At 54.2% G+C, this 230,686-nt stretch carries 207 protein-coding genes, 1 rRNA gene, 1 other RNA gene, 1 pseudogene and 1 riboswitch (1 of these 211 cut by a window edge); of the genes and pseudogenes, 111 read left to right on the forward strand and 99 right to left on the reverse strand.

The genetic code is table 11. From position 1 onward, the window contains the following. Positions 1-136: 136 nt before the first annotated feature. Positions 137-252, forward strand: a 5S ribosomal RNA gene (gene rrf, locus AC2FCQ_RS11150). Between the two features lie 233 nt (positions 253-485). Further along, positions 486-1,796: an MFS family transporter gene (locus AC2FCQ_RS11155; protein ID WP_209640409.1), complete on the forward strand. Its 1,311-nt coding sequence runs from the start codon at positions 486-488 to the stop codon at positions 1,794-1,796. A 1-nt stretch (position 1,797) separates the two neighbouring features. On the opposite strand, the gene AC2FCQ_RS11160 is transcribed toward AC2FCQ_RS11155, so the two are convergent. The 5 genes from AC2FCQ_RS11160 to trxC all read right to left on the reverse strand — a co-directional run bounded on the left by AC2FCQ_RS11160 (position 1,798) and on the right by trxC (position 7,750). Continuing rightward, positions 1,798-2,130 (reverse strand): YfiM family lipoprotein, encoded by a 333-nt coding sequence (locus AC2FCQ_RS11160; RefSeq protein WP_490308327.1) that lies wholly within the window; start codon positions 2,128-2,130, stop codon positions 1,798-1,800. A gap of 79 nt (positions 2,131-2,209) precedes the next feature. Beyond that, a complete protein-coding gene (gene pssA, locus AC2FCQ_RS11165) occupies positions 2,210-3,565 on the reverse strand; it encodes a CDP-diacylglycerol--serine O-phosphatidyltransferase (protein ID WP_265557048.1) in 1,356 nt (451 codons plus the stop codon). A 153-nt stretch (positions 3,566-3,718) separates the two neighbouring features. Beyond that, entirely contained in the window at positions 3,719-6,367 is a 2,649-nt protein-coding gene (locus AC2FCQ_RS11170) for a bifunctional acetate--CoA ligase family protein/GNAT family N-acetyltransferase (RefSeq protein ID WP_490308326.1), read from the reverse strand. A gap of 140 nt (positions 6,368-6,507) precedes the next feature. Then, complete coding sequence (locus AC2FCQ_RS11175) at positions 6,508-7,212, reverse strand: tRNA-uridine aminocarboxypropyltransferase (protein WP_490308325.1); 705 nt, start codon at positions 7,210-7,212, stop codon at positions 6,508-6,510. Positions 7,213-7,330: 118 nt separating this feature from the next. Next, positions 7,331-7,750 carry a thioredoxin TrxC gene (gene trxC / locus AC2FCQ_RS11180; RefSeq protein WP_209640396.1) on the reverse strand — a complete coding sequence of 140 codons (420 nt, stop codon included), beginning with the start codon at positions 7,748-7,750 and terminating at the stop codon, positions 7,331-7,333. 208 nt (positions 7,751-7,958) lie between these two features. Between trxC and AC2FCQ_RS11185 the strand changes: the two genes are divergently transcribed. Next, complete coding sequence (locus AC2FCQ_RS11185) at positions 7,959-9,059, forward strand: tRNA/rRNA methyltransferase (protein WP_061808384.1); 1,101 nt, start codon at positions 7,959-7,961, stop codon at positions 9,057-9,059. Positions 9,060-9,239: 180 nt separating this feature from the next. Here the strand turns inward: AC2FCQ_RS11185 and emrB are convergent, their stop codons facing one another. The 7 genes from emrB to AC2FCQ_RS11220 form a co-directional block, all read right to left on the reverse strand. Further along, entirely contained in the window at positions 9,240-10,775 is a 1,536-nt protein-coding gene (gene emrB, locus AC2FCQ_RS11190; RefSeq protein ID WP_209640393.1) for a multidrug efflux MFS transporter permease subunit EmrB, read from the reverse strand. A 17-nt stretch (positions 10,776-10,792) separates the two neighbouring features. Further along, the gene (gene emrA / locus AC2FCQ_RS11195; protein ID WP_209640392.1) at positions 10,793-11,965 is read right to left on the reverse strand and encodes a multidrug efflux MFS transporter periplasmic adaptor subunit EmrA; all 1,173 of its coding nucleotides are present in this window, start codon (positions 11,963-11,965) and stop codon (positions 10,793-10,795) included. Positions 11,966-12,112: 147 nt separating this feature from the next. Then, entirely contained in the window at positions 12,113-13,564 is a 1,452-nt protein-coding gene (locus AC2FCQ_RS11200) for an efflux transporter outer membrane subunit (protein ID WP_209640390.1), read from the reverse strand. Between the two features lie 21 nt (positions 13,565-13,585). Then, positions 13,586-14,107 (reverse strand): transcriptional repressor MprA, encoded by a 522-nt coding sequence (mprA, locus tag AC2FCQ_RS11205; protein ID WP_037422292.1) that lies wholly within the window; start codon positions 14,105-14,107, stop codon positions 13,586-13,588. A gap of 159 nt (positions 14,108-14,266) precedes the next feature. Further along, complete coding sequence (ygaH, locus tag AC2FCQ_RS11210; RefSeq protein WP_490308324.1) at positions 14,267-14,620, reverse strand: L-valine transporter subunit YgaH; 354 nt, start codon at positions 14,618-14,620, stop codon at positions 14,267-14,269. Then, the gene (locus AC2FCQ_RS11215; RefSeq protein WP_404760666.1) at positions 14,610-15,356 is read right to left on the reverse strand and encodes an AzlC family ABC transporter permease; all 747 of its coding nucleotides are present in this window, start codon (positions 15,354-15,356) and stop codon (positions 14,610-14,612) included. Before AC2FCQ_RS11215 ends, ygaH begins: the two co-directional genes overlap by 11 nt. Before the next feature lie 120 nt (positions 15,357-15,476). Beyond that, positions 15,477-16,676, reverse strand: coding sequence for an MFS transporter (locus tag AC2FCQ_RS11220; RefSeq protein ID WP_209640382.1), 1,200 nt, complete (start codon positions 16,674-16,676; stop codon positions 15,477-15,479). Between the two features lie 102 nt (positions 16,677-16,778). Between AC2FCQ_RS11220 and AC2FCQ_RS11225 the strand changes: the two genes are divergently transcribed. Continuing rightward, positions 16,779-17,657 carry a LysR family transcriptional regulator gene (locus AC2FCQ_RS11225; RefSeq protein ID WP_209640379.1) on the forward strand — a complete coding sequence of 293 codons (879 nt, stop codon included), beginning with the start codon at positions 16,779-16,781 and terminating at the stop codon, positions 17,655-17,657. A 37-nt stretch (positions 17,658-17,694) separates the two neighbouring features. Here AC2FCQ_RS11225 and proX (AC2FCQ_RS11230) read toward each other — a convergent pair whose 3' ends face one another. The 6 genes from proX (AC2FCQ_RS11230) to AC2FCQ_RS11255 all read right to left on the reverse strand — a co-directional run bounded on the left by proX (AC2FCQ_RS11230) (position 17,695) and on the right by AC2FCQ_RS11255 (position 24,821). Next, positions 17,695-18,696: a glycine betaine/L-proline ABC transporter substrate-binding protein ProX gene (gene proX, locus AC2FCQ_RS11230; RefSeq protein WP_209640377.1), complete on the reverse strand. Its 1,002-nt coding sequence runs from the start codon at positions 18,694-18,696 to the stop codon at positions 17,695-17,697. A gap of 50 nt (positions 18,697-18,746) precedes the next feature. After that, positions 18,747-19,742: a glycine betaine/L-proline ABC transporter substrate-binding protein ProX gene (gene proX, locus AC2FCQ_RS11235; RefSeq protein WP_490308323.1), complete on the reverse strand. Its 996-nt coding sequence runs from the start codon at positions 19,740-19,742 to the stop codon at positions 18,747-18,749. A 61-nt stretch (positions 19,743-19,803) separates the two neighbouring features. Next, a complete protein-coding gene (gene proW / locus AC2FCQ_RS11240; RefSeq protein WP_209640371.1) occupies positions 19,804-20,922 on the reverse strand; it encodes a glycine betaine/L-proline ABC transporter permease ProW in 1,119 nt (372 codons plus the stop codon). Then, positions 20,915-22,117 carry a glycine betaine/L-proline ABC transporter ATP-binding protein ProV gene (proV, locus tag AC2FCQ_RS11245; RefSeq protein WP_490308322.1) on the reverse strand — a complete coding sequence of 401 codons (1,203 nt, stop codon included), beginning with the start codon at positions 22,115-22,117 and terminating at the stop codon, positions 20,915-20,917. Before proV ends, proW begins: the two co-directional genes overlap by 8 nt. A gap of 407 nt (positions 22,118-22,524) precedes the next feature. Beyond that, on the reverse strand, positions 22,525-23,211 hold the full coding sequence (locus tag AC2FCQ_RS11250) for a response regulator (protein ID WP_209640365.1): 687 nt from the start codon (positions 23,209-23,211) through the stop codon (positions 22,525-22,527). An 11-nt stretch (positions 23,212-23,222) separates the two neighbouring features. Continuing rightward, on the reverse strand, positions 23,223-24,821 hold the full coding sequence (locus AC2FCQ_RS11255) for an ATP-binding protein (RefSeq protein WP_490308321.1): 1,599 nt from the start codon (positions 24,819-24,821) through the stop codon (positions 23,223-23,225). A 326-nt stretch (positions 24,822-25,147) separates the two neighbouring features. On the opposite strand from AC2FCQ_RS11255, the gene AC2FCQ_RS11260 reads away from it, so the two are divergent. Together AC2FCQ_RS11260 and AC2FCQ_RS11265 are read left to right on the forward strand one after the other, a co-directional pair. Continuing rightward, complete coding sequence (locus AC2FCQ_RS11260) at positions 25,148-26,503, forward strand: 2-hydroxycarboxylate transporter family protein (protein ID WP_209640358.1); 1,356 nt, start codon at positions 25,148-25,150, stop codon at positions 26,501-26,503. 137 nt (positions 26,504-26,640) lie between these two features. Continuing rightward, positions 26,641-27,585 carry an MBL fold metallo-hydrolase gene (locus AC2FCQ_RS11265; RefSeq protein WP_490308319.1) on the forward strand — a complete coding sequence of 315 codons (945 nt, stop codon included), beginning with the start codon at positions 26,641-26,643 and terminating at the stop codon, positions 27,583-27,585. 28 nt (positions 27,586-27,613) lie between these two features. Here the strand turns inward: AC2FCQ_RS11265 and AC2FCQ_RS11270 are convergent, their stop codons facing one another. Then, positions 27,614-28,507 (reverse strand): LysR family transcriptional regulator, encoded by an 894-nt coding sequence (locus tag AC2FCQ_RS11270; RefSeq protein ID WP_490308318.1) that lies wholly within the window; start codon positions 28,505-28,507, stop codon positions 27,614-27,616. A 123-nt stretch (positions 28,508-28,630) separates the two neighbouring features. On the opposite strand from AC2FCQ_RS11270, the gene AC2FCQ_RS11275 reads away from it, so the two are divergent. Next, positions 28,631-29,371, forward strand: a complete 741-nt coding sequence (locus tag AC2FCQ_RS11275) for an SDR family oxidoreductase (RefSeq protein WP_209640349.1) — start codon at positions 28,631-28,633, stop codon at positions 29,369-29,371. Between the two features lie 74 nt (positions 29,372-29,445). Then, entirely contained in the window at positions 29,446-29,658 is a 213-nt protein-coding gene (locus AC2FCQ_RS11280) for a DUF1289 domain-containing protein (protein WP_209640346.1), read from the forward strand. A gap of 76 nt (positions 29,659-29,734) precedes the next feature. Here the strand turns inward: AC2FCQ_RS11280 and nrdF are convergent, their stop codons facing one another. The 5 genes from nrdF to AC2FCQ_RS11305 form a co-directional block, all read right to left on the reverse strand. Beyond that, positions 29,735-30,706 carry a class 1b ribonucleoside-diphosphate reductase subunit beta gene (gene nrdF, locus AC2FCQ_RS11285; RefSeq protein WP_209640343.1) on the reverse strand — a complete coding sequence of 324 codons (972 nt, stop codon included), beginning with the start codon at positions 30,704-30,706 and terminating at the stop codon, positions 29,735-29,737. A gap of 8 nt (positions 30,707-30,714) precedes the next feature. After that, positions 30,715-32,859 (reverse strand): class 1b ribonucleoside-diphosphate reductase subunit alpha, encoded by a 2,145-nt coding sequence (nrdE, locus tag AC2FCQ_RS11290; RefSeq protein WP_490308317.1) that lies wholly within the window; start codon positions 32,857-32,859, stop codon positions 30,715-30,717. Continuing rightward, the gene (gene nrdI, locus AC2FCQ_RS11295) at positions 32,841-33,245 is read right to left on the reverse strand and encodes a class Ib ribonucleoside-diphosphate reductase assembly flavoprotein NrdI (RefSeq protein ID WP_209640336.1); all 405 of its coding nucleotides are present in this window, start codon (positions 33,243-33,245) and stop codon (positions 32,841-32,843) included. The genes nrdE and nrdI overlap by 19 nt, the downstream gene beginning before the upstream one ends. A gap of 8 nt (positions 33,246-33,253) precedes the next feature. Further along, positions 33,254-33,490 carry a glutaredoxin-like protein NrdH gene (gene nrdH, locus AC2FCQ_RS11300; RefSeq protein WP_037422220.1) on the reverse strand — a complete coding sequence of 79 codons (237 nt, stop codon included), beginning with the start codon at positions 33,488-33,490 and terminating at the stop codon, positions 33,254-33,256. A 282-nt stretch (positions 33,491-33,772) separates the two neighbouring features. Next, positions 33,773-34,204 carry a carboxymuconolactone decarboxylase family protein gene (locus tag AC2FCQ_RS11305; protein WP_404760672.1) on the reverse strand — a complete coding sequence of 144 codons (432 nt, stop codon included), beginning with the start codon at positions 34,202-34,204 and terminating at the stop codon, positions 33,773-33,775. A 96-nt stretch (positions 34,205-34,300) separates the two neighbouring features. Between AC2FCQ_RS11305 and pdxR the strand changes: the two genes are divergently transcribed. Further along, positions 34,301-35,734: a MocR-like pyridoxine biosynthesis transcription factor PdxR gene (pdxR, locus tag AC2FCQ_RS11310; protein WP_490308316.1), complete on the forward strand. Its 1,434-nt coding sequence runs from the start codon at positions 34,301-34,303 to the stop codon at positions 35,732-35,734. A gap of 63 nt (positions 35,735-35,797) precedes the next feature. On the opposite strand, the gene AC2FCQ_RS11315 is transcribed toward pdxR, so the two are convergent. Together AC2FCQ_RS11315 and AC2FCQ_RS11320 are read right to left on the reverse strand one after the other, a co-directional pair. Beyond that, a complete protein-coding gene (locus AC2FCQ_RS11315) occupies positions 35,798-36,106 on the reverse strand; it encodes an ElaB/YgaM/YqjD family protein (protein ID WP_209640324.1) in 309 nt (102 codons plus the stop codon). A 123-nt stretch (positions 36,107-36,229) separates the two neighbouring features. Next, positions 36,230-37,210: a nickel/cobalt transporter gene (locus AC2FCQ_RS11320; protein ID WP_209640418.1), complete on the reverse strand. Its 981-nt coding sequence runs from the start codon at positions 37,208-37,210 to the stop codon at positions 36,230-36,232. 189 nt (positions 37,211-37,399) lie between these two features. On the opposite strand from AC2FCQ_RS11320, the gene asr reads away from it, so the two are divergent. Further along, the gene (gene asr / locus AC2FCQ_RS11325; RefSeq protein ID WP_209640321.1) at positions 37,400-37,876 is read left to right on the forward strand and encodes an acid resistance repetitive basic protein Asr; all 477 of its coding nucleotides are present in this window, start codon (positions 37,400-37,402) and stop codon (positions 37,874-37,876) included. Between the two features lie 203 nt (positions 37,877-38,079). Here asr and AC2FCQ_RS11330 read toward each other — a convergent pair whose 3' ends face one another. Together AC2FCQ_RS11330 and AC2FCQ_RS11335 are read right to left on the reverse strand one after the other, a co-directional pair. Then, positions 38,080-38,460: a DUF4440 domain-containing protein gene (locus tag AC2FCQ_RS11330; RefSeq protein ID WP_265557060.1), complete on the reverse strand. Its 381-nt coding sequence runs from the start codon at positions 38,458-38,460 to the stop codon at positions 38,080-38,082. Further along, a complete protein-coding gene (locus AC2FCQ_RS11335) occupies positions 38,457-39,839 on the reverse strand; it encodes an MFS transporter (RefSeq protein WP_490308315.1) in 1,383 nt (460 codons plus the stop codon). Before AC2FCQ_RS11335 ends, AC2FCQ_RS11330 begins: the two co-directional genes overlap by 4 nt. A gap of 106 nt (positions 39,840-39,945) precedes the next feature. Here AC2FCQ_RS11335 and AC2FCQ_RS11340 point away from each other — a divergent pair, with 106 nt between their 5' ends. Further along, entirely contained in the window at positions 39,946-40,842 is an 897-nt protein-coding gene (locus tag AC2FCQ_RS11340) for a LysR family transcriptional regulator (RefSeq protein WP_265557062.1), read from the forward strand. Here the strand turns inward: AC2FCQ_RS11340 and AC2FCQ_RS11345 are convergent. Further along, positions 40,802-41,842, reverse strand: a complete 1,041-nt coding sequence (locus tag AC2FCQ_RS11345; protein WP_490308314.1) for an alpha/beta hydrolase family protein — start codon at positions 41,840-41,842, stop codon at positions 40,802-40,804. The genes AC2FCQ_RS11340 and AC2FCQ_RS11345 overlap by 41 nt on opposite strands. Positions 41,843-41,971: 129 nt before the next feature. On the opposite strand from AC2FCQ_RS11345, the gene AC2FCQ_RS11350 reads away from it, so the two are divergent. From AC2FCQ_RS11350 to AC2FCQ_RS11360, 3 genes are all read left to right on the forward strand, one after another. Next, positions 41,972-42,985 (forward strand): helix-turn-helix domain-containing protein, encoded by a 1,014-nt coding sequence (locus AC2FCQ_RS11350; protein WP_404760676.1) that lies wholly within the window; start codon positions 41,972-41,974, stop codon positions 42,983-42,985. 94 nt (positions 42,986-43,079) lie between these two features. Continuing rightward, on the forward strand, positions 43,080-44,270 hold the full coding sequence (locus AC2FCQ_RS11355; RefSeq protein WP_265557065.1) for an MFS transporter: 1,191 nt from the start codon (positions 43,080-43,082) through the stop codon (positions 44,268-44,270). Between the two features lie 102 nt (positions 44,271-44,372). Then, a complete protein-coding gene (locus AC2FCQ_RS11360) occupies positions 44,373-44,711 on the forward strand; it encodes a DUF2002 family protein (protein WP_037422190.1) in 339 nt (112 codons plus the stop codon). 27 nt (positions 44,712-44,738) lie between these two features. Here AC2FCQ_RS11360 and AC2FCQ_RS11365 read toward each other — a convergent pair whose 3' ends face one another. Together AC2FCQ_RS11365 and AC2FCQ_RS11370 are read right to left on the reverse strand one after the other, a co-directional pair. Further along, positions 44,739-45,185 (reverse strand): DUF1198 family protein, encoded by a 447-nt coding sequence (locus AC2FCQ_RS11365; protein ID WP_209640302.1) that lies wholly within the window; start codon positions 45,183-45,185, stop codon positions 44,739-44,741. A gap of 66 nt (positions 45,186-45,251) precedes the next feature. Continuing rightward, positions 45,252-45,590, reverse strand: coding sequence for an MbeD/MobD family mobilization/exclusion family protein (locus tag AC2FCQ_RS11370; protein WP_209640299.1), 339 nt, complete (start codon positions 45,588-45,590; stop codon positions 45,252-45,254). Between the two features lie 173 nt (positions 45,591-45,763). On the opposite strand from AC2FCQ_RS11370, the gene smrA reads away from it, so the two are divergent. Beyond that, positions 45,764-46,336: a DNA endonuclease SmrA gene (gene smrA / locus AC2FCQ_RS11375; protein WP_490308313.1), complete on the forward strand. Its 573-nt coding sequence runs from the start codon at positions 45,764-45,766 to the stop codon at positions 46,334-46,336. 61 nt (positions 46,337-46,397) lie between these two features. Here the strand turns inward: smrA and AC2FCQ_RS11380 are convergent, their stop codons facing one another. Continuing rightward, positions 46,398-46,811, reverse strand: coding sequence for a DoxX family protein (locus AC2FCQ_RS11380; protein WP_209640293.1), 414 nt, complete (start codon positions 46,809-46,811; stop codon positions 46,398-46,400). Positions 46,812-47,042: 231 nt separating this feature from the next. Between AC2FCQ_RS11380 and AC2FCQ_RS11385 the strand changes: the two genes are divergently transcribed. Together AC2FCQ_RS11385 and AC2FCQ_RS11390 are read left to right on the forward strand one after the other, a co-directional pair. Beyond that, positions 47,043-47,321, forward strand: a complete 279-nt coding sequence (locus AC2FCQ_RS11385; RefSeq protein ID WP_490308312.1) for a GNAT family N-acetyltransferase — start codon at positions 47,043-47,045, stop codon at positions 47,319-47,321. Between the two features lie 105 nt (positions 47,322-47,426). Further along, positions 47,427-47,933 carry a DUF1543 domain-containing protein gene (locus AC2FCQ_RS11390; RefSeq protein WP_209640287.1) on the forward strand — a complete coding sequence of 169 codons (507 nt, stop codon included), beginning with the start codon at positions 47,427-47,429 and terminating at the stop codon, positions 47,931-47,933. Between the two features lie 78 nt (positions 47,934-48,011). Here AC2FCQ_RS11390 and AC2FCQ_RS11395 read toward each other — a convergent pair whose 3' ends face one another. Then, positions 48,012-48,746, reverse strand: a complete 735-nt coding sequence (locus AC2FCQ_RS11395) for a class I SAM-dependent methyltransferase (protein ID WP_490308311.1) — start codon at positions 48,744-48,746, stop codon at positions 48,012-48,014. Between the two features lie 139 nt (positions 48,747-48,885). Here AC2FCQ_RS11395 and AC2FCQ_RS11400 point away from each other — a divergent pair, with 139 nt between their 5' ends. Further along, the gene (locus AC2FCQ_RS11400; RefSeq protein WP_209640282.1) at positions 48,886-49,338 is read left to right on the forward strand and encodes a GNAT family N-acetyltransferase; all 453 of its coding nucleotides are present in this window, start codon (positions 48,886-48,888) and stop codon (positions 49,336-49,338) included. A 69-nt stretch (positions 49,339-49,407) separates the two neighbouring features. Here AC2FCQ_RS11400 and AC2FCQ_RS11405 read toward each other — a convergent pair whose 3' ends face one another. Next, on the reverse strand, positions 49,408-50,355 hold the full coding sequence (locus AC2FCQ_RS11405) for a LysR family transcriptional regulator (protein ID WP_490308309.1): 948 nt from the start codon (positions 50,353-50,355) through the stop codon (positions 49,408-49,410). Between the two features lie 125 nt (positions 50,356-50,480). Between AC2FCQ_RS11405 and AC2FCQ_RS11410 the strand changes: the two genes are divergently transcribed. Genes AC2FCQ_RS11410 through AC2FCQ_RS11420 form a run of 3 tightly spaced genes read left to right on the forward strand, consistent with a single transcriptional unit; the run spans position 50,481 to position 52,668 of the window. After that, on the forward strand, positions 50,481-51,134 hold the full coding sequence (locus tag AC2FCQ_RS11410; RefSeq protein WP_490308308.1) for a DUF3313 domain-containing protein: 654 nt from the start codon (positions 50,481-50,483) through the stop codon (positions 51,132-51,134). Between the two features lie 40 nt (positions 51,135-51,174). Beyond that, entirely contained in the window at positions 51,175-51,522 is a 348-nt protein-coding gene (locus AC2FCQ_RS11415; RefSeq protein WP_490308307.1) for a DUF3302 domain-containing protein, read from the forward strand. Between the two features lie 9 nt (positions 51,523-51,531). Next, positions 51,532-52,668, forward strand: coding sequence for an HlyD family secretion protein (locus AC2FCQ_RS11420; protein WP_490308306.1), 1,137 nt, complete (start codon positions 51,532-51,534; stop codon positions 52,666-52,668). A gap of 94 nt (positions 52,669-52,762) precedes the next feature. Here the strand turns inward: AC2FCQ_RS11420 and zinT are convergent, their stop codons facing one another. After that, entirely contained in the window at positions 52,763-53,413 is a 651-nt protein-coding gene (gene zinT, locus AC2FCQ_RS11425) for a metal-binding protein ZinT (protein WP_490316610.1), read from the reverse strand. A 326-nt stretch (positions 53,414-53,739) separates the two neighbouring features. Here zinT and AC2FCQ_RS11430 point away from each other — a divergent pair, with 326 nt between their 5' ends. Continuing rightward, positions 53,740-54,633, forward strand: coding sequence for a LysR family transcriptional regulator (locus AC2FCQ_RS11430; RefSeq protein WP_490308305.1), 894 nt, complete (start codon positions 53,740-53,742; stop codon positions 54,631-54,633). Between the two features lie 114 nt (positions 54,634-54,747). On the opposite strand, the gene AC2FCQ_RS11435 is transcribed toward AC2FCQ_RS11430, so the two are convergent. Next, the gene (locus AC2FCQ_RS11435) at positions 54,748-55,599 is read right to left on the reverse strand and encodes an aldo/keto reductase (protein WP_490308304.1); all 852 of its coding nucleotides are present in this window, start codon (positions 55,597-55,599) and stop codon (positions 54,748-54,750) included. A gap of 187 nt (positions 55,600-55,786) precedes the next feature. Then, positions 55,787-56,686 carry a LysR family transcriptional regulator gene (locus AC2FCQ_RS11440; RefSeq protein ID WP_265557073.1) on the reverse strand — a complete coding sequence of 300 codons (900 nt, stop codon included), beginning with the start codon at positions 56,684-56,686 and terminating at the stop codon, positions 55,787-55,789. A 136-nt stretch (positions 56,687-56,822) separates the two neighbouring features. Between AC2FCQ_RS11440 and AC2FCQ_RS11445 the strand changes: the two genes are divergently transcribed. Beyond that, entirely contained in the window at positions 56,823-57,743 is a 921-nt protein-coding gene (locus AC2FCQ_RS11445) for an alpha/beta hydrolase (protein WP_404760687.1), read from the forward strand. Next, entirely contained in the window at positions 57,743-58,675 is a 933-nt protein-coding gene (locus tag AC2FCQ_RS11450) for an alpha/beta hydrolase (protein WP_209640262.1), read from the forward strand. The genes AC2FCQ_RS11445 and AC2FCQ_RS11450 overlap by 1 nt, the downstream gene beginning before the upstream one ends. Positions 58,676-58,961: 286 nt before the next feature. On the opposite strand, the gene AC2FCQ_RS11455 is transcribed toward AC2FCQ_RS11450, so the two are convergent. The 4 genes from AC2FCQ_RS11455 to AC2FCQ_RS11470 all read right to left on the reverse strand — a co-directional run bounded on the left by AC2FCQ_RS11455 (position 58,962) and on the right by AC2FCQ_RS11470 (position 62,424). After that, positions 58,962-59,594, reverse strand: a complete 633-nt coding sequence (locus tag AC2FCQ_RS11455) for a LysE family translocator (protein WP_490308303.1) — start codon at positions 59,592-59,594, stop codon at positions 58,962-58,964. A gap of 68 nt (positions 59,595-59,662) precedes the next feature. Further along, a complete protein-coding gene (locus AC2FCQ_RS11460; protein WP_404760690.1) occupies positions 59,663-60,457 on the reverse strand; it encodes an AraC family transcriptional regulator in 795 nt (264 codons plus the stop codon). A gap of 188 nt (positions 60,458-60,645) precedes the next feature. After that, the gene (locus tag AC2FCQ_RS11465) at positions 60,646-61,443 is read right to left on the reverse strand and encodes an MBL fold metallo-hydrolase (protein ID WP_245210105.1); all 798 of its coding nucleotides are present in this window, start codon (positions 61,441-61,443) and stop codon (positions 60,646-60,648) included. A gap of 237 nt (positions 61,444-61,680) precedes the next feature. Continuing rightward, positions 61,681-62,424, reverse strand: a complete 744-nt coding sequence (locus AC2FCQ_RS11470) for an SDR family oxidoreductase (RefSeq protein ID WP_490308302.1) — start codon at positions 62,422-62,424, stop codon at positions 61,681-61,683. A gap of 110 nt (positions 62,425-62,534) precedes the next feature. On the opposite strand from AC2FCQ_RS11470, the gene AC2FCQ_RS11475 reads away from it, so the two are divergent. The 6 genes from AC2FCQ_RS11475 to AC2FCQ_RS11500 all read left to right on the forward strand — a co-directional run bounded on the left by AC2FCQ_RS11475 (position 62,535) and on the right by AC2FCQ_RS11500 (position 70,335). Continuing rightward, the gene (locus tag AC2FCQ_RS11475; protein WP_490308301.1) at positions 62,535-63,425 is read left to right on the forward strand and encodes a LysR family transcriptional regulator; all 891 of its coding nucleotides are present in this window, start codon (positions 62,535-62,537) and stop codon (positions 63,423-63,425) included. Between the two features lie 199 nt (positions 63,426-63,624). Further along, on the forward strand, positions 63,625-63,972 hold the full coding sequence (locus AC2FCQ_RS11480; protein WP_490308332.1) for a DUF6404 family protein: 348 nt from the start codon (positions 63,625-63,627) through the stop codon (positions 63,970-63,972). A gap of 225 nt (positions 63,973-64,197) precedes the next feature. Continuing rightward, positions 64,198-64,722 carry an RNA-dependent RNA polymerase family protein gene (locus AC2FCQ_RS11485; RefSeq protein WP_490308300.1) on the forward strand — a complete coding sequence of 175 codons (525 nt, stop codon included), beginning with the start codon at positions 64,198-64,200 and terminating at the stop codon, positions 64,720-64,722. A gap of 39 nt (positions 64,723-64,761) precedes the next feature. Beyond that, a complete protein-coding gene (locus AC2FCQ_RS11490; protein WP_490308298.1) occupies positions 64,762-68,613 on the forward strand; it encodes a hypothetical protein in 3,852 nt (1,283 codons plus the stop codon). 43 nt (positions 68,614-68,656) lie between these two features. Beyond that, complete coding sequence (locus tag AC2FCQ_RS11495) at positions 68,657-68,947, forward strand: hypothetical protein (protein WP_490308297.1); 291 nt, start codon at positions 68,657-68,659, stop codon at positions 68,945-68,947. A 276-nt stretch (positions 68,948-69,223) separates the two neighbouring features. Then, a protein-coding gene (locus AC2FCQ_RS11500; RefSeq protein ID WP_490308296.1) for an IS3 family transposase occupies positions 69,224-70,335 on the forward strand; the annotation gives its coding sequence in 2 pieces (ribosomal slippage) (positions 69,224-69,485 and positions 69,485-70,335; 1,113 coding nt in all). Positions 70,336-70,352: 17 nt separating this feature from the next. Here AC2FCQ_RS11500 and AC2FCQ_RS11505 read toward each other — a convergent pair. From AC2FCQ_RS11505 to smpB, 3 genes and pseudogenes are all read right to left on the reverse strand, one after another. Next, positions 70,353-70,574, reverse strand: a pseudogene (locus AC2FCQ_RS11505) (integrase arm-type DNA-binding domain-containing protein); the annotation flags it as partial. Positions 70,575-70,768: 194 nt separating this feature from the next. Then, positions 70,769-71,132, reverse strand: a transfer-messenger RNA (tmRNA) gene (gene ssrA / locus AC2FCQ_RS11510). Between the two features lie 49 nt (positions 71,133-71,181). Continuing rightward, positions 71,182-71,664 (reverse strand): SsrA-binding protein SmpB, encoded by a 483-nt coding sequence (gene smpB, locus AC2FCQ_RS11515; protein WP_020828274.1) that lies wholly within the window; start codon positions 71,662-71,664, stop codon positions 71,182-71,184. Between the two features lie 161 nt (positions 71,665-71,825). Here smpB and AC2FCQ_RS11520 point away from each other — a divergent pair, with 161 nt between their 5' ends. Continuing rightward, positions 71,826-72,272 carry a type II toxin-antitoxin system RatA family toxin gene (locus AC2FCQ_RS11520; RefSeq protein WP_037422140.1) on the forward strand — a complete coding sequence of 149 codons (447 nt, stop codon included), beginning with the start codon at positions 71,826-71,828 and terminating at the stop codon, positions 72,270-72,272. Continuing rightward, positions 72,253-72,537: an RnfH family protein gene (locus AC2FCQ_RS11525; RefSeq protein WP_404760697.1), complete on the forward strand. Its 285-nt coding sequence runs from the start codon at positions 72,253-72,255 to the stop codon at positions 72,535-72,537. The genes AC2FCQ_RS11520 and AC2FCQ_RS11525 overlap by 20 nt, the downstream gene beginning before the upstream one ends. A gap of 113 nt (positions 72,538-72,650) precedes the next feature. Here the strand turns inward: AC2FCQ_RS11525 and bamE are convergent, their stop codons facing one another. The 3 genes from bamE to nadK form a co-directional block, all read right to left on the reverse strand. Continuing rightward, complete coding sequence (gene bamE / locus AC2FCQ_RS11530; RefSeq protein ID WP_037422134.1) at positions 72,651-72,989, reverse strand: outer membrane protein assembly factor BamE; 339 nt, start codon at positions 72,987-72,989, stop codon at positions 72,651-72,653. A 730-nt stretch (positions 72,990-73,719) separates the two neighbouring features. Further along, positions 73,720-75,381: a DNA repair protein RecN gene (gene recN, locus AC2FCQ_RS11535; protein ID WP_265556722.1), complete on the reverse strand. Its 1,662-nt coding sequence runs from the start codon at positions 75,379-75,381 to the stop codon at positions 73,720-73,722. A gap of 86 nt (positions 75,382-75,467) precedes the next feature. After that, positions 75,468-76,346, reverse strand: coding sequence for an NAD(+) kinase (nadK, locus tag AC2FCQ_RS11540; RefSeq protein WP_209638573.1), 879 nt, complete (start codon positions 76,344-76,346; stop codon positions 75,468-75,470). Positions 76,347-76,470: 124 nt separating this feature from the next. Between nadK and grpE the strand changes: the two genes are divergently transcribed. Next, positions 76,471-77,043, forward strand: a complete 573-nt coding sequence (grpE, locus tag AC2FCQ_RS11545; RefSeq protein WP_037422128.1) for a nucleotide exchange factor GrpE — start codon at positions 76,471-76,473, stop codon at positions 77,041-77,043. 52 nt (positions 77,044-77,095) lie between these two features. Here grpE and ung read toward each other — a convergent pair whose 3' ends face one another. Then, positions 77,096-77,779, reverse strand: a complete 684-nt coding sequence (gene ung, locus AC2FCQ_RS11550) for a uracil-DNA glycosylase (RefSeq protein WP_209638570.1) — start codon at positions 77,777-77,779, stop codon at positions 77,096-77,098. Between the two features lie 344 nt (positions 77,780-78,123). Here ung and grcA point away from each other — a divergent pair, with 344 nt between their 5' ends. The 3 genes from grcA (at position 78,124) to AC2FCQ_RS11565 (ending at position 80,416) form a co-directional block, all read left to right on the forward strand. After that, positions 78,124-78,507: an autonomous glycyl radical cofactor GrcA gene (grcA, locus tag AC2FCQ_RS11555; protein WP_020828267.1), complete on the forward strand. Its 384-nt coding sequence runs from the start codon at positions 78,124-78,126 to the stop codon at positions 78,505-78,507. Positions 78,508-78,702: 195 nt separating this feature from the next. After that, positions 78,703-79,665 (forward strand): Tle-like phospholipase domain-containing protein, encoded by a 963-nt coding sequence (locus AC2FCQ_RS11560; protein ID WP_490308295.1) that lies wholly within the window; start codon positions 78,703-78,705, stop codon positions 79,663-79,665. Beyond that, positions 79,658-80,416, forward strand: coding sequence for an ankyrin repeat domain-containing protein (locus tag AC2FCQ_RS11565; RefSeq protein ID WP_490308294.1), 759 nt, complete (start codon positions 79,658-79,660; stop codon positions 80,414-80,416). Before AC2FCQ_RS11560 ends, AC2FCQ_RS11565 begins: the two co-directional genes overlap by 8 nt. A 60-nt stretch (positions 80,417-80,476) precedes the next feature. On the opposite strand, the gene srmB is transcribed toward AC2FCQ_RS11565, so the two are convergent. Next, positions 80,477-81,802, reverse strand: a complete 1,326-nt coding sequence (gene srmB, locus AC2FCQ_RS11570) for an ATP-dependent RNA helicase SrmB (protein ID WP_037422118.1) — start codon at positions 81,800-81,802, stop codon at positions 80,477-80,479. Positions 81,803-81,901: 99 nt separating this feature from the next. Between srmB and trmN the strand changes: the two genes are divergently transcribed. Continuing rightward, a complete protein-coding gene (gene trmN / locus AC2FCQ_RS11575) occupies positions 81,902-82,684 on the forward strand; it encodes a tRNA(1)(Val) (adenine(37)-N(6))-methyltransferase TrmN (RefSeq protein ID WP_490308293.1) in 783 nt (260 codons plus the stop codon). A 39-nt stretch (positions 82,685-82,723) separates the two neighbouring features. On the opposite strand, the gene nadB is transcribed toward trmN, so the two are convergent. Next, complete coding sequence (gene nadB / locus AC2FCQ_RS11580) at positions 82,724-84,325, reverse strand: L-aspartate oxidase (protein ID WP_209638563.1); 1,602 nt, start codon at positions 84,323-84,325, stop codon at positions 82,724-82,726. A gap of 213 nt (positions 84,326-84,538) precedes the next feature. On the opposite strand from nadB, the gene rpoE reads away from it, so the two are divergent. The 4 genes from rpoE to rseC are packed head-to-tail and all read left to right on the forward strand — an operon-like array spanning position 84,539 to position 87,230. Beyond that, a complete protein-coding gene (rpoE, locus tag AC2FCQ_RS11585; protein ID WP_012146382.1) occupies positions 84,539-85,114 on the forward strand; it encodes an RNA polymerase sigma factor RpoE in 576 nt (191 codons plus the stop codon). 30 nt (positions 85,115-85,144) lie between these two features. Then, on the forward strand, positions 85,145-85,798 hold the full coding sequence (gene rseA, locus AC2FCQ_RS11590) for an anti-sigma-E factor RseA (RefSeq protein ID WP_037422105.1): 654 nt from the start codon (positions 85,145-85,147) through the stop codon (positions 85,796-85,798). Then, positions 85,798-86,754: a sigma-E factor regulatory protein RseB gene (gene rseB, locus AC2FCQ_RS11595; RefSeq protein WP_037422102.1), complete on the forward strand. Its 957-nt coding sequence runs from the start codon at positions 85,798-85,800 to the stop codon at positions 86,752-86,754. The genes rseA and rseB overlap by 1 nt, the downstream gene beginning before the upstream one ends. After that, positions 86,754-87,230: a SoxR-reducing system protein RseC gene (gene rseC, locus AC2FCQ_RS11600; protein ID WP_265556719.1), complete on the forward strand. Its 477-nt coding sequence runs from the start codon at positions 86,754-86,756 to the stop codon at positions 87,228-87,230. Before rseB ends, rseC begins: the two co-directional genes overlap by 1 nt. Here rseC and AC2FCQ_RS11605 read toward each other — a convergent pair. Continuing rightward, complete coding sequence (locus AC2FCQ_RS11605; RefSeq protein ID WP_265556718.1) at positions 87,227-88,066, reverse strand: hypothetical protein; 840 nt, start codon at positions 88,064-88,066, stop codon at positions 87,227-87,229. The genes rseC and AC2FCQ_RS11605 overlap by 4 nt on opposite strands. Before the next feature lie 542 nt (positions 88,067-88,608). Between AC2FCQ_RS11605 and lepA the strand changes: the two genes are divergently transcribed. The 7 genes from lepA (at position 88,609) to acpS (ending at position 95,112) form a co-directional block, all read left to right on the forward strand. Next, a complete protein-coding gene (gene lepA, locus AC2FCQ_RS11610; RefSeq protein WP_209638458.1) occupies positions 88,609-90,408 on the forward strand; it encodes a translation elongation factor 4 in 1,800 nt (599 codons plus the stop codon). Between the two features lie 32 nt (positions 90,409-90,440). Next, complete coding sequence (gene lepB, locus AC2FCQ_RS11615; protein WP_209638456.1) at positions 90,441-91,418, forward strand: signal peptidase I; 978 nt, start codon at positions 90,441-90,443, stop codon at positions 91,416-91,418. A 182-nt stretch (positions 91,419-91,600) separates the two neighbouring features. After that, positions 91,601-92,281, forward strand: a complete 681-nt coding sequence (gene rnc / locus AC2FCQ_RS11620; protein WP_037422087.1) for a ribonuclease III — start codon at positions 91,601-91,603, stop codon at positions 92,279-92,281. Then, complete coding sequence (era, locus tag AC2FCQ_RS11625) at positions 92,278-93,186, forward strand: GTPase Era (protein ID WP_209638454.1); 909 nt, start codon at positions 92,278-92,280, stop codon at positions 93,184-93,186. The genes rnc and era overlap by 4 nt, the downstream gene beginning before the upstream one ends. Before the next feature lie 8 nt (positions 93,187-93,194). After that, positions 93,195-93,926, forward strand: coding sequence for a DNA repair protein RecO (gene recO, locus AC2FCQ_RS11630; RefSeq protein ID WP_209638452.1), 732 nt, complete (start codon positions 93,195-93,197; stop codon positions 93,924-93,926). A gap of 74 nt (positions 93,927-94,000) precedes the next feature. Beyond that, on the forward strand, positions 94,001-94,732 hold the full coding sequence (gene pdxJ, locus AC2FCQ_RS11635) for a pyridoxine 5'-phosphate synthase (protein WP_265556717.1): 732 nt from the start codon (positions 94,001-94,003) through the stop codon (positions 94,730-94,732). After that, positions 94,732-95,112, forward strand: a complete 381-nt coding sequence (gene acpS / locus AC2FCQ_RS11640) for a holo-ACP synthase (protein WP_209638448.1) — start codon at positions 94,732-94,734, stop codon at positions 95,110-95,112. Before pdxJ ends, acpS begins: the two co-directional genes overlap by 1 nt. A 65-nt stretch (positions 95,113-95,177) precedes the next feature. Here acpS and AC2FCQ_RS11645 read toward each other — a convergent pair whose 3' ends face one another. Both AC2FCQ_RS11645 and AC2FCQ_RS11650 read right to left on the reverse strand, forming a co-directional pair. After that, entirely contained in the window at positions 95,178-95,438 is a 261-nt protein-coding gene (locus AC2FCQ_RS11645; protein ID WP_037422071.1) for a YfhL family 4Fe-4S dicluster ferredoxin, read from the reverse strand. Between the two features lie 53 nt (positions 95,439-95,491). Next, positions 95,492-96,340, reverse strand: a complete 849-nt coding sequence (locus AC2FCQ_RS11650; protein WP_209638443.1) for a MurR/RpiR family transcriptional regulator — start codon at positions 96,338-96,340, stop codon at positions 95,492-95,494. A 166-nt stretch (positions 96,341-96,506) separates the two neighbouring features. Between AC2FCQ_RS11650 and murQ the strand changes: the two genes are divergently transcribed. Genes murQ through yfhb form a run of 3 tightly spaced genes read left to right on the forward strand, consistent with a single transcriptional unit; the run spans position 96,507 to position 99,441 of the window. Continuing rightward, entirely contained in the window at positions 96,507-97,400 is an 894-nt protein-coding gene (gene murQ / locus AC2FCQ_RS11655; protein WP_490308292.1) for an N-acetylmuramic acid 6-phosphate etherase, read from the forward strand. A 19-nt stretch (positions 97,401-97,419) separates the two neighbouring features. Further along, positions 97,420-98,781 (forward strand): PTS transporter subunit EIIC, encoded by a 1,362-nt coding sequence (locus tag AC2FCQ_RS11660; protein ID WP_404760703.1) that lies wholly within the window; start codon positions 97,420-97,422, stop codon positions 98,779-98,781. A gap of 3 nt (positions 98,782-98,784) precedes the next feature. Further along, positions 98,785-99,441, forward strand: a complete 657-nt coding sequence (gene yfhb, locus AC2FCQ_RS11665; RefSeq protein WP_209638437.1) for a phosphatidylglycerophosphatase C — start codon at positions 98,785-98,787, stop codon at positions 99,439-99,441. Between the two features lie 42 nt (positions 99,442-99,483). Here yfhb and yiaY read toward each other — a convergent pair whose 3' ends face one another. Then, positions 99,484-100,635, reverse strand: coding sequence for an L-threonine dehydrogenase (gene yiaY, locus AC2FCQ_RS11670; protein WP_209638435.1), 1,152 nt, complete (start codon positions 100,633-100,635; stop codon positions 99,484-99,486). Positions 100,636-100,833: 198 nt separating this feature from the next. After that, the gene (locus AC2FCQ_RS11675) at positions 100,834-101,886 is read right to left on the reverse strand and encodes a DUF2157 domain-containing protein (RefSeq protein WP_490308291.1); all 1,053 of its coding nucleotides are present in this window, start codon (positions 101,884-101,886) and stop codon (positions 100,834-100,836) included. 183 nt (positions 101,887-102,069) lie between these two features. Here AC2FCQ_RS11675 and tadA point away from each other — a divergent pair, with 183 nt between their 5' ends. Continuing rightward, complete coding sequence (tadA, locus tag AC2FCQ_RS11680; RefSeq protein ID WP_209638432.1) at positions 102,070-102,582, forward strand: tRNA adenosine(34) deaminase TadA; 513 nt, start codon at positions 102,070-102,072, stop codon at positions 102,580-102,582. Here tadA and mltF read toward each other — a convergent pair whose 3' ends face one another. Then, positions 102,583-104,043, reverse strand: a complete 1,461-nt coding sequence (gene mltF / locus AC2FCQ_RS11685) for a membrane-bound lytic murein transglycosylase MltF (RefSeq protein ID WP_209638430.1) — start codon at positions 104,041-104,043, stop codon at positions 102,583-102,585. A gap of 276 nt (positions 104,044-104,319) precedes the next feature. On the opposite strand from mltF, the gene purL reads away from it, so the two are divergent. The 15 genes from purL (at position 104,320) to AC2FCQ_RS11760 (ending at position 126,704) form a co-directional block, all read left to right on the forward strand. Then, positions 104,320-108,213: a phosphoribosylformylglycinamidine synthase gene (purL, locus tag AC2FCQ_RS11690; RefSeq protein ID WP_209638588.1), complete on the forward strand. Its 3,894-nt coding sequence runs from the start codon at positions 104,320-104,322 to the stop codon at positions 108,211-108,213. An 805-nt stretch (positions 108,214-109,018) separates the two neighbouring features. Next, positions 109,019-110,455 (forward strand): sensor histidine kinase, encoded by a 1,437-nt coding sequence (locus AC2FCQ_RS11695; protein ID WP_209638428.1) that lies wholly within the window; start codon positions 109,019-109,021, stop codon positions 110,453-110,455. A gap of 2 nt (positions 110,456-110,457) precedes the next feature. Next, positions 110,458-111,327, forward strand: coding sequence for a two-component system QseEF-associated lipoprotein QseG (qseG, locus tag AC2FCQ_RS11700; protein WP_490308290.1), 870 nt, complete (start codon positions 110,458-110,460; stop codon positions 111,325-111,327). Further along, the gene (glrR, locus tag AC2FCQ_RS11705; RefSeq protein ID WP_209638424.1) at positions 111,324-112,661 is read left to right on the forward strand and encodes a two-component system response regulator GlrR; all 1,338 of its coding nucleotides are present in this window, start codon (positions 111,324-111,326) and stop codon (positions 112,659-112,661) included. Before qseG ends, glrR begins: the two co-directional genes overlap by 4 nt. 129 nt (positions 112,662-112,790) lie before the next feature. Next, on the forward strand, positions 112,791-114,413 hold the full coding sequence (locus AC2FCQ_RS11710) for an NAD+ synthase (RefSeq protein WP_490308289.1): 1,623 nt from the start codon (positions 112,791-112,793) through the stop codon (positions 114,411-114,413). Positions 114,414-114,423: 10 nt separating this feature from the next. Further along, positions 114,424-114,762: a nitrogen regulatory protein P-II gene (gene glnB / locus AC2FCQ_RS11715; RefSeq protein WP_004847623.1), complete on the forward strand. Its 339-nt coding sequence runs from the start codon at positions 114,424-114,426 to the stop codon at positions 114,760-114,762. Between the two features lie 311 nt (positions 114,763-115,073). After that, on the forward strand, positions 115,074-115,997 hold the full coding sequence (locus AC2FCQ_RS11720) for a LysR substrate-binding domain-containing protein (protein WP_404760706.1): 924 nt from the start codon (positions 115,074-115,076) through the stop codon (positions 115,995-115,997). Between the two features lie 115 nt (positions 115,998-116,112). After that, entirely contained in the window at positions 116,113-117,576 is a 1,464-nt protein-coding gene (locus AC2FCQ_RS11725) for a gamma-aminobutyraldehyde dehydrogenase (RefSeq protein WP_490308288.1), read from the forward strand. 61 nt (positions 117,577-117,637) lie between these two features. Continuing rightward, entirely contained in the window at positions 117,638-118,792 is a 1,155-nt protein-coding gene (gene ydcS / locus AC2FCQ_RS11730; protein WP_209638400.1) for a putative ABC transporter substrate-binding protein YdcS, read from the forward strand. A gap of 205 nt (positions 118,793-118,997) precedes the next feature. Then, a complete protein-coding gene (locus tag AC2FCQ_RS11735; RefSeq protein ID WP_490308287.1) occupies positions 118,998-120,026 on the forward strand; it encodes an ABC transporter ATP-binding protein in 1,029 nt (342 codons plus the stop codon). A gap of 1 nt (position 120,027) precedes the next feature. Continuing rightward, positions 120,028-120,972: an ABC transporter permease gene (locus AC2FCQ_RS11740; RefSeq protein ID WP_209638396.1), complete on the forward strand. Its 945-nt coding sequence runs from the start codon at positions 120,028-120,030 to the stop codon at positions 120,970-120,972. Next, a complete protein-coding gene (locus AC2FCQ_RS11745; RefSeq protein ID WP_012146350.1) occupies positions 120,962-121,768 on the forward strand; it encodes an ABC transporter permease in 807 nt (268 codons plus the stop codon). Before AC2FCQ_RS11740 ends, AC2FCQ_RS11745 begins: the two co-directional genes overlap by 11 nt. Before the next feature lie 181 nt (positions 121,769-121,949). Continuing rightward, positions 121,950-123,374: an aminobutyraldehyde dehydrogenase gene (gene patD / locus AC2FCQ_RS11750; protein WP_490308286.1), complete on the forward strand. Its 1,425-nt coding sequence runs from the start codon at positions 121,950-121,952 to the stop codon at positions 123,372-123,374. A gap of 235 nt (positions 123,375-123,609) precedes the next feature. Further along, complete coding sequence (locus tag AC2FCQ_RS11755; RefSeq protein ID WP_490308285.1) at positions 123,610-125,520, forward strand: NAD(P)-binding protein; 1,911 nt, start codon at positions 123,610-123,612, stop codon at positions 125,518-125,520. Further along, entirely contained in the window at positions 125,517-126,704 is a 1,188-nt protein-coding gene (locus AC2FCQ_RS11760; protein ID WP_490308284.1) for a c-type cytochrome, read from the forward strand. The genes AC2FCQ_RS11755 and AC2FCQ_RS11760 overlap by 4 nt, the downstream gene beginning before the upstream one ends. 161 nt (positions 126,705-126,865) lie before the next feature. Here AC2FCQ_RS11760 and hmpA read toward each other — a convergent pair whose 3' ends face one another. Continuing rightward, positions 126,866-128,056: an NO-inducible flavohemoprotein gene (gene hmpA / locus AC2FCQ_RS11765; protein WP_209638388.1), complete on the reverse strand. Its 1,191-nt coding sequence runs from the start codon at positions 128,054-128,056 to the stop codon at positions 126,866-126,868. 365 nt (positions 128,057-128,421) lie between these two features. On the opposite strand from hmpA, the gene glyA reads away from it, so the two are divergent. After that, positions 128,422-129,675 (forward strand): serine hydroxymethyltransferase, encoded by a 1,254-nt coding sequence (glyA, locus tag AC2FCQ_RS11770; RefSeq protein WP_209638386.1) that lies wholly within the window; start codon positions 128,422-128,424, stop codon positions 129,673-129,675. Between the two features lie 155 nt (positions 129,676-129,830). Beyond that, the gene (locus AC2FCQ_RS11775; RefSeq protein WP_490308283.1) at positions 129,831-130,982 is read left to right on the forward strand and encodes a 3-phenylpropionate MFS transporter; all 1,152 of its coding nucleotides are present in this window, start codon (positions 129,831-129,833) and stop codon (positions 130,980-130,982) included. On the opposite strand, the gene csiE is transcribed toward AC2FCQ_RS11775, so the two are convergent. Beyond that, positions 130,979-132,244, reverse strand: coding sequence for a stationary phase inducible protein CsiE (csiE, locus tag AC2FCQ_RS11780; RefSeq protein ID WP_490308282.1), 1,266 nt, complete (start codon positions 132,242-132,244; stop codon positions 130,979-130,981). The two genes, AC2FCQ_RS11775 and csiE, sit on opposite strands and share 4 nt — an antisense overlap. A 144-nt stretch (positions 132,245-132,388) precedes the next feature. On the opposite strand from csiE, the gene AC2FCQ_RS11785 reads away from it, so the two are divergent. Together AC2FCQ_RS11785 and AC2FCQ_RS11790 are read left to right on the forward strand one after the other, a co-directional pair. After that, positions 132,389-133,057, forward strand: coding sequence for a DUF1007 family protein (locus AC2FCQ_RS11785; protein ID WP_490308281.1), 669 nt, complete (start codon positions 132,389-132,391; stop codon positions 133,055-133,057). Beyond that, positions 133,048-134,070, forward strand: a complete 1,023-nt coding sequence (locus tag AC2FCQ_RS11790) for a nickel/cobalt transporter (RefSeq protein WP_209638378.1) — start codon at positions 133,048-133,050, stop codon at positions 134,068-134,070. The genes AC2FCQ_RS11785 and AC2FCQ_RS11790 overlap by 10 nt, the downstream gene beginning before the upstream one ends. 106 nt (positions 134,071-134,176) lie before the next feature. On the opposite strand, the gene suhB is transcribed toward AC2FCQ_RS11790, so the two are convergent. Continuing rightward, entirely contained in the window at positions 134,177-134,980 is an 804-nt protein-coding gene (gene suhB, locus AC2FCQ_RS11795; protein WP_209638376.1) for an inositol-1-monophosphatase, read from the reverse strand. Between the two features lie 119 nt (positions 134,981-135,099). Here suhB and trmJ point away from each other — a divergent pair, with 119 nt between their 5' ends. The 11 genes from trmJ to sseB all read left to right on the forward strand — a co-directional run bounded on the left by trmJ (position 135,100) and on the right by sseB (position 144,166). Continuing rightward, positions 135,100-135,834 carry a tRNA (cytosine(32)/uridine(32)-2'-O)-methyltransferase TrmJ gene (trmJ, locus tag AC2FCQ_RS11800; RefSeq protein WP_037417502.1) on the forward strand — a complete coding sequence of 245 codons (735 nt, stop codon included), beginning with the start codon at positions 135,100-135,102 and terminating at the stop codon, positions 135,832-135,834. Positions 135,835-136,027: 193 nt separating this feature from the next. Continuing rightward, on the forward strand, positions 136,028-136,522 hold the full coding sequence (iscR, locus tag AC2FCQ_RS11805; protein ID WP_006318200.1) for a Fe-S cluster assembly transcriptional regulator IscR: 495 nt from the start codon (positions 136,028-136,030) through the stop codon (positions 136,520-136,522). Between the two features lie 54 nt (positions 136,523-136,576). Next, complete coding sequence (locus AC2FCQ_RS11810; RefSeq protein WP_209638374.1) at positions 136,577-137,791, forward strand: IscS subfamily cysteine desulfurase; 1,215 nt, start codon at positions 136,577-136,579, stop codon at positions 137,789-137,791. Positions 137,792-137,815: 24 nt separating this feature from the next. Further along, entirely contained in the window at positions 137,816-138,202 is a 387-nt protein-coding gene (iscU, locus tag AC2FCQ_RS11815; protein WP_012146333.1) for a Fe-S cluster assembly scaffold IscU, read from the forward strand. Between the two features lie 124 nt (positions 138,203-138,326). Beyond that, entirely contained in the window at positions 138,327-138,650 is a 324-nt protein-coding gene (gene iscA / locus AC2FCQ_RS11820; protein ID WP_037417508.1) for an iron-sulfur cluster assembly protein IscA, read from the forward strand. Positions 138,651-138,713: 63 nt separating this feature from the next. Next, on the forward strand, positions 138,714-139,235 hold the full coding sequence (gene hscB / locus AC2FCQ_RS11825) for a co-chaperone HscB (RefSeq protein WP_490639883.1): 522 nt from the start codon (positions 138,714-138,716) through the stop codon (positions 139,233-139,235). A 150-nt stretch (positions 139,236-139,385) separates the two neighbouring features. After that, positions 139,386-141,236: a Fe-S protein assembly chaperone HscA gene (gene hscA / locus AC2FCQ_RS11830; protein WP_490308279.1), complete on the forward strand. Its 1,851-nt coding sequence runs from the start codon at positions 139,386-139,388 to the stop codon at positions 141,234-141,236. Positions 141,237-141,238: 2 nt separating this feature from the next. Further along, entirely contained in the window at positions 141,239-141,574 is a 336-nt protein-coding gene (gene fdx, locus AC2FCQ_RS11835; protein WP_061808324.1) for an ISC system 2Fe-2S type ferredoxin, read from the forward strand. A 13-nt stretch (positions 141,575-141,587) separates the two neighbouring features. Next, entirely contained in the window at positions 141,588-141,788 is a 201-nt protein-coding gene (gene iscX, locus AC2FCQ_RS11840) for a Fe-S cluster assembly protein IscX (protein WP_209638368.1), read from the forward strand. 83 nt (positions 141,789-141,871) lie between these two features. Beyond that, a complete protein-coding gene (gene pepB / locus AC2FCQ_RS11845) occupies positions 141,872-143,167 on the forward strand; it encodes an aminopeptidase PepB (protein ID WP_209638359.1) in 1,296 nt (431 codons plus the stop codon). Between the two features lie 168 nt (positions 143,168-143,335). Beyond that, entirely contained in the window at positions 143,336-144,166 is an 831-nt protein-coding gene (gene sseB, locus AC2FCQ_RS11850; RefSeq protein WP_209638356.1) for an enhanced serine sensitivity protein SseB, read from the forward strand. Positions 144,167-144,231: 65 nt separating this feature from the next. Here the strand turns inward: sseB and AC2FCQ_RS11855 are convergent, their stop codons facing one another. From AC2FCQ_RS11855 to AC2FCQ_RS11865, 3 genes are all read right to left on the reverse strand, one after another. Further along, the gene (locus tag AC2FCQ_RS11855; protein ID WP_490308278.1) at positions 144,232-145,410 is read right to left on the reverse strand and encodes a MalY/PatB family protein; all 1,179 of its coding nucleotides are present in this window, start codon (positions 145,408-145,410) and stop codon (positions 144,232-144,234) included. Position 145,411: 1 nt separating this feature from the next. Continuing rightward, positions 145,412-146,851, reverse strand: coding sequence for a Na+/H+ antiporter NhaC (gene nhaC / locus AC2FCQ_RS11860; protein ID WP_490308276.1), 1,440 nt, complete (start codon positions 146,849-146,851; stop codon positions 145,412-145,414). 154 nt (positions 146,852-147,005) lie between these two features. Continuing rightward, positions 147,006-148,010, reverse strand: coding sequence for a LacI family DNA-binding transcriptional regulator (locus tag AC2FCQ_RS11865; protein WP_209638351.1), 1,005 nt, complete (start codon positions 148,008-148,010; stop codon positions 147,006-147,008). A gap of 270 nt (positions 148,011-148,280) precedes the next feature. Here AC2FCQ_RS11865 and AC2FCQ_RS11870 point away from each other — a divergent pair, with 270 nt between their 5' ends. The 13 genes from AC2FCQ_RS11870 to AC2FCQ_RS11930 all read left to right on the forward strand — a co-directional run bounded on the left by AC2FCQ_RS11870 (position 148,281) and on the right by AC2FCQ_RS11930 (position 167,035). Further along, a complete protein-coding gene (locus AC2FCQ_RS11870) occupies positions 148,281-153,272 on the forward strand; it encodes an alpha-2-macroglobulin family protein (RefSeq protein WP_490308275.1) in 4,992 nt (1,663 codons plus the stop codon). A gap of 61 nt (positions 153,273-153,333) precedes the next feature. Beyond that, positions 153,334-155,658 carry a peptidoglycan glycosyltransferase PbpC gene (pbpC, locus tag AC2FCQ_RS11875; RefSeq protein ID WP_490308274.1) on the forward strand — a complete coding sequence of 775 codons (2,325 nt, stop codon included), beginning with the start codon at positions 153,334-153,336 and terminating at the stop codon, positions 155,656-155,658. A 182-nt stretch (positions 155,659-155,840) separates the two neighbouring features. After that, positions 155,841-156,266 (forward strand): nucleoside-diphosphate kinase, encoded by a 426-nt coding sequence (gene ndk, locus AC2FCQ_RS11880; RefSeq protein ID WP_202671266.1) that lies wholly within the window; start codon positions 155,841-155,843, stop codon positions 156,264-156,266. Positions 156,267-156,563: 297 nt separating this feature from the next. Continuing rightward, positions 156,564-157,760: a dual-specificity RNA methyltransferase RlmN gene (gene rlmN / locus AC2FCQ_RS11885; RefSeq protein ID WP_209638348.1), complete on the forward strand. Its 1,197-nt coding sequence runs from the start codon at positions 156,564-156,566 to the stop codon at positions 157,758-157,760. Between the two features lie 87 nt (positions 157,761-157,847). After that, positions 157,848-158,597 carry a type IV pilus biogenesis/stability protein PilW gene (gene pilW, locus AC2FCQ_RS11890; protein WP_209638346.1) on the forward strand — a complete coding sequence of 250 codons (750 nt, stop codon included), beginning with the start codon at positions 157,848-157,850 and terminating at the stop codon, positions 158,595-158,597. After that, a complete protein-coding gene (rodZ, locus tag AC2FCQ_RS11895) occupies positions 158,587-159,558 on the forward strand; it encodes a cytoskeleton protein RodZ (protein ID WP_490308273.1) in 972 nt (323 codons plus the stop codon). Before pilW ends, rodZ begins: the two co-directional genes overlap by 11 nt. 47 nt (positions 159,559-159,605) lie before the next feature. Next, positions 159,606-160,727: a flavodoxin-dependent (E)-4-hydroxy-3-methylbut-2-enyl-diphosphate synthase gene (gene ispG / locus AC2FCQ_RS11900; protein WP_209638342.1), complete on the forward strand. Its 1,122-nt coding sequence runs from the start codon at positions 159,606-159,608 to the stop codon at positions 160,725-160,727. Positions 160,728-160,865: 138 nt separating this feature from the next. Continuing rightward, positions 160,866-162,140 (forward strand): histidine--tRNA ligase, encoded by a 1,275-nt coding sequence (hisS, locus tag AC2FCQ_RS11905; RefSeq protein ID WP_209638340.1) that lies wholly within the window; start codon positions 160,866-160,868, stop codon positions 162,138-162,140. A 13-nt stretch (positions 162,141-162,153) separates the two neighbouring features. After that, positions 162,154-162,774: a YfgM family protein gene (locus AC2FCQ_RS11910; protein ID WP_490308272.1), complete on the forward strand. Its 621-nt coding sequence runs from the start codon at positions 162,154-162,156 to the stop codon at positions 162,772-162,774. Between the two features lie 11 nt (positions 162,775-162,785). Further along, positions 162,786-163,967: an outer membrane protein assembly factor BamB gene (gene bamB, locus AC2FCQ_RS11915; protein ID WP_209638338.1), complete on the forward strand. Its 1,182-nt coding sequence runs from the start codon at positions 162,786-162,788 to the stop codon at positions 163,965-163,967. Between the two features lie 186 nt (positions 163,968-164,153). Next, the gene (gene der, locus AC2FCQ_RS11920) at positions 164,154-165,638 is read left to right on the forward strand and encodes a ribosome biogenesis GTPase Der (RefSeq protein WP_209638336.1); all 1,485 of its coding nucleotides are present in this window, start codon (positions 164,154-164,156) and stop codon (positions 165,636-165,638) included. 98 nt (positions 165,639-165,736) lie between these two features. Next, positions 165,737-166,693: an AEC family transporter gene (locus AC2FCQ_RS11925; protein ID WP_490308270.1), complete on the forward strand. Its 957-nt coding sequence runs from the start codon at positions 165,737-165,739 to the stop codon at positions 166,691-166,693. A gap of 120 nt (positions 166,694-166,813) precedes the next feature. Then, positions 166,814-167,035 carry a zinc ribbon domain-containing protein gene (locus AC2FCQ_RS11930; protein ID WP_265556691.1) on the forward strand — a complete coding sequence of 74 codons (222 nt, stop codon included), beginning with the start codon at positions 166,814-166,816 and terminating at the stop codon, positions 167,033-167,035. 4 nt (positions 167,036-167,039) lie between these two features. Here AC2FCQ_RS11930 and AC2FCQ_RS11935 read toward each other — a convergent pair whose 3' ends face one another. The 3 genes from AC2FCQ_RS11935 to AC2FCQ_RS11945 all read right to left on the reverse strand — a co-directional run bounded on the left by AC2FCQ_RS11935 (position 167,040) and on the right by AC2FCQ_RS11945 (position 169,724). After that, positions 167,040-167,381: a protealysin inhibitor emfourin gene (locus AC2FCQ_RS11935; RefSeq protein WP_209638330.1), complete on the reverse strand. Its 342-nt coding sequence runs from the start codon at positions 167,379-167,381 to the stop codon at positions 167,040-167,042. Beyond that, positions 167,378-168,406, reverse strand: a complete 1,029-nt coding sequence (locus AC2FCQ_RS11940) for a M4 family metallopeptidase (RefSeq protein WP_209638328.1) — start codon at positions 168,404-168,406, stop codon at positions 167,378-167,380. Before AC2FCQ_RS11940 ends, AC2FCQ_RS11935 begins: the two co-directional genes overlap by 4 nt. Before the next feature lie 235 nt (positions 168,407-168,641). Continuing rightward, positions 168,642-169,724 (reverse strand): LacI family DNA-binding transcriptional regulator, encoded by a 1,083-nt coding sequence (locus AC2FCQ_RS11945; protein ID WP_209638327.1) that lies wholly within the window; start codon positions 169,722-169,724, stop codon positions 168,642-168,644. Between the two features lie 365 nt (positions 169,725-170,089). Between AC2FCQ_RS11945 and AC2FCQ_RS11950 the strand changes: the two genes are divergently transcribed. After that, positions 170,090-171,397, forward strand: a complete 1,308-nt coding sequence (locus AC2FCQ_RS11950; protein ID WP_490308269.1) for an MFS transporter — start codon at positions 170,090-170,092, stop codon at positions 171,395-171,397. Positions 171,398-171,408: 11 nt separating this feature from the next. Beyond that, entirely contained in the window at positions 171,409-173,775 is a 2,367-nt protein-coding gene (locus tag AC2FCQ_RS11955; RefSeq protein WP_490308268.1) for a glycoside hydrolase family 31 protein, read from the forward strand. Between the two features lie 5 nt (positions 173,776-173,780). Here the strand turns inward: AC2FCQ_RS11955 and xseA are convergent, their stop codons facing one another. Beyond that, entirely contained in the window at positions 173,781-175,157 is a 1,377-nt protein-coding gene (gene xseA / locus AC2FCQ_RS11960) for an exodeoxyribonuclease VII large subunit (protein WP_490308267.1), read from the reverse strand. 170 nt (positions 175,158-175,327) lie between these two features. On the opposite strand from xseA, the gene guaB reads away from it, so the two are divergent. Then, positions 175,328-176,791, forward strand: a complete 1,464-nt coding sequence (gene guaB / locus AC2FCQ_RS11965) for an IMP dehydrogenase (protein ID WP_209638321.1) — start codon at positions 175,328-175,330, stop codon at positions 176,789-176,791. A 176-nt stretch (positions 176,792-176,967) separates the two neighbouring features. Then, positions 176,968-178,545, forward strand: coding sequence for a glutamine-hydrolyzing GMP synthase (gene guaA / locus AC2FCQ_RS11970; RefSeq protein ID WP_209638318.1), 1,578 nt, complete (start codon positions 176,968-176,970; stop codon positions 178,543-178,545). 162 nt (positions 178,546-178,707) lie between these two features. Here the strand turns inward: guaA and AC2FCQ_RS11975 are convergent, their stop codons facing one another. Then, on the reverse strand, positions 178,708-179,481 hold the full coding sequence (locus AC2FCQ_RS11975) for an Lnb N-terminal periplasmic domain-containing protein (protein WP_265556687.1): 774 nt from the start codon (positions 179,479-179,481) through the stop codon (positions 178,708-178,710). A 5-nt stretch (positions 179,482-179,486) separates the two neighbouring features. Continuing rightward, positions 179,487-180,899 (reverse strand): HdeD family acid-resistance protein, encoded by a 1,413-nt coding sequence (locus AC2FCQ_RS11980; protein WP_265556686.1) that lies wholly within the window; start codon positions 180,897-180,899, stop codon positions 179,487-179,489. A gap of 535 nt (positions 180,900-181,434) precedes the next feature. On the opposite strand from AC2FCQ_RS11980, the gene AC2FCQ_RS11985 reads away from it, so the two are divergent. Next, a complete protein-coding gene (locus AC2FCQ_RS11985) occupies positions 181,435-181,974 on the forward strand; it encodes a GNAT family N-acetyltransferase (RefSeq protein WP_209638311.1) in 540 nt (179 codons plus the stop codon). A gap of 11 nt (positions 181,975-181,985) precedes the next feature. Here AC2FCQ_RS11985 and AC2FCQ_RS11990 read toward each other — a convergent pair whose 3' ends face one another. Continuing rightward, positions 181,986-182,360, reverse strand: a complete 375-nt coding sequence (locus AC2FCQ_RS11990) for a winged helix-turn-helix transcriptional regulator (protein WP_490308265.1) — start codon at positions 182,358-182,360, stop codon at positions 181,986-181,988. Positions 182,361-182,486: 126 nt separating this feature from the next. Between AC2FCQ_RS11990 and AC2FCQ_RS11995 the strand changes: the two genes are divergently transcribed. Next, entirely contained in the window at positions 182,487-183,329 is an 843-nt protein-coding gene (locus tag AC2FCQ_RS11995) for an enoyl-CoA hydratase/isomerase family protein (protein ID WP_490308264.1), read from the forward strand. A gap of 56 nt (positions 183,330-183,385) precedes the next feature. Here the strand turns inward: AC2FCQ_RS11995 and AC2FCQ_RS12000 are convergent, their stop codons facing one another. Continuing rightward, positions 183,386-185,167 carry a hybrid sensor histidine kinase/response regulator gene (locus AC2FCQ_RS12000; RefSeq protein ID WP_490308263.1) on the reverse strand — a complete coding sequence of 594 codons (1,782 nt, stop codon included), beginning with the start codon at positions 185,165-185,167 and terminating at the stop codon, positions 183,386-183,388. A gap of 1 nt (position 185,168) precedes the next feature. After that, entirely contained in the window at positions 185,169-185,795 is a 627-nt protein-coding gene (locus AC2FCQ_RS12005) for a LuxR C-terminal-related transcriptional regulator (protein WP_490308331.1), read from the reverse strand. Between the two features lie 179 nt (positions 185,796-185,974). Between AC2FCQ_RS12005 and AC2FCQ_RS12010 the strand changes: the two genes are divergently transcribed. Continuing rightward, on the forward strand, positions 185,975-186,289 hold the full coding sequence (locus tag AC2FCQ_RS12010) for a putative periplasmic lipoprotein (protein ID WP_404760736.1): 315 nt from the start codon (positions 185,975-185,977) through the stop codon (positions 186,287-186,289). Between the two features lie 195 nt (positions 186,290-186,484). Next, positions 186,485-189,583, forward strand: coding sequence for an autotransporter outer membrane beta-barrel domain-containing protein (locus tag AC2FCQ_RS12015; protein ID WP_490308262.1), 3,099 nt, complete (start codon positions 186,485-186,487; stop codon positions 189,581-189,583). A 23-nt stretch (positions 189,584-189,606) separates the two neighbouring features. On the opposite strand, the gene rluF is transcribed toward AC2FCQ_RS12015, so the two are convergent. Continuing rightward, positions 189,607-190,407 (reverse strand): 23S rRNA pseudouridine(2604) synthase RluF, encoded by an 801-nt coding sequence (gene rluF / locus AC2FCQ_RS12020; RefSeq protein WP_490308261.1) that lies wholly within the window; start codon positions 190,405-190,407, stop codon positions 189,607-189,609. Between the two features lie 51 nt (positions 190,408-190,458). Next, positions 190,459-190,911, reverse strand: coding sequence for a winged helix-turn-helix transcriptional regulator (locus AC2FCQ_RS12025; RefSeq protein WP_265556678.1), 453 nt, complete (start codon positions 190,909-190,911; stop codon positions 190,459-190,461). Between the two features lie 95 nt (positions 190,912-191,006). Between AC2FCQ_RS12025 and AC2FCQ_RS12030 the strand changes: the two genes are divergently transcribed. Then, positions 191,007-192,248 (forward strand): MFS transporter, encoded by a 1,242-nt coding sequence (locus tag AC2FCQ_RS12030; protein ID WP_490308260.1) that lies wholly within the window; start codon positions 191,007-191,009, stop codon positions 192,246-192,248. Between the two features lie 256 nt (positions 192,249-192,504). Beyond that, positions 192,505-193,755 carry a glycoside hydrolase family 68 protein gene (locus tag AC2FCQ_RS12035; RefSeq protein WP_490308259.1) on the forward strand — a complete coding sequence of 417 codons (1,251 nt, stop codon included), beginning with the start codon at positions 192,505-192,507 and terminating at the stop codon, positions 193,753-193,755. A gap of 78 nt (positions 193,756-193,833) precedes the next feature. Here AC2FCQ_RS12035 and AC2FCQ_RS12040 read toward each other — a convergent pair whose 3' ends face one another. Continuing rightward, entirely contained in the window at positions 193,834-194,259 is a 426-nt protein-coding gene (locus tag AC2FCQ_RS12040; protein ID WP_490308258.1) for a GNAT family N-acetyltransferase, read from the reverse strand. 69 nt (positions 194,260-194,328) lie between these two features. After that, positions 194,329-194,420, forward strand: a riboswitch (TPP riboswitch). A gap of 36 nt (positions 194,421-194,456) precedes the next feature. Between AC2FCQ_RS12040 and thiM the strand changes: the two genes are divergently transcribed. From thiM to AC2FCQ_RS12060, 4 genes are all read left to right on the forward strand, one after another. Next, entirely contained in the window at positions 194,457-195,251 is a 795-nt protein-coding gene (gene thiM / locus AC2FCQ_RS12045; RefSeq protein ID WP_209638271.1) for a hydroxyethylthiazole kinase, read from the forward strand. Continuing rightward, entirely contained in the window at positions 195,248-196,048 is an 801-nt protein-coding gene (gene thiD / locus AC2FCQ_RS12050; RefSeq protein ID WP_490308257.1) for a bifunctional hydroxymethylpyrimidine kinase/phosphomethylpyrimidine kinase, read from the forward strand. The genes thiM and thiD overlap by 4 nt, the downstream gene beginning before the upstream one ends. Positions 196,049-196,134: 86 nt before the next feature. Further along, complete coding sequence (locus tag AC2FCQ_RS12055) at positions 196,135-196,593, forward strand: inhibitor of vertebrate lysozyme family protein (protein ID WP_209638268.1); 459 nt, start codon at positions 196,135-196,137, stop codon at positions 196,591-196,593. 360 nt (positions 196,594-196,953) lie between these two features. Further along, positions 196,954-197,985, forward strand: coding sequence for a methyltransferase (locus tag AC2FCQ_RS12060; protein ID WP_490308330.1), 1,032 nt, complete (start codon positions 196,954-196,956; stop codon positions 197,983-197,985). A 56-nt stretch (positions 197,986-198,041) separates the two neighbouring features. Here AC2FCQ_RS12060 and gutQ read toward each other — a convergent pair whose 3' ends face one another. The 22 genes from gutQ to AC2FCQ_RS12170 form a co-directional block, all read right to left on the reverse strand. Then, positions 198,042-199,013, reverse strand: a complete 972-nt coding sequence (gene gutQ / locus AC2FCQ_RS12065; protein ID WP_209638264.1) for an arabinose-5-phosphate isomerase GutQ — start codon at positions 199,011-199,013, stop codon at positions 198,042-198,044. Further along, positions 199,006-199,779, reverse strand: coding sequence for a glucitol operon DNA-binding transcriptional repressor SrlR (srlR, locus tag AC2FCQ_RS12070; protein WP_209638262.1), 774 nt, complete (start codon positions 199,777-199,779; stop codon positions 199,006-199,008). The genes gutQ and srlR overlap by 8 nt, the downstream gene beginning before the upstream one ends. An 83-nt stretch (positions 199,780-199,862) precedes the next feature. After that, positions 199,863-200,219, reverse strand: coding sequence for a transcriptional regulator GutM (gutM, locus tag AC2FCQ_RS12075; RefSeq protein WP_490308256.1), 357 nt, complete (start codon positions 200,217-200,219; stop codon positions 199,863-199,865). A 51-nt stretch (positions 200,220-200,270) separates the two neighbouring features. After that, on the reverse strand, positions 200,271-201,050 hold the full coding sequence (gene srlD / locus AC2FCQ_RS12080; protein ID WP_404760745.1) for a sorbitol-6-phosphate dehydrogenase: 780 nt from the start codon (positions 201,048-201,050) through the stop codon (positions 200,271-200,273). A gap of 10 nt (positions 201,051-201,060) precedes the next feature. Next, entirely contained in the window at positions 201,061-201,423 is a 363-nt protein-coding gene (gene srlB, locus AC2FCQ_RS12085; protein WP_209638258.1) for a PTS glucitol/sorbitol transporter subunit IIA, read from the reverse strand. Positions 201,424-201,445: 22 nt separating this feature from the next. After that, positions 201,446-202,426 carry a PTS glucitol/sorbitol transporter subunit IIB gene (gene srlE, locus AC2FCQ_RS12090; protein WP_209638256.1) on the reverse strand — a complete coding sequence of 327 codons (981 nt, stop codon included), beginning with the start codon at positions 202,424-202,426 and terminating at the stop codon, positions 201,446-201,448. Between the two features lie 15 nt (positions 202,427-202,441). Further along, entirely contained in the window at positions 202,442-202,990 is a 549-nt protein-coding gene (srlA, locus tag AC2FCQ_RS12095) for a PTS glucitol/sorbitol transporter subunit IIC (RefSeq protein ID WP_209638254.1), read from the reverse strand. Between the two features lie 266 nt (positions 202,991-203,256). Next, positions 203,257-204,306 carry a class I fructose-bisphosphate aldolase gene (gene fbaB, locus AC2FCQ_RS12100; protein ID WP_012146277.1) on the reverse strand — a complete coding sequence of 350 codons (1,050 nt, stop codon included), beginning with the start codon at positions 204,304-204,306 and terminating at the stop codon, positions 203,257-203,259. Between the two features lie 206 nt (positions 204,307-204,512). Further along, positions 204,513-205,199, reverse strand: coding sequence for a GntR family transcriptional regulator (locus tag AC2FCQ_RS12105; RefSeq protein ID WP_209638250.1), 687 nt, complete (start codon positions 205,197-205,199; stop codon positions 204,513-204,515). Positions 205,200-205,305: 106 nt separating this feature from the next. Then, entirely contained in the window at positions 205,306-206,796 is a 1,491-nt protein-coding gene (locus AC2FCQ_RS12110; RefSeq protein ID WP_490308255.1) for a mannitol dehydrogenase family protein, read from the reverse strand. Between the two features lie 49 nt (positions 206,797-206,845). After that, on the reverse strand, positions 206,846-208,135 hold the full coding sequence (locus AC2FCQ_RS12115; RefSeq protein WP_490308253.1) for an MFS transporter: 1,290 nt from the start codon (positions 208,133-208,135) through the stop codon (positions 206,846-206,848). An 86-nt stretch (positions 208,136-208,221) separates the two neighbouring features. Further along, positions 208,222-209,238 carry a Zn-dependent oxidoreductase gene (locus AC2FCQ_RS12120; protein WP_490308329.1) on the reverse strand — a complete coding sequence of 339 codons (1,017 nt, stop codon included), beginning with the start codon at positions 209,236-209,238 and terminating at the stop codon, positions 208,222-208,224. A gap of 14 nt (positions 209,239-209,252) precedes the next feature. Continuing rightward, positions 209,253-210,467: a D-mannonate dehydratase ManD gene (manD, locus tag AC2FCQ_RS12125; protein WP_209638245.1), complete on the reverse strand. Its 1,215-nt coding sequence runs from the start codon at positions 210,465-210,467 to the stop codon at positions 209,253-209,255. A 216-nt stretch (positions 210,468-210,683) separates the two neighbouring features. Next, on the reverse strand, positions 210,684-211,598 hold the full coding sequence (gene yegS, locus AC2FCQ_RS12130) for a lipid kinase YegS (protein WP_209638244.1): 915 nt from the start codon (positions 211,596-211,598) through the stop codon (positions 210,684-210,686). Between the two features lie 476 nt (positions 211,599-212,074). Further along, positions 212,075-213,427 carry a prephenate-dependent tRNA uridine(34) hydroxylase TrhP gene (gene trhP, locus AC2FCQ_RS12135; protein WP_209638243.1) on the reverse strand — a complete coding sequence of 451 codons (1,353 nt, stop codon included), beginning with the start codon at positions 213,425-213,427 and terminating at the stop codon, positions 212,075-212,077. Positions 213,428-213,728: 301 nt separating this feature from the next. Beyond that, complete coding sequence (locus AC2FCQ_RS12140) at positions 213,729-214,067, reverse strand: YegP family protein (RefSeq protein WP_209638242.1); 339 nt, start codon at positions 214,065-214,067, stop codon at positions 213,729-213,731. Between the two features lie 300 nt (positions 214,068-214,367). Further along, complete coding sequence (baeR, locus tag AC2FCQ_RS12145) at positions 214,368-215,084, reverse strand: envelope stress response regulator BaeR (protein ID WP_209638241.1); 717 nt, start codon at positions 215,082-215,084, stop codon at positions 214,368-214,370. Next, positions 215,084-216,466, reverse strand: coding sequence for an envelope stress sensor histidine kinase BaeS (gene baeS, locus AC2FCQ_RS12150; RefSeq protein ID WP_265555396.1), 1,383 nt, complete (start codon positions 216,464-216,466; stop codon positions 215,084-215,086). The genes baeR and baeS overlap by 1 nt, the downstream gene beginning before the upstream one ends. Beyond that, positions 216,466-217,896, reverse strand: coding sequence for an MFS transporter (locus tag AC2FCQ_RS12155; RefSeq protein ID WP_265555397.1), 1,431 nt, complete (start codon positions 217,894-217,896; stop codon positions 216,466-216,468). Before AC2FCQ_RS12155 ends, baeS begins: the two co-directional genes overlap by 1 nt. A gap of 10 nt (positions 217,897-217,906) precedes the next feature. Continuing rightward, positions 217,907-220,987, reverse strand: a complete 3,081-nt coding sequence (gene mdtC / locus AC2FCQ_RS12160) for a multidrug efflux RND transporter permease subunit MdtC (RefSeq protein ID WP_209638238.1) — start codon at positions 220,985-220,987, stop codon at positions 217,907-217,909. Continuing rightward, positions 220,984-224,103 (reverse strand): MdtB/MuxB family multidrug efflux RND transporter permease subunit, encoded by a 3,120-nt coding sequence (locus AC2FCQ_RS12165; protein WP_490308251.1) that lies wholly within the window; start codon positions 224,101-224,103, stop codon positions 220,984-220,986. Before AC2FCQ_RS12165 ends, mdtC begins: the two co-directional genes overlap by 4 nt. Next, positions 224,103-225,350 (reverse strand): MdtA/MuxA family multidrug efflux RND transporter periplasmic adaptor subunit, encoded by a 1,248-nt coding sequence (locus tag AC2FCQ_RS12170; protein ID WP_265555402.1) that lies wholly within the window; start codon positions 225,348-225,350, stop codon positions 224,103-224,105. The genes AC2FCQ_RS12165 and AC2FCQ_RS12170 overlap by 1 nt, the downstream gene beginning before the upstream one ends. Positions 225,351-225,618: 268 nt before the next feature. On the opposite strand from AC2FCQ_RS12170, the gene AC2FCQ_RS12175 reads away from it, so the two are divergent. Then, complete coding sequence (locus AC2FCQ_RS12175) at positions 225,619-226,572, forward strand: aldo/keto reductase (RefSeq protein WP_209638235.1); 954 nt, start codon at positions 225,619-225,621, stop codon at positions 226,570-226,572. Between the two features lie 6 nt (positions 226,573-226,578). Here AC2FCQ_RS12175 and AC2FCQ_RS12180 read toward each other — a convergent pair whose 3' ends face one another. The 3 genes from AC2FCQ_RS12180 to yegD form a co-directional block, all read right to left on the reverse strand. Further along, positions 226,579-227,088: a P-loop nucleotide/nucleoside kinase family protein gene (locus AC2FCQ_RS12180; protein ID WP_209638234.1), complete on the reverse strand. Its 510-nt coding sequence runs from the start codon at positions 227,086-227,088 to the stop codon at positions 226,579-226,581. Beyond that, a complete protein-coding gene (locus AC2FCQ_RS12185; protein WP_404760753.1) occupies positions 227,082-227,645 on the reverse strand; it encodes a GNAT family N-acetyltransferase in 564 nt (187 codons plus the stop codon). The genes AC2FCQ_RS12180 and AC2FCQ_RS12185 overlap by 7 nt, the downstream gene beginning before the upstream one ends. A 177-nt stretch (positions 227,646-227,822) precedes the next feature. Next, positions 227,823-229,175, reverse strand: a complete 1,353-nt coding sequence (gene yegD / locus AC2FCQ_RS12190) for a molecular chaperone (protein WP_209638232.1) — start codon at positions 229,173-229,175, stop codon at positions 227,823-227,825. A gap of 166 nt (positions 229,176-229,341) precedes the next feature. On the opposite strand from yegD, the gene alkA reads away from it, so the two are divergent. After that, positions 229,342-230,686, forward strand: partial view of a DNA-3-methyladenine glycosylase 2 gene (gene alkA, locus AC2FCQ_RS12195; RefSeq protein WP_490308250.1) — the 5' portion only. 152 nt of this gene lie beyond the right edge of the window; only the first 1,345 of its 1,497 coding nucleotides appear in the window; it begins with the start codon at positions 229,342-229,344; its stop codon lies off the right edge, out of view.

The following is a 230,686-nucleotide window of genomic DNA, read 5'->3' on the forward strand; positions in this document are numbered from 1 at the left end:
AACCAGTACTAATGATCCGTGAGACTTAACCTTACAACACCAAAGGTGTTTTTAGAGCAGACGAAAGATTTTCAGCGATGTTCCGAGATTGGTTCAGGTGGTTACGCGAGTAACGGCCGGAATGAAACAGAATTTGCCTGGCGGCAATAGCGCGGTGGTCCCACCTGACCCCATGCCGAACTCAGAAGTGAAACGCCGTAGCGCCGATGGTAGTGTGGGGTCTCCCCATGCGAGAGTAGGACACTGCCAGGCATCAAATAAAGCAACAAGCCCTACGTGAAAGCGTAGGGCTTTTTGTTTTGTCTGCGATAAATATTTGCCTAAATTCTGATCGGTTTTTATCCCAATCTTCAATACGCATCACATAAATCACGCTATATTCTTCGCCCGCTATTTGTTTTAGTTGTTAACCATGCAATAACAATTAAGTTACATTTAATCGGCGGGATGCTGACCTACGATTTATTAGGCTCGGAGAATATAAAATGACAGAAACAACCTCGGTTATTGTGGATGGGGAGGGCGCTGATCTGGTTGTCCAAGATAAAAAGAAGCGCATTTTCGCCATTGTTGGGGCATCGTCGGGAAACCTGGTGGAATGGTTTGATTTTTACGTCTATTCCTTTTGTTCTATTTACTTTGCCGCATCTTTTTTCCCAGCAGGTAATAGCACGACCCAATTACTGCAAACCGCCGGCGTATTTGCTGCTGGTTTCTTTATGCGCCCTATCGGTGGTTGGTTATTCGGTTATATCGCCGACAAGCATGGCCGTAAAAACTCGATGTTGATTTCAGTCTGCATGATGTGTGCAGGATCGCTGGTGATCGCCTGTTTACCGACTTATGAATCCATCGGTAGCTGGGCACCCGCGCTGCTGTTGATCGCACGATTATTCCAGGGATTGTCCGTCGGCGGTGAGTACGGTACCAGTGCAACCTATATGAGTGAGGTGGCAATAAAGGGGCGGCGTGGATTCTATGCTTCTTTCCAATATGTGACGCTGATTGGTGGCCAATTACTGGCACTGCTGGTTCTGGTTGCGTTACAACAAATCCTCTCTGCTGACGAACTCAAGGCGTGGGGGTGGCGTATTCCTTTTGCCATTGGGGCCGTATTGGCCGTGGTGGCGTTGTATCTGCGTCGCTCACTGAATGAAACCTCCGATGCCAAAACGCGTAATCATAAAGACGCCGGTTCACTGAAAGGATTGTGGAAAAACCGCAAAGCCTTCCTGATGGTACTGGGGTTTACCGCCGGTGGCTCGTTGAGCTTTTATACCTTTACCACCTACATGCAGAAGTATTTGGTTAACACCTCTGGAATGGATGCCAAGTTGGCCAGTGGCATCATGACTGCGGCGCTATTTATCTACATGTTGTTGCAACCGTTGGTCGGGGCATTATCGGACAAGATTGGCCGCCGCAGCTCAATGCTGATCTTCGCCTCGTTTGCGACCTTATTGACGGTGCCGATCCTGCTGACATTGAAAAATGTCACTAATCCTTATGCCGCCTTCGGTCTGATTGTCCTGGCGCTGTTTATTGTGAGTTTCTATACCTCGATCAGCGGGCTGCTGAAAGCTGAAATGTTCCCGCCGGAAGTGCGGGCATTAGGGGTTGGACTATCCTATGCGGTCGCTAACGCAATGTTTGGTGGGTCAGCAGAATATGTGGCGTTGTCGCTGAAATCCTTCGGCGCGGAAAATGCCTTCTTCTGGTATGTTTCCGGCATGTGTCTACTGGCGTTGATCGTGTCACTTCGCTTGCATCGCAAAGGAAAAGAAATCCAACTGTGAATCAGCGAGTGGCGTGATACAGGCTATAACCGGTCGCGGCGCCTGCGACATCCCAGGCAAAGTCCTTCCAGCTCCAACCGGTGCCACCTTCACGACTGTCATACAGTTCTTTGGCGGCACCGAGCCCAATTGAGAACATCAGGCCGAAACTACGGCTACGGGCTTCACTCCAGTTTTGACGATCGCCATACGCAGCACCGGCGGCAGCAAAGGCAGCAGAAGCAACAAAATGCTGCGCTTTGTCCTTACCGGTCCAACTGTCATTGGCCAAATGGGTGCAGCCGCTGGTGAAAAGTAAAAAGGGGAGTACGGCCAGGCTGCGGAGTGGGCGCATAATGAAAACATCCTGTTGTCATGGCATATAAAAAACCCCGACATTGGCCGGGGTCTGCGATAGCTGAATTATAGCGGGATTACAGTATACGGCTAATCAATCTGTCGATGCGGATACGGCGCAGACGACGGATCAGTTTGCGCACTTTAACCGGATACTGCTGAATGCTTTGTAATTCCAGATAGTGCCCCACCACGGTGGTGTGGGTACGGATGCATTCCAACTCTTTGTGTCGCTGCTCACGTAACTCTTGCTTAGGATCGTGAATGAGAATGGCATTCTCCAGATCCAATCGCCACGCCCGCGGGTTAAGGTTATTACCGGTAATCAACTGCCATTCATCATCTACCCACATGCCTTTCAGGTGATAGCTGTTATCGCCGTCTTTCCACAAACGAACAATCAGCTGACCGGTATCGACATAACGCTGCAGGCGACTCAGAAAGCGTCGCAGGTTGATCTCATACAGGTAAGGTAACGCACCGATAATTTTGAACGGCTGATCTTCCGGAATATAGAAGTCATTCGCGGTTTTATCGCCAACAATGATTTCTACCTGTTTGCCTTCGCGCAGCAGAGAAATGATATTGCGTACCAGTAACGCCGGGAGGTTGAAGTAAGGCGTACACAGCGTCAGTTTTTGATCGGCGCAGGACATCAGATGGTGAATCGTTTTATTCAATACGCTTTGCTTGCCCAGCCCAACCAGCGGCGTTACTGCAAGCTCGTCGTTACCTGCCTTATTGCGAAACTGATAGCCGGCGCGGCGCAGGCCAAAGCGGAAAAGGCGAGTTTCGTTTTTGATCTCAGGGCTTTTCGGACGATCGTCACGATCCAATCGTTGTACTGCACCAGCGGACAATAGGTGCTGTTTGATGTAATCGATCAGAGTATTCGCCAATTCGCCGTTGGTGATCAGCTGGTAACGGTCGTAACGGTATTTCTCATGCTGATGTAAGTAAACGTCGTTGATGCTGGCACCGCTATAAATCACGGTATCGTCAATCACAAAGCCTTTCAGGTGCAAAACGCCCAAGGCTTCACGGGTATTGACGGGCACGCCATATATCGGCACGGACAGCCCCGGGTGCTGGTTTGCCATGGCGCAGTACCAGTCAGCGTTTGTATTGGCAGCCGCGGCGCCGATGCGCCCACGCTGGGCACGATGCCAGTCAACCAGAATGCAAATCTCCAATTCCGGGCATCGCTGCTTCGCCTGATAAAGGGCATTGAGGATATCGCGTCCGGCGTCGTCGTGCTCCAGATACAAAGCGACCAGATAAATGCGTTTGGTAGCGTGAGCGATTAAGTCCAGCAGCGTAGCGCGGTAATCAGACGGTGTGTACAAGGTACGTACATCAGCTACCGTCTGAGGGAATTTGGGCAGTTGTGCAAGGTGTTGTTGATGTTTGCTACGTTTAAATTTTGACAACATCACAGTGCGCTTCTTCTCTCATGATTAGATGGCCTGAACGCCAAATACGGAAAAACAATAAATCGAATAATCGGGCGATAATACCACTAGTTGCCCCGATTGTGCGTATGTTTTGGCGTTAAGTGGTGGATTCGTAGCGCATTGCGACATAGGTCACTGCGCATCCTCCGCTTGCAACGGCAGGGTCAAATTGACGATGCCATCCTCAAGTTGCACATCGATGCTAAAGCCCAGTCGCTGTGCCAGCCCGATCATTCCGCGGTTGTTTGGCATGGTGATCCCGGTCAGACGGGCCAGCCCGTGGGCGCGAGCATAGGCGATCATTTTCTCAAGCAGTTGGCGCCCCAAACCGAGTCCTTTCAGATCGGACCGAACCAACACGGCGAACTCCGCATCGATATTGTCTGGATCGGACAGGGCGCGCGTGACACCAATGATATGTTCATCGCGCACGGCAACAAAAGCCATCTCCCGATCGTAGTCGATCTGCGTCATGTTAGCCAAATCGTCATGGGTAAACTCGTTGATCTCGCTGAAGTAGCGATAATAGAGATCTTCTTTGGTCACACGATCGATAAAGTGTTTCAACGCCGGTTCATCCTCCGGCAAGATCGGCCTGAACAGACAGTGTGAACCGTCTTTCAATTCGATGGTTTCTTCCAGCTCGTGTGGATAAGGACGAATGGCCAGACGTGCCTGTGGATCGCCGGTAAAGGGCGCAAGTTGCATGGAGACATCGAGAAGGGTGAACTCGCTGCCGGAGGCCAATACCGGGTGGATGTCCAGCCGAGTAATTTCCGGGCAATCGAGGATCAGGTTGGACACCTGCACCAACAAGCGACTCAACCCTGGAATATCCAGCGGTCTCAGGGCACTGCGTCCGCGGATTTTGCCCCCTTTCACGGCCTGCAACACCAGATAGCGTGCCAGTGCCATATTTAATGGGGGGAGAGCTACAGAAACCTGATTTTCCTGCCGCCATTCAATCCCGCCCTCGCCAAGCATAATCAGCGGGCCAAAAATGGCATCTTGTTCTACAGCAATGCGCAGTTCCTGTGCCCCGGCACGATTCGCCATACTCTGTACCAACAGGCCGTGAATGCGGGCCTGCGGATAGGTGCGCTTCACGCGATCGAGAATGGCTTCTGCAGCCCGCTGTACTTCGGTCGCGGTGCGTAAGTAAAGCATGACGCCCTGAACTTCAGACTTATGGGGAATATCGGGTGAACGCAGTTTGAGCGCTACCGGGTAACCAATCTGTTCGGCAATATGCACTGCCTCGGCGCTGTCTTCGGCAATCCAGGTGGGTAAGGTTGTCAGATCATAGGCTTGCAGAATCGATTGTACTTCGTGGGTATCGAGCTGCGTTGCGCCTTCAGACAACGCCTGTTGAATCAGCCGGTGAGCATCTGCGGTATTGGCCGTCAGACCTATTGGCAATGCCGGGGTCTCTTTTAGCTGTTTCTGATTACGGCGATATTCCACCATGTGCATAAATGCGGTTACCGCACCTTCCGGGGTACGGTAGGTTGGAATACCGGCTTCGGTAAATAGCCGCCGGGCGTCCTGCGACGAATACTCACCACACCAGTTGGTAAGGAGTGTCATTCGTTTGCCGCGGGGGTGTTGGCGAATGGCTTCAATAATGCGTTCAGCGGTGATCGTACCTGGAGCCGCAGCGCTTGGCGCGTGGATCAGCAGTAAGGCGTCGTAGTCATGGCTGTCGAGCAGTGTTTTAACCGCAGCCAAATAACGTTGCGGTGTTGCGTCGTCGCGCAGGTCAATCGGGTTACCGGCAGGGATAAATTCGGGTAGCGCGTCGGTAAGCTGCGCCAGGGTCTCGTCTCCCAACGGTGCCAGCTTACCGTTGCGCCCCAATAATTCATCCAATGCCATCGCAGCAGGTGCGGCCCCGTTACTGACAATCATCAGCCGTTCTCCGCGCAGCGGGTGCATATGGCTCAGGGTTTCTACCGCGGAGAACAGCTCATGGGTATCCTGCACGCGTAATAACCCGGCACGTTGAATGGCCGCATCGTAGGCGGCATCTAACCCTTGCTGGCTGTTGAGCAATAACTGGGCTTGCTGACTGCGACCACTTTTGACGACCAGAATCGGCTTGTTGCGGGAAGCACTGCGGGATGCAGATAAAAAGCGACGTGCATCGCTGATGTTTTCCAGATACAGCAAGATAGCGCTGGTTTTACTGTCGCGAGCCAGAAAGTCCAGCAGGTCGTCGACGTCAATATCCAGGCTGTCGCCCAGCGCAATAAAATAGGAAAAACCGACTTCGCGCTGCTGTGCCCAGTCGAGGATAGTATTGGCCACTGCGGCGGACTGGGAAATGAACGCCAGCTTGCCCTTGAGGATCGGGACCGGCGAGAAACTGGCATTGATACCTTGCCAAGGGGCCAACAGGCCCAGACTGTTTGGTCCTAGCAGGCGCATTGAATAACGCTGCGCATAAGCCTTTAACTCGGCGAACTGCTCTGGAGGAGAAGAGAGAACAATGGCGGTTTTGCATCCGCGCTCACCCAGAGCCTGAATTAGTGCGAGGTTGCGTCGTGCATGGGTGCAAAGTATTGCCAGATCGGGGCTGATAGGCAGGCTGGCAACGTCCGGGTACGCCATTACCCCGCAGACGGCCTTGTAGCTTGGCGTGACGGGCATTACGGGCCCGTTGAATCCCCCCGCCAACAGGTTGCTCATCATCAGATTGCCGGCACGGCCAGGTTGTTGTGAAGCGCCGAGAACGGCGATCGATTTGGGACGTAAAAGCGCTTCTAACCCTCGCTGGCTCATGCACGACTCCTTGATGTCCTTCAAAATAACAGGGGGCGTTGGCTGCCGTTGCTGCTTTGTAAACTAAATTTCCTGGGCATGTTCAGTTGTCAGCGGCCTGCATTTCGAATTATTGGCTATAGCTACGTTACTGCCTGATTCTAGACGTTTTGAGACGGCTTTGCTGTGACCGGTGCCTCCGGGCGCGTAGGTTTCCCTGCCAGATACTGTTGGCGGAAATAGCGAAAATGCTCGGCCAGCCCGTCTGCGGCGGCCGTATCACCGGCCTGTTGCAGCAGGGCAGTCGCAACTTCTGCCGTGCAGTGTTGCTCAGTACGGCTGGCTTCGCGCAGTTGGTAGTTCGAGGCGGTGGTTACGTTGAGTGAGAACACGGGGAACTGATTGAGGTACGGGCTTTTACGGAACATTTTGCTCGCCTCGGTCCAGGTACCGTCCAGCATAATAAACAGCGGCGGTTTGCCACCGGCGGGCAGCTCGCTGAATACCGGCCGTTCAGGCGCGGCATAAGACGCGGGAAACACCACATAAGGCTGGCGTCCGGGATCGTTAATGGCCTTCAACAGGGCTGGGTCAACCTCGGTGCGCGACCAAAGGAACGCCTGCGTTTCTGGCAGTATATCGGCGATCAAGCGGCCGGTATTGCTCGGCTTCAACGGCTCTGCACCAAACATGATTAAGCAGAAACGGCTGGTGGCGGGCTGTGGCTGAATAGTGTCGCACAGGCAGTTTTTTTGCGGCAGCAGGCAACCCTGACAACGCGATATGCGGTTGCCGCGCGCCAGAAAGGGGCGAGTAGAGCGTTCCAGGCGAAACTGACGCAAGCGAAGTACGGCGTTGTCGGTCATAAGTATTCCGGCGAAAACCGCCATTGTAACGCAGAAAAAAGCCCGACGGGAGCGTTCGGGCTGGATTGCGTCACGGCGATGTCATCCACAATGGGCAACACCGCCTATACTTTCTGCGTTAAACTAGTTCATTGAGCCAGTTATCAAATGGCGCCTTTGGCATGGCGCCGTTGAGCATGTCGACCATTTTTCCTTTACGGAATAGCATGATGGTCGGAATGCTGCGGATGCGGAAGCGAGCGCTCAATTCTGGCTCTGCCTCGGTGTTCACTTTTACGAAGCGAACTTTGCCCGCGCGTTCTTCGGCAACGTCTTCGAAGATCGGCGCAAAATTGACGCAAGGGCCGCACCACGGTGCCCAAAAGTCGACCACGACCGGCAGATCATCCTGCAGCAGCGGGTCCAGTGTCGCGGCGGTGGCATTGATCACCTCACCGTCAAATAGCGCATGGCCGCAGCGGCCGCATTTCGCACCGTCAGCCACGCGTTCTTCAGGGACGCGGTTGGTGGCATTACAAGCTGGACAGACTGTATTCATGATGACCTCGGATACTGAGAAAGCATGACAAACCGCATTCGGGTTGCGGATATGTTTCTTTAATGCTGCTTATTATCGTTAAAAGTGCGGCAAGGAACAAAGAGGTTTGTTCAATGAATACGATAGTTGTTAGCTTTTAGCGCAAGTAGGTGGCTTAGCACCCCAACATCAGGTAATCTTCGCGCCCTGCGCGTTGGTGGAGAAGAAAATGAACGATTCATTTAGTGGCAAGAACGGTAAAGTTAAAGTGATGTACGTCCGCAGCGACGATGACAGCAGCAGCGACGACCGTAACAAGAATAAGCGTCCGGCCGGCAAAGGCCGTCCGGCAGACGGTGCGCGCTCTTCGGGCCGTACCGGTCAGGACAAACCACGTGGCAACAATGATCGCCGTGGCTCTGGTACTGATTCCCGCCGCAGTGAAAGCGATCGTCCTCGCCGTCCAGCGCGTACTGAAGACCGTGGCGGTTATGATTCGCCATGGAAAACCGTGTCACGTGGCCCGGAAGAAGAGCCGGCGTTCGATCACGGCGGTATCAGCGGTAAAAGCTTTATCGATCCGGAGCAGCTGCGTCGTCAACGTGCGGAAGAAACCCGTGTTTACGGTGAGAACGCCTGCCAGGCCCTGTTTGCCAGCCGCCCAGACGCCATCGTCCGTGCGTGGTTCGTGCAGTCGGTCACGCCACGTTTTCGTGAAGCCCTGCGTTGGATGGCGGCGAACCGTAAAGCCTATCACGTCGTAGATGAAGAAGAGCTGGCTAAAGCGTCCGGCACTGAACACCATGGCGGCGTGTGCTTCCTGATCAAAAAGCGTCAGGGGCTGGATGCGCAAACCTATTTGAAAGAAGCACCGGCGAAAGACTGCGTGCTGGCATTGGAAGAAGTGGGCAACCCGCATAACCTGGGGGCTATCGTCCGTTCTTGCGCTCACTTTGGCGTTAACGGCGTGTTGCTGCAGGATCCTGCGTTGCTGGAGTCTGGTGCTGCGGTGCGTACGGCAGAGGGTGGGGCAGAGCACATCAAAGCGATTAGCGCTGATGACTTCCTGTCGGTGCTGGATACCTTCCGCAAGGCGGGTTATGCCATTGTGACCACCTCGAGCCACAAAGGTACCCCACTGGCGCAGGCTAAACTGCCGGCCAAAATGGTACTGGTACTGGGGCAAGAGCGCGACGGTCTGAGCGACAGCGCCTGGCAACAGGGGGATATGAACGTGTCTATCGGCGGTACCGGCAAGGTAGAAAGCCTGAACGTATCGGTCGCGACCGGTATTTTGCTGGCTGACTGGTGGCGTCAAAACCAGGCCTAATATACCCGTCGCCTTTCAAGCCGCAGCGTTGTTAGCTGCACCAACTCACCCCAGTGACTGACTAGAGTAAGCACCTGGGGATGAGTGAGTGGGTCGCCTAGCTGCAACTTGAAATTCATAGGGTATACATAATGTTATAAAAAACGGGCGCCCTGGGGCGCCCGTTTTGCTTTCTACTGTTTAGTGAGCGCCGCCGCCCCCGCCGCCAGAACTGAATGGCGGTTTCGCCACCCACACCAGTACCAGCAGGATCAGGAACACCCCAGCAGCCAACCAGAAAATCTCGTTGGCAGAGATGATCAACCCTTGCGCGGTGATCTCGTTGGCAATATAGGCCGACGCCTGCTGCTTGCTCATACCGATCTGTTCCAACTGTCGATACATTTCCTGCGACTGCGGACTGTATGGATTCACAAACTCCGTCAGCTGCGCGTGATGCTGCGATTCGCGCTGGGTCCACAGCGTGGTGGTGATCGACGTACCGATCGACCCCGCTAACGTACGGGTAAAGTTCGACAGGCTCGATGCCGCTGCCATACGTTCCGGCGGCAAGCCGGACAGCGTGATGGTGGTTAACGGCATAAAGAAGCAGGCGATGGCAAAGCCCTGGACAAACTGCGGCCAGGCCGAGGCACCAAAGTCCATTCCCGGCTCAAACGTATAAGCGCGCCAGTAAAAGCACACGGCATACATAATGAAGCTAAAGGTCACCAGCCTGCGCATATCGAGTCGGTTGCCGAATTTACCGATGATCGGTGACAGCAATACCGGTATCAACCCGATCGGTGCCGAAGCCAATCCTGCCCAGGTGGCGGTATAGCCATACACCTCCTGTAGCAGCTGCGGCAACAGGACGATAGCGCCGAAGTAGAGCATGTAGGCCAGACTGATGCACAGACAGCCGATGGTAAAGTTGCGTGACTTGAACAGCGACAAGTCTACCACCGGGTGGTCGTCCGTCAGTTCCCAGACCACCAGGAACAGCAACGCCACCACCGCCACCACCGTCAGCACAATAATCTCGGTCGAGTTGAACCAGTCCAGCTCCTTACCCTGATCGAGCATCACCTGCAGCGAACCAATGCCGACAATCAGCAGCACCAGGCCAACGGTATCGATCGGTTTGATCTCGGTCTTGGTTTCTCTGCCGCGCAACGTCGACAGGGCTGCCATGATCACGAAACCGCCAATCGGAATGTTGATGAAGAAGATCCAGCCCCAGTGATAGTTATCACTGATATAACCCCCGAGGATAGGCCCGAATATTGGCGCGACGATCACCGTCATCGACCAGAGCGCCAGGGCCATCGCTCGCTTGGCGGGCGGATAGTTGTTCAGCAACAGGCTTTGTGACAGCGGGATCAAGGGCCCTGCGACCACCCCCTGGATCACGCGGAAGAAGATCAGCATGCCCAGGCTGTTGGAAATGCCACACAGCCAGGAAGCGAGCACGAACAATGCGGTGGACCAAAGGAACAACCGCACTTCACCGACGCGCTTTGCCAGCCAGCCGGTGATCGGGATGGAAATGGCGTTTGCCACGCCAAACGAGGTGATCACCCAGGTGCCCTGCGAGTTGGAAGACCCGAGGTTACCCGCAATTGTTGGGATCGCCACGTTGGCAATGGTGGAGTCCAGCACCTGCATAAAGGTCGCCATGGCGAGCGCGACCGTCATCCAGGCGAGCTGAGCGCCTTCAAGCGGTTTCTGTGCCAAGGTAGCCTCCCGCGCGCTTAGCCGGCATTCGCATGGATCACGTCAGCGATCATCTGGTTAACCGGTGCCAGATTCAACGCCAGCGCGTCGGTCTGGTACAGCGGTTTGTCTCGCACCACATCAGACAGCACGCGGCCATCCAGATTGGTGGTATCGACTTTTACCAGTGTGGATAAGCCAATGCGCAACGGATGATCGGCAATTTGTTTGGCGTCCAGCTCAATACGCACCGGCAGACGCTGAACCACTTTGATCCAGTTACCGGTAGCATTTTGTGCAGGCAGCAGCGAGAAGGCGCTACCGGTACCCATATCGATACCGACGACTTTGCCGTTATACACCACATCGTCACCGTAAATATCACTGACTACGGTAGCCGACTGTCCAATACGCATATTGGCAATTTGGGTTTCTTTAAAGTTGGCATCAACCCAGATGTGATCGGCTGGCACCACGGCCATTAGCGGGGAGCCGGCGGCGATTTGCGCGCCAACCTGTACGCTACGACGGGACACATAGCCGGTGATCGGGCTGATGATTTGAGTACGTTGCAATGCCAGCCAAGCGTCGCGTACTTGCGCGGCGGACTGTTGGATCGCGGGCTGCTGTTCCAGTGGGGTATTGAGCACCATCGCCTGATTGGCGTTGTATTGCTGTACGGCCACTTCTAACGCGGCCTTGGCGCTGTCGACCGCATCTCGTGCATGTTGCAGTTCTTCACGGCCAATGGCGTCAACGCTACCCAGCACCACACGGCGCTTTAAATCACTCTCAGCTTTGCTCAAGTCAGATTTGCGCAGGGCAATATTGGCCTGATATTGCTTACTGTTAATGATGAGCTGGTGGGTTTGACGCACGCTGTTAGCCAAGCCGGTTTTGGCGCGTTCAAGCGCTTGCTCGGCATCGGTTGGATCGAGCGTGACCAGTACATCACCCTGTTTTACGTAATCTGTATTGTCGAAGTTGACGCGGTTAACGCTACCGTTCACCTGGGCCATGATCTGCACCTGGTTACCGGACACATAGGCGTCGTCCGTTTCCTGATGATGACGCAGCACCAGGAACCAATACACTAAATATGCCACCCCAATAACAACAAAAATAACCGTTAGCAACAGCAGCCAGAATTTACGCTGCTTCTTCTTACCGACCGGTTGCTGCGGGTTTTGAGTTTCCGCGCTTACACTCATGGTGTTCTCCAAGCTCTCTTTACCCTTCAGACTGAAGCGGCATCGGTATTGGCTCTGCTCACTCGCCCGATGCACTTACAGGAGTAAGTTCATGGGGCTTGTTCCCTTGCCGTCTCGATGCCGCGCCAATTATTTTGGGTCGTTTTATTATGCTTTTGAATCCGCTACGGCCGGAGCTTGATAGCCACCGCCCAGCGCACGGATCAGTCCTATCTTCGCCTGCAACAAGTTGCTGCTGGCATTCAGTTCCGCCTGCTGCTGCTGCAAGAGCTGCGTTTGGCTGGTTAACAACTGGTCGCGCCCGATAATCCCTGCCTGGTATCGAGCGTTAGCGACGCGGTACACCTGCTGCATCGATTGGGACGCGGATGCCGCCTGCAGCTGCTGTTGCGCAGTGCTTTGTTGGACGGTGATGGCATCAGCAGTTTCCTGCACGGCATTCAGGATAGTTTGGTTATAGGACTCGACGGCCTGGTCATACAGTGCAGACTCCTCACCCAGCTTGCTGCGCAGTGCGCCGGCGTGGAAGATCGGTAATGAAATCGCCGGCACCACATTCCAGGCTTGGCTGGCCGCTTCAAACAGGTTCGGGCTGGTGCCACTGGTATTGGTCGTGGTCAGGCCGGCAAAGGCTGAAATGGTTAGGCTAGGGTAAAATTCCTTACGTGCGGCGCTGACGCGTTGGCTGTAGGACTCCACCAACTGGCGCTGTGCGGCGATGTCCGGGCGTTTACCCAGCAAATCGGCAGTGAGCTCACCTTTTGGCGCCATCAAATTACTGGCAGGCAACGCGACTGGACGCAGGTGCTGCATCGCATTCGGGCCCTGGCCAGCCAGTGCGGCCAATTGGTGTCTAAGTTGTTCAATTTGCGACTGCAGTTGAAGGATCTGCTGTTTGGCGCCGTCAGCTTGTGCCTGGGTTTGTTGTGGAACATCAACACCCGTAATGCCGGCTTTATATTGCTGCTGGCGCAGGTCTGCCAGGCGTTGGTTGTTATCCACTTCCTGTTGCAGCAGTTTTTCCAGTGCAAAATTGCTTTGAAGCTGGTAATACGCCGAGGCCACGGAACTGGTCAGCGTCAGTGCCGCCTGTTCCTGTTCGGCGCGCGCCGCATCAACCTGTGCCTTGGCGGCGTTAACCTGATTGCGGTATTTGCCCCACCAGTCAAACTCATAAGCCAGATTCAGGCCCAAAGAGTTCGAGGTTTCATAGATCGGTTGGTGCGGGTAGCCCAGCCCCAGGTTAACGTTCTGTGGAATTTTCTGGCGGTTGCTGCTGGCGTTCAGATCCAGATTGGGGCCATTGGCGGCACTGGCTTCGCCTACGACACTTTGTGCTTCGCGTACGCGACCCGCTGCTTGTCTCAGCGTCGGCGAGCTTTGCAGCGTCTGGGTCATCAGGCTATCGAGCTGCGGGTCATTAAGCGAACGCCACCATTGCGGGCTGACATTCAGCGAACTGACTTTTGGCTGTGACAGTTGCAGGCTCTGCGGATCCATCAGGGTGGATTGCGGGGCAATATTATCGGTAGATGCACACCCGGCCAGCAGCAATACAGCGAACAGCGGGGTGAATCTCCAGTTAAATGGGGATCGCATAGTATGTTACCTGAACAGAAGTTATTGGGATAACTGTCCTGAAACTTCCATCTGGTCCAGACGCGTTAACAGTTTGCGCGTCAGCTTTTCAAGCTGCTGCTGTTCGTCATCGTTCAGCGTGGACCACAGGAAATGCAGACATTTGTGCTGCGGTGGCAGCAACTGGTTGAGAAATTCCTCTCCCTGCGGCGTCATGTGCAAATGCAGGCAACGACGATCATTGTCACTTTCACGGCGCTCAATCCAACCGCGCTTTTCTAACTCATCGGCAATACGTGTGGCATTAGTACGCGACGAACCTAGGGCAGAGCTTAGCTCAGAAGGCTGAATGCTGTGACTTTCCTGTGCATCCAGAGTAATCAGCGCCATAAACAATGTTTCGTTAATCCCTTGTGCTTTGAGCATTTTATTGCGGTTTTCCAGCAGCTTACTTTGCATGTGCATGCACAGCCGGGTCAGCAATATCTCCTGATAAGGGAAATCTTTCTGACGTTTTGCGCGGAAATTAAGCATTTGTTCAATGGGAGTAAACGAGCTTTCCATAATTTGGGGCCTCATTAATTTCGTTCGAGATAGTAACGATAGTGATTAATAATGTAAATGTTCAGCCGTGCGAATAATTTAGCAATTCGTGTCATTTGTAAGTTGTTTGTCAATGACCCATTTTTGAGTAAGTGCTCAGAATGGGGATGACGGACAAAATCAAAGGCTGGCTGGGCCGAGAATCATAAACATTTTTAATGTGATGCCAAAGGCGACTGCGCCGATCAACGTCGACAAAATGATGCTCTTGCTGCGGTAGAAGCACAAACCCAGTGCGGCGAACCCGACCAGTGTTGGCCACAGCTTGTCGGGTTCACGCATCACCACCGGCGTGCTGGATACCACCAGCAACGCACAGATAGAGGCGATGCCGATACTGTCGAGCAGCAGGGCCGTTTTACCTCGCTGGATGCCGGGTTGGGCACGCGCTGGCGCCAGGCGTAATGGTAAGTAGCGGAACAGGTAATTAGCGCAACCCACAACCAGGCCAATGACCAGCACATCAGTGTTCATTGATAACCTCCTGCGTGGTGGGTTGGAACAGCGCGGCGATACAACCGGCACTGATACCCGCTAAAATGGCTACCGGGATGGAAAATAGCACTACGCCGAGCAGTGCACCGGCCAGAGCCGCGGCGATAGTCAGGCTTTGCGGGCGTTTGAATGCAGCAAGCAGGAAACTGAGGAACAGCGCCGGCAACATAAAGGAGAGTGACGCCTCGATGACGGGATATTGCTCGAGAGGCCCGTTGCCGAAGAGTGCGCCAATCGCGGTGCCTGCGACCCACGACAGCCAGGAGCACAGCGAGATGCCGAGCATCCAGTTTTCGCTCCAACTGCGGTTATTGCGCATTAACTTGGCCGTAGCCGCGGCGAACACTTCATCGGTCAGGCCGAAGGCCCACAGTGCCGTTTTACCGCGCGACATGCGCGAAACGATGCGGTGTCGTAGGGCTGGGCCATACAGCAAATGCCGTATGTCCATGGCCATCACGGTTAGCGCGGAAACCCACAGTGACATACCGGCACTCAACAAGGCAGTGATCACAAACTGACTCGCCCCCGCATAGATAATGCAGGAAAAGAAGATGCTCTCTAGCGGGGAGAATCCCAGCTTAACGGCGCTCAGGCCGAATGCGAAAGCCACCGGCACATAGCCGATGACAATAGGTAAACTGTCGACGATGCCGTGGGTAAAGGTAGAGCTGACGGCAGGAGGATTGAGGTTTTCTGCAGCTTGGCTTTGCATTTTTATGAGTGTCGCAGGATATAGAGATCAATAGTTCATCTGCAGAACATTACCAGAGAGTGAGTAATGTTTATACCCTGCGGCGCTAATAAATTCCTGATATTACTATTCGCTTGCTAATCAGATTGTCGCTGGGCCTTGTGGGTCATGGTGCTTACCGTGCCACCAGGTCAGCAGGTTGAGGAGACATAAAACGCCCCCAGCAGCGGCGACGCCGGTCCAGCCTGCATGTTGGTAAGCGGTGGCTGACAGCAGTGAACCGAGTGCGCCACCGATAAAATAGCTGGTCATGTAGCCTGCCGTCAGGCGATTACGCGCTTCCGGCATGATGCGGTAAATCACGCTTTGATTGGTGACGTGTACGGCTTGCACCGCCAGGTCAAGGATCAGGATGCCGGCGATCAATGCCCACAGCGATTGTTTAGCGAAAGCGATGGGTATCCATGACAGTAACAACAGCACCAGGCCAACGGTGGTGGTTAAACCGGCTTTGCCTTGGTCCGCCATGTGCCCGGCACGTGAGGCGGCTAACGCTCCCGCAGCACCGACTAACCCGAACAGGCCGATGACGCCTTCGGAATAGCCAAAGGGCGGCGCGGCCAGCAGAAAAGCCATGGACGTCCACAGCACGCTAAAGTTGGCGAACGAGAGCGCACCCAGCACCGCACGGGTCCGCAGCAGTGGAGTCCCGCAGAACAGTGTGAAAATTGATTTCAGTAACTGGGGGTAATTCAGCCCTGAGTGCTGTTTATAACGTGGTAGTGCACGCCAGAGGATCAGCGCCATCAGGATCATTAACACACTGGCCACCCAGTAAATGGTGCGCCAACCGCCGAACGACGCAAGTGCCCCGGCGACGGTTCGTGCCAACAGAATACCGAGCAGTAAGCCACTCATGATAATGCCAACAGTTTTACCGCGTTTTTCCGGGTGTGCCAACGTAGCCGCCAACGGCACCAGGATTTGCGCCACCACCGAGAACAGCCCCGTGAGTGCCGTGCCGAGGATCATCATCGGCAAGGTTGAGGAACTGGCCGTGATCAGCATTCCCCCTGCTGCCAGCAGCGTCATAAAGACAATCAACCCGCGGCGTTCAAACATATCGCCGAGCGGCACCAGCAATAGCAGGCCTACGGCGTAGCCCAATTGAGCGGCGGTGACGATAAAACCGGCCTGATTCACCGACAGATCAAAGTTCTGGGCGATGGTTTCCAGCAATGGTTGTGCGTAATAGTTACTGGCGACCGCCAGACCGGTGGCGATGGCAATCAGTACGGTTAACGCTGGGCTTAGGCCCGGCTGTGCGTGTTTTTGATTCATAGTTTTTAATCATAAGAAGAAGTGGGGCGAGTATCGTTCAGGACAGCGCGTTAAACCAATGTATAATTTTCATTTGATCAATCTCATTTTGCGATAGATACCATGAACCTGAAACAAATCCGCTTTGCACTTGCGGTGGCTGAAGAACAGAGCTTTACGCGGGCAGCGCAGCGCTGCCATACGGTACAGTCTGCCCTTAGCCACCAGATTGCCAAACTGGAGGAAGAGCTAGGGTGCACATTGTTTGAGCGTACCTCACGCCGGGTAAAATTGACGACTGCCGGCCAGGCATTTATTCAACCTGCGCAACGATTACTGGCGGCGAAACAGGCGCTGGTGGAGGAGGTGGTCGCGGCCAGCGGCACAGTGTCCGGTACCCTGACTATTGGCACCATTTCAACCATAAACGCGATTGATCTCACCGAGAAACTGGGTAATTTCCATCGCCATTATCCGGCGGTGAACATCCGGTTGTATGTGGGAATGAGCGAGGAATTGCTGGAGGATGTTCGCCAACAAAAAACCGACGTGGCGTTTGTCGGCATTTGGCCGGGCGATATCGATATGCTGCCGGTATCTCATCGGCAGCTTACCGATGAGCCGCTGGTGGCACTGGTGGCGACACAACATCCGTTAGCCAACCGCCAGCGAGTCAATCTGCAAACCTTGTCGGAAGTACCGCTGGTGGACTTTTACAGCGGTACAGGGGCCAGGCGCCAAACCGATCGCGCGTTTCAGGCTGCGGGGATTAAGCGGCACGTCAGTTTTGAAATTGATCATATTGAATGGCTGGAAAATTTGGTCCGGCGCGGGCTAGCGACGGGTATCGTACCGATTTCGACGGCACAGCGTTTGAGTTCGCTGGTGTCAATTCCAATCGAGGATGGCCCACGGCGGCAGGTGTACTGCGTATGGCCGCAGTTGCTGTCCAGAACCGCCGAGCGTTTTTTGCAGTTTAGTGGGATAGATATTGTTGAATAAAGAGAGCAGGGGTGCAGTTGCCTGCACCCCTGTGTGGTTATTTCTTCGCGGCCTCGGCGGCCGTTTTCACCCAGCCGTCAAAGGTGGCCTGATGCGCCTTGATCCAGCCATTAACGTGACGCTGGATATCGGCTTCAGATGCCTGACCCTCATGCATACGCAGGTTTTGCGCATTCACATCGGCAATGGGCAGCTTCATGATGGCGAACAGCTTGGCGGCAGCCGGGTTGGCTTCGGCCCACTGCTTGTTGGCGGCGATACGCATGGTGTTCACCGGGAAACCATAGTTAGCACCGTTTGGCAGCTTGGTATCCCTGTTTTTCATTTCGCCCGGCATGGCGGAAAATGGCACTTGCAACCAGACGACGTCGCGCCCCGGAACCAACACATCGCTCACCCAGTATGGCGTCCAGGTGTAGTACAACACCGGTTTGCCTTCTTTGTAGCGGGTAATGGTATCGGCAATCATTGCCGCGTAGTTGCCCTGGTTGTGCTCGACGGTCTTATCCAGACCGTAGGCCTTGATGTGGTGGTTAATGGCGGCTTCACAGCCCCAGCCCGGCGTACAACCGGTCAGATCCGCTTTGCCATCCCCGTTGGTGTCGAACAGTTTGGCGATCTTCGGATCTTTCAGCTGTTCAATGTTGGTGATGTGGTATTTATCGGCGGTTTTTTTGTCGATCAGGTAACCCTGTGCTGCCCCGTTGACGTATACCCCCTCGCGGTAAAACTTGGCGTCGCCACCGGCGGCTTTGTACTGATCGGCGTGCAGCGGATCCCAATTGACCGCAAGGAACGTCGCGTCACCGGAGGCGATTGACGTGTAGGCGACGTTATAATCCACTTCGCGCGTGTCTTTCACGTCGTAGCCCAGTTTTTCCAACGCTTTACTGACCAGCAGCGTCTGGAAGGTTTCTTCGGAAATGGTGCTCTGCACCGGTTGCACCCTGATGCCTTTACCCGGCAAGTCCGCGGCAAAAACCGCCTGTGAGCTAATCAGTGTGGTAAGGGCAACGGCCCAGATTCCTGTAGTGCGCATAGTGAAATACCTTTTTATGTTATGAAGCCGGGATTTCCGGCACGTCGGGATTATTTCGCTGCCGCAGCAGCCGTATTGACCCAGCCATCGAAGGTGGCCTGATGGGCTTTAATCCAGCCGTCTACGTGGCGCTGTATATCGCCGGCACTGTTCTCACCGTTATGCATACGCAGGTTCTGTGCGTTCACATCTGACAATGGCAGTTTCATGACGGCGAACAGCTTGGCAGCTGCCGGGTTGGCCTGCGCCCATTGTTTGTTGGCGACAATGTGTTCGTTATTGACGAAGAAACCGTAATTTTTACCGTTCGGTAATGCGGTCTCTTTATCTTTCAATGACCCAGGGCTGGCGGAGAATGGAACGGTGAGCCAGACGACGTCGCGGCCGGGCACGAGCTCGTCGCTGACCCAATAGGGTGTCCAGGTAAAATACAGCACTGGTTTGCCCTGTTTATAGCGGGTCAGGGTATCGGCGATGATGGCGGCGTAGTTACCCTGGTTTTGAGTGACGGTGTTACTCAGGCCATAGGCCTTGATGTGGGTGTCGATCACATTGCTGCATGCCCAGCCCGGTTCGCAGCCAGCCAGATCGGCTTTGCCGTCACCGTCAGCGTCAAACAGCTTGGCCAGCTTGGGATCTTTTAGCTGGGCAATATCACTGATGTGGTATTTGTCCGCGGTTTTTTTATCGATCAGATAGCCTTGTGCCGCATTCGTGATATAGGCACCCTGGCGATAGAACGTCTTATCGCCGCCGGCGCTTTGGTACATGTCTGTTTGCAACGGATCCCAATTCACTGCCATATAGGTGGCGTCACCGGAAGCGATGGAGGTATAGGCGACGTTATAGTCCACCTCGGCGGTAGGCTTGACGTCATAGCCCAGCTTGGTCAACGCGCGGTTAACCAGTTCTGTCTGGAAGCTTTCTTCCGCAATGGGGCTTTGCACGGGGTTAACCGTGACGCCTTTGCCGGGAAGTTCGACGGCGAACGCCTGTGTGCTTAGCCATGAAGTCAGGGCAATAGCCCAAATTCCTGTCGAGCGCATAGTGGTTCCTTCGATTTTATGGGGACTGCCGATACCCCCGGCCAACGCCGGGGGAAGGTCATTAAGGCTTTTTGATGAATGGACGGGCGACTAACCCAATCGGGCCGTGAGCATACCAACGACCGATGCCTTTGCTGCGACGATCGCGCCCCAGAGACTGTGTGAGGCGGTCCAGAATAATCGCCAGGATTACGATACCGACCCCCCCAACGGCGGCCAGACCCATATCGAGGCGGCCAATGCCACGCAGTACCATTTGACCCAGCCCCCCGACGGCGATCATCGAGGCAATAACCACCATCGACAACGCCAGCATCAGCGTCTGGTTTACGCCAGCCATGATGGTCGGCATAGCCAGTGGCAACTGCACTTTAAACAGCAGTTGGCGCGGGCTGGCACCGAAGGATTCGGCGGCTTCGATCAGATCTTCTGGCACCTGCTTGATGCCAAGAATGGTCAAACGCACGATCGGCGGCAGAGCAAAGATGATCGTGACCACCACCCCGGGCACGTTGCCGATACCGAACAGCATGACGATGGGCACCAGATAGACGAAGGCGGGTGTGGTCTGCATGGCATCGAGCAGTGGCCGAATAACTTTGCCGGCATGTTTGCTGCGTGCCAACCAGATACCTAGCGGCAAGCCGATGACGATACAGAAGAACAGGGCCGTCAGTACCAGGGCCAGCGTTACCATGGCTTGTGACCAGGCGCCAATTGCACCAATGGCAATCAGCGAGACCAGCGTCGCAGCCCCCATGCCGAGGCTGGAAAGCTGCCAGGCAATCAATGAAAACAGCAGAATGGCGATCGGTGCCGGCATGCCAAGTAGCAATTGTTGGAAGCCACTGAGGATAACGTCGACGGGAACGCGGATCCCCTGAAACAATGGGCGAAAGTGCAGTACGAGCCAATCGATGCCATGCGTTACCCAGGAGTCAAATGGCACCCAGGTCTTGTGGAACGGGTCCAGCAAGTTGAAATGCTCAGGCTGTGCCGGTGCGCTGTTAAGCCAGTCAGCGCCCTGTGCAGCCTGATTAGCGGCGTCATGGGCGGCGGGTGGTGGTGCGCTGGACCAGGCATCACCCGCAGGCGCCGTTGAACTTGCAGCGTCAGTTGCCGGTAGGGTGCTGGGGTCGGTAGGCGCGGTAGCCCAGGGATCCTGTGTCGTATCACTCATTCGTTGGGCCCTCTTTATCTAAAGCCTGCAACAGCATGGCTTTGGAAATAATTCCGATATAGTTATTGTCTTCGCAGACCACGGGGACAGCACAAGGCGCCAGGGCGACCAATGAAATCAGTTCGCTCAGTGGCATATCGGCTGGCACTGGGGCCGGAGCTTCCAGCAGGGCGTCGTCCAACGTTTGATTGGCGGCGAGCGCGTGCTTGAGCGAATCTATCGACACAACGCCGATAAATTTCTTTCCACGTTCAACAACATAACCGTAATCGCGGTCTTCATCGCGCAGCAGCTGCAATGCCGAACGCGGACCAAAACCGGGGGTTTTACGAATAAGCGCGACGGGGCGACGCTTGGCAATATCCTTGGCGCTGAAGACATGGCTGATATCGACGCCGCGGAAGAATGTACGGACATAATCGTTGGCCGGATTATTTAATATTTCCTCCGGCGTACCGACTTGAATCACTTCTCCACCTTGCATAATGGCAATGCGATCGCCAATACGCATTGCCTCATCCAAATCGTGGGAAATAAAGACGATGGTGCGTTGATGTTGAGCCTGTAATTTGACAAGCTCATCCTGCATCTCCGTACGGATTAATGGATCCAGTGCCGAGAAGGCTTCATCCATCAATAATATGTCAGGATTATTCGCCATGGCACGGGCTAATCCCACGCGCTGACGCATCCCGCCGGAAAGTTCATCGGGATAGGAATGCGCATAATTCTCCAGACCGACCTGACGCAGGGCCTCCTGCGCTTTTTCCTGGCGCTCCTGCGGCGGAATACCGGCTAACTCCATACCGAATGCAGTGTTATTCAAGACATTCATATGTGGCATTAAAGCGAATGATTGAAACACCATGCTGATCTTATTTCGACGGACGGTGCGCAGTGCGCTGTCGGATATTTTCGATATATCCTCGCCGTCAATCAGCACCTGCCCGCGGGTGGGTTCTATCAGACGATTGAGAAGGCGTACCAGGGTAGATTTTCCGGAACCGGAAAGCCCCATGATGACAAATATCTCGCCTTCTTCAATGGCCAGAGAGGCGTCTTTTACGCCTAATGATAACCCGGTTTTTTCAAGCAATTGGTCTTTTGTCAGGCCTTTATCAATCAGTTTGAAAGCGCGATCCGGATGTTCGCCAAATATCTTATATAGGTTCTTTACTTCGAGTTTAATTGCCATGCAATTTGCTGTTTCCTCTGATGAATTATCAAACGATAAAAATATCCCAATAGAAAATAATAGTCCTCTATACCCTAACACAGTGAATATCTGAGACAACCCTCAATGTCCGATGAATAGGATATTAGCGATTTACATCAGGTTTTCGATTGGTTATGGTAGTGCGGTGAATATTCAATTATCAACACCTAATATTCCCCGTAACAGGTTGGTTTTAGGTAAAGATAATCCGTTCTGATTATCGCTATTATTTTCCGGTCAAGTTGTCTTCTTGGACAATAAAAAACCCGACCATAGGTCGGGTAAAAGTCATCAGTATTTCATCAGTTTTCAACGACAGGTGCCGATATCGAGGGGGATATCGACGCAGGCATATTATCCCGTCATTATGACAGCCAGATGTCAGTTTAGGCTTTGCGATACAATCGACGCGGGTGGCCGATATTGCCGTACATCATCTCAACGCGTACAAACTGGGTGGCGACGCAGTATTCCAGATAACGTCGGGCCGTCGTTTTGCTAATACCGACTTTCTCGACAACATCTTCCACCGCGTGGGCAACCTCTGGTTGGTTGATAAACAGCGATTGAACCAGCTCTAACGTATTGGTTTCGATGCCTTTGGCACTGGGCTCGCTGGAAAACTGTTTGGATTGCAGGTTATAGAGTGCATCGACGTTGCTTTGGTCGATCACTTTGAACGTCCGCTGGGTTTGCACAAACTGCATAAAGCGTTCCAGCGAGTTGCGTAGGCGCTTGTAGGACACGGGTTTAATGATGTAATCGAAAGCGCCGTTACGGATCGCCTGGCTGCACGTGTTCATGTCACTGGCGGCGGTAATAAAGATCACGGAGCAACCGGGGTTTTTTACCCTGGCCTCTTCCATAAGCTCAATTCCCTGGCCATCCGGCAGAAAGTTATCCAGTAAGATCAGGCGTGGCTGGTGTGCATTGACTTTGGCTCTGGCCTCGGCCAGCGTGGCGGCATAGGCCACCACGCGCAGGGCAAAGTTCTGCTCAATGAACTCGGCGTGCAGCGTGGCCAACTGTGGCTCATCTTCCACGATCAAAACGTCCAGTGCTTCAGGTTGCATTATTCGGGTGCTCAAGATTGTTTAGGGATAAACAAAGAAAAAATAGCGCCGTGTGGCTCGTTGTCCGACACTTCTATGCTGCCATGCGCTTGGGCCACATGGCTGGCAACCAAATGCAAGCCGATGCCGTGGTCACCTTTGTCATCTTTAGTAGTGATGCCTTGTTCAAACAGCGTATCACGGATCTCCGCTGCAATGCCGGTACCGCGATCGGCCACTTCAATCACCAGTTCATTGCTGTTATCACTGATATAGAGTTCTACGGCTTCATGTGGCGGGCCACAACGAAGAGTCGCATCAACCGCATTATCCAGCAAATTCCCGATGATCGACATCAGTTCGGTTTCATTCAGCGCGGCCGGGATTTGCCGCAACTGACAGGCGGGATCGAATCGCAGCTCAACGCCTTTTTCCTTCGCGCTGGCGTATTTACCCAACAGCAGACCACAGAGCGCCGCAGAGCTGAAACGCTGCGAGATAAAATCGAGAATCTCTTGTGCGCCTTCTGACTGCGCCTCCACATAGCGAATCGCCTCGTCGTAGCGTTGCATATGCAACAGCCCTGCGAGGGTGGCAGTCCAATTGAGTTGTTCATGGCGCATGATCCGCAAGTTGTCGGCGTAACGTTTAACCTGGCTGAGTTGGCTGCTCAGGGTATTGATGTCGTTCTTGTCGCGGAAGCTGATCACCCAGCCCTGCAGCTCTTCTTCCTGCATGATGCGGACGCGGCTGGCGATGACCCGTACATGGTTGAAACGGCAGACTTCATCGTGGGTATCCTGATCTAACTGCGCAGCGCTGAAAAAGTCAGGTTGAGATTGAATCACCTCACCGATTTCACGTCCCATCAGGGCGCTGGCGGGTTGCCGCAAATCCAGTAACTCCCGCGCTGCGTGGTTGATGGTGATGATGCGAAGTTGGGGATCGACGGCAATAACGCCCTCATAAATCGCCTCCAGCAAGGCTTTTTGCTGGCGCACCAATAATGCAATTTCTTTCGGCTCCAACCAGAACATCTGACGTTTTAAATTCTTGGATAACAGCCATGAAAATACAAATAGCGCAATTAAGAGCAATACAATCGATCCTACGATTTGCGTTAGCGTTCTCGCATTCAGGTTGTCGATATGTGATTTAAGGTAGCCGACCGAAACAATACCGATGACATTATTATTTTCATCCATAATGGGTGCTTTGCTGCGCAGTGAAACACCAATGCCGCCTTTGCGGATAGAAATAATGCTTTTCCCTTCCAACACTTCTTTGTTATCACCGCCGACCATGGGCGTTCCAACAATATTGGGGTACTCGGAATGATAAAGATGCCGGGTTTGTTTATCGCCGATAACGATATAGCTGGCATCGCTGCTGGCGCGTATTTTCTTCATCAAGGCGGCAATGTTCACCGGATCATGGTTTTCGACCGCGGTGACCAACGACGGGATCAGGGCAATCTCCCGCGCCTGTACCTGTGCGCGGGCACCGAGGTCTCGGTGTAGCTGGGCATCGAGCTGATAGTAGGTGTAAGCACCAATGAATGTCAGCAGTAGGCAGGAGAAGGCAACCAGGCATAGAAAGAGTTTGATTTGAAATGAGAGTTTTATGCGCATGGCCTGGGGTTCACCCTGAGAGATCCTGAGTGCTTACCCTATCATGAGTCGCCGTTAATGTAATATTGCGCCGGATCAACTTGTGATCGCAGCCACGGGATTATCCTTATCTGGCAGACCGCGGAGCAGTTACAATAAAATGGACAATCCTTGAAGTAAAAATAACATTAACACCATTAAAACCACGCCATATTTTACATAATGACAATTAACACCATAGAAACCATAACCACCATTAAAAACCCTTTTTAATTTTGAACAAAATCACAGCAGATAATCCGTGCGTTTCTCTATGATGGCCGAACAAACTAATAAGAGGCCAGATTATGAGCACAACAGATGATTCTTTCCTCGCTGCCAAAGATAAAACCGCTGAAATACCGTTGCGGGAGAAATGGTGGCAGATACTGGACAATTACAAGGTAGGGATTATTCCGTTGCCGTTCTTTGTTCTGGCCGGCGTACTTATTTTATTGGATTGTCTGGAAGGGAAATTACCCAGCGATATTGTGGTGATGGTTGCCACACTGGCCTTCTTTGGTTTTGCCTGTGGTGAGTTTGGCAAGCGCTTGCCGCTGATCGGTAAAATGGGGGCAGCAGCGATTTGCGCCACCTTTATCCCTTCTGCATTGGTGCACTATGGGCTGTTGCCGGATGTGGTGGTGGAGTCGACCACCAAATTCTATAAGTCGACCAATATCCTTTATCTCTACATCTGCTGCATCATTGTCGGCAGTATTATGAGCATGAACCGACAGGTATTGATCCAGGGCTTCCTGCGTATTTTCGCGCCAATGCTGTGCGGTGAAATTGTCGGCATGTTGGTGGGGATGGCCGTAGGTATGGCATTGGGACTGGAACCGTTCCAGATCTTCTTCTTTCTGATTTTGCCTATCATGGCCGGTGGTGTCGGTGAGGGCGCTATCCCGCTGTCGATGGGTTACGCGGCAATCCTGCATATGGATCAGGGCGTGGCGCTGGGCCGTATTCTGCCGATCGTGATGCTTGGCGGCCTGACGGCGATTGTACTTGCCGGTTTGCTGAACCAACTGGGCAAACGCTACCCGCACTTGACCGGTGAAGGCAGCTTGATGCCTAACAAACAAGGCAATAGCGAAGTGAGCGCGGTGGAAAAATTCAGTGGCAAGGTGGATGTCAGCACCATTGCTTGCGGCGCCTTGCTGGCTATTTTGTTGTACATGGTTGGGATGTTGCTGCACCGCTTGATTGGCCTGCCTGCACCTGTAGGCATGCTGTTTGCCGCGGTGGCGGTGAAGCTGGCACACGGCGTGTCTCCGCGTATTCAGGAAGGTTCTCAAGTGGTTTATAAGTTCTTCCGCACCGCGGTGACTTACCCGATTCTGTTTGCCGTCGGTGTGGCAATCACCCCATGGCAAGAGCTGGTTAATGCCTTCACTCTCCAAAACCTGGTGGTGATTGTGAGCACCGTTAGTGCGTTGGTGGCGACCGGGTTCTTTGTGGGTAAGAAAATTGGTATGCACCCGATCGATGTGGCAATTGTGTCCTGCTGCCAGAGCGGGCAGGGCGGTACCGGTGATGTTGCCATACTTACCGCGGGCAATCGCATGTCGCTGATGCCGTTTGCCCAAATCGCTACCCGTATTGGCGGTGCGATTAACGTCTCCCTCTCATTGTTAGTGCTGGCCAAATTCTTCGTATAACGTAAAAAAGACCTTAGTTTTCTTTGCCTTTCCCCGCCCCCGCGGGGATTTTTTTTGCCTGTGTCATGGCCCCGCGGGCAGGTTCAGCGTTTTGCGTTAATACTTAGCGCTGCTGAATTTACAATTAAGGAGTTGTTATGCACTGGAAACACTACCTGTTGGGAGCGGCGTTGGCCGTCATGTCACTGCAGGTTTCGGCCGCTGCGCCGCAGGTGAAAAGCCCCGCGCCAGGCTTCTATCGCATTATGCTGGGCAGTTATGAAATTACCGTATTGTCCGATGGCATCATTCGTTTGCCAGCGGATAAATTGCTGTTGAATAGCTCGCCAAAACAGATTGAAACCGCGTTAGCCGAGCATCACCAGAGCCTGCCTGTCGCCACTTCGGTGAATGCCTATTTGGTCAACACCGGCAGTAAGTTGATTCTGATTGATACCGGTGCCGGCACGTTGCTGGGGGATGGATTGGGCAAATTGGTCGCCAATCTGAAGGCTGCCGGCTATCAGCCGCAGCAGGTGGACGAAATCTATCTGACCCATATGCACCCGGACCATCTAGGTGGCCTCACGCAAAATGGCGTGGCGATGTTCCCGAATGCGGTGGTGCGAGCCAGTCAGCAGGATGTCGATTTTTGGCTGAGCGAGAGCCGATTGAAGCAGGCGAAGACCGAAGACAAGGCGTCGTTCGAAAGAGCGATGGCGGCGATAAAACCTTATCAGGCTGCCGGGCACTTTACACCGTTCAACGGCGACGGTGAGTTGTCTCCGGGGATCAGGGCATTTGCAGCTCACGGCCACACGCCGGGTCACAGCATTTATCAGGTCGATAGCAAAGGAAAAAGTCTGCTGGTGATTGGCGATCTGATCCATGTGGCGGCAGTGCAGCTCCCTCATCCGCGCGTGGCCATTCGCTTTGACAGCGATGCAAAGGCCGCGGTGGCTGAGCGCCTGCGCGTCTTCGGTGATAGCGCCCAGCAGCGTGTGCTGGTGGGCGGGGCGCATCTGTCGTTTCCTGGGTTAGGCTATCTCAATAAACAAGGCGACGGATACGACTGGGTGCCGCTGGGCTATGGTGCTCTGTAAATTGCTGGCCGCCTTAACGGGCGGCTTTTTAGCCATTGCGCGCGGCAAATACCTTGCTGAACCAGTCGATAAATACCCGGACCCGAGGCGAAAGTTGACGGTTACGGGGATACAGCAGTGAAACCGGCATCGGCGTGGAAGGGAACTGCGGCAATAGCGGCAACAGGCTGCCCTCGGCAAGGCTGTCGCGCAGGTGATAGCGCGGTACCTGAATAATGCCCAACCCCCTGTGTGCCGCTGCGACCAGACTTTCTGCTGCACTCACCGATACAGTGCAGGGCAGTGTTACCTGGTGAGGATGTCCAGCGACAGTAAACTCCAGGGGCATGATTGTGCCGCTGGCCGAAGAACGGAAACCGACCATTCGGTGCCCGTCAAGTTGGTCGAGGCTCAGTGGCGTACCGAAGCGTTGCAGATAGTCAGGCGCCGCGCAGGTAACCTCTTCCAGCTCACCCAAACGACGCGCCACCATATCACTGTCTTTTAGCCTGCCGACGCGCACCATGCAGTCGATGCCCTCCCGTACCGGATCAACCAGCCTGTCACCTTCGCTCATGAAAAATTCGATGTCTGGGTATTGCGCCAGAAAATCGGGTAGGTCCGGCAAGAGAAAATGACGCGCTAACGTGCCGTGGACATCGATGCGCAGTAACCCACGCGGCTTGGCGCCGGCAAAAGCCATCTCGGCATCTTCTATATCCGCCAGAATGGTCAGGCAACGCTGATAGTAGGCTTCCCCGTCCAGCGTCGGGCTGACGTGGCGGGTGGTGCGTTGCAGCAAACGCACTTGCAGCCGGGCCTCCAGTTGTTTGATGGCGTCGGTCACCGTCGAGCGCGGCAGGCCCAGATCCTGCGCAGCCTGCGTAAAGCTACGTTGTTCCACCACGCGGGTGAACAGGCGCATGGCGTCAATTCTGTCCATGAGTATTGTTCGTTAAAATCGGATAGTGATAACGAAGAGTAGGGGATTATTCGCCATAGCGAAAGGTGCATGATGATCCGACGCCGGCAAGCCGCAGGCGCATACCTGACGAGGATAGATAAGATGAACACCACTTCACAACGCGTCGCCATCGTAACCGGCGCATCACGTGGCATCGGCGCAGCCATTGCCGAACGCCTGGCTGCCGATGGTTTTACCGTAATCGTCAACTATTCGGGTAATCAGACCTTGGCGGATCAACTGGTGCGTAACATTGAACACAACGGCGGGCGGGCGCTTAGCGCCAAAGCCGACGTCAGTGATGCCACGGCCGTTGCCCAACTGTTTGATCGTGCGGAGCAGGCGTTTGGCGGCGTCGATATCCTGGTGAATAACGCCGGGGTGATTGCATTGGCGCCGGTTGCTGAAATGAGTGACGCCGAGGCTGACAGGCTGATTGATATCAATCTGAAGGGGACGTTCAATACCCTGCGAGAAGCCGCGAAACGGCTGCGTGATAACGGCCGTATCATCAACTTTTCTTCCAGTGTGGTCGGGCTGTTGCAGCCAAGCTATGGTATGTATGCTGCCACTAAGGCCGCGGTTGAGGCATTGACCAGCGTGCTGGCGAAAGAGCTTCGCGGCCGTAATATCACGGTGAATGCCATCGCGCCGGGGCCAACGGCCACCGGATTATTCCTGGACGGGAAAACGCCGGAGCTGATCGCGCGCCTGGCGAACATGGCACCGCTAGAGCGCCTGGGCCAGCCGCAGGATATTGCGGCGGCGGTCTCCTTCCTGGCCGGTGCCGACGGCGCCTGGATCAACGGTCAAACCCTGCGTGCCAATGGCGGTATCATCTGATCGCGTCGGGGCGGTTTCTCTGACGGCAGGATCGGGTATCCTGTTGTCAGACATCCACCGGAGGAAAGCGTCCCATGGTAGGCCGCAGCAGAAGAAGAAAAACCCGCAGTCAAATAGACGACGGTGTCCGTTCGCCCTGTAATAACGTTTGCCAGATCGACACCGATAAATCGTGGTGCCGTGGGTGTTGGCGCACGTTGGATGAAATCGCCGCTTGGTCGAGCGCAGATGACGAGGAAAAACGGGCTATCTGGCAGCGCATCCGACAGCGTGCCGGAAATATCTAAACACCAGGGGCGCGGCATGCTGCGCCCGTTCACCGGTTATCGTTATAGGGCGAAGCTATTCGCCCCTGCATTACGCTTAGAAATCCCAGTCGTCATCTTCGGTATTGACCGCTTTGCCAATCACGTAAGACGAGCCAGAGCCGGAGAAGAAGTCGTGGTTCTCGTCGGCATTCGGTGACAGCGCCGACAGAATAGCCGGATTGACCTCAGCCATTGATGGCGGAAACAACGCTTCATAACCCAGGTTCATCAATGCCTTGTTGGCGTTATAGTGCAGGAAGGTTTTCACGTCCTCGCTCCAACCGACGCCGTCGTATAACTCCTCGGTGTAACGCACTTCGTTGTCATACAGATCCTGCATGAGATCGAACGCGAAGTTTTTCACCTGTTGACGGCGTGCCGCGTCCACGTTCTCCAATCCCTTCTGGAACTTATAACCAATGTAATAGCCGTGTACCGCTTCGTCACGAATGATCAGACGGATCAAATCGGCGGTGTTGGTCAGTTTGGCACGGCTTGACCAGTACATCGGCAGATAGAAACCCGAATAGAACAGGAATGACTCGAGGAACACGCTGGCGACCTTTTTCATCAGCGGATCGTCACTGCGGTAGTGGGCCAGAATGATGCTGGCCTTTTTCTGCAATGCGCGATTCTCCTCGCTCCAGCGGTAGGCATCGTCAACGTCTGGCGTTTGGCACAGCGTGGAGAAAATCGAGCTGTACGAACGTGCGTGCACCGCCTCCATAAAACTGATGTTGGAGTACACCGCTTCTTCGTGCGGTGTGATGGCATCGGCAATCAGTGCCGGTGCCCCGACGGTGTTTTGAATGGTGTCCAGCAGCGTCAGCCCGGTGAACACCCGAATGGTCAGTTGCTGCTCCTTTGGGGTCAGCGTTGCCCACGACGGAATGTCGTTCGACAACGGCACTTTTTCTGGCAGCCAGAAATTGGAGGTCAGGCGGTTCCACACCTCCAGGTCCTTATCGTCTTCAATGATGTTCCAGTTGATTGCGCGTACCAAGGGTGACGGTTTAACGGTATTCATAAGTTGCCTCACAGCGCACAGGACACACAGCCCTGCACCTCGGTGCCTTCCAGCGCCATCTGGCGCAGACGGATGTAATAGATGGTTTTGATACCTTTACGCCAGGCGTAAATCTGTGCACGGTTGATGTCGCGCGTGCTGGCGGTATCACGGAAGAACAGCGTCAGCGACAGCCCTTGATCGACGTGCTGGCTGGCAGCGGCGTAGGTATCAATGATCTTTTCTGGCCCAATGTCATAGGCATCCTGGTAATACTCCAGATTGTCGTTGGTCATATAAGGCGCGGGATAATACACACGACCGATTTTGCCCTCCTTGCGGATCTCGATGCGCGACACGATCGGATGGATGCTGGAGGTGGAGTTATTGATGTAGGAGATGGAGCCGGTCGGTGGCACCGCCTGTAGGTTTTGATTGTACAGCCCGTGCATCATCACCGACTGGCGCAACGCCAACCATTCTTCGCGACCGGGAATGGCAATATTGGCGTCGGCGAACAAGGCACGTACCCGCTCAGTCTGTGGCAGCCATTCTTGTTCGGTGTACTTGCTGAAATACTCGCCGGAGGCGTAGGTGGAGTCCTCAAAACCGCCGAACGCGCTGCCGCGCGCGATCGCCAGCTGGTTAGAGGCACGAATGGCGTGGTAAGCAACGGTGTAGAAATAGATATTGGTGAAATCGATGCCTTCTTCAGACCCATAGAAGATGCGTTCACGTGCCAAATAACCATGCAGATTCATCTGGCCCAGGCCGATAGCGTGGGAGCTGCGGTTACCCTCGGCAATTGACGGTACAGAACGAATGTCGCTCATGTCGGCCACCGCCGTCAGTGCGCGGATCGCGGTGTCGATTGCTTTGCCGAAGTCCGGCGCATCCATGGTTTTGGCGATGTTCAGCGAGCCAAGGTTGCAGGAAATATCCTTGCCTACCTGGTCATAGCTCAGATCGTCGTGATAAGTGCTGGCGCGGTTAACCTGTAAAATCTCCGAACACAGGTTGCTCATATTGATGCGCCCGGCGATCGGGTTTTCGCGGTTGACCGTATCTTCAAACATCATATACGGATAACCGGATTCGAACTGGATCTCCGCCAGCACCTGGAAAAACTCGCGCGCATTGATGCGTGATTTGCGGATGCGTTTGTCATCCACCATCTCGCGGTATTTTTCGCTGACGCTGATTTCCGAGAAAGGTACGCCGTACACCTGTTCGACGTCATACGGCGAGAACAGGTACATCTCTTCGTTATTCTTCGCCAGTTCGAAAGTGATATCCGGGATCACCACCCCCAGCGACAGCGTTTTGATGCGGATTTTCTCGTCGGCGTTTTCACGCTTGGTATCGAGGAACCGTAAAATATCCGGGTGATGAGCGTTGAGATAGACCGCACCCGCCCCTTGGCGTGCGCCCAGCTGATTGGCATAAGAGAAGGCGTCTTCCAGCATTTTCATGATCGGTATCACGCCGGAAGACTGGTTTTCAATGCGCTTGATGGGGGCACCGACCTCCCGGATATTGGTCAGCAAAAATGCCACGCCGCCACCGCGTTTCGACAGTTGCAGTGCAGAATTTACCGCCCGGCCGATCGACTCCATGTTGTCTTCAATCCGCAGCAGAAAGCAGGACACCAGCTCACCACGCTGCTGTTTGCCGCAGTTGAGAAAGGTCGGGGTTGCAGGCTGAAAACGCCCGGAAATCATCTCCTCCACCAGATCTTGCGCCAGCGTGGTATCACCTGCCGCCAACGTCAGCGCCACCATACACACCCGGTCTTCATAGCGTTCCAGATAGCGTTTGCCGTCAAACGTTTTCAGCGTGTAGCTGGTGTAGTACTTGAAGGCACCGAGGAACGTCTCGAAGCGAAATTTTTTCGCGTAAGCTTGCTGGAACAGCTGCTTGATAAAAGCGAAGTCGTATTGTGCCAGTACGCTCTGCTCGTAATAGCCTTCTTCTACCAGATAGCGCAGCTTCTCTTCCAGGTTGTGGAAGAACACGGTGTTCTGATTTACGTGTTGCAGGAAATAGTGCCGCGCCGCCAGCCTGTCCTTATCAAACTGGATATGGCCTTCAGCATCATAAAGATTGAGCATCGCGTTGAGCGAATGGTAATCCAGCGCGCTCGTGGCGGGTCTGGTCAGTTCTGTCGTTGCCAAAATGCGGTTACTCCCTGTCGAACGTTTGCAACGTCTTGTGTGGTGCCGAGCAGCTCAAAACGATAGAGAAAAGGCACCTGACATTTCTTGGCGATGATGTCGCCGGCAATGCCGTACGCTGCGCCGAAGTTGGTATTCCCGGCGGCAATCACGCCGCGCAGAAACGCGCGATTCTGTGGAACGTTGAGAAAGCGGATCACCTGGATTGGCACGGCTCCCACGGCGCTACCGCCGCCATAGCTGGGCACAATCAGAATATAAGGTGTTTCCATTAGCAGTTTGCTGCGGGCGCCGGCGATCGGTATGCGCATCGCCGGTAATCCCAACTTTTCAACGAACCTGTGGGTGTTCTCCGAACTGCTGGAGAAGTAGACCAGCGGGTTCATGGTTGACCTCAGGATGCAAGGGCGTGAGCCAGCGCGCCAATTTTATCGGGCCGGAAACCGGACCAATGATCGTCACCGGCAATAATCACCGGAACCTGCTGGTAGCCAAGGGATTTCACATGGCTCAGCGCCTGTTGATCCTGGGTGAGGTCGATCACCTGATAACCAATCCCTTGCTTATCAAATGCGCGATAGGTGGCGTTGCACTGGACACAGTCCGGTTTACTGTAAATAATAATGCTCATGATTCGCATTTACCTTTTGTATTGAAGGAAAGGCGGACAGGTCAGATAACGGAGCATTGAACGGCGTTTCTGACGGCGTTACCGACCGCGACATGTTCCCTGCGGTTGATGGAATAAATACTATATGTTGATATTTAATTTATCAACCACGCTATATATGGTGTTTTGGTGAATTTTGCGCGGAGGCCGCAGCGGGGCTGGAAATGCGGTGAGGAAAATTTTTTTGCGGGCGGTTATCGGTGAAAATCCCCTCTCGCAGCAAGAGGGGAAAGCGCATTTTTATCACTGGCGCATGCTGACGGCCAGGCGGTTAAAGGCATTCATGATGCTGATGGCGAAGGTCAAATCGGCAATTTCTGCGTCGCTGAAATGCGCTTTTAGCGCTTCAAACGCGCTGTCTGGCGCGCCGGTTTCGGCGATCAGCGTGACAGACTCTGCCCATTCCAGTGCCGCACGTTCGCGTGCGCTGAATTCATGGCTGACACGCCAGCCTGCCAAGGTATCCAGTTTAGCGTTGCTAACACCACTTTCACGCAGGGCCTTGCTGTGCATATCCAGGCAGTAGGCACAGCCGTTGATCTGCGATACACGCATGAACATCAGTTCAATTGTTGCCTTGTCCAGGGCACCCTTTTCCAGTGCCATAAGGGCGTTCACCATGCCTTTGTACGGTGCAGGAGAGAGTTCGGAATAGTTCAAACGTTGCTTAATCATGGTCAACCTCGGTTAGCGAGTAGCAGAATCTTGACGCTACTTTAAGGGCAATATGGACTATGCTATAGGGCCATAAAATGATTATTTAATCAGGCCATGATGCGTCAGTTTCTTTCCTCCCTGCGGCTGGACAGCCAGCTTGCCGATCCTTTGTACCGGCAGATTTATCTGCGAATTAAAGACGCCATTACGCAGGGCACCTTGCAAGCCGGCAGCCGATTGCCCTCGGTGCGTGGGCTGGCGAGCGATCTCAGTGTGGCACGCGCCACGGTGGAAAACGCGTATGGTCAGCTGATCGCTGAGGGGTTTGTGCAAAGTCGGGGGCAGGCGGGTACTTATGTTTCGCCACAGGTGCAGAACTTACCTGTGCGGGCAGCATCGACGGCGGAGCCTTTACCGGCGGTGACGGCGAATCCGTTGCATCCCACTGGGGCTACTCAGCCGTTTCAGTTGGGGTTGCCGGCGCTGGATGTTTTTCCGCGTGCGCTATGGCAGCGGATTGTTGGTCGCCAATTACGGACGAGCCCGCTGGCTTCGCTGGCGCATCCGTCAACTCAGGGTTTGCCTGAACTCCGCGCGGCGATTGTCAATTATTTGCAACTTTCACGTGGCATCAACTGCCGTCCAGAGCAGGTCTTTATCTGCGCCGGGTATCAGGCATTGCTGGATCTGGTGATCGGTACCTTGCTTAAGCCGGGCAATGAGGTGTGGTTGGAAGATCCGGGCTACCCGGTGACGCTGCCGCTCTTCCAGGCCGCGGGTATGCGGCCGGTAGCGGTACCGGTTGATGAAGAGGGAATGGACATTGCCGCCGGCATGGCGAAGGCGCCTTTGGCAAGCATGGCAGTATTGACGCCGACTCACCAAAGCCCACTAGGGGTATCACTCAGCCTGGCGCGGCGTATGGCCTTGCTTGAGTGGGCACAGCAGCAGGCGGCATGGATCCTTGAAGACGATTACGACAGCGAAGTTCGCTATCATGGCCGTCCGCTACCGCCATTGAAAAGCCTCGATCGCCAGGGGCGAGTGCTCTACGCCGGAACCTTCAGCAAAACGCTGTTCCCGGCGCTGCGCATGGCTTATTTGGTCGTGCCCGTCGGGCTGGTGGAGGTTTTTGGTCACGGCAGCCGGTTGCGGGGCTGCGGTTGCCCACCACTGATGCAGGCCAGCGTGGCAGACTTTATTAATCAGGGGCATTTTTATCGCCACCTGAAACGGATGCGGCCAATCTATCGCCAGCGACGTGCGTGGTTGGCGCAGGCGCTCGAGCAACAATTGGCTGAGCACTTGGCGGTGGTCTCACAAGCGGGTGGCATTCAGTTGCTGGCACGGTTAGCGGAGCATGGGCAGGACCGGCGTTTGGCGGAGGAGGCCTGGCGGCGCGGATTGTCGGTACAGGCGTTATCGGACTGGCAAATCACAGGACCAACAGGCTCTGGCCTGCTCATGGGCTTTGCCAATTTTACTCAGCAGGGTGAAGCCGAACAGGCGGTGGCCAGGTTGGCTGAATTGTTCAACAGTGGACATTAAACGGCCCGCGGTTTCCCGCGGGCCAGACGCACATTTGTTTTATCTTTATGACTGCAGGGGGTGTTAACGCCGGGCCAGCAGAACGCCAAGGACGATGCCAACCGCGGCCCCGATTCCTACGCCCTGCCAAGGTTTTTCGCGCACGTAGCTATCGGCGTGTTCGACGGCATCGCGAGCATGCTGTGTCAGATTAGTGGAACCATTGAAGCGTGCCCGGGCATCACGTAATACACCTTTTGCCTTACTGTGCAGCTCTTTCAGTTCCTCTTTGGTCTTGTCACCGGACTCCCGTAACACTTCGTCCAGCGTATCGGCCAGAAGGGTAACGTCTTGATCGATGTCGCGTTCTACTTTTTCTGATCTCTTAAACATTCGATTCTCCGTTTCGACACATGTCTATTAAGTGTAGACCATTTTTCAAACTGTGTTGGCGATCACGGAAAAAACTGTCATTAAGCGCTGTTTTCGCGGCGGATAGCGACGCAATAGAAGCCATCAGCAGCCGGCGGCAATAAAGTCGCCGTTGGCGCTCACCGGGATGACAGAATTGAACAGCACCAATGCGAACAGGATCAGCAATATCCCCCCTAAAATAACGGCCAGTCGTGATACCTGCGCCAGGCGTTTACCTGTCAAATGGTCGTTGGCAGCGATAAATTTTTCACGTGCATGGTGTACCAGGGTGGCGAGAATCATGATCGACAGCGCCGTTCCCAGCGCCATGCTGAGTGCGGAAATCACGCCCCAGGTGAACATGCCAACGGCGTTGGCAAACACCAAGATGAGGATCGCACCGCTGCAGGGGCGGATACCGATAGAAACGATAAGCCACAGTGCATTGCGCCAGCCCCCCGTCAGGGCTGTTGCATCAGGCAGATGCCGATGGCCGCAGCCACAATCGTCTTCTGGGCTGTGCTGTGTGGTTGTTGTTAACGGCCTTAGCGCCTTGAACGCCAGTCGCTTGCGCTGGGGTAGCCCCACGGCGCGCAGGATCACCACCAGGCCGAACGCGGCGATAAACAGTGCGCTGCCTTTTTCCAGCCAGTAACGGCTCAGGCTCAGATCGCCCATCGACAAATTCAGCGCGATTGCCAGCACCAGCACGAAAAGGATCGCCACAACGCCTTGCATCAGGCTACCGAGCAAAGTGATCAGCCGGCTGGCGTTCAATTGTCTACGGTGGGTCGCCAGGTACGTGGTGATAACAAACTTGCCGTGGCCCGGGCCGACGGAATGCAGGAAACCATAGATAAAGCTGCACAACGCCAGCATCACACCACCGCTGTACTGATGATTGCGCTGTTGCAATAAGTACAGCACCAGATAACGGTGCATATAGATCTGGGCATTGATGCAGTATTGGACGAACTCCGCCCAGTGGCGGGCGAACAGATAGAGCATAACCAGCAGCAACAGAACACCGGCGCCCAGACCGGCAACGTTTGCCGGTGTGACTTTCATCGTTGAGGTTTTCATGGCGCTGCCAGCCTGTAGCAAAAGGGGATATTCAGCTTCCAGCATAGACTTGTGTACAGGGTTCACAAGCGCTGTACATTTGGTTACTCGGCGAAACCAATCACTCACGGAAGCGGTTCATCGATTCCTCTAGTATCTGCTTCAACGGCCCAACGGGGCTTACTGAAAAAACACTCTGAGGAATTAAAGATGAAAAAAGTATTAGCCCTGATCGTTGCTGCTACCATGGGTCTGTCTTCTGTTGCTTTCGCTGCTGATGCAGTAGCTCCAGCAGCAGCACCTGCTGCAACTGCAACCACGACTACCGCTGCGCCAGCTGCTGCTGAGAAGGCTCCTGCTAAAGCGACTCATCATAAGAAGACTCACCATAAAGCAACCAAGAAAGCCCCAGCACAGAAGGCTCAGGCCGCTAAAAAGCACCACAAAGCGACCAAGAAAGCCCCAGCACAGAAAGCTCAGGCTGCTAAAAAACACCACAAAGTGAGCCACAAAGCCCCAGCACAGAAAGCTCAGGCTGCTAAAACTCACCACAAAGTAAGCAAAAAAGCGCCAGCTCAAAAAGCCCAGGCTGCTAAAAAACACCACAAAAAAGCGCCAGTGCAGAAAGCTCAGGCCGCTAAAAAGCACCACAAAGCGGCTAAAAAATCAGCAACTCCAGCTGCTTAATTGAGTGACAAATGCGGGGCCTGAGGGTGCCGCATCATCCAGACGCGATGCAAACACCCGGTTTTTCCGGGTGTTTTCTTTTGAGGGCTAGCTCATGATGATCAATCGTTATTTGTTCGAAGTGATTTTCAGCGCCGTCACCTTATGCGGACTGATTGTTGCCTGGGAACTGTTCCTGGCAGACGGCTTTCTCTGACGCCTGATTATTGGGTCAGTGTGGTTTCGTGCAGATGCCGCCAACCCAGCCCAGTCTGGGTCTGCGTAAACACCACGGTAGAGTTACGCAGCGTTGCCCCTTGTCCTGGCAGCATTTGCTTTTCGCGATAGCTAACCACCGCCCCCGTTGGCCATTCGGCCACTAACGTCATTTCTTCTATTGTGATAACCAGCCCCGGTTTAACGGCACGATTGGCATGGAAGAATGCGCTAAGCGCAGCGAAATCCAGCCGGTTCCCGTTCAGCGCGATCATGCTGAATGCGGGATCAAAACGCGCCAGCAGCGTCTGTTCTTCCCCTGTACCTTTTTCCAGCCAGTTTTCAATGGCGACATGAGCGTCGATCACTTCGGTAAAATATTGATTCATGAGAGATCCTGTTGAGTCTTAAGGTGGCGCACAATTGCGCGGTTAGCGATGCGCAGGCATAGCAGTAGTGGAATTAACGTGCTGGCGGCGGCCAGGTAGAAACAGCTTTTATAGGCAACGGCCGGGGGAAAATGCTCAAGCAACAGGTTCAGCACTAAGCTGAGCAGGGCGACGCCCAGGCAAAAGCTGAGCTGCCGATTGATGTTCCATAGCGCACTGGCGTCGGCCAATTGTTCATCGGCAATATGCAGAAAGGCGCTGCTCTGCGCTGTGCTGCTGCACAGGCTGCCGCCAAACCCCATAAGGGCGAAAGCCGCTACCTGCAACCCATACTCCCCGGCGTGCGCAATCTGCGATAGCGCCAAAATACCCAGCCCTTGCAGCAGACAGCCGACGATAAACAGGGGGCGTGGGCCAACGCGATTAAATTTTTTGCCGGTTAGTGTGATGGCCAGGAATGAGGCCAAAGACCAAGGTACCATCAGGCTGCCAACTTGCGCGGCACGCATTCCGAGTTGATTTTGCAAATACAACATGGCAACCAGGCTGACTCCGATAAAGACACCCGGTATGCATTGGTAAATGATCATCGAGGTGCGCAGCAGCGGCTCTTGCACCAGTCGCAGGTTCAACAAGGGCTGCGTGATACGCAAACTGCGCCGCAGGTAATAGGTCAGCGTTAATGCCCCTGCGGCCAGCAATAAGAAGCCCTGTAGCAGGCCGCCGGTTTCACCCAGCCGCGTGAGGCCAAGCAGAATCAGTGTCAGGGCCGTGCAGGCGCAGAGCAGCCCGTTAACGTCGAGTGGCCTGGGTTGGGCGTCTGGTGCTTGCGGACGTAACCACAGTGCTGCCAGCAAGAGCGCCAGCGCTGCCAATGGCAAGTTAGCGAAAAAGACCCAGCGCCAGTCAAGCCGATCAACAATGAGTCCACCCAGTGCAGGTGATAACGCGGGTGCCAGCAAGCCGACCAGCATAATGGCGGCGGAAAGCCCCGCACGTTCATGGCTTCTGTACAGTTGATAGGTCAATGTTTGGCCTATCGGGATCAGCAAACCGCCCCCCATGCCTTGCAACACACGCCAGCCAATCAGTTCCCCGATTGAACTCGCATTACCGGCTGCGGCCGTCGCCAGCATAAACAGTGTCAGAGAAACCAAAAATACGCGTTTCCCACCAATGCGTTGCGCCAGCCAGGCGCTGAGTGGGATCACCAGCGTCAGGCCGAGAATATAACCATTGCTGACCCACGCCAATTCACCGACTGAGGCATGAAAGGTATGCCCGATAGACGGGTAAGCGACGTTAGCGATAAACATGTTGATCAGATCGACGAAAAAACCGAGCAGATAGACGATTGCGACTTTGATGCGATAGGGCATGGTGCCTCCGGTTGAAGGCGAGCAGTGTAGCGGGCGGGAAAGTGCGGATAAATCGGCTGCGAGCGATTACACTGTCAAAATAATTTTGACAATAAAGGGCGGTAACATGCTTAACCTGCAGCGTTTGGCTATCTTTGTGGCGGTGGTGGACGCCGGCAGTTTTACCGCTGCTGCGGTAGCGCTCGGGCAAACCAAGGCGGTGGTGAGTTTCAACGTCAAACAGTTGGAAAGTGAGCTAGGCGTATCCTTACTGGTGCGTAGCACCCGGCGGCTGGCACTTACCGATGCGGGTGAACGCTTTTATCAGCGCTGCCTGCGCTTGTTGCAAGATGCCGAGAATGTGTTGGACGACGTACGCCGCGATCACCACGGGTTAAGCGGTGTCTTACGCATCACAACCACGCCTGAATACGGGGCTCAGATCGTGGTACCGGCATTGGCGGCATTTTCCCGCCTGCATCCGCGTTTGCGCATTCAACACGTATCCTCTTCTTATCATGCCGATTTGATTTCAGAGCGCTTTGACGTGGCTATCCGCCTGGGGCAACTGGCAGATTCTAGCCACCGGGCGGCTCTGCTGGACAGTTTTGCCATCTTGCCGGTCGCGTCGCCGGACTATCTGGCGCGACATCCTGTTGAGTCATTAACCCAATTGGCGCAGGCGCAGTGGATCGCCCACAGTCGCCTCAGCTCGCCCTTGAGCTGGCAGGTTGTGACGCCAGAACGGCAAGCGGTGTTGTTCAAAGTTGAAGACACTGCCACGCTAATGGGCGACAGCGCTTCTGCGCTGCTCGCGTTTTCCCTGCATGGCGCTGGAGTGGCACTGCTGCCGGCGTGGCTGGTGCAGCCGGCAATAGCATCAGGAAAACTGTGTCATTTGTTGCCAGATCACAGCTTCCCTGAACAGAGTATTTATGCCCTGTACCCCAATACCCGCCATGTGCCGGAAAAGGTACGGGCGTTTATTGATTTTCTGCGTGAACAGGTAACCAGGGGTGAATAAAGCTCAGAATGCTAGCCACCGTTTGCTGGTGTACCCATTCGCGTTGCGCGTTGGAAGAAGCGCATAACACCTCCGCATCTTTCTCTTCTTCTGCCAGGATTTGACGTCCATTGGGCTGGCAAAGCGGAGTAAAATCGAAATGATTGCCTCTGGATAACCGTAGTGCATGAATCGGTTGCTGCCCCGCCTCTTTGGCCAGCGCGGCACCGCCAAGGCCGGGGATCTGGCCGTCTGGCTCGAAACGCTGAGGTTCGACGATCAATAAAGGGGCGCTGAGCTGATGCAGGCTGGCAGGCAGCAGATAAGGCACCATACCGGGATCGAGGGCGACGGCAAAGCGGATGCGCGGGTCGGTATAGTCTGCATCAAATTGCTGGGTGGAGAGGGTCCCCAGATCAACCTTGGCCCGAGTATAAAACTGGCAGTTGGGCGAGCGTGGCGCTTGCTGGCAACCGCGAATGAAATCGGTGAGCCGGACTCGACCACCGATGATGGCAATCGCACTGTAACCGCCCTTCGAGTGGCCGATAACACCAATGGCTTTATGATTAATGGCCTTAGCCCAGTGGGGATCTGCCGTGATGGCGCTAATCAAGGCAGAAATATCGTCGGTCTGTAACCACAGCTTGGCGGAGCGTGCGGGGATTGAGTCACCGGTGGTGCTACCGGGATGATTAGCCGCCACCACGACCACGCCTTGCTGGACAAGAGCGGCTGCCAGCCAGGCCTGGCTGCTGTTATTACCACCGCTACCGTGACTGATCACGATCAGCGGAAAGCGCCCATTGGCTATAGGTGCATCAGGCTGGCTTTGAATGCCGGTAAAGACCGGATTCGCACCGATGAGCTGGGGGGAACCTGTCTCGGTGGTGGGGTAGTAAATTCGGCTGGTCAACGTACGTGGACCGTCCTGAAAGACGTCATCCCGGGTGGCAACCTGGTAAGGGGCGGCGCTCGCGGCACCACATAAGACCCACAATAACAACAATGCTCTTTTCATTTTCACTCCTCAATGTATCAACGTCGAGAGAGTGACATTGGCGGGGCAGTCCGGCGACCTCGATCGTGATCCGGGTCGTTAAATGATTGTTTTAACAGTACACTGCCGGTTCTGTGTAAAGACAACAAGATGCTGACGATGCCGCTTATTCCGCTCACTTTTCTGTTTGGTTTATTGTGCCTGGGGCTGCTGTATCGGCTGGGGCGACCACATGCGCAACGCTGGGTCTTTCAGTTATTGCTGCTGTTGTGTGCTTGGCAAAGTGTGCTGGTGGGCATCCGTTACGGCTACGGCCTGGCTCAATTAAATGGGTTGCAACCTTTCAGCGCAGTGGCGATCCCCACGCTAACGTATTTGGCTTTTTTGGCCAGTACCCAAGGCAGGCTAAGGCGGCGAGAACTGTGGCACCTGATGCCACTGTGCCTGACGTTGTTGGCGAGTTTGGCCGCGCCTTTTTGGTTGGATACGTTGATCGTTGGCACTGACCTGGGCTATGGCGTGGCGCTGCTGTATGCGCTGCGGCGTGGTGAGAACAGCCTGCAGCAGGTGGCGCTGGCGGACAGTTGGCTCAGTTATCGGTTGTGGCGCGGTTTGGGCATGTTACTGATCGCGGTAGCGATAGCCGATCTGGTGATCACACTCGATTTTTCACTGTTTGATGGGCGACATGCCGGTTGGATGGCCACCCTCGTTAATGTGCTGGTGGCATTGAGCCTCTGCCTGGTGTTGGCCCGCAGCCGACCCTCGGAAAGCCCGGTGGATGTACTTCCAGAGCCCACGGAAGATGCCGCAGAGGATGAAGAACGGCTGGCCGAGTGGTTTGCGCAGGTACAGCAACGGCTGCGACAGGATGACCTTTATCTGGAACCAGAACTGAATCTGGCGCGGCTGGCGCGAAAAGTTGGCTTACCGGCACGCCGTGTGTCACAAGCCATCAATCGGCATGCGGGCATGAATGTGTCGCAATATGTTAATCAACTGCGTATTTGCCAAGCGGCGCAGTGGTTGCTTGCCGATGACCGTTCGATCACCGAGATCATGCAGGCGGCGGGCTTTACCACCAAGTCGAACTTTAACCGTGAGTTTTTACGCATTTATGGCGTCAATCCGAGCGAATGGCGCAGGCAACAAACGCGTAGTTAAATAATAATTCGTTATAACTCTCACATTTATCATCGGATCCCATCGGGGTATGCTGAACGCTGTTGCCTACCCCGTTCGATGCGAGCCACCGTTGATGACCGCAATCAGTTCCAAAGAAAACAATCTCCAACTGAATAAACGTATTTTGTCGGTCGTGATGTTCACCTTCGTTTGCTACCTGACCATTGGCCTGCCGTTGGCGGTGTTGCCTGGGTTTGTACATAACGATTTGGGGTACAACTCGGTGTTGGCCGGTCTGATCATCAGCGCCCAATATTTTGCTACCTTGTTTAGTCGACCGCATGCCGGGCGCTATGCCGATCAGCTTGGGCCGAAAAAAGTGGTGTTGTTCGGGCTGGCTTGCTGCGGGGTGAGCGGTCTGTTTTATGCCCTGGCTTTTTGGTTCGGCGGGGTGCCGTTGTTGAGTTTAATCCTGCTGTGCGTCGGCAGGGTATTTCTCGGTGTTGGCGAAAGCTTTGCCAGTACGGGGTCTACGCTGTGGGGGATTGGCCTGGTGGGGCCGCTGCATACCGCCCGGGTTATCTCGTGGAATGGGGTGGCAACGTACGGTGCGATGGCGGCTGGGGCGCCGCTCGGTGTTTACCTCAACCAGCACTGGGGATTGGCCGGGGTAGCGGCGTTAATCGTGTTGGCGGTGGCGGTTTCACTGTGGCTGGCGAGCGCTAAACCCACCGTTTCAATCACTGCCGGTAAACGCATTGCCTTTAGCGCGGTGTTGGGGCGTATTTGGACCTACGGCGTGGGGCTGGCGATGGGCACCGTGGGGTTTGGGGTTATCGCCACCTTTATTACCCTCTACTATGCTGATAAAGGTTGGAGCGGTGCCGCGTTCTCGCTGACGTTGTTCAGTGGTGCTTTTGTCGGCATTCGTTTGATTTTCAGTAATACCATCAATCGTCACGGTGGGTTAACGGTGACGTTGGTGTCATTCCTGATTGAGATTGCCGGGCTGCTGCTGATTTGGCTGGCGACGGATCCACTGATGGTGCAGGCCGGCGCGTTGCTGGCAGGAGCCGGTTTTTCTCTGGTTTTCCCCGCGTTGGGCGTGGAGGCGGTGAAGCAAGTGCCACAGCAAAATCAGGGCACCGCACTGGGTACTTACTCCGCGTTTCTTGATTTGGCGCTGGGGATCACCGGGCCATTGGCGGGTTTGTTGATGAGCCATACGGGGGTGCCATCAATCTATCTGGCGGCTGCGTTGATGGTGTTTATGGGCGCTCTGCTGACGCTGCGTTTGCTGCTGCTAAACCGGCAAAATATATAGTTAAGGATTATTCCTAAACCCACATTCATACCGAAAAATTTATTGTTTCATCTCATGATTGCGGTAAGGTCGCTCAGCGGTCCAGAACGAGAGGAGAAATCGATGTATTTACGGCCGGATGAAGTGGCTAGAGTGTTGGAGAATACTGGCTTTGAGCGTGATTATGTCACCGACCAGTCTTATGGTTACCGCAAGGGTGAGCACTACGTGTATGTGAATCGTGAAGCGCGGATGGGCAGAACCGCGTTGGTGATCCACCCTGCACTGAAAGAGAAAAGCGTGCATTTCGCCACGCCGACCTCGCCGGTGCGCACCAGCGATCAGTACCTTGAGTTTCCCCTGGATTTAAGCAGTGATGCCCCGAGTGCGCGCTACGGCATTCCACACGGCTTCAGCTCGCGTGATGCGCTTTCGCGCTATATCTACAGCATGTTTCAGTAATGCCTCCCCCGCCTGCGGGGGACACTTTCACCCATTCGCGATAGCGTCCTGATTAAAACGCTCGTTGTACGCGCGGCGAAACTGCGCCAATTCGAAGGCGTCTATATCCAGTTCGGTAAAGTAAAACAGGGCGGCTTCAGTGTGTTCGGCATGCAGCTCTGGCGATAGTCCTGCCCGCATCAGCGTTTCCCGCCACAGGGCAATCTGGTGGTCATCCGCCTGTTTGATAAAGGTCAGATAGATAAACAGCAAATAGGCTGCCTGGTGCATCTCTTCGGTGTAGCCGTTGTTTAAAACGCGGATAAAGGTTTGGCTGTTACGGCTGCCCATCTCCTGAATCATCGATTCAACCAACATCGGTTTTACTTTCAGCAAGTGGGCCAGAGAGTCGATGGCTTTGCGCGTATCGGAAGTCAAAATGCGGTAACCAATAATAAATACAACGATCAGGGCAGCGATGATGATCCAGGTCATTTATGATTTATTACACTCTCAGAACGCCAGTATTTGGCAGGAGGCGCTGTGCGACAGCGCCCGGTGTCAACGCTGTTCGCCGCTGAAATTGTCGGCTGCCCGCTGTTGATTGCGCAGGTGGTGGTTGAAGGTGGCTGCATCCTTGGCCAGTGCATCCAGATGGGCGCCCAGCATTTTGATTTGCTTGACCAACGCGTGCTGCTCCGGCACGGAGCTGGCGGTGCTCAGCTTGCGCACCAGCTGCTCATTTTGCATACGTAATGCAACTTCGCGTTGTTTAGCTTCTTCCAGCAACTGCTGCAGTGCCTGATAGCTGTGCTGCCATTCACGGTGCTGCCTTTCGAAGCTGGCCTGCAACTCGCTCATGGCATTTTGAAACTGGGTTTCCAGCTCGCGCATTTTCATGGGATCGATCCTTTGCGGCACTCAATAATGGTTTAGCAGTATAACGAAAACTGCACAGAACCTCACCCGTTGACGACAATTGCGGAAAATTCCCGGCTTGCAACTGGGGTGAGGCGTTTTACAATCAGGGTCATCCCAAGCGTTGAAGGCTTAGGTCCAAGAGTGGCAGTGAGATGAGCAAACAAGACAAAGACTTTTTTGAACAGGCGATGGCGGATGTGACGCCGTTATCCAGCACTTCCCAGACGCTATACCTTAAGCCGCTGGAGAAGACGGACAAAAGTGTGCGTCGTGAAGAGCAGGCGCTGCGACAGGAAAACTTTCTCAGCACCGGCTTTCTCGAACTGATCCCCTGCGAGCTGCCGTTGGAATACAAAGGCGAGGGCATTCAGCAAGGCGTACTGGATAAGCTAAGCCATGGCCACTACCCACCGCAGGCCAGCCTTAATCTACTGAAACAGCCGGTAGAGGCGTGCCGAGAAGCCCTGTTCCGTTTTATTTTGCAGGCGGAAAAGCAAAACCTGCGTTCGTTGCTGATTGTTCATGGTCGTGGGCGGGGGAATGAGAGCCACGCCAACATAATCCGCAGTTTTATCGCCAAATGGTTGGCGCAGTTTGAACAGGTACAGGCTTTTTGCCGAGCGCTACCGCGTGATGGGGGCGACGGGGCTTGTTATGTCACATTGCGCAAGTCAGCGCAGGCCAGGCTTGATAACTTCGAACGTCATGCCAAACGCAGCCGCTAGCGTGGGAGTTGAGGAGGAGGCAGGAACAACCGGCAGCGTTGCGGCTGCCGGCTGAAGAAAATTATTTACCAAAGAACTTATAATCCAGTGAATAACGCCCGGCACCGGTGACGGCCAGTAACAACAGCCCGCCGATTATGCTGATATTTTTGAAGAAGTTTATTTCATTGCCCATCATTTCCATGCCGGTCATTTTCCAGAAGGGGTGACCGATAAATGCGGTACCGAGGACATAGACAGCAAAAATAACCGCGATAGGGCGGGTAAATAACCCGAGAATAAGTGCGATGCCAAAAAAGAATTCAACGACTACAGCGATAATGGCCGCCAAATAAGGCATTGGTGTGCCATACCCTTCCATTGACGTAACGCTTGCACCAAAGTTGGTTAACTTCATCCAGCCGAAAATAATAAACAAAATCATCAATAATATTCGGGATAGCAGAATAACGCCGTCTTTTGAACTTTCACCCATTTTGAACTCCTTAGCCACTGTCAAAATTATGTCGTGTTACTGATTAAATAGTAGACTAATATCAGATTTGTTCTAGACCCGTCATCTTTCAAGCTGCAGTGTTGTTACCTGCACTCGCTCACCCCAGTTACTTACTCAAGTAAGCGCCTGGGGATGAGCGAGCTGGCCGCCTAGCTGCAGCTTGAAATCTATAGGGTATAAATTTATGTATTTTTAAGATGGGATAACTTTATGGATTTTGAAATTCTGGCAGATGAGAAACGTTTCTATATAAACGATCCGCAGGGAAAAATGATCGCAGAGATATCCTTTGTGCCGAGTGGGGATAAATTAACGATTATCGATCACACCTGGGTGGACGAGGTGTTGAAAGGCCAGGGCGTGGGTAAAAAGCTGGTGGCGTTGGTGGTGGCGAAAATGCGCGCGGAAAACCGTAAAATTATTCCGTTGTGCCCGTTTGCCAAACATGAGTTCGATACGACCCCAGACTACCAGGATATCCGCGCGTAACGGCCTTGCTGGTGTAAACCTGTCTTGAGCGTTGTGGTGGTTGGCAGAATAATCGTTATATATTATGTTATATAGCGATTATTAAAACAGGGAGATAACACGATAATGCCGGGACTATTGATGTTCTATGTGGGTGGCACGGCGCCGGGCGCCAATATCGAACTGCACGATGTGCAGTTTGTCGCAGCAGACCAGCCTGAAGAGGCTCACCCTTTACTGCGAGAAAAATGGTTTGGGGATAAGAGCAAGGTGCATATTGATGGCTATGCGCGTATTGAATGGGCGGATGGCTACGACGTAATGTTGCATCCAGCCCCCTTTAACGGTCCCGAGAAGCTGTTCTTTGTCAATGTGGGGGGCTACCGCAGTGACGAGCTGGCTGAGTTGCATCAGTTTGGCTTGTTTGTGGCACACAATGCCGATGAGGCCAAAGAAAAAGCCAAGCAGGTGCTGCTGACCGGCAGTTTCCAACAGCATAAGGATGATTTGGCGGACGTCGACGACTGCCTGCTGCTGCACTCACTGCAGGGGTACCATGTTCATCTGCAGGCCAATGCGCAGGGGGAACCGGCACGGCCGCTGTGGCAGGGATATTTGCCAATAGGCGCATAATGCCACGTGGGGAGGATCTCATGGGGGAGGTGACCTCCCCATATTGGATAGAGTAAGCGTTTATGCGGTGCCGGGTAATTATGTGGGCTTATGTGCGGCGAGAATAAAGAGCATCGGGCGTTCTTTCTCTTCGTCGAGCGCCGGGTTTTCTGCTATTTGCTGCGCCGAAGGGCCCCATTCATTGAGGTATGTGACGACAAAACCTTGTTGTACCAGCAGATTAATGTAGCTGCCGAGCATACGGTGTTGTTTGATCACACCTTCCGCCAGCCAGTTTGAGATCCGTTGGCCCTCTTTCTGATAACCATTGACCGGCCAGGATTTCTGCCCGTTCTGATCCACCAACCAGCCCTGATGCTGCGGCGCGGTATAAATGGGGTGTTCGGCGGTGAAGACAAACTGACCACCGGGCACCAGTGCCTGATAGACCGTAGCAAACAACAGGGCCAGATCGTCTATGTAATGCAGCGTCAGTGAGCTGTAGGCAAAATCGTAGGAAGCAGGGGGAAGTTGAAGCTGCTCCAGATCCTGCTGGCAGTATTCAATGCCGTCATCCTGTGTCAATGTCTGTGCCTGGTTAAGCATTTTTTCCGATAGGTCCAAGCCCAGGACGCTGGCAGCGTTCTGTTCACGGGCACTGCGGCAAAACCAGCCATAACCACAGCCCAGATCGACCACTTTCTTTCCGTGTAAATCCGGCAATATGCTGCGGATGGTCGGCCACTCCGGCGCACCGTCCAAGCCGTTCACGGAACGGTTAAGCTGTGCATATCCATCGAAAAATGCCTGATTATCATAAATATTTTGAGTCATTACGATTCCTGTATTGGGGTTGTGTCTCCGCCATGGTATGCGCTGATGGCGTTGTTTTCCAATATAAACGGGTGTTAAAACAGAGGCATTGCTGCATAATTTTAAACCGACCAGATAATGAAAAATAACAGGTGTTGAGATGGACATTATTTCGGTGCGTCAGTCACCCGAATTTAAACAACAGGCTATTCGCTACTTCCAGCAACAGTGGGCGTCGGAGGAGACCTTGATAATGTATGAGGATGCTATCTCCCGCTGTATTGGTGCAGCCAACCCGTTACCTCAGTGGTATTTGTTAATGGAAAAGACTGAGATCCTTGGCTGTGCGGGGCTGATCACCAATGATTTTATCAGCCGGGGCGAACTCTATCCTTGGCTATGTGCGCTGTATGTGGAGGACGCGCACCGTGGGTGCGGTTATGGCACATTGTTGATTAATCATGTGGCCGCGGAGACGCGCAGACTGGGGTTTCCACAGTTACATTTATGCACCGATCTGGAAGGTTATTACGAAAAGCAGGGTTTTGCCTTTAACGGGCTGGGTTATCACCCCTGGGGGGAGGCGTCGAGGGTGTATACGCGGACGCTGTGAGGATAGGGCCACCTTTATTGAATAGCAGGGTTTTCATCGTGATATAAGGTAATGGTGGTGACAGCTTTCTTAGATCAAACGGTGCTCGTGTAGTTTGATGGTGTCCATGATGCTGTCCATCAATACTTGTACCCGATGAGGCAACACACCCCGTTGGCGGTAAATGAGATAAGCCTGCATATCGATGCACCGCTTACGTTCAATACAAGGTAGCAATGAACCGGACTCCAATGCCGAGGCCACTGAGTAATAAGGGGCATAAATAATGCCCAATCCCTGCTTGGCTAACTCAATGGCCGGCAAAATATTGTCACAGATGCTGGCACCGTTGACCGTCACTTGCACTAACTGACCTTGTGAATCATAGCTGCTCCAGGTGTTGCGGCTACCGCCTAACACCCGCAAGGTAATACAGCGATGCTGCGTCAGTTCCATCGGCTCGGTAAGCGGTGAATGAGCAATGTAATCCGGTGATGAAAACAACCCGACGCGAAAACGGGTCAATGGCCGGGCAATCAGGTTCTCGTTTTGCGGCTGGAATAGGCTAATTAACAGATCACAGTCGCTGTCGAAAACGGCGCCATATTTCTTCTCACGTTCATCCGGATTACGGGTCACTAAATCAACGATCAGTTCTGGAGATTCACGTAACAGGGGCGGCAATAGATAACGCGTCAGGAATGAATGAATACCAATGGGCGCACCAAGCGTCACCGTGCCGTTCAGGCTGCGTTTATAGGTGCCGGACATGTCGAGCAAGTCGTTATGCTCATCGAGTAAAAGGGCGGCGCGACGTAAAAACTGCTCACCGAACTCGGTTAAAGACAGCGTTCGCGGGCTGCGCAAAAAGATTTCCAGACCAAGCCGCCGCTCAAGTGCCGTCAGCGTGCGTGACACATTGGATTGCGGCATATCTAACAGCTGTGCCGCCTTGCTGACGCTGGCGGTTTCGGCGATTAAGCGAACAATCCTGAGTTCGTCTATCTTGAAGTCTTTTGCTTTCACGCGGTGAACCATTCTTGGTTTGTATATCAAAAATGATATACATTTTTGCCGGTATTGTCATATGACTTATCACTGACCGGCGGGTATTCTTTTGGTCAATTATTTGCTATGCATTAAAATTGACATGGAAGATTATTATGAAAATAACCTGCGCGATAATTTTACCCGTGACGTTAACGTTGACCGCCTGTTCATCATCGGTCACTGAAAAAGAGAAATACTCGACGTTTCTGCCTAATTATAATGATATTACCAAGAGCCAATCGGCGTCTGGCAAGGATGTATTATATTGGAAGGATAGCAACGTTGATTTTTCCAAATATAAATATCTGGTTTACCAGCCGATGATCTACTTTCCACGACCAAAACCTAGCGAGATGGTGAGCCAGCAGGCGCTTGATAATATCCTCCGATACACCAACAGACAGTTCAAGCAGGCAATGGGCTCTCACTTCATTTTAGAGGATGTACCGCGCGAAAATACGCTGATTTTCCGTGGGGCGATCACGGCGATAGACACGCAGAAGAAGGGGCTACAGGTGTATGAGGTACTGCCGATTACGCTGCTGGTTGCTGCAACGCAAAGCGTGACTGGCCACCGTACAATGGAAAGCGCCGTCTATATGGAAGGCGAGTTTATCGATGCTTCAACCAATCAACCGGTGATCAAAGTCGTGAGAAAGGCATCTGGAGAGAATCTAAATAATGAAAAGTCGCAGTTGAAAGTAGCCGATGTTAAAAATGCCATAGATACCATTGCCAATGATATTAAAGCCTATAAGACGTCATAGACGTCGGTAATTAGTTTAGCCTTATTAACCAGGATTTTGCATGTTTCTAGATTACTTCGCTTTAGGCATATTGATCGCTGTGTTTTTAATTCTGTTTTACGGTGTGATCATTATTCACGATATTCCTTATCTGCTGGCCAAAAAACGCCAGCACCCGCATCAGGATGCCATTCATGTGGCGGGCTGGGTAAGCCTGTTTACCCTACATGCCATTTGGCCACTGTTATGGATTTGGGCGACCTTATACCGGCCGGAACGGGGCTGGGGAATGGGGGATAAGGTTGAACAACCTGACGCTTTGCAGGCGCGAATTAACAAGCTTGAAAGCGAGTTGCAACGTATGCAGATGCAAGTGGCGGATCAACGTTTGTCGTCTACGAAAGGTTGAGAAAACAGTATGGATCTCTTAATTATTCTCAGCTACGTCGCGCTGAGCTACGGCGTATTCAAACTGTTTCGTATTCCTGTCAATAAGTGGACGGTACCGACCGCAGTGCTTGGCGGTATTTTTATTGTGGGTGCCTTAATCTTGGGCATGAACTATAACCATCCTTATACCTACCGGGCACAGAAGATTGCGATTTCTGTCCCGATCGTCCCGCAGGTTTCGGGAATGATTGTTGAAGTCACCGATAAAACCAACGTGTTATTGCGTAAAGGGGAGGTTCTGTTTCGTCTTGATGATACCCGCTACCGCGCCCGACTGAACAAGCTGCAGGCAGAACTTGCTGGCGCACAAGCGGATGTGCGAGTACGCCAGGCAACATTGAATGAGTCCGCAGCAAATGTTCAGCGTGTGAATGCTGAGTATGAGCGTGCTCGCAAGGATTATCAGCGCTATGCCAAGGGCGCGACCATGATGGTCAATCCTTTTTCTGAGCAAGATATTTGCCATGCACAACAACAATATCAGGCACAATCTGCCGCATTGCAGGCCGCCAAGGCCCAGCATCAACAGGCGCGGGAACAACTTTCAGGCCACTACAAGGGTGAAGATACCCACATCGCCAGCCTGAAATCGCAGATTGCAGAGGCAACGTATAATCTGGAACAAGCCACGGTACGTGCGCCAAGCGACGGTTATGTGACGCAAGTGTTGGCCAGACCGGGCACCACGGCGGTACGGCTGCCTTTCAAGCCAGTGATGATTTTTATTCCACAGCAAAAGCGGCAAGTGGTGGCGGTATTCCGTCAGAACTCGATCCTGCGTTTAACCGAGGGCGATAAGGCCGAGGTGGTATTCAACGGTTTGCCAGGCAAGGTTTATGGTGGTTCGGTAACGCGGGTACTGCCCGTCGTGCCCGACGGCAGCTATCAGGCCAGCGGTGCATTGCAGGGATTAAATGTCGGTGCAATGCAGGAAGGGGTTTACGTGATGATCGATCTGGCACCTAGCCCAGAACTCGACAAACTCCCCGACGGTGTGACGGCACAGACTGCGGTCTATACCGAGCACTTTGAGCATCTTTCCATCATGCGTAAGGTTCTGTTACGCATGACCAGTTGGCTGCATTATCTGTATTTGGATCACTAGCGGTGAGTTGTTTGGCGGGTTAGCGCTGCCGATAAGAAAACCCGCAACCTAAGTCGCGGGTTTTTCGTTATTGTCACCCGATCTATCATCACTTTCAGTGGTGCAGCATATCGTCGACGACCTGTTCCGTTGTCAGTTGGAAGGGGTAGTAAGTCGGCCAGTTATCCATTTCCGCCAGCAATGCTTCCTGGGATGTATTCCCCATAAAGATATGGAAATGGGCCGATTTGCGTGGCGCGATGGTGTGATCGCTGAATTGAACATATTTCGGCGCTTGGCTACCGGCATCTTTACATTCAAACAGGTAGCGAACCCCTTTTTTGCCCGAGGTGTAAGTCAGGATTTTATAGCCGGCATAGTCGTACTTGCAGGAGCTCTCTTCGTTGCCTTTATGGAAGGCCATAACGCCGTTTTCAATCCCAATAGTGTCTATATCGCCAGCGTACCCTTTGCGGTAATACGCTTTGATCTGTTCGAAGGTTTTACCCGGTTCTTTTTCTGCCTTCTTCTTGAACACCGGATCAAGGTCCCCATTTTGCAAATAAGGATAAACCGACTGCCATACGCCATCCCAATCCGACAGGCTTCTATCCTTCACGTTCTTGTCATCGAAAACACCGACAGCGGCCTTCTGCTCGATGTCCGTCAAAGATTTGCCATGCGAATGATGGCCATGGGCTGACGCGTAGCCACACACCAAGAACGCACCCAGCGCCAATGAAAGTTTGCCAATATAACGTCCCAAAATATCACTCTCCTTAGGATTGCAAAAAAACAAAACGTTACAATATAACATAACAATTATTGATTCAATGCGATCTTCAGTCACCTGAGGCATCCCTCCACAAAGACGCGTTTCCCAACGAACCCAACATCAGTATTTTCCGAGGGGCGATTTTAGAATCCGGCGTCAGCAGGTAACGCCTCATTGCGCTGATTTCTGGCAAGAGCCATGGGGTGATGGCCCATTTCAATTATCATTATTGTCAGTAACGGGGCTAAAATGAAGGTGTCTATGAATACCCTTCATAAGTTCTCTTTGGGGGGCGATGCTTGAACAAGGAAATAACAATGCTCAAAGAAAACTTCAATGAACTCCAAATCTTTCTCGTGGTGGCAAGAGAGCGAAGTTTTACCAAAGCTGCTGGTAAGCTTGGTGTTTCCCAGTCAGCCCTTAGCCATGCCATGAAAGCTCTGGAAGAACGGCTGAATCTCCGTCTTTTAACCCGAACCACGCGAAGCGTTGCCCCCACAGAAGCCGGCGAGAGAATTATTGCCTGCCTTGAACCTCGTATTGCCGATCTTGAGCAGGAGCTGGAGTCGCTTTTGCAACTGAATGGCAGAGCCTCCGGCAATATCCGTTTATCTGCGGGAGAACACGCTGCGCGGAGTCTGGTATGGCCGAAGCTAAAACCCTTTCTCAAAGAATATCCGGAAATCAATGTCGAGTTGTTGGTCGATAACGGCTTCGTCAATATCGTCGATGGCCGCTTTGATGCCGGGATCCGCCTGGGCGAAAGCGTGGATAAAGACATGATCGCTGTGAAGATTGGTCCGGATATGCGAATGGCGGTGGTGGGCGCACCGTCATATTTTGCAGCTAACCCTGCGCCTGAAACGCCGCATGAGCTACAAAATCATCGCTGCATCAATATGCGCTTACCGACTGCCGGTGGCCTTTATCACTGGGAGTTTGAGAGGGAAGGGAAGCCGCTGCGTGTGAGAGTTGAAGGACAGGTAACGTTTAATCTGCTGGCGGAAAGGATCGATGCGGTGTTATCGGGTTTTGGCATCGCCTGTGTTCCCGAGAATGTGGTTCAGGATCATGTAAAGTCAGGAGAACTTATTCAGGTTCTGCAGGACTGGTGCCCTTCTTTCCCCGGGTACTACCTTTATTACCCCAGCCGCAAACAGCACCCACCTGCTTTTGCGCTGATGATCGATGCGCTTAGGTACTCGCAATAGCGGCCCCGCAATGTGCAGCGGACCCGCCTGAGTTTTAACGAAGCGCCATGTAACCGAATCCAGAGATACCCGGGTAACATTTTTGCATTTAATAAGCGCTTCTTTTGTCCTGGCTTAAACGTCGAGTTTGCGGCCAGTCAGCCATTCAACCATGGCTGGATCGCGATGAGAAAAGAATGCGCTGGTGGCTGTATCAAGAGCGGCAATCTGCAGCATATCTGCAGAGTTGAGTTCAAAATCGAGAATATTGATGTTCTCTTCCATGCGTTCTTTTCGCACTGATTTTGCCAGCGAAACGATGCCGCGCTGGTATATCCACCGCAGAACAACCTGACCTACACTTTTTCCGTATTTCTGGCCAATCGCCGTTAACACGGGGTGTTGGAACAGACCATTTTTACCCTCCGCAAAGGGTGCCCAGGCCTCCGGCTGAATGCCACGGCTTTGCATCCAGGGAGCGGCATGCAATTGTTGGTTGAAGGGGTTTACTTCAATCTGGTTGACCGCAGGGACCACTTTGTTGAAGGCGATAAGATCGGCGAGCCTGTCAGGGTGGAAGTTACTGACGCCTATTGCACGAATTTTGCCTGCCTGTTGGAGTTCTTCCATTGCACGCCAGGCACCATGCACATCACCGTATGGCTGGTGAATCAGGTACAGGTCAACATAGTCCAGTTGCAGTCGGTTCAGAGAACGTTCGAACTGCGCTTTAGCACCTTCGTAATGGGTACCCTGTAGCCAAAGTTTAGTGGTAACAAAGAGTTCGTTACGTGCGATCCCGCTCTGTTTCAGTGCGTTGCCGACCTGGGTTTCATTCTGGTAAGACGCGGCGGTATCGATCAGGCGGTATCCTGTATCGATGGCGTCAATAACGGCTCTTTCGCATTCGGCGGCATCAGACATCTGAAACACGCCAAAACCCAGCAGGGGCATTTCAATGCCGTTATTCAGTTTTACAGTTTGCATGACGTTATCCTTCAGCTGTTGTGTAGGAAAGCATAACGCAAAGCGGTTTATTCGATTAGAGGGGGTAATTAACTAGGGTTTATTAGGCATATTCATTAATTATGCCGGCGCCTGGTGCCAATCGCGGAGGTTGCAATGTGGTTCATTGGCGGGCTCAGAACGTGAGAAATATCATCACAAGGCGTGGCTAAGCAGCCCCCTTATATTTGAGCTCATCAATGAATAAGGAGAAGGCAGAGCCAGGATGGCGCCGGTGTGGATAGTACAGGTGGTATCCAGGCAAATCAGGGGTAAATTTCTCCAGAACGCGAATCAGTTTTTTTTCTTCAATGGCATTCTGTACCTGGTCATAAGGTAGGTAGGCCAGCCCGTGTCCGTTAAGCACGGCATCAACAATCAAATCTAGCGTATTTAGCAGTAGTTGACCTTCCATGTGAACCCGGACTTCTCGCCCCCCGCGGATGAGTCGCCAGCGGTTTGCGGTACCTGATGTCGGAAGATACAGGTTGATAGCCTGGTGATCGACCAAGTGCGCGACAGATGTTGGGGTTCCCCGTCGCGCAAGATAATCTGGCGCACCCACTATCGCCATTGGAATATCAGGCCCAATACGCACTGCAATCATATCTTTGTCCATTTCGCCACCCAGGCGTACACCGGCGTCAAAACGTTCAGATACCACGTCAGTCAGGCCATAATCGATGATGAGTTGTACATTGATTTCGGGGTGAGATTTCAACAAATTGTGCATGGCAGGCAGCAGTATGGTCTTTGCTGCATGTTCAACCGTTGTGATACGTATCGTGCCGGAAGGTCGGTCGCGTAAATCCCCCAGAGAGGCCACGGCAGAATCAAGATCATGCAGCATGGGACCCAGTACGGACAACAGTTGCTCTCCGGCCTCGGTGGTTACAACGCTGCGGGTCGTTCGCGTCAAAAGACGAAACCCCAGTCGTTCTTCAATGCGCCGGACAATCTGGCTTAATGCCGACTGCGCCATATTCAGACGAGATGCGGCCCGGGTAAAACTGCGTTCCTCAGCGACGACCACAAATGCCACCAGATCCGCTATCTCATCACGCTTCATCTCTGCCTTTATTCTCGTTAATTAATCATTTAAATGATAGGTCCTATCGTGATTTTGGGTCTAATCATCTTAATGGTCAATGACTATAGTGATATCACCAGGCGTTACTGCTAACCGAAGCCCTATGAGGAACCGGATGATGAACCAGAAAATCAGCTTCACTAATACCAATATCCCGACTATTTCTTTATCTGCTGTGATCTATTTCCCCCCAGCATTTGATGAGAACCGTGAGTATCCGGCTATCGTCGTTTCCCACCCGGGTGGCGGTGTTAAAGAACAAACTGCCGGAACCTATGCTGAAAAGCTGGCAGAAAATGGATTTGTGACCATTGCCTACGACGCATCCTACCAGGGGGAAAGTGGTGGTGAGCCGCGTCAGTTAGAAAATCCGTATATTCGTACCGAAGACATTAGCGCTGTGATTGATTATCTGACCACGCTGCCGTATGTCGACAATGCGCGAGTGGGGGCAATGGGGATTTGTGCCGGTGCGGGTTATACCGCAAATGCTGCAATTCAGGATCGCCGCATAAAAGCGATAGGTACCGTAAGTGCGGTAAATATTGGCTCGATGTTCCGTAACGGCTGGGAAAACAATGTGAAATCCATTGACGCACTGCCGTACGTAGAGGCGGGCTCAAACGCCCGTACCGGTGATATTACCAGTGGTAACTATACCACCATGCCACTGGCACCCATGAAAGAGTCCGATGCCCCAAACGAAGAATTACGCCAAGCCTGGGAATATTACCATACGCAACGCGCGCAATATCCAACCGCTCCTGGGTTCGCCACGCTGCGCAGCCTGAACCAGATTATTACCTATGATGCCTACTCTATGGCCGAAGTTTATCTGACCCAGCCGATACAGGTTGTGGCGGGCAGCATGGCTGGGAGTAAATGGATGAGTGACGATTTGTATGACCGTGCCTCAAGCACCGACAAGCGCTATCACATTGTAGAAGGCGCTAACCACATGGAACTGTATGACGGTAAAGAGTACGTCGCTGAAGCGGTTTCGGTATTAGCCCCGTTCTTTAAAGGAACACTGTAATGAAACATGTGCATATTCAGAATACCGACATGGCCTGGCACATTGCCGCCGATATTCAGTTCCCATTGGATTTTGATGAGTCCAGACAATACCCGACGATTATCAGCGTCCATCCTTTTGGCAGTTGTAAGGAGCAGACATCCGGCAATGTTTACGGCAAAGCGCTGGCTGAAGCGGGTTATGTCGTTATCGCCTATGACGCCAGTTTCCAGGGGCAGTCTGGTGGTACTCCACGTTGGGTAGAAGATCCGACCCAGCGTGTAGAGGATATTAGCCGAGTGATTGATTACGCCGTCACTCTGCCCTACGTCAATGCTGAACTTATTGGCGTGTTGGGTATCTGCGGCGGTGGCGGCTATGCCATCAATGCCACCCTGACAGAAAAACGAATCAAGGCCGTAGTGAGCATTACCGGCGTTAATATCGGCCGACTTTTCCGCGAAGGTTTCAGTAATTACGACCCGATTGGCGCTCTGAATGCGATGGCTGCACAGCGCACAATCGAAGCCCAAGGGGGCGAGCTTCACATTAACGAACTGCTACCTGCCAGTCTTGATATGGCGAAAGCCCATGGGCTGACCGAGCGTGATGTCTATGAAGCCACTGACTACTACAAGACATCTCGCGGTCAACAACCCGGTGGCGCAACGCGAATGCTGTTTTCGCATGCTCAGAAAACGCTGGCCTGGGATGCCTTTGCGTATGCTGAGGTGTTACTGACGCAGCCAGTGATGGTCGTTGTCGGAGAGAAAGTCGGTGCCTTTGGCGCCTATCGCGATGGCATGGAGATTTATGGACGAGCAACAATCTCGAAGCAGCGCGAACTGGTTTCCTTGCCTGATTTTTCACATTACGAGCTGTATGACAAACCCGAAGCCGTTCGTGAAGCACTGGCCAGGGTGCTGCCGTTTTTTGCCGCACACCTGGGATAAGACCAGACGCCTCTATGAGTAGGGGGCTGACTGTGGCGCCAGCAGCCGGGTTGTTCGCGACCCTGGAAATATTCGACACCCGCACCCGGCAAACCGCCGGGTGATCATGGGCGACGTGTTGAACCCGTCGGTTCTCGAACAGGCCCTGTAGGGGCAGGATCTTGTCTATGCCAACTTGGCGGGGGAGGGCCAGGATCTGATCTTCAGGCGAAGGCCGTGATAGAGGCTCCGGGCTAGATTAAACCTTATCTACCGAACAACGCTGCCAATCTGCCTATTTAAGACCCTAGAGCAATCGCGTGGCCAGAATGGCAACGGCCAATGCCAGAATGACGGCGCCAAAGAACTTATTAATATAGATACCGATTGCCGGGCTGGTTTTTATTTTCAGTGCAATTTTACCTGCCAGAAATACCAGGGGAATTTCAATGAGGAACATAATGACGATGAGCTCAATACCCAATATCAGCATCTGCATACCCGGCATGCCCGCTTCAACCCGAATGAACTGCGGGATAAATGCCAATGTAAAGATGATGGCCTTAGGGTTCAGCAAGTTGGTCAGTAATCCTTGCGAATAAAGTTTATGCAGGCTTTTCCGCTCGCTGTTGTTTTGAAGGCTGATCGCGTTTTTGTTGTTAAAGATGCCAAAGCCTACCCACATAATATAGAGCGCGCCGCCGACGACAAAAAAACCATATAACACAGGCGAAGAGGCGATAAGCGCCGTAACGCCGGCAATCGCAAGACCGATGTGACACGTCACCCCAGTGACAGCGCCAAATACGGTGATTAGCCCCGCTTTCGTTCCCTGGCTGATGGCGTTAGACAATGCGCAAAGCATGTCGGCACCCGGAATAAGCGTTAGCGCGGCAGCCGAAAGAGCAAATAAACCCAACGTGGAAAGATCGATGAACATGTTTTCTTCTCGTCGTCAAAAAGGCATATTCTTAGCGCCTCTTCGTCGGTGAGATAGAACGATATTGCTCAAATGCGCCGATCGCGGTAACTACGCGGCGTGACGCCGTACGTCGACTTAAATATTCTGCCCATGTGCGACTGATCGGCAAATCCGCAAGCGATAGCGATTTCCGCGATATCTCCGCCCCTGGAAAGCAAGGCCTTAGCCTGTTGCAATCTAAGCTGCCGCTGATATCGACTCGGCGATAAACCAAATTTTGCCGAGAACTGGCGGCAAAGGTGGAACTTCGATATGCCGACTGCCTGCGCCAGCATATCCAGACGCACTTCCTGCGCATTATGATCGTGCAGATACTCTTTTGCCCTTCTCAAACCTGGCGTGATGTCGCCAGCCTCAGTCAATGACTGCCACGGGGAAAACACCTGGAGCAGCTCCGCCACACAGTGGCTCCAGGCCACTTCACGATCAAAATGGCTAGATTGCATGTCAGTTAATACCGTAGCGGTTTCACACAATTTTTTGGCTAAAACCGCATGTTCGATGTGCTTTCCCTTGATCGCAGGTAATTGCATTGCCATGCTCTCCGCTGCGCCGAGCAGCATCTCGTGGCTGGGATAAAACATAAAATAGTGGCAACCCTCTACACCCAGAGTGGTCCCGGCATGCATCTGCCCTGGGGAGATGACGCTGATTTGCCCACGGCAGACGATACCCTCGGCGTCGCCTTTGGCACTGTTGTTATTGGCGCCGCGCAGGACAACGCCAATCGACCAGGTATCATGCCAGTGCACGTCAAATCGGTGGTCCGAAAAATCTGCAATGAGCAGCTCAAGCCCGCCCAACGCGTCAAAACGATGCATGAATGCCGAATTCCCCATAGCCTTTCTACCTGCTTAATTACCGCCACCGGTGACCAAAATAACACACAACACGCAGCGTGAAAGCCAGCGGTTCAACATTGAAAATGTGTCCTTTGCATCATAAAAAAGGGGCCATTCGGCCCCATAACATCATGTTCGCATTCATTCTTTATTAACTATCGGGCAGATTAATGTTGATTCATTGCGCCGTAGTTTAAAGGGTGCCAGCCATAGCCATCACCGCTTTTACTGATGTAGCCCAGGCCAGGGAAGGACAGATGCGCGCCCGCGACAAGTGCTCTTTGCTGAGCAAGACTGTCAAACAGCTTCTTGCGCTGTGCAACGGCGGCAGGGACATCAATATCATAGGCGATAGCGACATTCGGGTCAGGGAATTGTACGGAAGCGACGTGGATCATATCGCCCAGTATCACCATCTTTTTCCCTTTGCTTTCGACGGCAAACACGCTGTGTCCTGGCGTGTGCCCACGCGTATCGATAGCCGAAATACCCGGTGTTAATTCCTTGTCGCCTTCGAACGTCTTCAGTTTTCCCGCCGTTTCGTAAGGCTTTAATGAAACGGATGCGGCATCAAAGAAGCGCTTATCTTTCTCTTCCGCCTGCTGTTTTTTCTCTTCGCTAAGCCAAAAAGCGACTTCTTCTTTCTCCACTCTGACGATGGCGTTCGGGAAAGCGATTTTATTCTGCGCCATCAGTCCCCCCACATGATCGGGGTGTAAATGGGTTAAATAAATCTCATCCACCTGTTCCGCCTTATAACCCGAAGCATTTAAATTTTTCATCATCTTGCCCAGCGTTTCGCCATGCAGCATGCCGGTGCCAACGTCGATTAAAATCAACTTGCCTCCGGTGTTAATCAGATAGGCATTCACCGATGTCGGCAAGGGTAACGACAGGTTATTGAGCGCCATCGCCTTTTCGAGCTGCTTCAACTGAGTATTGATCAATATTTTATCTGCGGGCATCGGGCTTATTCCGTCAGACAACGCCGTCACTTCGAAGTCGCCAAGCATTATCCTGTAGAACCCGGGATTTTCTATTTTAGAAAAAGGCGCCATGGCGGTTGAAGCAGCGGAAAAAACGGCGAGAAACGCGCCAATGAGTATATTGCGACGCATAGAAGACCTCGTTAATGTAAGAAAAAATACCTAAGAACCCCTATGAAATAGGGGTAATGAACGTTGAATCTTCCTACCGATGATTTAGAACTCTTGCACTGTCGGCCTGATAACAATTTCACTTACGTCCACGTCCGAAGGCTGCTCGATCGCATACGCTATGGCACGCGCGATTGCATCGGCAGAAATCGCCTGGCTCTGATAGAGCTCGACAACGGCCTTCGAGCTTTCTGCGTGCGAGCTGCCCATCTTCAATTCAGTGTCGATCAGGCCGGGAGAGATGGTAGTGGTTCTGATCTTTCCGCCAACTTCATGGCGCAAACCTTCGGTTATGGCGCTTACCGCGAATTTTGTGCCGCTATAGACCGTCCCTCCGGGACTGAATACCTTCTTGCCGGCGATGGACGAAATAGTGATGTAATGACCGAATTGCTGTTTTTCGAACAGCGGCAGCGTCGCGGCGATGCCGTAAAGCACCCCTTTCACATTGATATCGATCATTCGCTCCCACTCATCAACCTTCACGGCATTGAGCGGGGCGATCGACATTAGCCCTGCGTTGTTGACCAATACATCAATCTTGCCAAATTGCTTTACGGCCTGGGCGATCATCGCTTCGACATCCAGGCGGTTTGTCACATCCACCTGCAGCGCTAATGCGCTCCCTCCGGCATCAACGATTTGCTGGACCAACGCTTCAAGACGCGCTTTTCTGCGTGCCGCAACGACCACCATGGCCCCCTTTGCAGCCAGGTGTTTTGCGGTTGCTTCACCAAGCCCACTGCTGGCGCCGGTGATCACGACGACTTTACCTGTAATACTGTTCATCTTTCTTTCCTCCTGTATTTGTCTGTGCGAATACTTTATCCGCAGTTTAAAATCAGTAAATGGAAGTGTTATGCTTTTAGAATTCCATTTTTTGGAATAAAGAGGTGATGGTGCAAAACAGACAAGAAGCATTACGTATTTTCTGCTGTGCCGCAGAGGAGATGAACTTTAAACACACGGCGACCAGGCTTGGTATTTCCCCGCAAAAAGTCACAAGAGCCATCAAAGAGTTAGAGTCGTTGCTCGGGGAGCAGCTATTTCACCGCAGCACTCGAAGCGTAAAACTCACGGATTTTGGCCTCGGTTTTTTTGAGCAGGCAAAAATAGCCATGGAACAGATGAACAGGCTGTTTCAGGAAAAAAAGAAGAGTACAGAAGATATCAATGGCGTTGTACGCATCACGGCACCACATACCTATGGCAGTGAAATCATCATGCCAATATTGGCGGAGATTACACGTTTGTATCCCGCAATTACGCTCGAACTCCACCTGTCAAATATACACAGCGACCTGGTTGATGAAAAAATCGATATCGGCATACGCATAGGCTTTTTGCATGACCAAACCTGCATCGTTCGCCAACCCTGTACCATGCCTTTCCATCTGGTTGCATCACCGAAGCTGCTTGAACATATGCCGCCGCCTGCCAACGTTGATGATCTTGCCCGCCTGCCGATTGTGGCGCTGCTTAACCGTAAAACCGGGCGCTACTGGCCATGGGAGTTTAGTCAAAAACGCAATTTCTATCCGAAATCCGCCGCATTTGTCACTGACACACCCGATATTGAACGCAAAGCGGTACTCGCCGGTTTAGGGTTTGCCCAACTGGCGGGGTATTTGGTAGAAGACCACATCGCGTCAGGTGAGCTGGTCTCCGTTCTCCGTGACGATGCACCGCCTCCGTGGCCGGTCAATCTCTACCACACACATCAGACCCCTTATCCAATGAGAGTGCGTTTGGTTTTTGATTATCTTTTCAAAAAATTGAGCCAGGGCTAGATGCGCCAAGGTTATCGAACCTCGCGAACCAGGCACGGATTACCCAACCGGCCTGGGCCGGTTCTCGAAGTGCTTCTGACGGTAATATCTGCCTTGCTACAAGAGGGCTGAACGTTCATTCATTTCACGCTATGGCTGACTCTGGATAAGGCCTATTATTAGACGGTCTCTATAGATGCCCAATGAAAGGATTCGGATGATGGTATTTGAAGATAAGAAGAAAAAAGCAATAGCCCTGATGGAAGATAAAAAGATGTGGCGGAGCAATTATGCACCGCCGATCTTGCGCCTGTTTTGGAGGATGGGGGGTAAAATGCCACCGCCACCGTTCGCCCCCTTCTGGCTGAATACGTTGTTTTTTGCCGTCTGGTTTGGCCCGCTATGGGGTATTCTTATGTGGTTTAGTCGCTGGAAAAATGAAGGTGTCAGTATACTAACCGCCGTGTTAAACGCCCTCTTTGCCGGTTTGTTGTTTGGTTTATTCATGGCGTTAATCCACTCTTGGCGCAAGCGGGCCAACAAACTGCCTGACTGGAAGAGTCTCTGACAGTGTAATGCGCTAAGCGTCAGAAAAAAGATTTACAGAAAAATTGTTCTCAGTGTTCACTTTTGGTTTTAGTTTTTTAAAAACAAATAATTAAGCAGTGACCAGTGGGCGATGGGTTTACCCTGTGAATGGGCAGCAGGGCGAAATTTCAGGCAAAGAAAAGGCCTGCAATACAGGCCTGAGTAGTTACCGCTACGGGGTTCCCCGGTGTTGGGTGTATGCGGTTTGTACAGCTCGACTATACCTCAGGGTGCCATCACTAGTTCATTTCTGGCTAACCTGGCGTTTTGGAAAGATGAACCGGCACTGCAAGCCAGTTTCCGGGCACGAGGAATAATTTATTCCCGCTACGTTGATGATATCGCCGTCTCGTCAGTAAACTTTCTTGATAAACCGACTAAAACGAATGTGATAGCCTCGATTTATGGCATGCTTTCCAGGCACGGTTACCAGCCCAAACGAGCTAAACACGAAATCAGAACATCTGGGCAACGGATGGAAGTTACCAAGCTTTCGGTGAATTCGAAACCGGGTATCTCTTCCGCTAAGCAAAGTCAGATACGATCGGCAGTCCATCATTTGGAGCAAGCCATTCTCAGGGGCGAAATTATCGAGTTCGATAAGGGCCCTTATGCACAAACATTGGGACTGGTTCATTTATTGGCCAGATTCCATCCTGGCAAAGCAAAAAAACTTAAACAGCGCTTGCTTGCACTTAAGAGTGCGGGGCGCACGAATATGTACCCATAGTGTATGAACCAGGATAAAAATTTTTACTAAGGCGAAGGCATGGCAATCTTTGACATTGAAAAGGACGAACTACTTCGGCTCTCTGATACTCAGTTAGAAGAGCTGATTGCTCGGCTAGCGGAAGCTGAAGTGGCAATGCAAGGTCATAGCCCTGCATGTATAAATTGGTCTGGTTCAATTACAGCCCCTGACGGAGGAATTGATATCCATGTTCAGGTTCCAGTTGATCAACTGAAACTTGGCTTTCTTGTAAGGCCTGATACGGTCTTCCAGGCAAAGAAACATAAGATGCCAAAAGCTACAATTGAGAAGGAAATGAGCACCGGTAAAGCGCTTTCACCCATCATATCTGAACAAGCCAGAAAACAAGGCAGCTACATCATTGTCAGCCTGGGTGATGATTGCTCTCCGTCTGGAAAGATAGATCGTCTTAAAGCGATGAGGGATGCAGTAAAAGATGATCCTAACAAAAGCAATCTTCATCTTGATTTCTACGACCGTTCCAAACTCATTCAATGGCTGCGCCAACATCCATCGGTCATGCTGTGGGTAAAAGGGAAGCTTGGGCAAGGGTATTCCGGTTGGCAACCCTACGGAACTTGGACCAATCCGCCACAAGGTGTTACAGACACTTTAATCTCAGCCCCAGGTGTAACCATTACTTTACCGTCGGGAAAGGGGCAAAAACTCAAAATTGATGAAGCAATTAGCCCAATGCGAGAACTTATCCGTTCGACGAATAAGGCGGTTCGTATTACAGGATTATCTGGTGTCGGGAAGACTCGGATCGTTCAGGCGCTCTTTGATGAAACTGTTGGAACAGATGCGCTTGACCGGACAGTAGCTATTTATGTTGATACTGGCTCTGAGCCAGTACCGTCGGCTACAGCAATGCTTGATAAGCTGATCGCTGAGGACCGACGAGCAGTTATGATCCTTGATAATTGCCCATCAGAGCTCCATGCTTCGCTTGCCAGCAAGGTATCAGCCGCAGGAAAAGAAGTAAGCCTCATCACGATCGAGTACGACATTAGGGATGACAAACCACAGACAACTGAGGTCATCCATATTGAGACAGATGGTCCAGAGGTGGCAGAGCAACTTCTTATCCGTCGCTTCCCTTCTATTGGTCAGAATAATGCCCGTCGTATTGCTGAGTTTGCAGATGGGAATGCAAGAGTTGCTTTGGCTATAGCTGAGAGAGGGGAGGAAGGCGAGAGTTTGGCTCTACTTTCTGATGCGCAGTTGTTTAATCGCTTGTTTGAACAGCGTAATCATCCTGATGGTAATTTACGGGAGCAAGCTGAAATATTGTCACTGGTGTATTCATTCTCGGTATCTAGTCCAGATGTTGCTACCGATGAACTGGAAATATTAGGGGCGCTCTTTGGATATTCCAGAACCCAGTTATTTAAAGCCGTTACGAAGCTGATGGAACGTCATATCGTTCAGAAAAGATCTCACTGGAGAGCTATCTTACCTCATGCCATTGCTAACAGATTGGCAGCATCCGCACTCGACAGTATTCCCGTTGATCAACTTAGGGCGACTTTTGAAGCTCCGGATTGTGAGCGTTTATTAATGTCTTTTTCGCATCGCTTGGGGTTGTTGCATGACCATCCTGTTGCGAAAGAAATTGTAGAAGCCTGGCTTCAGCCTGAAGGGATGTTAGGAAGAATAGCCGAGCTAAATGATATTTCGTTACGAATACTTGGGTATATCGGACCGGTTGCACCTGAAGCATTGCTCAACAGAATTGAGGCCGTACTCTCATCATCTGATTTTAAAGGTATGGAACCGGGCTACAATCCGCAGCGACGTAGTATCCTGCGTCTTTTACAATTGATGGCATACGAACCGAATGCCTTTGAGCGATGCGCCAGGCTTCTTATCGAGATGGCAGAGGACGAAGCCGATAATAATAACCTGGATTCTGCTCTAAACATGGTCCCAAGGTTTTTCCAGGCGTATCTGTCTGGTACTCATGCATCGCTAAGCCAGCGTATTGCTTTAATGAACGAATGCATTGTATCAAGCACTATTACGCGTAGATCTTTGGGCTTCAAGATGCTGTCAACCGCCCTGGATGGCCCACCGTGGTCAGGGTTTGGGGTTAGTGAGTTTGGAGCTCGACCAAGAGACTATGGATACGAACCCAACTATGATGAACTTGTCGAATGGCGCAGCGCCTTTATTGACGTCATTATCCAATTAGCGGCATCCGGAGATCCTGAGCTTGAAAGGCCTGCAAGATCAATCCTGGCTGACAAATTCAGGGGAATTTGCTTTCAAGAAGCAATGCGAGACAAACTCATCGATGCTGCCCGCACATTAAATGCTTTAAGTCCTTGGGGGGAAGGTTGGAAAGCCGTTCGTTCAACGGTTTATTTTGACTATACCAAGCGTAGCGATGGAGATGATGTTGAGCAGTTGCCGGATAATCTTGCTGCCTTAGAGAAGGAGTTGGAGCCCATTGAGCTAATTCCAACAATAAAGACATACGTGTTGAGTACAAATCATGATTATTGGGCACTGGATGCGGATTTTGATCATGAGGACTCCGATAAATATACCGCAGCAGGAAAACGACTGGAAGCCAAAGCACTTCAATTGGGACAGGACTTTGCCTTATCAAATCATGTGCTTGAGGAGTTGGGTTCAGAGCTGTTCTCCATAGGTGGAATGCCCTATCGCACCGTCTTTGGTCGAGGACTTGCTCGAGGGGCACATGATTTACGCGTTAGCTGGCAGCGACTTGTTGAACAAATAGAAAAGCAGACAGACGTTAACAAAGACTTTGGGGTCCTTGGTGGCTTCATTGAAGAAGTTGACTCTGTCGATCCAGCATTAGCACAGGAGTTTCTCGACCAATGTGTACAGCATCCTGAACTTAGACAGGTATTAGTTGGCTTGCATCCTTGGAGGAAATTTACGGTAAATGATTTGGATCGTTGTATGAAGCATTTGGATGATCCAGACATTCGCCCTTTCATGTATGAGCCGATTTTATGGCGTGAACAATACGCCAATTTGCCGAGAGTTTGTGTCCTCGATCTTGCTGAGCGACTTCTGAGTAAAGCAAGCGGAGATAATGTCATTTTGCATGCGCTCTCCATGAGACTGCATGGTAAAGATAAATCTGCAGATACACTTGGCGCAGATTTCCGGTTGATCGGTCTTGCTGCAGCAATCCAGCGGATTAAAAACAGCGACAGAGGCCAAAGGGGGACAATTGATTTTTACATGGAACGAGTTATCGATGCCGCGTTGCGTTTCGATGGTTATGAGGCAAAAAAAATTGAGTGGTTGGACACAATTTTCAGTGTCGTTGATGACCTCTATGGATATATGTTTGATTTTGATAAAACAATTGAAACGACAGTTTTGTTGATGCCAGAAGCATTTCTCAATCGCATTTTTGAAGGTACTGAGGAACAGCAGCGAAGAAGGCAGTTCTTTATTCATCGTGGTGGTTTACGCACCTATGCCCTTGCAAAGATAAATACAAACGTTTTGATTAATTGGTGCCACGCCAGAAATGAGCCCAGTGTTTGGCCAGCTATAGCTGGTGGCGTAACTCTTTGGTCAAAGAATGGTGAACAGAGTGCACTGACCTTACACGAAGCTGCTATAGAACTTTTAGAGGCCTCACCTGAGCCACTAGCTGTACTGGAGTCTTTTGCTGAGCGCATTAGTCCAACATCCTGGACTGGTAGCCTGGCTAACATAATGCAAGCTAGATCAAGGGCCATCAGTACGTTGAGCAAACACAAGCGTCCAGATATCGCCGAGGCTGCCAAAGCAGTTTGTGAAAAAATGAGTCAGTGGGTCGAACGCCAAAAAGAGCGTGAACAACGGGAAGATAGTGAAAGGGAACAACGGTTTGAATGAAGGCTAAGGGCCTATACAAACGTTCTGCGATAAGGAGAAAGTGATGGAATCTGCTCGCGATAAACGCACTCGTGAGATCGTCGAGGCTGAGGATCTCTGGATGCTGGATAGCGTTGATACTGAAGGCTACGTGTGCTGGGGATGTGGTATAACCATGCATCCTGCTGCATGGGAAAAAGATAAAAAAGTCAGAGCCTATTTTAAAAAGAAACGCCATATTCAACATCATCATGAATGTGATGCTGATGCTGAAAGCACAGTAATTCGCCAGGGCCAGAAGGAGAGTGTCCGCAACATACTGGACAGTGCTCCAGGTTTGATGCCCTTGGAATAAAGTTGATTGAACAACGCCCGGTTGTTGAACCAGGTATCGCAGGTGATGAAAGCAAGTCCAGTTCGACGCGTTCAGCATCCTCAGCATCTGGTGAAGGTAATTCACCCGAACGACAATCCCGGCGTCAAGTGAATGCAATCCGCAATATTTGCCGTGCCTTCATCCGCTTCCCATATGATCGAGGAATGTCGCTAAACTGTAAGTATCCCTGCGAAACTAGCCATTCACTTTTAGAGATCTTCCGACATACTGATTATGTCCCCGGAGGAGATCGCTATGCGTAAGATCCGATTCACCGAACACCAGATCATCGCCGTATTGAAGTCCGTCGAAGCCGGACGTGCCGTCAAGGATGTGTGCCGTGAAGCCGCTATTTCGGAAGCCAGCTATTACAACTGGAAGGCAAAGTATGGCGGAATGGAAGCGGCCGATATTAAAAAAATCAAAGATCTGGAAGACGAGAACCGGAGGCTCAAACAGATGTTTGCTGACCTCAGCCTTGAGTGCCGGGCACTTAAAGACGTCATCGAAAAAAAGCTTTAAAACCAGCGATAAAGCGTGAACTCGTCAGCTATCTGACAGCGCAATTTGCCATGAGTTTACGTCAGGCCTGCAGGACGTTATCGCTGAGCAGGACGGTCTATTTTTATCAGCCCGATTCCCGGCGTGATGAACCGGTGATCCATGCGCTGACTGAACTGGCAGAACGCTATCCGCGCTACGGTTTTAAGAAGCTGTTCCAACTGCTGCGCAGGCAGAGCAATACCTGGAACCACAAACGCGTTCACCGGATTTACTGCCTGCTGAAACTGAATTTTCGTCGTAAGGGAAAACAACGGCTGCCGGTACGCAACCCGTCGCCACTGGTGGCGCCTGAGGCACTTAACCAGAGCTGGTCGATAGACTTTATGCATGATGCGCTGGTCTGTGGTAGGCGCTTCTGGACCTTCAATGTGGTGGATGATTTTAACCGGGAAGTACTGGCGATAGAAATCGACCTGAATATCCCGGCTCAACGTGTTGTCCGGGTACTGGAGCGGATCGTGGCAAACCGTGGCTACCCGCTGAAAATGCGGATGGACAACGGACCAGAACTGGTCTCACTGACGCTGGCACAGTGGGCTGAAGAACATGGCGTGTTGCTGGAATTTATCAAACCTGGCAAGCCGACACAGAATGCCTTCATCGAACGGTTTAACCGGACGTACCGGACAGAAATCCTGGATTTTTACCTGTTTAGAACACTGAATGAGGCCCGGGAAATCACAGAGCGCTGGCTGACGGAATATAACAGCGAACGCCCTCACGAATCGCTGAACAACCTGACGCCGGAAGAGTACCGACTGATGGCTGAAAACACGGAAGTCTCAAAAAGTGCGTGGAACTAAAACGGGTATGCTTACATGAGTTTACGCGCATCAGAAAGGGAGACAGCAGGGTAGGCACCGAAGCTCTGTTTGGTTCGCTGTTTTGTCAGCGGTCGATAGTAACGGAACTACCAGATTTTACTCCCGCTGGATTTGATAAGTAGCTCAAGGCCATCGCCATCATAGAGAACGTAGTCCGCTTCCTTGGGGTTAGCAGATTCGATTTCTTTAACGGATAGAGGTTTGGTTTGTCTTGCCATTGCCGGGTTTCCATAGTTTTAGGCACCTCAAAAACAATAATGCTTTACGGGGTGCCTAAAAGGTTCGGATTTAATTAGTTGGCTTCAGACTTCGCGGGAAAAATTACAGACACAAGAAAGCCCGCAAACCTAGGTGGTATGCGGGCTTTCTCGTTATTGTCACCAGATCTATCTGGGGTCACCGGTGACCTATTTGGTGGAGCTGGGGGGATTTGAACCCCCGTCCGAAATTACTACACCGTCGGCACTACATGCTTAGTCCAATCTTTACATTCGCCGGTCAGCTGCGGATGGACACGCCACTAACAAACTAGCCTGATTGGATTTAACGCTTCAGCCCCAGGCAGGACATCTGCGCGATCTCTTTTGGGTTTGACCTCTCTTGATCCCCGTCCTAAGAGCGGAGGCTAGGGAGAGAGGGCTCTGAGCAGGGTATTAAGCTGCTAGTGCGTAGTTTTCGTCGTTTGCGACTATTTTTTTGCGGCTTTTTACGAGGCCAACCGCCCCTCGGCATGCTCCTAGGGCTTCGCAAATCCCGTCGAATCCAGAATCAGCCCCAAGTAACTTTGTGCAGTATACCAGAAGTTTAGCCCGTTAAGCCAGAGGCTTATCGGTTTGCGTGCTTCATGATACGGGCTTTCGCCGTCTGCCATTCACGATCTTTGATGTCATCGCGCTTATCGTGTTCTTTCTTGCCTTTGGCTACGCCGATTTTGACTTTGACCCAGGCATTTTTCCAATACATGGACAAGGCAACCACGGTATAACCTTCGCGGTTAACACGGCCGAATAATGAATCCAGCTCGCGTTTGTTCAACAGCAGTTTACGGGTACGCGTCGGATCGCAAACCACATGCGACGAAGCCACGCTAAGCGGCGTGATAGTGGCGCCAAACAGATAGGCTTCACCATCGCGGAATGTTACGTAGCTGTCGCTGAGGTTGGCTTTGCCGGCACGCAGCGATTTTACTTCCCACCCTTGCAGGGACAGGCCCGCTTCGATTTCTTCTTCAATGAAGTATTCGAAACGCGCTCGCTTGTTTTGCGCAATGGTGGCAGAACCGGGTTTGTGTGCTTTTTTCTTTGTCATAGTGTGTTCATTATACTGGATGCGCCAGCGAAAGAAATCCTTTACCGCTCAGCACCTGCGCAATTTTTCGCATTTTTGGCCCCTTCGTTGCATAGCAGATTTTTTGTTTGCTGATAGATAAATGATATGATTTGTATGTTTTGTGTCTCACAGGAAATGATATGCCCCAGATCAGTCGGTCTGCGTTGGTGCCGTTCAGCGCCGAGCAGATGTATCAGTTGGTAAACGATGTTCACTCTTATCCCGATTTTCTGCCTGGTTGTACCGGTAGCCGGGTGATTGACGCGTCCAACAATGAAATGACCGCCGCAGTGGATGTTGCCAAAGCCGGTATCAGCAAAACGTTTACTACGCGTAATACGCTGCTGGATAACCAGAGCATCAATATGCAACTGGTGGATGGTCCCTTCCGTAAGCTGATGGGGGGCTGGCATTTTACGCCGCTCAGCCCGGAAGCCTGCAAGGTTGAGCTGCACCTCGATTTCGAATTTACCAACAAGCTGATCGAGTTGGCATTCGGAAAGGTGTTTAAAGAGCTGGCCGGCAATATGGTGCAAGCATTCACCCAGCGGGCAAAAGAGGTTTACAGTGTCAGATATACGGGTTGAGGTGGTTTACGCCCTGCCGGAACGTCAGTATCTGCGCAATGTCACGCTGGCTGAAGGCAGCAGCGTTGAACAGGCGATAATTGCCTCTGGGCTGCTTGAACTACGTAGTGACATTGACCTGCAAAGTAATAAGGTGGGCATCTATAGCCGACCGGCCAAGTTGGGTGATGTGCTCAACGATGGCGACCGGGTGGAAATTTACCGCCCCTTGATTGCCGATCCTAAAGAACTGCGCCGCCAACGGGCAGAAAAGGCAAAAAAATAAGGCGCTGAATGCGCCTTATTTTTTATCAGAATGTTATCTTCCGAGTTGCAGCCTGTGACTGTCATGAAGAACGTGAGGCATCCCTCATGGGCCGGACGATAATTCCCCGCTGATTATTTGGTCAACGCAGGTTTGTTCTGAATGTCGGTCAACACGCCAGCGCTGTTGAAGGTCAACGTCAGGGTCTGCTGAGTGATATCTTCATGGCCTGGTTGCTGGCGGAACACATAGAACCATGTCTGAGTACCGAACGGGTCCTGCAGCATTGGGGTACCCAATGTGTAAGCGACCTGTTGCTGGGTCATACCTTTCTGAATTTTAGCTACGTCGGTTGACGTCAGGTAGTTCCCTTGGTTGATGTCAGGCCGGTAAACCACCTTCTCAAAAGTAGAACAGCCTGCAGTCAGCATCACAAGAACTACAGCGGCGGCAGTCAGCGTTTTACAGCGCATAGTAATCACATTCCTTTAGGGCATAGGTTGCCGATGATAATAGACCTTGGTGCTGTTGGAAACCCTTATACCCTTCATCTTTCAAGTTGTCGCTGTGTTGGCTGCCCTCGTTCACCCCGGTCACTTAGTTAACTAAGCTCCCGGGGATTCCCTTGGTTGCCGCCTTGCTACAACGTGAAATCTATTGGGTATACCCGTGATCCTTCAAGTTGTCGCGGTGTTGGCTACCCTCGTTTATCCCAGCCACTGAGGTGACTAAGCTCCCGGGGGTTCCCTTGGTTGCCACCTTGCTACAACGTGAAATCTATTGGGTATACCCGTGATCCTTCACGTTGTCGCGGCGTTGGCTACCCTCGTTTATCCCAGCCACTGAGGTGACTAAGCTTCCGGGGGTTCCCTTGGTTGCCGCCTTGCTACAACGTGAAATCTATTGGGTATACCCGTGATCCTTCACGTTGTCGCGGTGTTGGCTGCCCTCGTTCACCCCAGTCACTTAGTTAACTAAGCTCCCGGGGATTCCCTTGGTTGCCGCCTTGCTGCAACGTGAAATCTATTGGGTATACCCGTGATCCTTCAAATTGTCGCTGTGTTGGCTACCCTCGTTGACCTCAGTCACTGAGGGTGACTAAGTTCCCGGAGGGGGCTTAATTGTGACGTTGCTACAATTTGAGGTCTGTCGGGCAAACAGCGCCAAAGTCAGACCTCAAGAAAGTAAAAAAGTTGAGCTTTTTTATGCAGCAAGCAGTTCTTTTGCATTTGCCAGCGTGTTCCGGGTGACTTCACTGCCACCAAGAAGGCGTGCCAATTCCTGTAAACGAGCTCGTTTATCCAATGGCGACATCTGTGTTTCGGTTTCTGTGCCGTCGGTCTGCTTGCTGACAAATAGATGCTGATGACCGCAGCCTGCGACTTGTGGCAGGTGAGTGACGCACATAACCTGCGTGGACTCGCCTAACTGGCGAAGCAGGCGACCAACAATGGCGGCGGTTGGGCCACTGATACCGACGTCCACTTCGTCGAAAATCAGTGCTGGCGTTTCCATTTTGCGCGCCGTGATAACTTGGATCGCCAATGCGATACGGGACAACTCGCCACCAGAGGCTACTTTCGCTAATGCCTGTAGCGGTTGGCCTGGGTTGGTGGATACACAAAACTCGGTGCGCGTTGCACCTTCCGCACTCAAATATTGCGGCTCAAAGCGCACATCAATATTGAATTTACCGTGCGGCATAGAGAGCGCCTGCATGCTGTCAGTAATCAACGTGGTCAGTTCGGCGGCATAATGCTGGCGCTTTTGGTGCAATTGCTCTGCCAACAGCAGGGCGTGCTGATGGTGCTGCGTGACTGCTTCGTTCAGGTGTTCGTGATCGTTTTCTTGCTGTGATAGCAGTTGTTGCTCATCCAGCATCTGTTGGTGCAATTGAGGCAGCTCTTCTGGTGCCACGCGATGCTTACGTGACAGATTAATTTGCCGCGACAGGCGTTGCTCCAGTTCTTGCAGGCGGTTCGGATCCAAATCCATGCGATCGGCATAATGGCGCAGTTCATCACTGGCCTCACTGATTTGGATTGAAGCCTCTTCCAGCATGTCCAGCAGACCGCTTAGCTTTTCATCCATCCCGATCAACTCAACCAGCAAATGTTTGGCGGTATAAAGCTGGCTCAGCATGTTGTTTTCTTCGTCATCGGCCAGTAATTGCAGCGTTTGCTGGCTGATCGTCAACAACTGGCCGCTATTGGCCAGGCGTTTGAACTCAGAATCGATTTGTTCAAATTCGCCCGCCTGCGGTGCAAACTCGTTCAGCTCTTTTAATTGGTATTGCAGCAGCTGTTTACGTGCATCACGCTCGATGGATTGTTGCTGATGGTGAGCCAGTTCGCGGCAGCTTTGGTGCCACCGCTGATAAGCCTGCTGCATCTGGATCAGCAGAGCAGGTTCGTCGGCATAGGCGTCGAGCAGTTGTTTTTGATGCTCGGGCTTGAGCAGTAATTGATGAGCATGCTGGCCGTGGATTTGAATCAAACGCTGACCGAGTTCGCGCAGTTGCGAAAGGGGGACGGCAGTGCCATTGATAAAACCGCGTGAGCGGCCATCTGCATTGATCACCCGGCGCAGCAGGCACTCATTACTGTCGTCTAATTGATTTTGCTCTAGCCATTGGCGGGCGGACGGGGTGTCTGCCAGCGAAAAGCGAGCACAGATATCGGCACGGGTGGCTCCCAAGCGAACGACGTTACCGTCGGCACGGTTACCGAGGCATAGCCCCAGCGCGTCGATGGCGATCGATTTACCGGCGCCGGTTTCACCGGTAATCGCAGTCATACCCGGTTGAAAATCTATTTCCAACTCACGAACGATAGCAAAATTGCTGATGGTCAATTGCGCCAGCATGGGAACCTTCCTGTGTATAAACACATAACTGTAGTTTCATACAGTATAAACTGGTTTTATATACAGTAAAGAGGCTGGCGCAATTTTTAGAATAATTTTTTTGACCAACCGAGCTTGGTGCTTAACGTATTGAAATAGCTGTAGTCCTTCGGATGAATAAGATTCAAATGGAAATCACTACGGCGTATCAAAACCTCTTCACCTTCCTGAATAGGCAGCGCGATTTGACTGTCGCAACTGATTTCCAGATCGCTACCAATTTGTGAAAACTTCAATCGGATAGTGCTGTTGCCGTTGATCACCAGCGGGCGGGCCGAAAGGGTGTGCGGGAACATCGGCACCAGCGCAATGGCCTCCAGCGACGGCGTCAGGATCGGCCCACCGGCGGAAAGCGAGTAGGCGGTCGAACCGGTCGGCGTAGCGATAATCAGGCCATCGGAACGTTGCGAGAAGGCAAAGCGATCGTCGATATACACTTCGAACTCAATCATGTGCGCCACTTTACCGGGGTGCAGTACCACTTCGTTGATGGCGGTGCTGATACGGCACTGTTGGTTCTCTTTGTGCACGATGGTTTCCAGCAGGAAGCGCTGTTCATCGATGTACTCGCCTTCCAGCACGTCGGCCAGTTGCTGCAATGCGTTATCGGGATCGAGATCGGTCAGGAAACCGAGATTGCCGCGGTTAACACCGATCACTTTAATATCGTAACGGGCCAATACGCGCGCAGCGCCAAGCATATTGCCGTCGCCGCCAACGACCACGGCCAAATCGGCCTTTTGGCCAATATCGGCCAGGCTACCGGTTACGGCGTCTTTTAGCCCCAAATCCTGGGCAATCTGCCGTTCAACCATCACTGAATAGCCTCGGGCAACCAGCCAGTGAAATAACATCTCATGCGTTGCCAGCGCCGAAGGGTGACGCGGGTGGCCAACAATGCCAATACAGCCGAATTTTTTATTCATTGTTGTGATTTTCCTCACCGGGACCAGTTTATGCCCCACATTGTGACCGGTTGACTTGAAACCCCGGTTTTGATCCCCATAATAAGCCAAGTTGCGAGATTAATGCTAAAACGCGGAGATATTCATGAGTAGTAAAGAACAGAAGACGCCAAACGAGCAAGTCTCGGAAGAAATGGAACAGCAGGAAGCCCTGCCGGAAGCGGCTGAGGGCGTCGATCTGCGGGATGAGCGCATTGCTGAGCTGGAAGCTCAACTGGCCGAATCCCAGCAGCATGAACGCGACAGCCTGCTGCGTGCCAAAGCGGAGATGGAAAATGTTCGTCGCCGTACTGAACTGGATATCGAAAAAGCGCACAAATTTGCGCTGGAGAAATTCTCCGGCGATCTGTTGCCAGTGCTTGATAACCTGGAACGCGCGCTGGAAATGGCGGATAAAAACAATCCGGAACTGACAGCGATGATCGAAGGTATCGAACTGACGCTGAAGTCCCTGCAGGACGTCGTGCGTAAGTACGGGATCGAAATTGTTGGTGACATTAACGTGCCGTTCAACCCGGACGTGCACCAGGCCATGAGCCTGATGGAATCAGCCGATCACCAGCCAAACCATGTCATGATGGTGATGCAGAAAGGCTATACGCTGAATGGCCGTTTGTTGCGCCCAGCGATGGTTGCGGTTTCCAAAGCCAAGGCTTAAGCGAAATTAAGTAAAGAAAAGGCACCCTCGGGTGCCTTTTGTGCATCTGGTGTTATGCCTGTGGCAGTCGGGGCATCCAGTCGATAGGTTTTAACCCCTGCTGCTCCAACAATTGGTTGGTTTGCGAAAAGTGGTGACAGCCGAGAAAACCGCGATGGGCGGACAGCGGTGAAGGGTGTGGCGCTTTCAACACATGGTGGCGGTTACGATCGATAAAGTTGCCTTTCTTCTGGGCATGCGAGCCCCACAGCAGGAATATCACGCCTTCGCGGTTTTCGTTCAACGCCGCAATCACTCTGTCGGTAAAGGTTTCCCAACCAAGCTTGGCGTGGGAGTGCGCCTGGCCACCTTCCACGGTTAATACCGTATTCAGCAGCAGCACTCCCTGTTCCGCCCAGCTTTGCAGGCAGCCATGATTAGGGCGTTCAAAACCAGGGATATCCGTCGCCAGTTCTTTATACATGTTCACTAACGAAGGAGGGGCGGGAACGCCGGGCAGTACGGAGAAAGACAAGCCGTGTGCCTGATTCGGGCCGTGATAGGGATCCTGACCGAGAATCACCACCTTCACGTCCGCCAGTTCGGTAAAACGGAACGCGTTGAACACATCTTTTTGCGGTGGGTAAATGGTCTTACCGGCCTGGCGTTCAGCAGCAACAAAGGCAAGCGTTTCATGAAAATAGGGCTGCTCTTTCTCCTTGCCGATGACGTCATGCCAGGTGAGGGAGGTGGACATAAACGCTCTCCTTTGTTTTCGTTAACAATTCACTGGGCATAGCTTACCGTTTAGCTTCACACAGTGAAACCCGCTTTTATTTTTACGTTACTGAGTTGAATGCAAAAATTTTTGAAAATTCACAAAAATAATTGCGGTGCGCTTTATGGGGAAAATTGACATAAAACATAAACTTGCCCACTTGTGCCCTGTGGGTACCCCGTAAAAATTGACTTAAATCAAAGAATTGCCTACTCCAGGCTGGTATACAGAACAACAAGACAACAATGGTTTTACCAAATGGCCGAAACCAACATTGGGTTTTTTCGACGTAGAATTTTTCGCCCTTGTACGGAGGCAACAAAATGATTACTGGTATTCAAATTACTAAAGCAAACGACCAGGCGCTGGTGAACTCTTTCTGGCTGCTGGACGATGAAACATCAGAAGCTCGCTGTGTTTGCGCTAAAGCGAACTATGCGGAAGACCAGGTTGTACCGGTCAGCGAATTGGGCCAGATCGAGTACCGTGAAGTGCCGCTGGAAATGCAATCTACCGTGCGTGTAGAAGGCGGTCAGCACCTGAACGTAAACGTACTGCGCCGCGAAACGCTGGAAGATGCGGTGAAGCACCCAGAAAAATACCCGCAATTGACCATTCGTGTGTCTGGCTATGCGGTGCGTTTCAACTCGTTGACGCCAGAACAGCAGCGTGACGTGATTACACGTACCTTTACAGAAAGCCTGTAATTACCCGTATTGTTTACAAGGGAGCTTCGGCTCCCTTTTTTTTTATGTGATGGTCGAAACTGGACAGAAAGTGAATCCGGATCACATTCCTTGCAAAGATAACCGCCTGCATTACAGAACTGCTCCGACCTGCCGATAGCTACAACAGCACACATAAGGTGCGCTAATTAATAAGTCTATCGACAAGGAGTCGGCATGAGTATGTCTTTGAGCTTTACCTCTGCGGTCAGTCCCTCGGCTATTCAGCTCCCGCCAACACGCACGGCACAGGAACCGCTGAATGCTCCCCAACCTGTTGAATCCGCCCCGGTAAACGCCCCCGCGACCACATTGTCGTCGCACACTGTAAATGCACAGAATCTACTGAATACGCTGGTGAGCGACATGTCGGTAACGGCGCCGGCTGCAGCGCATTCGGGCGTGACGCGTGGTCAGCAATCGCAACAAGGGGATTACACGCTAGCGCTGTTGGCCAAAGACGTTTACAGCACCACTAGCCAGGGTGTTGACGGGTTCAGCCGCTTGAGCGACAGCGCCTTGCTCGGCGCGGGTATTGATCCTGCCAGCCTGCATGACACAGCATCGGGTTTTCAGGCTGGGATCTACAGTGACAATCAACAGTACGTATTGGCCTTTGCGGGCACCAATGATATGCGCGACTGGCTGAGCAATGTACGCCAAGCGACGGGGTATGATGATGTGCAGTACAATCAGGCCGTCGCGGTCGCTAAGAGTGCCAAGGCGGCGTTTGGCGATGCGTTGGTCATTGCCGGCCATTCACTGGGTGGTGGCCTTGCGGCAACGGCGGCGCTGGCGACGGGCACGGTGGCGGTTACCTTTAACGCTGCGGGAGTGTCCGATTACACGTTGAACCGTATGGGGATTGATCCAGCTGCAGCAAAACAGGATGCGCAAGCCGGCGGGATCCGTCGTTATAGCGAACAATATGACATGCTGACCGGGGCACAGGAATCCACTTCGCTAATCCCTGATGCCATAGGACATAAAATCACGCTGGCCAATAACGACACCTTAAGCGGTATTGACGACTGGCGACCGAGCAAACATGTCGATCGCAGCCTGACGGCGCACGGTATCGACAAGGTCATCAGTTCGATGGCGGAGCAAAAGCCATGGGAGACCAAAGCCAATGCCTGACGGGCGGCGGGCATGGTGGCAGGCGGTGATGATTGCCATACTGGCGCTGATCGCGATTGTCGGTTTACTGATGATGGCTAAGGGACAACAGATGAATCAGGATATGACCCCGTTCAACGGGCACAGCAATGCGGCATTGGCTCAGGCCGTCGCACGTGGCGATGTAAAGGGTATTGCTGAACAGGCAACGCAGGCGCGTTTGCATGGGCAGGGCGATCATCAGGTCACCCTGTTGCAGTGGGCAATACTGTCACAACAACCGCAAAGCCTAAGCGCGTTGTTGGCGCTGGGGGCGGATGCTTCTACCCCGGGTTTGGATGGAAACAGCGCATTGCATACGGCTGCGGCAGTGCAAGACCCACAGTATCTGCGCTTGCTGTTGGCTTGTGGTGTGCCGGTTAACCTACGTCATGCGGTAACCGGGGCCACGCCATTGGCCGTTGCGGTATTGGCGGGAAGGGAGGAGCAACTGCGACTGTTGCTGGTGTCCGGTGCGGATGTCACGCTAAGCGATCGGCTAGGGGATACTCCTTTGCACGTAGCGGCAAAAATCAATGCACCGCAATTGGCGCTGATGCTGTTGCAGGCAGGGGCGGATGCCAAAGCCCGTAATCAGCAAGGGATGAGTTTCCAGTTCTATTTCTCGCAGACGCCGACGGCATTGCAGAATGAGGAAATGCGCGATCGTTATCATCAACTGAATACGTGGCTGAAAGCCCATCAGCAGGCAACGCATTACACGCAGCTATAAACGGGCATAAAAAAACCGCCTTCAGATAACTGGAGGCGGTTTTTATTTACAGCGACGGCATTACTTCGCGCCGTTGTCTTCAGGTTTGGCCTTTGGCTGGCGGCGTTTGCCGACGTTTTTCGCATCGCGATGACGCACTTTTACCTTGGCTTTTTCTTTGTTCTTCTCTTTGTCGGCGGCACGTTTGGCAATCACCTTCTTCGACGGCTTGCCGTTGCTTTTCTCGCTTGGCACTTTGGTCGACGGTCGCAGCTCTTCGATGACCCGTGCTTTCAATGGCTCGTTCAGGTAACGCCCGACTTTGCCCAGCAGCAGGTGGTCATGTGCTTCAACCAGCGAGATTGCCGTCCCCTTGCGCCCGGCACGACCGGTACGGCCAATGCGGTGCAGGTAGGTGTCTGCGGTGCGCGGCATATCGAAGTTGAACACGTGGGTGATATCCAGGATATCCAGACCACGGGCAGCAACGTCGGTCGCAACCAGCACGTTGACGCGGCCATCCATCATGCGTTTTACCGCTTCGTTACGCTTGGCCTGCACCATTTCGCCTTCGAGGTAGCAGGTATTGATACCCGCCTCGCGCAGCCAGGCCGCCAGCTCATGTACACGTTCACGTTTACGCACGAAGATAACGGATTTCTGTACGTCCGGTTGTTGCAGCAAATGCACCAACAGGGCGGTTTTATGCTGCACGTCGTCGGCACGGTAGTACCACTGCAGGATCTTTTTGCGTTCGCGGCGTGATGGATCCGCTTCGACTTCTACCGGCTCTTTCAGAATGCGCTCGGCGAATTCGCGGATAGCATCGCCTTCCAACGTTGCGGAGAACAGCAACGTCTGGTTACGCCAGCGCGTCTCGGCAGAGATCGTTTCGATGTCCTGTGCGAAGCCCATGTCGAGCATGCGGTCGGCTTCATCGAGGATCAGTGTCTCTACTGCGCGGCAGTCAAAGTTTTCTTCTTTAATGTATTGCAGCAGACGACCAGTGGTGGCGACGACCACGTCCTGGTTTTCGCTGAAGACTTCCGCGTGGTTCATGTACGCGACGCCGCCAGTAATGGTGGCGATATCCAGCGAAGTATGAGCAGCCAGTTCACGTGCCTGATCGGCTACCTGCATCGCCAGCTCGCGCGTCGGGGTGAGGATCAGTACGCGCGGTGGCCCGGACTTCTTGCGTGGGAAGTCGAGCAGATGCTGCAATACCGGCAGCAAAAATGCGGCGGTCTTGCCGGTGCCGGTTGGCGCCGAACCCAATACGTCGCGCCCATCCATCGCAGGCGGGATCGCCTCGGCTTGAATGGCGGTTGGGCGTTCGTAGCCTTTATCGCGCAGGGCGTTTATCAGGCGTTCATCGAGTTCGAGCTCGGAAAAATTGGTTACTGTCATGGTCTACCTCTACTTGGGGCGCCGATTATAGACGGGTTGGCCGCTTTCTTCACCTATTTAAGCGGAAAGCATCTCTTTTCCCAAAAATCAGATTGCCTTATGCTACGCCAGTTTTGTATCCAGGTGGTTATTGTGAGCACTCAATCGAAAGCGAATTTTACGCCACGTCGCGGTGGCTTTACCTTTAAACAATTTTTTGTTGCTCACGATCGCTGCGCAATGAAAGTGGGCACGGACGGTGTGCTGCTGGGGGCATGGGCGCCGTTGGCACAGGCACAGCGAGTGCTGGATATCGGCAGTGGCAGCGGATTAATTGCGCTGATGCTGGCGCAACGTTCAAGCGACAGCGTGCTGATCGACGCGGTCGAGCTTGATGAGGCGGCTGCGGGTCAGGCACGTGATAACGTTTTGGCGTCACCGTGGTCGCCGCGTATTGAGGTGCATGCGCAAGACATTCACGATTTCGCGCAGCATCATGCCGGTGAATACGATTTGATCGTCAGCAATCCGCCGTATTTTGAGCCGGCGGTCGCCTGCCGCGATCAGGCACGCCACAATGCACGTTATACGGAAACCCTGACCCACGATGCCTTGTTGGCCAGTGCAGAACAGTTGCTCGCGCCGAGCGGGGTTTTTTGCGTGGTGTTGCCGCATGATATTGGTGAAGCTTTCGAAACCAATGCGCATGAGCGTGGTTGGTACACTGCGCAGCGGCTGAATGTCAGCGATCGCGCAGATACGCCGTTACACCGGGTATTGTTGGCCCTGACGCGTCAGCCGACGGATGCAAATGTAGAGCAGAAGCTGGCAATTAAACTGGCTGATGGCAGCTATACGGATGATTTCCGCCGTCTGATAACTGATTTTTATCTGTTTTACTGAAATGAAAAGGGCGCCATTTCGGGCGCCCTGGTAAAACTATTAGGGTTGCAGGATGGTCGGTAGCGCTTCCGGCAGCAGATCCGGGTAGTCCAGCGTATAGTGCAGCCCGCGGCTTTCTTTGCGTTCCATGGCGCTGCGGACGATCAATTCCGCCACCTGCACCAAATTCCGCAGTTCCAGCAAATTGTTGGAGATGCGGAAGTTTGCGTAGTACTCGTCAATTTCCGCCTGCAGCGTATTGATACGGCGCAGTGCGCGCTCCAGGCGTTTGGTCGTGCGCACAATCCCCACGTAGTCCCACATAAACAGCCGCAGCTCATGCCAGTTGTGTTGGATCACGACCCGTTCATCGGCATCGTCTACGCGGCTTTCATCCCACTGGGGGAGTTGCTTCGCCAACGTGATAAACGGCAGACGCATCTTGATGTCCTCCGCCGCGGACCAACCATAGACCAGGCATTCCAGCAAGGAGTTGGACGCCATACGGTTAGCACCGTGCAGACCGGTGTAGCTGACTTCTCCAATGGCATACAACCCGTCAAGATCGGTACGGCCGTGCTGATCAACCATAACGCCGCCACAGGTGTAGTGCGCAGCAGGGACGATGGGGATCGGTTGTGTGGTGAGATCGAAGCCCAGCGTCAGCAGTTTTTCATGGATCATTGGGAAATGCTGAGTAATGAATTCAGCCGGTTTATGGCTGATGTCCAAATACATGCAGTCGGCACCCAGACGTTTCATCTCGTGATCGATGGCGCGCGCAACGATGTCACGCGGTGCCAGTTCGCCCCGTGGGTCAAAATCGGGCATGAAGCGGCTGCCGTCCGGGCGCTTGAGGTAGGCACCTTCACCGCGCAATGCTTCGGTCAGCAGGAAGTTGCGTGCCTGCGGATGGAACAGGCAGGTTGGGTGGAACTGGTTAAATTCCAGGTTGGCGACCCGGCAACCTGCGCGCCAGGCCATGGCAATGCCGTCGCCAGAAGAAATATCCGGGTTGGTGGTGTACTGGTACACCTTGGCGGCACCGCCGGTAGCCAGCACGACCGTCTTGGCGCGGTAGGTTTCTACCTGTTCCAATTCACGGTTCCAGACATAGGCACCGACAACCCGGCGCGTGCCTGGTAGGCCAATTTTGTTTGATGTGATCAGATCAACCGCATTGCGGCGTTCCATCACGCAAATATTCGGGTGGTTGCTTGCTTTCCCTACCAGGGTGGTCTCTACTTCTTTACCTGTGGCGTCGGCGGCATGCAGAATACGGCGGTGGCTATGTCCACCTTCTCGTGTCAGGTGGTAATGTTCTTCGCCCTGAGCGTTGATTTCAGTGTCGAACAAGACGCCCTGATCGATCAACCATTGCACGCAGTGGCGCGCATTGCCGGCGATAAACTCAACGGCGTCTTTGTCACACAGGCCGGCTCCGGCAATCAAAGTGTCATCAACGTGTGAGGCAATGCTGTCCGTTTCATCGAAAACCGCGGCGATCCCGCCTTGGGCATAAAATGTGGCGCCTTCGTTGAGAGGCCCCTTGCTGAGTACGGTAACCTTGCAATGCTGCGCCAGACGCAACGCCAATGACAGGCCTGCAGCGCCGCTGCCGACAATCAGTACATCGCTAACATGTTCAGATGATGGTTGCATAACGTATGATGTGTGCAGAAGAAGAGTGAAATTCATGTTAGCCTAATTGTCCGGGCAAAAGCCACGGATGGGTGACATCAACATAAAAAACAATGGCAATACGGAACTTCGTGTTCTGTATGAACTCCAAGCGAGTGCTTGCTCAGGAAAATCATGTATGGCTGGCAGTACAATTTTACGCGTGGAGACGGATTTGGGGAGAGTTTACCTCGGATGAGCGAGCAGTTAACGGATCAAGTTCTGGTTGAGCGGGTCCAAAAGGGCGATCAGAAGTCGTTTAACTTACTGGTAATTCGTTACCAGCACAAAGTTGCGAGCCTCGTTTCCCGGTATGTGCCACAAGGCGATGTGCCTGATGTGGTGCAGGAGTCGTTTATTAAAGCCTATCGCGCACTGGAATCGTTCCGTGGGGATAGCGCTTTCTATACCTGGTTGTATCGAATTGCTGTGAATACGGCAAAGAATTATTTGGTTGCTCAAGGTCGTCGTCCGCCATCGAGCGATGTGGATGCCAATGACGCCGAAAATTACGAAAGTGCGGGCGCACTAAAAGAAATTTCGAACCCTGAGAACTTAATGTTGTCAGAAGAGCTGAGACAGATAGTTTTCCGTACCATTGAGTCTCTCCCTGAGGATCTTCGCATGGCGATTACCCTGAGGGAGCTGGATGGTCTAAGCTACGAAGAGATAGCTGCCATCATGGATTGCCCGGTCGGAACCGTACGTTCGCGTATTTTCCGCGCCAGGGAGGCTATCGATAATAAAGTTCAACCGCTGATTCAACGTTAGCAATGGCGGACACAGGAAGGGTACTTAGACATGCAGAAAGAAAAGCTTTCCGCTCTGATGGATGGAGAATCGCTCGACAATGAGCTGCTGAGTTCATTGTCTAAAGACAGAGCGCTTCAACAAAGCTGGCAGAGCTATCACCTGATACGTGACACACTACGGGGTGATATCGGACAAGTGATGCATTTCGATATCGCAGATCGTGTAGCTGCTGCGTTAGAGAAAGAACCGGCACGCCTGGTTCCTTCTGCAGTTCCGGAATCTCAGCCGCAGCCACATACCTGGCAGAAAATGCCGTTCTGGGACAAAGTCCGTCCTTGGGCCAGCCAGATCACACAGATTGGCATGGCGGCCTGCGTGTCGCTGGCAGTGATTGTAGGCGTACAGCAATACAATCAACCGGCTGCACAATCTGGTGCCGCTGAATCACCGGCATTCAATACCCTGCCGATCATGGGGCAGGCGTCACCGGTTAGCCTTGGCGTACCGGCAGACAGTTTCTCAACCGGCAGCGGTCAACAGCAGCAGGTGCAGGAACAACGTAAACGCATTAACGCTATGCTGCAAGATTATGAGTTGCAACGCCGTTTGCATTCCGATCAGCTGCAGCTTGAGCAAAGCACACCACAACAGGCTGCCGTCCAGGTTCCTGGAACCCAGTCTTTAGGAATGCAACAGCAGTAATGAAGCAACTTTGGTTCTCCGTCTGTCTATTGACGGGCAGCCTGCTCTACTCAAACATCGCCCCGGCGCAGCCCACTGCGTCCGGGGCGTTGTTACAACAGATGAGCAGTGCTAGCCGTTCGCTCAATTATGAACTCGCCTATATCAGCATTAGCAAGCAGGGGATCGAGTCGCTGCGTTATCGTCATGCGGTGATCGACCAGCAGCCTCTTGGTCAATTGCTGCATATGGATGGCCCACGTCGCGAAGTGCTGCAACGCGGTGGTGGGATCAGCTATTTTGAACCCGGTCTGGAACCCTTTACGTTATCTGGCGATCATATCGTCGATGCGTTACCGGCCATTGTTTATGCTGATTTCAACCGTCTGGCGAAATACTACGACTTCATCTCCGTTGGCAGCACGCGTATTTCCGACCGTCCTTGTGAAGTCCTCCGCGTGGTTGCACGCGATGGTTCTCGCTATAGCTATATTGTCTGGATGGACGAAGATACCAAGCTGCCGCTGCGGGTGGATCTGATCGATCGCGACGGCGAAACGCTGGAGCAATATCGGGTGATTTCGTTCGTGGTTGGGCCGCAAGTGCAAAGCGCCATGCAGGGGCTGATCAAGGCTAACCTGCCGCCGTTGCTGTCACTCCCGGCTGTAGAGAATATCAAGTTGGGGTGGAGTACGGGCTGGCTACCGGCCGGGGTTGATGAGGTCGCGCGCAACCGCCGTAAATTGCCTAATGTGTCGGAACCTGTTGAGTCGCGGCTATATAGCGATGGCTTGTTCAGTTTCTCGGTCAATGTCAGTCCCGCGGGCAGCGGTGCTGGCCAGCAGTATTATCGCCAGGGCCGGCGGACTATCCAGACCGAAGTGCGCAGCGGCAACGAGATCACCATCGTTGGCGAACTGCCGCCAGCGACGGCCAAACGTATTGCTGACAGTATTTCCTTCAAGGTATCACCATAATGATGAAAGAGTGGGCCACGGTGGTTTCGTGGCAGCAGGGTGTGGCGCTGCTGCGTTGTGAGCCGAAAGCAGGATGTGGCAGTTGCACCGCCCGCTCAGGTTGTGGCGCACGTGCATTGAATGAACTGGTGCCGGAAACCGAACACCAACTGCAAGTGCGTATCGAGCAACCACTCGAGCCGGGTCAGCGGGTTGAGGTGGGCATTGCCGAAGGCAGTCTGTTGCGTTCGGCAATGCTGGTTTATTTGACGCCGTTGCTGGGTATGATGCTCGGCGGCAGTGTGCTGCAATATTGGTTGGGTACCGATGCTTCAGCCGCGCTTGGCGCACTGCTTGGTGGCGGCGCGGCCTTTATATTGGCGCGCAGCCTGGCGCATCGCCTCGGCGAGCAAGCCAATTACCAACCCATCGTTCTGCAAATTGGTTTACCGCCTGGGGCTATGCGCCTGCAAACGGACAACGAACCTCTGCGTTAAAACGGCTGCCGCGTCATCGCCGGGTTATGGTAGGCGGGGATGCGGTTGTAGATCATGTGCTCCAACAGTGCCATAAACAGATCGGCACTGATCAGCGAAAAATAACCTATTGTAAACAATGTATTGCCCTGGTTATCCAGTAGGCGAATGGTGCCGCGTTGCGGGTTATTTTCCATTTCGCGTATCTGTTCTATCGGAATTGCCCCCTGTGAGGTGATCAGCGCTGTCGCACTTAGCCGTAGCGTTTGAGCTGATTGCCCTTTCCGGTAACCAGGAAACATATGGTTCAACCAACGCGCCCCGCAGCGGAGGTAGTGAAAGGACAGCACCTCCCCTTGGTAGAGGGCATTTAACGCCTGTGGCCCGCGTTGCTGGATCTGCTGATTGATAATAGTATCCGCCAGCCGCCAGGAATGAGACAGGTTGCTGAAGACCGGGCACCAAGGCTGATCGGCTGAGGTGCGAAATGCCATCACATCGAACAATCCGCCAAACAGACGCCCCCCTCGGAAACGATAAATATCCTCAATTTTTTCAAAGGGGATAAACCGTTCTTTGTGGCTATGGTCGTTAATCACCCGAACACCTTGTTCGTACAGGCGATAGGTTAGCGCAGGCCGCAGATAGTGGCGCAGCGCCAGCAAAATACAGCCGAGTAAAACAGTGGCTGCGCCGGTTTGCAGTAAGGTCAGAACCGCATTTTCATCCATATTGCTCAGTAGAGGCAGCAATATCAGCGCCGCCCCTGTGGTTAATAGCAGCGCTGCGGCTGCCAGAATGCCCCAATTGACCTTTGAAAAATCGTGCCGGCTCAGCATTTGCCCTTTATCGATCATTGTGCACCTTCCAATCAACATGCAGAGATATGCTGGTGAACCCCGCTGGGCGTGCCGATGTAGTGCCCTGAATTATGTTTTATCGCGGTGTTCACCCCCATTTCTATAGAAGCCGTTGGGAAGCGTATATGGGTTTTTTCCTAAACCCCTTGGGTCAAATTACAATTCTAAGATATTGATACGGATATTATTTTATCCATAATTAGGAGCGGGTTTATTGCGTTATTCGCGGTTATGTATTAACGCGGGATCCTGACGATAGCCCCTGAGGGAAGGGAGGCGGTATGGGCTGCTGAAACTTAGCGTTATAACGGCGTTGGGTTTTGTTAACATCCGCTTTCATAACCCGGAGCGCTCTGTAACATTAAAGTCTACATAATAGAATGCCTTCACTGCACCGATCGCTAGGTTTTCAGTGTTGTGACATGTAGAATGCAGCGATTCAGGCGCAAGACGGCCGAACCCATTCACTGTCGCTTTAGGTCCATGCGGGTTTCTATAGGCGAGTAATTCAGAAATACCAAGGCAGAAAAACTTTTATAATGAAGCATATACGAAATTTCTCCATTATTGCCCACATTGACCACGGTAAGTCGACGCTGTCCGACCGTATTATCCAAATTTGCGGTGGCTTGACTGAACGTGAAATGGCTGCGCAGGTGCTCGATTCTATGGATCTGGAGCGTGAGCGTGGCATTACCATTAAAGCCCAAAGCGTGACGCTGGACTATAAAGCGCTAGACGGCCAAACCTATCAGCTCAACTTTATCGACACGCCAGGGCACGTTGACTTCTCCTATGAAGTTTCTCGTTCACTGGCCGCTTGTGAAGGTGCACTGCTGGTGGTTGATGCCGGGCAGGGCGTAGAAGCTCAGACGTTGGCTAACTGCTACACCGCGCTGGATATGAATCTGGAAGTGGTGCCGGTACTGAACAAGATTGACTTGCCGGCTGCCGATCCCGATCGCGCTGCGCAGGAAATTGAAGACATCGTGGGTATTGATGCGACCGACGCAGTGCGTTGCTCGGCCAAGACCGGCGTGGGTGTACCCGACGTTCTGGAACGTCTGGTGCGCGATATCCCAGGGCCAGAAGGCGATCCAGACGCGCCATTGCAGGCATTGATCATCGACTCTTGGTTCGATAACTACCTGGGCGTTGTTTCCCTGGTGCGTGTCAAGAACGGCACCATGCGTAAGGGCGACAAGATCAAGGTCATGAGCACCGGCCAAACCTATAATGCCGATCGTCTGGGTATCTTCACGCCAAAACGTGTTGATCGTGACGTATTGAACTGCGGCGAAGTAGGCTGGTTGGTTTGTGCTATCAAAGACATTCTTGGCGCGCCGGTAGGCGATACCCTGACGTTGGCACGTCAGCCGGCAGACAAAGCCTTGCCAGGTTTCAAAAAAGTGAAGCCGCAGGTTTACGCGGGTCTGTTCCCAATCAGCTCTGACGACTATGAGTCCTTCCGTGATGCGTTGGGCAAACTGAGCCTGAACGACGCCTCCCTGTTCTATGAGCCAGAGAGCTCCACCGCGCTGGGCTTCGGTTTCCGCTGTGGCTTCCTTGGCCTGCTGCACATGGAGATCATCCAGGAACGTCTGGAACGTGAATACGATCTGGAGCTGATCACCACCGCACCGACGGTAGTGTATGAAGTGGAAACCACCAGCAAAGAGACTATCTACGTTGATAGCCCGTCCAAGCTGCCTCCGCTCAATAATATCGAAGAGTTGCGTGAACCGATCGCCGAATGTCACATGCTGATGCCGCAGGAATACCTGGGCAGTGTGATTACCCTGTGTATCGAAAAGCGTGGCGTGCAGACCAACATGGTTTATCACGGTAACCAGGTTGCGCTGACTTACGAAATCCCGATGGCGGAAGTGGTGCTCGACTTCTTCGATCGCCTGAAGTCCACCTCTCGCGGCTATGCGTCGCTGGATTACAACTTCAAGCGGTTCCAGACCTCCGACATGGTGCGCGTCGACGTGCTGATCAACAACGAGCGTGTGGATGCGTTGGCGTTGATCACTCACCGTGACAATGCGCAGTATCGCGGTCGCGAACTGGTCGAGAAGATGAAAGAGCTGATCCCACGCCAGCAGTTCGATATTGCCATCCAGGCCGCTATCGGTACGCATATCATCGCGCGTTCAACGGTGAAACAGCTGCGTAAAAACGTGTTGGCAAAATGCTACGGCGGTGACGTTAGCCGTAAGAAAAAACTGCTGCAGAAACAGAAAGACGGTAAGAAACGCATGAAGCAGGTGGGTAACGTTGAGTTGCCACAAGAAGCGTTCCTGGCCATTCTGCACGTTGGCAAAGACAGTAAGTAACAGCGACAAGTTCGCGTAACTAGGGAGTTTGCATGGCGAATATGTTTGCCCTGATCCTGGCACTGGCAACGTTAGTCACCGGGATCATTTGGGCCTTTGAGCGCTTCAGATGGGCGCCGGCTCGCCGGGCGAAAATTGCGGCGGTGAATGCACAAACTGCAGGCGCTGTAGACGATAAAACGTTGGCGAAAGTGGCGAAGCAGCCAGGCTGGGTTGAAACCGGTGCATCCGTTTTCCCGGTATTGCTGTTGGTCTTTGTGGTGCGTTCGTTTATTTACGAACCCTTCCAGATCCCGTCGGGCTCAATGATGCCGACGTTGTTAATTGGCGATTTTATTCTGGTGGAGAAATATGCTTACGGCATTAAAGATCCTATTACCCAGACGACGCTAATTGAAACCGGCCATCCGAAGCGTGGTGATATTGCGGTATTTAAATATCCATTGGATCCAAAGCTGGATTATATCAAACGCGTCATTGGCTTGCCGGGCGACCGTGTAAGTTACGATCCCGTCAATAAGCGTGTGACCGTCCAGCCTTCGTGTAATAGCGGTCAATCATGCGATACCGCATTGGCGGTGACATACAACGATGCGCAACCGAGCGATTTTGTGCAGCTGTTTAGCCGCAGCGGCATGGGCGAAGCCAGCAACGGTTTCTACCAGATTCCGTTGAGCGACAATGTGCCACAGGGTGGCATTCGTCTGCGTGAGCGTCAGGAAACGCTGGGGACTGTTTCTCACCATATTCTGACCGTGCCGGGCACGCAGGATCAGGTGGGGGCTTATTACCAGCAGCCAGGTAAACCGCTGGCGGAGTGGGTTGTGCCTGCGGGTCATTACTTCATGATGGGTGATAACCGCGACAACAGCGCTGACAGCCGTTATTGGGGCTTCGTACCGGAGAAAAATCTGGTGGGTAAAGCCACGGCTATCTGGATGAGTTTTGAAAAGCAGGAAGGCGAATGGCCTACCGGCGTAAGATTTAGCCGCATCGGTGGAATTCATTAATCAGGCGTCTATTAACGCAGCATTATATTTCCACTCGTTGTAGAATACCGGCTCGAGCGATAAAAAGTTGGCTCCCTGTTGGGAGCCACTGCAAACGAAACAGCTTTGGATTGGCTTTCGGCGAAGCAGGCCTGTTCCGTATGCTGCAAGTTTTTGACGCATTCTTGATCTATTGGTAACTCATGAACCCCATCGTAATAAATAGGCTGCAGCGGAAGCTGGGCTACACTTTTCAACAGCAGGAGCTCTTACTGCAAGCGTTAACTCACCGTAGCGCCAGCAGTAAACACAATGAACGTCTTGAGTTTCTGGGTGACTCTATTCTTAGTTTTGTCATCGCCAACGCGCTCTACCATCGTTTTCCTCGCGTAGACGAGGGCGATATGAGCCGCATGCGTGCCACGCTGGTGCGTGGTAATACGTTGGCGGAGATGGGACGCGAGTTCGATCTGGGAGAATGTCTGCGTCTGGGCCCGGGTGAGTTGAAAAGCGGTGGGTTCCGCCGCGAATCAATCCTGGCGGACACGGTAGAGGCATTAATTGGCGGCGTGTTCCTGGATAGCGATATCCAAACTGTTGAACGACTGATTTTGGACTGGTATCGCAGCCGGTTGGACGAAATCAGCCCTGGTGATAAGCAGAAAGATCCAAAAACCCGTTTACAGGAGTTTTTGCAAGGTCGTCATCTGCCGTTACCTTCTTATCTGGTGGTGCAGGTTCGCGGTGAGGCGCACGATCAGGAGTTTACTATCCACTGTCAGGTGAGTGGTTTGAGCGAACCCGTCGTGGGAACAGGCTCAAGCCGCCGTAAAGCTGAACAGGCGGCAGCGGAACAAGCGCTGAAAAAGCTGGAGCTTGAATGAGCGAAGAAAAACAATACTGTGGTTTTATCGCGATAGTCGGTCGTCCCAACGTGGGCAAATCCACGTTGCTGAACCAACTGTTGGGGCAAAAAGTCTCCATCACCTCGCGTAAACCGCAGACGACCCGTCACCGCATCATGGGTATCGACACCGATGGCGCCTATCAGGCGATTTACGTCGACACCCCGGGTCTGCACATCGAAGAAAAACGCGCCATCAACCGTTTGATGAACCGCGCAGCCAGCAGCTCAATCGGCGACGTCGAGCTGGTGATCTTCGTTGTGGAAGGAACTAACTGGACCCCTGATGATGAAATGGTGGTCAATAAGCTGCGTAGTTTGAAATGTCCGGTACTGCTGGCGATCAACAAGGTCGACAACGTTACCGACAAATCCAAACTGTTGCCGCATATCGCGTTCCTTAGCCAGCAGATGAACTTCCTCGACGTGGTGCCAATCTCTGCCGAGAAAGGCATGAACGTGGACACTATCGCGGCTATTGCACGCAAGTTATTGCCGGAAGCGGAACACCACTTCCCGGACGATTACATTACCGATCGTTCCCAGCGTTTTATGGCGTCGGAAATCATCCGTGAAAAGCTGATGCGTTTCCTGGGTGAGGAACTGCCTTACTCTGTGACGGTTGAGATCGAACAGTTTGTACCGAACGAGCGCGGTGGTTACAACGTACACGGTCTGATTCTGGTCGAGCGTGAAGGCCAGAAGAAAATGGTCATCGGTAACAAAGGTGCGAAGATCAAAACGATCGGCATCGAAGCCCGCCAGGATATGGAACAGATGTTTGAAACCAAAGTGCATCTGGAACTGTGGGTGAAAGTGAAATCGGGCTGGGCGGATGACGAACGTGCGCTGCGTAGCCTGGGCTATACCGACGATCTGAAATAACCTATCCAATGGACGGCTGGGAGCGCGCTTTCGTCCTGCATGGACGACCGTACAGTGAAACCAGTCTCATGCTGGATATGTTCACGGAAGGTCATGGGCGGGTGCGTTTGCTGGCAAAAGGCGCGCGCAGCCGCCGCTCCAATTTAAAGGGTTGCCTGCAACCCTTTACTCCTCTCTTGGTACGCTGGGGTGGGCGTGGCGAAGTCAAAACGCTGCGTAACGCCGAAGCGGTTTCCCTGGGTTTGCCTCTCAGTGGCATGATGTTGTACAGCGGCCTGTACGTGAACGAATTGCTGTCACGGGTGTTAGAACAAGAAGCCAACTACTCGGTATTGTTCTTCGATTACTTACAGTGTTTGCAGGCGCTGGCGGCTGAAGAGGTTTCGCCGGAGCTGGCATTGCGTCAGTTCGAATTGGCGTTGTTGAACCATCTGGGATACGGTCTGGATTTTCTGCATTGCGCCGGCAGCGGGTTGCCGGTGGATGAGGGTATGACCTACCGTTACCGCGAAGAAAAAGGTTTTATCGCCAGTCTGGTGGTAGACCATTACAGCTTTACCGGTCGTGAGCTACGTGCGTTGGCAGAGCGTCAGTTCCCTGATGTGTCGACATTACGTGCGGCCAAGCGTTTCACGCGTATGGCACTCAAGCCCTATCTGGGTGGAAAGCCGTTGAAGAGCCGTGAACTATTTCGTCAGTTCGTCCGTAAACAGCCGGATACCCCGGTCGACGACGCCTGACCTTTTCCCCTTTTGCCGCGCAGCCCCCACGTGTAAACTACGGCCACTGAAAATCAATTCTTTAGAGGGTTGTCATGGCTGATTTGCTGCTGGGCGTCAATATCGATCACATCGCCACGTTACGTAACGCGCGCGGAACCCAATACCCGGATCCGGTTCAGGCCGCATTTATTGCCGAGCAAGCAGGAGCCGATGGGATCACGGTACACCTTCGTGAAGATCGCCGTCATATTACCGATCGCGACGTTCGCATTTTGCGTCAGACCATCCAGACGCGCATGAATCTGGAAATGGCCGTGACGGATGAAATGCTGGATATCGCGATTGAGCTGAAGCCGCATTTTTGTTGCCTGGTGCCGGAAAAACGTGAAGAAGTGACCACTGAAGGCGGGCTGGATGTTGCCGGACAACAGGACAAAATGTCCGTTGCAGTTGAGCGACTGGCGCAGGCCGGCATTTTGGTATCGCTGTTTATCGATCCTGACCATCGGCAGATCGATGCAGCGGTGGCGGTAGGGGCTCCTTACATTGAAATCCATACCGGCGCTTATGCGGAAGCCGAAGGCGAGCTGGCGGTGAAAGCCGAGCTGCATCGTATTGCGGTTGCTGCAACTTACGCGGCAGAAAAAGGCCTGAAGGTGAATGCCGGACATGGCCTGACTTACCATAACGTTCAGCCTATCGCGGCACTGCCGGAAATGCATGAGTTGAATATCGGCCACGCGATTATTGGGCAGGCGGTGATGTGTGGTCTACCTGCTGCCGTCGCGGATATGAAACTGCTGATGCGCGAAGCACGTCGCTAATGGCCGTGCTGGGGCTGGGCACCGACATTGTCGAAATGGCGCGTATCGAAGCTGTCGTCGAGCGCAGCGGCGATCGTCTGGCGCGGCGCGTGCTGAGCGATGCCGAGTGGGCGCTGTATCAGCAGCATCAGCAGCCGGTGCGTTTCCTGGCCAAAAGGTTTGCGGTGAAAGAGGCCGTTGCCAAGGCATTTGGTACCGGTATTCGCAATGGCTTGGCGTTTAATCAGTTTGAAGTTTTTAACGACGGTCTCGGCAAGCCAAATATTCGTCTGCACGCGCGTGCTGCCGAATTGGCACAGGAAATGGGGGTGACATCCATCCACGTTTCGCTGGCCGATGAGCGCCGTTATGCCTGCGCCACGGTGATTATCGAAGGATAACAGCCTGGCTTTGCCACAAAAAAAGGGCGCCTGTTGGCGCCCTTTTCGATCTGGAACCTGGGCCGTTACAGCTGCTCGGCGTGGTGCAGCACCACAAACTTGTCCCACAGCTGTTCGTTGGTTTCGCGGTGCTGAGGGTTAACGACAATGGTATTGTCGATGGGGCACACCTGCTGGCAGGTGGGCGTATCGTAATGACCGACACATTCGGTGCAGCGATCGGTATCAATCTGGTAGATATCATCACCCATCGAAATCGCCTGATTGGGGCATTCCGGCTCGCACATGTCGCAGTTGATGCATTTGCGCGTAATTAGCAGGGCCATGACTTATCTCTCAACGTTAATAGGGGTATTTTTTGCAGCGCCGATTATACCCTTTAAACCAACTTTTTCACTAACTGTTCGCTGTGTTTGATGCGGTCTCGTGCGTGATCGAGATCGTGCTGAATCAAGGCCATGAACAGCAGATCGGTAAGAGCATATTGAGCGGTGCTGGAAGAAATAGCGGCGCTGCGGGTGTTGGGTTCTTCGGCGATGGTATACAAACAATGGTCGGCGCGTTGCTGCAGGCCATTGGGCGAGAAACTGGTTAGCGCCAACACTTTCGCGCCTGCCATACGGGCTTCTTCGGCCGCCAGATTGATTTCTCTGCGTTCACCGCTAAACGAAATGGCCAGCAGTAAATCCCGTTTATCCAGTGCCTGAACCGCTGCCAATTGGACGTGCATATCCGGTTCGGCAACGGCCATAACGCCAATTTTCAGCAGCTTGTAAGAGAAGTCTTTGGCAACCAGCCCGGAAGCGCCAATCCCCAGCAAGATGACCCTTCGCGCCTGGCGCAGCATTTCCAGCCCCTGATGAAGGCGTTCCTCACTGTTGATATCCAGTGTAGCCCGCAGAGCCGCCTGCTTTTCTACCAGTAACTTTTCACCGACGGTTTTCAATGCATCGCTGCTGAGGATCTGGTTATGCACCGTAACGACGGGTTCTGCTTGTGGGTGAGCCAGCGTTTCGCTCAACGCCAGCTTTAGCGCAGGAAAGCCTTTGTAACCCATTTTCTGCGCAAACTTCACGACGCTCGACTGACTGACCCCAGCCAACTGGGCCAGCTTTTGTGAGCTAAGGTGGCGCGCCTGCTCGGCGTTATGCAGCAGGAAATCCGCCAGCTTGCGGTCATTTTGAGCCAGTGTTGGATACATCTGGCGAATACGAAGAAGAGTACTCATTCATCTTTCTCTGGAGGCCAGCGGCCATTCTGCCACGTGGGCGGCGAAAACGCGCAGTGAAAATTTTTGTGACCGAGTCTTTAAAATAGCAAAAAACGCTCGCTTTGTTGAATAAAATATTCAGATAATAAATTAGTTTGTGAATTAAAAATTCAAAGGTGAAGAAATGAACTTAGGCGCATTGGTATCCGAAACCCGCAACCCAGCCACCATGGGGCTGGATGAAATGTCGACGCTGGAGATGGTGAGTTGTTTTAACCGGGAAGACCGAAAGGTGCCAGAGGCAATTGGGAAGGTGTTGCCTGCTATTGCTCAAGCGGTGGATTTGGCTGCGGCCGCGCTGAAGGCTGGTGGCCGGCTGATTTATCTGGGGGCAGGGACCAGCGGCCGTCTTGGCGTGCTGGATGCGTCTGAATGCCCACCGACATTCGGTGTGCCCCATGGCATGGTGATCGGACTGATTGCCGGTGGCCCAGGGGCGTTGCTCAAAGCGGTAGAAGGCGCGGAGGACGATGCCGCACTGGGTGAGGCCGATCTCTTGGCATTGAATTTGACGGCGACCGACATCGTGGTGGGGTTGGCGGCGTCTGGGCGCACACCCTATGTGATCGGTGCGTTGCGCTACGCAAGGCAACTGGGTTGCCCAACGGTAGCCATCTCCTGCAACCCGGATTCACCGATCGCGCATGAGGCGCAGGTGGCAATTTCGCCCGTCGTGGGGCCGGAAGCCTTGACCGGCTCAACGCGCATGAAATCCGGCACTGCGCAGAAGCTGGTGCTGAATATGTTGTCGACAGGTGCGATGGTCAAGCTCGGTAAGGTGTATGAAAATCTGATGGTGGATGTGAAAGCCACCAACGTAAAACTGGTGGATCGTGCCTGTCGCATCGTGATGGAAGCCACCGGAGCCGAGCGCAGTCAGGCTGAAACTGCACTGAAGCAGACCCGCTTTGAGGTCAAACCGGCAATCCTGATGATTCTGGCTGGCGTTGATGCAGATGAGGCGCAGCAGCGCTTACAGCAACATGACGGCTATTTGCGCGCGGCACTGACGCGCTAAACCACACCTGGGGCGGGCGATGGACAAAACAACGGCACTGGCAACACAGATTCTGGCGGGGATTGGCGGTGAGGGGAATATCCTCCGGCTGGAAAACTGCATGACACGGGTTCGCGTTGAGGTTAACGATGAGCAACGTCTTGATTTAGCGCTGCTCAAGCAGTTACCGGGTATTAAGGGCTACATCAAGCAAGGCGAACAGCATCAATTCATCGTTGGCCCCGGTGCCGCGGCCAAGGTGGTGGACGCCATGCGTACACTGCTCAGCGGTGCCCCTGCGGCCGCTGAGGACAGTATCGCCCGCAACAAGGCGCAGGCTAAGCAAAAGTATTCGGCACCAATGAGCGGAGCGCTGAAAAAACTGGCCGATGTCTTTATTCCCCTGATACCGGCGTTTATCGCTTCCGGTCTGATTACCGGCATTATCAACGTGCTGAAGCGGCCGGATATTGCCGGCGATCTGGCGGTGAATTATCCCAACGTGCTGGGGTTGCTGGCGATTTTCGGCAGCGCGGTGTTCGCCATCATGAATATTTTGGTGGGGGTGAATGCCGCACGGGTGTTTGGCGGTTCCCAGGCCATGGGCGGCGTGATGGCCGGTATTCTCTCTAGCCCGGCGTTGGCGCAGATCACTTTGTTTGGCGAAGCGTTGCAACCCGGGCGCGGTGGGGTAATTGCGGTGCTGTTGGTGGTGGCATTGATGTGCTGGGTGGAAAAACGCCTGCGCAATTGGCTGCCGGAATCCATTGAGTTGATCCTCAATCCGCTGATTACCACGTTGGTGACGGCGTCGTTGGCCATTGTGATCCTGCAGCCGCTGGGGGGTTACATCTCTGATGCCATTGCCCACGGTGCCAATCTGGCGATCGACAAGGGTGGTTTGCTGGTGGGGGCGGTGTTGTCCGGGCTGTTCTTGCCGCTGGTGTTGTCCGGTTTGCATCAAGGGCTGGTGCCGATCCACGTCGAACTGGTGCAGGCCCACGGTTCCAACCCACTGTTGCCGATTTTAGCGATGGCAGGAGTCGGTCAGGTGGGGGCCGCGTTGGCGGTATTAATGAAAACCCGCAATGCGCGCCTAAAAAAGGTGATCAAAGGGGCGTTGCCGGTCGGCATTCTCGGCATTGGCGAACCCTTGATTTTCGGTGTGACGCTGCCGTTGGGTAAACCCTTTATCGCCGCTTGCCTCGGTGGTGCGGTCGGAGGGGCGCTGATCAGCTACTGGAAAGTGGCGACGGTGATCACCTTCGGTATCTCAGGTTTACCTTTGGCGTTAACCATTGTCTCGGGTAAGGTGATGTTGTATCTGGCTGGTCTGGTGATTACCATTGCCGCTGGATTTATTTTCACCTGGATAATGGGATTCAACGATCCTGAGGAGTAGCGTTTGAGCGAGAAGCAAAGCCAACAGGCCGTGGAAGGTCGCCGCGTGGTGTTCTTTGATCTGGACGGGACGCTGCATCAGGAAGATATGTTTGGCAGTTTCTTGCGCTTCTTGTTACGTCATTTGCCGCTCAATCTGTTGCTGGTGGTGCCCTTGCTGCCGGTTATTGGAGTCACGCTGTTGGTGATGGGGCGTGCCGCGCGCTGGCCCATGAGTGTACTGCTGTGGGCGATCACCTTTGGTCGAACGGAGGCCAGCCTAAAGGCGCTGGAGCGGCGTTTCGTCAGTGATTTCCGGCAAAGAGTGACGGCTTTTCCGGTGGTGCAAATGCGCTTGCGGCAATACCTCGATGCTCAGGATGCGCAAGTATGGTTGATCACGGGCTCACCAGAACGGCTTGTGGAACAGGTTTATCAGGATTCCGCTTTCTTGCCGCAGGTGCAATTGGTCGGTAGCCGTATTGTACGGCGTTACGGTGGTTGGGTTCTGACTCTACGCTGTTTAGGTGAACAGAAGGTCACCCAGTTGGAGCAGCGTCTTGGCGCACCGCTCAAGCTATACAGCGGCTACAGCGACAGCAAGCAGGATAACCCCTTGTTGTATTTCTGCGAGCACCGTTGGCGGGTCAGTAAGCTGGGTGAGCTGCAACAGTTGGAATAACAGTAAAGGGCGGAATCTCCGCCCTTTACTGTTTCTGATGGCTTACATTGCCGCGCGGAAGATGGCGACAATCTGTTTGTGGGTCGCTTGTATCGGGTTGGTGAAGCCGCAAGCGTCATTCAGTGCGTTGGTTGCCAGCGTATCAAAGTCCTGTTCCTTCACCTTTAAATCACGCAGCCCAGCCGGGATGCCGACGTCTTGCGCCAGTAAACGGATGGCGGCGATACAGGCGACGGCACCTTGTTGGCTATTGAGGTGCGTCACGTCGAGGCCCATGGCGGCAGCGATGTCTTTTAGCCGTGGTGCACAAACGCTCGCATTGAACTCCTGCACATGCGGCAACAGCACGGCATTACACACCCCGTGTGGCAGGTCGTAGAAACCGCCGAGCTGGTGCGCCATGGCGTGCACATAGCCGAGCGAGGCGTTGTTGAAGGCCATCCCAGCCAGGAACTGGGCGTAGGCCATGTTTTCACGCGCCTGCATATTGTTGCCGTCGGCGACTGCGTCACGCAGCGACTCGCTGATCATGGTGACGGCTTTCAGTGCGCAAGCATCGGTAATCGGGTTAGCCGCGCTGGAAACATAGGCCTCTATCGCGTGGGTGAGCGCATCCATCCCGGTCGCGGCGGTTAGCCCTTTTGGCATGCCAGCCATCAGGTGTGGATCGTTGACGGACAGGATTGGGGTAACGTGTTTGTCGACAATCGCCATTTTGATGTGACGCGCTTCATCAGTAATGATGCAAAAACGGGTCATTTCAGAGGCGGTACCTGCGGTGGTGTTAATGGCAATCATCGGTAGCTGCGGTTTGGCAGAACGATCAACACCTTCATAATCCTTGATGTCCCCACCGTTAGTCGCCAGCAGTGCAATACCTTTGGCACAATCGTGCGGTGAGCCCCCACCGAGCGAGACGACACAATCGCACTGGTGTTCTTGCAGCAAGGCCAAGCCTTGTTTCACGTTCAGGGTGGTTGGATTTGGATGCGTGCCGTCATAAACGCAGCTTTCGATGTGCTGTGCGGCGAGTAATTGTTGAACCTGGGCGACCACGCCAATGTTATTCAATACTTTGTCGGTCACGATCAGTGCGTAACCCAGCCCCTGTTGTTTCATGGTGTTTGCTGCTTCTTCCAGACAGCCAGAACCAATCATATTGACGGAGGGGATAAAGAAAGTTGAAGCAGCCATAACTCACTCCTTGATAAACGCTTTATTGCTTGCCTCAAACACTACTATGCTAATTATTCAATGATCATGATCTATCGCAATATCGAGGTGGATAAGTCAGGTGATTGATTTTATTTTGATTTAACCATTTACAAGGTGTGGATTTGGCTCGTTCCGAACCAAATCCAGTAGTAAATTTAACCGTTAAGCTGGTGGGCCTTAATCATCTGTTTGATCATGAGGTTTACGGCCCAGTTGCCATATCTTCTCTGCGTAATGTCCCAATGCCCACAGACTGAGGCCAAGTAGCACAAAGAAAATAGCCTTCGGCATGGCATCCCAGAAAAACTCGAAAAAACGCGTGTAGAGGTTAATACCAAGAAAGGTCAGGCCGAACCCGCGCAACATGGCGTCGTCACGTTTGAGTCCCAACCCAATACACCCCACCGCGGCGATACCAAACAACAGACTCCAGTGGAACAGTTCGATCTGGCGTGCGCTGTACCAACTGTCAAGATCGCCATAGTTGCCAAAGATCGACAGTAACCAGAGGGCAATAAATAGGTATAACAACCCCATCGCCAGTGAAACCCGCTCCAGACCACGGCGAGCGAGCTGCGGTTGCAGCAGCAATGCGGCAGCGATCAGTACGGCACCGAAGGCGATAAAGCGAATAGGGAAACTCATGCCCAGCCAGTAGGCACCCCAGCCCGACAGATATCCGGTTTCCGCGCCGAAGGCGTTACCGAGCGACAGCAGAGCAAACCACCACACCAGTCCCGAGCGGCTGAACCAGCCAATCACGCCATACAGCAGGGCGGCAAACATCAGCAGGAGTGAAATTCGGCCGCTGCCATTATCCAGCCAAACGCCCATCTGCCACAGGGCACAGGCGGTCAGCAAGACGGCAACAAATAACGCAGCTTCATTGCCGTAACGTTTTTCCGGATACCTTTGGCGACGTCGCAATGCCCAGGCATAGCCAAGGGCAGCGAGGATGGCGGCAATCGTCATACGCACGGGGGCATCAAAGCGGAACAGCTCACTGAGCCGGTAAAGCAGCGCACTGTCGGCGAATAGGCTACTGATGGCGATAACCAGTGAAGCCAGTGCGGCAAGAAACGCATAGCGTGCCAGCCGCCGCCAGTCGAAGGGCTGTACTTCGACATGCTGGAGCAGTTGTTGCTGTTGCTGTGTCGTCAGTGCGCCTTCACTCACCCAGCCGTCCAGTGCTTTACGCACTACGGCGGCATTTTTTTTATTGAATTTCATGTTTCCTGTCCCTGAAAAACACCGTTATTGACTCAGTATATACCCGCTGCAATGCAAGCTGCAGACTTCACCTTGGCACCTGCTTACCGGTGGCGAATATCTTCGCTCCGGTTAACGCGGGCGCAGCATGCAGCGCCCCTAGTGTGTATAATGCCCGCCGCAAAGTGCACGAGGAATGATGCAATGACTGAATATAACGATGAATACTGGATGCGTCAGGCATTGCAGCTGGCCTTGCGTGCGCAAGAAGAAGGTGAAGTCCCCGTGGGAGCATTGCTGGTGCTGGATAACCAGGTCATTGGCGAAGGCTGGAATCGGCCGATTGGTCGCCACGATCCCACGGCGCATGCAGAGATCATGGCTCTGAGGCAGGGGGGCTCGGTATTGCAGAACTACCGTCTGCTGAACGCCACGCTGTATGTGACACTGGAGCCTTGTGTGATGTGTGCCGGGGCAATGGTGCATAGCCGCATTCGCCGGTTGGTATACGGCGCACCCGATGTAAAAACCGGTGCGGCAGGATCCCTGGTGGATATTTTGCGTCACCCTGGTATGAATCATCAGGTGGAAATTCTGTCCGGCGTGTTGGCCGAGGAGTGCGCTGCCACGTTGAGCAACTTTTTCCGCATGCGCCGTGAGCAGCAAAAAGCATTGAAACTGGCACAGCGCACAGGTCTGGATAAGAACCCAGATTAATCAGAAGTTAAGTGCCAGTTCCGGTGTGACGGCCGGATAGCCTTTCCCCAGTTCAGCCTGTTCGGCTGCTTCCTGTGCCGCCTTTCTCTCTTTTTCCAGTAGATAACCCACCAAACTGACCTGATAGCGCCGGATGTTCTCTACGTAGTTATAGGCTTCACGCCCGCGTGCATAACCGTAGGTCAACTGCGGGTAGTAGCGTTTTTGGCTGAGCATCGGCAGCCGTTGTTTAACGTCCACCCAGCTATCCGGGTTGCCTTTTTGCATCTTGGTCAGCTTACGGGCATCAAGCATATGGCCCCAGCCCATGTTGTAGGCCGCCAGTGAGAACCAGATGCGTTCATCTTCCGGCACGCTGTCAGGGACCTTGGCCATCAACCTTTGCAGATAGAGTGCGCCACCCTGGATGCTTTCCTCGGGATCGAGACGATCATTAACCCCCAGACCGTCGGCAGTGGCCCGCGTGAGCATCATGAGGCCGCGTACACCCGTCGGTGAGGTTGCCTGGGGATTCCAGTGCGATTCCTGATAGGCAATGGCAGCCAGCAGTTTCCAGTCGATCTCGTTGGCGTATTTTTCAAACAGCGAGCGGAATGTCGGCAGGACTGAGTCGATAGCTGACAGGAAGGTTTTGGTATCAACGTAATCGAAGCTGCCGACGTGGCCGAGATATTTCTCTTCCAGCCGTGCCAACGTCCCGTCGTCAACCATCTGGCTGTAGAAGTCCAACATGGCTGCATACAGGCTGTCGTCAGTGCCGCGTTTCAAATACCAGGTGACAGGTTCTTCGTCAGTAACATCGAAGGCGACCGCCAGCTGCGGGTGGATACGTTGCAGCAGGGCAATGGTCACTGAATCCCCGAGGGTATAGTCCAGCTTGCCGTCAGCGACCTGCTCCAACAGCTCCTTTGAGGTGAGGTCGCTGGAGGATTCCCAACTGAGGTTCGGGAACTTACTTTGCTTAAGCTGCTTCAGCGTGCTGACGTGCGCGGAGCCAGAGGCAACGGCCAGCTTGCCTTTAATATCGGCAAAGGTTTTTGGCCGCGCTGTTCCCAAGCGGTAGACCAACTGTTGGGAGACGGAATAATACGCCGGACCGGTGCGCGCACGGCTCAGGCGATCCTGATTGTAGATCAGGCCCGCAGCCAGCAGGTCTGCATCGTCGTCGTCTAAATCGTCAAAAAGGTCATTGATATTCTTATGTGGGATCACCACCAGTTTCACACCCAGATAGTTGGCGAAGCGTTTTGCCAACTCATAGTCGAGACCACTCGGCCCCTGTTTGGTCGTGAAATAGGTTAACGGCGAGTTTAGCGTACTGATACGCAACTCTCCGCGGGATTTAATCTCTTCGAGTTGCCCACCCTGACCGCCGCGCCAGGTAATATTGGGCCACAGGGCGAGCGCCAGAAGCAAGGTAACAACACCGATTAGAATGTAGTTTATTTTAAGGCGTTTCAAATAGTTATCCAGTGGTGGCACACGTACACTGCCGACAGCAAACCAGTATTTTCTTATGGTTAAATCACCAGTGCGGGGGCATTTTGCGCAACAAAACGCCAGCGTGCAACTTTATTGACACGTTATGACAATTCGATGGCGCAAACAGCTTTTATCAATAATAGCTACGCAAACGGTTTCGTCTGCGGCGTAGATTCTCTATAATGGCGCGCGTTTTCCCCCTGTTGCGCCCAATGAAGTGCTGAAGTCAGTTGCTTCGAAGACGAGAGAACTTTGATTATGGAAATACTGCGTGGTTCGCCCGCTTTGTCGGCTTTTCGTGTTACCAAACTGCTGTCCCGCTGTCAGGACGCTCAACTTCCTGTTAGTGATATCTACGCCGAGTACGTCCACTTTGCTGATGTTAGCGCGCCGCTAAACGCCGAAGAGCATGCCAAGCTCCAGCGTCTACTCAAGTACGGCCCCTCTCTCGCCGAACATGCCCCTGAAGGCCGCTTGCTGCTGGTGACGCCGCGTCCGGGCACTATTTCTCCATGGTCTTCCAAAGCCAGCGACATCGCCCATAACTGCGGTTTGACGCAGGTATTGCGGTTGGAGCGTGGCTTGGCGTTCTACGTCAAAGCGCCGACCTTGACCGAAGCGCAATGGCAGCAGCTTGCTGTACTGTTGCACGATCGCATGATGGAAACCGTCTTCAGCAGTTTGCAACAGGCGGAACAACTGTTCGCTCAGCATCAGCCTGCGCCTTACCAGGCAATCGATATGCTGGGTGAAGGGCGCAGCGCGCTGGAACAGGCCAACATCAAGTTGGGTCTGGCGCTGGCCGAGGATGAAATCGACTATCTTCTGAATGCCTTTACCGGTCTGGGGCGCAACCCGACGGATATCGAACTCTATATGTTTGCGCAGGCCAACTCTGAGCACTGCCGCCATAAAATTTTCAACGCCGATTGGATCATCGACGGTGTGCAACAGCCGAAGTCGCTGTTCAAAATGATCAAAAACACGTTTGAGCAGACGCCGGATTATGTGCTGTCGGCTTATAAAGATAACGCCGCAGTGATGGAGGGCTCGCAGGTCGGGCGCTTCTTCGCTGAGTCGGCAAGCGGTCAATATGATTATCATCAGGAAGAAGCACATATTCTGATGAAGGTAGAAACCCATAACCACCCGACAGCAATCTCCCCATGGCCTGGCGCAGCTACCGGCTCCGGCGGTGAGATCCGTGACGAGGGCGCTACCGGTCGCGGTGCAAAACCCAAGGCGGGTCTGGTCGGTTTCTCGGTCTCCAACCTGCGTATTCCTGGCTTTGAACAGCCGTGGGAGCAGGATTTCGGTAAACCTGATCGCATCGTTACTGCACTGGACATCATGACCGAAGGCCCATTAGGCGGCGCGGCATTCAACAACGAATTTGGCCGCCCGGCGCTGGTGGGTTACTTCCGTACCTATGAAGAGCAGGTCAACAGCCATAACGGCGTGGAACTGCGTGGCTACCACAAGCCGATCATGCTGGCGGGCGGTATCGGCAACATTCGCGCCGATCACGTGCAAAAAGGGGAAATCACCGTAGGCGCCAAACTGGTGGTGCTGGGTGGCCCGGCAATGAACATCGGTTTGGGCGGTGGTGCTGCTTCTTCGATGGCGTCCGGCCAGTCCGACGCCGATCTGGATTTCGCCTCAGTACAGCGCGACAACCCGGAAATGGAGCGTCGTTGCCAGGAAGTGATCGACCGCTGCTGGCAGCTGGGCGCACAAAACCCCATTCTGTTTATTCACGATGTAGGTGCTGGTGGCTTGTCCAACGCCATGCCTGAGCTGGTCAGTGACGGTGGCCGCGGCGGCCGTTTCGAACTGCGCGATATTCTGAACGACGAACCGGGCATGAGCCCGCTGGAAGTCTGGTGTAACGAATCTCAAGAACGTTATGTCATGGCGATTGCGCCAGCACAGATGGCGCAGTTTGATGAGATTTGCCGCCGTGAACGCGCCCCTTATGCCGTGATTGGTGAAGCGACCGAAGAACAGCATTTGACGCTGAACGACAGTCATTTCGACAATCAACCGATCGATATGCCTTTGGACGTGCTGCTGGGCAAAACGCCGAAGATGACCCGCGACGTAACGCGTCTGCAGGCCAAAGGCCAGCCGGTACAGCGCGACAACATCACGGTGGCTGATGCGGTCAAACGCGTTCTGCACCTGCCGGCCGTCGCCGAGAAAACTTTCCTGATCACCATTGGCGACCGTACCGTGACCGGTATGGTAGCGCGTGATCAGATGGTAGGTCCGTGGCAGATCCCGGTAGCGGACTGTGCGGTTACGACCGCCAGCCTGGACAGTTACTACGGTGAAGCGATGTCGATCGGCGAGCGTGCACCGGTTGCTCTGCTGGACTTCGCCGCCTCCGGCCGTCTGGCGGTAGGGGAAGCCCTGACCAACTTGGCAGCAACTGAGATTGGTTCGCTCAAACGTGTGAAGCTTTCCGCTAACTGGATGGCAGCGGCAGGTCACCCGGGTGAAGATGCCGGTCTGTATGAAGCCGTGAAAGCCGTCGGCGAAGAGCTTTGCCCAGCGCTGGGTATCACGATTCCCGTGGGCAAAGACTCAATGTCGATGAAAACTCGCTGGCAGGAAGGTAACGAACAGCGCGAAATGACCTCGCCGTTGTCGTTGGTCATCACTGGTTTTGCCCGCGTGGAAGACGTGCGCCACACCGTGACGCCGCAGTTACGTACCGATAAAGGCGACAGCGCGCTGTTGTTGATCGACTTGGGTAACGGGCATAACGCGCTGGGCGCCACCGCATTGGCACAGGTTTACCGTCAGTTAGGCGATAAACCGGCCGACGTGCGTAACGTCGAGCAATTGGCGGGCTTCTTTAACGCCATGCAAAAACTGGTGGCCGATCGCGCACTGTTGGCCTATCACGACCGCTCTGACGGTGGCCTGCTGGTCACGTTGGCAGAAATGGCGTTTGCCGGCCATTGCGGTGTGCAGGCGGATATTAAAGCGCTGGGCGATGATGCACTGGCTGCGCTGTTCAACGAAGAGTTGGGCGCGGTGATCCAGGTCACGGCTGACCAGCTTGACGCGGTGCAACAGGTGTTTGCACAGCATGGTTTGACGGACAATGTGCACCACATCGGCAGCGTACAGGCTGGCGACCGCTTTGTGATCGCTCAGGGCGATAAAACGGTGTACAGCGAAAGCCGCGCGACGTTGCGTACCTGGTGGGCGGAAACGACCTGGCAGATGCAGCGCCTGCGTGATAACCCTGAGTGTGCCGATCAGGAGCACAAGGCCAAGCAGGATGAACGCGATCCTGGCCTGAACGTCAAACTGAGCTTCGCGCCAGAAGAAGACATTGCAGCGCCGTACATTGCCAAGGGCGCACGTCCTAAAGTGGCGGTGCTGCGTGAGCAGGGGGTTAACTCCCATGTTGAAATGGCAGCAGCATTCCATCGCGCCGGTTTTGATGCGGTAGATGTGCATATGAGCGATTTGCTCGAAGGGCGCCGCGATCTACAGGACTTCCATACCCTGGTCGCCTGTGGTGGCTTCTCGTACGGCGACGTATTGGGTGCCGGTGAAGGTTGGGCGAAGTCGATTCTGTTCAACGATCGCGTTCGCGACGAGTTTGAATCTTTCTTCCACCGTCCGCAAACCCTGGCATTGGGTGTGTGTAACGGCTGCCAGATGATGTCTAACCTGCGTGATCTGATCCCAGGGGCAGAACATTGGCCTCGCTTTGTACGCAACCTGTCTGACCGCTTCGAAGCGCGTTTCAGCCTGGTGGAAGTGGCGGCCAGCCCGTCACTGTTCATGCAAGGTATGGCGGGTTCACGTATGCCGATCGCCGTGTCTCACGGTGAAGGGCATGTCGAGGTGCGCGATGCTGCACACCTGGCGGCGTTGGAGCACCATGGTCTGGTAGCCTTGCGATTTGTTGATAATATGGGCCATGTGACGGAAACCTACCCTGCTAACCCGAACGGTTCGCCGAACGGTATCACCGCGGTAACCAGCACTAATGGCCGTGCGACGGTGATGATGCCGCATCCAGAGCGTGTATTCCGCACCGTCAGTAACTCATGGCATCCAGAAGAGTGGGGCGAAGATAGCCCGTGGATGCGCATGTTCCGTAATGCCCGTAAACAGCTGGGCTAAGCGATAACGCTGTAGTGCCAAAGGGGGAGCAAGAGATTGCTCCCCCTTTCTCTATCATGATGTCGGTGAGTTGTCTGCATTTTGCGACAGAGGGTATTTTCATTGTCTCTAAAAAGAGACACATAAATTATTGATTTTTAATGGTGAAAAATTAATTGCGTTAAGTTGTCGGGTTTTGGAGACAGGGTGGTGTTTTTTTCCTCATCCAATGCCGTGGTAAAGCGGCCGTTTTAGCATTGAATTAAGTTATTGTTGTTTGATTTCATATGCTTAATAAATTTGTTGAAAAGTTGGCACGATAAGTGCATTATTCTCTTCAGTTGCTCATTCACCTTTTTATGACGGCCCCGTAATTAAACGGAATAGTTGCCTCATAAGCCTCCGAATGATGCCAAAGAAATGGTGCCTATCGTCCAACCAAACCGATAATAGACGCGCAAGCGCTTTATCAAGCATCGGGCGACACGTGGAGTGAGGCACCGCCTGTATCCACCTGTGATGAGTCTTCATCAATTACGGATACTTACGGATGCTATTCGTCCTGTTCGATGCCAGCTTTGTGCTACATCACCCTGGGGACGAGGTTTAAGGGCATCCACACTTTCTTGCGTGGGGCAGTTCTGCCCCAACGTCAAATACCCATCATAGATGCAACGCCAATTATTTTGGGTATCACGATAGCCCCAATCGCAGACATCACTCACGCACGGCACGCTTGCCTGGATTTTCCTGACGCTCCGCTGAACGCCGGGCTTTCCTCTCATCGGCGACTCGGTTAGCATCAAAGCAGACTAGAGACAATGAGATGATTTCGTTGAAAAGATGGCGTTTATTTCCCCGCTCGCTGCGTCAACTGGTGCTGATGGCGTTCCTGCTGGTGCTGCTGCCGCTGCTGGTGTTGGCTTATCAGGCCTACCAGAGCCTGGATCACCTCAGCGCGCAGGCGGCTGACATCAACCGCACCACGCTGGTGGATGCGCGACGCAGCGAGGCCATGACCAGCGTGGCGTTGGAAATGGAGCGCAGCTATCGCCAGTATTGTGTACTGGTCGATCCGACCCTGGAGAAGCTGTATCAGAACCAACGAAAACAGTATTCGCAGATGCTCGACGCACATGCCCCCATCCTGCCTGATGAACGTTATTATCAAACCTTGCGTAATTTGCTGACCCAGCTTGCGGCGATCAAATGTCAAAGCAGCGGCCCGGACGCACAGGCGTCGGCACTGCTGGAGTCGTTTTCACGCTCAAATGCCGAAATGGTGCAGGCCACGCGTGCCGTGGTGTATTCCCGTGGCCAACAGTTGCAACAGGCGATTGCCGAACGCGGCCAGTTCTTCGGCTGGCAGGCGCTAATGCTGTTTCTGGTCAGTGTGATGCTGGTGGTGCTGTTTACCCGCATGATTATCGGCCCGGTAAAAGCGGTAGAGCGGATGATCAACCGATTAGGGGAAGGGCGAGCATTAGGGAGTACCGCGTCTTTTAAAGGGCCGCGTGAACTACGTTCGCTGGCGCAACGCATTATTTGGCTGAGCGAGCGGTTAGCCTGGTTGGAATCGCAGCGCCATGAGTTTTTGCGCCATATCTCGCATGAATTGAAGACGCCGCTGGCCAGCATGCGCGAGGGGACGGAGTTGCTGGCGGACGAAGTCGCCGGCCCGTTAACCTCCGATCAAAAAGAAGTGGTGACCATTCTCGATCAGAGTAGCCGTCACTTGCAGCAACTGATCGAACAACTGCTGGATTACAACCGTAAACTGGCGGATGGCCCGGCGGAACATGAGAATGTGGCGTTGGAGGAGATGGTCGAAATGGTCGTTGCTGCGCACAGTTTACCGGCCCGGGCAAAAATGATCCGCACCGAGATCCAACTGGATGCGGAAATCTGCTGGGCAGAGCCTACGCTATTAATGCGCGTACTGGATAATCTCTACTCCAATGCGGTGCACTACGGTAAGGAATCCGGTAACATTTGGATCCGCAGCCGTCAGGTTGGGCAACGGGTACAGATTGATGTCGCCAATAGCGGCACGCCGATCCCCGACGCTGAGAAAATCATGATTTTTGAGCCTTTTTTCCAAGGTAGTCACCAGCGAAAAGGGGCGGTAAAAGGAAGCGGTCTTGGGCTAAGTATCGCGCAGGATTGTATCCGCCGGATGCGCGGGGAGCTGCAGCTGGTTGAAGTCGCTGGCGCAGACGTCTGCTTCCGCATTGAATTGCCATTAACCGCCGAGAATGAATAATAATGTACACATGGTCTAAACGCCTTCGTCTCTCACAGACCGAACGTTCACCGCGTGCCACACTGGGTACGCCGCTCGGCAAGCGTCGTTTTTCCTTTTTAGGCAGCGTTCTTTTTGTCCCTTTTCTACTGGCTGGGTGTGTTGATCGCGCGGTCAGCGGCGGCTTAAGCCAGCCGCAGCAGGAAGCGATCCCGGACACAAAAGTGGTGGATTACCGCATTGCAGCGTGTGACACCCTGTGGCCTCTCGACGAAAAAGATGCGTTGAATAACTCTCTTTACTGGCTGCGCGCCATGGATTGTGCCGATCGTATCGGTTCCACTCAGGCGCGTGCGCTGGCGAAAACCCTGCCTGGAGACAGTTGGGCTGGGATTTTCAAACAAAGCATCCTGTTGGGTAGCGCTGAGCCAACCTCGGGTGAGCGCCGCCAGATGATCGATCGCCTGAACAGCTACCGCCTGGAGTTCCCAAGTTCATTGCGCCCGTTGTTGCAATTGTGGCGTCAGCAGCAGGTCCTGCAGATAACGCTGTTTGATGAAAAGGCTCGCTACCAACATCTGCAGGAAAGCTCCGACAGCCAGATAGATCAGTTGCGCCAGAGCCAGATACGTTTACAGGCACAGTTGCAGGATACGTCGCGCAAGCTGGAAAACCTGACCGATATTGAGCGTCAGCTCTCTTCGCGCAAGCAGCTGCAAACTGACATCCCGGACAATAGCGCGACGCAACAAAAAACCGACTCCGCGAAGAAAGTGACCCCAAACAAAGCCGCAGAATCGGACGCGGAACCGGAGAAGGGCACAGCCATGCCGGTGGAACCGGAAGATACTTATGCGCCGTCCCCTGCTAACAAGGAGTCCCACGCGCAATGACAGCACGCAAACCGGCCAATCTATTATTGGTTGACGACGATCCCAGCCTGCTCAAGCTGTTGGGAATGCGCCTGACCAGCGAAGGTTTTCATGTCACCACCGCGGAAAGCGGTCAGGAAGCGCTGCGCCTGTTAGGGCGCGAAAAAATCGATCTGGTGATAAGCGATCTACGGATGGATGAAATGGACGGCATGGCGCTGTTTGCCGAGATCCAGAAACATCAGCCCGGCATGCCGGTGATCATCCTTACCGCCCACGGCTCTATCCCGGATGCGGTGGCCGCCACCCAGCAAGGGGTGTTCAGCTTCCTGACCAAGCCGGTGGATCGCGATGCGTTGTATAAGGCCATCGACGAAGCGCTGTCATTGTCGTTACCTGCGGGTGATGACAGCTGGCGTGAAGAGATAGTCACCCGCAGCCCGATTATGCTGCGCTTGCTAGAGCAGGCAAAAATGGTGGCGCAGTCCGATGTCAGCGTCTTGATCAACGGTCACAGCGGTACCGGTAAAGAGGTGCTGGCGCAAGCGATCCACGGTGCCAGCCCGCGGGGTAAAAAGGCGTTTATTGCCATTAACTGCGGCGCATTGCCCGAGCAATTGCTGGAGTCAGAGCTGTTCGGCCATGCCAAAGGGGCATTTACCGGTGCAGTCAGCAGCCGTGAAGGGCTATTCCAGGCGGCAGCTGGCGGTACGCTGTTCCTCGATGAGATCGGCGATATGCCGCTTTCGCTCCAGGTTAAGCTGTTGCGTGTGCTGCAAGAGCGCAAGGTCCGCCCGTTGGGCAGCAACCGTGACCTGGACATTGACGTTCGTATTATTTCCGCCACTCACCGCGATCTGCAAAAGGCGATGGCGAAAAACGAATTCCGCGAGGATTTGTACTACCGCCTGAATGTGGTGAACCTGAAAATCCCTGCGCTGAATGAGCGCGCTGAGGATATTCCATTATTGGCTAATCATCTGCTGCGCGAGTCTGCCAAACGCCACAAACCCTTTGTCCGTAGCTTCTCTTCGGACGCCATGAAACGCCTGATGACCGCGACCTGGCCGGGTAACGTGCGCCAACTGGTGAACGTAATCGAACAGTGTGTGGCCTTGACCTCCGCGCCGGTGATCAGTGAAGCGCTGGTGGAACAGGCGCTGGAAGGGGAAAACACCGCCTTGCCGACCTTTGTCGAGGCGCGTAATCAGTTTGAATTACATTATTTGCGCAAGCTGTTGCAGATCACCAAAGGTAACGTGACTCAGGCCGCACGTATGGCAGGCCGCAACCGTACCGAGTTTTATAAATTGCTGTCGCGTCATGAACTTGACGCCAACGATTTTAAAGAATGATGTTTTCCGCTGCGGCCTGCTTACGCAGGTTCTCAACAAACGCAGCGGAATGATTTACACTCCGTTCTCTTGTTTGTGGCGCGGCCCAACACAGAGAACCATGGAACGTATTAAGCGGGATCCTAAACAATGAGCAGATCACTATCCATCGCACTGGCCCAGTTAAACCTGCTGGTCGGTGACATTGAAGGCAACACCGAGCGCATGTTGCAAACGGTGCAAGAGCAGCAGAAGGCGGGAGCCGATCTGGTCATGTTCACCGAACTGGCGCTGTCTGGCTATCCGCCGGAAGACCTGTTGTATCGCAATGATTTTTATCAGCGCTGTGACGCGCAGTTGCATCGTTTGCAGCAGGCGTCGGTTGATGTCGCCATTCTGGTCGGCCACCCGTGGCGTGAAGGCGACAAACTCTATAATGCGCTGTCGCTGTTCTCCGAAGGGACGCTGCTGACGCGTTACTTCAAGCAGCAGTTGCCGAACTACGGTGTTTTCGATGAGAAACGCTACTTCCAGGCGGGTAATGAAACCTGCGTGATCGAGCTGAAAGGCTATCGCCTGGGTCTGCTGATTTGTGAAGATCTGTGGTTCCCGGAGCCGGTCGATGCTGCCAAGGCGGCTGGCGCCGAAATGATTTTGTCGATCAATGCCTCACCCTACAATCGTGAAAAGCCGTATATCCGCAAAACGCTGATGGCCGGCCATTGCCAACGCACCCATTTGCCTCTGGTGTACCTGAACCAGATTGGTGGGCAGGATGAATTGATTTTTGACGGCTGTTCGAAGGTATTTGATGCTGCTGGCAACATGACCCACCGTCTGGCGGCATTCGCCGAACAGGTCACGTTGCTTGAGTTCAATGAGCTGGACGTCGTGCCCATGACGGCACCGGCCGCAGAGTTACCGCAGTTGGCGCAGGTGTACGAAGCCCTGGTGTTGGCGGTGCGCGACTATGTGACGAAAAATGGCTTCAAGGGCGCAGTGCTGGGGTTGTCTGGCGGTATCGATTCGGCGCTAACGCTGGCGATTGCCGTCGATGCATTGGGCAAAGACAAGGTGCAGGCGCTCATGATGCCGTTCCGCTACACCGCGGATATCAGCATTGCCGACGCTAAAGAAGAAGCCGAAATCCTGGGTATTGAATTTGATATCGTCTCCATTGAGCCTATGTTTGATGCCTTTATGGGCCAACTGACGCCAATGTTTGCCGGTACCGAACGCGATACCACGGAAGAAAACCTGCAGGCACGCTGCCGTGGTGTGGTGCTGATGGCGCTGTCCAATAAGCGCCGTAGTATCGTGTTGACGACGGGCAATAAAAGCGAGATGGCCGTAGGTTACGCCACGCTGTATGGTGATATGGCGGGGGGATTCGACGTACTGAAAGACGTCCCGAAAACACTGGTATTCAAGTTATCCGAATACCGCAATACCGTTTCCTACGTGATCCCGCAGCGCGTTATTGATCGTCCGCCGTCCGCTGAGCTGGCGCCGGATCAGCTCGATCAGGACAGCTTGCCTCCGTACGACATTCTGGATGCGATTCTTGAAGGCTACGTCGAACGCGATAAGTCCGTTGCCGATCTGGTGGCTGAAGGCTTCGACGAAGCGATAGTACGCAAGGTTATTCGCCTGGTAGATATTAACGAATACAAACGGCGTCAGGCCGCCGTCGGGCCGCGTATTACCGCCCGCAATTTCGGCAAAGACCGCCGCTACCCAATCACATCCGGCTTTGGCCGCAAAAATTGGTAAAGGAAAGAAGATGAAAAAGATCGACGCTATTATCAAGCCGTTCAAACTGGATGATGTTCGTGAAGCGCTGGCTGAGGTGGGCATTACCGGGATGACCGTCACCGAAGTGAAAGGCTTCGGCCGCCAGAAAGGCCACACTGAGCTGTACCGTGGCGCAGAGTATATGGTCGACTTCCTGCCGAAGGTGAAAATTGAAATCGTGGTGGCCGACGATATCGTCGATACCTGCGTAGAAACCATCATGCAGACTGCGCAAACCGGTAAAATCGGCGACGGTAAGATTTTTGTCTTCGATGTGGCGCGCGTAGTCCGTATTCGTACCGGCGAACAGGACGAAGAAGCGATTTAATGTGATCGTCTACCGAGCACCGCCAGATTGAGCTTGGGCGGTGCTCGGCCTCCTCACGTACTACGTGTACGCCCCAAATTCCCGTGAACGTCTCCCGCCTCTCCACCGTTTTGATTATTCTCATCATAAGCATTCTAAAAAAGCGAAGGCTATCGCGTTTTTGATACTTTTCCCGATCGCTTCACTGCACCCATAGCTACACTTAACTCAATTCCACTATTTTGATTAAGGCAATCCCCAATGAATGTCACGTTGCGGCCAGGCGGCAAGTGCACGCAGACAACAACGCAGTGGCTTGGAAGGCAATGCGGATGATGACGCTGCGCCAAATCCGCCATTTTATCGCCGTGGCCGAAACCGGTTCGATCTCCGCCGCCGCCCAGGCGGTGTTTGTTTCCCAGTCCTCATTGACGTTGGCTATCCAGCAATTGGAAACCGACATCGGTGTGCGATTGTTCGATCGCCACGCCAAGGGCATGAACCTGACACATCAGGGGCACCAATTTTTACGCCAGTCTTATCTGATCCTCGCCACGGTGGATAACGCCAAACGCAGCCTGCAATTGGGGACTGAAAGCCTGACGGGCAAGCTGACTATCGGCGTGACCAGTCTGGTGGCCGGGTACTTCTTGGTCGAGCTGCTCAAGCGGTTTAAATCGGCTTACCCCAACGTCACCATCCAGATGATCGAAGATGAACGTCCTTACATTGAGCACCTGCTGGTAAGCGGGGAGATCGATATCGGCGTCCTGATCCTGTCCAATATCGAAGACCGTGACGCGTTGCAGACCGAAGTGCTGATGCATTCGCCTTATCGCCTGTGGCTGCCACCGCTGCATCCGCTGCTGGATCACGAAAGCATCAGCCTGGCAGATGTGGCGAAGTTGCCGCTTATCCAGCTTAATGCCGACGAAATGGACGTACATGCGCGCCGTATCTGGGCTCGCGCGGGATTGAAACCGGAGATCGCCATGAAAACCGGTTCGACGGAGGCGGTACGCAGCCTGGTGGCGGCAGGGATGGGGGTCTCAATCTTGCCGGATATGGCTTACCGCGCCTGGTCGCTGGAAGGCAATATGATTGAAGCGCGTAAGCTGGTGGATCTGTTGGAGCCGCTGGACATCGGCTTGGCATGGCGGCGCGGTAGCGCACGGCCGGAATTGGTCACTCCTTTCCTGACCATTGCGCGTGAGAACGGGAATATGCACGCCGCTGGGCTGAAGCATTCGATTTAATCGAACGCGGCGTTCAGTATTTAGAATTTGTTGGCTGCCTGATGCTCGCTTAGTCTGATTGAAACTAACTTATTCACATTTAGTTAACGTTTTTGTCACTTAGAGGCGATTCGCGATGGCAGATGTGCACCTCCTTTCAGGTTTATCCTGTCAGCAATTCATTAACGGTCAGTCGGTCGAAGGTGAAGGCCAGCAAGAGTGCATCGTTAATCCGGCTAATGGCGAAACGCTGATTTCCATCACCGAAGCCTCATCCGCGCAGGTTGGCAGCGCCGTTAAAGCGGCCCAGCAAGCCTTCGGTCACTGGTCGCGCACTACGCCAGCCTACCGTGCATCTCTTCTTCTGCGCATTGCCGACGCCATAGAGCGGCAGGCCGAGCGGTTAGCCGGTCTGGAAGCCCTCAACTGCGGCAAGCCGTTGCATCAGGCGCTCAATGATGATCTGCCGGCGGCCGTCGACGTCTTTCGTTTCTTTGCCGGCGCGGTGCGTACCCAGCAAGGGCAACTGGCTGGTGAATACATTGAAGGACACACCTCGATGATTCGCCGTGATCCGATCGGTGTGGTGGCCTCGATTGCGCCATGGAACTACCCGCTAATGATGGCGGCATGGAAGATCGCGCCTGCGCTGGCGGCGGGCAACACCGTGGTATTCAAACCTTCCGAACATACTCCCCTGACGATTTTGGCGCTGGTGCCAGCGCTGCAAGATATCCTGCCGCCGGGTGTGCTGAATATTGTCTATGGCGGCGGAGAAGGGGTCGGCAGCCATTTGGTCGGACATCCGCAGGTGCGTCTGGTGTCGGTGACCGGCGATATCGTCACCGGGCAAAAAATCTTGCAGGCGGCAGCTAAAAGCGTCAAACGCACCCACCTGGAATTGGGGGGGAAAGCACCGGTGATCGTCTGCGACGACGCGGATCTGGACGAAGTGGTCAACAGCATCCGCACCTATGGCTACTACAACGCCGGGCAAGACTGCACCGCCGCCTGCCGCATCTACGCGCAGGCGGGGATCTATCCAAAACTGGTAGAAGCGCTGGGTGAGGCGGTGGCCAGCCTGCGTTTTGCCCGCAAACGCGATGAAGATAACGAAATTGGCCCGCTGATCAGTAACCGGCAGCGCGATCGTGTCGCCAGCTTTGTCGAACGGGCGCTCAGTCAGCCGCACATTGAATTGATCACCGGCGCCGCCGCGCATTCGGGCCCCGGTTTCTATTACCAACCCACGCTGCTGGCCGGCTGCCTGCAAAGCGACGAAATCGTCCAGCGTGAAGTGTTTGGCCCGGTAGTGAGCGTTACCCGTTTCGAACATCTGGAGCAGGCGGTCAACTGGGCCAATGATTCCGAATACGGTCTGGCTTCGTCGGTCTGGACGCAAAATATCGATCAGGCGTTGCATATCGCTGCGCATCTGCAATACGGCAGCACCTGGATCAACACCCATTTCACCCTGGCGAGTGAGATGCCACACGGGGGCCTGAAACGTTCCGGTTACGGCAAGGATCTCTCCAGTGATTCACTGCAGGACTACAGCGTAGTCAGACATGTAATGGCGAAGTTTAAAGCCAGCTTTTAATGAGATTAGGGCGGCAGCCGTTCCCTGCCGCATACAGATACGCAACACAGGGGTAATTACGATGGGAAAAACGACCGCAGTCACCACCACAGTTTCCGCGCTCTGTCTCACTGTGCTTTGCAGCCTGGCTCATGCGGCCGAGTTGCCACAGGCTCTGGGTAAAGGCGAAGGACGACTGGATATCATTGCCTGGCCCGGCTATATCGAACGCGGCCAATCCGATAAAAATTATGACTGGGTCACCCAGTTTGAAAAACAGACCAGCTGTGCAGTGAATGTGAAAACGGCTGCCACGTCAGACGAAATGGTCAGCCTGATGGCTAAGGGCGGTTACGACTTGGTGACCGCTTCCGGCGATGCTTCACTGCGACTGATCTTCGGCAAACGGGTGCAGCCAATTAACACGGCACTGATCCCCAACTGGAAAAACATCGACCCGCGCCTGTTGAAGGGCGCCTGGTATACCGTGGACGGTAAAACCTACGGTACCCCCTATCAGTGGGGGCCAAACCTGCTGATGTACAACACCAAAACCTTCCCAACGCCACCGGATAGCTGGGCTGTCGTGTTCCAGCAACAGAACCTGCCAGACGGCAAAACCAATCAGGGGCGGGTGCAGGCCTATGATGGCCCTATTTACATCGCCGACGCGGCGCTGTTCCTGAAGGCGACACAACCCCAGTTGGGCATCAGCGATCCGTATCAATTAAACGAAGCGCAATATCAGGCGGCACTGAAACTGTTGCGCACTCAGCATGCGTTGATTCATCGCTACTGGCATGACACCTCAGTGCAGATGAGCGATTTCAAAAATGAAGGCGTGGTCGCCTCCAGCGCCTGGCCGTATCAGGCCAATGCCCTGAAAGGGGAAGGCCAGCCGATTGGCACCGTGTTCCCGAAAGAGGGCGTTACCGGCTGGGCGGATACCACCATGCTGCACGCCGACGCCAAACACCCCAACTGTGCTTACCTGTGGATGAACTGGTCGCTGGAGCCGAAAGTGCAGGGTGACGTTGCTGCCTGGTTCGGTTCTGTACCGGCATCACCGGCAGGCTGTAAGGCCAGTACGCTGTTAGGCGATAAAGGGTGTGAGACCAATGGTTTCAACCAGTTCGACAAGATTGCCTTCTGGAAAACGCCACAGGCGCAGGGCGGCAAGTTCGTACCCTATAGCCGCTGGACTCAGGATTATATCGCCATCATGGGCGGCCGCTAATATCACCTTCATATTTCAAGCTGCCTCTTTGCTGGCTGCCCGCACGAACCCCGGTTGCGTACGACCTGTACGCACTCGGGGATGCGTTGGGGTGTCGCTTTGATGTAGCCCGAACTATTTTGGCGATAGGTCTGTGTCGGGGGTAGCCAAACTGGCTTTGCTGGCTACATCTGATGAGTTTACGCCATGTTTAGGAGAGCAGATCATGACCATTGCCGTGCAGTTTATCGATGTTTCTCGGAGTTTTGGCGATGTTCGCGCCGTGGACAGGGTTTCTATCGAAATACAGGATGGGGAATTCTTCTCCATGCTCGGGCCTTCAGGTTCGGGCAAAACCACATGCCTGCGATTGATCGCCGGTTTTGAACAGCTCAGTGCCGGTTCGATTCGTATTCACGGCCAGGAAGCCGCCAATCTGCCACCGTATCAACGTGACGTGAATACCGTCTTCCAGGATTACGCGTTGTTCCCGCATATGTCAGTGCTGGAAAACGTCGCCTACGGGCTGATGGTTAAAGGCGTGGCCAAACGTGAACGCCTGGCGCGGGCGCAGGAAGCGCTGGACAGTGTGGCGCTGGGATTTGTGGCCGAACGTAAACCGGCACACCTTTCAGGCGGTCAGCGGCAGCGTGTTGCACTGGCGCGCGCGTTGGTCAATCGGCCACGGGTGCTGTTGCTGGATGAACCGCTTGGCGCGCTGGATCTCAAGCTGCGTGAGCAGATGCAGGGCGAGCTGAAAAAGCTGCAGCGCCAACTGGGGATCACCTTTATTTTCGTCACCCACGATCAGAGCGAAGCGCTATCGATGTCCGATCGGGTGGCGGTGTTCAACAATGGGCGTATTGAGCAGGTGGATGCGCCTCGCGAGTTGTACATGCGGCCGAAGACACCCTTTGTTGCCGAGTTTGTCGGCACGTCCAATGTGGTACGCAGCGATCTGGCGCAGCGGTTACTGGGCCAGGCCGCCACCTTCTCAATCCGTCCCGAGCATATCCGTTTAGCCAATCAGGCCGGCGCGGCACAGGGTGACGTCCAGGTGCAGGGCACGCTGCAAGAGATCCATTATCAAGGCGCCGCAACGCGCTATGAAATTGCGTTGAACAGCGGGGAGAAACTGCTGGTCAGCGAGGCGAATCCTCAGTGGCATGCCGACGGGCAGAGACACCTGATCGGTCAGCTGGTCACCGCTTGCTGGTCACGCGAGGCGATGGTGCCACTGCTGGAGGAGAGGTGAGATGGAGATGAGCATTGACTATCCCGCGCCGCGCCGCGGTACCTTGCGCGCGCTGTCGACCTGGCTGTATCGCCGACCGACGCTGTACCTGCTGTTGTTATTGGTCCCGCCGCTGTTGTGGTTCGGCGCGGTGTACCTTGGCTCATTATTGACGCTGTTGTGGCAGGGGTTCTACACCTTCGACGATTTCACCATGACGGTGACGCCGGATCTGACCTTCGACAACCTGCGGGCGCTGTTCAACCCGGCCAATTACGACATCATTCTTCGCACATTGACCATGGCGGTGCTGGTGTCCCTGGCCAGCGCGATGTTGGCATTTCCGATTGCCTACTACATGGCACGTTACACCAGTGGCCGCGTCAAAGCGTTCTTCTATATCGCGGTGATGATGCCAATGTGGGCCAGTTATATCGTTAAGGCCTACGCCTGGACCCTATTGCTGGCAAAGGATGGCGTGGCGCAGTGGTTCCTACAGCATCTTGGGCTGGAGCCGGTGTTGGCGGCAATCCTGACCGTGCCGGGTGTAGGGGGCAATACCTTGTCGACATCCGGGTTGGGGCGTTTTCTGGTGTTTGTGTATATCTGGCTGCCGTTCATGATCTTACCGATCCAGGCGGCGCTGGAACGTCTGCCACCTTCGTTGCTGCATGCTTCGGCGGATTTGGGCGCACGCCCGTCGCAGACCTTTCGTTATGTGATCCTGCCGTTGGCGGTGCCGGGCATTGCCGCCGGGTCGATCTTCACCTTCTCACTGACGCTGGGGGACTTTATTGTGCCGCAGCTGGTGGGCCCGCCGGGCTATTTCATCGGCAGCATGGTGTACGCCCAGCAAGGGGCGATCGGTAATATGCCGATGGCCGCGGCCTTTACTCTGGTGCCGATTGTGTTAATCGCGATTTATCTATCCATTGTGAAACGTCTGGGGGCCTTCGATGCACTCTGAGCGCGCGCCGTTAGGGCTGAAATTGGCCGCCTGGGGCGGTCTGATTTTCCTGCATTTCCCCCTGGCGATTATCGCCATTTACGCCTTCAACACCGAGGACGCGGCGTTCAGCTTCCCGCCGAAGGGGTTCACGTTGCATTGGTTCAGCGTTGCCGCCGGGCGGCAGGACATTATCGATGCGATGCTACTTTCCGCGCAGATTGCTGCATTGGCCACGGCTGTGGCGCTGGTACTGGGCACCCTGGCGGCTGCGGCGCTGTACCGGCGTGATTTCTTCGGTAAAGACAGCATTTCACTGTTACTGCTGTTACCGATCGCGCTGCCGGGCATTGTTACCGGTCTGGCGTTGCTGGCCGCGTTCAAGGCGCTGAATATCGAACCGGGCGTACTGACCATCGTTATCGGGCATGCCACTTTCTGCGTGGTGATCGTATTCAACAACGTCATCGCTCGTTTCCGCCGGACTTCCCATAGCCTGATTGAAGCGTCAATGGATCTGGGTGCTGACGGCTGGCAAACCTTCCGCTACGTCATGTTACCCAATCTGGGTTCAGCGTTGCTGGCCGGTGGCATGTTGGCCTTCGCGCTGTCGTTTGATGAAATCATTGTCACCACCTTTACCGCCGGGCATGAGCGCACGCTGCCGCTGTGGCTGCTCAATCAGCTCGGCCGCCCGCGTGATGTGCCGATCACCAACGTGGTCGCGCTGTCCGTGATGTTGCTGACCATGATCCCGATTTTGGGGGCTTATTACCTGACTAAGGGTGGCGAAAGCGTCGCCGGCAGTGGCAAATAGAATTCAGGCCCACTGGGCTACTGCGCTTGGCATCCTGAGATTGGGCAGTGCTCGGCCTCCTCACGTACTTCGTGTACGCTCCGGGGCCCTGCGCGCTGTCCGCACTCAGCCTGCCTACGCTCGTTACGCTCAGTGAACCTTAATTAACATTTTGAATTGTAAAATTTAAAAGGATAACCCTATGCAAAGCCAATTGTTGATTAACGGCCAACTGGTGACCGGCCAGGGCACGTTGTTGCCGGTGTATAACCCGGCGAGCGGAGAAGTAGTGTTACAGGTGGCTGAAGCCAGCGCAGAGCAGGTTGATCAGGCGGTGCTGGCGGCCGACGCCGCATTTACCGAATGGGGACAAACCACGCCGAAAGAGCGTTCCGAATATTTGTTGAAGCTGGCGGATATGATTGACAACCATGCGGAAACCTTTGCTCGCCTTGAGTCGCTTAACTGCGGCAAACCCTACCACTGTGTATTGAACGACGAACTGCCGGCCGTAGCCGATGTTTTCCGCTTTTTCGCCGGTGCGAGCCGCTGTCTGAGCGGGCTGGCGGCGGGTGAATATCTTGCGGGACACACCTCAATGATCCGCCGTGACCCTTTGGGCGTGGTGGCTTCGATTGCCCCTTGGAACTATCCGCTGATGATGGCGGCATGGAAGTTGGCCCCGGCCTTGGCGGCGGGTAACTGCGTTGTGCTTAAGCCATCGGAACAAACCCCGCTAACCACGTTCAAGTTGGCTGAACTGGCCGCCGGCGTGTTCCCGCCGGGCGTGTTCAACGTGCTGTTCGGCCGCGGCGCCAGCGTTGGCGACCGGCTGACCGGCCATGACAAAGTGCGCATGGTGTCACTCACCGGATCCATCGCCACCGGGGAACACATTATTGCGCATACTGCACCCGGCATTAAACGCACCCATATGGAATTGGGGGGGAAAGCGCCGGTGCTGGTATTTGACGATGCCGATCTGCAACAGGTGGTGGACGGGATCCGCAGCTTCGGCTTCTACAACGCGGGTCAGGACTGCACCGCTGCCTGCCGCATTTATGCGCAGAAAGACATCTACCCACAGTTGGTGAAGGCGTTGGGCGAGGCCATTGGCAGCCTAAAGATCGGGCCGCCGGAAGATCAGAGCAGTGAGCTGGGCCCATTGATTACCGCCCAGCATTTGGAGCGGGTTGTGGGCTTTGTCGAGCGAGCAAAAGCCTTGCCGCATGTACAGGTCGTGACGGGCGGTGAGCGGGTCGACGGCCCAGGCTACTATTTCCAGCCGACATTGTTAGCTGGCGCGCGTCAGGAAGATGAGATTGTGCAGCGTGAAGTGTTCGGCCCGGTCGTGACCGTAACGCCATTCGACGATGAGGCGCAGGTGCTGGCCTGGGCTAATGAGTCTACTTACGGACTGGCGTCGTCGCTGTGGACACGGGATGTTGGCCGGGCACACCGTTTAAGCGCCCGTTTGCAGTATGGCTGCACCTGGGTGAATACCCATTTCATGCTGGTGAGTGAAATGCCGCACGGGGGGCAGAAGCTGTCCGGCTACGGCAAGGATATGTCGATGTATGGATTGGAAGACTATACTGCTATACGGCATGTGATGTTTAAACATTGATTCATTAGGTTTTATCTGCAAAATAACGCGGCTTTCAGGCTGGTTACTACTGGCCTGATAATAATATCCCCTATGGATTTTAAGCTACAGCTAGGCGGCCCAGGTCAGGTAGGGGCGCTGCATGTTGCGCCCGTATCAATCGGGGCGAAGGTATTCGTCCCCTACGGTGAGCAAGTGCAGGTAACCACGCTGTAGCTTTAAATATGACGGGGGAAAAACTGAAAGGAAGCCAATTATGAGCATCACCCGACGCGATTTTCTTAACGGGGTGGCGATCACTATCGCCGCCGGGTTGACGCCGATGCAGATCTTAAGAGCGTCGCCGCAAACCGCCAATCAAACCCTCTATTACCCGCCGACGCTGACTGGGCTTCGTGGTAACCATCCTGGTTCATTCGAGCATGCACACCAACTGGGGCGCGATGGCAAGGCCTTCGATTTTGCTGCCGTGCCTGCGACGGAAGAGTTCGATTTGGTGGTCGTGGGGGCCGGTATCAGCGGGCTGGCTGCGGCCTGCTTCTGGCAGCAAATGAAGGGCCCGCAGCAACGTATTTTGCTGATAGACAATCACGATGACTTCGGCGGGCACGCCAAGCGCAATGAATTCAGCAGTGAAAACGGCACTATTCTTGGTTATGGCGGTAGCGAGTCATTGCAGTCACCGCGATCCAACTTTAGCCCGGTGGCGATGGGCCTGCTGCAAAAGCTGGGTGTCAGCATCGACAATCTGGAAAAAGCGTTCGATACCACTTTCTACCCGAACCTGAATTTGAGTCGCGGTGTCTATTTCGATCGTAAAAACTTCGGCGTCGACAAAGTCGTGAGTGGCGATCCGGGCCGCATGGTCGCCGACGACATCCCGCACGATCGTCTTAATGGTCGCTCCTACGAAGCCTTTATCGGTGATTTCCCACTGCCGGAAACTGATCGTCAGGCGCTGATTGCGCTGCACACGGTGGATAAGGATTACCTGCCGGAGATGAATCAGGAACAGAAAAGTGAATGGCTCGACAAGCACAGCTATACCGAATTCCTGCGTGATAAGGTCGGCCTGAGCGAAATGGCGATCCGTTATTTCCAGCAAACCACCAGTGACTTCCAGGCTGTGGGCATTGATGCGACATCATGCAGTGACGCACGCATCTGCGACTTGCCTGGGCTCAATGGCATGAATTTACCGCCGCTGGACGAAGAGTCGCAGGCGGATCTCGACGATCCCTACGTGTTCCATTTCCCTGACGGCAACGCCACATTGACGCGCTTGATGGTGCGTCATTTGATCCCGGCGGTTTCACCGGGCGGTAAGGACATGAATGACATCGTGTTGGCGACGTTCGACTACAGCCAGCTTGATCGCGCGGCGTCACCGGTAAAACTGCGGCTCAATAGCACGGGCCTGCATGCGGCTAACGTCGGCGACAAAGTTGAAGTGACCTATATGACCGGCGAGAAAATGACCAAGGTACGCGCCGGACAGGTCGTGATGGCCGGGTACAATATGATGATCCCGTATCTGGTGCCGGAAATGTCGTCGGAACAGCAAGAAGCGCTCAAGCAGAACGTGAAGTCACCGTTGGTGTACAGCAAAGTGGTGATCCGCAACTGGCAGCCATTTATCAAACTGGGTGTGCATGAGGTGTACTCGCCAACGGCACCGTATTGCCGCGTGAAGTTGGATTACCCGGTGAGCATGGGCGGCTATCAGCACCCGCGCGATCCGAACCAACCGATCAGCCTGCACATGGTGTATGTGCCGACGCTGGCGGGTAGCGGGTTAAGCCCACGTGAGCAGTCTCGCAAGGGGCGCGCCTTACTGCTGGGCACGCCGTTTGAGGTGCATGAGCAGATGATCCGTGAGCAGCTACAGGGCATGCTCGGTTCTGCCGGGTTCGATCATCAGCGAGATATTGAAGCCATTACCGTAAACCGCTGGTCACATGGCTATTCCTACTTCCTCAATGGGCTGTTTGATGATGAGGATGAAGCAAAGAAAATCATTGCGACAGCGCGTAAGCCGATCGGCAAGATTGTGATTGCCAACTCGGACTCTGACTGGAGTCCGTATGCCAACTCGGCGATCGACCAGGCATGGCGTGCGGTCAATGAGTTGGCCTTCAGCCATGTTGCGGCGAAGGAGGGAGCATGAGAATGCGTTCACTGTATTTGCTGACCTTACTGGCAGCGGGCGGTTCGGCCCAGGCAATGTCGGCGGGGGAGTATGTGGCTAAGGCCGGGGACTGTACCGCCTGTCATACCACGCCGGGTGGCGCTCTGTTTGCTGGTGGGATGAAGTTCCCCACACCGTTGGGCAACATTTACGCCACCAATATCACCCCGGACAAACAGCAAGGCATCGGTGGCTATTCTTTTGACGAGTTTGATCGCGCTATGCGCCAGGGGATCGCCAAAGATGGCCATCGGTTGTATCCCGCGATGCCGTATACCTCTTACGCCAAAATGAACGCGGAAGATATGCGTGCGCTGTATGACTACCTGATGAAGGAAGTCCCGGCGCAGAATACGGCCAACCGTGCCAGTGATATCAGCTGGCCGTTGTCGATGCGTTGGCCGCTGGCTGTCTGGAACCAACTGTTCCATGACGATACGCCTTACCAGCCGGACAGCAGTCAGAGTGCCGAATGGAATCGTGGTGCTTATTTGGTGCAAGGGGCTGGGCACTGTGGCAGTTGCCATACGCCGCGCGGCTGGGCGATGCAAGAGAAAGGGCTGGACAGCAAAGAACCTGCCTTCCTGAGTGGCGCTGAGCTAGATGGTTGGTACGCATCGGGATTACGCGGTCTGAAGCAGGACGAGGTGGTGTCTTTGCTGAAAACAGGGCGCAGCCAACATGCTGCGGTCGCCGGGCCGATGAGTGAGGTGGTAAGCCACAGCACGCAGTACCTCACGGACGGCGATCTGAATGCCATTGCCATCTATTTGCACAGCCTGGAGGCAGAAAAACCGTCGGCGGAAAAACCTGTCGCAATGGCGGTCGACAACTGGAAAGCGGGGCAAAGCACCTACGCCATGTACTGTTCAACCTGCCATGGCAATAAGGGCGAGGGGAGCGACAACACCATTCCGGCACTGGCGGGCAATGCGACGGTCACGGCGGAGAACCCACTCACCGCGCTGCGCGTGGTGTTGGAAGGCGCGCATACGCCTATCACACAACACGCCACGGCGATCGCCATGCCGGGTTACGCTTGGGCATTGGATGACCAGCAAACTGCCGATCTGATGAGCTATTTACGAGGAAGTTGGGGCAACCAGTCGGCACCGGTTACGGCGCAGCAGGTGCAGGAGACGCGCAAGCTGGCGGAGAAATAACCAGACACTGTCCTATTTGAAGCGGCTTCATTGTTGGCTGCCTGCGCTTCCCCCGTCATGGACTATTTGTACGTTCTTGGGGATGCGCTGGGTTGCCGTCGCTAGGCAATGCCAATTATGCGCAATACGGGCGCGGCTCATCGGGGCCGCGCCCTTTTCAATTACATCACTTTATGTGGGCCGAAGCATTCGTAGTGGATGCGATCGGCATCTACCCCCATCTCCAGCAACTGTTTGGCCACATACTGCATGAACGGGACCGGGCCGCAGAAATAGTAATGCATCTGTGGGGTGCTGAGCGTTTCGCGTAGAGCACTCAGATTCATCAGACCACGGCTCTGGTAGTCACGGCCTTCTACATCGTCTGCACCTGGTTGGTTGTACCACACGTGACGGCTCAGGTTTGGCATACGTTTGGCAATATCCGCAACTTCATCGGCAAAGGCGTGAACGCTGCCGTTTTCCGCTGCATGCAGCCAGTGTATATCCGCCGGATGCTGGCTATCGTGCAGGGTATTTAGCATGCCGAGCATCGGGGTCTGGCCAACACCGGCGGAAATCAGCGCCACAGGTGTTTCCGGCTGCGCGTCGAGGAAGAAGTCCCCGTGCGGTGGGGCGAGGTAAATTACGTCTCCTTCTTTGGCTTGCTGATGCAGGAAGTTAGAGACTTTTCCCTGATCTTCACGTTTGACTGCGATACGGTAGTATTCGCCGTTAGGTGAGGTGGTCAGTGAGTATTGGCGTATTTCCTGGTTTTCCATGCTGTCATGTTTGATGTAGACCGCCAGATATTGGCCCGGCTTGAAGTCGATCACTTTGCCGCCGTCAACGGGCGCCAAGACGAAACTGCAAATCACGTCGCTTTGCGGCTGTTTTTTGACGATGCGGAAAGCTCGCAGGTCACGCCAGCCACCGTTGGCGGTTGCACTGGCCTGATAAATTTGGTCTTCGCGCTGGATAAACACATTCGCCAACACGCCATAGGCTTTGCCCCAGGCATCCAGTACCTCTTGGCCCGGGCTGAACATTTCGTCCAATGTGGCCAGCAGATGACCGCCGACAATTTGATATTGATCCGGTTGAATATTCAGGCTGGTGTGTTTGTGGGCAATACGCTCTACGGCAGGCAGCAGGGCCGCCAGATTTTCGATATTCGCGGCGTAGGCACAAATTGCGTCGAACAGTGCCTGGCGTTGATCGCCATTGCGCTGGTTGTTCATGTTGAACACATCTTTTAATTCGGGGTTGTGTTCGAACATGCGGTCGTAGAAATGCGCGGTCAGTTTCGGCCCGGTAGCGGCCAGCAGGGGAATAGTAGATTTTACGGTGGCGATGGTTTGGCTATCCAGCATGGTAGCGCTCCTTGGTCGATCATTATTGGTGTTTTGTAATGATGCATTTTAAATGCACCTTTAAGTTTGAATGCATCCTAGCGGTTTCTGTTGCGGCTGTAAATACCCCTGATTTTTTTGCGGGGTCGCTCAGCGGCGATCCCGCTCACAGAACATGAAAAAACCGCATTCTTAGCATGAGTAAAAGTCCGTTGCCCAATGGCACTGTTTATCGGATCAAAACCTTGCTGCGCCTAAAGCCAATCGTTTGCGTAAAAACCTCTGTCAAGACCTATCCTCGGTAGGGGGAAACAGTTTACACTGTGTCCCAGAGCCCAAACGGGTGGTGATTTTTTAGTTAGCCGATTTAAGTCAGGAGAAGCCGGATGTTAAAGCGTGAAATGAACATTGCTGATTACGATGCCGAACTGTGGCGTGCAATGGAGCAAGAAGTTGTGCGCCAGGAAGAGCACATTGAGCTGATTGCGTCTGAGAACTACACCAGCCCGCGTGTTATGCAGGCTCAGGGTTCCCAGTTGACCAACAAATACGCTGAAGGCTATCCAGGCAAGCGTTATTACGGCGGCTGCGAATACGTGGATATCGTTGAGCAACTGGCTATCGACCGTGCTAAAGCACTGTTCGGTGCCGATTATGCCAACGTACAGCCGCACTCCGGCTCTCAGGCAAACTTTGCTGTTTATACCGCGCTGCTGCAGCCGGGCGACACCATTTTGGGGATGAACCTGGCACACGGCGGTCACCTGACTCATGGTTCACCTGTCAACCTGTCCGGCAAGCTGTATAACGTGGTGCCTTACGGCATCGACGAAAAAGGCCAAATCGACTACGCAGATCTGGCCAAACAGGCACAGACTCACAAACCAAAAATGATCATCGGTGGCTTCTCGGCCTTCTCCGGTATCGTTGATTGGGCAAAAATGCGTGAAATCGCCGACAGCATTGGTGCTTACCTGTTCGTTGACATGGCGCACGTTGCAGGCCTGATCGCCGCTGGCGTTTATCCTAACCCGGTACCACACGCACACATCGTCACCACCACAACGCATAAAACCCTGGCGGGTCCGCGTGGCGGCCTGATCCTGGCGAAAGGCGGTGATGAAGAGCTGTACAAGAAACTGAACTCTGCAGTGTTCCCTGGCGGCCAGGGTGGCCCGCTGATGCACGTGATTGCCGGTAAAGCGGTAGCGCTGAAAGAAGCGATGGAGCCTGAGTTCAAGATTTACCAGCAACAAGTGGCTGATAACGCCAAAGCCATGGTGCAAGTGTTCCTGGACCGCGGCTACAAAGTGGTTTCCGGCGGTACGCATAACCACCTGTTCCTGCTGGATCTGGTTGACAAGAACCTGACCGGTAAAGAAGCTGACGCAGCCTTGGGCCGTGCCAACATCACCGTGAACAAAAACAGCGTGCCAAACGATCCTAAGAGCCCATTCGTCACCTCCGGTGTGCGTATCGGTACGCCAGCAGTGACTCGCCGTGGCTTCAAAGAAGCTGAAGTGCGTGAATTGGCGGGTTGGATTTGTGATGTGTTGGACAACATCAACGATGAAGCCACCATCGAACGTACCAAGAAGAAAGTATTGGATATTTGCGCCCGCCTGCCGGTTTACGCATAACTCTGCTTTCCCTTTAAAAACCCGCTTCGGCGGGTTTTTTTATACCTGTTGCAGACAAACTGTGAACTACCTAGCACTCTACCCCCTAGACGGTGAATGTACATTGCTAGCCAGTGTGACCTCTGTCAAAGTATCGCCTTCACACCGGAGGGATCATGGTTTTGCAATCAACGCGTTGGCTCGCTCTTAGCTATTTCACCTACTTCTTTTCTTATGGCATCTTCTTACCTTTTTGGGGCGTTTGGTTAAAAGGTGAGGGCATACCGCCTGAAACTATCGGTATTCTGCTTGGCGCAGGTCTGGTTGCACGTTTCCTGGGAAGTTTGCTGATAGCCCCCCGGGTAAAAGATCCCTCTCATCTGGTGACGGCACTGCGCCTGCTGGCATTGCTGACACTGGCTTTCGCCATCGGGTTTTGTTTTGGTAATGGCTGGGGCTGGCTAATGTTAGTGATCGCCGGCTTCAATCTGTTCTTTTCGCCGTTAGTCCCGCTTACAGACGCGTTGGCCGGTACCTGGCAAAAACAGATCGCTATGGATTACGGTCGTGTCAGGCTGTGGGGATCGCTGGCGTTTGTGATTGGTTCGGCGTTGACCGGTCAGATGGTTTCCGTTTGGGGCCATAACGCTATTCTCTACAGCTTGATTATCAGCATATTAGCCATGCTGTTGGGCATGATGCTGAAACCGAGCGTGATGCCACAGGGCGAAGCGCGTACCCACAATGAAGCAGACCGTTCATTGCGGGAGATGCTTAAAGAAGGGCCGGTTTGGCGCTTCTTGTTGTGCGTAACCCTGTTGCAAGGTGCACACGCGGGTTATTACAGTTTTGGGTCCATTTATTGGCAAGAGGCAGGTTATTCGGCATCGACCATCGGTTACTTGTGGTCGCTGGGCGTCGTGGCAGAGGTGATCATTTTCGCCAGCAGCAATTTCCTGTTCCGTCGCTGGAATGCGCGCAATTTGCTGCTGCTTTCCGCCTGTTGCGGAATATTGCGCTGGAGCCTGATGGCCACCAGCACCGAGTTGGGGTGGCTACTGGTGATTCAGATTCTGCACTGCGGCACCTTTACGGTTTGCCATCTGGCGGCAATGCGCTTTATCGCGGCGCGCAAAGGGCCGGAAGTGATCCGCCTGCAGGCGGTTTACTCGGCACTGGCGATGGGGGGCGGGATTGCGATTATGACCGTGATTGCCGGCTTCCTGTTCGAGCATCTGCATGGCGGGGTGTTCTGGGTGATGGCGGCAGTGGCGTTGCCGGCGCTGTTTATTCGTCCGCCGGCCGTTGCAATCAGCGGCAACCGCTAAGAGGTTTCCAGCAGCGCACGTATGGCTTTGCGCTGCTGGCGTTCTAGCGGTAATTCAGTGTAAATCAGTGGCGGTTGCAGTGCACCGTGCTCCGTGGCGTACGGGGTGATGACCAGCGTTACCCCCTGCGGGGCACCGGAGTGCAGGTAATCACGCAGCGGTAAATATTTGATATTCAATGGCAGTAGCGTTAATTCGCGAATTTGATATTCCACTTCCTCTTCCAATTGCGGATTGTCCAGCGTCAGCAACAGCACCTGCTTTTCTTGTAACGCATTGCCTTGCATCAACCAGGCACCAAAACTGATCGCAACCAGCCCGGCTTCTTCACTGGAGAAGTGAATACCGTACTCCTGTTCAAGGGGGGACAGCGCTTCCTGGGCAGTACGCATCAGGCGCGGATATTTGCGTTCGACCTCTTCCAGCAGTGTGTTGTCGATACCAATTTCAAAGCGACAACGCTCCACCGCCGGTGCCAGATGCGCAAACAGCTGGCTGATCAAATCGTCTTTACTGCTGAAGGTCATACCGGATATCTGTTGGAAGCGTTCGACCATATTTTCAATCGCAGCCATCAGCCGCAGGTCTTCTGCAGAGTCGTTACTGTGATAGCTGTGGTTTTTCAGCATGGTGAACATCAACACAAGAAAGTCGCTTTCGCTGTCTTCGGGTTGCAGGGCAAAAAGCTGATTCAGCGATTGAAGCAACCTGCTCGCCACCTGATGTTCTGGCTTCTGATGAAGCCAGTCGCGCTGGGCAGGATTAAACATGGGGTGCCGCTGGCTCCGAGCTTCCCACGCGCAATACAGAAGGTAGTGCTGCAAGAACTGACGATCGCGCCGATCAAAGCTGCGGTTGATCAGCGGTTCACATGCACTGATGTATTGCTCCAACGGCGTGGTCAGATCCTGGCTTATTCCCAGCGCCTGCCGTAGCCAGGGGGAAAAATACCGCTCGATAAATTCTGGGCTACAGCGCAGAGCTCGTCGCAGCCAGTGGAGCAGGCAGAGGCGTTGATTGAGCGTAGTGCCCCGAATCCGGTATCCCTCGTCGGGATTGCCGTCGATCTCCAGATGGTGGAAACGCTGGATTTCACTGGCAACCTCGGCTATATCTTGCCGGGTGATAGGGGGGGCGACGCCATTAATTTGGCTGATAGTCTCCAGTTGTACTGCGGGCACCGGCGCATACAGCATCAATAGTAGATGGCAGCGTCGTTGTTGACCGGAGAGCTCAGGCACAGGGGCAGTGTCCAGGCTCATATCACCTTCAGGCAGGTAACGTTTAAATTATGAATAAGCATAGCAAAAGGCGATGCGCGGCGTGGCTACGGCACCCGGTTTTACTTCGGCTTACAACTTTCGTCACAATTATTGGGCGGAATAGCGGTGGTTTAAGATTGGTTGATGTTACTTTATAACAATAATGAGTATCGTTTGATGATGAAGTTACGTTTTATTCTGGCTGGTTTTCTACTGTTATGCAGTGCCGGCGCTGTCGCTCACCCGCACAGCTTTATTGATATGAACACCACCTTTGTGGTGAAGGATCAACAGCTGGTTGGCTTGAAAATGGTTTGGGTTATGGATGAAATCACCTCGGCAGATTTGCTGTACGACGCGGAGAATGCCAAAAGCGATTCAGAGGTATGGAAAAAGCTGGCAGCGCAGGTCATGGCCAATGTGCTTGGTCAGCATTATTTCACGGATATGTACCGCGACGGCAAGCGGGTGAAATATTTGAATTTGCCGACGGAATACCATTTGTCACGCCAGGGGCATCAGGCGGTGCTGGAGTTTGTGTTACCGCTGGCCGAGCCGCAACCGCTGGCGGGCAAACCGTTTGAAATCTCTACGTATGACCCAACCTATTTTGTCGATATGACCTACAAAGATAAGGCCGCACTGCACTTGCCGCCAGAAATGGCATCGCAATGCAAGCTCAAGCTGATGACACCTAAACCCAATTCGTCTTTGCAGGCCTACGCCTTGTCCCTCGATAAGAACGATTCACCCGGCGAAGATATGGCGCTGGGGCAACAGTTCGCCCAACGGGTCAGTCTGCAATGTCAATAAACCTCAGCCAGCAGGCGGCGCGTAAGCGACACTGGGCTTTCAGTCTGTGGCCATTGCTTTTGTTTGCACTGTTGCTGGCGTTGGGTGCGCAGTTGGCGTGGCACTATTGGCCGCAGTTGTTGATGCAAAGTGTGGTGTGGCAGAAAGGGCTGCACCAGCAGTTGGCCGGTCTGCTACAGCAGGTAAAAGCTGCACCGCAGCAGGCCGGGCTGGCGTTGATGCTGTTTAGCCTGAGCTACGGCGTGCTGCATGCGCTGGGGCCTGGTCACGGCAAGGTGGTGATTGCCACCTATTTGGCTACCCATCCGGCACGGCTGAAAAGCAGCCTGAAACTGACCTTTGCTGCGTCGTTGGTACAGGGGTTGGTGGCGATTGCACTGGTGACGCTGATGCTGGTGGTGTTGCAACTGTCATCACGGCAACTGCACCAAAGTAGCTTCTGGCTAGAGAAGGGCAGTTTTATTCTGGTGATGCTGCTTGGGGTATTACTGAGCTGGCGTGCCTTGAAGCGACTTTACCGCGCGGTGAAAACCCTGCGTCCGTCGCCGTCGCTGCGAATTAACAGCCTGCAACCGTTGCCGGCGGATCACGTTCACGATGAACATTGCGGCTGTGGCCACCGGCATATGCCAAGCGACAGTGAATTACAGGCGGGCAGCGACTGGCGCACACAGGCCGCTATCGTGCTGGCTATGGGGATGCGCCCATGTTCGGGGGCGATATTGGTGTTGTTGTTTTCCAAAGTAATTGGTGTCTTTATCTGGGGCGTTGTTTCGGCGTTGGCGATGGCGCTGGGCACCTCGCTGACCATTTCATTGTTGGCTCTACTGGTGCATTACAGCCGTCGACTGGCGGTGCGCCTAAGCCGTTCACGTGCCCCTGCTGCCTGGAGTGCCGTGGCGTGGGGGTCGTTGGCACTGGCCGGTGGTTTGATTTTGTTATTCGCTGGGCTGCTGTTATACGTCAGTGCCCAACCGGAGTTCGGTGGCGGTATCCGGCCTTTCTCCCGCTAACGGGCATAAAAAAAGCGCTGCAATCATTGCAGCGCTTCAATATTCAAAACAGGTTCAGGCGTCGTGAGCGCCGGCAGTTTGCGGACGGCCAGCGTAATAGCCTGAATTAACGCTTCAGCGCTTCGCTCAGTTCTTCACGCATGGTAGAAAGCATGGCTTTCACTACGCGCGGGTTACCCGCTACCACGTTGCCGGAGCTTAAGTGGTTGTGTCCGCCGACGAAGTCGGTCACCAGGCCGCCAGATTCACGCACCAGCAGTTCGCCTGCGGCGAAATCCCATGGCTTCAGGCCAATCTCGAAGAAACCGTCAACGCGACCGGCAGCCACATAGGCCAGATCCAGCGCGGCAGAACCGGTGCGACGGAAGTCGGCACACTGAGTGAACAGTTTACCCACGATGTTGATGTAAGGTGTTGCGTGCTGCTTAACCTTGAACGGGAAGCCGGTAGCCAGGATGGTGCCATCCAAATCTTTGGCATTGGTGCCACGCAGGCGGTAACCGTTGAGCTGCGCGCCCTGGCCGCGAGTTGCGGTGAACAGTTCGTTACGCATTGGATCGTATACCACAGCGACTTCAGTACGGCCTTTAATGCGTACGGCGATGGAAACTGAGAAGTGTGGGAAACGTTTGATGAAGTTTGATGTGCCATCCAGTGGATCGATCACCCATTGTACATCTTTGTCTTCGCCGACCAATTCGCCGCGTTCTTCGGTAACAATGCTATGTTGCGGATAGGACTTGCGGATGACGTCGATGATCAGATGCTCTGCATCGCGATCGACGTTAGTGACGAAGTCATTGGTCCCTTTCTGGCTCGCTTCTACAGCGTCCGGGGTTTCGTAGTTTTTGGCAATCAGGTTACCGGCCTTGCGCGCAGCGCGCACGGCGATAGTCAGCATCGGATGCATGGGTATCTTCCAACTAGGATGTTAAAGAACAGGAAACGGCGCGAAGTATAGCAGGTGTTCGGCAAATTGCCTATGGCTGTGTTAAGATGCTGTGATTTTCCGCTACGCTCAGAGTTTGTATGCTGCATAACATCCGCATTGTTCTGGTAGAAACTTCCCATACCGGCAACATGGGCTCGACCGCCAGAGCCATGAAAACCATGGGGTTAACCAACCTTTATCTGGTTAATCCACTGATAAAACCTGATTCTCAGGCGATCGCCCTGGCCGCAGGGGCCAGTGACGTGATTGGCAACGCCACTATCGTTGATACGTTAGATGACGCCATTGCCGGCTGTAGCCTGGTGGTCGGCACCAGCGCGCGTTCACGTACCTTGCCATGGCCGATGCTGGAACCGCGTGAATGCGGCGTACGCGCCGTGCACGAAGGTGAGCACGCGCCAGTCGCGTTGGTATTTGGTCGTGAACGTGTCGGTCTGACGAATGATGAGCTGCAAAAATGCCATTATCACGTCGCCATTCCGGCTAACCCAGATTACAGCTCGCTGAATTTGGCGATGGCAGTGCAGATCCTGGCGTACGAAGTCCGTGTGGCTTACCTCGATCGCCAACAGGCAGGCGTGCCGCCGTTGGAAGAGACGCCATATCCGCTGGTGGACGATCTTGAACGTTTCTATCAACATCTGGAACAAACGCTGCAGCACAGTGGCTTTATTCGCCCGTCACATCCGGGGCAGGTCATGAGCCGTTTGCGTCGTTTATTCACCCGCGCGCGACCAGAAGCGCAAGAGCTGAATATCCTGCGCGGTATGCTGACGTCGATCGAGAAACAGGACAAACATCAAGGTAATTAATTTGATGCGTTGTAACGGCTCGCGGTAATAGTATTAGTTATCCAATGGTTATAATATGTATTTTTTATGCATATTATCTAGCTTAGTTCAAAATGTGCTAATACTTGAGTAAATTACTAGGTTAAATAGTTGACTGATTTACTCGGGAATGTCAGACTTTCGGCCATGTTTGACCAACAGGTAACCATTAGCTATGAGACTGACATCCAAAGGCCGTTATGCCGTAACCGCTATGCTTGACGTGGCATTGCACTCCCAGGAAGGGCCCGTACCTCTGGCGGATATTTCTGAGCGCCAAGGTATCTCGCTCTCTTATCTGGAACAATTATTCTCCCGTCTGCGTAAGAATGGCCTGGTGGCCAGCGTACGTGGGCCGGGCGGTGGTTATCTGCTGGGGAAAGACGCGAGTGAGATTGCCGTTGGTGCAGTCATCACTGCTGTCGATGAATCGGTAGATGCAACCCGTTGCCAGGGTAAAGAAGGCTGTCAGGGTGGCGATCGCTGCCTGACCCATACCCTGTGGCGCGATCTGAGCGAGCGCATCAGCGGGTTCCTGAACAACATTACGCTGGCTGAACTGGTGAACAACCAGGAAGTGCTGGTGGTGGCGGATCGTCAAAATAATGATACCCGTCGCACGGCCAACGGTCGTCCGCAAGAAACTATCAACGTTAATCTGCGCGCATAAGCAGCTGGCGATATTTTTTTAGTTTTTGGAAGTGATGTACGGAGCACAAGAGCAATGAAATTACCGATTTATTTGGACTACTCAGCAACGACGCCGGTTGATCCGCGCGTTGCTGAGAAAATGATGCAGTGTTTGACTCTGGACGGGACTTTCGGTAACCCGGCTTCCCGTTCCCACCGTTTCGGTTGGCAGGCGGAAGAGGCGGTAGATATCGCCCGTAACCAAATTGCTGAACTGGTTGGCGCTGACCCGCGTGAAATCGTGTTCACTTCCGGGGCAACCGAATCTGACAACCTGGCGATCAAAGGTGCGGCCAATTTCTATCAAAAGAAAGGCAAGCACATCATCACCAGCAAAACCGAACACAAAGCCGTGCTGGACACCTGTCGCCAGCTCGAGCGTGAAGGCTTTGAAGTGACCTACCTGGCACCGCAGAGCAACGGTATCATCAGCCTGCAGGATCTCGAAGCGGCGATGCGTGAAGACACCATTCTGGTCTCTATCATGCACGTGAACAACGAAATTGGCGTGGTGCAGGATATCGAAGCCATCGGCGAAATGTGCCGTGCACGTGGTGTCATTTATCACGTTGATGCGACCCAGAGCGTAGGTAAATTGCCTATCGACCTGAGCAAATTGAAAGTCGACCTGATGTCGTTCTCCGGCCACAAAATTTATGGCCCGAAAGGCATTGGTGCGCTGTACGTGCGTCGTAAACCACGTATCCGTATCGAAGCCCAGATCCACGGCGGTGGCCACGAGCGCGGTATGCGTTCCGGCACGTTGCCTGTGCATCAGATCGTCGGTATGGGCGAAGCTTACCGTATCGCCAAAGAAGAAATGCCGACAGAAATGGCACGCTTGCGCACGCTGCGCGATCGTCTGTGGAACGGCGTGAAAGATATGGAAGAAGTGTATCTGAACGGTTCGCTGGAGAACGGCGTTCCTAACATCCTGAACGTCAGCTTCAACTATGTTGAAGGTGAATCGCTGATCATGGCCTTGAAAGACCTGGCCGTATCTTCGGGTTCTGCCTGTACCTCCGCTAGCCTTGAGCCATCTTACGTGCTGCGCGCGTTGGGAATGACCGACGAGTTAGCGCATAGCTCGATCCGTTTCTCTCTGGGGCGTTTCACCACAGAAGAAGAGATCGATTACACCATTCAACTGGTGCGTAAATCCATCGGCCGTCTGCGCGATCTGTCTCCACTGTGGGACATGTTCAAGCAGGGCGTGGATATCAACAGCATCGAATGGGCACATCATTAATTCTCAGGATTCAGGAGCAAGGTCATGGCTTACAGCGAAAAAGTAATCGATCATTATGAAAACCCGCGTAACGTGGGTTCCTTCGACAACGAAGATCCTAGCGTTGGCAGCGGCATGGTGGGTGCACCGGCCTGCGGCGACGTGATGAAGTTGCAGATCAAGGTCAACAATGAAGGTATCATTGAAGACGCGCGTTTCAAGACTTACGGCTGCGGTTCCGCCATCGCTTCCAGCTCGCTGGTGACCGAATGGATGAAAGGCAAGTCTCTTGATCAGGCTGAAGCGATCAAAAACACCCAGATCGCCGAAGAGCTGGAATTACCGCCGGTAAAAATTCACTGCTCTATCCTGGCTGAAGACGCCATTAAAGCAGCGATTGCCGACTACAAGAGCAAACATAGCGCCAAGTAATCATTGTGTAGGGGCGTTGCATGTCGCGCCCGCATTCAGCGGGGCGAGTCTATTCACCCCCTGCACCGGTTAGCTCCCCACACCTGTTTTGCTACGGGTTGGGGATATTAAGTATGAGGTTGTGATGTCAATTACCATGAGCGACAGCGCTGCACAGCGCGTTCAGGCATTTATGGATAACCGTGGCAAAGGCCTTGGCCTGCGTCTGGGGGTGAGAACCTCTGGCTGCTCCGGGATGGCGTACGTGCTGGAATTTGTTGACGAAATGAACGATGACGACATCGTTTTTGAAAACAAAGGCGTTAAGGTGATCATTGACGGCAAGAGCCTGGTCTACCTTGACGGCACCGAGCTTGATTTCGTTAAGGAAGGTCTGAACGAAGGCTTCAAGTTCAACAACCCAAATGTCTCAAGCGAGTGCGGCTGCGGCGAAAGTTTCAACGTCTGACAGTCCATCGTGCTCCCCCGCCAGGCGCGGGGGAACTTCATCCGATAACGCCCAGAGCACGCTATGGATTACTTTACTTTATTCGGGCTGCCAGTTCGCTATCCCGTGGACGGCAGCCTGCTTGCATCTCGCTATCAGGATCTGCAGCGCCAATTCCATCCCGATCGTTTTGTCAGTCAGCCAGAACGCGAACGCCTGATGGCGTTGCAACAGGCGGCAACGATCAATGAAGCCTACCAAACGCTGAAGCACCCATTAAAACGCGCGGAGTATATGCTATCTTTGCACGGTTTTGATTTGAGCAACGAGCAGCACACTCTGCGTGATACCGCGTTTCTGATGGAACAGCTTGAGTTACGTGAAGAGCTCGATGCCATTGAGCGCAAAGCGGACGCGGAAAGCCTGTTGGCCAGCTTTGGTGCACGGGTGAATGAGACGGTCAAACAGCGCAGTGCGCTGATGGTGCAACAGCTGGATAGCCAGCAGTGGGTTGATGCCGCCGATACCGTGCGTAAGCTGCGCTTTTTGGACAAACTCCAGCAACAGGTTGAACAACTCGAAGAAAAACTGCTGGGTTTTGAGTAATTCTTTTCATTTATACCCAAAATAATTGGCGTTGCATCAAGGCGGAAAATTTGTGAGTCCTCAGGAGCATAGGTCACTATGTGACTGGCGCGAATAAATGCAGCCAACAAAGATGCAGCTTCAAGTATGAAGGATATGGGAAGCTTCAATATGGCCTTATTACAAATTAGTGAACCCGGCCTCAGCGCCGCGCCACACCAGCGTCGTCTGGCAGCCGGTATTGATCTGGGCACCACCAATTCTCTGGTTGCTACCGTGCGCAGTGGGCAGGCGGAAACGCTGGCCGATGCCGAAGGGCGCGATTTGCTGCCGTCGGTGGTGCACTACCAGGCAGACGGGTTGCGTGTTGGCTGGGATGCCCGTCAGCAGGCGGCACAGGATCCTGCCAACACTATCAGCTCAATCAAGCGCATGATGGGCCGCTCCCTGGCCGACGTGCAGCAGCGTTACCCGAACCTGCCGTACCAGTTCCAGGCCAGCGATAATGGCTTGCCGATGATCCTTACCGCCGCCGGTCCGGTTAACCCGGTTGGCGTTTCCGCCGATATCCTCAGAGCGCTTGCCGCTCGCGCGCAAACCGCGCTGGAAGGGGATCTCGATGGCGTGGTGATCACGGTTCCTGCCTATTTTGATGATGCACAGCGTCAGGGGACCAAAGACGCGGCGCGTCTGGCCGGGCTGCACGTACTGCGTTTGCTGAATGAACCTACGGCTGCGGCAATTGCCTACGGTCTGGATTCTGGGCAAGAAGGCATCATCGCGGTTTATGATTTGGGCGGTGGTACCTTTGATATTTCTATTCTGCGGTTGAGCCGTGGCGTGTTCGAAGTGTTGGCTACCGGCGGCGATTCTGCGCTGGGCGGCGACGACTTTGATCATTTGCTGGCCGACTGGCTGCGTGAGCAAGCCGGTGTGGCTGACCGTAGCGATCACGGTGTGCAGCGCCAATTGTTGGATGCCGCCATCGCCGCCAAGATTGCGCTGAGCGATGCCGACAGCACCACCGTTGAGATCGCCGGCTGGCAGGGGGAAGTGACCCGCGCGCAGTTTGACGCGTTAATCGCCACTCTGGTTAAGCGCACCCTGATGGCCTGCCGACGTGCGCTGAAAGACGCAGGTGTGAGTGCCGAAGACGTGTTGGAAGTGGTGATGGTTGGCGGTTCTACCCGCGTGCCATTAGTGCGTGAGCAGGTAGGTACGTTCTTCGGCCGTACGCCGTTGACGTCGATCGACCCAGATAAAGTGGTCGCCATTGGCGCCGCGATCCAGGCTGATATTTTGGTGGGTAACAAGCCAGACAGCGACATGCTGCTGCTGGACGTGATCCCATTGTCACTCGGTCTGGAAACCATGGGCGGTCTGGTTGAGAAAGTGATCCCGCGTAACACCACCATTCCGGTGGCGCGTGCGCAGGAGTTCACCACCTTTAAAGACGGCCAAAGCGCGATGATGATCCACGTGCTGCAGGGCGAGCGTGAGCTGGTGCAAGATTGCCGTTCGCTGGCCCGCTTCTCGCTGCGTGGTCTGCCACCATTGCCTGCTGGCGGCGCGCATATTCGCGTCACCTTCCAGGTGGATGCCGATGGCTTGCTGAGCGTCACCGCGATGGAGAAATCCACCGGCGTTGAGGCATCAATTCAGGTGAAGCCGTCGTATGGCCTGTCTGACGCCGAAATCGCCGGGATGATCAAAGATTCGATGGCCAATGCGCAGAGCGACGTTGGCGCACGCATGCTGGCCGAACAGCGGGTTGAGGCATCCCGGGTGCTGGAAAGCCTGCAGGGTGCACTGGCTAGCGACGCCGCGTTGCTGAGCGACGCCGAAAGTACGGCAATTACCGCAGCGGTGGAAGCGTTGCAACAGGCGACGCAGGGCACCGATCCTGCCGCTATCGAAGCCGCAATAAAAACACTAGATGCACAAACGCAAGACTTTGCCGCGCGCCGCATGGATGCTTCCATTCGCCGTGCGCTGGCTGGCCATTCTGTGGATGAGGTTTAATCATGCCTAAAATTGTTTTCCTGCCCCATCAAGATTTATGCCCGGAGGGGGCAGTACTGGAAGCCGAACAAGGGGAGTCAATCCTCAACGTTGCGCTGCGCAACGGTATCGATATTGAGCACGCCTGTGAGAAATCTTGCGCCTGCACCACCTGTCACTGCATCGTGCGTGAAGGTTTCGATTCTCTCGAAGAGAGCAGCGAACTGGAAGACGACATGCTGGACAAGGCCTGGGGGCTGGAGCCGGAAAGCCGTCTGAGCTGTCAGGCGCTGGTGGCTGACGAAGATCTGGTGGTTGAAATGCCACGCTACACCGTCAACCATGCGCGTGAAGGGTGAGGAGACAGTAGAAATGGGACTGAAGTGGACCGACAGCCGTGACATCGGCGAAGCCCTGTACGACCAATACCCGGATACCGATCCGAAAACCGTACGTTTTACCGACATGCACCAGTGGATTTGCGATCTGGAAGATTTTGACGACGATCCACAGGCTTCCAATGAAAAAATACTGGAAGCGATCCTGCTGGTCTGGTTAGATGAAGCGGAGTAAATAGCGTAACGGGCTGCCAATGGCGGCCCGTTTATTTTGTATCCGACACTATTAATAAAAGAATAATCCGGAGTAAGAAGGCTATGACAACTGAATTCATGCTGGTAACGCTGTCGAACCAACCTGCCGACGCTCGCTGGGGCGAAAAAGCGCTGCTGAGCACCGGTGCAGAAGGGATGACCATCCATCTGACCGGTAACGACAAACTGGGTGGCATTCAACGTGCCGCCCGCAAGATCGACGGCCAGGGCGTCAAAAACGTCAAACTGGCGGGAGAAGGCTGGGATCTGGAAAACAGCTGGGCTTTTTGGCAGGGTTTCCGTGGGCCGAAAGGCAAGCGCACCGTTGAGTGGGCAGAGCTGCCGGAAGCAGACCGCAAAGAGCTGGAACAGCGCCTGAAGATCGTTGATTGGGTGCGCGACACCATCAATATGTCGGCAGAAGAGTTGGGGCCAGAGCAACTGGCTACCCGTGCGGTCGACTTGATGTGCGACGTCGGTTGCGACGCCGTCAGCTACCGCATTACCAAGGGTGAGGACCTGCGTGAGCAAAACTACGCCGGTATTCACACCGTGGGCCGGGGTTCTGATCGCTCACCTGTGCTGTTGGCGCTGGACTTCAACCCGACCGGCAACCCGGAAGCGCCTGTGTTTGCCTGCCTGGTGGGTAAAGGTATCACCTTTGACACCGGCGGCTACAGCCTGAAACAAAGCGCCTTTATGGACTCCATGAAAGCGGATATGGGCGGTGCGGCGACCATTACCGGTGCATTGGCGTTGGCGGCGGCTCGTGGTCTGAAGCAACGTGTGAAACTGTACCTGTGTTGTGCCGACAACATGGTCAGCGGTAACGCCTTCAAACTGGGCGACATCATCCGTTACCGTAACGGCAAAACCGTTGAAGTGATGAACACCGATGCAGAAGGGCGTCTGGTGTTGGCCGACGGTCTGATCGACGCGTCTGAGCAAAACCCACAGTTGATCATCGACTGCGCCACCCTGACCGGGGCGGCGAAAACGGCGGTGGGTAATGACTACCATGCGCTGTTCAGCTTTGATGACGCTCTGGCACAAGAACTGCTGGCCAGTGCTGCCGCTGAGCAAGAGCCTTTCTGGCGTCTGCCGCTGGCTGAGTTCCACCGCAGCCAACTGCCGTCTAACTTTGCTGAATTGAACAACGTTGCCGGTCCTGCCTACACTGCGGGTGCCAGCACCGCTGCCGCATTCCTGTCACATTTCGTGAAAAACTACCAGCAAGGCTGGGTGCACATCGACTGTTCTGCGACTTACCGTAAAGGCGCGGTGGAGCAATGGTCAGCGGGTGCAACCGGTTTGGGTGTCCGTGCCGTGGCCAACTTGCTGCTGAGTAAAGCCAAATAATTGAATGCCCACCCAGGTGGGCGTTATACCCGTCATCTTTCACGTTGCAGCGTTGTTACCTGCGCTAGCTGGGCGCCAGGCTGCAAAATGAAAGCTATAAGGTATAGAATGCCGTTTACCCTCGGGGCCCAGCATGCTGGGCCCCGTTATTTGATTGCTGGAGTTTGCATGAGTTCTCACCATCACGATACCGCCGCAGGCGAAAACGAACTTGAACGCCTGTTGAAGCTGGCGGTGTCAGAGCCGGCCCACCGTCCGGCATTCTTCCGCGAATTGCTTGACGCTACGGTACTGATCCTCGGTGACAGCGAACAGGTACAGCAGGGTGGTGACATCACATTGAACGCCGATACACCGGTGAATATTCAACACTGGGAGAAACAAGACGGCGGGAGCATCATTCCATTCTTTACCTCGGTCGACGTGCTGCAAAAGGCCGTTGAGGATGAACAGCCGTTCATCGCTATGCCGGCCCGGGTATTATTTGAGATTACCCAGGGTGCGGATCTGTTCCTCAACCCGAAGGCCGAGTACGGCAAAGAGTTTTATCCTGAAGAAGTGGCAATGCTGTTGGCGACTGGCGGTGTCAGCAAACCCGCAGAACGCTATATCGACAAGGATACGCAGATCCTGCTGGGCCAGCCGGAAGAGTACCCGTCTGCGATGATCGATGCCTTGACCACGCTTTTCAGTCAACGCAAGCCGGTACGCCGCGCCTTTTTGGCACTGATGCATGATCAGGCGGTGGATGAAAAACCGAATCTGCTGATTGGGCTGGAAGTGGATGGTGAGCAAGGCGATATCGAAGCACTGATCAACGAAGCGGGTAGCGTCGCCAGCGAAACGGCGCCTAATGATGAACCCGTGGATTTTTGTCTGGTGTCGGAAAAGGAGCGCGGGGTCAGCCACTACCTGATCACCCACACTCAGCCTTTCTATCAACGCCGCTGGGGCAGCTGGTTGCGTAACATTATCCCGTCGACCGATAAGACGCAGTAACCTCTTTGGCCTACCGAGCGGCGCGCAGGCCGCCGGTAGCCGTTATCTCGTTGTACCAAACGGCATTAAGGTTTTAACCGGGCAAGCCCCTCAATGGCCCTTTCAAGATATTGACGCGGGCAACCGAGGTTGATGCGTATAAACCCTTTTCCCTGCTCACCGAAGCTGATGCCCATTGAGGCGGCGATCTTTGAATGCTGGATCAGCGCTTGTTGTAGGGCGTTATCATCCAGGCCCAAAGCGCGACAATCCAGCCAGGCAAGGTAAGTGCCTTCGGCTCGAGTCATTTTGCACCATGGCGCGGTATGGGCTAACGCTTGTTCAAACCAACGCCGGTTATCGGCCAGATAACCTTGCAAGTCATCAAGCCAAGCTTCGCCCTGTTGATACGCGGCCGTTGCGGCGGTCATCGACAGCGCATTGAATACATCTAAGCCATGCGCATTGAGGCGTTCGATAAACGCATTTCTGGTGTGAACATTGGGGATGAGGAAGTTTGAGATACGCAGTGACGACAAGCCGAAGCTCTTACTGGCGGACGTCGCCGAAATCAGATTGTCATGCCAGGCGTCGTCCAGATGCAGTACCGAGGTGAAGGTCTCGCCCGGCAGCAATAAATCGGCCCAAATTTCATCGGAAATAACCGTTACGCCATAGCGGCTGCACAGCGTCATCAACTGAGTCAGTTCACTATGGGTCCAGCAGCGCCCCGTCGGGTTATGCGGGTTGCAAAGCAGCAGCAGCGGTGGTTTCCGCTGCTCGAAACAGGCCTCCAGATGATCGAAGTCGAACTGATAGCCTTGTGCGCTTTCTCTCAACGGATTTTCAAGGACTTCTCGGCCATTCATGGAAATTATTTTGGCGAAAGATCCATAGTAAGGGCCCTGGATAACGACCGGATCTCCAGGCTGACTGAGCAGTTGGATCAAGATCGCCAAGCCTGGGACGACACCCTCGATAGAAGTGAACCACTCACGTTGCAAAGGCAGATTGTGCCGGTTAGCGAACCAATCCATAGCTGCCTGGTAGTACTGAGCGTCACGTTCACTGTAGCCAAATATGCCGTGTTCAACACGGTTGTACAGCGCTTGCCGGACTTCCATAGGGCACTGGAAGTCAAAATCAGAGACCCACATCGGCAAAAGGTCTGTTTCATCGAGTTGCAGATAGCGATCGATAAAGTCCCATTTCACCGATCCGGTATTATGGCGGTTGATGATCTGATTAAAATCGGTCTGTTTCACGTCAGGCTTCCTCACGCTGTAAATCGTTCTGTGGCTGTATTTTGGCAATCCCGAATCCGGTAAACCCATAAATCAAAGCGAATACCACAGCGGCGTAGCATTGGATTGCCCAAGGGAGTAAATCCAGTGTGCTGACACCCAAGGTAGTTGCCATATAAATGCCGGCGGCGGTCCATGGGATTAAAGGTTCGATGACGGTGCCTGCATCTTCCACGGTTCGTGACAGATTCTTATTGTCTAAACCCATGCGGCGATAGGCTCCTTTGAAAAGCTCGGCAGGGATGAGCAAGGCCAGCTTTCCATCGCTAGTGGCACCGGTAACCAGGATCGTGGTCGCAACCGTTGCGGCGATCAGTTGGCCGGTGGTATGAACCACTTTCAGCAACCGATTGATGATCACGGTCAGCGCTCCGGTTAGCGTTAATGCACCCGCAAAGGAAAATGCGCAGAAGACCAGCAGAATGGTGCTCATCATGGAGAACATACCGCCCCGGTTGAGCAGACGTGGAACATCCTCGACGATGCCGGTAATGCTTTGCCCCTGCACTGTAAACATTGAAAGATTAAAACCATCCATCAACGCGTTTAGGCCTTGTTGCAGATTGAACCCCTGAAGGAATACACCAATGGCAATCGCCAGAGTGCAGGCCGCCAGCATGACGGGGATCACGGGACGTTTGGTGACGGCGCCCCACAGTACTAAGGCCGGCGGCAAGATTAACAGCAAGTTGAAGTGATACAGACCTTCCAGCGCCGTGACGATCTCGGTCACTTTTTCCGGCGTAGCCGCGCTGCCAACGGCGCTGGTGTGCCCGGCGATCAGATACACCACCGCGGCTAAAACGAAACTCGGTAATGTTGTATACATCAGGTGCTGAATATGGCTGTAGAGATCGGTATCCGCGACGATAGCCGCGAAATTGGTGGAGTCAGACAACGGGGAGATTTTGTCGCCAAAGTAGGCGCCGGAAACCACTGCGCCGGCAGCGGCGGCCAAGGGCACATCCAGGCCGGCAGCGACGCCCATCAACGCGACCCCTACGGTCCCTGCGGCGCCCCAGGACGTCCCGGTACATACGGAGATCACACTGGTAATGAAGAACGCGGCGATCAGGATATATTGTGGGCTGATCAGTTTTAAGCCCCAATACACCATGTAAGGAATGGTGCCACTGAACATCCAGGTACCGATCAGCCCACCAACACAGATCAATATCATGATCACCGGCATTGCCTTGGCTAACTTGGCAACGATAGCGTCAATAATGTCGTTCCATTCGTATCCTTGCCAGTAGGCCAGGGCGGCGGCGATACCGGCGGAGACCAACAGTAACGGCTCGATACGCAGGCCAAACTGACCGTAGCCTACGATGAGCAGCAGTAGCATCGCCATAATGGGCAGCATCGCTAGCCCCAGGTTGAGTTTCTTCTTGTCATTCATTTACAACTCCGGTTAGGGATGAGGGTGTGATGCAAGCCTAGTGAATTCGTTATGAATGAATTGTGAGCGCGGGCAACTGTCCATGTAATCGGTTTCATGGCGTGGGGTTCTGTGAGCCATCTCTCGCTTAATGACCTTGTTTTCTTGATTTAGCCTATTTTTCGAGGGAAGCGACCGAGTCTCGCAGGATAAGCTCAGCGGTAAACATGTTGTTCTGGGGGGTTACAGCGGTACCGGAATTAAGCTGCAGTGCCAAATTAGCTGCGCGTCGGGCCATTTTTTCAACTGGGTAATGCACGGTGGTGAGTGACGGATGAAGGTATTTTGCTAAAGCGACATCATCAAACCCGACGATCGAGAGATCCCCTGGCAGGTTCATGTGATGTTGGCGGAAGGTGCGCATCATGCCAGCGGCCATCACGTCATTGAATGTCAGTGCTGCGGTGAACGGGTGCTTGCTGGCCCGTATTTTTTCCGCGGCTAATTCACCCCCCTGTTCGTTGAAGGGGACGCTGATGATCCAAGAACCCGGTACCGAGATCCCGGCATGGGCCATGGCCCCTCGATACCCTTCCAGACGCTGTTTTCGGTCATCGATCGGTAAGTCTGTGGTGATACAGGCGATATTCCTGTGACCATGCTCGATAAGCATTTGGGTGGCGGCCCGCGAGGCACTGACATTGTCCAGCCAAATGCAGCGATTGGCGATGGCGGGCAAATAGCGATTAATCACCACCATGGCAGGGGTATGGGCGGCGTAGCGCAAAACGTCGGCATCGCTCATTCGAGTAACGTGAGCAACAATGGATTCGCAACCCTGATTAATCAGAAAGTCGAGGCCGTTCTTCTCCAGCTCGGCTTGATGCCCCCCACTGCAGACCATCAGTTTTACACCGCCTCTGCGGGTGACATCCTCCACACCTCGTGCGAGCCGTGAAAAAAAAGGGTCGTCGAGATTACCGGTCAATAAACCCAGCATATTCCCACTTCTTTTGGCCAGAGCCAGCGCGGCGGCATTACGGTGGTAATTAAACTCACGCATGGCCTTCTCAACGCGCTCGCGGGTTACCGGCTCAACATAGGCGGTGTTATTGATCACCCTGCTGACGGTGGCTGTTGATACGCCAGCGCGTCGGGCAACCTCTTTCATCGTGGCCATATCGTCTCCTGCACAAGGCTGTGGTTGCGCTTTCCATTAAAGGGGAAATTGGGCTGGGTCTGATGCTAACAGCACTGCTATTATTCATCCATATTCGGATATTGCGTATACCCGTCATATTTCAAGCTGCATCTTTGTTGGCTACGCTTGCTCACCCGAATCACTTACTTGCGTAAGTTCATCGGGCCTCGCGCTCTTGCCGTCTCGATGCAACTCGAACTATTTAGGGTATAGATCTATGTCGCGCAAACGCTGCCAGGGAGTTAAACGATGAAACCATGCCGTTCAGGGGCATTCGCATCAGGCAAGAAACTTTGTCAGGGGATCGCATTGGCGGGGGGCCTGCTGCTGCTGGCCGCCTGTGATGACGGTGGTAAAACGCCAACAGCAGCGCAAGCTGATGCACAGGCAAGCGGCGTCACGCAGGCCAAACGGCCTGATGCTGCTGCGCTGGCGGCGTTGGCGAAGCGCGATGCCGGCAAGCCACTGACGTTGCTTGATGCCTCCGAACTGCAACTCGACGGTGCGAGTGCCATGGTGTTGACGTTTTCTTTGCCGTTGGAGCCTAATCAGGATTTTGCCGCACGCGTCCATTTGGTCGACAGTGTCAGCGGTAAAATTGACGGTGCCTGGGAACTGTCAGACAACCTGATGGAGCTGCGGCTGCGTCATTTGCAGCCTAACCGCAAACTGGTGCTGACCATTGAGAGTGGCCTTAAAGCGGTCAATGGTGCTGAGCTGGGTAAACAGCAGGAACAGACCATTGCCACCCGCGACATCAAACCGAGCGTCGGTTTTGCCGGGAAAGGTTCATTGCTGCCGACTAAGTTGGCTGCAGGTTTGCCGGTCATGGCGTTGAACGTCGACAATGTCGACGTTAATTTCTTCAGGGTGAAAGCGGATGCCTTACCGGCATTTCTGGCTAACTGGGAATACCGCAACGCGCTTTCCAGCTGGGAGTCGGAAGAGCTGCTGAAAATGGCCGATCTGGTCTACAGCGGTCGGTTTGATCTTAACCCGCAACGTAATACCCGCGAACGCCTGCTATTGCCGCTCAGTGGCATCGAAGCCTTGCAGCAGCCAGGGGTTTATCTGGCGGTGATGCAACAGGCCGGGCATTACGGTTATACCAATCCGGCGACCCTGTTTACCCTCAGTGATATCGGCGTTTCACTCCACAGCTATCACGACCGTCTGGACGTGTTCACCCAGGCGCTGGACGGCGGCGGCGCATTGGGTGCCGTTGAACTGCGCCTGTTGGATGAAAAAGGCCAAACGCTGGCTCAAGGTTCCACCGATAAGCAAGGGCATGCTCAACTGGCGAAAAGCAGTAAGGCGCGTTTGTTGTTGGCTACCCAGCAGGGCCAGACCAGCATGATTGATCTGTCGACGCCGGCATTGGATTTGGCTGAGTTCGACATTGCCGGGCCTGAAGGTTACAACAAGCAGTTCTTCGCCTTCGGTCCGCGCGATTTATACCGTCCAGGTGAAACACTGATCGTTAATGGCCTGCTGCGTGACGCTGACGGCAAGCCCTTGCCGGCTCAGCCGGTGAAGGTGGATATCGTCAAGCCGGACGATCAGGTGGCGCGGAGCTTTGTCTGGCAGCCGCAGGATGGCCTGTACCAATACCAATATCAAATCCCCGAAAATGGGCCGACAGGCAACTGGTCACTGCGCTTTAATCTGGGCGATAACCAGCCGCGGTTGTACAGCTTTAAGGTAGAGGATTTCCTGCCGGAGCGTATGGCGCTGGACATCACCGCAGAGAAAACCCCGCTGAGTCCTGACGCGCAGCTGGTGTTCGATATTACCGGCCGTTACCTCTACGGCGCTCCTGCTTCGGGCAATCGCCTGCAAGGGCAGGTATTCCTGCGGCCACAGCGTGAAGCGGTCAGTAGCCTGCCGGGGTATGAATTCGGGTCGGTGACAGAAGAAAGCCTGTCACGCAATATGGATGAGTTCGATCAGGCGTTGGATAATGCCGGCAAGGCACAGGTGGCGATAGACAGCAGCTGGGCAGAGGTGAAATCCCCACTGAAGGCCATCTTGCAGGCCAGCTTGCTGGAGTCTGGGGGGCGTCCGGTAACCCGCCGCGCCGAGCAGGCGATCTGGCCTGCCGATGCGCTGCCTGGCATTCGGCCATTGTTCAACAAACAACAGATTTATGATTATCGTAGCAACAGCTATCAGGCCCAGCCCGTGGTGGATGAAAATACCCAGGCCGGTTTTGATATCGTCTATGCCAATGCTGCCGGTGAAAAGCTGGCGGTCAATGGATTGAAAGCCCGCTTGGTGCGTGAACGTCGCGACTATTACTGGCAGTGGTCAGAAGGTGAGGGCTGGCAGTCGTTGTACGACAAGAAAGATCTGCCGTTGGCGGAGCAAACCATCGATATTGCTGCCAATGGCAGCGCCAAGGTCAGCTTCCCTGTGGAGTGGGGCGCCTATCGTATTGAGGTGGTGGATCCACAAAGCAATCTGATCAGCAGCCTGCGTTTTTGGGCTGGCTACAGCTGGCAGGACAACACCAACGGCAGTGGCGCAGTGCGCCCGGATCAAGTGAAGCTGAAGTTGGATAAGCCGGCCTACAAGCCGGGCGAAAAAGTGAAACTGCATATCGAAGCGCCCGCCGCCGGTAAGGGGTATCTGCTGGTGGAATCCAGTGACGGCCCGTTGTGGTGGCAGGAGCTGGACGTACCTGTCAAGGGGATTGATGTTGAGGTGCCAATCAACCAAGACTGGAAACGCCATGATCTGTATCTCAGCGCATTGGTGATCCGCCCGGGCGATAAACAACAGCAGTCGACGCCGAAACGAGCCGTAGGGTTGTTGCATCTGCCATTGGTGGATGAGGGGCGCAAGCTGGCGCTGACGCTGGACGCTCCGCAGCGTATGCGCCCGAACCAGATGCTGACGGTAAAAGTGAAGGCCGCTCACAGCAATGGTAAACCGCCGCAACAAATCAACGTGCTGCTTTCCGCGGTGGACAGCGGCATCCTCAATATCACTGACTATGTGACGCCGGATCCGTATCAGGCCTTCTTTGGCCGCAAGCGCTACAGTGCCGATCAGTACGATGTTTACGGCCAACTGATCGAAGGCAAAGGGCGTCTGGCTAACCTGCGTTACGGCGGCGACGGCGATGACGAAGATGCATTGTCGCGTGGCGGGAAAAAGCCGATCACCGCGGTAACCATTGTCGCCCAGCAGGCGCAGCCGGTTAAGCTGGACGCCAACGGTGAAGGTGAAATCCAGATCGCGATTCCGGACTTCAACGGTGAATTACGCCTGATGGCGCAGGCGTGGAGCGACGAAGACTTTGGCAAGGCGGAAAGCAAGACCGTTGTTGCCGCACCGGTGGTGGCCGAATTGGCGACACCGCGCTTCCTGGCGGGGGGCGATACCACCCAATTGGCGCTGGATGTCAGCAACCTGTCCGGGCAACCGCAAACCTTGGCGGTAAAATTGGCTTCCAGTGGGTTGGTGGCATTGCAGGGGAGCGCGGAGCAACAGGTTAGCCTGGAAAATGGCCAGCGCACCACGCTACACATTCCTGTGCAGGCGTTGGCGGGCTTTGGGCAGGGCGACGTGTCGCTGACGGTCAGCGGTTTGGTGCTACCGGGAGAAACGTTAAAAGACTACCAGCATACCTGGAAGATTGGCGTGCGGCCGGCCTATCCGGCACAAACCCGCCAGTTCGCCAGCGTCATTCATGCCGGTGAAAGCTGGGGTCTACCGGCAGATGCCGCAGCAGGGCTTGTGCAGGCGACAACGGAAGGGCAGTTGTTGTTGACCAGCCGTCCTCCAATCAACCTCGCCCGCTATATCAGCGAGCTTTATGCTTATCCTTACGGCTGCCTGGAACAAACGACCAGTGGGCTTTATCCGTCGCTGTATACCAACCGGGCACAGCTTAGTGCGCTGGGCATCAAATCCGGCAGCGATGAAAGCCGGCGCAGCAGTATCGATGCAGGCATCGAGCATCTGCTCAGCATGCAGCGCTATAACAGCGGTTTTGGCTTATGGGACCGCGACAGCCAAGAGGAGTTTTGGCTGACGGCTTATGCCACTGATTTCTTGTTCCGCGCCAGTGAGCAAAACTACAGCGTACCGGCTGACGCCCTGACGGCGGCCAACAACCGCCTGCAGCGCTATTTGCAGGATCGCAGCCAGATCGACGTTGCTTCCACTCAGTACCCGGATCACACCCGGTTTGCTGTGCAGGCCTATGCTGGTTTGGTACTGGCGCGCCAGCAACAGGCTCCTCTGGGTGCGCTGCGACAGCTGTACGAACGCCGTGCGGACGCTCGCTCTGGCCTGCCGTTGGTGCAACTTGGCGTGGCGCTGAAGTTGATGGGGGATATGCCGCGAGCCAATCAGGTGATCGAACAAGGGTTGGCTACGCAGCGTAATGCCAAGGATTACTGGCTGGAAGATTACGGCAGTCCATTGCGTGATGATGCGATGATCCTGGCGCTGTTGACCGAAAATAATCTGCTGCCGGCCGAGCGTGACCAGCGTTTACTGACGTTGTCAGAGCGGCTTAACGGTGAACGTTATCTGTCTACGCAGGAGAGCAATGCGTTATTCCTGGCTGCGCGCAACCTGATTGGCAGTGCGGAAACGCCATGGCAAGCGCAAACGGCGCAGGGCAAGACCCTGTCTGGCAGCCAGGCGCTGACGCAGAACCTCTCTGCGGAACAACTATCCGCCGGATTACCGCTCACAAATACCGGCAAGGGTACGCTGTACAGCCGCGTTGATCTGGTCGGTTATCCGCAGCAAGCACCACAGCCGCAAAGCAATGTGCTTAACATTCGTCGTGAGTTCCTTGGGCTTGACGGCAAAGCGGTGGATCTGACCCAACTGAAAAGTGGCCAATTGATCTTGGTACACCTGGATGTCTGGGCAGATAACCAGGTACCGGATGCGCTGGTGGTTGATCTGCTGCCCGCCGGGCTGGAACTGGAGAACCAGAACCTGGGCGACAGCAGCGCCAGCTTGGGTGAAAGCGCCAGCAGCGTGACTGAGCTGTTGCAGGACATGCAGCAGGCCGACATCAAACATCAGGAGTTCCGTGACGATCGCTATGTGGCGGCGGTGAATATTGACGGTTACCGTCATACCACGTTGCTGTATTTAGCGCGTGCGGTGACGCCGGGCAGTTATCTGGTGCCAGCACCGCAGGTGGAGTCGATGTATGTTCCTGCCTGGCGTGCGCTGGGTGCGACGCCGCAACGGCTTGATATCGCCCAATAATCCCTTTTGCCCCGCCCCGGTAGCTTCTCCGGCGGCGGGGTAAGAGAGTGATGCCTTATCGATGAAACGATTTTTCACCCCTCTACGTCGCCGTAGCGCAATCGGGTTGCTGGCGATTTTCCTGCTGCCCGCTTTGCTGTGGCTGGCGGACCGGCTGTGGCCGCTCCCCTTAAAAGATGCCGAGATGGCGCGCGTCGTCGTCGCGGAAGACGGCACGCCATTGTGGCGTTATGCAGACAGTGACGGCGTATGGCGTTATCCGGTCAGCCTGCAACAGGTATCGCCCTATTATCTGCAGGCGCTGTTGACCTATGAGGATCGTTGGTTCTATCAGCACCCAGGTATTAACCCCTTGTCGCTGGCCCGTGCGGCCTGGCAGGATTTGCGCAATGGACAAATTGTCTCTGGCGGCAGCACCTTGTCGATGCAGGTTGCGCGTCTGATTGATCCCCATTCACGTACGCTGGGCGGTAAAATGCGGCAGGTGTGGCGCACAGCGCAGCTTGAATGGCATTTGTCGAAGGATCAGATCCTCGAAATCTACCTGAACCGCGCACCTTATGGCGGCACGTTGCAGGGCATCGGTGCCGCGAGTTGGACTTATCTGGGCAAGCCCCCCTCGGAACTGACACGCGGTGAAGCGGCATTGCTGGCGGTACTGCCCCAGGCACCCAGCCGTTTACGGCCGGACCGCTACCCGGAGCGGGCACAGGCTGCGCGTGACAAAGTGTTGGAACGGCTGGCGTATTACCAGGTTTGGCCGGCTCAGCAAGTGGCTGAAATTCGTCAGGAAGCATTGTGGCTTGCCCCGCGTCAGGTGCCGCAATTGGCTCCGTTACTGGCGAGGCGCATGACACAGGGCAACCACAATCAGGTTGTCACCACCACGCTGGATGCCACGTTACAGCGGCGGCTGGAGGAGTTGGCGCGCGGCTGGAAGAGCCAATTGCCTGAGAAAACCTCTGTGGGCGTGCTGGTGGTTGATCACGCCAATATGAAAGTGCGTGCCTATCTGGGCTCGTTAGACTTGAACGATAACAGCCGTTTTGGTCATGTCGATATGGTTTCAGCCTGGCGTTCGCCGGGATCAACGCTCAAACCGTTTTTGTATGGGTTGGCGATGGATGACGGCCTGATCCACGCCGAGTCGTTGTTGCAGGACGTGCCACGCCGTTTTGGCGACTATCGGCCCGGCAATTTTGATACCGGTTTCCACGGCCCGGTCAGCGCCAGTGACGCACTGTCGCGTTCGCTTAATCTGCCTGCGGTACAACTGCTGGAGGCCTATGGGCCGAAACGCTTTGCTGCCAACCTGCGTAATGTAGGCGTTGAACTGCGCCTGCCTGCGCACGCCGACCCGAGTCTGGCATTGATTTTGGGCGGGGCCGGTGCACGGTTGGATCAGTTGGTCGCCGGGTTCAGTTCTCTGGCTCGGCAAGGCAGGGTGGCACCGCTGCGTTTTACGCCTCAGCAAGGGTTGTCTGATCGTCAATTGATGTCACCGGGGGCCGCCTGGATTGTGCGGCGAATCCTGGCGGGAGAGGCTCGCCCGTTGCCGGATGATGCATTGCCCGCCACTGTCCCCCTGGCATGGAAAACCGGCACCAGTTACGGGTATCGCGATGCCTGGGCCATCGGTGTCAATGCGCGCTATACCCTGGGGATTTGGGTGGGGCGGCCTGATGGGACACCCGTCGCCGGGCAGTTCGGCTTTGCCACGGCGGTGCCACTGCTGAATCAGGTCAATAACCTGCTGCTGACCTCCTTACGGCAGCGTGGCGAAGGGATCCCGGTGGATCCACGCCCTGCCAGCGTCAGTCGTGCGGTGATTTGCTGGCCGGGCGGTCAACCGCTCCCCGCGGGTGACAGTAACTGTCGCCAGCGTCGCCTGAGTTGGATCCTTGACGGAACTATTCCCCCTACGTTGCCCGCACCGGGCCAGGAAAGCATTCTGGGCAGCCAACCGCTGGTATGGTTAAACCCGCGTGGACAACGGGTTGCCGCAGATTGTCCAGGGGCAACGCCGCGGCGGTTGGCGCTGTGGCCCACGCCATTGGAACCCTGGCTGCCTTTGGCTGAACGCCGTGCTCAGCGTTTACCGGCGGTTGATCCACAGTGCCCGCCGTTGCAGCAGCAGGAAGCGCCACCGTTACTGATGCTGGGTGTGCGCGACGGCGCATTGCTGCGTCGCTTGCCCGGTAAGCACGCGCTGGATTTGCGGGTCAGCGCTCAGGGGGGCAGTGGGCAGCGTTGGTGGTTCCTGAACGGCCAGTTAGCCGGGGAAGGGGAGTCGTTGTTGCAGACACTGACACAACCGGGCCGCTATCAGCTCAGCGTGTTGGATGAAAGCGGCCAGGTCGCGCTGCGTGAATTTACGCTCGATTAGGCGGGGTTTTGGCAACCTGGGCGTTGGGCCGCAAAGTGAAGAATGAAGATAATAATTTTTTAATGAAATGTTGATTTTCCCGTAGGCAAGCGTTAACAGCACACATATAATCTGCGCCACTTGAGAAGGCCGGCACCCTGTTTGCAGACCGGTCTATTTTGGAAGTTATTATAGAGGCCATCATGACTGTAGAACGTACCTTTTCCATCATTAAACCAAACGCTGTAGCTAACAACGACATCGGCGCAATCTATGCGCGTTTTGAGCGCGCAGGTTTCAAAATCATCGCATCCAAAATGCTGCGTCTGACTCGCGAGCAAGCAGAAGGCTTCTACGCTGAGCACAAAGGTCGCCCATTCTTCGATGGTCTGGTTGAGTTCATGACTTCTGGCCCGATCGTGGTTCAGGTTCTGGAAGCGGAAAACGCAGTACAGCGCAACCGTGACATCATGGGCGCAACCAACCCAGACAACGCACTGGCTGGCACCCTGCGTGCTGACTACGCGGACAGCTTCACGGCTAACGCCGTGCACGGTTCTGACGCAGTAGAATCTGCTCAGCGTGAAATCGCTTACTTCTTCAACGAAAGCGAAATCTGCGCACGTTAATATAGCCGCCGCCCTTCAGGCCGCGGGAGCGAAGATATTCGCCCCGATTGGCACGGGCGCAGCCTGCAGCGTCTCCACTCAACAAGGCATTCACCGGCTGAAACAATAAAAATGCCTTGAATGCCTTTCAGACGTGGAAAGCTGCTACTAAAATTTGTACAATGCCGCGCCCCTGATGAGTCGTCTTGTCAGGGGCGCGCTTTTAGCGCCGTCTCCGCAATCTATGCGGGTTGAACGACGCACTTACTTTCAACTCTTTCGCGCCATAAAGTGTAACAACGAGGCCAGAGATCAATTATGTTAGAACCCATCACGTCCGAGCACATCGTGTCTGAAAATAATTCGCTGACTACTCAATCCGTTAACGCGGAAACACCGGCTGTGGCCAAAATTAACCTGCTGGATTTGAACCGTCAGCAATTACGTGAATTCTTCGCCAAAATGGGCGAGAAACCCTTCCGTGCCGATCAGGTAATGAAGTGGATGTACCACTATTGCTGCGATGATTTTGAGCAGATGACCGACATTAACAAGGTCCTGCGCAATAAATTGCAAAGCGTTGCCGAGATCCGCGCACCTGAAGTGGCGGAAGAACAACGTTCAGCCGATGGCACCATTAAATGGGCGATCAAAGTTGGCGACCAGCAGGTCGAAACCGTGTATATCCCGGACGGCGACCGTGCGACCCTGTGTGTGTCTTCCCAGGTGGGTTGTGCACTGGAATGCAAATTCTGTTCGACTGCGCAGCAGGGCTTCAACCGTAACCTGCGTGTGTCCGAAATCATTGGCCAGGTGTGGCGTGCGGCGAAAATCATCGGTGCACTGAAAGTCACCGGCGAACGCCCGATCACCAACGTGGTGATGATGGGCATGGGCGAGCCATTGCTCAACCTGAACAACGTGGTTCCGGCGATGGAAATCATGCTGGACGACTTCGGTTTTGGCCTGTCCAAGCGCCGCGTGACCCTGTCTACTTCGGGTGTGGTGCCTGCGTTGGATAAATTGGGTGATATGATCGACGTTGCTTTGGCGATCTCCCTGCATGCGCCGAACGACAAGATCCGCGATGATATCGTGCCGATCAACCGCAAATACAATATCGAAACCTTCCTGGCTGCGGTCCGCCGTTATTTGGAAAAATCCAATGCAAATCAGGGGCGAGTGACGGTCGAGTATGTCATGTTGGATCATATCAACGACAGCACTGACGACGCTCACCAACTGGCGGAAGTCCTCAAAGATACGCCGTGCAAGATCAACCTGATCCCATGGAACCCGTTCCCTGGCGCACCTTATGGCCGCAGCTCCAACAGCCGCGTGGATCGTTTTTCCAAAGTGTTGATGGAATACGGCTTTACGACTATTGTTCGTAAAACCCGTGGTGATGATATTGATGCCGCCTGCGGGCAATTGGCGGGTGAAGTGATCGACCGCACCAAGCGTACCCTGAAAAAGAAAATGGCCGGGGAACCTATCAACGTGCGTGCGGTCTGAATCCTATAGCATGATTTTTTTGTTATCTTACAGTCTGTTATGCGAATGGACGCCAAGGTAACATTAGACAAGGAAATGAATGCAGGCATGAAGCTGACTCTGTGGGGTACGTTGCTGGCGGCTGGTTTACTGGCTGGCTGTTCCGGTTCAGCACCGGAAGAAAAAAACGCGCAGCCGGAAGCGGGCCAAACGCGTTTGCAACTGGGTTTGGAATATCTGAAGCAGGGCGATTTAAATGCCGCGCGACAGAATCTGGAGAAAGCGGCGGACGCTGCCCCACAGGATTACCGGACCCAATTGGGGATGGCGCTCTACGAGCAGCAGATTGGCGAGAATGTCGCAGCTGAACAACGCTATCAGCAGGCGCTCAAACTTGCGCCGGGCAATGGCACTGTGCTGAATAATTACGGTGCGTTTCTTTGCAGTTTAGGGCAGTATGTACCGGCACAACAGCAGTTTAGCGCTGCGGCAGTAGCACCGGATTACGGTCAGGTTGCCGACAGCCTGGAAAACGCAGGTTACTGTTTTCTCAAGGCCGGACAGAACGACGAAGCACGCATCTTGTTGACGCGTGCGCTGAAGGTCGATCCGGACAAAGGCACTCCACTGTTGGTGGAGGCAGAAAAGCAATTTGGAGAAGGGAAGCGCGCGCAGTCGCAACTTTTATTGGATAGTTATCAACATGTTTTGCCGGCTAGCGCCGACAGCTTATGGTTACAGATTCGTTTCGCCGCGTTAGCCGGGCGCCAAGATAGCGTGCAACGCTATGGCAAGCAGTTATCGCGAAGTTTTCCACAATCCAAACAGTACCAGCAGTTCTTAGCTAATGAATACTGAAGCCTCCCAAGATAAAACCGTATCAATGACGACAGGCGAACGTCTGCGTCAGGCCCGTGAACAACTCGGGTTGAGTCAACAGGCCGTTGCAGAACGCCTGTGCCTCAAAATGTCTACCGTGCGCGACATCGAAGAAGACAATCTTTCCGCAGATTTGGCTTCTACGTTTGTGCGCGGTTATATCCGTTCTTACGCCAAGCTGGTGCGTTTGCCAGAGGATGAACTGCTGCCGATGCTGGCCAAGCAGGCTCCGTTGAAGGTGGCAAAGGTTGCGCCAATGCAGAGCTTCTCATTGGGCAAGCGTCGCAAGAAACGCGACGGTTGGTTGATGAGCTTCACGTGGTTGATCGTGTTCGTGGTGGTTGGCCTGACCGGTGCCTGGTGGTGGCAAAACCACAAGGCCCAGCAGGAAGAGATCGTCACGATGGCTGATCAATCCTCTGCCCAGCTTTCACAAAACAGTGAAGGCCAATCAGTGCCGTTGACCGACAGCAATGCGGACAACAGTGCACCTTTGGCTGACAATGGTTCTACGCCGGTTGATACCGGCGTTGTTTCACAACCGTCACAGACTCCGGCCGTTACCGGCAGTGCAACTGCGCAGCAGCCTGCTGTCGTTTCACCAAGCCAGACGACGCTGCCTGAGACAACACCTGCAACACCAGCCTCACCGTTGCCGACCGCAGACGCGGGCGTGGCTGCAGCGGCTGTTGATCCTAACGCATTGGTGATGAACTTTACCGCCGATTGTTGGCTGCAGGTGACCGATGCTAGCGGTAAAACGCTGTACAGCGGCAGCCAGAAAAATGGCGGCAAGCTGAGCCTGGCAGGCACCGCGCCGTACAAATTGACCATCGGCGCACCGGCCGCAGTACAGATTCAATATCAAGGTAAGCCGGTTGATTTAAGCCGGTTTGTTAAGTCAAACCGTGTTGCTCGTCTGACCGTTGCCGCGCAGTAATTGCGCGGCCATTGTCGTTGAGTCAGGGCAACAATGGAGAGTAAGTAATGCATAACCAAGCGCCCATCAACCGTCGAAAATCAACGCGAATTTACGTCGGCAATGTGCCTATTGGTGATGGTGCGCCGATTGCCGTGCAATCGATGACTAACACCCGTACCACCGATGTTGAAGCAACGGTTAATCAGATCAAAGCGCTGGAGCGTGTGGGCGTTGATATTGTCCGCGTTTCAGTTCCCACCATGGATGCCGCTGAGGCGTTCAAGCTGATCAAGCAGCAGGTTAACGTGCCGCTGGTCGCTGATATCCACTTCGATTACCGCATTGCGCTGCAAGTTGCTGAATACGGCGTTGACTGCCTGCGCATCAACCCAGGCAATATCGGTAACGAGTCGCGTATCCGTTCAGTCGTGGACTGCGCACGCGATAAAAATATCCCGATCCGTATCGGGGTAAATGGTGGCTCGCTGGAAAAAGACATCCAGGAAAAGTACGGCGAACCTACGCCGGAAGCGCTGCTCGAATCTGCCATGCGTCACGTGGATATCCTCGATCGTCTCAACTTTGACCAGTTTAAAGTCAGCGTCAAGGCATCTGATGTGTTCCTGGCCGTGCAATCCTACCGCCTGTTGGCCGCACGCATCGATCAACCGCTGCATCTGGGCATCACCGAAGCGGGCGGTGCTCGCAGTGGTTCAGTGAAGTCGGCAATCGGTTTGGGGCTGCTGCTGTCAGAAGGCATTGGCGATACCCTGCGTATTTCATTAGCCGCCGATCCCGTAGAAGAAGTGAAGGTCGGTTTCGACATTCTGAAATCTCTGCGTATTCGCGCTCGCGGCATTAACTTCATCGCGTGCCCAACCTGTTCACGCCAGGAGTTTGACGTTATCGGCACGGTGAACGCGCTGGAACAGCGTCTGGAAGACATCATCACCCCGATGGACATTTCAATTATCGGTTGTGTGGTCAATGGCCCGGGCGAAGCGTTGGTTTCCACGCTGGGTGTGACCGGTGGCCATAAAAAGAGCGGCTTCTACGAAGACGGTGTGCGTCAGAGAGAACGCTTTGACAACGAACAGATGATTGACCAACTGGAAGCCAAAATCCGCGCCAAGGCGTCGATGATGGATGAAAGCAATCGCATCGCGGTCAACTTGCTGGAAAAATAAGCATTATATCGATACGGCGGGCTTTTTAGCCCGCTTGTTTATGAACCCGGGAGCAGAACGCTGTATTCGCGTTGAATACAGGGCGGCAAAGTCCCTATAATCGGGTTCATTTTTATAGACAACGGACAGAGAACTCACGTGGCAAAGAACATTCAAGCCATTCGCGGCATGAACGACTACCTGCCGGAAGAAACGGCATTATGGCAGCGTATTGAAGGCATCCTGAAACAGGTGCTTAGCGGCTACGGTTACAGCGAAATCCGCTTGCCGATTGTAGAGCAGACCCCGTTATTCAAACGCGCGATCGGCGAAGTGACCGACGTCGTAGAAAAAGAGATGTATACCTTCGACGATCGCAACGGCGAAAGCCTGACGCTGCGTCCAGAAGGGACTGCTGGCTGCGTACGCGCCGGCATTGAACATGGTCTGCTGTACAATCAGGAGCAGCGTCTGTGGTACGTCGGTCCGATGTTCCGCTACGAGCGCCCGCAAAAAGGCCGTTATCGCCAGTTCCATCAATTGGGTGCAGAAGTGTTTGGCCTGCAAGGCCCGGATATCGACGCCGAGCTGATTTTGCTCAGCGCCCGCTGGTGGAAAGCCCTGGGTATCTCCGAGCACGTCAAGCTGGAGCTGAACTCTATCGGTTCGCTGGAAGCGCGTGCGAACTACCGTGATGCTTTAGTGGCGTTCCTGGAACAGCATCAAGAGAAGCTGGACGACGATTGCAAACGCCGCATGTACAGCAACCCGCTGCGCGTTCTGGACTCGAAAAACCCGGAAGTGCAGGCGCTGTTGAACGACGCGCCACGTCTTTCCGAGTACCTGGATGAAGAATCCAAGGCTCACTTCGACGGCCTGTGTGAACTTTTAGCTCAGGCGGGTATCCCATATACCATCAATGAACGCCTGGTGCGGGGTCTGGACTATTACAACCGTACCGTATTTGAATGGGTGACCAACAGTTTGGGGGCTCAGGGTACGGTGTGTGCCGGTGGTCGTTATGACGGGCTGGTCGAACAACTGGGCGGGCGTGCAACGCCGGCTGTCGGTTTCGCGATGGGCCTGGAGCGTTTGGTGCTGCTGGTTCAGGCAGTTAACCCAGAGTTTAAAGCCGCGGCGACCATTGACGTGTACGTGATCTCCTCCGGTGCCGGTACCCAAAGTGCGGCGATGCAGTTGGCTGAACGTGTGCGTGATGAGGCGCCACAGCTAAAACTGATGACCAACTACGGTGGCGGCAACTTTAAGAAGCAGATCACCCGTGCAGACAAGTGGGGCGCGCGTATTGCTCTGATCCTGGGCGAGAACGAAGTCGCGGCCCAGCAGGTTGTCGTCAAAGACCTGCGCAGTGGTGAACAAGAAACGCTGGCGCAAAGCGAAGTCGCTGCGCGCCTGGCTTTGATGTTAGGTTAAGGAGAAGGACACCGTGGAAGTCTATACCACTGAAAACGAACAAGTCGACGCCGTGCGTCGGTTCTTTGCCGAAAATGGCAAAGCGCTGGCAGTGGGCGTGGTGCTCGGAATTGGTGCCCTGGTCGGCTGGCGTTACTGGCAGAGCCACGAAAATGCCAACATGATGGTTGCGTCCCAATCCTATCAGGAAGCCAGCGATCGTCTGGCTGACGGTAAGCCGCACGACGTGGCCGCTGCGCAGAAGTTTGCTCAGGCCAACAGCAACAGCTACGGCGTGCTGGCCTCGCTGGAGCTGGCGAAGCATTTTGTTGAGCAGAATGACTTTGCCAAAGCGGATCAACAACTGGTGCTGGCTCAAGGTCAGACCAAAGACGAAAACCTGCTTGCGATAATCAATCTGCGTCTGGCTCGTGTTCAGATGCAGGAGAAAAAGCTGGATGACGCGCTGAAAACGCTGGATGGCGTGAAAGGCGAAGGCTGGGCGGCGATGGCGCAAGATACGCGCGGCGACGTGCTGTTGGCTAAAGGTGACACCAAAGGTGCACGCGAGGCTTACAGTAAAGGCATTGAGTCTAACGCTTCTCAGGCGCTGCAGGTTCTGCTGCGCATGAAATTGAATAACTTGTCCAGCTAAGGGGAATTCCCATGCAATTGCGTAAAACACTCTTGGTCGGACTGGTTTCCGTTGCCTTGCTGAGTGGTTGCTCACTGTTTAACAGTGAAGAAGACGTGGTTACCATGTCGCCGCTGCCGAAAGTTGAAAATCAGTTCACGCCAAACAAAGCGTGGAGCACCTCGGTGGGTGATGGTATTGGTGAGTTTTATTCTCACCTGCGTCCCGCTTTCCAGGACAACACTATTTATGCCGCCGATCGCCATGGCATCGTGAAAGCGCTGGACGCGGACAGTGGTAATGAAAAGTGGAAGGTCGATCTCTCTGAGAAAACCGGTTTCTTGTCCAGCAACCTGCCGGCGCTGCTGTCAGGTGGCATGGCGGTAGCCGGCGACAAAGTCTATGTTGGCAGTGAGAAAGCCGTTGTTTACGCACTCAATACCGCAGACGGTAAAGTGGCGTGGCAGACCAAGGTTGCCGGTGAAGCGATTTCGCGTCCGGTGATCAGCGACGGTATGGTACTGATCCACACCTCGAACGGTTTGCTGCAGGCGCTGAACGAATCTGACGGTGCGGTGAAGTGGACAGTTAATCTGGATATGCCTTCGCTGTCACTGCGCGGTGAATCTGCACCGGCCGTTGCCTTTGGCGCAGCCATTGTTGGCGGTGATAACGGCCGCGTCAGCGCAGTGCTGATGCAGCAGGGCCAGTTGATCTGGCAGCAACGTATTTCTCAACCGAGCGGCGCGACTGAAATCGATCGTTTGAACGATGTCGACACGACGCCGGTGATTGTTGAAGGCGTTGTCTACGCATTAGGTTACAATGGCAACCTGACGGCGTTGGATCTGCGTTCCGGTCAGATCATGTGGAAGCGTGAACTGGGCTCCGTGAACGATTTCATCGTTGATGCCGGTCGCATCTACCTGGTGGATCAAAACGACCGCGTAGTGGCGTTGAGCACCGAAGGCGGCGTGACCGTGTGGACGCAGAGCGATTTGCTGCACCGCAACCTGACCCCGCCAGTCATGTATAATGGTTTCCTGGTGACGGGTGACTCTGAAGGTTACTTGCACTGGATCAACACCACGGACGGCCGTTTTGTTGCTCAGCAGGAAGTGGACAGCTCCGGCTTCCTGTCTGCACCGATGGTCGCTGGCGATAAGCTGGTCATCCAGGCGAAGGGCGGAAAAGTTTACGCTTTCACCCGATAACGCCGATCGTCGCAACCTTTTCAGTACCCAAAATTTCGGGGTGCAGTCAACGCCGCTGCGACACGAAAGATAAAGGGGAAAACGGCTCCTGAGGGTTCAGGGGCCGTTTCGTATTTTATAAGCTGCACTCTTGGTGTCTATCCATAGTGCAGTAACGCATTGATTATTAAGTAATGAGGCTTCACAATGATACCTGTCGTCGCGCTAGTTGGGCGCCCGAATGTGGGTAAATCCACCTTGTTTAACCGTTTAACACATACGCGCGATGCGCTGGTGGCGGATTTCCCCGGGCTAACGCGAGACCGCAAGTATGGTCGTGCAGAAGTTGAGGGTAATGAATTCATCATCGTCGATACCGGCGGTATTGACGGTACCGAAGACGGCGTTGAAACACGCATGGCCGGTCAGTCGCTGTTGGCGATCGAAGAAGCAGACATCGTGCTGTTCATGGTCGATGCCCGCGCCGGTCTGATGCCTGCCGATCTCGGCATTGCCCAGCACTTACGTAACCGCCAGAAGGCCACCTTCCTGGTCGCGAACAAAACCGACGGTATGGATCCTGACATGGCCACCGCCGATTTCTACTCGCTGGGCCTGGGTGACGTGCATGCGATCGCCGCTTCCCACGGCCGTGGTGTCGCGCAGTTGATCGAACACGTGCTGGTGCCGTTTGTTGGTGAAAAGCCGGAAGAAGTTGAGCTGACTGAAGAAGAGGCTAACGCCGCTTATTGGGCCGAGCAAGAAGGTGAAATACCTGCAGACGAAGAAGAGCCGGAAGACGACTTCAACCCACAAGATTTGCCGATCAAACTGGCTATCGTTGGCCGCCCTAACGTGGGTAAGTCTACACTGACTAACCGTATCCTCGGCGAGGAACGTGTTGTGGTGTACGACATGCCGGGCACCACTCGTGACAGCATTTATATCCCGATGGTACGCGACGAACGCGAGTACGTGTTGATCGACACCGCCGGGGTGCGCAAACGCGGTAAGGTAACGGAAACCGTAGAGAAATTCTCAGTCATCAAAACCCTGCAAGCGATCGAAGACGCTAACGTGGTATTGCTGGTGGTGGATGCACGCGAAGGCATCTCCGATCAGGATCTCTCGCTGCTTGGCTTTATCCTCAATAGTGGGCGCTCACTGGTGATTGCGGTCAACAAGTGGGACGGCATGAGCGAGGAAGATCGTGATCACGTGAAAGAGATGCTTGATCTGCGCCTGGGCTTTGTTGATTTCGCCCGTATTCACTTTATTTCTGCGCTGCACGGTAGCGGTGTTGGCAACCTGTTCGTATCGATACTGGAAGCCTACGAGTGTGCGACCCGTCGCGTGAACACCTCAATGCTGACCAAAATCATGCAGATGGCTGCCGACGATCACCAGCCACCGCTGGTGCGTGGCCGCCGCGTGAAGCTGAAATATGCGCACGCCGGTGGTTATAACCCACCGATTGTCGTGATCCACGGCAACCAGGTGACGGATCTGTCCGATTCGTACAAACGTTACCTGATGAACTACTTCCGTCGTTCTTTGAAGGTGATGGGTACGCCAATCCGCATCCAGTTCAAAGAGGGTGAGAACCCGTTTGCCGGCAAGCGTAACCTGCTGACGCCGAACCAGATGCGCAAGCGTAAACGCTTGATGAGCCACCTGAAGAAAAGCAAATAATCAGTATGAGGGGCGCGGTAGTGATACCGCGCCCCTTTTTTATTGGTCTGAAATCGTTTTATTATCCGTAGATTATCGCCATCAGCTGAAGGAACGCCATGTCCTGGGAAACCTGGAGTTTTGCATTCAACGTCACCGTACCGAATCTCTTAATGATGTTGTTGGGCATACTGTTACGCCATTGGCGTTTGATGGACGATCGCTTTATCGACGGTGCTACCAGGTTGGTGTTCAATTTGGCGTTGCCCTGCCTGCCGTTCTTTAGTATCGCCACCAACCACCCGCAATTGTTGGGCAACCTGCCGCTGGTGATCTTTGGCGCGGTTGGGACCTTGGCCACTTTCTTGTTACTGGAGATGGCGGCGGTGTGGTTGGTTAAGGAGCCGCGAGAACGGGGTGTGTTCGTGCAAGGTGGCTTCCGCGCCAATACTGCCATTGTTGGATTGGCATACGCCATGACGGCCTATGGCAGCGAAGGGATCGCGCTGGGCTCGCTATACCTGACGGTGACGGTGATCCTGTTCAACGTACTGTCTGTGATTACGCTGACGCGCAGCTTACAAGGCGGGCAGGGGAAGCGCATCAGCCGCTTATCGCTGTTGCGCAGCATAGTGACTAACCCGTTAATCATCGGTTTGGTGTGCGGTCTGGTGTATGCGCAGACGGGCTTGGGTATTCCGCAAGTGATCAAGCAGACCGGCAGTTATATCTCTGCACTGTCGCTGCCGCTGGCGTTGCTGTGTACCGGTGCCAGTCTTGATCTGCGCGCCATGTTCCGTTCTTCCAATGTGGCGGCGCTGTCTTCATCGGCCAAGCTGTTCGTGGTGCCGATGCTGATGACCCTCGGCGGTTGGTTGTGCGGTTTTCACGGCGCGGCGTTGGGGATTATTTTCCTTTTCTCGGCCACGCCAACCGCCTCCGGCAGTTATGTGATGACGCGCGCTATGGGCGGCAACGCGACCCTGGCAGCAAACATTATCGCCATCACCACGGTGGGTTCGTTTTTCACCACCGCGCTGGGAATATACTTCTTACGCTCATGGGGCGTGATCTAACGCCTGCACACCAGGCTATTTTAATGGCCACTCTGGGATTGCGGTAGCGCTCGCGACGGGCTGCCCGCACTCAAATTGGCTGCGACAATGACGCCTATTGATTAGGCTTCGGGAGTTTTTATGGAAGCGCACTGTCCGCAATGCGATCAAACGATGGAGTGGGTGAAGGGTCACTACCATTGCGCCGCCTGTAACAGCGACTATCAGCAGTTGGCCACTTGCCCGGATTGTGGGCAGCCGTTGCAAGAGCTGAAGGCCTGCGGTGCGGTGGACTACCTGTGCCAGAACGGCCACGGGCTGATATCCAAAAAGCGGGTGTTATTCAGTTATCAGCCGTTGTAAGCATTCACTCATCCACTTGTCCGGTCTTCCACAGATCGACCAGCGCCTGTGGGGCGTTGGTTTCAGGAATCAACAACACGATTTCGCTGCTCAGCGTTTGGCTGTAATAGTTTATCTGCACGCGAAAATAGCGTTGGTCACCGCAGCCGGGCGAATCCGGTTTGCCTTCTTCTTGCGCGTAGGGCAGCGTCTGGTTCAACAACTGGTTTAGGCGCTGCCGTTGTTCCGGCGTAATGTCGGCCAGCGCAATGCGCCGCTGGCCTGCCAGTTTGGGAATAAAGGCAAAGCCGCCTTCACGCGCCAGCTCAATGACGGTGTCCTGATTGAGCGCCGGTAAAGGTTTCACTCTTCCACTCCTACCTGGTGCCAAGCCTGCTGTACCTTGTCCGCAACCGTGCTGTCGAAGCGCTGTTTAGCCTGTTTCACCGTGGTACGCGCAAAGGTGGCGAAGTCAGCGTCCTGCGGCAGTGCCTTATCGCAAAGCGTGTCATACCAGATATAACCGGCTTTCTCCCAGGCAAAACCCCCCAGGGCGGTTGCCGCCAGATAAAAAGCACGATTGGGAATGCCGGAATTAAGATGGACGCCGCCGTTATCTTCTTTGGTCTGGATATAGTCTTTCATGCTGGCCGGCTGCGGATCTTTCCCCAGCAGTGGATCGTCATACGCGGTGCCAGGTGCTGACATTGAACGCAGGCCTTTACCGTTGATGCCTTTTGCCAACAGCCCCTCGCCAATCAGCCAGTCGGCTTTGTCAGCAGTTTGCTGCAGATGGAACTGTTTGACTAGGGAGCCGAACACGTCAGACAGAGACTCATTCAGCGCGCCGGCCTGCTGGAAGTAAATCAACCCGGCTTCGCTTTCAGTCACACCGTGCGCCAGTTCGTGGCCAACCACGTCGATGGCGATGGTAAAGCGGTTAAAGATCTCCCCGTCACCGTCGCCGAAGACCATCTGCTGGCCGTTCCAAAAGGCGTTCTGGTATTCCTTACCGTAATGCACACTACCGGTCAGCGGCAGTCCCTTATTGTCCAACGAGTTGCGCTTGAATGCTTGCCAGAAGAAATCGTAGGTGACACCCAGATAGTCATAGGCTTCGTCCACCGCTACGTCATGATTACTGGCCTGGCCCTCATTACGCACCTGTTTGCCGGGCAGTTGAGTGCCGTTTTCGGCATCAAAAATATCGCGGATGACGACGCCGGCGCGGGAGGTTTTCGCACCGGGTGCGCGCAGCGGCTTGTTACCGAGCAGGCTCTGGACATGGTTCAGGGTGTGCAATGCGCAGTCGCGCTGCGGCAGGCTGCCGTGTTCAATGATGCGTCGCAACATATAGGGGGGGATGACCGATCGCGCTGTCAGGCTTGGCATAGTGGCTCTCCTTAGGCAAAAGAATTCCCGGTTGTCTTTCTAGCGACTGCGTTTACATCTGTTCCCGACAGATTTGTCGCCCCAGTTACTGTTGGGGGCGAATAAATTCGCCCTGATGAGTGTGGGCGTAGCATACAGCGCCCCAACATTAAAATATGAAGATAAGCGAGCTGATCGCCGGGCTGTCGCGTGAAAGCTATAGGGTATCTATAAAGATTCTGCCACTAAGTGTAGTTCAGACATCGTAAAGGCGGTGATCGTGAGTGCTCACCGCCGGGCTGGTTTTATGGGCACTGATGCGTTTGACCGACGCGCGTACCGCCAGCTTGCCGTGCAGCAGCAGGTTGCACGGTGGCGCATCGGCCCGCAGCATACGGCGCTGGAGTAGCTGAATGGCCTCATAGCCCAGTTCGTCGCGTGGCACATGTACCGAGGTGAGGGGAACGTCGTGAATCTCTGCCAGATTAAAACCATCGGTGCTCATTACCGAAATATCGCCTGGCACGCTCAACTGCAATGTGTTGAGTGCCTTGACTGCGCCAACGGCCATGTAATCGCCACCGGCGAGAATGGCCGTGGGTAGCTGCGAACGGTCGCTGACCCGGTTGATAAAGGTGGTAAGCGCTTGTTCAGCCTCTTCGCTGCCAAAACCAGAGGTTGTCACCAGATGGCGCCCATCATCAAAGGCGATATTATGCCGCGCGAAGGCGTGCTTAATGCCTGTCAGCCGCAGCTCCATGGTGTGTCGGCGCAGGCATTGCAGGTTAAGAATATGGCTGTGTCCCTGCTGGATCAGATAGTTGGCAGAAAATTCCCCAATCAGTTGATGGTCGGGTGAGACGCTATCGAGCCGCATTTGGCGGTCTGTGCAGTTAATCAAGACGCAGGGTTTGTTCAGGTCGGCGGCCAATTGATGAATGTGTTCATCATCGATGCCGATAATCAGCGCGGCTTGTGTCTGCGGATCGCTCATTTTTTCCAAAAACAGTGCGCCGTCGCTGTGCAATTCTTCGAGCCCGCAATAGCGGATACGCACCTCATGTTCCGCCAATGCGGCGGTGATCCCCTGGATCACCTTGTAGTAAAAGATGTCTGTACGAACGTCAAAAGCACGCTGTGGGGCAAAGACCATGACGCTGTTCAGCATCAGTCGCCCGCTGGAAATCCCTTGCAGGATGCCATTTTGTTGCGCGCAGGCCAGCACCTTCTGGCGGGCCTCGGCGCTGGTGTTGGATTTGCCCGCGAGTACGCGTGAAACGGTGCTGATCGATAGCCCCGTTTGGTGGGCGATTTCCTGTATTTTCAGCTTTCCGTTCATTCTGTGATCTCCTTCAAATTTGGCTGTGAAAATATTTTCACAGTGTTTTTTCAGCGTACTGTCAGGTTTCTCTCGCCATTATGGCGATCTTTCAGCCTATGCATGAAAATTTTTGCAAAAAACTACGTTTCGCTCTCGTTCTCTGCTAGATAGTCTGAATTGGTATGCCAACTTTATAGATTTATCAGTCCAATTACCCGACTGAATTATAAATAAAATGAAAATAAATCATGTGGTTGTGATCATGGTGCACCCGTCTCTCTGAAGTGCAACGCCGTTTTCACCGATCCATACCTTCAATACCAAAACGTACCCTACCAAAAAACGCGCTGTTTCACCGGGCAGCCGTTGTGGAGAGCAGACAGATGAGTATGGAAATTAATCAGACGGCCGTGGCGAGCGGTCGGCGCAAATTTAAATCTCTGCGCTGGTGGATGCTGGCGCTATTTTTACTGGGTGTAACGGTTAACTACATCACCCGCAACTCGCTGGGTATTCTGGCACCAGAGTTGAAAACCAGCCTGAATATGACCACCGAGCAATACTCCTGGGTCGTTGCGTCTTTCCAATTGGCCTATACGGTGTTTCAACCCATTTGTGGTTGGTTGATCGACGTGATCGGCCTGAAAATGGGATTTTTAATCTGCGCCAGTATCTGGGCAGTGGTCTGCATGATGCATGCCGGGGCGGGTACCTGGGTGCAGTTGGCTATCTTGCGGTTCTTTATGGGCGGCGCGGAGGCGGCGGCGACACCTGCTAACGCCAAAGCGATTTCTGATTGGTTCCCCAAAAAGGAACGGCCAATTGCCGCCGGTTGGGCGGGGGTCGGTTTTTCTATTGGTGCCATGTTGGCACCGCCGATCATCGTGATCGCTCACGTTTCTTTTGGTTGGCAGGGGGCCTTTCTGTTCTCTGGCGCGTTGGCGCTGATCTGGGTGGTGTTGTGGTGGCTGTTCTACCACTCACCGCAACAGCATCCCAATTTGAGCCAGCAGGAGCTGGATCTGATCCGCGAAGATAACGAGCCCGTGTTACCCAGATTACCCTTCTTCAAGTCTCTGGCCATTTTGTGCCGTAACAAGAAGTTTTACGGTATCGCTATACCAGCCTTTCTCGCCGAACCCGCTTGGGCGGTGTTCAGTTTTTGGGTGCCGCTCTACCTGGCCACTGAACGCGGCATGGACTTAAAACACATCGCCATGTTTGCCTGGTTGCCATTTCTGGCGGCGGATATCGGCAGCGTTGCCAGTGGTTATCTCACGACGCTGTACCGCAAATGGTTCGGCTGTAGCCGGGTCAACTCGGTGGTTGCCAGCTCGGTCACTGGCGCATTTATGATGGTTTCGCTGGCGTTTGTCGCGATCACTAAAGATCCCTACGTGGCGATCGCCCTGATCTCGATCGGCGGTTTCGGCCATCAGGTGATCTCCTGCATGCTCAGTGCGCTGGTGGTGGAGTCGTTCGATAAAAACCAGATGGCGACCGTCAACGGCATGCGCGGCTCCAGCGCCTGGATCGCCAGCTTCCTGTTCACGCTACTGATTGGCGCCGTCTCCGATACTGTCGGCTTCAATCCGCTGTTTATCGCCATGGGCTTCTTCGACCTGATAGGCGCCCTGTTCCTGATTGCTTTGATCGCCGAACGCGGCGGCAAAAAAACACGTAATAGCTAAGTTGGATGCCTATGAAAACCTTAAAGAATTGGACGTTGGCGGGTCAGTACACCGATCGCATTGAGTTGTTGGTCGACGAGCGCCACTTATTTTGCCTGTACGTGCTGGAAAACAACCTGTTTCGCGTGTTGATCAAACGCAACGGAGAGCTGGCACTGGATCGTACCTGGAGCATTGCGCCGGAAAATGATGTGCCGTGGGAAGGGCGCGATCGGTTAAGCGTGGCGGGTTTCGGCTTGCCGGGTTATCAGATGCAGCAGCAAGGCGATCGTTTGGTCGTGGCAACGCCAATGTTACGCGTTACCGTACATCAGCCGCTGTGGCTGGAGTGGGAACATTGCAACGCCGCCGGAGAATGGCGGCCATTGGCGGCCGATCGCCCCACCAGCGCTTACCTGCTTAATCCACAGGGTGACGGCGTAGCTCATTATCAGCGCCGCTATGCCCGCGAGCGTTACTATGGCTTGGGTGAAAAGGCCGGAGATCTGGAGCGCAGTGGACGCCGTTTTGAAATGCGCAACCTGGACGCGATGGGGTATAACGCAGCCAGTACGGATCCGCTGTACAAGCATATTCCGTTCACCATCACCCGTGGTGAAGAGGCCAGCTTTGGGTTGTTTTACGACAATCTGAGCAGCTGCTGGCTGGATCTGGGCAACGAGATAGACAACTACCATCTGGCTTATCGTCGTTACCAGGCCGAAGCGGGGGATCTGGATTATTACCTGTTCCTCGGGCCAAGGGTGTTGGATGTGACTAAGGCATTTGTGCGCCTGACGGGGAAAAGCCACTTCGGGCCGAAATGGAGTCTGGGCTACAGTGGTTCCACCATGCACTATACCGATGCGCCGGACGCCCAGCAGCAGTTGCAGCAGTTTATCGCCTTGTGCAAGCAGCACGATATTCCCTGCGACTCGTTCCAACTGTCTTCGGGCTACACCTCGATCGGCAACAAGCGCTATGTGTTCAACTGGAACTACGACAAGGTGCCGCAGCCGAAGCTACTGAGCCAGGCGTTCCACGACGCCGGGTTAAAACTGGCAGCTAACATCAAACCGTGCCTGTTGCAGGATCACCCGCAGTATCAGCAGGTGGCAGAGCTGGGGTTGTTTATCCGCGATTCAGAAAGCGATCGGCCGGAGCGCTCCAGCTTTTGGGATGATGAGGGGTCACACCTCGACTTCACTAACCCGGCGGCGGTGCACTGGTGGCAGCAGGGCGTGACGCAGCAGTTGCTGGAGATGGGGATCGATGCCACCTGGAATGACAATAACGAATACGAAGTGTGGGACGGGGAAGCACGTTGCCAGGGTTTCGGCCGACCGATTGCCATCAAGCATATTCGGCCGGTGATGCCGTTGCTGATGATGCGCGCCTCGATGGAGGCTCAGCAGCGCTTTGCCCCCACGCTGCGCCCCTACCTGATCTCACGCTCCGGCTGTGCAGGCATGCAGCGCTATGTACAGACCTGGAGCGGCGACAACCGCACCAGTTGGCAGACCTTGCGTTATAACATACGCATGGGATTGGGGATGAGCCTGTCCGGGCTGTATAACCTGGGGCACGACGTTGGCGGTTTCTCTGGCGACAAGCCGGACGCCGAACTCTTGGTGCGTTGGGTACAAAACGGCGTGATGCATCCGCGTTTCACCATTCACTCCTGGAACGACGACGCCACGGTTAACGAACCCTGGATGTACCCGGCTGCCACCCCGGCGGTGCGCGAGGCGATCAACCTGCGTTACCGATTGATGCCGTATTTCTACACGCTGCTGTGGCAGGCCAGCGCGGATGACGAACCGATGCTGCGCCCGACCTTCCTGGACCATGAGCATGATGAACAGACGCTGAAAGAAACCGATGACTTTATGATTGGCCGCGATCTGCTGGTGGCTAGCGTCGTGGAGCAGGGGCAGCGTCAGCGACCGGTTTATCTGCCGGATAACGGCGATGGCTGGTATTGCTTTTACAGCGGCCAATGGTTCACTGGCGGCCAGACGGTGGTGTTGGAAGCCCCGCTGGAACGTTTGCCGTTGCTGGTCCGTGCTGGAGCGGCATTGCCGCTGTCATCCCGGTTGGCGCATGTTGACGTGGAGGCAGACGATCGACGTGAGCTTAAACTGTATCCACTAAAAGGCTGTGGCAGCACTTCAGGGCTGTTATTTGAAGATGACGGGGAAAGTTATGGCTGGCAGCGGGGCGACGCGCTGTGGCTGCGCTGGGAGATGCTCAGTGACAATCAACGCATCATGCTGAACATCACCACCGAAGGGCGGTTCAAACCGGCATGGCGCACTTTGACCTTCAGTTTGCCTGCCGGAGAAACGCGCGCGCTGTGGATCAACGGTGTACCGGGCGACAGTTTTACGTTGGAATAGGGCGGTTATTGGGCTGCGCGCTTCTTGCGCGGCTTCTTGGCGACGATGACGGTTTTCACCTCACTTTCCACCCAGCCATCCTGCAGACGGGTTTTCAGCAATTCCCCCACCTGCGCCTGCTTGGTGGTTTTCAGTAGTTCGCCGCGCGGGGTTTGCGTTACGCTGTAGCCACGCGCCAGCGTGGCCAGCGGGCTGACCGCCTCAAGCTGGCTGCAGGCCACGCCAAAGCGCTGGCGCCAGGCGTTGAGCTGGCGATCCAGGGCCTGTTGCAAACGGTACTCCTGCTGTTGTACGCGCTGCTGGTAGCGGTGAATGCGTGCCTGCGGTTGCATTTGCGCCAGGCGCTGTTGCGCGCGTTCGCTGCGGCGTGAGGACAGACGCAGTTGGTTCTGCATACCCTCTTCTAACCGGCGTTGCAGTTTGAACAACAACGTTTGCTGACGCGCCAGACGCAGGTGCGGATGCTGTTGCTGCAAACGGTGGTTGATGCGGGTGAACTGCTGCTGGCGCTGCGCCAGATAGTAATCCATCGCCATTTCCATACGCTGCTGCTGGGCCTGCAATTGGCGCAGCAGCTCCAACTGATTGCGGCTGACCAGTTCGGCGGCGGCAGAAGGGGTTGGCGCACGCAGGTCAGCGACAAAATCGGCAATGGTGACGTCGGTTTCATGGCCGACGGCGCTGACGATCGGAATACGGCTGGCGAAAATCGCGCGTGCCACACGTTCGTCGTTGAAACTCCACAGATCTTCCAGCGAACCGCCACCACGGCCGACGATCAACACGTCACATTCGTCGCGGCGGTTGGCCGTTTCGATGGCGCGCACTATCTGCAAGGGCGCTTCTGCACCCTGCACTGACGTCGGGTAAATAACGATGGGCAGTGAAGGATCTCGACGTTGCAGTACCTGCAGCACATCGTGCAGCGCCGCACCGCTGGCGGAGGTGATCACCCCGACGCGTTTGGCCGGGCTGGGCAGAGGCTGTTTGAACTGCTGATCGAATAACCCTTCAGCGCTCAGGCGTGCTTTCAACTGTTCGAACTGTTGTTGCAGCAGGCCGTCGCCGGCAGGCTGCATGCTTTCGGCAATAAGCTGATAGTCGCCCCGCGGTTCATACAGCGTGATGCTGGCACGAACCAGAACCTGCTGGCCATTTTGCGGACGGAAAGTGGTGCGGCGGTTGCTGTTGCGGAACATGGCACAACGCACCTGCGCGCGGTCGTCTTTCAGCGTGAAATACCAGTGGCCGGAAGACGGCTGGGAGAAGTTGGAGATCTCGGCGGAGAGCCAAATCTGGCCCATTTCCATTTCCAGCAGCTGTCGAACCGTCTGATTTAGGCGGCTTACGGTAAAAATAGACGGCGAAACAGGTAGCGACATGTGACCCAGATCAAATTTCAAAACAAGCACTTAATTGGTCGATACTACATGGCTGAAAAAGGTAATCAAGAGTTTTTGTGAGAAAGTGCTGGAGGCAACCGATTACGCTCTGTATAATGCCGCGGCAATATTTTATCTTTTTCACAGCCCACTCTGGTGAGATATTGCCCATGCTACGTATCGCAAAAGAAGCACTAACGTTCGACGACGTTCTCCTGGTTCCAGCTCACTCTACGGTTCTGCCTAATACCGCTGAGCTCGGCACCCAATTGACCAAAACTATCCGCCTGAACATCCCTATGCTGTCCGCAGCCATGGATACCGTAACCGAGTCCGGTCTGGCCATTGCGCTGGCACAGGAAGGCGGTCTGGGCTTCATTCACAAGAACATGTCCATCGAGCGTCAGGCTGAAGAAGTCCGCCGCGTGAAAAAACATGAGAGCGGCGTGGTTACCGATCCACAGTCCGTAACGCCTGCCACCACCCTGAAAGAAGTGAAAGAGCTGACCGCGCGTAACGGCTTTGCCGGTTACCCGGTCGTGACCGAAGAAAACGAACTGGTTGGTATCATTACCGGCCGTGACGTTCGCTTTGTGACCGATCTGAACCAGCCTGTTACCGCCGTGATGACGCCAAAAGAGCGCTTGGTTACGGTGAAAGAAGGCGAAGCGCGTGAAGTTGTACTGCAGAAAATGCACGAAAAGCGCGTTGAGAAAGCGTTGGTCGTGGATGACCAGTTCCACCTGCTGGGCATGATCACCGTAAAAGACTTCCAAAAAGCAGAACGTAAGCCAAACGCCTGTAAAGACGAGCATGGCCGCCTGCGCGTAGGTGCCGCAGTTGGCGCCGGTGCCGGTAACGAAGAGCGTGTTGATGCGCTGGTTGCTGCCGGTGTTGACGTCCTGCTGATTGACTCCTCCCATGGCCATTCCGAAGGCGTATTGCAGCGCATTCGCGAAACCCGTGCAAAATACCCTGATCTGCAGATCGTTGGCGGTAACGTCGCGACCGCTTCCGGCGCTAAAGCGCTGGCGGATGCCGGTGTTAGCGCAGTTAAAGTGGGTATCGGCCCGGGCTCTATCTGTACCACCCGTATCGTAACCGGCGTAGGCGTTCCGCAGATCACCGCTATCGCTGACGCGGTTGAAGCGCTGGAAGGCACCGGTATCCCGGTTATCGCCGACGGCGGTATCCGTTTCTCCGGTGACATTGCTAAAGCCATCGCGGCGGGTGCTTCTTGCGTTATGGTCGGCTCCATGCTGGCGGGTACCGAAGAATCTCCAGGCGAAATCGAGCTGTATCAAGGCCGTTCGTTCAAATCCTACCGTGGGATGGGTTCACTGGGGGCGATGTCCAAAGGCTCTTCTGACCGTTACTTCCAGACCGATAACGCGGCGGACAAACTGGTGCCGGAAGGTATCGAAGGCCGCGTGGCATACAAAGGCATGTTGAAAGCCATTGTTCACCAGCAAATGGGCGGTCTGCGCTCTTGCATGGGCCTGACCGGCTGCGCCACCATCGACGATCTGCGCACCAAGGCTGAATTTGTGCGCATCAGCGGTGCCGGCATTCAGGAAAGCCACGTGCATGACGTGACCATCACCAAAGAGTCACCGAACTACCGCATGGGTTAATTTCAGGGGCTGCGGCCGGCGTATTTGTTTGCCGTCCGCTGCTCGCATTGCTCATTGACTTTATGTCAACTGTGCATGCGGTGCTGCGGGCGACAATCAACCGTTTGGCCTCGCCGACTGAAACCGTCCTAACGATTTAGATTTTCCTTTTTCTCTGTTGCTGGAATTCGCCTCACATGACAAAAAATATCCATAAGCATCGCATCCTGATTCTGGACTTTGGTTCGCAATACACTCAACTGGTCGCACGCCGCGTGCGCGAAATCGGCGTTTACTGCGAACTATGGGCCTGGGACGTTAGCGAAGAGCAAATCCGCGAATTCAATCCAAGCGGCATCATCCTGTCCGGCGGACCGGAAAGCACCACCGAAGCCAACAGCCCACGCGCACCAGAATACGTGTTCACCGCAGGCGTGCCTGTGCTGGGCGTATGCTACGGCATGCAGACCATGGCAATGCAGTTGGGTGGCCAGGTAGAAGGTTCCAACGAGCGCGAGTTCGGCTATGCGCAGGTGGAAATCACCACCGACAGCGCGCTGGTTCGCGATATCGAAGACGCGCTGAGCCCAGCAGGCAAACCGCTGCTGGACGTGTGGATGAGCCACGGCGACAAAGTGACCGCTATCCCGTCTGACTTCGTGACCGTTGCCAGCACCGATACCTGCCCGTTTGCCATTATGGCCAACGAAGAAAAACGCTTCTACGGCGTGCAGTTCCACCCGGAAGTGACTCATACCCGTCAGGGCCAGCGCATGCTGGAGCGTTTCGTTCTGGATATCTGTCAGTGTGAAGCGTTGTGGACCCCGGCAACCATCATTGAAGATGCGGTTGAACGCATTCGCGAGCAGGTGGGTGAAGATCACGTGATCCTCGGCCTGTCAGGCGGCGTTGACTCTTCCGTGACGGCGATGTTGTTGCACCGTGCCATTGGCAAGCGCCTGACCTGTGTGTTCGTCGACAACGGCTTGCTGCGTCTGAATGAAGCAGACCAGGTGCTGGAAATGTTTGGTGACCACTTCGGCCTGAACATTGTTCACGTGGCGGCAGAAGATCGCTTCCTGAGTGCACTGGCTGGCGTTGATGAGCCAGAAGCCAAGCGCAAGATCATTGGTCGCGTATTCGTTGAGCTGTTTGACGAAGAAGCCTGCAAGCAAGCTGACGTGAAATGGCTGGCGCAGGGCACCATCTACCCTGACGTGATTGAATCTGCCGCGTCTGCTACCGGCAAAGCGCACGTGATCAAGTCACACCACAACGTGGGTGGCCTGCCTAAAGAGATGAAGCTGGGCCTGGTCGAGCCGCTCAAAGAGCTGTTCAAAGACGAAGTGCGCAAGATTGGTCTGGAACTGGGCCTGCCGTACGACATGCTGTACCGTCACCCGTTCCCAGGCCCAGGTCTGGGCGTGCGCGTGCTGGGCGAAGTGAAGAAAGAGTACTGCGACCTGCTGCGCCGTGCTGACGCTATCTTCATTGAGGAACTGCACAAAGCTGACCTGTACAACAAAGTCAGCCAGGCATTCACCGTGTTCCTGCCGGTACGTTCGGTTGGCGTGATGGGCGATGGCCGTAAATACGACTGGGTTGTTTCACTGCGTGCAGTAGAAACCATCGACTTTATGACCGCGCATTGGGCGCACCTGCCGTACGATTTCCTCGGCCGTGTATCCAACCGCATCATCAACGAAGTGAACGGTATTTCCCGCGTCGTTTACGACATCAGCGGTAAGCCACCGGCGACCATTGAGTGGGAATAATTCGGTCGCTGGCTTAGGCTGGCGCTGAATAATAAAAAATACACTTAAGCCCGCGTAACTGCGGGCTTTTTTTCATCTGGCATTTTTTGGCAATCTTTTACATCACCAATAATCCCTTTTTATGGCTGGTGGATTGTATTTCCTGAACCTGATGTCATGCGCTTAGCTTGATAACCTGATCGATTTTGAATAGTCGTCCGCAATGACCGCATCATAAGGCCTCCGTATTAAACTCCTCTCTTTCAATTTTTTAAAGGGCAGGTCGTTATCCAATAAACCCAGTTCATAAATATATTTGTCGGCATACCCGCTGACTAACACCTTCCAGTTAAATTTTATACTGGGGGACACTGACGCGGCGTGATGTAAAATATTGGTGGTACAGTTATTATTAAAGGTATTGTAAAATTCAGGTTTCAGGCTCAGTTTCTCGATGCGCCCTAAATAGTTTATAAAAAGAGCCTGTGCCGTTTCTGCAGGGATCTTGACAGAATAAAGATAAACCCGCTCTTTTCTCACGTCCGTTCTGACACCAATCAAATCTCTTTCGTCTGCAAGAACATAAGTGAGCGTGTAGTGCTTGAAAAAACCTCGCCATGTGGAATAGATTTGATTGATTCTGCGCCGTGTTTCGATAGATATAGCCAAATGTCGACCATCTTTAAAACCAAAACTGAGAAAAAGATGGGCAATACTATCGCCGGACCAATAAGACGAAATAACATCAACTGACGTCAGTTCATCTATAGTGAATTCATCATCATACCATGACGGCAGATAGTCATCTTTTGTCCCGTTGTATCTGAAATTTCTGATGTTGCGCAGAAATACCTTACCGCCGCTACGCCACTCAACCTGAGGTAATTTTGCATACTCGAGAATGCAATCGAGCTCATTGCTTGGTGTTGCTGATGTCAATCCGGGTAAAATTGGCATAAGTGTTATTCACCTTTGTTATTTAAGAGCTCGGGGCGGTCGTCGATGGGCATACTCTTTCCATGAATTTTTTCCTCACGCCATTGTTTACGTAAAGCAAACATTTTTCTCACCACGCGTTTTATGGTGGCTATCCAACCCGCACGACGAGGGTCTGCCAGCATGCTTAATGCACGTGCATAATCCAATGTGAGTCCTGGCGTCCAGGCCATTGTTTTGGCCCGCTTGCGAATTTGTACTGCCACCCACAATTCGGGAGTGGTGAGGACTTTACTAAGGACCCACCAATGCCCTCGCTTGCCCCAGATCCTACCTATCACGCCTTCAAGTGCGGCCTCAAGCCCCCGTGAAACGCTGCTTGAGCAGTTTCGATGTGTGAGGTTATAAGTCGCATCTCGCTGATAAGCATCCCAGAATATTTGCAAACTCTGAGCATCGTAGTTTCTGATCCTCACTTTTATGGTTGAGTGGCACCATTTATTCGCTTCAGTGGCATAGTCAGGTTGAAAAACGCCGGGCACATCATTGTCGGTGGTCGCGCGCAGCAACCGGCTAAATTGATCCGGTGAACGGTCAAGATCTTCGGCGGGATACAGGCTGATATACACGCCTTCTGGTGATTCCAGTGCCGCGTGACCGGTTGAAATTACGCCATTTCTGTCAACAGCAGCAATATAGCGGTCAATAACAGGATGAGGAACGACGGTACTCTTTGATGTTCCTGCAGGCGTCCAAACATGGACCGTGAGAGCCGGTTCACCATCTGCTGGTGGGCCATCCCACCATTCAACCAGTTGCGGATGGGTATCTACGCTACTCGCTTTGTCTGCTGCGGCGTCATCTCGGAAAGCAGGATTTGCTCGCATCTTTTTGACTCGCATCGCCAGTAATATGATATTCCAGCCACCAAAGATCAGCCCTAATCCCAAACAATAAGAGATGGCACCGACATAATGTGAGGGATAAGGTTGATAGAAGAAAATGGCGATAAGGACTTCGATGATACCGCCCGTTACGACCAGCTTCCATTTTCTAAAACGGATCACAGAAGCCGTGGTTATCTGTAATAATCCATCGGCCAAAAACAAGGTGCCAAAAATCATCGATAAAATAAAATGACCATGATCATTATATTGTCCGATGAGCACTAATGTTGCAGCCAAAGAAAATGCACCGCCTTTTACATAGCGTAAAGTACGCTGACCGCCGATCCCGGTGTGCGCGACCCCTAAGGTTGCCAGCCCTTCAATTAGCAACATTAAGGCAAATGGCTGTAAAGGAAAAAAGATGACATTATCCAAAGCGTCAATGAAAATGCATAGTCCGGCGATTACTCCCAGGCAGCCAGAAATCAACAATCCTTTCCAGCGAGCACGTAAATAGTCAACGCCAAGTAAAATCATTACCAACTGAACCATAGTTTTCCCCGTCTAAACCATGTGTTATTTTTCAACGCGCAAGCCCATCTGAACATGGTTCGAACAGATATTTATGCGAGTGTTAAAAATAAAATCGTATTTCTTAATTGCTATTTTTCTTCTCTAAAAATCACATTGTTACTATCCGGTACATACTCAGTATTGATACGTTTGGATAAATTTTCCACACCGCACCTCATCGAATCCGAAGCGATGTTCCATGCGGTGAGGTGCCCTTAAAACAGAGCCTGCTTATTATTATGAAAGCCAGGTAAGGCTCGGTTGCCCGCATGCCATGGCTTCATCGAAAAGGGTTTGAATTATGGTGTGACAGGGCATTGCTTTCTTGAGCATTTTCACGCTATTGATAATTGAGTGGGGATAATGTGGTTGCTGGCTTGCACTGGCTCCAAATAAAAAACACATCCACGCTAATGCATAGATATTTTGTGGTATGAATTTGTGTAAGTTCACAGCGCATGTAAACCACAGTACTTTATATCTCTGTACCAGTGACGAGCTCGACGGAGGTTCCATGACGGTATTGCCAATACAAATATCATTACCTGGCGAGCTACACGCGTTTTTAAGGCCGCTGCGATCGGATGATGCGCACGCGTGGTCAGCCTATTTGAGTGAGCCTGGTGTCACTGAACATACGAGCTGGGGCGATGTCGGCCCGACCAGCCTGGATACGCTCATTTCGGACTATACCGAAGGCAAGGATGCCCTTCGTTGGGCCATCGTGGATGCGAATGACAGTTTGCTCGGTACTGTGGGTTTGAACAACATCACCCGAGAACATGGTCGCGCTGAAATTGCCTACGATCTTGACCCTCGCCACTGTGGCCGGGGTTTAGCAACGGCGGCGGCGCGTGCCGTTATTGATTGGGCACACATGGCATTGGGCCTTCAGCGTGTGCAGGCTACCGTGCTTGATAGCAACCTATTATCGATCGCCGTCCTGGAGCGAGTGGGGATGCAACGCGAGGGGTTAATGAGACAGTACCGTCGCGTGCGTGGGCAGGGCCGAGATTATTGGATGTACGCGGCTATTCACCGCGGGGAAAATTGAGGCGGCTGGCCTCAGTTTTCAGCCTGTTGGCTTTGCTCATCATACTTGCGCTGGCAGTCCTGAATCGCGTCTATATTCCCCAGCGTCCAATTGAACAGTATCGAGAACGGCCTTTGTAACGATTCACCGAGCGGCGTCAGTGAGTATTCGACGCCGAGCACCCGCCCATCCAACACCTTGCGCGTCACCATACCGTTGCGTTCCAACTTGCGCAGCGTCTGGGTCAGTACACGCTGGGTGACGCCGTCCAGACGGCGCTTGATAGCGTTGAAACGCCGTGGTTCACGCAACACTTCCAGCACCATCATTGACCACTTGTCTGCGATCTGATCGAGAATAATTCGGCTTGGGCAATCGGCCCTGTAGATAGGATCGGTCTCTTTCATCGGTATCCTCCAGTATCCCTGGGATGGTTAAAGTGCGTAATTGACCCTAGGTATGCAAAGTATACCATGTGGTGAAGAGCACCAAAACGCGGTGCTCATTTCTCTCAAACGATAAAGGAAATTGACATGGCGGATACCGATTTTGACCGACTGAGTATTTCCCATAACGGTGGCGTGTCGACGGTTACGATCGACAATCCTCCGGTAAACGTTCTTGATGTGTCTCTGATGTCGGAAATCAGTCGCTTTCTGGTTTCTGTGCGAAATGATCCTGATGTGAAAGTGCTGGTTTTTCAGAGCGCGAATCCAGAGTTCTTCATTGCTCATGTCGATATGACTTTAATTGATGAGCCGCATGCCTTCGACGAGCTGGCGCGTAACGCGCCGGAAGGGCTAAACCCATTCCAGGCGTTCGGGGAGCTGTTGCGCAGCCAGCCGCAGGTCACGATCGTTAAACTGGCTGGGTTGGCGCGTGGCGGCGGTGCCGAATTTGTTGCGGCGGCCGATATGGCATTTGCCGCTGAAGGGCGTGCAGGCCTTGCCCAGTGCGAAGCCTTGATGGGTATCACACCTGGCGGCGGTGCGACGCAGTACCTGGCCAGTCGAATGACGCGCGGCCGCGCGCTTGAAGTGATCCTGGGTGCCGATCTTATCGATGCAGTGACCGCAGAACGCTACGGCTGGGTTAATCGTGCATTGCCCGCCGTCGAGCTCGATGATTTCGTCAATCGGCTAGCGCGTAATATCGCGGCCTTACCAGAGGGGGTTATCGCAGCGGCCAAGCAGGCGATGCCCGCGCCAGACTTGCGGGAGGGTTTTCATCGTGAACACGATGCCTGGGCGGGATTGTTTGCACGCCCAGCAGCGGAAAGGCTTATTCGCGGTGGGCTACAAGCGGGGGCTCAAACGCCGGACGGTGAGCGTAACCTTGAGGAGCTGCTGCGTAATCTTGGTGTTGCACGGGTCTGAACATCAGACCCGTGCAGACAGGGCGTTTCGGCATGGGGCGTTTACGTAAAGCGTCGCTAGCAAGATACCCACTGGGTTAACAGTGCGTACAGTTTGGCAGGCTCCAGCGGCTTTCTTAATACCAGGTAACCTTCCTGCTCGGCTTCTTGCAGAATAGGGGAGTTGAACTCCCCACTGACCATCGCACCGCTGATATTCGGCAAACGTTCAAACAGCGCTTTCAGTATGTCGAAGCCGCTCTCACCAGAGCGGAGCCGCTGATCGCACAGCACGGCGAAGGGCCTGAAGCCTTCATCAACGATAGCGAAAGCCTCTTCGGCGGAAGCGGCGCAGCGCACGGTTATACCCCATGTGCTCATCAAGCTCGACCAGGCGGAGGTGACCAGCGGATCATCGTCCACGACCAGACAGGCGCCGGACAGAGGGGCATAGCGGGCAGGTGTGACGGTGTTTGAGTATGTGTTGGTGCTTTCTTGTCGTGGGTGTTCGCCGGTGTAGAGGGCAAAACGCATCCAGAAACGGGATCCTTTACCTTCAACGGAGTGCATGCCGTACTTCACCTTCATCAATTTTGCGCAGCGCGCCACTACCGCCAACCCCAACCCATGGCCGGCACTGTCGATTTTCCACGCCAGTTCGGGGCGATAATAGGGGGAGAATATTTTGCCTTTTTCTTCGTCGGCAATGCCAACACCGGTATCCCAAACCTCGATTAAACATTCCCCACCACGAGGGCGGATGGCTATCAGAACTCCCCCTTTTTGTGTGTAACGCAAGGCATTTTGTATCAGGTTAATCAGGGATTGTCGGATAAGTAATTGATCGCCCATGACGAGAACTCTTCGCTTTGGCCGCCATGTTCGCAATGATAGCGTCCGGCTGTTTGCTTCTTCACGAAATAGGGTAATGACGGAATCAAGCAGCGTTCCAATATCCACATGGGTGGTCGCTGTGCTGACGTTTCCGGATTCAATCTTGCTGAGGTCGAGTAAAGAATTAAACATGAGATGCACCGACCGCACGCTTTGTTGTAAATCCAGGAGTTGAGGGATAAGTGTGGTATCGCGATTTTTATGAATAATGGCTTCAATCAGAAAACCCATGGCATGCACCGGTTGGCGTAAATCATGGCTGGCAGTAGTAAGAAATTGATTCTTATCCAGCAATGCCTGTTCCGCTTCTTCTTTGGCCTGCCTAAATTGCTCTGCAAGACGGGAACTGCGCTCTTCAAGACGGGCCTGCTGGATAAAGAATTTATGAGAGCTAAGTGCATGACGGTAAATGGCGAATCCATAAAGCAAATTGAGCATCAGCACAATGAGCATGACATCGTTTAAACGCCAGATAATGCCAATATTAAGCATTCCCCAACAGGAGAAGAAGAAAAGTGTAAAGGTGCTAATTATTGGTGTCAGGTGCGTCGCATTTGCTGCGACGATTGCCGCGATACTGATGTTTAATAATAAGAAAAAATCAAAATTATTTATTTGTGGAGTGATTAAATATAATGATGAAATACCCAGTCCATGCACAAAGGCGACTTTATTAATATGGGGTAACCAGCGATTTAGAATAACCTCTGCATCTTTTTCCTTTGCTTCATGTTGATAGCTGCGGTGCCAAAACCTAATGGCCAATGCGCAGAGAAAATACAACAGGATCCAGATGATGATGGGCCACAGGTTTTCCCCCAGCAAATAAATCCAGATAGCAAAAGGGATGCCAACAAAAGGTACCGCAGTAAAGCTAAAGACTAACCGTATAAACGTGTTGTCTAGCAGGCGAATTTGCGCGCGTGGAGAGATTCCATCATCTTGTAAAGATTGAAGTAGCTTCATGCTATTGGCCCGGTCTGCCATGCAGCAAGGTAATGGCTTCCACCCGGCTGCTAACGCCTATTTTCTTTAAAATGTTACCGATGTGTTCCTTGACCGTGGGTTCTGAAATAGAAAGCTCTGAGGCTATTCTTTTATTGGGGAAACCACGCATCATCATGGTTAATACATCAACTTGCCGTGGGGTTAAGTTGAATTTTTGTAGATGGTTTTGTGTGCTGGTTAGGGTGTTTTCATTATCAAGAGGGAACCACGGTTGATTATTCATAAGCGCGGTGACCGCGCTCGCAAATAATTCTGGCGTTTCATTTTTAAGCACGAAACCATGGCCGCCGGCATCACGGACTTTTTGCCATATTTCATTGTTCTCATCACCACTGACTACCAGCAAACGCACGTTAGGGTAGAGCTGTTTGATCTCTTTGAGTAATTTTAATGCCGTACCATCGGATAGCCAAAAGTCGATAACGATTAAGCCTGGGGCGCCATGTTCAAGAATGTGGCGATAACAGTGATCTTCGTTGGTCGCCACATGAACATGCTTAAATCGACAATGCGTATTAAGGAAATTGGCGATACCACTCGCCACCAAAGGATGGTCATCAACGACCAGTGCATAACCCTGCCCCAAAGCAAGCTCCTTTCGCATAAACATATCAGAGGGGTTCTGATAATTTTTTATTATTGACCCTCCCTACTTTAGGAGGGTTTTTTCGTTTAGGAAAGAGAAATATATTATTCGGGGACTTTGATAAGACAAAACATAGAACCATTCAGCATTTGGATCTGTTTGGTTGAAAAGGATAATTTATGAGAAAACCACTTATTGCTTTGGCCGTTACTTTTCTGGTAGCCGGGTGTTCAACATTGAAAACCGATCAGGCAATACCGCTACTGCAGGCCGAAACGGCTAAAATGCTTGGCCTGGGATCGTCGGATGAAATTACCGTAACCAATGTTAATGGCGGCCAACCCGATGCATTGGGCGGACAAAAACTTTCTTACCGCGCGACCACGGAAAAAGGGCGTATTTTCGATTGCTCATCGCTGATGATGCCGGGAATCTTAGGCTCTGCGCCTTCGCTAAGCGCGCCGACCTGTACCCCGGTGGTCACACATAAATAACCCTTCTTAAGGCGCGGATTGGGGCAGCCCAATAAGTTTGGTATCGATGCGTTAGCGCTGGGGGGCAATAAGCTGGCGCATCGATACCAATCAATCTGTGTTCGCGCATCGCGTTTCATATCTCCTCTAATACATTGAGTTTTTCATATAAATAATAACGTTGATGGCATCAAAGTAATGAGCCGGAGAGAATACATGAAAGATAAAATATCGTACCCTTTAGCGGTAAGAAAACCGCTTTCCAAGCTTTACCTCGCACTCTTTTCCGCACCATTGATATTGATCGGGCCTGTTGATATTGCACGTGCCGACGATGCTGTTTTTGATGGTGAATCCAAAGTGACAGAATCTTTAGCCTACACCGGGAATGTTTACGTCGGCCGCAATCAAAGTGCGAACCTGCTGATCGATAATGGCAAAATCAACGCCTATAACATCAATATTGGCACCCGTTCTGACGGCAAAATTTATGACAGCGTGGTAACGGTCAGGGGGCCTGATGCGGTAGTGAGCGCCGTTAACGATCAATCCGTTTTGCGCGGCAGCCTGAATTTGGGTCTGGGGACATTACGGGTTGAAGATGGTGCACTTGCCAGTGCGAAAGAAATTATTGTCGGCACCACGGGCGGTTATGACAGCCATTTGAATGTTAAAGGTGCCGGCTCCAGGGTCATTAGCGACAGGCTTGGCATTGGTTTTGGTCAGGGCGCGCGATCCACCCTATTGATTGAAGACGGCGGGGTGGTAACAACAACCGCCGCAGCCAGGATCGACAGCGGTTTTATACCCGGCGAAGCTGACAAACTGAACCCTAAAGCCACGGTGACGGGCAATAACTCCCAGTGGAACATTACCCAAACGCTTACGGCTAACGGTGATGTGGACGTGCTAAACGGTGGAGTGGTCAACGTTGGCAGCGCAGAGATTGCCGGTGTTTCAGGTTCACGCAAAACCGCCGAGTTGTATATCGCTGGCGAGGGCTCGCGCTTTACCAGCGGCAGCAGCGTCAACGTGGGGGATTATGGTAATGGTGTGCTGTCGGTGGTAGACGGCGGCGTATTTTCCGCTGGCGCTAACGAGTTGCGGCTGGGGGATACCGGCTCCGGCTCGAACCGTGGCGCGTTAATCATCGGCAGCCGCGGCAATATGGATACCGGTACCGGATTGACCGATCCCACGATAGGTGCGGCGGGTGGTGCGGGCACCGTTGACGCACAGACGACGATCAACCTGCGGGGTGGGCTGTTCGGCAGCTATGTGTACTTTAACCATACCTCCGACAACTACGATTTCCGCAACAAGATGGTTGGCGAAGGCGAGGTCATCAATACTGCCGGGCAAACGACGTTGAGCGGCGATCTTACCGGGCTCAAGGCCAATGTGGGCGCCCGGGGCGGAAAAATCATCATCGCCAGCGATATCAATACGCTGAAAGAAGACAACATTTTTGATATTCAAACGCTTAGCGCCGAAAATGGCGGCACGCTGATCCTCAATGCGACAGCCGGTTCCGATGTTAACAACGGTCAAGGTTACAGCAGTGCGGCCTCGATAAAAGCCGGCGGTACGCTGGGAGGCAACGGTACTCTGGGCCAAACGGAAATTCTGTCTGGCGGCCATATTTCGCCCGGTGACGGCAACATCGGCACCTTGACGCTGCAACGCTATCTGAACTTCATCGGTGAGTCCTTCTACGACGTCGATATTGCGGGTGACGGCAGCAGTGACAAATTGGTGGTCGCCGGGAAGACCACCATCAGTGATCAAGCCAAAGTGCAGGTGACTGCGCTGGATCCACAAACCAGCTATCAGACGGGCCAAAGCTACCGCATTTTAACGTCGCAAGGCGGAATTGACGGTCAGTTTGCTGAAGCTATCTCAAAATCTGCTTTCCTCGATGTTGCGCTTCATCACAGCGCCAACGCCGTGGATCTGACCATCGCGCAAAAGGGCGGCGGCGAGAACCCGGGCGGTGAAAACCCAGGCGGTGAGAATCCGGGGGGCGAGAACCCAGGCGGTGAGAATCCAGGCGGTGAGAATCCGGGGGGCGAGAACCCAGGCGGTGAGAATCCGGGGGGCGAGAATCCAGGTGGTGAAAACCCAGGCGGTGAGAATCCGGGGGGCGAGAACCCAGGTGGCGAAAATCCGGGGGGTGAAAACCCGGGCGAACCAGGTATTTTCCAGACGGTCGCGCAAACCCATAATCAGTGGAATACCGCGGGTGCACTTTCGTCATTGACACAAAGTGGCCCTTCACTGGCGCTGTATAATTCCGTGTTGTTATTGAGTGCACCGGAAGCGCGCGAGGCGTTCAATCAGTTGTCTGGCGAAGTGTATCCGTCCACGCAGTCCAATTTGATCGCAGGCAGCACCATGCTATTCAATGTGCTGAATCAACGCATGTTACGCGTGTTTGATAATGATCCGTTACCTGTGCCGTCGCTGGCGATGACGCTGGTTCGGCCGGCTCAAGCTGAAAATAATGGTGTATGGGGGCAGACGTTTGGATCATGGGCAAGAAACAGCGGCAATGAGAACGTCGGAAAACTCGATGGCAACACCAGTGGTTTCCTGCTGGGCGCGGATCATAAATTAGCCGATCACAGCGTTCGCGTTGGGGGATATTTTGGTTATAGCCGCGGTGATTACAAGATTGACAGCCGTCGTTCCAAGTCTGATAGCGATAATTACCACCTCGGCCTTTACGCCGCAGGGCAGCAGGATGCCTTCTCGCTACGTGGTGCTCTGGGCTACACCTGGCACCGTCTGGAAAATGAACGCAACGTTAACTTTGGCAATTACTCGGATCGGCTCAAGGCTGACTATGATGCAGACTCACTGCTGGCGTTTACCGAAGCGGGTTACCGTTTTGGACAATCGGATGCGAACATTGAGCCCTTCGTCAATCTGAGCTATATCCGCCTGCATACCGATAATTTCCAGGAAAAGGGCGGGGCTGCAGCACTTAGCGTACGTAATGACACGATGAATACCTTCTATTCAACGTTGGGTGTGCGCGGCTTCACCGAGCTGCCGAAGAACGTCAGCTTATACGGTTCATTAGGCTGGCAGCATGCCTACGGTGATAAATCCACATCTTCACGTATGGCCTTTGCCGGCAGCGACGCATTTATCACCCAAGGCACTGCGGTTGATGACAACCTGATGGTGGCGGACGTCGGGGTGAGTGTGAAACTGACGCGTTCCACCACCTTGGATCTCGGTTATCAGGGGCAATATGGCGCTGATACCCAGGTGAATGCGGTCAATGCCAATATCAGATGGTCATTCTGATTTTCTGAAAAGTGAGGTATTGGTTAAAGCGGAATATCGTTGGGCAACAGACCCTCGTTGCCTGGCGATATCTCGGCGTTCTGGGGCTGGCCGTGGTCTTCGGACGTGGAGTGCTCTAGCAATTTGAATAGGGTAGTTCGCTCATCACGGGTTAAATCCCGCCACTCGCCCAGCGGCAGTCCTGTCAGATCAATATTCATGATGCGCACGCGCTCAAGTTTAGTGACCTCATAACCAAAATATTTGCACATGCGGCGGATCTGGCGGTTAAGCCCTTGTACCAATGTGATGCGGAATACCTGTTCGGTCTCTTTCTCCACCCGGCATTCTTTTGTCACTTTGCCCAGTACGGGCACACCTGCGCTCATGCCTTGAATAAATGCGTCGGTCAGCGGTTTGTCGACGGTAACCAGATACTCTTTTTCGTGATTGTTGCCGGCGCGGAGGATTTTATTGACCAGCTCACCGTTATTGGTCAGGAAAATTAACCCCTGAGAAGCCTTGTCCAGGCGGCCGACAGGAAAGGTACGTTGACGGTGGTTAACAAAATCGCCGATGTTATCTCGCTCATGCTTTCCCATGCTGGTGAGGATACCAACAGGTTTATTCAGTGCGATCAGCACCAAATCATCAGCATCACGAGGTTCTATCTGCTGCCCGTTCACCTTCACGCTATCCCCGAAAAACACCTGCGCACCTACGTCCGCCCGTTTGTCGTTGATGAAGACATTGCCCTGTTTGATATGACGATCGGCTTGGCGACGGGAACAGATGCCGCTGTCGCTAATGTACTTGTTAACGCGAATGGATGAGTGAGTCAGCATAGTTACCCCGTAAAACGCGGACTATACCTTACCCGGGGGGTATTGCGAAGGCTACGCCAGTTCATCAACCTTCACCACACGCGTATTCAGCGGCGTCAGCGTTTGCCCGTCACTGCCCGTCGGCGTCATGCGCGGTATCGTTAACCCACTGTCGCTTTCTACCAGCGTTGACCTTGTTTCTCCCTCTTTAAACAGATAATCCTCACCCCACTGGCGCAATCCGACGATCACCGGGAACAGAGCTTGTCCCTTATCCGTGAGGAGATATTCCTGATAGGCGCTGCCATCCGAAGCAGGCGCAATTTCCAGAATGCCGTGTGCCACCAGCGTGCGTAGACGGGTGGAGAGAATATTCTTCGCCATCCCCAATCCCTTCTGAAACTCACTGAAGCGACGCACGCCGTCGAAGGCGTCGCGCACGATCAGCAGCGACCACCAATCGCCAATCACATCCAGCGTGCGCGCGACCGGGCACTGCGCATCTTCCATACTTTTACGTTTCACAGCGTTCAACTCCTGCAGCAAGATCTGGTTGCATTATAAAACCTCTGTGCGTAAAGTTCATTGGGTTTAATAATGAAACCACTTTGGGGTGAAGGATGAGTGATAAAGCACTGGATCCGATCTGTACGTCACAGGGGGAAGTGCTGGGCCGGCTTCCTGCGTCGTTGGTGTTGTTGCTGGCGGGAGCCAGTGCCTTCAGCGTGGCAAACGTGTATTACGCTCAGCCTTTGCTGGACGCCATTGCCCACGATTTTACTATCAGCTTGGCCTCGGTTGGCATGGTGATCACCGCAACCCAGTTGGGGTGTGCGCTGGCATTATTGCTGGTGGTGCCATTGGGGGATCGGATTAATCGCCACCGGCTGTTGGCGGTTCAACAACTGCTGTTGATTACTGCCCTGTGCGTGGTCGGCTGGGCGGACAACAGCCTGTTACTGCTGAGTGGCATGCTGCTGGTGGGGCTGTTTGGCACCGCGATGACGCAGGGGCTTATCGCTTTTGCCGCGACATTGGCAGCGCCGCATGAGCGAGGGCGGGTGGTGGGGGCTGCACAGGGAGGGGTGGTATTGGGCTTGTTGCTGGCGCGAACGCTTTCTGGCGCACTGGCGGATATGGGGGGCTGGCGAGCCGTCTATTTCTTCTCCGCTGCGGTAACCTTGGTTCTGCTGCCGGTGCTGGCGCGTTTGTTACCTGCGCCACGCACACCGCCGTCGACGCTCAGTTATCCGGCGTTGTTGCGTTCAATGCTGACGTTGTTATGGGGTGATCGCACGTTGCAGATCCGGGGTATGCTGGCGCTGCTGATGTTTGCGGCATTCAGTATTTTCTGGAGTGCGCTGGTACTGCCACTCAGTCAGGCCCCGTTTAACTTTTCGCATTCGGTGATCGGTGCGTTTGGTCTGGTGGGGGCGGTGGGTGCGCTGGCGGCGGTGCGTGCCGGGCATCTGGCCGATCGCGGTTTGGGGCAGGTGGCGAGCGGTGTCTGCCTGTTACTGTTGGTGGCGGCTTGGGTTCCCCTGAGCATGTTGAGTTACGGTTTGGGCTGGCTGATTATGGGTATTGTGTTGCTCGATCTGGCGGGTCAAGCCATTCACGTACTGAATCAGAGCCTGATTTTCAATGCACATCCGCAGGCCCACAGCCGATTGGTCGGTTGCTACATGCTGTTCTACGCCGTGGGGAGTGGGCTGGGGGCCTTCGCCAGCACGCATGCTTACGCTTGGGCGGGGTGGAGTGGTGTGTGTTGGCTCGGTGCGGGCGTTAGCCTGGTCGCCTTGCTGTTCTGGTGGCTGACATTACGCGGCATGCCGGCCTCAGGCGCGGTGGTAGAGCAATAACAGTTGGGAAATCAGTGCGTCGCACAGTAATTGCAATTGCGGCGCGCCGAGGGTTATCCCACTCATTTCCCTCTCTTTCTCCTTAGATTTTGTCTGGTGCACCACACAAACCCAACCGCATGCATTAGCAAAACCGATTTAGCAATATAGCGGCACGGCCACTCATCAGCCGCAGCGGTCACATTTTACCGCGCCCATCGCTCCTGCCGCCGTCGTTCCCGGCATGGGGGAGCTTACTTGCTAAGAGGAAATCATTATGACAAACCTAAATTACAAACCGACCATTTGGACCCGCGCAGAGGCGCTGAAAGTCAACGAAAACGATCCGACCACCACGCAACCCTTGGTGAGCGCCGATTTTCCGGTCATGAGTGACAGCGTGTTCATCTGGGACACCATGCCGCTGCGTACCCTGGAGGGCACCGTGGTTTCCGTCAACGGCTGGTCAGTAATTTTGACGCTGACCGCCGATCGCCATCCTTATGACCCGCAGTATATTGATGGCAGCGGTAATTACGACATCAAGCGCGACTGGGAAGATCGCCACGGCCGTGCGCGTATGTGCTACTGGTATTCCCGTACGGGCAAAGACTGGATCTTCGGCGGCCGGGTGATGGCGGAAGGGGTTTCACCGACGACGCGTGAATGGGCGGGTACTCCTATCCTGTTGAATAACGAAGGCGATATCGATCTGTATTACACCTGCGTGACGCCGGGTGCCACCATTGCCAAAGTGCGCGGCCGCATTGTGACGTCGGATGACGGCGTGCAACTGCAGGATTTCAACGAGGTGAAATCGCTGTTCGAGGCCGACGGGGTGTATTACCAGACCGAAGCGCAGAATCCCTACTGGAACTTCCGCGACCCCAGCCCGTTTATCGATCCGCAGGACGGCAAACTGTATATGGTGTTCGAGGGTAACGTAGCCGGCGATCGCGGTTCGCATGTGGTTGGCCCGCAAGAGCTGGGGCTGGTGCCGCCGGGCCATGAAGAGGTGGGCGGCGCACGTTTCCAGGTGGGCTGTATCGGCCTGGCGGTGGCGAAGGATAATCGCGGTGAAGAGTGGGAGATTTTGCCGCCGCTGGTTACGGCTGTGGGCGTCAACGATCAGACCGAACGCCCGCACTATGTGTTCCAGGACGGCAAATATTACCTGTTCACCATCAGCCATAAATTCACCTATGCCGAAGGGTTGACCGGGCCGGATGGGGTGTACGGTTTCGTCAGCGATAGTCTGACCGGGCCTTACACGCCGATGAACGCCTCAGGCCTGGTGCTGGGTAACCCGCCGGAACAGCCTTTCCAGACGTATTCGCACTGCGTGATGCCAAATGGTTTGGTGACGTCGTTCATCGACAGCGTGCCAACCAGCGGCCAGGATTACCGTATCGGCGGGACGGAAGCGCCAACGGTGCGGATTGTGCTGGAAGGCGACCGTTCCTTTGTGCGCGAGGTGTACGATTACGGTTATATCCCGGCGATGCAGGATATCGTTTTGCAAGGGTAACCTGCGGTTTGTAGCCTGAGCCGTTTTAGAGGCCTGACGATGTCAGGCCTTTTCAGGTTTGGCTCACAGCGGATGACGCTATTTTTTAGGCGAGTGCAGCAGGTAATAGTCTTCCGCGCCGTCGTTGCCGGTGGTTATCTTTTGCCAGCCGTGTTTATGGTAAAACGCCAACGCCTTTTCGTTCTTCATCAGACATTTCAATGAACCGGTGGCAGTAAATGTCTGTTCTGCCGCCTGCAGTAAGGCACTGCCTACGCCAAGGGGCGGCAGGTGAGGATCAACATACAGATTATGGATAAAATTATCTTGGCGATAAATCGATACAAATCCCAGTAGCGTCCCCTGATCCTCCGCTACCCAGATATCCTCACCCAACGTCGAACGATCGAAATCCTCTAGTCGGTAATCGTCGGTATCGCGCCACGGAAACGCCGCTTTGCGTGATGCCAAATACAGCGTGCGCAGGAAGGGGCGGTCGGCTTCTTGATAGGGTCTGATCTGCATGGCATCTCCTTTTTATTTTTTTGACACTATAGCGCAATTGACCTCACCGTCAGCAACCCCAATAATGGCTGTCTTGACTCGGGGTGCCTCTAGGGGCTGAGATTTTACCCGTATTACCTGATCTGGATTATGCCAGCGTAGGGAAGTCTCGGTGCCCCAACCGGTACCCGCCTTCTTGAACGCCGGTTGGGAGGAATATGTTCGCTCGACCTGATGCTTTACCCGGCGCCCGTGCCGCGGCCTGTTTGACCCAATTTAAGCACCAACCCCCATTGATTCACTGCCTGACCAACGAAGTGGTGCAGGAGCTGACGGCTAACGTGTTGCTGGCGCTCGGCGCTTCCCCTGCGATGGTGGTGGAACCGACAGAGGCAGCGCAGTTCAGCCTGCTGGCGAATGCTTTGCTGATTAACATCGGTACTCTCAATGCCTCACGTGCCGAATCCATGCTGGCGGCGGTGGAGGCCGCCAATACGGCGGGAACGCCATGGACGCTGGATCCGGTGGCGGTTGGTGGGTTGGTGTACCGCACTGCCTTTGCCCATTGCCTGTTAGGTAAAAAACCCGCGGCGATCCGCGGTAATGCTTCCGAAATCATGGCGCTGAGCGGTCTGCAGACCAGTGGGCGCGGCGTAGACAGCACGGACGATTCGCTGGCGGCTTTACCCGCCGCGCGTGAGCTGGCACGGAGCAGTGGCGCTGTCGTGGCGGTAACCGGGGTCGTGGATTATGTCACCGACGGCCAGCGTGAGTGGGCCGTCGCAGGGGGGGACGCACTGATGACGCGGGTCGTGGGAACCGGCTGTGCCTTATCGGCCGTAGTGGCGGCATTTTGCAGCCTGCCGGGCGATCGGCTGGACAACGTCGCGACTGCCTGCCGGGTGATGTCGCTGTGTGGTGAACGTGCCACGCGCGATGCCGCAGGGCCGGGCAGTTTCACCCCTGCGTTCCTCGACGCGTTGTATCAACTGCGGCCGGAGGATCTGCAATGAAACGAATTAACGCATTGACCATCGCGGGTACCGATCCGAGCGGCGGTGCAGGTATCCAGGCTGACCTGAAAGCCTTCTCTGCGCTGGGTGCCTACGGGGCCTCCGTTATTACGGCACTGGTGGCGCAAAATACCCGCGGGGTGCAGTCGGTTTACAATATTGACCCTGCTTTTGTCGCCGCTCAGCTTGATTCCGTGTTCAGCGATGTGCGTATCGACAGCACCAAAATCGGTATGCTGGCTAACACTGACATTGTGCAGGCGGTGGCGGAGCGTTTGCGTCATTACCAACCGGCATTTGTGGTGCTGGATACCGTGATGTTGGCGAAAAGTGGTGATCCCCTGTTGGCGCCAGAGGCCGTGGACTCTATTCGTCGCGAACTGTTGCCGTTGGTGTCGATTATTACGCCGAACCTGCCGGAAGCTGCGGCTTTGCTGGAATGTGCGCCGGCGGAGAATGAACGGCAAATGCGTGAGCAAGGCCAGGCGCTGCTGGCAATGGGCTGTCGGGCGGTGCTGATGAAGGGCGGTCATCTGAGTGAAAGTGAGAGCCCGGACTGGTTGTTTAGCGATGGGCAGGAACTGCGTTTCACTGCGCCACGTGTGGCGACCCGTCATACGCACGGTACCGGTTGTACACTTTCCGCCGCGTTAGCCGCATTGCGCCCGCGCCATGATGATTGGGCCAGCACGGTGGCGTCGGCCAAAGATTATCTACAAAAAGCGTTGCAGCAAGCCGACACCCTGGAAGTGGGGCAGGGTATCGGACCGGTGCATCATTTTCACGCCTGGTGGTGAGTCAACTTTTTGCCGTCACTGTGGTCTGACTAGATTCAGGCCCGGTTTTGGCCGGGTGCGGACGAATTTTATTAAAGGAGAAGGCCATGACAGGACAAAACGCACTTCGCGGTGCCATCTTCGGCGTGTTACTCAGCTTCAGCGTGGGCAGCGTTGCCCAACAAATTGTCACTACCTCCGATGTGATCCAGCAGCCGGGCTACCAGACAAGTTGGCAGAACATGGTGAAAGGCCAGGCCCGTTTACCGGGGTGGGCGCGTAAGGGAATGGGGACATCAACCCCGGCGCAAAGCCTGAGTTGGAAGGGCCAAAATTATTTGGTGGGCAATCTGTGCAAACCCCACGACTGTGCCAACAATTTTATGATGGTGGCGTTTAAAGAAGACAAGTCACAGGCATGGGCGGTGCGCGTCGAAGTGGCGAACAAACCGGAAGCGGTTGATCATCCGAAGAAATACGCTAAATACCAATGGTTGGGCAAGCCGGACGAGGACATGAAGGCGCTGTTGAAACAACAGTTCGAGAATAATCCAGACTGGAAATAATCAGTATTCGGCTGAATGCTGACGCATTTGGCCGTTTTTTTGCGATGAATATAGAACATTAAAATTAAACCCATATAAAACAATGTCTAAATAGGATAAATGTTATTTCATAATGATTTTATTATTTGGTTATATCTGTTTTGTATTATTTTGTTGTGCGTAATTATATTTATCTCCTTAGTATTTAATGGGTTGTGAGTTTTATTTTCTTTCTTAAATAATAACCACTTTTATTTTGTGGTTTTATTTTATTTAGTGTCTATGATCTTGTTTGGCGAATTTATTTTCACCGGAAAAATAGGCATTGCAGCTTTTTGCAATGGTGTCTGGAGATAAATATGTAAGCGGAGCATTATGATCATGGAAACAAATCACATTACTCTTTCTGAAGATGAAAAAGCGTCATTATACTTGTTGGATCAGGCGATGGGGTTCACCGTGCAGGCCGCATTGCGGGTCGCGACGGAGCTGAACGTGGCCGACGCTCTGATTGATACGCCCAAAACGTCCCGGGAGCTGGCGAGTCAGCTGGCGGTGGATCAGGACTTATTGCATCGCGTTATGCGCACGCTGGTATCTCGCAATATTTTTACCGTTTCTAACGACGGCCATTTCGCGCTAAATTCGGTGGCGCAATGCCTGCGCTCCGATGCCAGGGATTCTTTGCGTGCTGCAGTCATCATGCTTACTGATGACACATTCTGGCTGCCTTTGGGCAAGTTGACGGGAACTGTTCGGGGTGACCCGGTGTTCAAACAGCTGTTCGGAATGTCTTTTTATGAATATTGGTCGAGGGAAAATATTCCCGCGTCGGAAAATGACTTTCATGCCGGAATGTCGTCCATGTCATCGGTGGAAAATAAATTCCTGGTGCGAAATTATCATTTCCCAGAAAATGCGACGGTGGTGGATATTGCGGGGGGATTGGGCGGATTGCTACTGAGCGTATTGCGTGCTAACCCGACGCTCAAAGGTATCCTTTTCGATCAGCCGCAGATCTTGCCGAGAAATCGGCTCGGTGAACTCGGGGACGATTCCCGTTGGGAAACCTGTGCCGGCAGCTTCTTCGAGTCGTGTCCGACGGCGGACTTTTATTTATTGAAATACATCACCATGGACTGGCCGGACGAACCGGCCAGCCGGATATTACGCAGCTGCCGCAATGCTATGCATCCTGATTCGACACTGTTGATCATGGAACCGGTGATCCCAGAGGGTCATAATTGGGACTGTGCCAGAGAGATCGATCTGCTGCTCATGGGGAGTTTTGACGGCGGGAAAGCGCGTACCGAAGAAGAACTGAGGGCGTTGCTGGCCACTGCCGATCTGAAGCTGAACCGGATAATCAACACCGGTTGTTATGTCTCGATCGTTGAGGCAGTGCCCAGCTAAGTCAACGCTGAGGATAGAAAGAAACCCGCAAACAATGCGGGTTTCTGTCCTTTTCGTCAGCCGATGCCAGCCTGATGCAGGTCGTGCAGGTTGATCGCGCCCACCAGTACGCCGTCTAAATTGACCACCGGGGCAGCGCTGATATGCTGTTCGTGTAACGCCTCAAGCGCTTCTCCGGCGCGCCACTGTTCTGGCAAGCGGTAGCCGGGGCGGGTAATCGCCGGGCTTAACGCATCCTGCAGGCTATTCCCTTTCACCAGCCAGCGACGCAGGTCACCATCGGTAAAGACGCCGACCACTTTCTGCTGTGCGTTACACACGGGCACCAAGCCCAGCCCGGTGCGGCTCAGTTCAAGCATCGCTTCCATGACGTTGGCATTTTCACTGACCTGAGGCAGGCGATCGCCTGTGCGCATCAGGTGATGTACCCGATTCAGTAAACGTGCGCCCAGACTGCCGCCAGGATGTGAGCGGGCAAAATCTTCGGCATTGAAACCGCGTTGACGCATCAGCGCCATGGCCAATGCATCACCCATCATCAGCGTATTGACTGCGCTGGAGGTCGGAGCCAGCCCCATTGGGCAAGCTTCACGTTCAACGCTGATATCCAGCACGCAGGCCGCTGCCTGTGCTAACGGTGACTCTTTACCGCCTGTGATGGCGATCACCGGGATAGTATTTTCCGCCAGTAGCGGCAGGATAAGATCCAGCTCTTTGGCTCGGCCTGAATAAGAGATAAAGATCACCACGTCATCGGCACCGATCATTCCGAGATCGCCGTGCAGCGCTTCCGCCGGGTGTACGAAGAACGACGGTGTGCCGGTACTGGCCAGAGAGGCGGCGATTTTTTTGCCGATGTGACCGGACTTGCCAATGCCGGAAACCACGGCCTTGCCACGGCAGTTCAGCAGCAGTTCGCAGGCGCGGACGAAATTATCGTCCAGCCGTTCCAGCAGACGTTGTGCTTCTGTCAGCTCAATTTCCAGTGTTTCACGGGCAAAGGCCAGAAGGGCCGAGGCGTTACTCATCAGAATCTCCTACCAGAATGATATTGATACCTTTCGCTTGTAGTGCGGCGAGATAATCCGGGTTGATGTTTTTATCCGTAATCAGCGTGTCTACGGCGGCCAGGTCGCAGACCACGTTCGGGCTTTTACGGCCGAATTTCGACGAGTCTACCAGAAGAATAATGCGGCTGGCGGCCTCGCACATCGCTTTACTGACGTTATGCACCTCATTAAAGGTGGTAACGCCTGCGTTGAGGTCTACACCATCTGCGCCGATAAACAGTTTGTCGAAGCTGAACTGTTGGAAAGCGGATTCTGCCAGGCTGCCGTGGAATGAGGCCGATTTTTTGCGATAGGTACCGCCGGGCATCAGGATAGTCTGGTCGTTGTCCAACTCCACGAGCGCATTGACGATATGTAAGCTGTTGGTCATCACGGTGATGTTATTGAACTGCGCCAGATGCGGCACCATTTGCAGCACGGTACTGCCGGCGTCAAAAATCAGTGAATCGCCGTCGTTGATAAGCCCAATGGCGGCGTAGGCGATCTGGCGTTTCTTTTCGGTATTGATATGGGTTTTACGGTCGATCGGCTGATCGCCATCGTCACGGCTGAGGACGACACCGCCATACGTACGGATCACTTCACCTTCGTCCTCCAGCAGAGTGAGGTCTTTACGAATGGTGGTGCCCGTGGTGGCGAAGTGTGCTGCCAGGGCATCCACTGCCGTTTTGCCATGCCGCTGCAGATATTCAAGGATAGCGGCCTGCCGCTGCTTTGGTTTCATAGCCTGTCCTGTTCACAAGAGTTGAGCATTTCCCTTCAATGAATAATTCAATATGAAAGGTAATGTCTTTTAATGTGAAAATATCATGATTTAGGGGCAATCGCTAACGATAGTGCAGTCTGGCATGCGCGATCCTCGGGGAAGATCACATCCGGGATAAGGTCTCTCTGATGAAGCCCGTGCAGACGGGCGAGCTGTCGCGGTTGCGCAAAAATGGTCAGGCCACGCATGAGCATGCTGCCGCAGACCCGCTGCTCGGTATCGAAAGCCAGTGCCAAGACCACCCGTGGCCGAAAGCGCCCGCCAGAACGCCCGACACCGACGGTGCCCAGCTGGCATAGGCCGTCGAAGGCGCGGTTAAAACGTTGAAGTTGCCACCAGCCGAAAGCAATGTGCAGTAGCCAGGCCAGCACGGTAAAAATAATGAATGCCTGGGTCATGTCGTCTCCTGTTTGGTTTCCCTCTCCCGAAGGAGAGGGGGGATAATCCGATCAGAACATCACCTGACCGCCGGTAATATTGATTGATTGGCCCGTGCAGTAAGACGCCTTATCACTGGCATAGAACAGCAGGGTATTCAGGACATCCTGATAGTCGCAGCCGCGTTTCAGTGGCACTTTATCGGTGTAATACTTTTCAACCTGATCGGGTGCGATCCCCAGTTTCTGTGCGTACTGCGGCAGCAGCGACTGGAACATCGGCGACTTCAGCAGATTACCGAGCATCAGCGAATGGACGGTAATGCCGTACTCCGCCAGATCAAGCGCCAGTGATTGGGTCAGCCCGACGCCGCCAAACTTGGCAGCGCTGTAGCCTGAATTGTGCTTGCTGCCGACCTTGCCGGATTTGGAGTTGATCTGAATGATGCGCCCGGCAATGCCGTCGCGGATCATCAGGCGGGAAAACTCGCGGGCGCAAAGAAAATAGCCCACCAGATTCACTTGCAGCGAGCGGTCGAAATCCCCCAACGGAAAATCGGTGATTGGTGCCGCCTTGGCGATCCCCGCGCTGTACACCAGCAGGTTGGTCTGTCCAAATGCACCATCCACTGCCGCTGCCAGTTTCATCACGCTTTGTTCATCGGTGGCATCGGCCTGAAAGCCCTGCGCACAGCCTGCGCCGTATTGATCGTTAATCTGCTGCGCCACGTTTTGGGCGTTCCCCGCGTTTAAATCGGCCACCGCCACGCGGTAACCCGCTTGCGCCAGTCCCAGGCACAAGAATGCGCCTAATGTTTGGCCACCGCCAATCACTACTGCTACTTCAGACATGGTCTACTCCTTATGCGATAAATTTCAGCGTACTGCCTATCGGAATATCAATCGGCGTGGTGCCGGAAACATGGATCGAGCCGGGAAATTCGGCCTGGGTTTCCCCGTCAAAACGCACGGTAAGGTGGCCCAGTTCACGCAAATTCTGGTTAGCGACGCTGCCGACGGCTGTGATCGGGTAGCGTTGATCCGCCAACTCCATCCATCCACCCGCGAGCAGTTCACCAAGGGTATTGCCGTGCTGGTGGATAAAACAAAACTCTTCGATGTCTGCCGGTGCTCCTTCACGAAAGGTGATCAGCATGTCATCACACAGCGCATCGCGGGCAGAGCCGCCAATCTGGGTGATGGTGGTTTGAAAAATGGTGTTCATAACTAGCCCCTGGCGGTAAGTGTTATTGATAGATGAAGGCCGAGGCGGCCCAAGCGATCAGCACGGTGGGCGCACCGGTCAGGAAACGCCCGACCAATACCGAAGGCACACCGACCCGCACCGTGTCCTGTTTGGCTTCTGCCAGCGACAGGCCCACGGGAATAAAGTCGCAGGCGGCTTGCGCATTGATCGCAAACAGGGCGGGCAGTGCCAGTTGCGGCGGGATATGGCCCAGGCCAATCTGTACCCCGACCAGCACACCGATTACCTGAGCGATCACCGCGCCGGGGCCCAGGAAGGGGGATAGCAGCGGGAAGGAGCAAATCAGCGCCAGCGTCACCAGTCCAATAGGACTGTTGGCTAACGGTGTCAGACCGTGGGCGATAAAATCCCCAAGACCGGACGCCATGATGATGCCGATTAGCGCCGAGACGAACGCCATAAACGGCAGAATGGTTTTCAGGACGGTGTCGATGGTGTCGCGACCCGCCTGGAAAAACACGGCCACCACAGATCCCATGCCCATGCCGACTTTTGCCAAGAGGCCGTCACTCTGCTCGGTGATTTTTTTACTGGTGTCGTAATCCCGTCCCCTTGACTGAGTGGCGGGGGCGGCTTGCACCGCATCTGTTTCCGACGCTACCCGGCTGATGTTGTTATCGCGCACCCCAGAAACGTAGATGTCCTCGAGAATAAACTTTGCCAGTGGGCCGGATTGTCCGGTGGCGTGGATATTGACCGTCGGAATACGGCGTTTAGGGTACAGGCCACAGCGTAGGGTACCGCCGCAGTCAATCACCATCACACCAATCTCGTCCGCCGGCGGTTCACCTTCCTTGAAGCCGTCGACGGCGGGCCAGCCAGTCAGTTCGCTAAGCCGGTCGACGATCGACGGGCGGGTGCCCGCAGTGATGTACACCACTTTTTTGCCCGGCTCGATCGGCAACTGTAATGGGCCGCCCCAGCCGCTGGCGCCTTTCTCAATACGGATATAAGCACTCATGCTGCACTCCACGGGTTAAAGTTGCACCTGACGATCCAGGCGGATGCCCATCTTGCGTTCAAACAGGCTGGTGGTGAGATCGGTTACCCAACCGCGGAAGAAGTTGGTAAACAGCCCGACCAGAAAATAGCTCACGGCCAGTGGCCCCAGCGGCAGGCCGAGGGTGGTCAGCCCGCTGGCGATGCCGAGATAAACGAACAGTTCGCCGGGATTGATATGCGGGAACAGGCCATTCATGGAGTGGCAGCTGTAAGATGCTGCTGCGTAGTAGCTGGGTTTATATTTCTCGGGCATAAAACGGCCGAGGCTGAGGGTCATTGGGTTACAAAAAACAAAGGTGCCGAGCAGCGGCAGCAGCAGATAACGTGAAACCGGGTTTCCCGCGCAGCGCTGCGCCAAGCGTTCAATACGTTCCTGGCCAACAAATTTAATCAGCGCGTTCATAATGACCAACAAGCTGATTAACAAAGGTAAAATGCCTGTCACCATGCCGACAAACACCTCACCGCCTTTCTGAAACAGGCCGATAAACCATTCGGCACCCTGAGTGATTAGCTCAATCATTATTGTTCTCCTGTGATGGAAGGTATGGCCTGGAGCAAAACGGCAGCTCTGTCGCCATGGGCCTTACACTAATCACTTCACGGATTCATTTGTTTTAAATAGATCACATTTTGAAAGATAAATATTTTATTGTGAAAGTTAATAATGAAAGAAAAATAACATGGAAGCACGGTGGCCGTGAGGCGGGAAAGGGGAATCAGCAGATAAAAGACATGAAAAAGCCCGGCGTACCGGGCTGGAGAGAACTCTACTTGCTGTCGCCGTGATCAGGCGATGGTCACTTTCTTGTCCAGATAGGTGTCCTGAACGGCATTGATCAACGCCACACCTTCTTTCATCGATTTCTTGAACGCTTTACGCCCCAGGATCAGGCCCATGCCGCCGGCACGTTTGTTGATAACGGCAGTACGCACCGATTCCTGAAGGTCGTTTTCACCGGCAGCGCCGCCGGAGTTAATCAGCCCGGCGCGGCCCATATAGCAGTTGGCCAACTGGTAACGCACCAGATCGATCGGGTGGTCAGTGGTCAGCTTGCTGTAGACGCGGTCATCGGTATAACCGAATTTCACCGCGCGGTAGCCGCCGTTATTTTCCGCCATTTTCTGCTTAACGATATCGGCGCCAATGGTGGCGGCAATATGGTTGGCCTGACCGGTAAGATCGGCGCTGGAATGATAATCCACCCCGTCTTTATTGAATGCCGGATTACGCAGATAGGCCCACAGCACGGTGACCATACCCAGCTCATGAGCACGCTCAAAGGCGCTAGAAATTTCCTCAATCTGGCGGCGTGACTGTTCAGAACCAAAGTAAATGGTGGCCCCGACCGCGACAGCACCCATGTTGAAAGCCTGCTCGACGCTGGCATACAGCGTCTGGTCGTATTGGGTTGGGTAGCTCAGGGTTTCGTTATGGTTCAGTTTGACCAGGAACGGAATTTTGTGCGCATAGCGGCGTGACACGGACGCCAGCACGCCGTAAGTGGAGGCGACGCAGTTACAACCGGCCTCAATGGCCAGTTCGACGATATTTTTCGGATCGAAGTACAACGGGTTGGCAGCAAACGACGCACCGGCAGAATGCTCAATGCCCTGATCGACCGGCAAAATTGACAGGTAGCCGGTGCCAGCTAAACGACCGTGATTAAGCAGGCTTTGCATGGAACGCAAAACGGTGTTGGGACGGTTGTTATCGATCATTATCCGGTCAACAAAGTCGGCGCCCGGTAGGTAGAGATTCTCAGCAGGGATGGTAGTACAGCGGTGTTGCAACAGGTCTTCCGCTTCCTTTCCTAACAACTGTGCAATATCAGTCATGATTAACTCCCGATTAGCTTCTTCATAACACCGGTAGGGCAAGGTATCTGACCACCGGCGCAGTAAAAAGCGGTGATTGAAGCTGATAGAACGATATTAATGAAATCCTGACAGCAAGGAGAAACAATAGATGCGATTGAGAGGAAATGCCATTTGCATGGCCAAATACGTGGGGGCGATCGCCCCCTTGACGGCCAGGCCGCTGATTATTCTGCGTCGAACCACTCGGTATTTTGCAGGGCGATAGGGGTGATTGAGTAAATCATTTCTTGTAGATGCTCGTGGATGGCACGCTCGGCGGCGTCTGCATCCTGCGCCTTCAGCGCGGCAAAAATACGGTAGTGCTGTTGGATTAGGCTCTCCGGTGGTGAGACCTCACTCAGGCTGAGAAAACGCACTCGGTCCATGGTGGCCTTGATGGTTTCGATGGTCTCCCAGGCCAACGGGCAGTCCGCGAACTGGGTCAACAGTTGGTGAAATTCATCGTCCAACGTCAGAAACTCACGCGTCTGCTGGTTTTGTGCCGCCAGCTCCTGACGATGCAAGTTATGCTCCAGCGTCATCAGTTGTTCCGGTGTGATCCGTTCCGCCGCACGCCGCACGATCGCGCATTCCACCGCCTGACGGATAAAGCGCCCGTCGGCCACCCGCTTGGCAGAAATCTTCATCACAAACGTCCCGCGTTGCGGCAGGATCTGCACCAATCCAGCCTCTGCCAATTTGATAAAGGCTTCGCGCACCGGTTGGCGAGAAACACTAAAGCGGGTAGAAATCTCTTTCTCGGACAACAGTGTACCGGGGGGAATGGTGCAATCGACGATATCCTTGCGCAGGAAACGGTAGACTTGCTGATTGACCGGGAGATTATTGGTGAGGCTGTAGGATTCAGACATGGTGACAACGCATTACCAGGCTTGAGTGTGAATGCCACCATACTAGCAGATTATCCGCTGGCTGCGGACGGATAAATCCTTCCGCAGCTTGACGAACAAAGCCATTTTACGCTGTCGGTGAGGAACAGCCGAGCGGCAACCCTGCCACGCAAGCCTTGGCACCTTGTGTCAGCAGTTGCCGATAGGCATCGGTCACCGCCCCGACAAAACGCGGATCATCGGGCAGATCATGGCCGAAGACGGTATCAAGTTGCAGTAAGGCCAGCACCCGTTCAGGGCCTTCGCGACTGTTGCTGACCACATTGGCGAGGCGTTCCCGTAATGGATCGCTGATCTCGATGGCCTGACCTTGCTCATCCTGACCGCCGACGTATCGCATCCAACCGGCAACGCCTAACGCCAGGCAGTCAACGTTGCCGTCGCGTGCCAGATGCCAGCGAATGGCGTCCAGCAAGCGCTGCGGCAGTTTTTGGGTACCGTCCATGGCGATCTGCCAGGTTCGGTGTTTCAGTGCGGTGTTGCGGTAACGCGCCAGCAGCGACTCAGCGTACTGCGCCAGATCCACGCCGCAGACTTGCAGCGTCGGGGCCTGTTCCGCCAGCATCAGATGGCGCGCCGCACGCTCGAAATAGGCATCCTGCATACTGTCGCTGATGTGGGTATAGCCTGCCAAATAGCCCAAATAAGCGAGGAACGAGTGGCTGCCGTTGAGCATCCGCAGCTTCATTTCTTCGTAGGGCAGCACGTCGCTCACCAACTCGGCACCGGCTTTTTCCCACTGGGGGCGGCCCTGTGGGAAGTTATCTTCGATCACCCATTGGCGGAACGGCTCGCAGGCGACACCGAGCAGATCGGCGACGCCACCCAGCAATGCCTCCGTATGTTGCTGGGTTTCTGCCGTGACCGCCGGGACAATGCGGTCGACCATCGTTGAGGGAAACGTGACATGCTGTGCGATCCACGCTGCTTGGCCATTGTCTTGCCGTTGTGCCAGCTGCGTTAACACGTTGCGAGTAATCTGGCCGTTGGCGGGCATATTGTCGCAGGACATCACGGCAAACGCAGGCAACCCACGTTCCCGGCGCAGACGCAGTGCGGCCAGGATCAATCCCGGCGCGGAACGTGGTTGCTGTGGATGAACAATATCATGCTGAATATCCGGGTGTTCTGACAGCAACTGGCCGCTGGCGGGGTGATAACAATAGCCTTTCTCGCTGATTGTTAATGAAACGATGGCCACTTCCGGTTGCGCCATGGCGTCTAACACGGCGTCCAATCCGTCGACCTGCAGGTGCAGAGCCTGCCTGACAACGCCAATCACTTGACCGTGCCAATCGGTATCGTTCATTTCGGCAACCGTATACAGCAAATCCTGCCGCTGTAGATCGGCGATTTTTTGCCTGCCGTTGTGCATGCTGATCACGCAGTAACCCCAGTCGCTGGCGTGATCGTTAGCCAGTTGTTCGGCATACACAGCCTGATGCGCGCGGAAAAATGCGCCAAAGCCAACGTGCACGATGCGTGGTTTAAGCCGTTCTCGATCGTAATCCGGCTGGGCAATTGCCGCCGGCAGTGCGCTGTTAGGGGAAAGTATCATGCTGGAATTCCTGACAGAGGGACCGGGCGGCGATGGCCGCCCGATTGCATTAGGATTTTGAGATTTGCGGTTGCGCGGTGTTGCGCGGTGCTTTGATCACCAACAAGACCAGTACCGCACCGAGCGCCGCCACGCCGCCTGCCAGCATAAAGGCGCTGTCGAATTTGCCGGTGTTTTGCACAATATAGCCGGTAACTATCGGTCCGATAATGCCGGAAACGCTACCGACCAGGTGGATGAAGCCGCTGGCACTCCCGACGCGGGATTTATGCACAACGTCTTGAATGATTGCCCAGTAAATAGCGCCGGTGATGTACAGGAAGAAGATCGACACTGACATCAGCATTACCGCCGGGACCACACTGCTGACGGTACCAGCCAGTGCTACGCAGATGGCTGCCGCCAGCAAGCTGGTGACCAACACAATCTTGCGCGACAGCAGCAGCTTGCCGGTAATATTGAAAATCTTGTCAGAGATATACCCGCCGAGCGCCAACCCGACAAAACCGACAATCCACGGAATCATGGTGGTGAGGCTCATTTCCTTGATGTTCAGGTTATGCGCCTGCACCAAATAGGACGGAAACCAGCTCAGGAAGAAGAACAGGATATAGTTGTAGCAGAAGAAGGCGAACGCAGTGACCAGGATAATCGGTTGTTTCAGGTAGTAGCCCAGGCCGTGTGCGGCATGGCTCAGTTCTTCCTCTGCGCTGTGAGTCTCTTCTTTCATTTGGTTAATCAGCGCGAGTTCTTCATCGCTGACGCGTTTACTTTTCGCCGGGTTATCTGCCACCACAAAGAACCACACCAGCATCCAGACAATGCCGATCGAGCAGATAATCATAAACGCGGGCCGCCAACCGAACGCCAGCGCCAGATAACCGACGATCGGCCCCGCGACGGCACCGCCCAAAGGGGAACCGGCGCTGAGCAGGCCCATTGCGGTCGCCGCCTGTTTTTTCGGGAACCAGCCGTTGATCATTTTATTGGCGGAGGCGCAGATCGGCCCTTCGGCCATGCCGAACAGCACGCGCAAGATCAGCATGGAATAGAAGCCGGTGGCTAACGCCGTCATGCCGCAGAAGATTGACCACAGGCCAACGGCGATGCCGAGAACCAACGTTGGGCCGAATTTGTCTACTGCCAGCCCGCCGATAAAGTTAAAGATGGCGTAACCGAAGAAGAAGCTGCCAAAGATGATGCCGAACTGTTCGGCATTCAGCATCAGATCTTTCTCGATCATTGGCACGGTAATCGACAGCGCGACGCGGTCGAGGTAGTTGATCATGTAAACCATAAACAGCAGGAATACGATGGTCCAACGCAGATTCTTAAACATGAAAGCACTCCACTTGATGTTGTTTTAATCGCGATGCTTTGTTGTCTGCAAGGGCGGTATCACCGCTCGATGCCCCGGTGAAAAAACTAACTAAATTGCAGTAACACTTTGCAGCAGGTGCGCTGGTCTTGTTCGAACATCAACATTGCCTGCTCGACGTCTTCGGCGGGTACGCAATGGGTGATTAATTTCTGTGGGCTGATTTTCCCGCTGGCCATCCAATCGATGACCTGCGGGAAGCGTGCACTGTTAAGGCGTGAGGAGAAAATCGACAGCTCTTTACTGGTGATGCTTTGTTGGGTCAGGGTACAGGCGTCACCGGAGAACCCCATAATACCGATACGCGCTGCCGGTGAAGCAAGATGAATGGCCTCCTGCAAAATGCTCGGGTGGCAGGCTGCGTCAACAATCAACGTCGGGCGGATACCGCGTTGTTCCAGTTCTGCAGACAGCGACGCGTCGGCGTTATTGAATGTCCAGTCGGCCCCGTTCTCCTGTGCCATCATCAGGCGTTCAGGAATACGATCGGTGACGATCACGTGCTTCACGCCGTAGACGCCTTTCAGCGTTTGGATCACCGTTAACCCCATCGGTCCGGCCCCGTAGATCAACGCAATATCGTCGGCGTTGGGTTGCAGGTGGGCAGTAATATTGGCGGCAATGGTGAAGGGTTCTATCATGGCGGCGTGACGGTCGCTGATGTTATCTGCAACAGGGTAGGCATTGCGCGCCGGGGCACAGGCATAATCGCTGAACCCGCCGTCCCGATGTACGCCGATCACCTGTAGTTCGGTACAAACGTTGGGGCGACCGATAGAACACGGGTAGCAATGACCACAGCTGACGACCGGATCGACGGAAACGCGTTCGCCAAGGCGCTGTGGATCAACCTCGCTACCGACCTGGTCAATCACGCCAAAAAATTCATGACCGATCACGCGCGGATAGCGGGCGAACGGGTTGTGACCATGATAAATATGTACATCAGAACCACAAATACCGGCAAATTTAACCTTTACGCGCACTTCATCGGCGGCGGGCTGCGGCAAGGGGCGCTGTTGGATAGTCAGCCGACCGGGCTGTTCAATAACCACGCTGTGCATGGTGCGTCCTCCTGTTACCAATTCCATAAGGTGCCATCCTCCAGGCGTGCGACCGGCAGATAAGCGGGCTCGTAGGGATAACGGGCAGCCCGTTTTTCATCGAACTCAATGCCCAGGCCCGGTTTGTTGCCGGGGTGCATATAACCGTCGTTGAAACTCCAGTTATGTGGGAAGACCTCGAGCATTTGCTCGGAATAACCCATGTATTCCTGAACGCCGAAGTTCGGTACCCACAGATCAAAGTGCAGCGCCGCCGCCATGCAGATGGGCGACAGATCGGAGGGGCCGTGTGAGCCGGTACGCACTTGATACAGCGAAGCAAAATCGGCAATGCGGCGCATGCCGGTGATCCCGCCAGCGTGGGTGAGGGTGGTACGGATATAATCGATCAGTTGTTCTTCAATCAGTTGCTTGCAGTCCCAGATGCTGTTGAACACTTCGCCGACGGCGATGGGTGTGACGGTGTGCTGGCGGATCAGGCGGAAGCATTCCTGGTTTTCCGCAGGCGTTGGATCCTCCATCCAGAACAGCCGGTACTGCTCAATGCTTTTACCAAAGCGCGCAGCCTCAATGGGCGTTAGCCGGTGGTGCATGTCGTGCAGCAAATGCTCATCGAAGCCGAACCGGTTGCGCACGGCGTCGAACAGCTTGGGGGTGAAGTCGAGGTACTTTTCCGTTGACCACAACTGCTCTTCCGGCCAGTTGCCCTTGGTGGCCGGCTCATACGCCAACCCCTTGCCCTTGGCCATGCCATAAGTGGTTTTCATGCCCGGTACGCCGCACTGCGCGCGGATGGCCTTAAAGCCCAATTCTTTATGCTTGGCGTAGTCATCGAGGACTTCGTCGATGGAATGACCGGTGGTATGGCAGTAAACCATCACACCGGTGCGTGATGCGCCGCCCAATAACTGATACAGCGGCATGTTGGCGGCCTTACCCTTGATGTCCCACAGGGCCATGTCTACGGCGGAGATGGCAGACATGGTGACGGGGCCGCGCCGCCAGTAGGCGCCTTTGTAGAAGAATTGCCAGATGTCTTCGATCTGGTGTGCGTCTCGCCCGATCAATTGTGGGCAGACGTGATCTTTCAGATAGGACGCAACCGGCAGTTCACGGCCATTAAGCGTTGCGTCGCCGATACCGGTAATTCCGTCGTCAGTGGTGATCTTTAGCGTGACAAAATTCCTGCCTGGGCAGGTCACAAATACCTCTGCGTTAATGATCTTCATAACGGCTAATCCTCTTGCCAAGGGTGATTCGAATGGGCAAAAAATACGCCATGAACTAACTACCATACAAGTATGATTTAAAGGATTTGCCGGAGAAGATCACATTTCATCGCAGAATAAAGTGCAGAGGACAGGGGGATGTTAAGGGGGGCGGCACAGAGGCTGTGCCAGCCTACCTGGGGCGCTCAACGTTCTGCTGGGCGCCGCTGGCAGCGATTAACGTGAAGACGTCTGTCCGAGTAGTTCGCAATTAGGGGGCAGGCGGCACTCGATGGCATTGGGCAGGACTTCAATGCGGAAGCGGGTTCCCTTCAGCGGTTCTCCGTCGAGATTAAACGTCATCTCATGGGGGGCACTGATTTCCAACCAGGGTAACGCGGCGCCGATCACGTTTTTGTTTTCTTCACCGTTAAACAGGCTAGCCACCAATGCCGGCAATAACTCGTCCGCGATCAGTAGGCGTAGTTGCAGCAATCCGTCGTTGATAAGGGCATCTGGGCACAATTGCTGTCCACCTCCGGCCTGTTTGCCGTTACCGATGCCAATCACCAACGCATCACCGGCCCAATGGAAATCCGGCCCACGGATTTCGCAGCGATCGGCCTTGAGCGTATCCATGCGCAGCAGGCCGTGGATAAAGTAGGAAACACCGCCCAGCACCGCCTTTAGCTTTTCTGGCGTCTCGGTAGTGATTCGGGTACCGAAGCCGCCCGTCGCCATATTGATAAAATAGCGTTTATCATTCACCTTCGCCAAATCGATAGGGACGGCGCGGCCTTTCATCGCCAACCGTAGCGCCTGTTCCGGCATCGGTGGGATATTGCAGGCCATGGCGAAGTCGTTGGCCGTGCCCAGAGGCACAATACCCAGCGCGGGCCGTTTATCTGCAGGTAAGGCGGTCAGCGCGGCGGCGACTTCGTTGATCGTGCCATCGCCCCCGCCGGCAATCAGCGTGGCTACCCCCAGTTGGCAGGCTTCCTGTGCATAACGCGCGGCGTCCCCATATTCCCAGGTAACGCGAACATGCAGTGTCAGGCCTTCATCCCGCAGCGTTTGTACTGCAATACGGAGCTCTTCGTTGCCGGCGCTTTTACCATTAATGATAAGAAGCGCGGGTGCTGATGGATGCATTCCTGATATCTCCCGGCTAAAAACAGATAGTGATCAACGATAAACTACCTATCGGCGGCAGACCATAAGAATATTCAGTTAATTCGGATGAATAACCATTACACAGTGGTTATCTCTGAATGATTGGCTTAATTTGAGATATATGTCGTAGCCGTGTTAACGATTTTAGTTAATGAATTAACTTATCGCTGTAGCATTATTTTTATATCGAAATAGTCGTGAGCGTTATTAAAGACAGAGGTGTCATGTAATTGAAATATCATGGATATATTTCTATAGATATTTCTTTTCTACCAAAGAAAAAGCCAGTCCAAGGGAGATTGGACCGGCTAAGGAGGTGGTTCCTAGTATTGCTATGCAAATATTTTTCGTTCTTAGTTTTAAGCAGCCTGATGGTAACCAAGCTGCGAACTAATTGATGTGATCCAATTCTAATATTTGCTAAAAAACGCCATTAAAGCCGCGTAATCTGCATTTTATGCCGCAGGACTATTGGTATCCGGCAAATTTCTGATCAGCAGCGCGTAATTGAGATCGATATCTTGTGGGATCGGCAAATAAACGATATGCCCATTGCCAGGCGCCACGTCGATCGCCTCGCCTTTCTTATTTTGCATGCTCTCCAGGGTAAACAGGACGTTACCGCCGGGGGTCATCATTTCTACGCTATCACCGAGCAGAAACTTGTTTTTCACATCGACTTCAGCCCAACCGTCACGGCGCACGCCGGTAAATTCACCGACAAACTGCTGGCGTTCAGACAATGAAGAGCCGTAATCGTAATTTTGCTGCGCGTCATGCACGTGGCGACGCAGGAAACCTTCGGTGTAACCGCGATGCGCCAGGCCTTCCAGCGTGGTGAGCAATGTGGCATCGAACGGTTTGCCGGCAACCGCGTCGTCGATAGCGCGGCGGTAGACTTGTGCAGTGCGGGCGCAGTAGTAGAAGGATTTGGTGCGGCCTTCGATTTTAAGCGAATGTACGCCGAGCTGTGTCAGACGTTCCACGTGCTGAATGGCACGCAGATCTTTCGAGTTCATGATGTAAGTGCCGTGTTCATCCTCGAAGGCGCTCATATACTCGCCCGGTTTTTGGGCTTCTGAGAGCATGAACACTTTGTCGGTTGGCGCACCGATACCCAATGTTGGTTCAACGGTTTGTACCGGGATAGGCTCATGGATATGCACGATATTACCGGTATCGTCTTCTTTGCCTTCTTCCGCTTTGTACTGCCAGCGACAGGCGTTGGTGCATGTGCCCTGATTCGGATCGCGTTTGTTGATATAACCGGACAACAGGCAGCGGCCGGAGTAGGCCATGCACAGGGCGCCATGGACGAAAATCTCCAGCTCCATGTCTGGCACTTGAGTGCGGATCTCGGCGATCTCTTCGAGCGACAGTTCACGCGACAAGATCACCCGCGTCAGCCCCATTTGCTGCCAGAATTTCACCGTTGCCCAGTTCACCGCATTTGCCTGTACCGACAGGTGAATATCCATGTGCGGGAAGGCCTCACGCACCATCATGATCAGGCCGGGATCGGACATGATCAGCGCGTCGGGGCCCATGTCGATCACAGGTTTAAGATCGCGCAAGAAGGTTTTCAGTTTGGCATTGTGCGGAGCGATATTCACGACCACGTAGAATTTCTTACCCAGTGCGTGGGCTTCGTTAATGCCCTGCGCCAGGTTCTCGTGATTGAATTCGTTGTTGCGCACCCGCAGGCTGTAACGTGGCTGGCCGGCATACACCGCGTCAGCACCATAGGCAAAGGCGTAACGCATGTTTTTCAGCGTGCCGGCCGGGGAGAGGAGTTCCGGAGTAAACATAATGAGTCTCGGTCTGATTTCAGGTCAGTATACCTCTGTCTTTATAACCGCAGCGCTGTTGGCGGTATTCGTTCATCCTGGTCACTGGGTTTACCAAGCGCCTGGAGACTCACGAATTTGCCGCCTGGCTGCGGTAGGAAAGCCAGTGGGTATAACGCGCCCCAAATGGCGCAGTAAAAGCGGGGAATTGTAGCGGTAGCGCGGCAAGAAATCAGCAGGTAACCGGATTTATTACAGGGAGATTGATCCTGGTCATAAGAAAAACGCGCGATGGCGGCCATCGCGCGCCGCACAGATGCTGTTATGCGCTTACATCGCGCACGTCGGTGCTCGGGCCATTCTTGATCACCGACTGAATACCGTTTTTTGCCGCAGTTTCAGAGCTGTACATTTCGCTGACGCCGATTACCTGATGGTTTTTGGCTTTCAGGACAAAGTAAGGCTGATTGCTGGTGCTGTGTTTCAGTTCATATTGCGCTTCGTGAGGTGAATTGGTTTGCACAGAGGCAATGCCATTTTCCGCCGAGGCTTTGCTGGCGTACATCTCACTGGCCAAAATGATTTCGCCATTACTGGCTTTCAGGTTGAAGTGGTACTGTCCATTCTTTGCTTTTTTCAGCTCATAGTGACCGATTGCCATGGTTCCTCTCCTGTGGGTTCCGATAAGTGATGTAAGTGTAGCCAATAGCGTGAAACTGAGCGGCTAACAAACCTTATCTGAGAAGCGTAGCGCAAAAAATACGCAATTTTTTTGCGCTGGCGTTGAGTTTCAATCAGCGAATCGTGCTGTAGCACAGGAAGCTAATGGAGGATTGTGATGGCACAAGGCGGCGTGGCTTACCGCCGCACACGCACAGAGCCGCGGCGCGACGTGAGTGACTCACTACCGGGCATTCGGCATGGTGCGGGGTTGGCGGTAGAGGACCGGACGTCCGGCCGGTTAAAGTCCATTTACCAGCCGACAGGCCTCGGCTTCCCAGCGGTATCCCACACCGTATACCGAACGGATGAAGGATTTTTCTCCGTCGATCAGCTCCAGCTTACGCCGCAGGTTTTTGATATGGCTGTCGATGGTGCGATCGGTCACTACCCGGTAGTCGTCATACAGGTTGTTCAACAGCTGTTCGCGTGAGAATACGTTACCCGGCTGGCTGGCGAGGGTTTTCAGCAGACGAAATTCTGCGGGCGTGAGATCCAGCATATGGTTCTGATAGCTGGCCTGAAAACGCGGTTCATCGATGTGAAGCTGCGTTTCTTCCTGCGAATTATCCAGCGGGCGATGGCAGCGGCGCAGGATGGTTTTTACTCGAGCGACCACTTCACGCGGGCTGTAAGGCTTGCAGATATAATCGTCTGCACCGATCTCCAGCCCCAGCAAGCGATCGATCTCCTCAATCTTCGCCGTCACCATCACAACCGGGACATCGGTAAAGCGGCGCAGTTCGCGGCAAACCGTCAACCCATCGGCCCCCGGTAGCATCAGATCCAACAGGATCAGTGCAGGGCTATGCTCATGTACCGCAGGCACCACCTCGCTGCCGTTGGTCAGCCAATGCGTGGCGTACCCTGCAGCCTGCAGATAATCCACCAACAGCTGACCGAGTTTGGGTTCATCTTCAACAATCATAATCTGCAACGGTTGATTCTGGGTTTCCATCATGACGCCTTATTCATTAACGGGGTGGCAAATTCTACTGTAATCCGCACGCCGCCTAAAGGCGAGTGCTGTGCGTGGATCGTCCCGTTGTGCGCTTCCACAATATTTTGACAGATCGACAGCCCCAGACCCGAGCCGCCGCTGGCGCGATTGCGCGAACCTTCGGTGCGGTAGAAACGTTCAAAAATACGCGCCAACTGTTCGTCAGTGACGCCAGGTGCACTGTCTTGCCAGTAAACACGCAAGCAGTCTGGCGATTGTTCAGCGCCGATTTCCAACTTACCGCCCGCGTCGGTGTACCGCAGGCTGTTTTCCAGCAGGTTATTAAATAGCTGGTTGAGGCGATCGGGATCGCCAAACAGCGGTGCCTGTTCAGGCAGCAGAGTCACAATCTCCAGCCCCTTGGCACGAAACCGCTCGCGGAAACTGGCAACCGCAATTTGCAGTAGATGCACGCAGTCGACCGGGGATTTACGGTAGGCGAGTGCGCCCAGATCGGATAACGACAGCTGATGCAGATCGTCCACCAGTTTGGTCAGGGTGGAGACTTCTGCCTGCAACGAATTGAGTGAAGCGGGGGTGGGTTGGCGCACGCCGTCCTGTAACGCTTCCAGTTCGCCGCGCAATACCGCCAACGGGGTGCGCAACTCATGAGAGACGTCAGCCATAACGGCGCGCCGCATCTGTTCGTTTTTTTCCAGAGAGGTGGCAAGCTGGTTAAAGTCCTGTGCCAGCCGCCCTAACTCATCCTGGCTGCTGACCGCCACACGGGTGCTGAAATCCCCCGCGGCCAGCCGATGAGTACCGGCAACCAACCGTTTGACCGGGGCCAGCAACCCGCGCGACATTAGCCAGGTAACGGCCGCCGCTAACAGTGTGGAAAGGGCGACTATCATCCAACTGGTGCGCCTTTGCTGTTGATCGAAATTAATGTCGGTGTTGCGCGTTAGCCTCTCTATTGGGGTGGTGATCACCCAACCGACAATTTCATTGTTGTAACGAATCGGATGGCGCGGGCCTTCTTTCGGCACCGGGCCTGAATGGCCCACCAGGCGGTTAAACTGGCTGTCTACCACCCAGAACTGGGTGCGCCACCCCTTGGGCGGCAAGTTGTGGCTGCTGTCGCTGTTTTGTTCGAACGAGCGCATGATCTGGTAAATCACCTGATCGTTATTGCGCAGAAAAACCCAGTTGCCGTGGCGACTGTATTGTTCTTCCAGCGCTTCACTCAGCATGTTGATACGTTGTTCGTTGCTGTTCTTGATGTAGTCGATAAAGCCGCGTTCAAAGCTGACACGAACGCCCCAATGCATGGTGATTAACACCAGCATGCAGGTGGCGAAAATGGCCATGAACAGCTTGCCGGTAATGCCTAGTTTCATTATTGCAACCTCGTGGTGCCGGTCCCCGGCTCTTTGGTCAGCGTACGGTTGGGCGCGGTATCAGCCGGGACGCGGGCGAAGGCCAGTGCGGGCAGGGCAATGATCAATGCCATGCAGCAGTAGCTGTAAATAAATGCGCTGTGAATTGCCGGGCTGTCGGTGACCACCTGATGATGGGCAAAGCTGCCAATAAGAATACCGGCGAGGCTGACGCCGAGGCTCATCGACAGTTGCATCACCATCGAAAGCAGGCTGTTCCCACTGCTGGCCAGCCTGTCCGGCAGGTCCTTGAGCGTGAGGGTGTTCATTGCCGAGAAGCGCAGTGAATTGACCATTCCCTGGAAGAACAGCACCACGGGCAAAAGCCAGATCCAGCCGATCATCGCCACCAACGGGAAACTGAGGCTGACCAGCGCCAGCATCAGCGTGGCGGCCACCAGCACATTGCGGTACCCAAAACGGTTAACGACCCGTACCACGATCCGCTTCATTCCCATACTGCCGATGATCATCGGGATCATCATCAATCCGGCGTGGAACGGGGAAAACCCCATGCCAACTTGCATAAATAGCGGGGTCATAAACGGCAACATACCGCTGCCGATACGGCCCAGCAGGCTTGCCGTCAGCCCCACCTTGTAGGTCTGCGTTTTGAACAGCCTGAGTGAGAATAACGCGCGACTGTTGCCGTGCGCATGCCACCAATAGCCGGCCAATGCCGCCACACCGGCTGCAACCAGGCCTGAGATAGCGGTCGCCGACAGCCCCATCCCTTTGTGTCCATCAAGCGCCAGGGTCAGCGTCGCCATGCCGATCGCCAGCATGATAAAACCGCTGATGTCAAAGCGCCGCGTCTGCATACGGTAGTTAGGCATTAACAATAGCGTGGCGATGGCCCCGGCAATGCCGACTGGAATATTGATCAGGAAAATCCAGTGCCAACTGGCGTACTGGACGAGAAATCCACCCAGTGCCGGCCCCATCAGTGGGCCGATTTGGCCGGGTAGGGTGACGAAGGTCATCGCTGCCATGTACTGTTCGCGCGGGACGATTTTCATCACCGTCAACCGGCCAACCGGCACCATCATCGCCCCGCCAATCCCCTGAATGACCCGCGAGGCGATCAGCTCATTGAGGGTTTCAGAACGGGCACACAGGATGGAACCCAGCGTGAACAGGACGATGGCGCTGAAAAATACCCGCTGCACCCCAACCCGGTCCGCCAGCCAGCCGCTGGCGGGCAGCATCACCGCTACCGTCAACACATAGGAAACGATCACGGACTGCATGCGCAGCGGATTCTCCCCCAGGCTGACGGCCATCGACGGCAGGGCGGTATTGACGATGGTGGTGTCCAGCGTCTGCATGAAGAAGCCGAACGCCACAATCCAGAGTTGCCACTGTACTGAGGCGGTATGTTTTATGAGCATCAGGCAACCATTATTGAGGCAGCGGAACCAATTTCTTGCCGCGACGTAACTTCATCTGCAATCGGTCAAAATACAGATAGACCACCGGCGTGGTGTACAGCGTCAACAGTTGGCTCATCACCAGCCCACCGGCGATGGTGATCCCCAGCGGTTGGCGCAATTCAGCACCGTCACCGCTGGTTAGCACCAGCGGCAGAGCGCCGAACAACGCGGCCAATGTGGTCATCATGATCGGTCTGAAACGCAGTAGACATGCCTGGAAAATGGCATCACGTGCGCTGATACCGCCGTTGCGCTGCGCATCAAGAGCGAAGTCGACCATCATGATGGCGTTTTTCTTCACAATGCCGATCAACAGCATGATGCCAATCAATGCTATCAGGCTGAACGGCGCCCCGAAAAGCTCCAGCGCCAGCAATGCACCCACGCCTGCGGAGGGCAGGGTGGACAAGATAGTCAGCGGATGAATATAACTTTCATAGAGAATACCGAGCACGATATATACCGTGGCTATCGCCGCCAGGATCAGGATCACCTGGGATTTCAGCGTCTCCTGGAAGACCTGCGCCGTTCCGGCAAAGGCGCCGCGTACGGTCGAGGGAACGCCGAGCGCAGTCATGGCACGGGTTACGGCATCGGTAGCATCCCCCAGACTGTAACCGAGCGGCAGGTTAAACGAAATGGTCGAGGCGGCAGAAAGCCCCTGATGGTTTACGGCCAAAGGCGCATTGGCCGGCTGCCAGTGGGCAAAGTAGGACAAGGGGATCGCTTTGCCTTCACTGTTGATAATGAACATTTTATCCAGAGAGCTGACGTCTTGCGTATAGGCCGGAGCCACCTCCATGACCACCTTGTACTGATTGAGCGGTTGGTAAATGGTGGATATCTGGCGCTGGCCAAAAGCGTTGTCGAGCAGGTTATTGGCGTCGGAAACCGAGATACCCAGCCGCGCCATGGTGTCACGGTCATAAATCAGGTCCATTTCCGAGCCTTTATCCTGTTGATCCGAGTTGACGTCTGCCAGTTCGGGCAGCGCGGCCAGGGCGGTGCGGATTTTAGGCTCCCAGGTGCGCAGGGCGCTCAAATCGTCAGAAAGTAGGGTGTACTGATAGCTGGCATTGGCCTGTCTGCCGCCCACGCGAATATCCTGAACGGCCATGAGGAACAGGCTGGCCCCCGGTTCCTTCGCCAATTTTGCGCGCAAGCGGGCAATCACCTGTTGAGCGTTTTCCTTGCGTTCGGACAGCGGTTTCAGGGAGATAAACATTGAACCGCTGTTGGTGCGCGAACCGCCGGTAAAGCCTGTGACGTTATCCACGGCGGGGTCATCACGCACAATGGTCATAAAATCTTGCAGCTTCACGCGCATCGATTGGAACGAGATACTCTGGTCAGCCTGAATTGACCCCATCAGACGGCCGGTATCCTGCTCCGGGAAAAAGGTTTTTGGGATGCTGATGTACAACCAAACATTCAGTGCCACGGTGGCCAACAGTACAACCAGCACCCAACGCGAATGATTGAGCACCCAGTTCAGCGAACGCCCGTAGCCTTGTTGCAGCTTCAACAACAGTTTGCCAAAACCCCGAACCCGCCGCTGCGAGTGTGCCGGTTGCTGGCGCAGCAAATAGGCGCACATCATTGGCGTCAGGGTCAAAGATATCAGTAATGACAGGCCGATCGACACTGACAAGGTGACGGCAAATTCGCGGAACAGACGGCCAGGCAGACCGTCCATCAAGAGCAGCGGAATAAACACCGCCACCAGCGACATACTCATCGAGAGCACGGTAAAACCGACTTCACGGATCCCCTGCAGAGCGGCCTGGAGCGGTTTCATACCGGCTTCGACGTGGCGCGAGATATTCTCCAGGACCACGATGGCGTCGTCCACCACAAAGCCCGTCGCGATCGTGAGCGCCATCAGTGACAGATTGTTCAGGCTAAAGCCGCACAGGTACATGGCGGCGAAGGTACCAATCAGTGAAACCGGTACGGCGACTGCCGGGATCAACGTGGCGCGCCCGGAGCGCAGGAAGGCAAAAACGACCAGGATCACTAACGCGATGGCGATCACCAGCGATTGTTCCACCTCGGCCAGTGAGGCACGAATGGTCGGAGAACGGTCCTGGGCAATGTTCAATTTGATCGACGCGGGGATGCTCTCCCTCAGGTTTGGCAGTTCCGCGCGGATACGATCGACGGTATCAATAATGTTGGCATCTGGCGAACGGCTTACCACCAGCAGAATGGCCGGTTGGGCATTGGTCATGCCGGCATTGCGGACGTCCTGAACCGAATCAATGACGTCAGCGACGTCGCTGAGGCGTACGGCTGAACCGTTGTTGTAATGCACGATCAGCGGCTTGTAGCCTTCTGCCTTCTTGATTTGATCGTTGCTTTGTATCTGCCAGCGTTTGTCCTGACTTTCCGCCGACCCCAGCGGCGTACGCAGGTTGGCGTTGCTGATAGCCTGGCGCACACTGTCTAGTGATACGCCCTGGTTAAACAGCGCGGACGGATTTAACTCGACGCGCACTGCCGGTAAGGAGCTCCCGCCCACGGTGACATCGCCTACGCCATCGGTCTGCGAGATTTTTTGCGCCAATTGGGTGGACGCGAAGTCATAAAGTTGCCCCTGGTTGTAAGTATCGGACGTCAGCGTCAGGATCATGATCGGCGCGTCGGAGGGGTTCATCTGGCGATAGGTGGGGCGGCTTGGCATGCCGGAGGGCAGCAGGCTTTGTGCCGCGTTGATCGCCGCCTGCACGTCACGCGCAGCGCCATTGATATCACGGTTAAGATCAAACTGCAGGATAATGCGGGTGCTGCCCAGTGAGCTCATGGAGGTCATTTCATTGACCCCGGCGATGCGGCCGAGTGCGCGCTCCAATGGCGTGGCGACAGAGGTCGCCATGGTTTCTGGATCGGCGCCCGGCAGAGTGGCAGTGATAGAGATCACCGGGTAGTCTACCTGCGGCAAAGGGGCGACCGGCAACAGGCTAAACCCCAGCGCCCCGGCTAACGCAATCGCCAGCGTCAGCAGGGTCGTCGCGACCGGCCTAAAGATAAACAGCGAGAAGAATTTCACGGTGTCTCCTGCGATTCTTCTTTGACGTGAGTATTGCGCGCCAGTTTGTCAAACAGCAGGTAAATCACCGGGGTAGTAAATAACGTCAGTATCTGGCTCATGATCAGGCCGCCCACCATACAGATGCCGAGCGGGCGGCGCAGCTCTGCGCCCACACCGGTACTGAGCATCAGCGGAAGTGCCCCTAGCAACGCGGCCAGCGTGGTCATTAAAATCGGCCTAAAGCGCAGCAGACAAGCCTGATAGATCGCATCATACGGCGTCATGCCCTGTTCACGCTCGGCGGCGAGCGCGAAGTCGATCATCATGATGGCGTTTTTCTTCACGATACCGATCAGCAAGATGATGCCGATAATGGCGATCACGTCCAGCTCGCTGCCGGCCATCATCAAGGCTAGCAGCGCACCAACCCCGGCGGTTGGCAGCGTGGAGAGGATAGTGACCGGGTGGATAAAGCTCTCATACAGCACGCCCAGTACGATATACATTGCCACCACGGCGGCCAGGATAAGCCACAGCGTATTGCCGAGTGCGGCCTGAAACGCCAGCGTTGCCCCTTGGAATTTGGTGGTGATGTCTTTCGGCATGTTGAGGTTTTTCTCAACCTGGGTAATGGCATTGACCGCCTGCTCAAGTGAATACCCCTCCGCCACGTTGAACGACACCGTGGTGGCTGGGAATTGGTCAAGATGGTTGATGGATAACGGCCCGTTGCGCTGCTCGATTTTAGCAATCGTGTTCAGCGGCACGATGGTGCCGTTACTGCTGGTCAGGCGGATATCGTTCAAAGCAGCCAGGCCCGGTGTAGCCTGCACGTCATGCACCAGCACCACGCGATACTGGTTCGCCTGAGTGTAGATGGTGGAGATTAACCGCTGGCCAAAGGCGTTATACAGCGCGCTGTCCACGTCGCTCATTTGGACACCCAACCGAGAGGCTGAGTCGCGGTCGACGTTGATATAGGCTTCCAACCCCTGATCTTGCCAGTCGCTGCTGACGTCTTGCAATGCCGGGGTTTGTCGCAGTTCATCGACCAACTGTGGCACCCATTGGCTGAGCTGCTCCAGCGACATGGCTTGCAGGGTAAACTGGTACTGGGTACGGCTGACCTGCGTATCGATGGTCAAATCTTGCACGGGTTGCAGATACAAATTCAGGCCGGGTAGCTTAGCGGCCTGTTGCTGCATCCTGTTGATGATTTCTTGCAGGCTGCCGCTGCGTTCGCTCAGGGGTTTGAGGTTGATTTGCAGACGGCCGCTGTTAAGGGCGGCATTGGTGCCATCCACGCCGATAAACGAGGTGAGGCTTTCCACTGCCGGATCTTGCAGCAGTTGGGCGGCCACCTGTTGTTGCAGTTCTGCCATTTTACTGAAGGATACCGACTGCGGTGCTTCCAGCGTGCCCTGTATCAAACCGTTATCCTGAATGGGGAAAAACCCTTTCGGAATAAACAGATACAGCAGCACCGTGAGCGCCATGGTACTCAGTGCCACGCCGAGCGTTAACCACTGGTGATCAAGCACTTTTTTCAGCCAAACGCCGTAGCCGGCAATCACGCGCTCGAAGAAACGCTCAGAAGCAGCAGAAAAACGGTTCTGCTTGCGCAGCGATTCATGGCTCAGCATGCGTGCGCACATCATTGGCGTCAGCGTCAGGGAAATAAAGGCCGAAATCAAAATCGCAACGGCCAGCGTGACGGCAAACTCTCGGAACAAGCGGCCGACAATATCCCCCATAAACAGCAGCGGGATCAGCACCGCCACCAGTGAGAAGGTCAATGAAATAATGGTGAAGCCGATTTCACCGGCACCTTTTAACGCGGCATCGAGCGGTTTTTCGCCTTTTTCGATATAGCGAGAGATGTTTTCGATCACCACAATCGCGTCATCGACCACAAACCCGGTGGCAATAGTCAGTGCCATTAACGTCAGGTTGTTGATCGAAAAGCCGAGAAAGTACATGACGGCAAAGGTGCCGATCAGTGACAGCGGCACCGCAACGCTCGGAATTAGGGTGGCCGGCACGTTACGCAGGAAGATGTAAATGACCATCACTACCAGGGCGACAGCCAGTAGCAGCTCAAATTGCACGTCGCTGACGGAGGCGCGAATAGTGGTAGTACGGTCCGTCAGCACCTTGACGTCGACTGACTTCGGCAGGCTTTTGATCAGCGTGGGCAACATCTCACGGATGCTGTCGGCGGTGGTAATGACGTTGACCCCCGGCTGGCGCTGGATGTTCAGCACGATCGCCGGCTGCTTGTTGGCCCAGGCGGCCAGCCGGGTATTTTCGGCACCCTGTTCAACGGTCGCAATATCCTGTAACCGAATTGGCGCGCCATTTTTATAAGCGACAATCAGCTGACGATATTCATCGGCTGACTTCATCTGATCGTTGGCGGACAGCGTGACTGAACGCGCCGGGCCGTCCAGGCTCCCCTTGGCCGAGTTGACGTTGGCACCGGTAATGGCCGTGCGAACCGTTTCGCTGTCCAGTCCATTGGCGGCCATGGCGGGGGCATTGAGTTTAACGCGTACGGCAGGCCGTTGACCGCCGGACAGCGTCACCAACCCAACGCCGGTCACCTGGGATATTTTCTGTGCGACCCGGGTTTCCACCATATCCTCCACCTGGGTCATCGGCATGGCGGTTGAGGTCACGGCCAGCGTCAAAATAGGCGGATCGGCAGGGTTAACCTTGCTGTAAATGGGGGGGGAGGGCAGGTCGGTCGGCAGCAGGTTCGTGGCAGAGTTAATCGCTGCCTGCACTTCCTGTTCGGCGACATCTAACGACAGTGCCAATTGGAATTGCAGCGTGATCACCGATGCACCGCCGGAGTTCTGCGACAGCATTTGTTTAAGCCCGGACATTTGGCCGAACTGGCGTTCCAGTGGGGCGGTAATTGCCGATGTCACGACATCTGGACTGGCGCCGGGGTATAACGTCACCACTTGAATGGTGGGGTAATCTACTTCAGGCAAGGCAGATACTGGCAGTGAGCGATAACCGATAATCCCCGCCAGCAAGATAGCCACCATCAACAGCGTGGTGGCTACTGGGCGCAAGATAAATAGGCGGGATGGACCACCACCGGGGTTCGGTGTCATCACCTGCATCAGGATTTCTCCCGCTTGGTATGCGGTTTGGCACTGCTGTCAGTCGTTTTGGTCTGCGGTGTGACCACTTCCACCTTCATGCCTTCAATCAATTGGTCAATACCGTCGGTCACTACCCGTTGTCCGGCGTTGAGCCCGCTGGCGATAACCACATTTTGGCTGTCTTCAATACCCAGGGTCACGAGATGCTTACTGACCTTATTTTCTGCATCCATGGTCCAGACGAAGTTACCTTCGTTGCCCATTTGCACGGCGGCGGTAGGCACCACGACCGCGTCCTGCAATGTTGCGACTTTCAGGCGCGCATTCACAAACTGGTTAGGGAACAGCGCATCGTCTTCGTTGGCGTATTGCGCTTTCAATTTAATCGTACCGGTGGTGGTGTCGATCTGGTTATCAAGGCTGAGCAGGCTGCCCTGCGCCAACAGGGCTTTATTGGTGCGGCCCCAGGCATCCACGCTCACCGGGCCGGCCTTCTGCGCCTTGACGATATCGCTGATATTGCCTTCCGGCAGGGTGAACACCACGTCGATCGGATGGGTTTGCGTGATCACTACAATGGCAGTGGTGCCGCTGGTGATGTAATTCCCCATATCCACCTGCTTCAACCCGACGCGGCCTGAGATAGGTGCAATGATCTTACTGTACGTCAACTGCAGCTGCGCGCTGTCGACGGCGCCTTGGTCTGCCTTAATGGCCCCTTCCGTTTGCTGGACCAACGACACTTGGGTATCCAGCTCTTGGCGTGAAATCAGATTGGTTTTGACCAGTTGCTGGTAGCGTGCCAGATCGCGTCGCGCGTTAGCGAGCGTGGCCTGATCTTTTGCCAATTGGCCTTGTGCCTGAGTTAACAGAACCTGGTAAGGGCGAGGATCGATGACGGCCAGCAAGTCCCCGGCTTTTACCTGTTGCCCTTCGGTGAAATGCAATGACATCAATTGTCCGTCAACCCGACTGGTTACGGTGACAGTATTGGCGGCAGTGACCGTGCCCAGACCGATCAGGTAGCGGGGAACGGTCTGCTGGGTAGCCGTCGCGGCCTGTACCGGTGATATAGAGCCACCACGTCGGCCACCTGCGTGGCTTGCACCCGCTGGATTCGCACCGGTGCGACGTGCACTCGGCGCCGTCTCTGCGGCTGGCTGCGCTGCGCTGAAGTGACGCCAAATCAATACGGCGGCAATCGCCACGATGATGACCACCAGCAGGCGCAGTATCAGTGAACGACGAGGGTTTTTTGCATTCATGGTGGCGAAAATCTCTCCAAAGGGCAGGTGCGTGGGCACGCATTGCCAAAAAAATACACTCCTTACAGAATACTAGTTTAGCGAGGAAAGACGGCATAAAAATGAAGGAAATATGGAGGAACCGTCAGCATTGTCCGAATAAGTTGTAGATTTGATCGTGCTATGTTTATAAGCGATGGCATCCGGCTTATAGCGAATAGGTTTTAGCGAACTTTCTGCCTTCACGCTAATAATTAACCTGCAAATCATTAACTCCATGGAGCATGCAATGAGTCATAAAGAACTGGGCCGTTCAGGCATCAAAGTACCAGCATTGACCTTCGGCGGTAACGTGTTTGGCTGGACGGCGGATCGTGAAACCTCATTCAGCCTGTTAGATGCGCTGGTGGAAAATCAGCTCAATTTTATCGATACCGCGGATGTGTATTCGAGCTGGGCGCCGGGCAATGTGGGTGGGGAATCGGAAACCACGATTGGCGAATGGTTGAAAAAGAGCGGCAAGCGCGACCAGGTGATTATCGCCACCAAAGTAGGCAAACCGATGGGCGAGGGTAAACAGGGGCTGTCGCCACGTTATATTCAGCAAGCGGTGGAGGATTCCCTGCGCCGTCTGCAGACCGACTATATCGATCTGTATCAGTCCCATGATGACGATCGGGATACGCCGCTTGCGGAAACGTTGGCGGCGTTTGATGCATTAATCAAGGCCGGCAAAGTGCGGGCAATAGGGGCGTCTAACTACCAGGCCGATCGTCTGGAAGAAGCCCTCAATATCAGTAAGCAGGAAGGGCTGGCGCGTTACGAAACCCTGCAACCGGAATATAACCTGTATGCGCGGGCGGGCTATGAGCAGGGATTGGAGGCCGTTGCGCAGCGTCATGGGTTGGGCGTGATTAACTTCTTCTCGCTGGCCAGCGGTTTTCTGACGGGGAAATACCGCAGTGAACACGATATCGGCAAAAGTCAGCGTGGCGACAGAGTGATCGCGCAGTACCTTAATCCGCGGGGCTTTAGCATTCTGGCAGGCTTGGATCAGGTGGCGAAGAAGCACCACACCACGCCGGCACAGGTTTCACTGGCCTGGCTGATCGCGCGGCCCAGCATTACTGCACCTATCGTCAGCGCCACGTCCTTAAAACAGTTGGATGAGCTGGTTAGCGCCACCCGGCTTCGGCTGGATGCGGATGATATCAGCACCTTGAATGAAGCCAGCGCCTGGTAATCGAGATTAACCGCGGGCGGTATCGATCAACTGAAGCAGCTGCGTCAGGCAGGCTTCAATTGTACATCCTGCGGTATCAATAGAGGCCACTGGCATGTTCCAGGGGATGTAATCGTGGTTACTGACATCCTGCCAGTTGGGCAATCGTAGCCCGGCAATGTCGCCGCCTCGGGTTTCGATCCTTCGGCGGTGCTCCGCACTGTCTGAACAGAACACTTCAATATCAATACAGGTTCTGCCAGTCCGGAGCGCAACCTGATGCCAGGCTTCACGGGTGACAGGCAGTGGGTTAACCGAATCGGCGATCACGGTGTGGCCCAGACGCAGGTTATCCTCAGCGACGCCATAGGCGGCAAAATAGCCTGATGGGCCTACGTCACTGGCTAAGGCACCGCTGTCACGGATTGCCTGTTCCAGGGTGTCGATTCGCAGATGAATTGCCGATAATGCACCTGCCAGCGCCCGTGCCAGCGTAGTTTTGCCGCTGCCCGGCAGCCCGGAAAAAACGATCAGCATTGTTGCTCCCGCCATAATTGTTGCCCCAGCCGATACAGTACATGTTTTTGCAGCGGATGGCCTTGGGGTAGCCGTGGATGAAGGAAACTTTCCCCCTTGGACGTCATGCCGATGCGTTCCATCACCCGGCGCGACGGTTGGTTAGCGTCGGCGGTAAAGGACACCACTTCTGCCAGATTCAGGTGTTCGAAGGCATAGTGCAATGCGGCCTCGGCCGCTTCACTGGCGTAGCCTTTGCCCCAGTGTGCTGCCGCCAACCGCCAGCCAATTTCTACGCAGGGCGAACAGGGGAGATCATCAGCAGGAATAGCCAACCCAACAAAGCCGATAAAAGGTGCTCCGCCTTTCACTTCCAGTGCCCATAAGCCCCAACCATGCTGTTGCATGAACAGGCGGATCTTGTCGGCGAGTGCGTCACTTTGCGCGGAACTGAGCGGGGCGGGGAAATAACGCATGACCTGAGGATCGGCATTAAGGGCAGCGAAGGCGGGCAGATCATCGTCACGCCAGGCACGCAACCGCAGCCTGTCAGTTTCCAGGGGAAATATTTCACACATCGACTTTCCTCCAGTAACCAAGCATTCCTTGGTTTCATGGTAGGGGCGCTGCATGCTACGCCCTATAGCATAATCAATGGGTTAAATCGGATCGAACAGGTTCGACCCTTACCTGTTTAGCCCTTTTGCGGTTTTGTCTGCCGTCTGGAGCGCGGTATATACCGCGCCCTCAGGCCATTAACGGAACAGCGTTTGCGCCCAGCGCGCCAACCCGGCAGTTACCGAGCCGAAGTCGTTGCCACCGACAATAGGGATGCCCGGCAACTGTTGTTCCAGCGCGGCACGCAGCAAGGGTGAACGCGCGCTACCGCCGGTGAGATAAATCACCTGTGGTGCGGTTTGGCTGCTCGCCAGGGCGGCACTGACCTGTTCCTGAATACGCAACAGGGGTTGCGAAATAGCGTCGGCAAGCTGATCCTGGTTGATGGTTTCCACCAAGTCAGGCTGCACGAACGCTAATGGCGCGCTGATGCTTTGCTGCGCCGACAGGGCGATTTTACTCTCTTCCGCCGCGCGTACCAACCGGTAGCTCAGACGCTGCTGGTGCACCTTCAGCAAACGTTTGACCTTTTCCGGTTCGGCGGCATCACGGATCAAATCACGCAGCATGCGACCGTTGGCGACGCTGTAAAAGTCGTTTTGCGCCGGCACGTCGTTGGTGGCGACCGCGTTCCAATAAGGCAGCGCGGGCAGCGCGATACCCTTGCCGGTTTCGCCACCCATGCCGAACAGCGGCATCAGCTGTTTGAACGCCAACATGATGTCCAGGTCGTTACCGCCGACACGGCACCCGCTGTGCCCCAGCAGGCTTTGCTGGCGATCGGCACGGTCGCGCCATTGTGGCCCCATCAGCAGTACCGAGCAGTCGGTCGTACCGCCACCGATGTCTACCACCAGCACGGTTTTCTCTTCGTTCAGCGTCGCTTCGAAGTCCAGTCCCGCCGCTACAGGTTCAAACTGGAATTCAATGTCCTTGAAACCGGCGCGCTCGGCAGCACGGTGCAAAATACCCTGCGCCTGCTGGTTAGCGTCTTCACCCCCAATCCCCTGGAAGTTGATCGGACGACCGATCACCGCCTGGCTGATGCTGTCTTGCAGCACGTTTTCCGCCTGACGTTTGATGTGGAACATCATGGCGCAAACCAGATCTTCAAACAGCGCAATCTGCTGTGGCTTCAGGCCGTTAGCACCGAGGAAGGATTTCGGCGAGCGAACAAAATACACCTCTTCCGGATCTTCGGCGTAGTGCGCCAGTGCCTGCAGGCCAAATAGCACGCTGTCGTTACCGACGGGAATGTCTTCTTCGCGGTTGTAGCTAATGGCCCGGCGCAGCAGTTGCTGATTCTCTTCGCTGCCGGTCGGTACCTGCCAGTGGCGGTGCAAGCATTCGCTCACGGCTTCACGCGTCGGTGCACAAAGCATCGACGGCAGGTAAGGTTCGTTGTTTTCCAACGTCAGTAGCTCGGGGCCGTTATCACGCATCACTGCGACAGAACAGTTGGCTGTTCCGTAATCGAATCCAATAAACATGTCTTTTCTCAATCCCCATGCCAATGAAGGGGGGCGACTTTACCCGAGACTTGGCTCCTGGGCAACGTGTGGGCGCTTAACTGACGAAAAATTTAGCGGCGACCAGAATGGCATGCTTAACTTAATGTCCGAATTCCGCACGTCAGCGCACCAGCCGAGTCGCATAATGAACAAAAAACTGACCCCGAGCGTTGCCATGAAAAACCAACAACAGGCGCTGTACGACGCACTGAGCGCGCGCGATCGCAAATTCGACGGCCGCTTTTTCGTCGGTGTTTCCTCGACCGGCATTTATTGTCGGCCGGTGTGCAGTGCCCGTACGCCGAAAATCGAAAACTGCACTTTTTACCCCAGCGCCGCGGCGGCGGAACTGGCGGGGTTCCGCCCCTGTCTGAAATGCCGGCCGGAGCTGGCACCGGGGTTGGCGCTGATCGATCTTGGCAATCGCTATGCGCAGGTGGCGGTGCAGTTGATTGAACAAGGGTACCTGTCAGAACACAGTTGCGAGCAGCTGGCCGCGCGGCTGGGGATATCTGATCGTCATTTGCGGCGTATCTTCGCCGATCAGTTTGGGGCATCGCCGATTGATTACGCCCAGTCGCACCGGTTGTTGCAGGCCAAACGCCTGCTGGCGGATACCGACATGCCATTGAGTGAAGTCGCATTTGCGGCCGGTTTTGGCAGCTTGCGGCGTTTTAATGAGCTGTTCAAGGCACGCTACCGGCTTATTCCATCGGCGCTGCGCAGCAGCAGCGACCGCAATGCGCCCACCGTTGCCAGCGGGCTGGTGTTTCATCTGGGCTACCGACCGCCCTATGACTGGCAGCGCATGTTGGGTTTTTTGCATGCGCGTGCGGTGAGCGGTGTCGAACGGGTTGAGGGGCAGCAGTATCTGCGAGCGATAGCCATTACCCAAGGGGGCGTCGAGTATTGCGGCTGGGTGAGCGTCCAGCCGGATGAAACGCGCAACCGGGTACGAGTAGAGATTGCAGCCTCATTAAGCCGGGTGACCACGGAAGTGCTGCGCCGGATCCGTCAACTGTTTGATCTGGACGCCGCACCGGATTTGATTGCCCATGCCTTGGGCGCATTGGCTGCCGATGCGCCAGGGTTGCGGCTGCCCGGTTGCGTGAACAGTTTTGAACAGGCGGTCCGTGCCGTCTTGGGGCAGTTGGTGAGCGTCAAGATGGCCGCGACTTTTGCCGGGCGGATGGCTGAGCAGTGGGGGACGCCGCTGGAACAACCCTATGGCGGCATTACACATCTGTTCCCCAATGCTGAGCAGGTCGCGCAGTTACACCCTGAGGCGTTGCGTCCGCTGGGGGTGCAGTTGAAACGCGCAGCGGCAATCATTGCGATTGCGCGTGCGGTAACCGAAGGGCGGCTCCAGTTGGATAACGTGTTGGATATTGAGCAAGGTATTAAGGCGCTGACCGCCTTGCCGGGGATTGGCAGTTGGACGGCCAGTTATATCGCGATGCGTGCCTGGTCCTGGCCAGACGTGTTTTTGG

This window comes from Serratia sp. CoH_134_PS_4, assembly GCF_058190535.1.

Coding starts and splice junctions, on each gene's coding strand:
- AC2FCQ_RS11345 (WP_490308314.1), bottom strand. CDS start 41,842: ATGAAAAGAGCATTGTTGTTATTGTGGGTCTTATGTGGTGCCGCGAGC.
- AC2FCQ_RS11170 (WP_490308326.1), bottom strand. CDS start 6,367: ATGAGCCAGCGAGGGTTAGAAGCGCTTTTACGTCCCAAATCGATCGCC.
- AC2FCQ_RS11255 (WP_490308321.1), bottom strand. CDS start 24,821: ATGCGCATAAAACTCTCATTTCAAATCAAACTCTTTCTATGCCTGGTT.
- proW (WP_209640371.1), bottom strand. CDS start 20,922: ATGAGTGATACGACACAGGATCCCTGGGCTACCGCGCCTACCGACCCC.
- srlR (WP_209638262.1), bottom strand. CDS start 199,779: ATGAAACCAAAGCAGCGGCAGGCCGCTATCCTTGAATATCTGCAGCGG.
- AC2FCQ_RS12180 (WP_209638234.1), bottom strand. CDS start 227,088: ATGCTGATCGTTTTTTCCGGGCTGCCGGGCAGCGGCAAAACTACGCTG.
- smrA (WP_490308313.1), top strand. CDS start 45,764: ATGAGCAAACAAGACAAAGACTTTTTTGAACAGGCGATGGCGGATGTG.
- AC2FCQ_RS12015 (WP_490308262.1), top strand. CDS start 186,485: ATGAAAGATAAAATATCGTACCCTTTAGCGGTAAGAAAACCGCTTTCC.
- lepA (WP_209638458.1), top strand. CDS start 88,609: ATGAAGCATATACGAAATTTCTCCATTATTGCCCACATTGACCACGGT.
- AC2FCQ_RS11520 (WP_037422140.1), top strand. CDS start 71,826: ATGCCCCAGATCAGTCGGTCTGCGTTGGTGCCGTTCAGCGCCGAGCAG.
- guaA (WP_209638318.1), top strand. CDS start 176,968: ATGACAAAAAATATCCATAAGCATCGCATCCTGATTCTGGACTTTGGT.
- era (WP_209638454.1), top strand. CDS start 92,278: ATGAGCGAAGAAAAACAATACTGTGGTTTTATCGCGATAGTCGGTCGT.
- AC2FCQ_RS11565 (WP_490308294.1), top strand. CDS start 79,658: ATGCCTGACGGGCGGCGGGCATGGTGGCAGGCGGTGATGATTGCCATA.
- qseG (WP_490308290.1), top strand. CDS start 110,458: ATGTACACATGGTCTAAACGCCTTCGTCTCTCACAGACCGAACGTTCA.
- ygaH (WP_490308324.1), bottom strand. CDS start 14,620: ATGAACACTGATGTGCTGGTCATTGGCCTGGTTGTGGGTTGCGCTAAT.
- AC2FCQ_RS11775 (WP_490308283.1), top strand. CDS start 129,831: ATGGTTTTGCAATCAACGCGTTGGCTCGCTCTTAGCTATTTCACCTAC.
- bamE (WP_037422134.1), bottom strand. CDS start 72,989: ATGCGCTGTAAAACGCTGACTGCCGCCGCTGTAGTTCTTGTGATGCTG.
- srlB (WP_209638258.1), bottom strand. CDS start 201,423: ATGAACACCATTTTTCAAACCACCATCACCCAGATTGGCGGCTCTGCC.
- AC2FCQ_RS11200 (WP_209640390.1), bottom strand. CDS start 13,564: ATGCGATCCCCATTTAACTGGAGATTCACCCCGCTGTTCGCTGTATTG.
- iscX (WP_209638368.1), top strand. CDS start 141,588: ATGGGACTGAAGTGGACCGACAGCCGTGACATCGGCGAAGCCCTGTAC.
- tadA (WP_209638432.1), top strand. CDS start 102,070: ATGACTGAATATAACGATGAATACTGGATGCGTCAGGCATTGCAGCTG.
- pdxJ (WP_265556717.1), top strand. CDS start 94,001: ATGGCTGATTTGCTGCTGGGCGTCAATATCGATCACATCGCCACGTTA.
- AC2FCQ_RS11315 (WP_209640324.1), bottom strand. CDS start 36,106: ATGTTTAAGAGATCAGAAAAAGTAGAACGCGACATCGATCAAGACGTT.
- AC2FCQ_RS11400 (WP_209640282.1), top strand. CDS start 48,886: ATGGACATTATTTCGGTGCGTCAGTCACCCGAATTTAAACAACAGGCT.
- csiE (WP_490308282.1), bottom strand. CDS start 132,244: ATGAGCCTGGACACTGCCCCTGTGCCTGAGCTCTCCGGTCAACAACGA.
- AC2FCQ_RS12105 (WP_209638250.1), bottom strand. CDS start 205,199: ATGTCTGAATCCTACAGCCTCACCAATAATCTCCCGGTCAATCAGCAA.
- iscR (WP_006318200.1), top strand. CDS start 136,028: ATGAGACTGACATCCAAAGGCCGTTATGCCGTAACCGCTATGCTTGAC.
- thiM (WP_209638271.1), top strand. CDS start 194,457: ATGTTCGCTCGACCTGATGCTTTACCCGGCGCCCGTGCCGCGGCCTGT.
- baeR (WP_209638241.1), bottom strand. CDS start 215,084: ATGGAAACCCAGAATCAACCGTTGCAGATTATGATTGTTGAAGATGAA.
- hmpA (WP_209638388.1), bottom strand. CDS start 128,056: ATGCTGGATAGCCAAACCATCGCCACCGTAAAATCTACTATTCCCCTG.
- AC2FCQ_RS11430 (WP_490308305.1), top strand. CDS start 53,740: ATGCTCAAAGAAAACTTCAATGAACTCCAAATCTTTCTCGTGGTGGCA.
- pssA (WP_265557048.1), bottom strand. CDS start 3,565: ATGTTGTCAAAATTTAAACGTAGCAAACATCAACAACACCTTGCACAA.
- ndk (WP_202671266.1), top strand. CDS start 155,841: ATGACTGTAGAACGTACCTTTTCCATCATTAAACCAAACGCTGTAGCT.
- AC2FCQ_RS11735 (WP_490308287.1), top strand. CDS start 118,998: ATGACCATTGCCGTGCAGTTTATCGATGTTTCTCGGAGTTTTGGCGAT.
- hscB (WP_490639883.1), top strand. CDS start 138,714: ATGGATTACTTTACTTTATTCGGGCTGCCAGTTCGCTATCCCGTGGAC.
- suhB (WP_209638376.1), bottom strand. CDS start 134,980: ATGCATCCGATGCTGACTATCGCCGTGCGCGCTGCGCGCAAGGCCGGT.
- AC2FCQ_RS11460 (WP_404760690.1), bottom strand. CDS start 60,457: ATGCATCGTTTTGACGCGTTGGGCGGGCTTGAGCTGCTCATTGCAGAT.
- pbpC (WP_490308274.1), top strand. CDS start 153,334: ATGAAACGATTTTTCACCCCTCTACGTCGCCGTAGCGCAATCGGGTTG.
- glnB (WP_004847623.1), top strand. CDS start 114,424: ATGAAAAAGATCGACGCTATTATCAAGCCGTTCAAACTGGATGATGTT.
- guaB (WP_209638321.1), top strand. CDS start 175,328: ATGCTACGTATCGCAAAAGAAGCACTAACGTTCGACGACGTTCTCCTG.
- AC2FCQ_RS12055 (WP_209638268.1), top strand. CDS start 196,135: ATGACAGGACAAAACGCACTTCGCGGTGCCATCTTCGGCGTGTTACTC.
- srmB (WP_037422118.1), bottom strand. CDS start 81,802: ATGACAGTAACCAATTTTTCCGAGCTCGAACTCGATGAACGCCTGATA.
- AC2FCQ_RS11465 (WP_245210105.1), bottom strand. CDS start 61,443: ATGCCCGCAGATAAAATATTGATCAATACTCAGTTGAAGCAGCTCGAA.
- AC2FCQ_RS11445 (WP_404760687.1), top strand. CDS start 56,823: ATGATGAACCAGAAAATCAGCTTCACTAATACCAATATCCCGACTATT.
- AC2FCQ_RS12175 (WP_209638235.1), top strand. CDS start 225,619: ATGAGTCATAAAGAACTGGGCCGTTCAGGCATCAAAGTACCAGCATTG.
- AC2FCQ_RS11160 (WP_490308327.1), bottom strand. CDS start 2,130: ATGCGCCCACTCCGCAGCCTGGCCGTACTCCCCTTTTTACTTTTCACC.
- AC2FCQ_RS11215 (WP_404760666.1), bottom strand. CDS start 15,356: ATGCAAAGCCAAGCTGCAGAAAACCTCAATCCTCCTGCCGTCAGCTCT.
- murQ (WP_490308292.1), top strand. CDS start 96,507: ATGAACTTAGGCGCATTGGTATCCGAAACCCGCAACCCAGCCACCATG.
- asr (WP_209640321.1), top strand. CDS start 37,400: ATGAAAAAAGTATTAGCCCTGATCGTTGCTGCTACCATGGGTCTGTCT.
- AC2FCQ_RS11410 (WP_490308308.1), top strand. CDS start 50,481: ATGAAAATAACCTGCGCGATAATTTTACCCGTGACGTTAACGTTGACC.
- AC2FCQ_RS11405 (WP_490308309.1), bottom strand. CDS start 50,355: ATGGTTCACCGCGTGAAAGCAAAAGACTTCAAGATAGACGAACTCAGG.
- AC2FCQ_RS11990 (WP_490308265.1), bottom strand. CDS start 182,360: ATGAAAGAGACCGATCCTATCTACAGGGCCGATTGCCCAAGCCGAATT.
- AC2FCQ_RS11955 (WP_490308268.1), top strand. CDS start 171,409: ATGAAAACCTTAAAGAATTGGACGTTGGCGGGTCAGTACACCGATCGC.
- gutM (WP_490308256.1), bottom strand. CDS start 200,219: ATGACCCAGGCATTCATTATTTTTACCGTGCTGGCCTGGCTACTGCAC.
- AC2FCQ_RS11870 (WP_490308275.1), top strand. CDS start 148,281: ATGAAACCATGCCGTTCAGGGGCATTCGCATCAGGCAAGAAACTTTGT.
- AC2FCQ_RS11370 (WP_209640299.1), bottom strand. CDS start 45,590: ATGAAAATGCGCGAGCTGGAAACCCAGTTTCAAAATGCCATGAGCGAG.
- recO (WP_209638452.1), top strand. CDS start 93,195: ATGGACGGCTGGGAGCGCGCTTTCGTCCTGCATGGACGACCGTACAGT.
- ydcS (WP_209638400.1), top strand. CDS start 117,638: ATGGGAAAAACGACCGCAGTCACCACCACAGTTTCCGCGCTCTGTCTC.
- AC2FCQ_RS11725 (WP_490308288.1), top strand. CDS start 116,113: ATGGCAGATGTGCACCTCCTTTCAGGTTTATCCTGTCAGCAATTCATT.
- AC2FCQ_RS11360 (WP_037422190.1), top strand. CDS start 44,373: ATGTATTTACGGCCGGATGAAGTGGCTAGAGTGTTGGAGAATACTGGC.
- bamB (WP_209638338.1), top strand. CDS start 162,786: ATGCAATTGCGTAAAACACTCTTGGTCGGACTGGTTTCCGTTGCCTTG.
- AC2FCQ_RS11320 (WP_209640418.1), bottom strand. CDS start 37,210: ATGAAAACCTCAACGATGAAAGTCACACCGGCAAACGTTGCCGGTCTG.
- xseA (WP_490308267.1), bottom strand. CDS start 175,157: ATGTCGCTACCTGTTTCGCCGTCTATTTTTACCGTAAGCCGCCTAAAT.
- AC2FCQ_RS11785 (WP_490308281.1), top strand. CDS start 132,389: ATGTTACTTTATAACAATAATGAGTATCGTTTGATGATGAAGTTACGT.
- emrA (WP_209640392.1), bottom strand. CDS start 11,965: ATGAGTGTAAGCGCGGAAACTCAAAACCCGCAGCAACCGGTCGGTAAG.
- AC2FCQ_RS11250 (WP_209640365.1), bottom strand. CDS start 23,211: ATGCAACCTGAAGCACTGGACGTTTTGATCGTGGAAGATGAGCCACAG.
- trxC (WP_209640396.1), bottom strand. CDS start 7,750: ATGAATACAGTCTGTCCAGCTTGTAATGCCACCAACCGCGTCCCTGAA.
- AC2FCQ_RS12140 (WP_209638242.1), bottom strand. CDS start 214,067: ATGGCAATCGGTCACTATGAGCTGAAAAAAGCAAAGAATGGACAGTAC.
- trhP (WP_209638243.1), bottom strand. CDS start 213,427: ATGTTTACTCCGGAACTCCTCTCCCCGGCCGGCACGCTGAAAAACATG.
- der (WP_209638336.1), top strand. CDS start 164,154: ATGATACCTGTCGTCGCGCTAGTTGGGCGCCCGAATGTGGGTAAATCC.
- AC2FCQ_RS12040 (WP_490308258.1), bottom strand. CDS start 194,259: ATGCAGATCAGACCCTATCAAGAAGCCGACCGCCCCTTCCTGCGCACG.
- AC2FCQ_RS11470 (WP_490308302.1), bottom strand. CDS start 62,424: ATGAACAGTATTACAGGTAAAGTCGTCGTGATCACCGGCGCCAGCAGT.
- rseC (WP_265556719.1), top strand. CDS start 86,754: ATGATGAAAGAGTGGGCCACGGTGGTTTCGTGGCAGCAGGGTGTGGCG.
- AC2FCQ_RS11415 (WP_490308307.1), top strand. CDS start 51,175: ATGTTTCTAGATTACTTCGCTTTAGGCATATTGATCGCTGTGTTTTTA.
- AC2FCQ_RS11945 (WP_209638327.1), bottom strand. CDS start 169,724: ATGAACGGAAAGCTGAAAATACAGGAAATCGCCCACCAAACGGGGCTA.
- AC2FCQ_RS11490 (WP_490308298.1), top strand. CDS start 64,762: ATGGCAATCTTTGACATTGAAAAGGACGAACTACTTCGGCTCTCTGAT.
- lepB (WP_209638456.1), top strand. CDS start 90,441: ATGGCGAATATGTTTGCCCTGATCCTGGCACTGGCAACGTTAGTCACC.
- ispG (WP_209638342.1), top strand. CDS start 159,606: ATGCATAACCAAGCGCCCATCAACCGTCGAAAATCAACGCGAATTTAC.
- AC2FCQ_RS11380 (WP_209640293.1), bottom strand. CDS start 46,811: ATGGGTGAAAGTTCAAAAGACGGCGTTATTCTGCTATCCCGAATATTA.
- AC2FCQ_RS12060 (WP_490308330.1), top strand. CDS start 196,954: ATGGAAACAAATCACATTACTCTTTCTGAAGATGAAAAAGCGTCATTA.
- AC2FCQ_RS11560 (WP_490308295.1), top strand. CDS start 78,703: ATGAGTATGTCTTTGAGCTTTACCTCTGCGGTCAGTCCCTCGGCTATT.
- trmN (WP_490308293.1), top strand. CDS start 81,902: ATGCTACGCCAGTTTTGTATCCAGGTGGTTATTGTGAGCACTCAATCG.
- pilW (WP_209638346.1), top strand. CDS start 157,848: ATGAAGCTGACTCTGTGGGGTACGTTGCTGGCGGCTGGTTTACTGGCT.
- AC2FCQ_RS11940 (WP_209638328.1), bottom strand. CDS start 168,406: ATGCCAAGCCTGACAGCGCGATCGGTCATCCCCCCCTATATGTTGCGA.
- AC2FCQ_RS11995 (WP_490308264.1), top strand. CDS start 182,487: ATGGCGGATACCGATTTTGACCGACTGAGTATTTCCCATAACGGTGGC.
- iscA (WP_037417508.1), top strand. CDS start 138,327: ATGTCAATTACCATGAGCGACAGCGCTGCACAGCGCGTTCAGGCATTT.
- nadB (WP_209638563.1), bottom strand. CDS start 84,325: ATGCAACCATCATCTGAACATGTTAGCGATGTACTGATTGTCGGCAGC.
- AC2FCQ_RS11305 (WP_404760672.1), bottom strand. CDS start 34,204: ATGATTAAGCAACGTTTGAACTATTCCGAACTCTCTCCTGCACCGTAC.
- AC2FCQ_RS11440 (WP_265557073.1), bottom strand. CDS start 56,686: ATGAAGCGTGATGAGATAGCGGATCTGGTGGCATTTGTGGTCGTCGCT.
- AC2FCQ_RS11340 (WP_265557062.1), top strand. CDS start 39,946: ATGCTTAACCTGCAGCGTTTGGCTATCTTTGTGGCGGTGGTGGACGCC.
- AC2FCQ_RS11355 (WP_265557065.1), top strand. CDS start 43,080: ATGACCGCAATCAGTTCCAAAGAAAACAATCTCCAACTGAATAAACGT.
- grcA (WP_020828267.1), top strand. CDS start 78,124: ATGATTACTGGTATTCAAATTACTAAAGCAAACGACCAGGCGCTGGTG.
- AC2FCQ_RS11790 (WP_209638378.1), top strand. CDS start 133,048: ATGTCAATAAACCTCAGCCAGCAGGCGGCGCGTAAGCGACACTGGGCT.
- AC2FCQ_RS11265 (WP_490308319.1), top strand. CDS start 26,641: ATGCACTGGAAACACTACCTGTTGGGAGCGGCGTTGGCCGTCATGTCA.
- AC2FCQ_RS11660 (WP_404760703.1), top strand. CDS start 97,420: ATGGACAAAACAACGGCACTGGCAACACAGATTCTGGCGGGGATTGGC.
- iscU (WP_012146333.1), top strand. CDS start 137,816: ATGGCTTACAGCGAAAAAGTAATCGATCATTATGAAAACCCGCGTAAC.
- AC2FCQ_RS11930 (WP_265556691.1), top strand. CDS start 166,814: ATGGAAGCGCACTGTCCGCAATGCGATCAAACGATGGAGTGGGTGAAG.
- AC2FCQ_RS11335 (WP_490308315.1), bottom strand. CDS start 39,839: ATGCCCTATCGCATCAAAGTCGCAATCGTCTATCTGCTCGGTTTTTTC.
- AC2FCQ_RS11185 (WP_061808384.1), top strand. CDS start 7,959: ATGAACGATTCATTTAGTGGCAAGAACGGTAAAGTTAAAGTGATGTAC.
- AC2FCQ_RS11925 (WP_490308270.1), top strand. CDS start 165,737: ATGTCCTGGGAAACCTGGAGTTTTGCATTCAACGTCACCGTACCGAAT.
- rnc (WP_037422087.1), top strand. CDS start 91,601: ATGAACCCCATCGTAATAAATAGGCTGCAGCGGAAGCTGGGCTACACT.
- nrdI (WP_209640336.1), bottom strand. CDS start 33,245: ATGAACCCGCTGGTCTACTTCTCCAGCAGTTCGGAGAACACCCACAGG.
- AC2FCQ_RS11455 (WP_490308303.1), bottom strand. CDS start 59,594: ATGTTCATCGATCTTTCCACGTTGGGTTTATTTGCTCTTTCGGCTGCC.
- AC2FCQ_RS12120 (WP_490308329.1), bottom strand. CDS start 209,238: ATGCACAGCGTGGTTATTGAACAGCCCGGTCGGCTGACTATCCAACAG.
- srlD (WP_404760745.1), bottom strand. CDS start 201,050: ATGTCTGAAGTAGCAGTAGTGATTGGCGGTGGCCAAACATTAGGCGCA.
- pepB (WP_209638359.1), top strand. CDS start 141,872: ATGACAACTGAATTCATGCTGGTAACGCTGTCGAACCAACCTGCCGAC.
- AC2FCQ_RS12030 (WP_490308260.1), top strand. CDS start 191,007: ATGAGTGATAAAGCACTGGATCCGATCTGTACGTCACAGGGGGAAGTG.
- AC2FCQ_RS12035 (WP_490308259.1), top strand. CDS start 192,505: ATGACAAACCTAAATTACAAACCGACCATTTGGACCCGCGCAGAGGCG.
- proX (WP_490308323.1), bottom strand. CDS start 19,742: ATGCGCTCGACAGGAATTTGGGCTATTGCCCTGACTTCATGGCTAAGC.
- AC2FCQ_RS11980 (WP_265556686.1), bottom strand. CDS start 180,899: ATGGTTCAGTTGGTAATGATTTTACTTGGCGTTGACTATTTACGTGCT.
- proV (WP_490308322.1), bottom strand. CDS start 22,117: ATGGCAATTAAACTCGAAGTAAAGAACCTATATAAGATATTTGGCGAA.
- AC2FCQ_RS12165 (WP_490308251.1), bottom strand. CDS start 224,103: ATGCAGGTGATGACACCGAACCCCGGTGGTGGTCCATCCCGCCTATTT.
- AC2FCQ_RS11480 (WP_490308332.1), top strand. CDS start 63,625: ATGGTATTTGAAGATAAGAAGAAAAAAGCAATAGCCCTGATGGAAGAT.
- AC2FCQ_RS11985 (WP_209638311.1), top strand. CDS start 181,435: ATGACGGTATTGCCAATACAAATATCATTACCTGGCGAGCTACACGCG.
- ung (WP_209638570.1), bottom strand. CDS start 77,779: ATGTCCACCTCCCTCACCTGGCATGACGTCATCGGCAAGGAGAAAGAG.
- AC2FCQ_RS11225 (WP_209640379.1), top strand. CDS start 16,779: ATGAACCTGAAACAAATCCGCTTTGCACTTGCGGTGGCTGAAGAACAG.
- srlA (WP_209638254.1), bottom strand. CDS start 202,990: ATGATTGAGCTAATCACTCAGGGTGCCGAATGGTTTATCGGCCTGTTT.
- AC2FCQ_RS11975 (WP_265556687.1), bottom strand. CDS start 179,481: ATGCCAATTTTACCCGGATTGACATCAGCAACACCAAGCAATGAGCTC.
- proX (WP_209640377.1), bottom strand. CDS start 18,696: ATGCGCACTACAGGAATCTGGGCCGTTGCCCTTACCACACTGATTAGC.
- AC2FCQ_RS11495 (WP_490308297.1), top strand. CDS start 68,657: ATGGAATCTGCTCGCGATAAACGCACTCGTGAGATCGTCGAGGCTGAG.
- yegD (WP_209638232.1), bottom strand. CDS start 229,175: ATGTTTATTGGATTCGATTACGGAACAGCCAACTGTTCTGTCGCAGTG.
- AC2FCQ_RS11650 (WP_209638443.1), bottom strand. CDS start 96,340: ATGAGTACTCTTCTTCGTATTCGCCAGATGTATCCAACACTGGCTCAA.
- rseA (WP_037422105.1), top strand. CDS start 85,145: ATGCAGAAAGAAAAGCTTTCCGCTCTGATGGATGGAGAATCGCTCGAC.
- glrR (WP_209638424.1), top strand. CDS start 111,324: ATGACAGCACGCAAACCGGCCAATCTATTATTGGTTGACGACGATCCC.
- AC2FCQ_RS11760 (WP_490308284.1), top strand. CDS start 125,517: ATGAGAATGCGTTCACTGTATTTGCTGACCTTACTGGCAGCGGGCGGT.
- nrdH (WP_037422220.1), bottom strand. CDS start 33,490: ATGAGCATTATTATTTACAGTAAACCGGACTGTGTCCAGTGCAACGCC.
- pdxR (WP_490308316.1), top strand. CDS start 34,301: ATGATGCGTCAGTTTCTTTCCTCCCTGCGGCTGGACAGCCAGCTTGCC.
- fdx (WP_061808324.1), top strand. CDS start 141,239: ATGCCTAAAATTGTTTTCCTGCCCCATCAAGATTTATGCCCGGAGGGG.
- gutQ (WP_209638264.1), bottom strand. CDS start 199,013: ATGAGTAACGCCTCGGCCCTTCTGGCCTTTGCCCGTGAAACACTGGAA.
- AC2FCQ_RS11755 (WP_490308285.1), top strand. CDS start 123,610: ATGAGCATCACCCGACGCGATTTTCTTAACGGGGTGGCGATCACTATC.
- nhaC (WP_490308276.1), bottom strand. CDS start 146,851: ATGAATGACAAGAAGAAACTCAACCTGGGGCTAGCGATGCTGCCCATT.
- AC2FCQ_RS11745 (WP_012146350.1), top strand. CDS start 120,962: ATGCACTCTGAGCGCGCGCCGTTAGGGCTGAAATTGGCCGCCTGGGGC.
- AC2FCQ_RS12115 (WP_490308253.1), bottom strand. CDS start 208,135: ATGTTTAAGAATCTGCGTTGGACCATCGTATTCCTGCTGTTTATGGTT.
- glyA (WP_209638386.1), top strand. CDS start 128,422: ATGTTAAAGCGTGAAATGAACATTGCTGATTACGATGCCGAACTGTGG.
- nadK (WP_209638573.1), bottom strand. CDS start 76,346: ATGAATAAAAAATTCGGCTGTATTGGCATTGTTGGCCACCCGCGTCAC.
- AC2FCQ_RS11695 (WP_209638428.1), top strand. CDS start 109,019: ATGATTTCGTTGAAAAGATGGCGTTTATTTCCCCGCTCGCTGCGTCAA.
- AC2FCQ_RS11810 (WP_209638374.1), top strand. CDS start 136,577: ATGAAATTACCGATTTATTTGGACTACTCAGCAACGACGCCGGTTGAT.
- AC2FCQ_RS12155 (WP_265555397.1), bottom strand. CDS start 217,896: ATGCTCATAAAACATACCGCCTCAGTACAGTGGCAACTCTGGATTGTG.
- AC2FCQ_RS11280 (WP_209640346.1), top strand. CDS start 29,446: ATGGTAGGCCGCAGCAGAAGAAGAAAAACCCGCAGTCAAATAGACGAC.
- mprA (WP_037422292.1), bottom strand. CDS start 14,107: ATGGAAAGCTCGTTTACTCCCATTGAACAAATGCTTAATTTCCGCGCA.
- AC2FCQ_RS11420 (WP_490308306.1), top strand. CDS start 51,532: ATGGATCTCTTAATTATTCTCAGCTACGTCGCGCTGAGCTACGGCGTA.
- srlE (WP_209638256.1), bottom strand. CDS start 202,426: ATGAGTGCTTATATCCGTATTGAGAAAGGCGCCAGCGGCTGGGGCGGC.
- AC2FCQ_RS11275 (WP_209640349.1), top strand. CDS start 28,631: ATGAACACCACTTCACAACGCGTCGCCATCGTAACCGGCGCATCACGT.
- AC2FCQ_RS11675 (WP_490308291.1), bottom strand. CDS start 101,886: ATGAAATTCAATAAAAAAAATGCCGCCGTAGTGCGTAAAGCACTGGAC.
- AC2FCQ_RS12000 (WP_490308263.1), bottom strand. CDS start 185,167: ATGAAGCTACTTCAATCTTTACAAGATGATGGAATCTCTCCACGCGCG.
- hscA (WP_490308279.1), top strand. CDS start 139,386: ATGGCCTTATTACAAATTAGTGAACCCGGCCTCAGCGCCGCGCCACAC.
- AC2FCQ_RS11740 (WP_209638396.1), top strand. CDS start 120,028: ATGGAGATGAGCATTGACTATCCCGCGCCGCGCCGCGGTACCTTGCGC.
- AC2FCQ_RS11435 (WP_490308304.1), bottom strand. CDS start 55,599: ATGCAAACTGTAAAACTGAATAACGGCATTGAAATGCCCCTGCTGGGT.
- AC2FCQ_RS12010 (WP_404760736.1), top strand. CDS start 185,975: ATGAGAAAACCACTTATTGCTTTGGCCGTTACTTTTCTGGTAGCCGGG.
- AC2FCQ_RS11350 (WP_404760676.1), top strand. CDS start 41,972: ATGCTGACGATGCCGCTTATTCCGCTCACTTTTCTGTTTGGTTTATTG.
- acpS (WP_209638448.1), top strand. CDS start 94,732: ATGGCCGTGCTGGGGCTGGGCACCGACATTGTCGAAATGGCGCGTATC.
- AC2FCQ_RS12185 (WP_404760753.1), bottom strand. CDS start 227,645: ATGTGTGAAATATTTCCCCTGGAAACTGACAGGCTGCGGTTGCGTGCC.
- sseB (WP_209638356.1), top strand. CDS start 143,336: ATGAGTTCTCACCATCACGATACCGCCGCAGGCGAAAACGAACTTGAA.
- AC2FCQ_RS11220 (WP_209640382.1), bottom strand. CDS start 16,676: ATGAATCAAAAACACGCACAGCCGGGCCTAAGCCCAGCGTTAACCGTA.
- AC2FCQ_RS11710 (WP_490308289.1), top strand. CDS start 112,791: ATGAGCAGATCACTATCCATCGCACTGGCCCAGTTAAACCTGCTGGTC.
- AC2FCQ_RS11950 (WP_490308269.1), top strand. CDS start 170,090: ATGAGTATGGAAATTAATCAGACGGCCGTGGCGAGCGGTCGGCGCAAA.
- AC2FCQ_RS11260 (WP_209640358.1), top strand. CDS start 25,148: ATGAGCACAACAGATGATTCTTTCCTCGCTGCCAAAGATAAAACCGCT.
- trmJ (WP_037417502.1), top strand. CDS start 135,100: ATGCTGCATAACATCCGCATTGTTCTGGTAGAAACTTCCCATACCGGC.
- AC2FCQ_RS11155 (WP_209640409.1), top strand. CDS start 486: ATGACAGAAACAACCTCGGTTATTGTGGATGGGGAGGGCGCTGATCTG.
- AC2FCQ_RS11720 (WP_404760706.1), top strand. CDS start 115,074: ATGATGACGCTGCGCCAAATCCGCCATTTTATCGCCGTGGCCGAAACC.
- rluF (WP_490308261.1), bottom strand. CDS start 190,407: ATGCTGACTCACTCATCCATTCGCGTTAACAAGTACATTAGCGACAGC.
- AC2FCQ_RS11365 (WP_209640302.1), bottom strand. CDS start 45,185: ATGACCTGGATCATCATCGCTGCCCTGATCGTTGTATTTATTATTGGT.
- baeS (WP_265555396.1), bottom strand. CDS start 216,466: ATGAAACTAGGCATTACCGGCAAGCTGTTCATGGCCATTTTCGCCACC.
- nrdF (WP_209640343.1), bottom strand. CDS start 30,706: ATGAATACCGTTAAACCGTCACCCTTGGTACGCGCAATCAACTGGAAC.
- AC2FCQ_RS11645 (WP_037422071.1), bottom strand. CDS start 95,438: ATGGCCCTGCTAATTACGCGCAAATGCATCAACTGCGACATGTGCGAG.
- rpoE (WP_012146382.1), top strand. CDS start 84,539: ATGAGCGAGCAGTTAACGGATCAAGTTCTGGTTGAGCGGGTCCAAAAG.
- recN (WP_265556722.1), bottom strand. CDS start 75,381: ATGCTGGCGCAATTGACCATCAGCAATTTTGCTATCGTTCGTGAGTTG.
- AC2FCQ_RS11865 (WP_209638351.1), bottom strand. CDS start 148,010: ATGGCCACGATGAAAGAGGTTGCCCGACGCGCTGGCGTATCAACAGCC.
- AC2FCQ_RS11270 (WP_490308318.1), bottom strand. CDS start 28,507: ATGGACAGAATTGACGCCATGCGCCTGTTCACCCGCGTGGTGGAACAA.
- rodZ (WP_490308273.1), top strand. CDS start 158,587: ATGAATACTGAAGCCTCCCAAGATAAAACCGTATCAATGACGACAGGC.
- patD (WP_490308286.1), top strand. CDS start 121,950: ATGCAAAGCCAATTGTTGATTAACGGCCAACTGGTGACCGGCCAGGGC.
- AC2FCQ_RS12170 (WP_265555402.1), bottom strand. CDS start 225,350: ATGAATGCAAAAAACCCTCGTCGTTCACTGATACTGCGCCTGCTGGTG.
- AC2FCQ_RS11605 (WP_265556718.1), bottom strand. CDS start 88,066: ATGATCGATAAAGGGCAAATGCTGAGCCGGCACGATTTTTCAAAGGTC.
- smpB (WP_020828274.1), bottom strand. CDS start 71,664: ATGACAAAGAAAAAAGCACACAAACCCGGTTCTGCCACCATTGCGCAA.
- fbaB (WP_012146277.1), bottom strand. CDS start 204,306: ATGACTGATATTGCACAGTTGTTAGGAAAGGAAGCGGAAGACCTGTTG.
- manD (WP_209638245.1), bottom strand. CDS start 210,467: ATGAAGATCATTAACGCAGAGGTATTTGTGACCTGCCCAGGCAGGAAT.
- AC2FCQ_RS12110 (WP_490308255.1), bottom strand. CDS start 206,796: ATGATACTTTCCCCTAACAGCGCACTGCCGGCGGCAATTGCCCAGCCG.
- grpE (WP_037422128.1), top strand. CDS start 76,471: ATGAGTAGTAAAGAACAGAAGACGCCAAACGAGCAAGTCTCGGAAGAA.
- AC2FCQ_RS11450 (WP_209640262.1), top strand. CDS start 57,743: ATGAAACATGTGCATATTCAGAATACCGACATGGCCTGGCACATTGCC.
- AC2FCQ_RS11390 (WP_209640287.1), top strand. CDS start 47,427: ATGCCGGGACTATTGATGTTCTATGTGGGTGGCACGGCGCCGGGCGCC.
- rseB (WP_037422102.1), top strand. CDS start 85,798: ATGAAGCAACTTTGGTTCTCCGTCTGTCTATTGACGGGCAGCCTGCTC.
- rlmN (WP_209638348.1), top strand. CDS start 156,564: ATGTTAGAACCCATCACGTCCGAGCACATCGTGTCTGAAAATAATTCG.
- AC2FCQ_RS11385 (WP_490308312.1), top strand. CDS start 47,043: ATGGATTTTGAAATTCTGGCAGATGAGAAACGTTTCTATATAAACGAT.
- yegS (WP_209638244.1), bottom strand. CDS start 211,598: ATGCATCCATCAGCACCCGCGCTTCTTATCATTAATGGTAAAAGCGCC.
- AC2FCQ_RS11175 (WP_490308325.1), bottom strand. CDS start 7,212: ATGACCGACAACGCCGTACTTCGCTTGCGTCAGTTTCGCCTGGAACGC.
- yiaY (WP_209638435.1), bottom strand. CDS start 100,635: ATGGCTGCTTCAACTTTCTTTATCCCCTCCGTCAATATGATTGGTTCT.
- thiD (WP_490308257.1), top strand. CDS start 195,248: ATGAAACGAATTAACGCATTGACCATCGCGGGTACCGATCCGAGCGGC.
- AC2FCQ_RS11330 (WP_265557060.1), bottom strand. CDS start 38,460: ATGAATCAATATTTTACCGAAGTGATCGACGCTCATGTCGCCATTGAA.
- AC2FCQ_RS11395 (WP_490308311.1), bottom strand. CDS start 48,746: ATGACTCAAAATATTTATGATAATCAGGCATTTTTCGATGGATATGCA.